Raw genomic sequence first — 230,686 nt, forward strand, 5'->3', positions numbered from 1 at the left:
AGAGGGGAGAGGCACAAGACGTTGGCCGGAGTCATTCCCGTGGCCGCCTTCGGCGTGTGCCTTCCTGGCCTCCGGTGAGCCCGTCCCGAGTCGGCGCGGCGGCGTCGGCCGTTCACCGGAACTTCCGCACGGGGTTTAGGGCAGTCCTGGCCCCGGGCTCAGGGGTGATGGTCGTCTCACGGACCTCTCCGTGTTCCTCGCGCACTTCGGCGGGTCGCCATTTCCGTCCAAGCCTGCGCCTGTGGGCCTCGTCGGCCGTGCGAACAGCGCCTTCACACTGGCAGGCCGCGGCCTCGGCACGGGCGCGACTGCAGTGCGGGGGTCCCATATCGGGGGGCCACGCTGAAGCCGATTGCCGGCCTCCATCGAGGCGTGAGCCGCAACGCCAATAGAAGCCGGTGCGGGGAGCACACGCGCAGGAGACGGCTGCCCAGAGGAAGCAGGGGCCATCCCCGCGGGTGCGGGGAGCACGGCTACGAGGCCACCCGGAAGCCTGACGGCTGGGGACCATCCCCGCGGGTGTGGGGAGCACTCGGTCTCTGGCGGCGCCTCGCGGTGGTCGTAGGGGGACCATCCCCGCGGGTGCGGGGAGCACGCGGCGAGCGCGTCACGGGCTTTGTTCGCCGCGGGACCATCCCCGCGGGTCGGGGAGCACTCGTCAGCGATCGCTTCGTACCCAACGCTGTCGGGACCAACCCCGCGGGTGCGGGGAGCACGGCCCGGCTCGCTCGGGTACTCCCACCCCTTCGGGACCATCCCCGCGGGCGCGGGGAGCACTTTCTGAGGTCGTGCCTCTTGTTGAGGTAGAGGGGACCATCCCCGCGGGCGCGGGGAGCACGACGCAATGCGCCTGTCCGTGCAGAACGAGCTGGGACCATCCCCGCGGGCGCGGGGAGCACTCGAAGGCGTCCCGGCGGACGTTGCTGCGCGTGGGACCATCGCCGCGGGCGCGGGGAGCACCGGCGGGGTTGGTCGCAAGCCGGTGGATCAGGGGGACCATCCCCGCGAGCGCGGGGAGCACTCTTCGCGACCTGCGGCTTTGCTTTGGCTGCAGGCCATTCTGAGATAGTTTCAACGAGTCCGACATGGCAGACAAAAGCCCCATCTTGCCGGCTATCCCTTGCCGAAGCGGCGTCGTTTGGACGCGTTGCTCCAGCCTTTCTTCGGCGCTGGTGTGCTCGAAGTACCGTTCTGGCTCGGGCGGCGGATCAGGCTCAAGCCTTCGTGGTCGACCAGTTGCCAGGTGTGGTCATGGGTGCGGAAGGTGAAGCCTTGCTCGCTGTTGGTTGTGTGGGCGAGGAGGGCACGGCCTTGGCCTGCGTATTGCTGGACCTCGTCCCACAGCAGGTCGCGGATTCTGGCGGAGGGTTGCCGATGAAGACGCCGGCAGAGACCTCGAGGAGCCAGCGGGTGAGAAAGCCGCGTAGTCCGGCCGGACAGTTGGTGAGAACGATGACGGTCACCAGACCGTCTCCACCCCGTCGAGGATTCGTCGGTTCCGCCGTAGTTGCGGCCCGCCGCAACTACACGGTCGTGGTCGGTTTGTAGCGTGACAACATCCGCGGTGTCGCTGGCGGAGGATGTTTCAGGCGCGTGAGGGATGAGAAGGCGCTTGATGTCGCTGACGCAGCGGTCGAGCAGGGCTGTTTCATTGAGACGATCACGAAGTGCGAGAGCCGACGTCCTCTTCGTCCTCGGCTGCCGTGTCGAAGGCAATGGGGATGCCGATCTCGGTCTCGTAGAGGTCGGCGATGTCGAGGACGAAGGACAGTTCGTGGCCGGAGTGCACGAAGCCAAGTGCGGGACTGCACCCGAGGGACGTGACGACGGCATGGGCGATGCCGTACATGCATTGGGCTGCGGCGGTGATGGCCTGGTTGACGGGGTCGCCGCTGGTGAAGTCGCCTGGGGTGTAGCGGCGGCCGTGCCAGGGGATGCCGGTGCGTGCTGACTGGGTGCGGTAGCAGTCTTTGAGGCGGCGTCCTTCGTGGCCGAGGAGTTCTTTGCGGGTGAGGTCGGAGGGGTCCTCGTCGGGGAAGCGCAGGCGGTACATGGCGCGGGCGACGGCGAGTCGGCTGCGGGTGTTGGCCCATTGCGTGGCTTGTGCTTCGGCGAGGGCGGACGAGCGGGTCAGGGCGCGGCCGGAGGCGTAGTAGCGCACGCCGTGTTCGCCCACCCAGCAGACGGCGGCACCGGTTTCTCCAAGGACGCTCATCGCCTGGTGGGTGATGCGGGTGCCGGGACCAAGAAGCAGGGTGCTGATGGTGGCCGAGGGGATGTGGGTGGTGCCGTCGGCGTCCTGGGCGGTGATGGCGTTGGCGTCGCGGTGGACGGTGCAGCGTTCGAGATAAACGAAGGACAGTCGCTCGCCGGTGCGCGTGAGTTGGCGTGGAGTGAGGGCGGTGCGGCGGGAGACGGTGGTCACGGTGTCGCCTGTCGGGGCAGGGGGGCGAGGGTAAGTAGGCCGCAGCCGTAGGCCTTTGCCTTGCCGAGTCCTTGGGTGAGGGTGCGGCGCAGGAGGTCGGGGTCGGTGACCTCGAGGCGGCCGTCGAAGGTGACGGTGACGAGGCTGACGGGCGGTTTGCGGCCGACGGGTGTGGTGGCTCGGGTCTTGTCGAAGGCGCGGTTGCGCTTGTCGTGGACGGTGAGTTCGTAGCGGTCGCCGGGGTGCGGTTGTTGGGTATGGGTGGTGTCGTGCGGCAGAAGACGCCGGTCGTCGGGCTTTTGCAGGATGCGGAAGCCGCAGGGTTCCTGGCGTTTGAGGAGCCAGCCCATTTGGTGGACGGGGGTGAGGTGGGCGGTGCGTTTGGTCGGCTCGTCGTCCTTGCGGCGGATGTGGTGGACGGGGTTGGCCGTGAGGCGGAACGCCCACTGGCCGCCGACTGTGAGGCGGTCGAGGAAGGGGCTGTAGGGGCGGCTCTCCCATCCGGGGGCAGCGGGTTCGGCGGCGGCGGGCCAGCCGGCTTGTTCGACGAGGTGGGTCAGGTCGGGCCGGTGGGGGCTGACGAGGTAGAGCATGACTTCGGCGTGTTGGGTGTGGTCCAGGCGCCACAGGACGCGTGGGCCGCCGCTCTGGGGGGTGCTGGGCAGCAGGGTGGGGAAGGACGACATGACGGCGGCGTGCATCACCTGCGGTGAGGACAGGAGCCGGCGGGCTCCGGGGCGTGCGGTGTTCACGCGGAAGCGGGTGAGGAACATCAGGCGCTCTCTTCCTCAAGGCCGTCGAACGGGTCGTGCGGGGGCAGTTGGCGTCCGTTGGCGATGGTGAGGTGCACGCGGTCGGTGACGACGGTGCGCAGGGCGTGGCGGCGGTGGGCGGCGGCGAAGCTGAGGGGCTGGTCGCGCAGGGTGTCGGTGTCGGTTTCGTTGCTGTGTGCCTCGCGCAGCACGGTCAGTTCGATGCCGGTCTGGTTGCGGTGCTGCCTGCGGTACCAGCCGGAGGCTTGCCAGGGCTCGGTGCGCAGGGCGTCTTCGAGGGTGGTGTCCGCGTGGAGGTTGAGGTCGACGGGTTGGGCGGGTGGGCAGGAGCGGCGGCCGAGGAAGGGGGCGTAGACGGGGTTGCGCAGTGCGGCGTGGAGGGTGGCGAGGAGGGTGGTGTCGTTGCCTTCGAGGGCGGCGACGAAGACGGCGTCGGCGAGGTAGAACCGTTCGGACAGGGGCATGGATTTGCCGCTGACGGCGTGGTGGGCTGTGTGGAAGTCGCGTGTGCGGGTGCCGGGTTGGTCGATGCGGACGCCGAATCTGAGGGCTGCCAGGGGCTGCAGCCGGGCGTCGTCGCCGCGTTCGATGCCGGCGGCTGCGGCGAGCATGCCGATGATGCCGCTTTTGGTGGGGGCGGATTCGGTGGTGCGCCGGGTGAAGCGGGCGGAGGCCCCCCAGGACTGCAGGGGGCCTGCGAGGCGGAGGGTGAGCACGCTCATGCGGGCTTCTCCAGGCGGTCGGTGACGGTCTGGCCCACCGCGGTCAGGAGTGTGCTGAGGCTGGGGGTTTCGGTGCCGATGCCGGAGAGTTCGGTGGTGTTCGGGCCGACGCGTAGGACCCAGGTGTGGGTGGAGTCGGCGTTGCCGTAGGCGCGTTCGAGGTCGGGGATGTACTGCGCGAGGCGGTCGCAGGCCTCGCGGACGTGGCCGCCCAGGTCGCCGCGGACGGGTTCTTCGAATGCGGCGACGAAGCTGACGGGGCGGGTGGTGCGCAGGGTGACGATGACGGCGTCGGGCAGGGTGTGGTGGCCGAAGGTGTTGATCTTCCCGGTGGGCAGGGAGGCGATGAAGCCGTGGACGAAGGCTTCGACGGCACGACGGACCGGGGTGGTGGGGTGTTCTTCTTCGCGCAGGCCGTGGCCGAGGTTGGCGGCGAGCTGGTGGACGGAGAGGGCGGCGTAGCGGTAGAGGGTGGCGGAGTTGAAGTCGACGGTGCCGATCATTCCGGCGCCGGTCTCGGCGTCGGTGTTGGTGTCGTCGACGGCGGTGTAGTAGTCGGATTCGGCCTCGACGCGGTGCACGCTGAGGGCGTGGGCGACCTGGACTGCGGCGTCGACGCCGAGGTCGGCGGCGTCGGCGACCATGCGGCCGAACAAGGAGATGTCGACGGAGTGGTGAGTGTCGGCGATCTCCTTGGCGCGGTCCTTGTTCTTCTTTTCCTTGAGGAAGCCGGTGATGTCGGCGGCGCCGTCCAGGGCAAGGCGGGCGAGGCCGTCGAGCTGACGGGCGCTGAGGAAGACGAGGTACTTGGCCTCGGGTGCCGGCTCGGGCTCGCCGTCCTTCGCGGCGGCGGCCTTGCGCTTGGGGGTCTCGGTTTTGAGGCCGGTGGCCTTCACGGTCTCGTCCGCAATGCGCAGGGCGCTCTCGCCGTCGAGGGAGGGGTCCAGGGTCGTGATCCGTTCGGCGACGGCTTCCACGATCTTCTTGGTGCGCACCCCGAGTTCGCCGGGGTCCAGGAGGTGCTCGTCGCGGAAGTAGGTGCGGGTGGCGCGCTTCCATGCCTGACTGGAGACGCGTGCGCGGGGAACGCCCCCGTAGACCGCGCTCTTGGGCGCGCCGGTGTCGTCGCGGTTGAGGTTGCTGGGCGGGACGGTCTGCAGGGCGTGGACGTCGAGGAAGATGCGGTTCACGAGGAGTCCTTATTCGGTGTCCGGGGTGCGGGTGTCGCCGACGGCGGTGGGCGCGGTGTTGCCGGGGGTGGTCGCTGTGTCGCCGGGGCTGGTCCGGTCGGGGCGGGTGTGGAAGGAGCGGCCCCATTCGCGGCGCACGGTGTCGGGTCCGCCCGGGTGTTGCCAGGTGTAGAGCTGTCCGGCGAGCAAGGCGTAGTCGAGAGCGATGCCGTCACGGCGCAGTAGGAGGACGATGTCGCGCAGGCGCTGGGCGAGGGCGGTCAGGTCGGGCGCGGTCCCGGCGCGGACGAGGCGTTTACGCAGCGGTTCGTCGATCTCGCCCAAGGTCATCATGCGTCGCACGGCGGCTCCGAGCCCCCGGCCGTTGTCCGGCCGGTCGGCCTGGTGCATACCGATCGGACGGGACTGCTGGTGCAGGGCCCACAGAGTGAGGGCGGCATGCAGAGCGTCCTCGGCACGCACGAGTTCACCCTCGGTCAAGGGCCGGGTTCCTGCTGGGGGCTGGTGCAGGGGGGCGGTGTCGATGAGGCCCCACAGGTCGGGCAGTTCCCCGACCTCGCGGCCGGCGCCACGGCGCAGCCGGGCAAGGTCAGCCACTTCGCGGGAGCGGTCGGCGAGGTAGCCGCGCTGCAGGCGGGCTAGGTGCTGTGCGGCGAGGTTGGTGACTTGTGTGCGTGGACGGACGGGTGCGGGGGTCGTGGTCATGCGGGTGCCTTCGCAGTGTCGGGTGCGGGCGCCGGGCCCGCGTCGGATGTGGCGCCGGACGGCTGGGGCTGGCCGAGGGCTTTGGTCAATGCGCTGCGGAACCACCGCTCGGCGAGGGCCGAGTTGAGCCACTCGGTGCCCCTTTTCAGCTCGATAGTCCTGCCCTGCCAGGCGGCCTCCCCGGCTGCGTCCATGAGCCTCTTCCCCAGCTGGACGGCGATCTCGTACACCTGCTGCTGCCACACCAGCCGCTGCTCGTGGGGGTCGTCGGCCTGCGCGAGGCGGTGGAGCCAGTGCCGGTTGGGGCTCTCCAGGGCGGCGTAGGCGTGCTCGCGTGCGATGGCACGCGGTCCTTCGCCATCCAGACCGGCGGCGCGGGCCAAGTTCGTGGCCAGATCACCGAGGGCGTTCACCGCACGGTCAGCGTCACCGACGGCGGCGATGGCCTGCTCGGCGTAACGGCGGTCCTGGTCGTGCAGGAGGACGACGGCCATGGCGACGTGGTCGTCGACGATCTCGTCAATCACGGACTGCTGGGTACCGTACTGCGCCGCGACGACCCGGGCGCGAACGAGGAACCCGCGCTCAAGTTCTCCTTCGGTGACCAGCCGGGCTACCCACTCCAACACCGCCGGCCGCAAGAAGGACGCGGCTTCGCCGCCCTGACCGCGGGCCGGTTCCGTGGCGACCAGGGAGGCGATCCCCCGCCAGGCGGCACGCTCGGGATCGTGCTCGCGCGGCAGATAGACCGGGCTCTCACCGAGCTTCTTCTCCTGGACGGTGCTGCGCCGCCAGGCAGTCATGGGTTCACGGTGGTGCCGGTTGCGCGAGTGGAGGGGGTCGCCGTAGCCGAGGACGACCCCAGTGACGCCATGCTCGTCGAAGTGCAGCCGTAGACGACGGCTCTGCCAGGTATACAGATCACGGACCCCGGTGGGAGCACGGTCAACGCCGCCCGGGCCGTACGGCTCGCGCCGCCAGGCCGGCGCATCGTCAGCGTCGATCTCAAAGTTGGCGGTGTCGGCGGCCACGAGATTCAGCAGCAGCGTCTCGCGCAGGGTGCGGCCCTCGGCGAACACTCCACCGAGGTTGCCGGCCCAGCCGACCCCCAGCGGATACACCTTTCCGCTCCTGGCCCGACCGTCGCCCACCGCCCCGGTCTTGATACCGGAGGTGTCAAAGGCGTGAGCGTGAACGGTCCAGCGGGCGGCCTCGGCGAACGTGAGCCGCTCCACGCCGGGCATCCGGGCGGAGAAGAACGGCTCCCCGTTGGGGACGTCGGCCACGATCCGGTTCAGGGAGAACACCTCGTCCTTCGCCGTCCGCAGGCTGGCGGTCTGGAAAAACGGCCTCACCGGTTCCAGCAGATCGAACCGGACGGCATGGGTATCCAGATACGGGCCCACCGGCGTGAAGCACTGCTCATCGCCCCACAGGTCGGACCAGTCGTCGATGTCGCCCGGCCCCTGCAGTGCGTCGTGGGCCAGCGCCAACAGCAGCCGCAGCAGAGCGAACTCCTGGGTCGGCAGGTCACCGACGATCCTGCGCAGCCGGCCCGCCTGCTCGAACACCTCCCGCAGCGATAACTCCCGCTGTATTCCGTCACGGTCCAGGACAGGGATCCACGGCCTCGTGGTGAGGTCGAACGACAAGCCATTACTGCCAGGGCCGGGATGGGATTCAGGCACGGGTCACCTCGAGACCATCGCTTGTGCTGTAGCGGAGAGCGAAGCCTGCCAGGCGGGTCTGACAATCCTCGTCGAGCGCGAGAATCAGCTGGCCCGCGAGCCAGTGACTGTCCTTCATCTGCCATGCAGGAACGTAAAGTTCCTCCAGTTCGCCGATCGCCTGGTCCATCGTCTCGGCGTTGCTGAACTGCATCGGCAGCCGCAGTCCGCAGGACGCGGCCGCGCGGGCCGCGGCAGGGGCCGGCACCTGGTCCGTGGGCAGTTCGAGTCCTGCGAGTGAGCGGCCGTCACGGTCCGCCTCGAGCCAGGGCACCGTGGTGAGGGTGTTGTCGGAGCGGCGTTGCACGACGACGACTTCCAGGCTCTCGCGGCTGTCGCGCACCTGGGCCCGGCCCTGGCGGGTGTCATCAGCGTCACCGACCCCGGCGGCGACCCAGCCGAACAGCGGCTGGCCGGGGCGGGCCGCCGCATCAAGACGGAAGACCGCTGCGCGCTCGGCTTGACCGGCACGGTGCTCCAGATGCTGCAGCCTGGCCGCCTCAACGTCCTGCACCCACTCACTCGGGACGTCGGCCTGCTCGGCATAGGCGTGCTGCACCAGTCGGCTGATGTCGGCCGGTAGCCGCACCGGGCGTGCTTCTTTGTCGTCCAGGTGAGGCAGCAGCGCGGCCGCAGAGCGCAGCAGGGCATAAGCCCCATACACGGCGACAGACCCGCGCACCGGCTTGGGCACCGTCTGGGTCCAGTCGACGCCGGTAACCAGGCAGCGAGGCCTGCGCAGCCGCTCCGGGCGGTCGGCCTGCGCCCTGTCGGGGCGCAGGTGGCGGTGGAGACGGCCCATGCGCTGCAGCATCAGGTCGACCGGGCACAGGTCACTGACCAGCAAATCGAAGTCGACGTCCAGCGACTGCTCGGCCACCTGACTGGCGACCACGATGTGCCGGTCCGGCCGCCGCGTCGCCTTGGCCGGCGGCCCGAAGCGGCGCAGCAGGTCGGCGTCCTTGGCAGCCCGGTCGACGTCGATGAAGCAGGAGTGCGCCACACTCACCTGCGCATCCCCGAACCGCTCACGCAGTGCCGCTGCCGTGTCCAGGACACGGCGCACGGTGTTGCGCACGACGAGAGCGCAGCCGCCGCGCGCGAGTTCACTCTCCAGCCGGCCGGCAAGAACATCCAGATCATCATCGATCCGCTCCACCTGCACGTCCACGCCACGACCCGACGCGACAGGACGACACAACACCGGCAACCCGCCCGGCGCGACCGCCGTCACCAAGGGATACTCACCGGCCTCGGCAACAGCGCCGAAATCGGCAGCCTGCTGCCCTGCGGCCGTACCCGCATACGCCGCGACCAGCTCGCGGCGCCGACCGGCCGGCAAGGTCGCCGACAGCACCACCACCGGCACCCGATAGGCACCCAGCCAGGACAGCACCCGGTCCAGGTAGACGCTCATGTACGTGTCGTAGGCGTGCGCCTCGTCGATCACAACGACCTTGCCCGCCAGCGCGAGATGACGCAGCGCCAAGTGACGGCTCTTGAGTCCCGCGAATAACAGCTGATCGACCGTGCCCGCAACGAAAGAGGACAGCATGGCCTTCTTCCGACCCCGCAGCCAGGCATGCGCCACCAGCTCCGGACTCGCCCAACGCCTGGAATGAGAAGGCCGCCACAGTTCCGCTTCGGCCGTCTCGTCCAAGTCGACAGCCTCAACCCTGTGGCTGTGCCGCATCAACTGTGCGAAGTCTCCGTTCAAAGCCGCCTTGGAGTGGGCCAGAAGCACCGAGTACCGCGCTCCTTCAGGCGCGGGCAGACGCTCCAGCCAGTCCAACAGCCTGGGAAACATGGCGTTTCCGGTGGCCATAGTCGGCAGCGCGAAGAACACGCCGCCCGCACCGGACCGCGCAGCGAAAACCTCCGCGGCCGCGAGCGCAGCCTCCGTCTTGCCCTCCCCCATCGGCGCCTCAATCACCAACAAGCCCGGCTCGCTCATCGTCCGCGCGACCTCAACAGCCCTCTCCTGAACCGGCCGAACCCCGGCACCAGGCGGCAGAGCGAAGCGGGATCCGAACAGCTCCTGAACATCCCCAGTGGGCATCTGGGCTTGCCAGCCGCCGGGCAGATCCAACCCTCTCCACGCCGCGGCAATGCGTTCCTCACCGGAGCGAGGAACATCCTCGGGAAAATACGGGAACAGGTCAGGATTGCTCGCTATCCAATCGCTCACGATCACCAACGCCGTGAGCAGAACCTGCGCCGGCTGTGGAAGCTTCACCGACCGCCACGCGCCCAGGCGTTCACCTGCACCGAACTCGTCCGCGCACGCCTCGAGCAGCTCCTCCTGCACCCGCCGCCACAGCGCAGAACTCGCGCCCGGGCTTCGCAGCAACTCGGGCCGGGCATCCAGTGCAGTGATCTGGCCGTGCTCCGGCGGCACCCCGTGATGGCCCCCCACCACCACCGTGAACTGCCCCGACTGCCTGCGGGTCCAGCCGTGGCGCTCCTCGAGCCACTCCCCCAGCAGCACCTGCCCGGCCAACCCGTGCGGGGCCAGCTTCCGGTCCGCGCCCATGGCCGCCCCCGACCGCATCTGCAGCCCACGGCCCCGCATCACGTCGGCCAGCGAATCGACCTGGCAGGCGAAAGCCGGCGTCGCCTTCCCGATGTCGTGAATCCCTGCCAGCCACACAGCAAGCCGTCGGGCATCCGCCTCGCCCCCGGGCAGGACACCCGCGATCAACCGCCGCACGGAAGACGACAGCCACTCATCCCACAACCGCCCCGCCACAGCGGCACTGTCCTCCATGTGCCGCCACAAAGGGAGCCACCCCTCTGCATCCCGGTCGTGCTTCGCCCACACACTGAGCACCGGGCCACCCAGTCTCGCCCGCAACCCGGCACGAACCCCCACACCAGTCATGCCAGATGAATATCCCCAACAGCCCCACGATGTAGGCAGATTCACAAAAATAAGCCGGAAACGTCCCCCGAACCGAACCTGCCTCACTCACAACCGGCAACACGTAAAGTCACTCCCCCACCCACAAACAGCCAGACAAAGGAATGGGAGGCAATTTCCTGTATGTCAGGGTCATCAAAAGTTGCCGGAAACAAGCCTACCCACGCTCAATAACGCAGGTCAGAAAGAGTGCTCCCCGCACCCGCGGGGATGGCCCCCATCCCCCTCATTGGCTCTCCCTCCTGTGCGAGTGCTCCCCGCACCCGCGGGGATGGCCCCGATGCCGGGGCAGTCTTCCGAGAAAGAACGTTGTGCTCCCCGCACCCGCGGGGATGGCCCCGAGGGCCGACCGGTTGAACTTCACCTTCTGGCGTGCTCCCCGCACCCGCGGGGATGGCCCCTGGCCGGAACCGACACCGTGCTCCGTGTCGTGTGCTCCCCGCACCCGCGGGGATGGCCCCGTCACGATCTGCGGTCCGACCGAGACCCGTGAGTGCTCCCCGCACCCGCGGGGATGGCCCCGCGAGCGCCACGTTCAAGCTGAAGCTGACGCTGTGCTCCCCGCACCCGCGGGGATGGCCCTCGCGCGCCGCGTCGCAGGCCCGTTGACCTTTCGTGCTCCCCGCACCCGCGGGGATGGCCCCGCCGGCTCGGAACTGGTCCTGCGCCCCCGGTTGTGCTCCCCGCACCCGCGGGGATGGCCCCGTGCAGACCCCCGGAGGCCGTTTCGTCCCAGAGTGCTCCCCGCACCCGCGGGGATGGCCCCCGCCCTCAGTCGGGCCCGAGCCGAGTTCGGCGGTGCTCCCCGCACCCGCGGGGATGGTCCCGCGTGCTTGACTGATTGCGTGGCTGAGAGGGCTACGTCTGTCTCCCGCGATTGGGTCCGCACTTGCCTGGTGACCCCGGCCGGGTACGAGAGCGCGCCGATTCTGGGCAGGGATAACGGAGTTCACGTCCTACGCCACTGGCTGCTCCTTCAGGTTAGGCGCCAGGCGGTGGTCCCATGGGAGTGGCCCGCTGATCAGGCTGCCTTGGCAGCGGCGACCTCGCGCGCACGTCCGGCGAGTTCGCGCACGGGCCGCGCTGTCGCGTGCTGCCTCAGCTGGCTGCGCATCGTGGTGAAGTGGTCGTCGCCCCGGGCGGACGACACGTGCTCGTAGTCGTCCAGGAACCTGCCCCACGACGCACAGGCAGCATCCAGATGCCCGTACGCAAGCTGGCGCTGCGCCAGCACGGCATACGAGTGCACGCGGCCCTGCCGCTCCTGCGCGGGCTGCAGCCGGATCGACTGCTGTAGCGCTTTGATGGAGCCCGGCAGGTCCCGCTCCTCAACCAGTACGTGGGAGACGTGGAACAGGTACGCGGTCTTGTCATAGCCGCCGATCGCGTCGCGCCGGTTGTCCGCTTTCGACAGGGCTGTCTCGGCCTCGCGGAGCCGCGTGTGCGCCTGGTGGCGGTCGCCGACCATCGATGCGGCATGGGCCTGCTGTCCGCGCAGGAACGCCACCAGTCGTGGCCCTGCCGACGGTGCCGCCTCCGCGGCTGCATCGGCCAGTTCCAGGCTCTTGGCCCCGTAGCTGAGGTTCGAGGCTTGCAGCGACATCCCGCGCAGCGTGCGGCAGTACGTCACGTGGTCCTCGGCGTCCTGCGCCAGTTCGAGCGCCTTGACGTAGTAGCGCTGGCCCATCCCGTGGGCCTTTTCATACATGGCCATCCACCCGGTCAGATACGTCAGGTCGGACGCCGCCGCGAGCATGTCCTTGCGGACCCGTTCCGTGGATTGGGCCCTGAGCCACGGCCCCACGGTGTTCACCAGGAATGCGCTGGCCATCGGCATCGCGTGCCCGGCGCCGAGCTCGTCGAGGATGTCGGCGATCCGGTCCGTCATCGTGCGCACCGACTGCACCTGCGACGCACCGATACGGGTTGTCGCCTTGCCGGGCGACACTGCGTCGGCGTGGGCGGGCGGAGTGAACGCGGGGACGGCGAGCGCGGCTGAGAAGACAGTGGCGGCCAGCACGCCGCGGCGGGATGGATCCATCGTGGCCCTTCCGAGGTCGATCAACTCCTCGACAGTGTCAAGCCCCTGGGCGGTGACGATCGACGGAGCGGGTGTCAGGCCGGCCTCGGCATGGGTGACCGGCCGAGCGAGCCGCGCGGAGAGCGCCTCGACGATCAGAGCCCTGACCTCGGGCTTCGGTGGCGTCCCGGCGATCCAGTGGGCCACGGCTGTGCGGTCGTACGTCAGTTCCAGACCCGCCTGCGGGCCGAGGCGGTTCACCTGCTGCGCCAGCTGCGTCCGCGTCCATTTCGCCTGGTCAAGCAGTTCGGCGAGGGCGGTGTTGGGTGTGCGGTTCCGAGCGGCCATGTCCTCAACTCCCGACAGCATCCATGGCGTTCACGGTGTTCACGGTCCCACCGGTCTTCCACAGTACCGGCGGAGTGTGACCGAGCGGTTAGCTCTTCACCAGACACCGAACGATCTCGGCCTCCGGGGGAGTCACTATGAGCACTGCGAGCAAGACCCGCACCGACGCCCCCGACGGCCTCGACACCGGCGCGATCCGCGCCGCGGTCGCCACGGCCTTGGCTCCTGGTGTCGCTATGCCCAGCCGGGTGTCGATCGACGCCGGATGCCGCAGCCTCCTGCAGCACCTGGAAGACCTCATGGGCGAGGACTACGACGTCGGCCGCCGACCGGAGGCGCGCGCCCTATACACGGCCGCGTCCGATGTCCTGGACAAGGCCCACCGGCCCACCGCCGAGTCCAGCCAGTTCTCGGCGTGGCAGTACACGAGGAATCTGGCCGCGCTCGTCGGCGCGTTCCTCGACCTCTACACCGCTCAGCAAGCGGCGCAGCACGTGCGCCCGACTCACTCTGGAGGACAGCGATGACGAACGCCCTGATCCCCTTCGCCGCGAAGGCTGCGGCGCCGCCCTGCCTGGTGACCACGTCGATTGCGGGCGTGGCCTGGAACGAGAAGCGTCAGCTCAACGAGCACGCGGACGGGACCCCTTGGTACACCGGTCAGATGGCCGCGTCGACCACGGACACGAACCTCGACGGCCAGGGCGACGACGTCCAGGACCCGTACTACGCACCTGCGTCATGACCGGCGCCGCCCGCCCTGTGCTCGTCGTCGCCGAGCACCTTGACGCGGCTGCCGACATGGTCGTCGACCAGCTCAACCAGCGGCAGATTCCCGTGGTCCGCCTCGATGCCGCCGACTTCCCCCAGCAGCTCACCCTGACGGCCACGCACGAGGCGGCCGGTGCGGGCTGGAGCGGGATGCTGGACGACGGGCGCAGGACGGTGCGGCTCGAGGATGTCCGGGCCGTCTACTGGCGGCGGCCCGGACGTTCTGCGATCGATGCCGCTGTGCCCGAGCCCTATCGCACGTGGGCGAGGAACCAGGCCGATGCGGCGATGCTGAACCTTCTCGCGGCGCTGCCGGGAGTGCGCTGGATCAACGATCCGCACCGTGACCGGCTCGCCGCGCACAAGCCGCAACAGCTGCTCGCCGCGACCCGCTGCGGCCTGAGGGTGCCGCGCAGCCTCATCACCAACGACCCCGTTGCCGCAGCCGCGTTCGCCAAGCAGATCGACGGCCCGCTGATCTGCAAACCGCTCCTCGGCGGCCGCCTCGACGTGGGCGAGGAACGTCAGCTGATGGTCGCCACGCATCAGGTCGACCCCGCCGACTTCGACGACACGATCCGCACGACCGCGCACTACTTCCAGGAACGCATCACCAAGGCCTTCGAGGTGCGCCTGGTCGCCGTCGACGACCGTGTTTTCGGCGGCACTCTGCATGCCTCGTCCGAACAGGCAGCCATCGACTGGCGCACCGACTACGAGCACCTCGACTACAACACGATCGATGTTCCCGACGACATCGCCACGGCGGTGCGCCGCTTCCTCGCCTACTTCGGCATCAGCTTCGGATCCTTCGACTTCGCGGTCACTCCGGAGGGACAGTGGGTGTTCTTCGAGAACAACCCCGCCGGTACCTGGGCCTGGGTCGAGAACCGCACCGGCTTGCCGATCGCCGCCGCGCACGCCGACTATCTTCAAGGAGCCATCTCATGAACTGGCCCGACACCGACACCGCGGTAGCGCTGCGCCAAAAGTACGCCGCCGATCTGGTCGCCGACCCGGACGATCCCTGGCACCGAGCGTTCGCAAGTGTCCCCCGACACGTCTTCACACCCCGCTTCTTCATGCAGCCCTCCGGCCGCTGGCAGCCAGTCAACTGGGGCGACCCCGGCTATCTAGAGACCGTGTACTCGGATGCGGCGCTGACCACACAACTGGACGAACTCGGCATCCCGACGAGCTCGTCGAGCCAGCCGTCGCTGATGCTCGCCATGCTCGAAGCGCTCGACGTCCACCAGGGGCAGCGAGTCCTCGAACTCGGCACTGGCACCGGCTACAACCTGGCCCTGCTCGCCGCCCGCCTGGGCGACAAAAACCTCGTGAGCGTGGAGCCGGACACACAGCTCGTCGACCTCGCGCTGCGCCGCCTCGAACAGGCCGGGTACCGCCCCGTAGTCATCGCCGGCGACGGCACCCTGGGCCACGTCCGCCGCGCCCCCTACGACCGGATCATCGCGACCGTCGGGCTCACCCATATCCCGCCCGCCCTGCTCGACCAGGCCACCCCAGGCGCAGTGCTCGTCGCGCCGCTCGGCTACGGCCTCGTCCGTCTGGTCCTCACCGGAACCGGTCACGCCTCCGGCCGATTCCTCAAGCCCCCAGCCCGCTTTATGGCCGTGCGCGGCCCGGCCACACACCCCGACCTGGATACTGTCCGCGGCGAGAGGCCTACCTCCACGACGATCGCGCTGGAGGATGTCCTGGACCGGCTGACGTTCGCGATGTCGATCGCCCTGCCCGGCTACACCTCCAGCTCGTGGCACGACGACAAGGGGCAGCTCGAGGCCGTCGGCCTGTGGCTACCGGACGGCTCCACCGCCGTCGCCGACGCCTCGGGCCATGTCCGCCAGAGCGGCCCGAGCCGCGTGTGGGACACCGTCGAGGACCTCGCGAAGACCCTCCCTCCGCACATCGACCGGCCGGACTTCTGCGTGACCGTCACCCCGATTCGGCAGACCGTCACCTACGGCGAGCCCAGCGGACCGAGCTGGCATCTGCCTTCCACCGGCCAGTGAGGCAGCGCCTGTTCGCCCTCGCTATCCTCCTGGCCGCGGCCCCCGCACCGAACCTGCCTCACTCACAACCGGCAACACGTAAAGTCACTCCCCCACCCACAAACAGCCAGACGAAGGAATGGGAGGCAATGTCCTGTATGTCAGGGTCAGCAAAAGTTGCCGAAAACAAGCCTACCCACGCTCAATAACGCAGGTCAGAAAGAGTGCTCCCCGCACCCGCGGGGATGGTCCCGGCATTCCCGCGACCGGCCACGGCCCTCACGAGTGCTCCCCGCACCCGCGGGGATGGTCCCTTGTTCGGGTTCACGACGGAGTCCGCCGAGCTGTGCTCCCCGCACCCGCGGGGATGGTCCCGGCATGTACATGGCGGCGATCGGACACGTGAAGTGCTCCCCGCACCCGCGGGGATGGTCCCCGCACGGTCTTTAACGACGAGCCCATGGACTGGTGCTCCCCGCACCCGCGGGGATGGTCCCACGACCGTCGCCGAGGCGGCCGTCCTGTCCCTGTGCTCCCCGCACCCGCGGGGATGGTCCCTGGTCGCTACTGGCGGGCTCCTTCTGGCCGGAGTGCTCCCCGCACCCGCGGGGATGGTCCCACCACCCCCAGCCCCCACAAGACCGGTAGGGCGTGCTCCCCGCACCCGCGGGGATGGTCCCCGCGAGCTCGTCCGCCATAGCCGGCGTCAGGTGTGCTCCCCGCACCCGCGGGGATGGTCCCGAGGCGCTGGAGCGCCGGATGGGCGTCCGTGTGTGCTCCCCGCACCCGCGGGGATGGTCCCGCCTCACCCCCAAGACCCTCCGCACCGCCCTCGCGCTCCCCGCACCCGCGGGGATGGTCCCCGCGCACCGCCCTTGGGGGAGGTGACGCGGGGGTGCTCCCCGCACCCGCGGGGATGGTCCCGACAGCAGGCCGCGACGCATCACCCTCGCCGAGTGCTCCCCGCACCCGCGGGGATGGTCCCGAGGGCCGCCTGAACCTGCGTGGCCTCGCGTCGTGCTCCCCGCACCCACGGGGACGGTCCCCCACGCGCAAGGAGTCGACTCCCAATGAACGTGTGCTCCCCGCACCCGCGGGGATGGTCCAACTGGCGCTGGACCGGCACTGTCAGCGCGAGCGTGCTCCCCGCACCCGCGGGGATGCTCCCTGGACGCAGGGGGATCCGCACAACCCCAACGTGTGCTCCCCGCACCCGCGGGGATGGTCCCTCCGCGTCCGCGTCCCGTACGACGGGCCGAACGTGCTCCCCGCACCCGCGGGGATGGTCCCGAGGGGCAGGGCGGCGACGTCCTCACCAACGAGTGCTCCCTGCACCCGCGGGGATGGTCCCGACGGACTGTGCCTGCGCGCGGGGGACTTCCTGTGCTCCCCGCGCCCGCGGGGATGGTCCCCCGCCTCGTCCCTCACACGGTCGACGGCGAGAGTGCTCCGCGCACCTGCGGGGATGGCCCTCTGTCGGACCTCAAGCAGGACACGACGGGCTGGTCGCCTCGGCACTGTCGAGCGACAACTCGCAGGCACTGATCACCCGCAGAATGGAAGAAGGAACCAGTCCATGAACCACCACAAGGCCCAGCTGTACGCCCTTGACCTCTCCGACGCCGACTGGACCAAGTCGTCCTACAGCGGCGGGGAGAACGACTGCGTTGAGATCGCCGTCCTGCCCGGCGGCGCCCGGGCCGTGCGCGACTCCAAGCACCCCGAGCGTGAGCCCCTGCGCTATACGGCCACCGAATGGGCAGCCTTCCGACAAGGCGTGATCGCCGGAGAGCTCTGACCAGCATCAAATGCAAAACGGCGCCTGCTTCCCCCGAACCAACCGCGGGAAAGCAGGCGCTCCCCGCACCCACGGGGATGGTCCCGGCGAGCCCTTCAAGGTCGAACTCCAGATCGCGTGCTCCCCGCACCCGCGGGGATAGTCCCGCGCAGAACGTGGCGAAGTTCCTGGACACCAAGTGCTCCCCGCACCCGCGGGGATGGTCCCCGCCATGATGAGACCGGCCTTCCGGCGCGGCTGTGCTCCCCGCACCTGCGGGGATGGTCCCGCGTACGTGAACGAACGCGTGGAAAAGAGGGCTGCGACTCCGCAAGTGAGTCGGCACCTGCCTGGTGACCCGCCATCTCCACGTCCAACCATGGCTCCCCGACTCTTCCTGGAACCGGCCGATGGCCTGCTGCACGGCGAGTGCCGTGGCCACCGTCAGCCGCCTCTCCTGGATCTCCGCCCAGGCAGCGCGTGGTGCACCCTGCCTCCGTCCCCCTTCCCGCGGCGGCCCGTCTCATCGGGCCGCGAGCGCGGAGGCCCCCGGCCGACGCGCAACAAGACAGATCGCGGCTCCGAACCCCGAGCACGCACGCGCCGGCCCGGTCCTGCCGTCTGCTCTTTCTCTCCTTCTTCTTCCTTCCCCACCTGTTGCCAGGCCGGAGTGTGCGTGAGAGGGGTTGTCGGCGAGACCGGTCCGCCCGTACCAGTGGTCCTGACCTGCCGTTTTCCTCTCTCAAGCGGTGGAGGGTGCACTAGGGGCTTTGAGGCCTGCTTTGCGGGTGACTTTGCTAGTGGCTTTGAGGGCTACTTTGTCGGCGATGCCGGCGCTGGCGGCCGTGGGTGCCCGGGCGGGTCGTCACAGCAGTTCAGCCTCCCTCGCCCGGGCACCACGGCTCCGTAGTGAACGGCTCGATCATGACCTACACCGGTTACTGGTCGGTCGCTTGATCGCCGTCGACTTCCGTCCAACTGCCCGGCCGATCCCGGGCAGTGGGGTTGTTCGTCTGGCTTGCGTGCCGTCACATGGTGAGCGATGAGGGAAGGCCCAGTGCCTGGTCCAGGGACTGGGGACTTCCGCCGCGGGCTGCGTTCCACCAGGTCTGGCCCCACGGTCCGCGCTCTTGCAGGCGAGTCAAGGTGGTGCCGAGGACCGGGAACGGCGGCTTGAGGTTGTCTACTAGATTCATCACGACCGCGGCCCGGTTGAGGACGCTGGATTCGCTGCGTCCACTCAGTACGAGGGCGACCGCCGGCTGCTGATCTTCGGGCAGGTGCCAGCGAGAGCGCCACCACAGGCTCCCCTGCTTGTCGCGGCGCTCGAAGTACTGCTGGTAGCGGCGGATCTTGGCCACGACGCGTTCGGGCGCCATCGTGGAGCGGTCGACTTCCACGAACATCAGCGGCAGCTGATGCTCGCAGGCGATGACGACCAAGTCGGCCTGCACCGAGCCGTATGCCGGCTCCGCGTCGGTGCCCGTGACCGGCAGGCCGACCTCGGTGCTCATCGCCCCCAGACTGCCGACACCGTGCGGGCGGTTGTCCACCACGGCCTGATCGGCAGGGCTGAGACGGTCATAAGCGCTTTGCGTGGGGCGGGGCTGCAGCAGTCCCAACACGGTGGCGTTGACGTCCAGAGCATGCGCGGCGCCGTGAGAGGCAGCGCCCCTCGCGATCGAGCCCATCTCCGCCAGCGGCCGCTCCAGCGCGCGGGCGGACGCCTCCAGCCCGCTGGGAGTCAGCCCGTACAGCTTGTTGCCGGCCCTGCTGCGGCCCTCTGAGATCACGAGGCCGTGATGCGCCAGGTCCAGGGCGGCATTGCGGTGCGCGGCCGTGCGGCTGCCCCGATTGTTCGGGGCCGGGTGCCGGTAGGTCAGGTGCGGGCGTGTGAGCTCCTGGATCTGCTCCGCCGTCGCCACCTTCAACACCCCCAAAACTCGCAGGATGTCCTCACGCAGCGGAGCCGTCGACCCATACGGCCACAACGCACTCTTCGATGCCATCAACACCACCCCCGGCACTGCCTTTTGATCCGTGATCAGTGTGTCAGGGGTTACGGGCTCAGGTCGATCAAGCGGGCTGCCCCGCTTCCGCCTCACCATCTGCTCGGCGCCGCCGGCCCCTACAAAACAGCGACTGTCGACGAACTCCGCACCCGTGCCCTGCATCTCGCCACGGCCGGGCCCGCCACGGTCGCGGCCTGCTACCCGGTAGGAGCCGCGTCGGTGACAGCACCGATGACGTCGCTGGCCATCGGGCGGCGCTGGGTTCCTCCGAATCCCCCTGTGCTGTTCACTGCTCACTCCATCCGTCCGGGATCCGCATCCCGACTGGGGTTGTGGATCTTTGGTCCATGTCGGAGTTGACCCGGCAGGGCACACCGAAGGCCTACTGGGGTGAGAGCTCCGCGATCACAGTCCGTCACAGCCAGCCGGTGCGTACACCAGTAGGCGTCTCGCTGCACCGCGCCGCCGGACACCACTGCGCACCGTTGCGCACTCGCCTGTCGCCGCCTGCGCAACGGCTCGCGGATGGTTGCGCAGCACCACCCCGATCGCGCGCTGCGCAGCGGCCTCTGGGGACCCTGCGCAGCGGGGACCCCAGAGTGCGCAGTCAGCGTGCGCAGCGACTGCGCAGCGGAGGTTGCGCAACATCGTGGGTGCTCTTTCACGGTAACTGCGCACTCCCCGCGCCGGTACGCGTTTGGTTTTCCAACGCGTACCGGCCGCCTCGGCCGATTCCGCGTCACCCGGTTTCGAGGGCGCCGCGGCGACTGGCCGCGCCCGGTGCCGTCCGGCGACCGGTACGCGTTTTGCGGGGGCGGATATGCACGCACTGAAACGCGTACCGATCTACAGAACCCTCAGGTCACAGACCCAGTCAGACGTACCCATCGTCAACAGAACCCAACGGGGCGCTCAGGTACTGGTACGCGTTTTTGCCGTACCGCTCTAGCCGCCCGGTACGCGTTTTGGCGGGCGCCGCAGGGGTGTTCGGGTCTGTCGCAGTCGACCGGTACGGGTTGCGCAGTACCCGGTGCGCACCGCGCCTCGATCGGCAGTGCGCAGCTGGTGTCGGGGCCGGGCGGGGCCTTCTGCGCAACTCCCGGGCCCCCGTTGCGCAGCGAGCCCGAACATCTGCGCACACTGCACCGCGAGTACGGGTTCCGTAGGGCGCTACGCAGTCGTGGGCCGCGCCGTGGCACGGGCACCGGTCACTGCGCAACGGGTCGTGAGGACGCTGCGCACCACACTGCGCAGCTTCTTAAGACGAGGGTGCGCAGTCGGCCGTCGGACGCTGCGCAGCCCCGGAGTTGGACACGTTGGGTGAAGGCTCGCCGGGCCTGTCGACGACCGGTACCCGTTGGGGCGGGCGTCAGAAGAAGGGCGTACCGAAACGCGTACCGGTTTGCGTACCGGTCCATCGTGACCAACTCGCAACCGCAGGCCCCAGAAACCGGTACGCAAATCGGTACGCCTTGCTGGGTTGGCTCATGGCATCAACTGCTTCTCCGACTCGGGGAGTTCGCCGATGCCAGCACCCACCGTTGAGGCGCCGCCGACCGCGGCCGGTCTCGACCTCCACCGCACCCGCCGCACCGTCCGTCTCGGGCGAGCCTGTGTGTGGGTCTGCCTTATGGCCGGCCCGGCCGCCTTCGCCCTGGCTCTCGCCCAGCCGACCACCACCGTGGTCGCCCAGGGCGCCCCCGCATCAGCTCGCACCAGCTCTCCCGCGGCGGCGCCGGCCGATCCGTCCGGCTATGTCGCCGAGTTCGTCGATGCCTGGCTGCGCTCGGATAGCAACACCCCTGACAGCGCCTCTGCGCTGCGCGCCGCGCAGTTCGCCCCCGACGTCGCGCTGCCCGAGCCGGGTTCGGGGGTGAAGGCCCCGCAGGAGGTGACCGCGGTACGCAGCGTGCACCGCAGCGGCAGCCAGTGGTCGGTGACCGTAGCTGCCCAGTACGCCGACACGGTCCGCTACTTTGCCGTGCCGGTCACCGCATCCACGTCCGGCGGCGCCATCGCTGTTACCGGCACCCCTGCTCTCGTGGCCGCACCGGCCGTGGCAAAGGGTGCGCTCTCGGCCTACCGGGTCGAGGTGCCTGACGGGCCGCTGACCGACACTATCGGAGACTTCCTGACCGCCTACCTTGCGGGCAGCGGCGACGTCGACCGGTACCTCGCCCCGCAGACTTCCCTGGTTGCGGTCACTCCGGCAGTCGCCGATCAGGTCGACGTCGAGACGGTCACCGCGCGGGAGGAGGCGGCGGCCGCCGAAAAGGTGGCCTCCGACGGCACTCGCGTGCATGTGACGGCGAGCGTGGTCGCACACACGAAGTCTGGGACGTGGCCGCTGGGCTATGAGCTCACCCTGGCGGGGCGTGGCGGGCGCTGGGAGATCGCCGAGCTCACCTCGGGCGGGGGTGCGGCGAAGTGAGCACGCTGCACCCGATGGTGCTCGCCGGGCAGCTCAATGACCTGGGCGACAGCTGGATCGGCATGTTCAAGGGCTGGGCCACCAATGGCCTGGCCGTCGTGCTGCTCGTCATCGTCCTCTACGTACTGATCACCCGGTTCAGTCTCAAGGCCGGGGTCGGAGCGCTGCTGTTGATGGTGCTCGCGCTGGGCATTTACCAGGCCCGGCAGGACCTGGCGGACAAGGTGGAGGACGAGGTCAAGAACCCGGCCAAGGGAGCAGCCCAGCTGCACGTGCCCTACCTGCCGGGGTTCGTGACCGTGCACGGGCCGAGTCGGGGGGCGTCGTGAGCGCGGGCGAGCCGGCGCGTACGGTCCGGTTCTATACGAGTGCGCGGCGTCTGCCGTGGGTGATCGGGAAGTTCGCCGACTGGAAGATCCCCTTCGGGCCGTTCAACGCGGTGCAGATCGGCGTGATGTCGATCGGCGGCCTGGTACTGGTGCGGACTGCCTCGTACTGGTGGTCGCTGCTGGGCCCTGTGCCCGTCGTCCTGTGGGTGGCTGCGCTCTTCGTGTGTCGCCGTCACAAGGTCGCCGGCCGAACCCCGGTGGGCGCAGCAGTTGGCGTGGGGGCCCGCCTGCTTCAGCCGACCGGCGGCCGGATCGGTGGCCGAGCCGTTCGCGACCGCCGTGCTCAGACACTCACCGGCACCTTCACCCTGCAGACCCTCACGCCGGACCAGGCCGTCGCCGGAGAAGCTCGCGACGCCGTTCCCGGGCGGCGTGCCGCTCGCCGTGCGGCACGACCGCAGTCCGCAGCGCCTGCCGTCGTGCGCCGTCCCCTCTCCCCGGGCCAGGCCGCTCTCCTCGTAGCGAAGGGACAGGGCTGATGCGTGTTCCCATCCGTCACATCGCCGGGCATCTCCTGTGGTCCGCTGAGGGCTACACGTGGGCCGTGTACCGCCTGCACCCTGGCGCGGACGAGCCCGGCCACAGCAGCGAGGCCGTCACCGGTGCCTACCTTCCGGCTGCGGTCCGTGAGGAGCAGCTGCAGCGCATCACGCACCTGGTGCGTTCCCTGTCGGGTGAGCCGCGGCTGTTCGGGGTGTGCGCGCAGGTCGACCCCTCCGAGGTGGCATGGCGCATGCTCGAAGGCCTGCACGACGACGAGAGCGGCGAGTTGGTGCCTGAAGCGGGGCCGTGGGTCGAGCATGTCGAAGCCGCGCTCGACCTTCTGGACGGGCAGGAGATGCACCGCCGCACGCTGTGGCTGGCCGTGCCCCTCTCCAGCGATACCAAGGGCGGGCGGGGCATAGTCCCACGCGGCCTCGGGGTCGGTGCGTTCGGCGAACTGTCCGAGTCTCTCGGTCTGAAGCCGTCGCCGGTCAGTGACACCGATCTGGCGCGGGCGGGTGAGAAGGCCGCGCAGATCGAGGCGCAGATGGCCGGAGCGGTCCCCTTCCGGCCGGCTCGTCCGGCCGAGATTGTCTGGCTGATCCAGCACGCGCTCCATCGCGGCATCGGTGAACCTCTTCTGTCCGAGGCCGCCTCCAGTGGCCTGTATACGGGACAGGTGCGGGACGGGCTGCTCGTGTCCCCCAGTTACGCGGACCTCGGCCAGGTCCGCCTCGAGGAAGGCGGCTCACCGCGCGCCGCGGACGCGGAAGGTGGCGGCCGGCGGGCGCTGTTCGGGGGGTTCCTCAAGCGGGGCGGCACGTCGGGGGTGACGGGTCGGCAGTGGTGGAAGGAGGCGACGTCGCCGCTCCGCCGCCGGTGGCTGCAGGTCGAGACTCCGGAGGGAACCGGCTATCAGGCGCATCTGGTGCTGGCCGAATGCCCGCCCGCGCTGTCCGCGCAGGCTGCCGATCTTTTCGCGCAGCTCGACGTCCTGGACTTCCCGGTCGACTTCACCGTCGCTCTCACCTTGGTGGAGGCCGCCGAGGCGCGGCGCAAGATCCAGCGCAAGCGCACCGAGCTGGTCGACCAGGTCGACCAGTACGACGCCCGCCCCACCGGTCTGCCCTCCGACATCCCGGAGGCTGCCCGGGACCTTGGCGAGATGGACGCGCGTCTGGCGCGGACCTCGGCCGAGGTCGAGGTCCAGTCGGTCACGGTGTTGACGGTGTGGGCGCCGACGTCGGCCCTGTGTGATGCCCGGGCGCGTGCGCTGGAGAAGCTGCTGGCCGGTGTCGACTACCGAGTTCTCCGGCCGGTCGGTTTGCAGAGCCAACTGCTCACGCTCGGGCTGCCGGGCAGCGTCCGCCCTCTCGCGGTGCGGGAGTTCACCCAGCACCAGCTCGCGGAGGACTGGGCGATGTCCGGCGCTTTCGCCCGCAGCGAGGTCGGGGATCCGAACGGGATCCTGCTCGGCTTCGATCTGGACTGCGGCACCGCCCGCCCCGTGATGGTCAACGTGGCGGATGCACCCAAGCAGGACGCGAGTGCCTCACTCGCCGTCGTCGGGGATCTCGGCAGCGGCAAGAGCGTCCTGCAGAAGAACGTGCAGAGCGCGGTGGTCGACCGTGGGGCGCGCGCCATCTGCATCGACCGGACCCCGGTGCGCGAGTGGGCCACGTTCGCCAAGGGCGCCGCCCCGGACCGATGTCAGGTCATCGACGCTGCGCAAGCCGAACTGTCCATCGACCCGCTGCGCCTGTTCCCCGGACCCGAGGGCCGCCAGTACGCGCTCAACTACGTCCTCCTCCAGCTCGGTATCGGAGCCATGACGGTGCAGGGTGAAGTCCTGCACCACGCGGTCGAGCAAGCGGCGGGCCAGCCCGACGCCTCGATGGCCAAGGTCGTCTCTGTTCTGGCCGAGACGGCCGCGGCCGGCACGGGCAAGCGCAGTGACGCGGCCGCATCGGTGGCGGGGATGCTGAACCTGGTCACGAGCAACCCGCTCGCCGCCATGATCTTCGACCCGACCCTGCCGATCGCCCGCCTGCACGGCTCGAGCACCGCCGATCTGATCGTGATCACAACGGCCGGGCTGACGCTGCCTCCGAAGCAGGCGTTTGGGAACCCGGAGATCCTCCACCAGCAGCCCCTCGAAGCATTGATCGGCCGCGCGGCGCTGTACCTGATCGCGGCGATGGCACGCCAGGCCGCGTTCGCTGACCCGTCCCGGTTCTGCGCCGTGGTCACCGACGAGCTGTACTGGCTGACCAGCTCCGCCGAAGGCACCGCGCTCGTGCACGAGATCCTGCACGACGGCCGCAAGCACAACGCCGGACTGTTCGCCGGGTCCCACGACGAGAAGGAACTCGGTCCCGACCGCGGGCTGTTCGCCTACAAGGCCCTGGCCCGTACGACGGACCGGGAGCGTGCCCGCCGCGGCCTGAACTTCATCGGTCTCGATGGCCGCGACGAGGACCTGGTGCGCCTGGTGACCACCAACCTCTCCCCCGTCGGTGTCACCGAACGCGCCGGCGAGATCCTCCTGACGGGCCCGCGCCAGAACACCGGCCGGATCAAGGTCCACATCCCCGGCGTGGAGCGCATCGCCCGCCACATCACCACCACCCCCGGCAAGAGCCGCGCCACGGCCGCCGCTCCGCGCGTGAACAAGGAGGTGTCGGCGTGAGTAGCCGTCTGTGGGGACGCCGCCGCGCGCTCGCCGCCGGTACCGGGACCGGCACCGTGATCGCCCTGCTCGTTGCCGCGATCCTCTTTGTCATCGCCGCGCCTGGTGTCCCTTCGGCCTGGTGGCCGCAGACCGGGGACGCGTTCGCTTCCTCGCCCAGCGCTCCATCCGACGCGGTCACCACGCCGGTTCAAGGCGCTGCACACGGGCAGGCACCTGCCGCCACACCGTCCCACGAGTCCGAGGTGTGTGACGCGATCGTGGGGCCGGCGCACAGCTACTGCCTGGGTGCCCCGGCCCCACAGTCCTCCAGCGGCAAGATCACGCTGGCTGATGCGTGGCCGCTGGGTGTCCTCGGGGTCGGCATCGCGGCCCTCTTCATTGTCAGCCGCCGTGGTCGGGGGCTGTGATGCGGCGCCCGGATCGCGGCACGCTGCGTGCGGCCGGCTTCGTCGCGCTGTTGGTGACGGTGTTCCTCACGGTGAACACGTCGGCCGCCTACGCCGCCACCAGTGCGAGTGCGGAAGGCGGGCTGCTGTCCCCGCTGGAGCTGAACACCTCCGAAGGTGTCTCCCTCAAGGGCTACGAACTCGGGGCGCAGGGCGGCAGCATTTTCTCGTTCTCGACCAACTGGCAGGCGATGATCCTCGGCGGCTTGTTCACCGTGGTCCGGGTTTTCGTGGGGTTGGCGTGCTGGGCGATCGAGGTCGCCTACCGCTTCCCGCTGCTGAAGGTGCTGACGAAGCCGGCGCAGCGGCTGTCTGAGATCTACACCGAGACGGTTGTCGATGATCTCGGCCTCAAGAGCATGCTGCTGGCGTGGGCGTTCGTGTTCGGGCTCGTCCTGGTGGTGCGCGGCAAGCATGCCAAGGGGTTCGGTGAGATCGCGCTCACGCTGGTGATCGGAGCATTGGCCGCCTCGGTGTTCGTCACGCCGAACTTCCTGCTCGGCAAGGACGGTCCGATTCTGCAGACCCAGTCAGCTGCAGCTGAGGTCGCCCAGACGACCGTGAACGCCCATTCCTGGGGCGGCAAGATCTCCTCGGACGATCCGTGCGCGACCGTGTCCGGGCCTGCGTATCAGACGTGCTACGACGCCCAGGACGCCAAGGCACCTGAGGCGCAGAAGATCGCGAAGCCGATCCAGGACGCAGTGACCAACTCCCTCGTGGTCAAGCCCTTCATGCTGCTCGAATACGGCCGGATCCTCGACCCGGCCACTCCGGCCGACCGCAAGGCCTACCAGGTGCACCTGAAGTGGGTGTCCGGCGGCTACGACACCAACGACGGCCCGAAGGACGAGGACAAGGACGATCCCTGCCGTCTGATCAAGGGCCCGGCCAGGCAGTACTGCGAGCGCGAGCCCGGCGACAAGGGTCCCGACACGCTGCCGGAACTGACGCCGGGCGGCAAACTCCTCGATGAGGTCGCTCCGGTCCTGTCCAAGCACGACCAGGAGTTCGCTGCCTTCCTCAAGGATCTGAAGAGTGCGGGGCCGGTCGGCAAGAAGTGCGCCGAGTACGCGGAGCAGCCCACCTGGTGGCGCGTCTCCGGCGTCGTCATGGTGTTCATCGCAGCCCTGCTGATCTGTGCGCTGCTTCTGTCTGCCGCCATGGTCCTCGTGGGGATCACGGCGGTGTGCGCGGGGGCCGCCGCAAGCGGCGGGGTGTGCTTCGTGTGGGGCATGCTGCCCGGCCCGAGCAGGTCAGCGGTGTGGAAATGGCTGGCCCTGTTCGGGGTTTCGATGGCCGCGATCCTCGCCGTCGCCGCGTTCATCCCGGCAGTCGGGATCACCATCGACGTCATTCTGACCGACGGGCCGGACCTGCTGGCCGAGCGCCTCCTCCTTATCGATGTCGTGGCGCTCGTTGGCCTCGCCTTCCACCGCCGCCTCCTGATGGTGATCACCTCGTTCAGCCAGCGCCTCACGCTGCGCATGCGGTACGCGAAGATCGGCGGCAGCCATATGGCGGGCGACTCTCAGTTGGGGGCCGCGCTCGCCATGAGCGGCGCGGAGGGCGGCTTTTTCACCGCGGGGTCGCTGCGCGGCCATGGCAGGACGGGGCTCGGCACGGGCGGCCTCCTGCAGGGCGTGCTCGGTGGTCTGAGCGACGGGGCCGGGATGCCGGGCGATCCGGCGCGGCTGCTGGCCGACGCAAACGCGGAGGCCTCACGCGGCCTCGCCCCTGTCGGTGCGGCTGTCCTGGGGGCCCGTCTTGTCACGGGTGGTGCCTGGGCAGCGCTGGTCGGGAGGAATCCGGGCGCTGCCAAGCTCAACTCCCTTCGCAAGCCGACGGCTGAGGACGATGTCAACGGGAGCGCCAATGGCAACGGAGGTGCCAGTGGGCAGGGCTCCACGTCTGCGGGAGGGCTCAACAAGGCTGCTGGCGGGCCTCGGGACCGCTATCGCGACGACGACGGGCGGGTTATTGACCCGGACACGGGCGAGGTCCTGCACGATCAGAAGACAGACGGCACGCTCTTGTCGACGCGCGCCCACAACCGCCTGGTGCGCCTGAGGGGATATCGCATCGCCCACCAGGGCGGCCGCATGTTCTACGGGGCGACGATGGGCTTGCCCGTCACCGCCCGCACCGCCCGGACCAGCGCTTCCCGTGCTACGGGCGACGCCCGACAGCAGTTGAGAGTGTGGAGCAACACGCTGCGTCAGGACGGCCGCTCCTGGGGCAGCATGCTCCAGCAGCCCTCCAGGCAGCCATCGTCCAGCAGCGGCCGCATCACCGGCACCTCCAGCGGCACCACCGCACGCCCCGTACGGGCGACGGCCGCCGCGGCCGCACCCACCGGGCGCACCGGGACATCCGGCTCGAGCGTCCCGAACCCTGCTGCTGCCACGTCGTGGAGCACGGTGACTGCACCGTCCGGACCCAGGGCCGTCGGTCCCAGGCTGAGCCCCGCTTCGGGGAGTGCGGGGACTCCGGCTTCCGGCCCTGGGGCCGTCGGTCCCAGGCCTCGCCCGAACGCAACGCCCCCGGCGCAGCCCCAGCCTGGGCTGCAGCCGCCTCCGGCGGGCAGTACAGGGCGCGTGTCTGGCTCGCCGCGGCGGCGCAGCGGTGGGCTCGGCTCCTCCGATGCCGCACGACAAGCCGCGCAGGACATGTTCCGTCGCATCCAGGAGAACAACGCCCGTAGCCCGCGTCCCGCTGATGACACGGACCAGGACGGTGGTGACGACGAGTGAACAGTCGCCGGCCGCAGCGCCGCTCACGCCGTTTCCTCAAGTGGGGCCTGGTCTTGGGCCTCTTTCTCGCCCTGACCGTAAGTTGCATGGCTCCCTTGTCCGGCGCGGCCGACAGACTGGCCTTGCTGTCCCAGCAGGACAACGCCGACGTGGGCCTCGCCGGGGCCGGCAGCAGCGCGGACATTCCGCCGCGGATGCTCGAGGCCTACAAGAACGCCGTGCAGCTGATCGGTTCGAGGGTGCCGCATTGTCGGGGGATGCGCTGGCCGGTCCTGGCCGGGATCGCGAAGGTCGAGTCCAACCACGCCTCCGGACGCTACATCGCATCCGACGGCGACATCCGGCCCAAGATTTACGGAGTGCTGCTCAACGGCTCTGGCGCGGGCGGCAACACCAGCGTGTTCACCGACACCGACGGCGGGAAGTGGGATGGCACCGCTTCGGGTGAACGCGCGGTTGGCCCCTTCCAGTTCATGCCCGCCACCTGGGAATCAACAGGCCAGGACGGCAACAAGGACGGGGACCGGGACCCTCACAACGCGGATGACGCCGCGCTCGGCGCGGCCGTGTATCTGTGCGGGCGCGGGCGCAATCTGCGCAAGGCGGGCCAGCTGCGGGCTGCGATCTTTCAGTACAACCACAGCAATGAGTACGTCGCCAACGTCAGCGGCTGGATCAGCCAGTACAGCGCTGCCGCTGGGGCCGGTGGCAGCGGCGGCCTCAAGGGCGTCTCCGGCAAGGCGCGGACCGTGCTCGAGGCCGCTCTCTCGCAGCGCGGCACTCCGTACTCGTGGGGCGGTGGAAACGCCGCCGGCAAGTCGACCGGATCGTGCTGTTCACCCAGCGGCAAGTCCGGCGCAGGCATCGAGGGATTCGACTGCTCGGGGCTGACGACGTTCGCGTTCGCGCGGGCAGGGATTCGGCTGCCGCGCACGGCGGCAGCCCAGGCCGGGCGTGGCAGGCGCATTCCCGCGTCGGCGGGGCAAGGGGCGTTGCACCCGGGCGACTTGGTGTTCTTCGGCTATGCCCAGGGGCGGGATTCGACGATCTATCACGTCGGGATTTATCTCGGCGGCGGGCAGATGGTCAACGCCGCCCGCCCCGGCACCTTCGTCCGGCAGGACCCGGTCGATGCCATGCCCGGCTACGCAGGAGGAGCCCGACTCCTATGACACAACGTCCCGCACCGAATGGGGCGCGCCGTGGCGGCCCGTGGCTGCTGCTCGCGCTGACGGTGGCGCTGGCCGCTCTCGGCGGGGTGCTCCTGCTTTCCCCGGTGCGAGCCGATGACGCAGCGGGCTCGAGTAGGGCAGTGCGCTCCGCTGCGGCCACCGGAGGTTCCACTGGCGCCCCCGACGGGCGGCCTGCGCCGACTGACGTGCATCCCTCTGCGCCGACTGCCCAGACGTCTCCGGCGACGAAGAGCGCGCAGGCAGTTGAGTTGCCACCGCGCGGTGAGGGCAGGGCCGGGGACCGGCAGATCCAGGAGGTGCTGGAGCGCTCCTGGTCGGCCGACCTCCCAGGCGAGCAGGCCACGACTCTTCTCGCCATGGCCAGGAAGGTCCTGCTCGCCGACGCCACTGGCCTCGGCCGCGGCCAGTTCCCGACTGCCTTCCCTGAGACCGCCGACCGTGGGGGCGCCGTGGTGCCGGCGTTCACCCGGATCCGCATCCAGGCCGCCATCGCCCGCCAAGGCACCCGCCCGGGCCTGGCGGTGGTGCACCTGGTGTGGGCCGGGGCCGACCGCGGCGGCACCTACACGGAGGGCCGCCTCACCGACGTCCCCTTCCACCACGCTCGAGGAGACGGCACATGGACTCCCCTGCCGCCCACCACCACGTCATGACACGCCTCGCTCTGCCCGACGCCGTCGACGTCGCCTTCATGCTCGGCCACGGCCTGTGGTGGTTGCTCGTGCACTGGTACGTGCCCCTTGCCCTGGTCCTGGCGGGGTGGGCCGTGTGGGAGGTGATCACGCACAAGGTGGCGGCGAAGGCCTCGCGCGAGCGGTGCGTGCTGCAGGTGACACCCGCCCCCTACTTTGATCCGGATGAGGAACGCGTGCTGCGGCAGGGGATGGCGGTGTTGCAGGCCGCGAACACGCTGCCCTGGTGGGCGCCCAAGCGCAGCCGCGCGGTACGCATCCGGCTGCGCTCGGACGAACACCATCCCCTCTCTTACCAGTTGGAAGGGCCCGCGGGCGCGCAGAAGTTCCTGCGCACCAGTTCCTTCGGTGACGCGGTGACGATCAGCGCCCGGGATCCGGCGGCCGACATCCCGGATGACGGCCGGAAGTTCGAGGTGCGCTCGGAGATGGTGCTGCGTGGTAATCCGGCCGCCTACTTGCGCAAGGTGCCCCTGGACCCTGACCCGCTGCAGCCCATCGTGGACGCCGTGTCTGCGCTGAAGACGGAGCTCGGCGACCTGGTGGAGATCTGTGTCGATCTGCAGCCCGCTCCGCGGTGGGCGCTGCGCCTGCAGCGGCGGCAGCTGGTCCAGCGGGCCCGCGGCGAGGAGCAGAGGGAGGCCAGCGCCGTCTCACGGTGGTCGCGCCGGGAGGCCGCCGCGGCCGCCGATTCCTTGCGCGCCCTCGCCAGCGGCGACACGAAGACCGCCCCCGTGGTGATGCCGCAGGCCCGGCGCATCGACCGGGACAAAGTGCTCGGCAAGCTCGCCAGCGACGCTCCCCTGGCCCGGGTGCAGATTCTGATCCGCTGCGCCTCCGACCGCGAGGGCCGCGCCAGGGCGTTGGCCTCCCAAGTTGGGGCAGGTTTCCAGGTGTTCACGAGTGAGGCGCGACTGGCGTCGCGCGGGATCCGCCTGCTGGGCTGGCACTGGGGCCCCGATCAGTGGCCGTTCAAAACGGGCTGGCAGCGCCGGTGGGACAGCGGACAGAGCCGCCCGCCGCGCGCGAACCTGGCCCGGCTGCCGGAACTCGCCGGGCTGCTCAAGCCGCCCACCGTGCATTGCCGTCTGCCGCTGCTGCCCGCCCAACTGCCCACGTTCGAGGCCGACAAGATGAGCGAACTGCTGCTGCAGGGCGCCGTCGTAGAGGCCGACGGCACCCGCCGCCTGATCGCCACCTACGAACAGGAGACGCTTTTCGAGACCGGGCTGGGCAAGGCCGGCGGCGGCAAGACGGAACGCGCGCTCGCACAGGCCATCATGGTCGCCCACGCGGGCGGTGGACTGCTGTATGTGGACCCGCACCGCGACTCCTGGGACCGCGCCGCCCCCTACCTCGCCCACCCCGACATCATGGACCGCATCCAGCTCATCGACCTCAACCCTGGCGGCGGCACCGATCCCGTGGGCAGCTGGAACCTGCTCGACATGAGTCACACCCGGCCCCGGCACGACGTCGTCGCCTCCGTCGTCGACGGCCTGGCCGCCGGCATGAACTGGGACGACACCCAGACCCCTCGAGGCATCACCATCCTCACCTCCTGCGTCCAAGTCCTGACCGCCCTCAACAGCCGCGCCTGCCGCAACGGAAAACCGCAGGCCCAGGCCACCGTGTTCCACATCCGGGCCCTGCTCACCGACAAAGACTTCCGCACCCAGGCCCTTCGCACAGTGCTCGGCGACCTCGGCGAGGACACGACCAGCTGGTGGACCACCGTGTTCCCCACCCTGTCCTTCGACGCGTTCGGCATCATCCTCAACCCCCTCACCCGCCTGGCAGCAAACCCCGTCTACTACGCCTTCCTCGGACAGCCCATCAGCCACTTCGACCTGCGCACCGCCATGGACCACAGACGAATCGTGTGGATCTGCACAGCCGGCAACAGCCCCACCGACCGCCTCCTGTCCTCCCTGATCGCACACGAACTGCTACGCGCAGGCCGTTCCCGAAGGGACACCCCGACCGGCGACCGCGTCCCGTTCCGCGCCTACCTCGACGAACTGATCACCATCGCCGGAAGCGCACCCGAGTCACTGGCCGCCATGTTCGAAGACCTCCGCAAATTCAAGGTCCGCATCCACGGCATGACCCAGGCCCTGGGACGCCTGCCGCAGGCCGTACGCGACGCACTCCTGCAGAACGCCTCATCCCTGGCGACGACCACCGGCTCCCGCAAGGTCATCGCCTCAATCACCGCCGAGTGGGGCGACAAGCCCACCCCCGAGCAGGTGATCGCGCTGCCCCGCTACCAGCACTACGCCTCATTCACCGTCGACGGCCAACGCATCGGCCCCCTACGCCTGCACGGCATCCACCTCGACGACGACTTCAAAAAGCTCGCCCGCCCAAAGGCCGTCCCTGCCCTGGTCAACGCCGCACAGAAAGGCGCCGGCAGCCGCCCACAGACCGAACAGAGCACTCGCGCCGCAGCCCAGACCGACCACGTCCGCGCTCACCTCGGCGAGACCACGTCCTCATCCGGCACCGGGGCGACGCCGACCACAAGCGTCGTTGCCCTCACCAAATCGTTCAACTGAAGAACCAGACAGCCACACAAGCAGCTACAGGGGTGGAACTGCGCGCAGTGCGGAGCACGCCTGTACCGAGACTGTCATCTCGGTTATTTCGCACCAATAGCGATCCGCTGCTCGCGTCCACGGAGCTCTGGGCTTGCGCTCCGCTCTGTCGGTGGCCGTCACCGGCAGCGGTGGTAATTGAAAGTGGTACAGCAATTCCGCGAAGTCGCTGAATCGCAGGGCAACTTGTCGACATGCGTTCGGGTTGTGACCGGGTAAGTCCCGAGTTGTGAACGGTAACTTACTCATTTTGCTTGGGTTGTTGGATGGCATATGCGTAACCTTCTGACCACGCAAGCGCATCTGTGCAGCTCGCCCAGGGTGCCCGGGTGCGAACGAAGATGGCGCACCAGTCGTGCCCCTACTGCGTGCTCAAACGGGGAGGCAATATGAAACGCCAAGCAAACCAGAATGCGCATTCCGCTTTTCGCTTCCGGAACCAGGCCGCCTTGAGTTTCGCGCTGAGCGCCGTCCTCGTGCTCTGCGGATGTGGCTCATCTGCTGGCGGCGACAATCCATCTGCTAAGTCCCCGGCGACGCCCCCCACACCCTCGGAGTCCTCGACCAAGGCCGATCCAGAGGCAGCGGAGAAGGCCTCCGTTCTCGACTCCTACCAGCGCATGTGGGCAGAGCAGATGAAGGCGTACCACAAGGCGGACGCCAAGGGAACAGACCTCACGAAGTACGCGTCGCTCGACGCGCTGGGAAAGTTCCGCCTGGATCTGGCACACATGAAGGAGAACAGCACCGTCATCAAGGGCGAGCTAGGCCACCAGGACACCAAGGTGTCCGCGCTCGATATGAAGGCCAAGACCCCCAAAGCGACGGTGACCGACTGCGTGGATCTGTCCGCCTGGCAGACCTACGACGTCAAGGCCAAGAAGGTCATCCCTCTCCCGAGCAACCAGCCAATGCGGTACATGGCCACCGCCAAGGCGGAGCGCTGGAACGGCCACTGGATGGTGACTGACTACACGCCGGACGGGGAGCGGAAGTGCTAAGTCGAGCAGCCGTGGCCGGGGTCATCCTGGCCGGGGCATTGACGTCGGGGGCGTACGCGGACGACGGTGGTCCAACCGTAGGTAACGACCAGGGCTGTCGGGGTTCGACGCTTTCGGTCACCGTGTGCGCGCAGGCTGGTGGCCACACACCTGGTCACGGCGGATCCCGCGAAGCCACGGGCGCGTCCAGCACCTCAGGCAGCGGGAAGTCAGCGGCCCCCAAGTGCACCTATTCGAAGCTCGACCCGCAGCCGCCGGCGAGCAACCTGGCGATGCAGGACGGCGAGCGTCAGGGCGGCAAGGGCGCGGTCTATCAGGTCCTGTGCCCAGGTACGGCGCGTGTCGGGACGGTGTGGATTCCCGCTGGTCAGCCCGCGGAGCCCCAGATCGACCCCGAGGTCCTGGCCCGCCGCGCGGCGGACTCCATGAAGCTGGTCGGCCCGGAGATCGCGAGCCCCCGAGCGGCAGGGAGGTACGTGGTGGGCATGCCCGCGTGGATGTGGGTCGACGAGTCGCCGACCACCTTCGGACCGAACACGGCTACGGCGACGGCCGGAGACGTGAGCGTCACGGCGACGGCGAAGGTGTCGTCGATCCGCTGGAACATGGGTGACGGCACCGAGCCTGAGACCTGCGATGGGCCTGGAACCGAATATCAGGCGTCGATGGGCAAAGCGAAGTCCCCAGACTGCGGCCACGTCTACGAGCAGGCGTCGACGACCAGTAGGGGCGGCAAGTTCCACGGCACTGCGACAGCCACCTGGACCATCGACTGGCAGGTGACCGGCGCTCCCGCCAACGCCGGACAGTTCACCGAAGTGCGAGCGAGCCAGTTCTCGGTCGCTGTGCACGAGGTGCAAGTAGTCAACTGACATCGCGCGACGCCCATCGTCCCCTTGGAAAGGCACCCGACCCGTCATGGATATTCCTGCTGCGCCGACGGTTCCGCGCCCGCAGGCCCCTGCCCGCGCCGAGATCCCTATCACCACGAATCCGCCGGTCAAGAAGCAGCGCCGGTGGTCCGCCGCCGCGCTGTGCATCGTCCTGACCGTCGTGGCAGCACTGGGGGCAGCCGCGGCCGTCAACTCGGCGAGCGACCGCACCAGGGTGCTCGCCATCGCACGGGACGTGCCGGCCGGACGCGCCTTGACGGACGCCGACCTGGTGATCGCCGACGTATCCGCCGACGCGTCACTCACTCCCATTCCGGCCGCTGAGAAGGCCACGGTCTTGGGGAAGAGGACCGCCGTCGACCTGCGCAAGGGTGGCCTCCTGCAGACCTCTCAACTGGCCGCCGGCACCGGGCTTGGCGACGACCAGGAGCAGGTCGGTGTGCAGGTCAAGCGCGGCATGGCCCCGGCGGGGACGCTCGCCCCCGGTGACAAGGTCCGCGCGGTGACCACCCCCGCCCAAGGCGGAGAGCCCACGAAGAAGGGCACCCCGCCCGAGACCCTCGAGGCCACAGTCGTCTCCGTCTCCAGCCCGGACGCCACCGGCACCGTCGTGGTCAACCTCGCCGTAGCCCCCGACGACGGCCCCGTACTGGCCAGCCGCGCCGCCCTGGGCCGCGTCGCGCTGGTCCGCGAACCGCGAGGTCAGTGACCATGCCCGTCATCTGCCTCGCCTCCGCCAAGTCCTGCGGAGTCACCACCACGGCGCTCGCCCTCACCTTTGCGTCCGCCCGCCCCTCCCTGCTCGCCGAATGTGACCCGGCAGGCGGCACGATCCGCGCCGGGCTCTTGCAGAGCCAGGTCAGCGCGGGATACGGGCTCTACCACCTGGCGGCCGCCGAACGCGTGGGACAGGTCGAGCTGGCCAACGCGTTCACCTCGCACCTGTGGCCGCTGGACGGCCCAAGCGGCCACCGCAAGGTCCTTCCCGGGCTGACCGATCCGGCACAGGCCGCGGCCCTGAGCCGGACCTGGCCCGCACTCTCCGACGTCCTGCACGTCATGTCCGAATCCGTCGGCCACGACGTATTCGTCGACACAGGGCGCCTGGCCCTGGAATCCGGGCACCTGCACCCCACGCTCACGCCCGCGCCGCTCCTGCACAAGGCCGACCTTGTCCTGCTCGCGGTCCGCGGCACCGAGCAGGGCCTGACCCTTGCCCGCCACCTCATCCGGCCGCTGCGCACCGAACTCGAGGAACACGGCTCGGGAGCCGACGCCGTCGGGCTGCTCCTCATCGAAGAAGGCACCTTCCGCTCCCACCAAGTCGCTGAGGCGCTGGAAGCCCCCGTGCTGGCCGCGCTCCCCTGGGACCCGGACACCGCTGCCTACCTCAACGCCGGCGGGAAGCCGCCCCGGGGCTTCGACCGCACCCCGCTGCTGCGCTCCGCCCGCACCGCAGCAGAACACCTCGAGGCCATTGCGTCCCGTCGCCGCATCCAGCAGCAATACCCCAGCCCCCCGGCGGCGCATCCACAGCTCGCCGGCGTCCTGGACCGGCTCGCAGCGCCCGGAGGTGCTCGTGGCTGACACTCACCAGCGTCCGGGAGTCAACGGGCAGATCCCCGCCCCGCTCGCCGGAGTCGAGCTCGCGCACCTCATCAGCGGAAAGCTCGGAGAGCGGCGCACCGCCCCTGCGGCCCCCACCCCCACGGCCCCGCCCGCTGTTCCGGGCGGCAGCAGCAGCCCGGCGGCCGTGCCGCGCCTGGCGGACCTGCCCGTCGAACTTCTGCCGGTCAGCTGGGAGGTGATCGAGGCTCTTCAGTCCGAGGTGTCCACTGAGCTGAGCAAGCGTGATCCCGAACGCACCATGGCCGAGCCCGACCGGCGGGCCTTGGCACGCTCGCTCACCAACACGGCCGTCGCCGACTGGGCCACCAAGTACGCCCAGGGCAACACCCCTTTGACCCGCGACGAAGAGGGCCGCATCGCGACCGCGGTCTACGACGCCATGTTCCGCGGCGGACGACTGCAGTCCCTCCTCGACGGGGAGGGTGTCGAGGACGTCATGGTGGACGGGCTGACCGCGCACGTGGAGTATTACGACCGGCCGCGTCGCACCATCGACAAGGTCGCCGACTCCCATGACGAGCTGATCACGTGGGTCAACAGGATGGCGGGCCAGTCCGGTCAAGGTGAACGCGCCCTGACCCAGGCAACCCCTATGGTCGGCTTCCGGATGCCGGACGGCTCGCGCGTTACCGCCAGCCTCCTCACTAGCCGGCCTTCGGTGGTCATCCGTAAGCACCGGATCCGCCAGCACGGTATCGCCGAGCTCGTGAAGTGGCAGTCGATCAACCCGCTCCTGGAGGCCTTTCTCGTCGCCTGTGTCCAGGCACGGATGAACATCCTCGTCGTCGGTGACATGGGCGCAGGCAAGACGAGCCTGCTGCGCGCCCTGGGCCGCGAAATCCCGGCCGCTGAACGGCTGGTGACCCTCGAATCCGACCGCGAGCTGTACCTGGACGAGCCGGGCCCCAAGCCGGGGCCGGTCACCTTCGCCTTCGAGGCCCGCCAGTCCAACGGCGAGCGCAGCTCCGGCGACCGTCTCGCTGGCGAGGTCACGATCGCGGATATGTTCGCCACCGCGCTGCGCTACAACGCGACCCGCGTCGTCGTCGGGGAGGTTCGCTCCACGGAAATCGTGCCCATGCTGCAGGCCATGTCTGCAGGAGGATCGGGCTCGATGTGCACCATGCATGTGCGGCGGCCGCACGCGATCGTCTCGCGCCTGGTCCAGCTGTGCACGGAGGCCGGCATGGCCACCGAGGCCGCGCACCACCTCATCGCATCCGCCATCGACGTCGTCGTCTACCTCACGTACCTCGACGAGACGGGGATCGGCGGGCGCAAGCACCGCTTCGTCTCTCACGTCTACGAGATCCACGATGTCGTCGGGGAGGCCGGCCGGCCCACCACCACGGAGCTGTTCGCTCCCGCCGGCAAGGATCCGCGCGGCGTGTTCCAGAACATGCCGTCCTTCATCGACGACCTGGAACTGACGGGCAGCTTCTACCGGCAGTGGCTCACCGACAACCCGCATGGAGCCTGGGGACCGCCCCTGCAGACGGTAGGCCGACGATGACCCGCTACGCCGCACTCGAATTCCCAGTGGAGACCGCGCCCGCAAGCATCGCGGTGGCGGAGCTCCGTGCTGCCGCCGGGGACGACCAAAATCGGCTCTGGAGGGACCAGTGACAATCTCTCAGCTCGCGCTGGTTGCTGCCTGCTGCGCGGTTCTGACCGTCTTCGCCGCGATCGCCGCCGTGCGCGAAATCCGCGGCCGCGTCCCCGACCCGGTCAAGCCGCCTTCCCGACTTGCCGCGCGGATGCGCCGCGCCAAGGCTGAACTGCCCGAGACCTGGCAGCGCCGCTGGCGTCCCCTGGTCATCACGGCAGCCGTCGCGTCCCTTCTCGTCTGGGCGTACACGGGCTGGCCTGTCCACGGACTGCTGGCCGGTGCCGCCATCCTGGGCCTGCCCTTCGTGCTCCACCCCGGCGGCGCCGCGCAGGCCCGCATCGAACGCCTGGAAGCACTCGCCCAGTGGCTCAACCACCTGGCCGGGGTCCACACCGCGGGCATCTCGCTGAGCCAGACGGTCCGCGCCTCCGCCAAGAACGCTCCGGGGCCGATCGCCCCCAACGTGCAGCGCCTCGCCGACCGGCTACGCACTGGCATGGATGCCAGGCTCGCCTTCGCGATGTTCGCCGACGAGCTGGCTGACGGCGTCTCCGACCACGTTGTACTCCTCTTCCAGTCCCACGCCGTCTATAAGGGGCCCGGCCTGGCAGACGCCCTCGAAGCGCTCGCGATCACCATTCACCAGCAGGCAGCGGACGCACGCGATGTCGAAGCCGACCGGGCCTCGGTGCGTAAGTCTTCCCGGCAGGTCTCTCTGGTCATCAGCGTGGTGGTCATCGGCTGCATGCTCAACCAGGCCTGGTCGGGCTGGTACGCCAGCCTCGTCGGACAGATCGCGCTCATCGTCCTGGGCGGTCTGTTCGCATGGACCCTGTCGTGGCTGCGCCGCATCGCCCGCACAAAGCCCGACCCGCGCCTGCTCGACCCGCTGCCCGCCCACCTGACCGCCCTGGAAGGCGCCACGCGATGATCCCCATGGACGCGGTCCTGCCCGCAGCCGCGGCCGGCGTACTCATCGGCCTCGCAGTGCGCGCCGCTCTGCCGCCGAAGCCCGATCTGGCCAGCACCCTCCACCGGCTGGACGCCGGCCACTTCACCAGCCCCATGCCCGTCGCTGCCCCGCCCGGTTCTCGTGGCCTTCCCGAACGCGTCGGTGCGCGCTTGCTGGAGGAATTCGGAGTAGGTATCCGGCTGCCCGTCAGCGACCTGAACCTGCTGCGGATCACCCCGGCGGAACACCTCGGCAAGCGCGTGCTGTTCGCCTTGTACGGCCTGCTGCTGCCGCAGCTGGTACAGGCGCTGTTGGCGCTCGCCGGTGCCCCCTTCCCATATGCCATCCCGGCTGGCCTGTCGCTCATGCTGGGCGCCCTGTTCTGGTTCGGGCCAGGACGCGATGTGAGGGCCGAGGCCGCCGCCGCGCGCCTGATCGTGCGGCACGCCGCCGCAAGCTACCTGGAACGTGTCGCCCTGGCCAGGGTCGCGAACTCGGGGGCCGGGCAAGCCCTGACGCAGACCGCCGAAGTCGGCGACGGCTGGATCTTCCAGCGCATGCGGACGGTGTTCGACCACGCCGAACTGGCCGGCATCGCTCCATGGGACGCACTCAAGCAGCTCGGCGAAGAACTCGACATCCCCGAACTCACCCGACCCGCCGACACCCTGGCCCTCGCCGGCGATGGCGCCGCCGTCTACACGACCCTGCAGGCCCAGGCCCGCCAGCTGCGCATCGCGCTGCTGTCCGACTCCAAAGCCCAGGCCAACGAGGCGAGCGCCGCGATGGTCCTGCCCGTCACCCTCGCCGTGATCCTCATGCTTGCCTTCGTGATGATCCCGATCGTCAACACGATCCTCGCCAGCTGAACTGGCGACCTGACCAAGGAGATTGACCACCTCATGGACATCCCGACCCTGACGGCATGGATCCGAGCCCGTGCCGAACTGCTGCGCACCGCCTGCGACCGCGGTGCCACCAGTACCGAACTCGCCGTCCTGGCTGGCGCCCTTCTCGTAGGAGCGGGCCTCCTTGTCGTCGCGATACGCGCCAAGCTCATGGAGAAGATCGGCATCATCAACGGCGGCTAGCACACGGGATCTGACAACCATGAGACACCGACCGCGAACGGAGGGGAAGCCGGTGGGAAGCCGATCAAGCAGTACGGGGACGGCCAAGGGCCGTAGCCGGTGGCGAGCCGATGAAGGTGTGGGCAGCGTGGAACTGGCCACCCTCGCTCTGGTCGTACTCATGCTCGGCTTTACCACCATCCAGGTCGGCCTCTACTACCACGCTCGCAAGGTCGCCCAGTCCGCCGCCCGTCAGGGCGTGGACGCGGGACGGCAGTTCGGCGCCGGCCCAGGCGACGGCGCCGCACAGGCCCAGCAGTACCTGGCCCGCTACGGCAACTCCGTTCGCGGCGCCCACATCTCCACCTCCGGCAGCAGCGCCCAGCAGATCCGCATCACCGTCACCGGGAACGTCGCCACCCTGGTCCCTGGTCTCGAACTGCACGTCACGCAGCACGCGGACGGGCCCGTCGAGCGCTGGACCAACCCATGATCCGCCGCCAGGAGTTGCTGCGCCGCCTGCTCGGGAGCGATGGGGGCAGCTATGCGCTGGAGACCGCCGTCCTGGCCCCGGTCCTCATCGCGATCCTCGGCCTGATGATCGCGTTCGGGCGGGTCACCGATACCGAGGGCGCCGTCGACTCCGCCGCACACGCTGCAGCCCGCGCTGCCTCCCTGGAACGCGACGCTGCAAACGCCCAGAGCCAGGCGCAGAATGCGGTCACCCGCAGCCTGGATGGTGAGGGCATCACGTGCCGCACCTCCAACGTCACCATCAACACCGGCGGATACGCCGCAGGTGCCGGGGAGGCAGCTACGGTCACCGCGACGATCTCCTGCACGGCGAACCTGTCCGACATCGCCGTGCCAGGCCTGCCCGGATCCAAGACGTTGACTGCCTCCTGGACCAGCCCCATCGACACCTACCGGGCCCGCCCATGAAACTCCGCTCCCGGCTCAAACAGCTTTGCAGCGCGCTGACGGATCGACGCAAACGTGATCGCGGTTCGATGTCGCTGTTCTTCGCCGTGACCACAGTGGCGATCCTCATGGTGATGGGGCTCCTCGTGGACGGTGGCGGCGCCCTGAACGCCTCCAACCGGGCCACCTCTCTGGCCCAGGAAGCCGCCCGCACCGCAGGCCAGCAACTCGACCCCGCACAGGCCATCGAGGGCACCGCCATCACCATCGACCCCGACGCTGCTCAAGCCGCCGCCCAGGACTACCTCGCCGCGGCCGGCGTACAGGGCGACGTGACGATCGACGGCGGCGGAAGGAACCTGACCGTCACGGTTCACGACACCTACAACACGTACTTCGCGCAGCTCGTCGGCAAGGGAACCATCAATGTCACCGGCACAGCGACCGCGCATCTGCAGACCCAGGCTGGAGGCTGAGCCCGCACCATGGCCCACCGCACCCCCGCTCCCCTACGCGCACTCGGCATCCTCGCCCGCGCGCTGCTCGGCCTGATCGCCCTGGTGGGCCTGACCGCCGGTGTCCCCTACCTCCTCATCCGGGTGGGACAGCTGCCCACCAGTTTGTCGGGGGGCCTTGGTGCGCTGACGCAGCCCGACGACGGCACGCTCTTCTTTGCCGTCCTCACCGTCATCGGATGGCTCGCGTGGGCGGCGTTCACCTTCTCCGTCCTCGTTGAGATCATCGCCCTCGCACGGCGGCGCTCCGCTCCCCGCATCCGCGGCCTGGGCGGCCTGCAGTCCCTCGCCTCCCTCCTCATCGGCGGCATCGTCCTGCTGATCCCCACGGCCGCCTCGGCGGCCACCAGTGGACCCGCCGTCGCTGCCACCTCCGTGCACACCGTGGAAACAAACAGCGCCGGCGCCACGCCGAGCGCAAAGCCGCACGCACCGTCCGCTTCCGTCGAAACCAGTGGTCGGCAGCACACAGTGGCCACCTCCACCGAGCTGCCGTGGGATCTGGCCGAGGAGTATCTCGGCGACGGCAAGCGCTGGAAGGACATCGCCGCTCTCAACGACATCCCCCAGCTGACGGCCGGCGACCAGTACCTACCTCGAGGCGTCACCATCGCCTTGCCCCCTGACGCACGTCCCAAGGCCACGCGTGCCGGCTCCGAGGCACGCCAGAGCCCGGCGGCCCCATCACAGCAGCAGGCCGGTGCGCAGCGCCACGAAGAGGAGGAATCGGAGGGGGGTCTGCATGCGCAGAGCGCAGGCGCCGGGCGCACCGCCCAGGTGCACGTCGTGGCCGCGGGCGACTCCCTGTCCGGGATCGCACAGGAGGAAACTGGCGATGGCTCCAACTGGCCACAGTTGTACAAGGCCAGCCGCGGAGCGCAGCCGCACGGACTGCCCCGCATCACCGATCCAGACCTGATCCGCCCCGGCCAGCGCATCACCATCCCAGCCGCCACCACGCCGCACGACGACCAGGATTCCGACTCCGGCCACCACGATGACGAGGGCCAGGAGTCCGACGCTCACACGCAGCAGCCGCCGCGCACCGGAGACGGATCAGATCACGACGGGCGTGACTCTGCCGACGAGTCGGATCGTGGCGGCGATGCCGGCGCGTCCGGCGTGACCAAGCCGCCGGCGTCCCAGCCCTCTGCACAGCGCAGTGGGCCCCCGGCGTCTGCCTCGGCCCGGCCCAAGGAATCTGCCCGACCGTCGGCGCCTGTTACCGCCTCCCCGTCGGCGTCGGCTCCCGACCAGGAGCGCGTCCCCGCAGCATCGCAGGGTGCCGACGGCACCCAGTCCTCTTCGGCCGTCTCGACGCGGACGGCTGTGGGGGCCTTCGCGTTGCTGGCCTCAGCCCTGACCGGCATGCTCGCCTTCAGGCGGCTGCGGCAGCGGCGCTCGCGCAAACCGGGACAGACGCTGCCTGAGATCGTGCCAGCAGCGGCAGAGGCCGAGTTGGAACAGGCGGCCCACGACGGAGCTGACGGCGTCGCGCGTCTGCAGGCCGCGCTGGCTGCGCTCGCCGCCCAATGTGAGGGCGCTCCCCCGCTGCTGCGGGCCGCACGCATCACCGCAGACGGGATCCAGGTCCTGCCGGACGACGTTTCTGCCGCCCCGCAGGCGCCGTTCACCACCGCGCTCGCCGGCTGGTGGCACCTGCCCGGCGACGTCGACCTTGCGGTGCCCAATGAGGGCGCTGAGCCGCCGTATCCGGCGGTGGTCACGCTCGGCACCGACACCGCGAACAGTCTGGTGCTGGCGAACTTGCCTGCCTGGGAAGTCGTCCTCGTCGACGGTGACCCGGTTGCCCGCGCCGAGACGATTGCCTGCATGGCCGCGGAGCTCGCGCTGGGGCCCCATGCGGATCACGTCGAGGTCGTGGCATCCGGGCTGGGCGGTATGGGCGCCGACCTTCAGGCGTTCGGTGTCCAGTACCTGCCGGACGTGCCGCAGGCCGCCGGGGCGTTCGCCTCGCGGATCCTGGAAGCCCACCAGGACCCAGAAGACCGTGGGGTCCCGTACGTCATGCTGTGCGGCGGTGACCTGGACGCAGACACCGCCTGGCAGATCGCTGAAACTCTCGACCGGTCCCGCGACTTGACCCCGTGCGTGCTCGTGTTGCCCGCCAGTGCCGCATCCGTGTTCCCCGACGCGGAGATCCTGGACGCCTCGGCCAGCACGCCGCAGCGCGTAAGCGCCCTCGGCACCGATGTCCTCCTGCAGCGCCTGGACGCGGCGTCCATCGCTCAACTCGCCGCCGCCTACCGCCAGACCAGCCGCCCGGCGGAAGGACCTGAGGGCGTGTGGGAGCACGTCCCACCGGAGCCCATCGAGGTACCCGAATCGGCCCCCACCGTCCATTCGGTCCCCGACCCGCAGCAAGACAGCAGTGACCGTCTCGGGCCGGTGCCCGCTGGCGATGCAGCAGGCCAGCACCAGGACATCGCGGCCCTTCGCGAAGACACGGACGCCGCGCAGGCGCAGCCGGTCGCGTTCCAGGCCCTGCTGGATACTGCGGGCGACCCAGGCCAGGCATCACTCAAAGCGGTCCCGCCCGCACCCGCTGCGGAGAACGAAGAGCCTGCCGAGCGGATCGGGCCACGGTTCCTCATCCCGCCCGTCCACTCTCTCCTGGCTGCCGAGCGCACCCCGCCGATCCCCGAGACCAATGCCGACAAGGCCCTCACCGAGGCCGGGCCGGACGACACCGCCCCCCGGCTGCGGGTCCTGGGCACACTGGAAATGCAGAATGCCGGTGACCTGGAACCCCGCCTCATTGAGCTCGCCGCGCACCTGCTGCTCAAACCACACAGCAGTGCCGAGAGGCTGTGTGAGGACCTGGGCGACGGAGATCCCTGGTCGCCCAAAACGCTCGGCTCGCGCCTGCGGGACCTGCGTACCAGACTCGGCGCGGACGTCGACGGCAACCTGTATGTGCCGCAGCGCAAAGGCAAGTCATCTCCTTACGCTCTCTCGGACAAAGTCCGCTGCGACTGGCGCGAGTTCGAGCGGCTCGCGAAACTGGGGGTCAGCCGTGGCGAGGACGGCCTCAACTACCTTGAGCGTGCCCTGGCAATGGTCGACGGTGTCCCGCTGGGCGAACATCCAGCCTCGTGGATGAGCGGACTGCGCAGCGCTATGCAGGCCCGCATCGTCGACACCGCACACCACGTGGCCAGCTACCGCACGCAGGACGGCCGGCATCAGGACCTCCCCAGCGCCCGGCAGGCCTGCGCCATCGGCCTGAACGCCGACGGCCACTCCGAAACCCTCTACCGAGCCCTGATGCGCGCCGAGGCCGCAGCAGGCAACCGCACCGGGCTGCGTGCCGCCATCGCACGATGGCAGGACGCGAACCGGCACCTGACTCGAGACCAGATCGACAAGAAGACCCAGGCGCTCGTCGACAAGCTGCTCGCAGCCTCCTAAGACGGCACCCAGCGAAGAAGCCGCGAAAGAGCACCTGCAGGAGACGTTCGCCACGGAACCGGGCCAGAAGCAGCGTGCGCGCCAAAAAAGCAGTTATACAAGGACATTTCGCCTGGGTCTCACTGGCACTTCAGGGAATGCCGATCAGGCGTACATGACGCGCAGGACAGTGACCTAGGGGTTGGCTCACGGCGGCTGCACGGTGGGGGCGGCTATTCCTCCGCGGTGACCCGGACGCTGCAGCAGCTGGTTGATGCTCACGTCGCTCAAGGGAATCCTGGTCAGCTTGGCGAGGTCCCCCGCGAGCTGATCTCCGAGTGCCTTCGTGATACCGAGGGTGAAGCTTCGGGGGAATACCGACTCCTCCGGGCTCCCTGTTGTCGCCGCCATGGCCCTCGTCGCCCTCTTCGTGGTTCTACCGCTGTGGAGCGACATCGCGCGAGTTTCTCCGGCGCATGGGTCACAAACGGCACTGCTCCGCGGTATGGTTCTGGCTGCACTGAAATGCTAGGAGTCGAATATGCAACGGACGTCGGTAGAGCTCTTCGCGGGCGGGGGCGGGCTGGTCCAAGCCAGCACGAACACCGGCTTCCGACACCTGCTGCTGAACGAGTTCGCGACGAGGGCGTGCGAGACGCTTGAGGGCAATCGCTTCGACGTGTTTCCAGCGGACGTCGATTCCGATGTGTTGGCGAAGTGGCTGGACCAGATCGACAAGCAACAGGCAGACGGCTTCGAAGCTGCGGGCGCCGCTGAGCGGCCCCACTACCCTCCCCTGGTCGCCGGCGACGTCCGAGAGTTGGACATGCGCTTCCTCAGGGATCGCGATGTTGACCTTCTGGCCGGCGGGCCACCATGCCAGCCGTTCAGCCTTGGTGGAGTCGCGAAGGGCGACGAGGACGAGCGGAACATGTTCCCGGAGATGTTCCGGGCGGTTCGTGAGATCCGCCCCAAGGCCGTCATCTGTGAGAACGTCCGAGGACTCCTTCGCCCGTCCTTCAATCCCTACTTCGAGTACATCAAGCGCGAGCTTTCCCTGCCGTTCGTGAAGCGCCGAGAGGGCGCCACGTGGCAGGAGCACGACCAAGCGTTGCGGGAGCGGCTCGACGCGAAGGACACCGATCCGGCGGAGACCTACGAGGTCACGCAACACGCCGTGAACGCCGCCAACTACGGGGTGCCGCAGATCCGCAACCGCGTGATCCTCTTGGCATTCCGCGCTGACCTGGGCGTGGACCCGGAGTTGGTCAAGCGCGCTGTCGCGCGCACCCACTCCCACGCGGCCCTCGCGCGGACGATCCTCGAAGGCTCCTACTGGAACCGCCACAAGCAGGCGGGCGCCAAGATTCCTAAGCGCGTCATCGATCTGGTGACCTCGCGCTACGCGAATGAGCAGCTGTCGTTCGAGAGCGGGGATGAGGAGCTCCAGCCTTGGCTCACCCTTCGAGACGCGGTAATGGGGCTCCCCAAGATCAACACCAGCGTGTTGGACAAGACGACGGAACAGGGCGGATTCCCCGACCACATCGGGTGGCCCGGAGCCAGGATCTACGACGGGCACACGCCCAACGAACTTGACCGGCCGGCCAAGACCGTCAAGGCCGGGGTGCACGGTGTGCCCGGTGGCGAGTCAGTCATGCAGCTCGACAACCTGGTGCGCGACGAGAAGACCGGCCTGTTGCGCCCCGAGCACCGGTACATGACCGTTCGCGAGGCTGCCAGGGTCATGACATTCGGCGATGGATGGAGCATGGCGGGCCCGCGGGGTGAACGCATGCGGCAGCTGGGCAACGCGGTTCCCGTGAAGCTGGGCGAGGTGTTCACCAGCGCCGTCGCGAAAGCCCTCGCCGACGCGGAACGGCGCTCGTGAACGACGCCGCCGAGTCCCGGCAAGGGGGCTGGAAGGACAAGCCGCCGCCCGAGAGGGCATGGCGGGGACGGCAGGGGCGGACCAGGAAGGCGATCGTCGCCGAGCAGGATCGTGCCGCAGGTGGTCGCGAGGGCCGCTATGCCAAGCGTGAAGACGGCGACTACGCGCTGGCCTCGATCACGCTGAAGTTGTTGCCCAGGACTCGCCGGATCAGGGCCTATCTCCGCTGGTCGGAGAACGGGCGTTCGCCCGCCCTGTATGTCGGAGAAGTGGAGCATCTGACGCGTGCGGCGAATCTTGAACAGGCTTGGCAGATCGCCAAGGACCGGGGAATGGTCGGAGAACGCCCTCTCCCGGAAGGGTCGTGGGCGTCGTCTCCTGCCACGCGGTCATCGATGCGCGGGAATCGAGGCCGCGACACGGCACCGGAACTCCGAATCCGCTCACTGCTGCATCGCGAGGGTCTGCGCTACCGCGTATCGGCGCGGCCGCTTCCCGGAGTGCGGCGAACCGCCGACCTCGTCTTCACCCGCGCTCGTGTCGCCGTCTTCGTGGACGGGTGCTTCTGGCACGGGTGCCCCGATCACTGCCGTCCAGCACGCACGAACAGTGACTTCTGGCGCACCAAGATTGCCGGAAACCGAGCCAGGGACGCCCAGACCGACCAGTTCTTGGCGGAGGCGGGATGGCGCGTCATCAGAATCTGGGAGCACGAAGATCCCGTACAAGCGGCGGGCCGGGTCGCCGCCGCCGTTCGCGACTTTGCGGCACGGGATGATCGCAACGTTCCGTGATTCAGAAGGTCGTTGACGGCGTCGGAGGCCCGGCGCAGGACGATGCGCCCGTCGCCCTCGCTGAAAGCGAGCAGGTCGCCCCCAACGTTGACGCCGACCTCGGCCAACAGCCCCGACGGTGGTTCGACGCGCTCATCGAGCTCTACGGGCACCCTCGGCGGGTTCACGGATCACGGAAGGAGTCTCCCGAGGACCGCCGGCGTCTACCAGCAGCACTGCGGATCGTCAGGGGACGTTGCGGTTGCGACGGTTGGCGACCGGGTCTCGCAACCGCCGTAAACCACTCAACTGCATGGAACAGCAAGGAACTTAACGCCGATTGTCAGTGGTGCCCTCTACTCTCTTCATCACGCGTACGGCTCTACCCGAGCCGCGCGCCGAAGCCTGCCCGCGGTAGGGCTTTCTTCGGCGTGGCCGAGACGAGTACTGGGGGTCCGTCCACCTATGAAGATCACTCCTTCCGCGCGTGTGCTGCGCATGCTCGGTGAGATCGAGTTCGACGAGTGGCAGTGCATCGCCGAGCTGATCGACAACGCCTTCGACGACTTCACGGAGATCCATCGGTCCGGGACCCCCTGGGCGGGCGGGTATCGCGTCAGCGTCGAGCTCCCCGACTCCGCGCAGGGCCAGCTCGTGATCACCGACACCGGTCGCGGCATGACGTACGACCGGCTGGAGCGGGCTGTACGGGCCGGCTGGTCGGGCAACGACATGCACGACAAGCTCGGCCTCTTCGGTATGGGGTTCAACGTCTCGACGGCGCGGCTCGGCAAACGCACGCGCGTCCTGACCACGCGCCAGGGCGACACCGAGTGGATCGGTGTGGAGATCGACCTCGACCGCATCGGAGACGACTTCGAGGCAGAGGACATCACGGAGCCGAAGGCCGATCCCAACGAGCACGGCACGCGTATCGTCATCAGCCGCCTGCATCCGACGCGCGCTCGGTGGCTGCAGAAGAACGGCCCGGCCCTGCGCAACATCCTGGGACAGGTCTACTCCTGGATGTTCCTGAACCGTCCGTTCGAGCTGTGGGTTGGCGGCTTCCAGGTGAAGCCTGTCCGGCACTGCCGTTGGGGAGACGGCCGCTCGGTTCTCTACAACAACAAGGAGCGCATCCCCGCCTACATCGAGATCGACCAGAAGCTGGAGAACGGTCTCGCCTGTGGTGACTGTGGACAGTGGCAGCTCACTGATCGCGACGCCTGCGAGGACTGTGGGAGCGATCGGCTCACCGTTCGTGAGCGCCGGGTGCACGGGTGGCTCGGCATCCAGCGTTACATGCATAAGCACGATTACGGAATCGACTTCCTGCGCAACGGCCGCAAGATCCTCCGCTGGGACAAGCAGCTGTTCACCTGGCGCAACCCTGACGGAGCGGTGGGAAACGAGGAGCCGGAGTATCCGGTGGACCTCGCCCACCAGGGCGGCCGCATCATCGGGGAGATCCACCTCGACCACGTCCCGGTCACGTACCAGAAGGACGCCTTCGAGTACGGCGACCGCAGCTGGCGCTCGGCGGTCGAGATCGTGAGGGGGGTCGCGCCGTTGCTGCCCCAGCGCGCGGCGAACCTTGAGTACGAGGAGAACACCAGCCCGCTCGCGCTCCTCTTCAAGGGATACCGTCGTAACGACGCCGGTCTGCGGTACTTGGTCCCGGGAGACGGTCGTAAGCCGATCCACGACGACACCCGTCGGTGGGGACATGAGTTCCACCGGGGCAACCCCGATTACCAGACCGATGAGCGCTGGTGGCAGGCGGTCGAGGACCACGAGGCGACCAAGAGCAGGGGCAAGAACGCGAAGGCGGCCACCGTCACCCCGGGAAAGCCCGACGAGGCGGCCGTGATGGAGGCGCTCGGTTTCGATGGCGCGGAAATCGGCAGTCCGAGTTCTCCCGCGACCGGTCGGGACGAGGCGAAACCCAGTGCCCAGGCGCAGCCCTCGAAGGACGGCGAGTCCGCTCCCGCCACGCCGGCCCCGGAGCAGCGTAGGGAGACGCGGCAGGAACGCGTCACGCGCTACACGGAGAACTCGACCACCTACCCGGCCCTGAGCCGCTCCTTCGGTCACCCGCGCGTCGGCTTCGTCGAGGTCGAGGCGCGTCGGCTCACGGCGGGAGGCCTGACCGACGAGAACCTCCACCCCACTCCCGTCCTGCTGGACCAGCGCGGCGGCAACGCCCTCGTGGCGTTCCTCGACCTCGATCATCCGATCTTCCAGAGGTTCGGAGCGGACCCGGCGGATCTGCTGCTCGCGGAGATCGCCGTGCTGCTGAGGGTGCAGACGAGTTCGGAGTGGAGCCACTCGGAGCTCATCGCGGCGATCCGGGCGGAGTCGCTGCCCGCCAGCGCTCTGGACGCCGAGATGATCAGTGCCGAGGCCAAGGAACTGCTGGCTGAGGTCCGTCGCCGCATGGCGTCCGAGCTGGACCGCGCCGGTGAACCGGGGAAGGCGTTTCAGTTTCTCTCACCCGATGAACTCACCGCTACCGAGCACACCATGATCGCCAACGGCAAGGTCACCCGCACGACCGACCTCGGTGCGAGCGGTGAGTTCCTGCTGCACGTGCCCGCCCTTTTCCTGGTTCGTCTCGTCGAGTCGCTGCCGTCTCTGTTCATGGACAACCGCGTCTTCCAGGGTGTCTACGAGGGTGTCGCCTCCGCGTCCGCGCGGCGGCTCAGTCTCGCGCGTACGGTCGGCTACCTCTCGGATGTCGCGACGCAGGCGACCTACGCCGGGGCCAGCCTTCCGGACCAGTTGCTGCGGACGAGGCTGAGCATTCGCCTGCTGGCCGACGACCTCGCGGAGGAGAAGTGAGCGCCGTCTTCCTCTCGGGGAACGAATTGCTGAGGGGAGGACCCGCAGGTCTCACGCATGCCGTCGAACGGGCCCTTTGGTACCTCGGCTTCAACGACGTGCGCGTTATCGACGGCGCCGGCGACCAGGGCGCGGATCTCTTGGCGGTACGCGGTCGAGAGCAGTGGGTCTTCCAGTGCAAGTGGAAGGCCGGAGGGAAGGTTGACCGTAGCGGTGTCGACGACCTTGAGCGCGCGCGTACGCGCTACCGCGCGGACAAGGCCATCCTGGTCACCAACACCGACATCAACGCGGCGGCTGAGGCCCGCCGCGTGGCGCTCAACGGAGTCGGCGTGCCGATCACCGTCTGGCACGGTGCCACCCTGCGGTCGATCGGGGACCGCATGCCCGAGACCGTTCCCGCGAAGTACGCTCTGCGCCCGTACCAGGCAGAGGCGGCGGACGCCGTGGTCCGGGACCTCGACGCGAACCGCACCGCGCTGCTCGTCCTCGCGACGGGGCTCGGCAAGACCGTGGTGGGCGGAGAGATCATCAGCCGTCACCTCAAGTCCAATCCGGACGCCAGGATTCTCGTCGTCGCGCACATGAAGGACCTCGTCGCCCAGCTCGAGAAGGCGATGTGGCGGCACATCCCCAAGCACGTTCCCACGCGCCTGCTCACGGGAGAAAGCCGACCCGAAAGCCTCGACGGAGTCGTGGTCGGAACGGTCGAATCCGTTCTCAGTGCCGTACGTGTGGGCTACCGACCTGACCTCATCATGATCGACGAGACGCATCACGTGGCCGAGACCGGCAGGTTTGCGGAATTGCTCGACCTGTGTGGGGATGCTGAGCAGTTCGGCGTGACGGCGACACCCTGGCGCGGTGACAAGTTCGACATCACCTCTCGCTTCGGATACCCGAGCTTCAAGATGGGCATCGCGGAGGGCATGGCCGCTGGCTTCCTCTCCGCCGTCGACTACCGGCTGTACGTCGACAACGTCGACTGGAACGCCGTCCGGGACGCCAGCGTGCACGGGCAGTCGATCAAGGACCTCAACAAGTCCCTGTTCCTGCCGCAGCGCGACGAGGAGATCATCGAGCACTTCCGCGAAGCGTGGCGGACCACGACGGAACCGAGGGCCATCGTCTTCTGTCAGACCATCGAGCACGCCGAGCACATGGCCCGGTTGTTCGCCTCGTCCGACGCGGCGTGGGCCAACGCGTCGTTCCTGCACAGCGCACTCCCGCGGCAGCGACGCCAGATCCTGCTGAACGAGTTCCGGCTCGGCCGGGTGCCGGTGATCACGTGTGTCGACGTTTTCAACGAGGGCGTCGATGTCCCGGACGTGAACCTCATCGCGTTCCTGCGGGTCACACACAGTCGGCGGATCTTCGTCCAGCAACTCGGCCGCGGACTCCGACTCAGCCCCGGCAAGGAGGCCCTGAGGGTCCTCGACTTCGTGACCGACATTCGCAGGGTGGCGGCGACCTTGGAACTCCGGCGATCGCTGGAGGCCCAGGAGAGCGAGCACCTGCGCGTCCGAATGCCGCACGCCTCCCGTATCCAATTCAGCGATGAGACCGTCGGATCGCTGATGGACCACTGGATCCAGGACGCGGCGGACCTGGAGACCAAGGCGGACGAGGTTCGCCTTCAGTTCCCTCTGACGACTGGAATCGAATGACCAAGTACGCGATCCCCTCGGACCTGGAAGAAGAAGTCGTGCGTCTCCTCTACAAGCGGGCCGCCGACCTCAACTGGACCTATCTCACGGACACCGAGCGCACCCGTCACTATCAGGCGTGGACCACCGACCCCGAGGTGGGAGGACGGCTCCTCCCGTTCATCGGGAAGCCGGAGAATGTCCGGCCGTGGCTCAAGGACAGGCCCATGAAGGAGTACATCCGGGCGACTTACGGGGTGGGCAAGTGGGCTCCGCTCGTGGTCAAGCCGGCCACTCCGGTCAGCGCTCTCGTCGACAAGGCCCTCGGTCACGGCTGGAACGTCGACCTTGAGACGCTCGACATCAAGCCGCTCTGCGTGACGATTCGCCACGAGGACGACGAGGAGATGGAGCAGCGCTTCGCCTGGGCGCCCATGCGCGACTTCAAGCATCTCGCGTGGGCGGCCATCGCGTCGCAGGCCAGCGGCGACGCCCTGCCGTGGGTCATCTGCACGGTGGACTCGTTCGTTCGGAAGATCACCCCGGAGCAGAAGGCGACCAACGAGCGGATCGCGAAGCGGCTTGGTCTGATCAGTGCGCACGTCACCGATGGCTGAACGGGGCTCCGCCATGACGGGGGATGACGACTGGCTTCAGGCCGCTTTCGGTGCGCTTCCTGCCCGGTCACGTCGAATGATCGAGGATCGTGCCGACGGGAAGACCCACGGAAGTATCGGGCAGGAGCATGAGGTGAGCCGCGAACGGGTCCGCCAGCTGCTCCTGAAGGCGCAGGAGCATCTCTGCGCCTTCGCCGACGCCTTCGTGGGTGACTGGCGTGATCGGCTCACCACCCTCACCGAGCGCTCGGCCGTGTCCCAGTCCGAGGTGGCGGCGGTGTTGGGCGTACGTGACCAGGTGGGCGTGGGGCCTCTTGTCGAAGCTGTCGGGGCTGAGCAGCCATTGACGTGGGCTGGTCGTCTGCGCGGCTGGTGGACCCGCAGCCCCGGCGCCCTGGAAGTGCTGCTTCGGCGAGGAGTGGATGAGGCGCCGCTGCGTGGGGAGGACGTAGCGGTGACCTTCGCGGCTGCCGGAGTACCGGACGAGGTCCCCTTGCTGGATCTGCTCGGACATCCCGATAGCCCTCTCGTGCCTGGCTTCGGGGGAACTTGGCTGCGCCGTCGCGCCCGCGGAAGGGACGCGGCCTACCTCTTCCTCCTGGCGAATGGCGAACCCTGCCGCGCGGAGGAGTTGCTGGCGCCGACAGGGATCAGGCGGAAGCCCGCCGTCGCTGAGGCGCTCAGGCGGGACGAGAGGTTCGTGCAGCTCCGCCTGGAGGGTAAGTGGGCGCTGGCCGAATGGTCTCACCTGAACGTCACTCCGTACCCGAACGCCACGGAGGCCTTCGTCGCTGTGCTGACCGAACTGGGGCCGCTGCCCAAGGACGCACTCTTCGTGAAGGTCGGCGAGCGCTACCCGGTGACCGTGTGGCGCCTGCACCAATGCCTGCTGGACGACAGGGTGGGCATCACGGAGGATGGCTTGATCGAGCTGGTCGCGCGAGGTGCTACCCCGATCGAGGAAAGCGAGCCGGCACGGCCGGCGAGGATGGCCGTCGATCCTGCGGGAAACGTCTTTGGCGTCCGGCTCACGGTGGACAAAGACATCCTTCGGGGCAGCGGCGTCGTCGTCAGCAGCTGGCTCACATGGCAGCTCGGAATGCGACAGGCCCCTATGGTCAGGACCTTCTCCATCGCCGGTCACCCCACACCGATCGTCCTCAAGCGGGCGACGAGCGCGGCCCAGATCTCCAGCCTGCGGGTGTTGGTGAAGGAGAACGGAATGGTGGGCGGCTGCGAATTCGTCCTCTTCCTCCGCACGGACGACTCGACGGCGCGCATAGAGCACGCTTGTGCCCGGCACACCTGCCCTGCGATGAGCGAGCCTTCCGGGATCGAGGGTGGAGCTTGACGCTTTTCCAGCAGTGGGCCCACCAACCCGGAGCAGCAGTCGCTGTTCTACGGTCCGTGATTGAAGTACTCGTATCTAACGGCACGGTGACGCAGGCCAACATTGCACCTGACTACATCTCCATATGGGCGATCAAGAGCGACCAGAAGGCGCGGGGAAATCGCGGCTGCGTTCCATGCCGCCGTGCACGGGCTCCGGCAGCTATACATCGCCGTTCCAGTCCCGCGCACAAGGGCCTAGCCTGCGAGGCTCACGCCGAGGTGGCCGGTACGGTCGGTGGACCAGGGGGCTGCGGACCACTCACCTGCTCCAGCATCGCGCGCAGGGAGCGAGCGCGAGTGCTTGGAGAAATCCTAGAGATGCGTCAAGGCCCCCGATGCGCCCACGGAGACCGACACTCCCCAAAGCCCTGACCTGCAATTTCGTCCTGGAGTACACGTAGGCGATCTTCCAGGGCCTAATTCGGGACGAAGAGGTCGTGGGTTCAAATCCCGCTACCCCGGCAGCTGAAACACCAGGTGAGGTGGGCGCTTACCGGATTCGGTAGACGCCTCACCTGTTTCTGTGTGCATGTCTATCTGCCTGGCTACTGCTCCGGGTTCTGCTTGAGGATGCCGTCTCCTGAACGGCCTCGATGGCGCCGGCCTCAGGTGCCGGAGCCATGACAGCAAGCGTCTGACACCGACGCGATAGAACTTTCTCTACCTCATCAAGACCCGCGCACGGCGCGGGTGCGTGCTACGTGCTGGGGGTGGAAGTGAGGAGTCGTCCGCGGCCTAGGGACATGTCTCCGGCGGGGGCGCTCGGGCTCCGGGATGGGAGTGGCGTCGTTCGCGAGTGCCGGCCGGTCCGTGGTGAGCGTTGTGGGCTCCCAATCCCGTCCGCCTTCGACCCAGGCAGAGCCGAGCGGTGCCATGACCAATCCTCACAGTCGTTCGTACAGTGGCGCGCTCCACCTTGACACCCTGAACCACGCCCGCTCCACGGTAAGTGGGTGACGGAGGCGCTAGTCACAGGTTCATAAAGCAACACATCCGCAGAACCCCAGTTTGGTCACCCAGCTGACGAACACACGTACCGCCAGTGAGAGCTGCGACCCAGGCCACGCCGCTCCCTGCCGATCGGTGTCGGCGCGCTCTGGGGCGCCGTCCAGTGCGCCTTAGAAGTTCTCCGAGGGGGCTGTGACCTGCCTCACGATCTGGCATCCTAATCTCGCCGCCCCGTACAGCGCACCGAAAGACGCATCCTGACGACTCGCCATTATGGGAAGGACTATCAATTGAACTCGGGAGATTTTACCAATAAGCAAAAGAGGGCGTTAGTGCCCACTAGGAACCAGATGAAGCTCGAAGAGAAGATAGCAGAATTTGAACGCCGGCATGCCTTCGGTAGAAGTTTGACCTCCTATTTGAACCGCAATCTAATCAAAGTGGTTCGCGTCGAACAGGGATTGCAAGGGCGATGGAGCCTCTTCACCATCCTCCCCCCAGCCACCGCCGAGATGTTCGACATCGACCGGGAGCTTCTCTTCCTCGTCACGGACTACGAGGCCCTTGAGCCGCGAATTCTGAACGACCTCCAGTCGCAGATGCGGAACAATGCGCGGGTGGAGGACGAGATCGCCGTTCTGATTAGCAGGGACGGAAATGCCCAACGGCTGGTGAGAATGCGAGCAGGCGAGGCCGCCATCTTGACCATCGAAGGACAGCACCTTCCGGGTGAGGTACCCGACTTCAGAGTCATCGTCTCCGAGACGCTGGAGAGCGTCGACCACTTTAACGTCACCACCCCGATCACCTCTCCCAGTGCATTCTTTGGCCGACAGCGTGATATCTCCAATGTCAGGCGATTCCTCGCCCAAGGCCAGCACGTGGGAATCTTCGGGCTCCGGAAAGCAGGGAAGAGCAGCCTGCTGAATCGCGTCTCGTTCCTGGAACGGGAACGAGGCTCCATCGTGGTAAACCTGGACCTCAACGAATACTTCGGAACTCCACGGCGTTTTCGGGCCGGTATCGTGAGGTCGCTTTCGGAAGAACTGGTCAAGAGTAGGATTATCGTTCCGAAATTGCGCAGCTTGAGGTCCCACGGGCGGGATGACTTCATCAACGAATACTGGATGGGCGACCTGGACTTGCTCCTGAACGCAATCCAGGCCTCGCGCAATGTCATCTTCGTGATCGACGAGATCGACAGTGCGCTCCCGTCACGCATCCTCAGTAGGGCCGAGGCCGACGAAGAAGTCGGGCTCCTTCGGGCACTTTCGCAACTTCGCGCTTTCATTCAGAAGCGCCAAAGTCGCGGCCAGATCCCTCCGGTAATCCTTTCCGCCGGGGTTGACCCCTCCCTCTTCGAGAGGGCTTCGGTACGAGGCATCACCAATCCGCTTTTCCAGTTCTCGGCGCTCAAGTTCATCGAACCTATGGACCGTGACGAGCTACAGGACATGGTTAGAACCCTCGGTAAGCGGACTGGTCTCAAATTCCGAAGCCATGAGGTGATCGACGAACTAATGGAGGAATACGGTGGCCACCCATTGCTAACCCGCCAGGCCTGCTCCTATGTGCACCGTCATCGCCCCGGAGGGGTGGTCCCTTACCACGTTCAGAAGAGTGACGTGCAGAATGCCTTCGCCGCCAAGGGGCCGGGCTCACCGCTGGAGCACGCTCGTGCGATCCCAGAAAGCTTTGCCGAGTGGTTCCCCCAAGAATCAACGCTCCTCAGCGAACGATGGTCGAACCGGCACTTCGAACCCATGGGAACGTCCGGGCTGGAACATGCCATTTCCTACGGACTACTTCACGATGACGGAAGTGTCCGAATGAGGGCACTAACGAGGGCGACATGACGTGATGTTTCGGTTCAAGAGCCACGACACACTTGCCGAAGCAATCGTCGAGCACCTCGCCTACGGCCAGATCGTGATTCTCCGCGCTATGCCAGGTTCCGGCCGCTCAGTTCTTCTCAGTAACATTGCCGACAAATACAAGGACATCATAGGTTGTGCTCCCCGTATCCTGCGGCCTGAGGAAAAGACAGACCCCGACTCCGTGGTTCAAGAAGTCGAGTCGCAGATCGCACGCTGGGGTCAGGCGGCGCTCCTCCTAGATGACTGGGGGAGGATGGTCAGGTCGTCGCCCGACACCCCTTGGCAGCAGAGGATGACTCGTCTGTGCGTGGACGGACCACAGGCCATCTCGACTGGGGCTCTCGTCGTAGGCGCACCCGGCGAAAATCTCTCACGGTTCGGCGAACAGGCAAGCCCACTCGTGGATGCTGCTCATGAGGTGTTCCTCATGCCTCTTCTGACTGTTGAGGAGATTTCCCAGGCGCTTTGTGAAGCAGGGATCGACGGAGTCGAGGCTCAGTCGGCTGCCCGCGAGTACGGTGGCAGTGTCGGCCTGTTGAGAAGCTACGCCGACGGCCGACTCACTGAAGCGAAAATCGAGGAGGCGGTTGTCAGTGTCGCCTATCACGCACAGTCTGATGCGGCACAACGGATAATCGACCTGTCGCGCAAAGAGGGCTTGGAACTCGCTTGCGATGATATCGACGTTCGCCTTTGCCCGGTTGTCATCCGGACCTCTTCAGGGCGATCCATGATAGCAAGGGCATTCCACAGTCGTAACATAAAAGACCTAGTCACCGGCTCGGGTCCGGCTTGGCCCAGGGACCGCAAATCGGCGGTGCAGCGTTTCTACTGCCGAATCTACGGAAGTGACGACGTGTTCTGGTATGACCGCTACATGAGCACTGGACTGCCGGATCTGACAGACTTCTTGGGCGAGCTCAGCACTGTGGCGGAGGGCAGGAACCGCACATTACGCCTTCTCAGCGGTTCACCATTCAAGCAGATCGAACCTGCAGTGCAGGCTCGTTTCGTCTCGGCGGCAACCACATGGGCAGCACGCGGCCTGCACGTTTACTGGCACACCGTTCAGAAGAGAGACATCGGCCCGCTTCATGACAGACAGCTCGTGTCCAGGTCGCGACTCGAGGGACATCATCTACCGCCGGCCGACCGCATGGTCGGCAAGGTCCCGGCCGGCAACGAAAACGACGCGCTATTGCCCCACGCTCCCATTGCGTCCATCGAGGCCGCGTGGCTCAGTTCATCGTGCCTGATGTGCCCGGCACCGTCGAGCTGTGAGTACTGAGAGCGACGGCCATACCGTCGGTCCAAGGTCAGGTTGGAGAGACGTGCCGGTGGGCCAGAAGACAGGCCAGTAGCCGGGCCAGCAGCTGAGTGCGTCTTAGCGAACGAAACCCCTGCTCATGGGCAGGGGTTTCTCCGTTCTCGGAGCATGAGCGCGGAAGCGTGGAGCACTGCTGGTGACCGAGCCCCAGGCGCCCTGCGAGCGCTGCAGCGCTCCGTTCCTGGGCCGTCTGTGGGCCGTGCAAAGGGGCCCAATGGTGACCGACGTCGACAACCAGTGACAGGTCAGCTACCGAGGCGCACCAGGAACCGCCAGGTCATGGACCCCTGACCTAACGGGTTTCCCCCTTGGGGTAGCCGTCAGGCAAGATGGGGCCCTTCTCGCCACCTGGACGCAGGTGCCCCAGCGACACGTGTGCCGATCTGTCCTGCCGGAACTGTTCCGCTGACATCCAACGCTGACATCAACGCCCACGCACAGCCGCAGCTTTGGGCGCATGCAGATGGGTCCTGTGCGGGCAATTGGGCCCAGCCAAGGTCGAGTTGGAGCGAACTCCTAAAGCGGGTGTCGCAGGTTCGAATCCTCCCGGGGGGCGGGGTACTTCTCGTATGCTCCGGCGCATGCGACGCACCTTCATACTGCTCGCCCTCGCCGCTCTCGCGCTGGCCGGCTGCACCACCGAGGAGGACAAGGCCGGGAGGTACTGGGACGGCTACCGGTTCGGCGAGCAGACGGCGACGGACTACGCGAAGCGGGTCCTCGACAACAACTTCACGTACTGCACGACCGGCGGGGAGGCGGCCGCCCGGCAGGACATGTGCACCCGCCCTGGCGGCCCCGACACCCGGTACCCCGCCTCCGTGGGACAGCGGGAGTGCGCAGAATCGCTCCCTGACGGCCTGGATGGCGACGAGCGCGACGCATGGAACAAGGGCTGCATCACCGGCATGGCTCTCGGCGTGCCGGACGTCGTGACGTACGGGGCCGATCCTCAAAAGTGAGCCTCAGGACAGTCTTGTTGGCTGGCCAGGTCTGGCGCCGGACGGCTGCGGCAGGGCGTCTCCTGTCGGCTCTTCTTGGCAGGCGTTCCGGAGGCGTTCGTCCATTTCAGCCCTCAGTTCAGTCAGCCGCGCATACAGCACCTGTTCTTGCTCGGACAGGTTTCCGGACTTCATCCTCGCCAACAACTCGTCCATGGCATCGGACAGGACACCCAGGCAGGTCTGAGCCGCCTCGTCAAAGCCGCGATCGTACACACTGAAGTAATAGGCGCGTCCGCTCTCCTTGGCCTCCTCTCGTACCGCGTGGCCGAGCTCGCGCAACATCTGCTTGCCCCTCGACATGCTGCCCCTCCCCTTCCCCGTACTCGACACCGAGTTGCTGAAGGTACCGCCCGGCTGGCCCAGTTGGCGACAACAACCGCTTACGCCCGGCTGGCGACTGCCTACCCCGCTGCGGGGCCTTCGCCGAGCGACGCTGATGCGCCGTGACCACCGTCGGGCGCTGGGCCGCCAGCGCGAACGTCTGCGGACCATCAGCGCAGGTGAGAGGCGTCACAGACCAAGGCAGCATCCTCACTCAGGTTGCTTCGCGGCGAAGAGGTCATCACGCTAGGTGCGACCCATCGCATCCGCCGTCGAGCCTTGCTCTGGTCGACGGCGGACAGCGTGGCTTAGGCCGGTAGGGGTATAGCGAGGCACACGCGCGCCGGCGCGGTCGGCTGACCCGCCATCGTGGCGGACTGTCGTCGGCTGAGGCTCAGACACTCCTGGGCCCAGCTCCGCCAAGGATCGTTCGAGGCGAAGGCACCCTGCCATTCGCGTGCCAGATCCTGCGGGGAATCAGTGGGAACTCGCCCCGGGTGCGACCAGGACTCCAGCACCACTCCGCCGCAGGTCAGCGCAGCAACCGCCGCCAAGAAACCCGAGCTTCCCAAGCTCAGGGCTCGCATTCCCACTGAGGCGTCCCGAGGCGACGAGGCCTAGGCGCGCCAGCAGTGAGGAACAGTCGGGCGTGACGCTCGGGTCCGAAACGGACCGCATTGATCACGACTCCAGACAGGCCCTAGGAGCGCGGGGTGTTGACGGCAACAGACGTCACCCAGTGCTCAGGGGATGGGGCGGATTCCCCCACATGTCCCCCCGGAGACCTTCAGCCGTGGATTTCTCCAGGTCAGCCGTTCACGAACCGGCCCGCTGTAAATCTGCCGGTCTACCACAACGACCCCGGCGTACGTGTTGATGCCGATTCGCGCCCTGCGGAGACAGGGCAGCCTCATCACTTTAAGGGGGTGATGAGGCTGCCGCTCCAAGTCACCGAATCTAGTTCGGCAGCCGTTCTCGTTGCCAGAACGGTGTCATACCGGCTCGTACCTCCTGGGCCGCGGGCGCACGGTCGAAGGTGTGGGGATGGGTGCGGTAGACGCAGTCGATGCCGTAGCGGTGGAGCAGGTCCAGGTCCTGATCGGCCGGGCGTGTAGGGAACAAGGCCGTTAGGCGTGTGGCTGGCTCGGGCGTGTGAGGGGCGTAGTCCAGGAGTTGTGCCAGGGCTTCTCGTACGAACCGGCGGGTGCTAGACCGCTTGGCTTCTACGACTTCGCTACCGTCCGGCCGCGTCAGGTGCAAGTCGGTGATGCCAGCCGGCGTGCGGAGTCGCTGAGGCTGTTCAATGCCGAGCGAGTCGGTGTATTCCTGGAGGAGGAGCGCCTCGGTACGGTGGACGACCAGTTCGCGCTCCGTGAGCGTGTATCGCGTGGTCTGCGTGCGAAGAGCCTCGCCGTCCACGATGTCCGTGTGGGTGCGCAGCGCTCGTGCAACCGGCTCCTGTAGCTGCCGGCCGAGTTCGGCATCCACCTGTGCCTCGATGCCGAGGCCATCGAGGATGGTGGTGGCCTTCTCGGGATCCAGGATGCGCAAGCCCATGAAGTTGTCGCCGACATTGAAGCCGGGCAGGGCCCATATCTCCTCGTAAGGGATCGCGGTAGGAGCAAAGGAGAGCAGGCTGTAGACGTTGTGCCAGCTGCCTTTGGTGGGGTCTTCGGTCCACATGCTGTTGGCGAACTGGGCATTCCGGAAGAGCGCACCGATCTCGCCAATGCCGCGTACGTGGTTTTTGCCGGTGAAGAGGACGATGTCTCCGGCGTGGAGGCGGTCCATCTTCGCGTCCTGCACGCTGGTTGCTCCCCAAAAACGGGCGGCGCCGCTGGGGTGGAACTCATTCAGTTGCTTGCGCTGGCCTGAGGCGAGGAAGCTGGCGCGAGGATGAGTAGTGAAGTCGACGTGGGCGTCGAGGGTGTCCCCCCAATGGCGACGGGCGGCAGGGTTGCCGTAAGAGGGCTGGATGACAACGAGCGGCACGAATCCCCCTGGATATGAGCCTGCTTCGAATATTCCTGACATCAAATTAGTTCCTTGGTCTCACTCGTCAAGGGCGGCCGGCAGGCCCAACTGTTGTGTGACCAACTCCTGTTGGTGACCTCACCAGCGGTTTCTTCGACGACTGGTCGGCCGAACTACCGCTCCGTGCAGTGTGGTTACTGCCGAGGTCACGATCCTCAAAGTGTTGCCAGCGCAACTGCTGGTACCCAGGAATCGTCGTGGACTGCCCCTGGGCCCAAGCCGCCGTCACGGCGGGGCGAGAATGACCTCCGACGCACGAGCACGCAAGGCGGACACCCACCCACATCACGAAGCTCCCCGACAACGACCAGCTCCTGGCCCACTACCGTGACAACCTCACCGACAAGCAGATCGCCGCGATGTACGGCTGCACCGTCCAGGCCGTGAACCTGCGACTCACGTGCCTGGGCATCGAGCGCAAGCCCCATAGCAACGCTGCCTCGGCGCTCATCGCGCAGGCGTGGCCCAGGGCCGACTACAAGCGCCACGAGATCACGCGCTTCTCGCTCGCCCACAAGCTGTGGGTGTTCATACGCCGTAACCTCGGCGCCCCCCTCACCGAGAAGCAACTGCACCAGTCGCTGGCCTTCGAGCGCTATATCCGCGAACACCACGTCGTCCTAGACCTGGACCTGCCGCAGTCCAACCCGTGGGTGTTCCGGCCCCGCCTCCACCAGGACGAAAGCCTCGTCATCCGGTGGCCCGAGGACCGGCCAAAGCCGTCGCTCCGAGACTTGGACCCCCTACGGCTCCCCATGGAGCCTAGGGAGTGACCGGCGTGGGGCCTGCGGGCGGCGACGGCGGGAGCGTCTCACACATGGCAAGTCCGGCTGCCTCGCGGCCATCAAGGGATCTCATCTACCGGCACGTCGGGGTGGTCGAAGCCCAGTTGCGCTGCTTACACACGGCATCCGAGGCCGCTCAAGCGGCCATCACCAACAAGTCGAAGCCACCAGGGGCAGCCGGCATTACCTTCGTCCGCGTTCAGGCTGTGGCTTCGCCGGGGTCCTCGTCCTCGTCCTCGTCCTCCGAGGAGCCGCCCCGCTCATAACCCGACACAGGAATTTCGCGGCCATCAGCGAGCCTCCTCGTGTACCCGGAAACCGAGTGCCTAACGGGCGGTTTCCGTCGCTCGTCCTCCTCCACAGAGTCGGCGGCCGACCCGGTGTCCTTGGTGCCGTTCTGCTCCATGGCCTGCCTGGAGACCACGACCGCAACGGCCATGGCCGCGGCCACGCCGCCGACCGCGCCGCACGCGGCGTGGATCGCCGTCCTGTGCTTCCCGTACCAGTTCTTCGTCTTCTCGACGAAGGAGGTGGGCTCGCCTTCCCCGGAGGTGGTCTCTCTGGGCGTGGAGTCGTTCACGCGCACACATCTACCGGACCCATCCCTCGCCTGTACGGCAATCACCCGACATCGCCTTACCAAGTTCAGTAGCGACGAGGCTCGCGACAAGCAGGTCCGTCGTCTCAGGACTGACCTGTCCGCGGTGCGCATGGTGGAAGGGCCGACTGCGGTGCCGGGTGGCGAACTGCCAGCAGTCCTCACCGCACGGAGGCCGTCACGACTTTCAACCCTCAGTCCAAGCACAGGGTCTCTAGGATCTTCGGCATGTCGATCTCTTCTTCGGATGCGTCATCCGGCGACCGGTACGGCCGGTTCAACCCGCTGGGACTCGCCCAGATGAGCGAGAACCTGCGCAGCGCGTTGGAGGCCCAGCCCAGAGTGGCGCTGGCCGGCTTACAGCCGTTCACGGGAGCGGGCCTGTACGCGCTCTACTACCGGGGCAATCTGCCGATCTATCAGGATCTGAGCGAGACGCTGGTGCCGCTTTATGTGGGCAAGGCTGAGGCGGGAAATAGTAGTTACGGCGACTCGCCAAACGAGCGAAAACCCAAGCTGTACAAGCGCATAGACAAGCATCGGGCCAGCATCAGTGAAGCGAACAATCTCTCGGTTGAAGATTTCGACGTACGCTACATACTCCTGGACGATGTATGGATCGTCTTGGGCGAAAGAGCACTGCTGCGCGCCTATAGTCCGGTCCTGTGAAACACACTGCTTACTGGTTTCGGTTCGAATCCCCCCGGTGAAGCACGCACGAATCCCAGGTCCTTCTGGGACACCCTGCATCCTGGCCGGCCGCGTGCCGCTAACTACTTGTGCAACCGACTCCTGACCCGCAACGAAATCGAGCTTCGCGTTAACGAAGGCATCACCGTTTCGCTTATGGCCCCTGGCACTGATCGCGACCAAGCACTCGCGCAGCTGCGCGGACGCAGGTACCAGGCTATCTGGTCGCTCCCGACCAAGAAAGAAAAGGACAAGCGCCCTATAGTCTATCGACCAGATGCCTTCATTGAGGAAAACACCGCGTTCGACGTCTCGGCGGAATCCGAAACTTGGCGAGCCGCCCAAACGACCAGCGTCGTAACAGGGAGCGATATTGAAGATTTCGACGATGAAGACGACTAAAACAGCGATGAGTAAGGGGGCTACTAAGCTTCGGAAGAGCGACGTGATGTAGATCTGGGAGGCCTGCCCGTAGGCTTCGATAAAGGTGCTACGCAGCTCATAGATTAATCTGGCCGCCGCGAACTTTGCGCCACGATGACATGGCAAAGGGATCTCGGCAAAACGTGAGTAGGGAGAGAGGATCCCGGGAGCCCCTCTCCCTGTCGTCCTATCCGTTTGAGCGAGCCATCTGGCGCTCGGCGACCCGTGCCCAGTAGCTGATCTGCGAGTGGGCGTTCATGAGGTGGCTAAGCAGTTCGTTCGGCTTAGCCCACCCCTCCTTGTCGAGGAGAGGGCCACCCTGAGCCTCCTCCACGTTGGCGAGTTCATCAACATCAAGGTTGATCTGTTCGACGTACTGGATGATTTGGCTCTTCAGGCGCGTCGCCTTCATCCGAGGGGTTTCGTTGGGGGGCGTCACGGGCCTCGGCAGAGTGGTGCCCGTGGCGTAAACCTCGTATCGCAGCCACTCGTCCTCGATCGGCATGGGTTTACCTTTGGGATCCTCGTGCCAGTTTCCATACTCGTCTCGTACACCGCGCTGGAAGTCTCCACTCTCCGTAACGCGTCGCGGGTATGTTCCATCGCGCCCATCGACGATCGCCTGGGCGAGCAACCGCAGGCCCTGCTCATCGCGAAGCATCGCTTCCAGGATCTGCTGCGGGCCGCGCTTGTCCGCCCCGGTGTTGCCCATAGCTTCGCGCCGCAGTCCGCCCCATGCCGTGAGGTGGTACTGAGCTACGGCCGCCAATTCGAGCCGATTGACCCACCGGACAGGGTCGGGATGAGAGCCCCTGGGGTCACCGCGCAGTTCCGCCAAAGCTGCTTCAAGCAGTTCCTCGGGGGACCTACCGGTCACCTTCCACTCTGCGGTCCCAAATCGCGGAAGTCGGGCGCAGCGTAGGTATGCGGCGCGCATCCGCTCCGACCGCTGACGCTCGGCGTCCGTCGCCTCCAGAGTGGTGGCGACGCTCCGAGTAGGCCGCAAGGCCAATTCCGCGATTACGTCGGTTCGCCGTCCGGTGCTGACGCTCTTCTTGGCGGTTACGTCTCGGATACCTCGTTCGACGAGTCCTCGATGATGCTCGCGAAGCAGGGCGGCGAGGACGAAAGCAGCTTGCTCGTCTCGCTCGACTGGTAGTCCCTTGTCTTCAGCTTGTTCCGGGGTAAGAAGACCCGCGAGGTAGTCGTGGACGGGGTCGTCGAGAACGTCAGCGCCGCGGAGCACCTCCAGGACCGCTTCGGCCATGGCCTCGAGCTTTCCCGTTTGGCTCCACGGCCGGGGAGGGTCGACATGGAGCATGCCTACAAAGGCGTTGACTGCACGCGCGTAGTCGTATCCCTGCCTTGTAGGGGTGAAGCGGAGGAACACACGGGCCGGTGTGATCAGTGCGTTGCGCTGTCGGATTAGTCGCCGGCGGGCGGCGGGACGCAACGCGGCGGGGTCGGCCTCACTGATGGATCCAATGAAGCGTCGATAATCGTTACGGCTCGTGGGAAAATGGTAATGGGTTTGAGGGTCGGTGAGTCCCAAAACCTGGTGGGCGTTCGTGATGCGACTGGAACCGTCCGCCGTTCCTAGGAGGGGCATGGAAGGTTCGCCGTCGCGGTGTCCCAATTCGAAGAAGACGACGTTCACCGGCATGGCGATTCCACGGGCGGCGATGGACTCCCGCAGGTTGTTGTTCGCCAGGATGAATTCTCGGGCCCGCTCCGTCTCATCCTGCACGTGGCTGACGTCCTCGCCCTCGATCCAGAGCGTGGTGGTCTCGCCCGGAGCTGAGCGGGGTCCGGTCAGCGGGCCCGAGAATCCCTCGGCGCCGGCCGCTGGATACACCCTCTTCTCCATGGTGCGGTTGTTGGTCGGCAGCGGTACCAGTCCGGGCACATAGAGGTCGAGGTCAATCGCCTCGATCACGCCCCCGGCGATGTTGACGCGAGTCGGACGCCTCAGCAGAATCCTCAGCTCGCTGGGGTCAACAGCGGCGTGGGCCAATGCGGTGGCGAACTCGGAGGGAAGCCCGGACTCCTCACCCGCCCTGGCGGCACGAATCACCGCCACCTTTTTCGGCAACGCGGGAAGGTCGGTGTCGCCGAACCGTGACCAGATCGCCGCGCTGTCCTGCTCCGTTTCCTCATCCGCGTCGAGCGCGTCGTCCGGCTCCTCCACTTCCTCCGTCGTCTCCTCGTACTCGAGGTTGTACTGAGCGGTCACGGTGTCCTCCGTAAGTGCTGTGAACAGTCTGGGTGTGCGCGGTGACTCCGTAGAGGAGCCCCGAGCGGGGGCCGCCGACGGTGCTGGTGAATCGTCGGCGGCCGCCCCCCCCTCAGGCAGTGGGAGGCAGGTCCGGGCGGCGCTTCTCGAGCTCGCGCAGGTCGCTGCGGATCGAGCTCTCGTCGCGCTGGAGCAGCTGCGCCATGGTCACCGTCGGCACGCGCAAGGCGTACAGGGCGTCCACCCGTCGCCGCCGCTTGGTGATCTCACCGCTCTTCCGCCACTTCTTCCGCCGTTCTTCGGCGGTCTCCCCAGCCAAGAAGACGTGCTCGTCCCGGCTGTCGAGGGCGTAGCGGCGACAGCTCTCCAGCAGCAGGCACGTACGGCACATCGCCCGGGCCTGTGGGAGATCTCGCTCCGGCATGGTCGACTCACCGTCGAAGGCGGCCTGTTGCTCCTGCTGGGAGGGGAACCGCTTCGGATCCCAAGTGCTGCATGAGGCCTCGCCCATGGGCGGGCCGAAAGGCTCCATCGCCCAAAACAGGGCGTCCGGCGGAAGTACGTCTTCGATCTCGTCGTGGGGCTCCACTGCACGCCTCCTCAGACCACGGCTTGCGTGGTGCAGAAGACGAGGGGGTCACGCCCACGTTCTCTTGATCGACAGTTGGCGCCGCTCGAGTCTCTAGACGTGCGAGACGATCAGTACTAGGCGATTCCCAGTCCTGTCGCGTGCCTGCGCCCTTCGGCGCTCGCACGGCTTGCGGAGTGACCCCCGCAGCGAAGCCATCATCAGTGTGGCACTCGACTTCGCCGATTCAGGAGAAACGCAAGGGGAGTTGGAGGACTACCTGTCGAACTCGCTCTCGCAGGAGTCGTGTTATTCGCGTCCGAGCGGCGCGTGGGGCTCTGCCGGACGCAGCGACTACTCATCGGAGGAACACCTTCCGGTGAATACACGGTGGCGCCCTGGGCCCAGAGCAGCTGTTTCGAGCTCTGTCGCAGGTCAGCGGCTCCACTCTGCCAAACAAGATCAGTCTCTTCTAAGCGCTTGGCCGTTTCGGAACGTGCCACAGCCGTGCCACATCGTGCGGTCAAACATGGTCAACGACGGCCCGCCGCAGTCGAGATGCGCCGTTCACCTGGGCTGCAGCTACAACCGAAGTGACCTGGGCGGACCTGTCGACGACCACCTCCGCCCTTACGAGGCAGATGTCGGCGGTTCGAAACCGTCCGCGCCCACCGGAACTATGTCCCTGGTCAGTTGACCTGCGTCGGCCTCTTGGAGATCTCTCCAGGGGGCCGATGTCGTCTCCGGAATCCACATGGAGTCCGCATCCCCATGTAACCAAGACGTCGACAACCTGATCCGCATCGCCGACGCGCTCGGCGTCCCGCTCCGCGACCTCGTCTGGCCTACCGTCCCTCGGCCAGGTGGTCAGCGAGCAGGGCAGCGTGGCGAGCCATCCCCTGCTTCCACTCGGTCGGCGACTGCTCGGAGATCTCGCGCCACAGCGCGGCCGTGGCCAGCCCGAACGCGGCGAGCGCGCCGGGCTCGGCGTTGCGCCACGACGGGAACCGGTCGGCGAACCTGAGCGCATCCCCAACCGAGTGGCCGGCATCCATGAGCCGCAGCGCCAGCGCCCCCGGATCGATCCATGCAGCGCCCCGCGTCGGCCACGCCCAGTCGACGAGGCGGGCCCGGCCGCCGGTGATCAGGATGTTGTCAGGGGCGAAGTCGGTGTGGAGCAGCGCCCCGCCGGCGAAGTAGCGCAGCGTTCCGGGCGGCGCATAGTTCTTCCACCGGTCCGCGGCCTCCTTGATGTCGACGTCGGCTGGCGCGCACACGGCCTGTAGCTCGGCGAGCGCGGCCTGGACGAGTGGGAGGTCCGGGGATCCGGGCGCGTAGTCGGCGTGCCGCCCGTCGACGACCTCATATCCGAGCAGGCTCCACCCCGCGGCCTCCAGGTGCCAGAACAGGCGGGGGCAGGAGACGGGCAGGTGCGGGGCGATGGCGGCCTCGCGGCGCTGCGCGTCGACCTGATGGTGGTCGACGGGGATGCCCTTGACGAACACCGGGCCGGAGTCTGTGTCGAGGACGGAGGCGATGCCGGAGTTCATGCCGCCGGACACCGTCACGGTGTGATGCACGGCACCCGTCTTCTCGGCGACAGCCCGGCGGGTGTCAGCGGGGAGCTGCTCGAAGGCGATGCGAGGGATGGACACGCGCTGATCCTCGGAAAATTGGGGGGATGCCGCCCCGGCCAGAGTACGGGCCAGGGCGGCATGGTGGTGCGTGGTGCGGTTCTAGTAGGGCTGGTCGTCGCCGGCCGAGCAGGAGCACCTAGCGCCCTCGGCGGCCACGTCGAGATCGGCGATGATCTGGAACTCGTCCGCGCGGATCGGCGTTGCGGTTAGCAGGAGCAGCGGGGTAGCGGTCGCGTGCCCGGGCGGCCGGGTGCTGATGGTGAGCATCACGGGCTCGCGCGGCGGGACGATGATAGCGGTGGGCGGTGTCATGATCCGTAACCTCCGTGTTGGCAGTAGAGCTCTCGTCGATCCCCCGCCTCCTGGTAGAGCTTGGCCAGCGGCCGGCACGTTCGGCACGTGCCGACCTTTGTGCAGCCGGAGCATCCACCGGTGCGGAGTTGTAGGGACTCGGCGATCTGGCCGAGTCGGGGGAGGGCATCCAGACCCTCGGTGATCAGGTTCACGCTCGGGTCGCGGCCGACCTTGCAGATCGAGGCGATGCCGTGCGGGTCGACGTGGAAGAAGGTGTGGCCCGCGTTGCAGCCGGTGAACACGCTGCGCGGCGTCATGTGGGCCTCGGCTTGGGAGGCGAGCGGGTTGGCCTCGCCGTCGATCGTCGGCGACATGTTCGTGAACACCTGATGCGAGAAGCCGTACTTCTGGCACAGGGCCACCATGTCGTCGACCTCGTGGGCGTTGTCGTCCGACACGATCACGTTCAACCGGACCGGGAGCCCGTCGGCACGGGCGGCGTCCAGGCCATCGAGGAACCTGCCGAACGAGCCGCGGTTCCGGGTGACCTTCTCGTAGGTCTCCGCGGTCGCCCCGTACACGCTGACGGTGAGCCGGTACGGGCGGTGCCGGGCGAACAGCTCACGCATCGGAGCCTTCCGCAAAGACGAGCCGTTCGAGGAGACCTGCACCATCATGCCCAGCCGATGGGCGTACTCGTAGGCCGCGCCGAACTCTCGGTCGATGAGGGCCTCGCCGCCCGTGATCTGCAGCCACAGGACGCCGGCGTCGCGCATCGTCCGGAGGAGTTGCTGTTTGCCCTGCCAGTCGAGGCCCTCGAACCGCTTCTCTCCGAGATAGCAGAACTCGCAGTCGTAGTCGCAGCCGAGGTTGATCTCCCACGACGCTTTCGCGTACCCGTACCGGGAGCTCTCGCGCACGAGGAGGTCCGCAGCCGGGGGCCGGTCCAGGGTCAACCCCCATGCCTGGCGGGCGGCTTCGTGCAGCCAGACCGGGGCGGCGTCCGGCCCGCTGAGGGCGCGTAGCTCGTTGTAGCGGGCCTCAGGGATACGGACGCCGGAGGGATGACCGGGGTGCAAGAGGAGGTAGTCACTGAGGAACGGGCTGGCGATCAGTCGGTGCACGAGCGGTCCTTCCGCGGAGGGGCGGTGCGGCAGATGGGACGGGGAGGAGGTCCGCCGGACGGGGCGTGGGACTACGGGGTAGGCAGTTCATGTTGGGCGGGCCGCTCCCACTGCTCGGCCGACGAGCGGCCCGCCCTGTCCCACCGCCGATCAAGCTTCGGCACCCGGCGGCGGGGGTCTAGTGGCGGCGCGAGACGGGCGCCCGCTGGTACGGGGGCGGAGTGACCGGGCACAGCGGGGCGTGGAACTCCACAGTGGCGCCAGGCCCGGACGCGCTGAAGACGTCAGTCTTCCGTGTCTTCTCGCCCGGCCGGATCGGCTCCTGACACGTCCAGCAGATCCGGACGCCCTCGTGGCTCACCGTTCGCCTCCGGCGAACCCGTCCAGAGCGCGGAGCCTGCGCCCGAGCTCGGTGATGGTGAGGCACGCGGCGAGGCTGCTCGGGCTGAGTCCCTTGGAGAGCTCCTCACGTGCCGCGTCGATGGCCGTGTCCCGCGCGTACCAGGCTCGTGTGCGCGGGGTGATGCTGTCCATCTGGGCCTGGACCTTGGGCAGTAGCCGCCGGATCTCGGACCGCAGTTCCAGGCTGAGCAGTTCCCTGGACTGAGGGTCCGGACGGTCCTGGTACGCCGAGAAGGCGTCCCCGAGGAGGGCGGGGATTCTGTCCGGAGCATCGAGAGCTCGGGGTTGAGTCGTGGGCATGGCGCCTCCGCAGGGCTATCCCGCTCGTCATCGAGCGGCGGTCGTTGCCGCGTGCATCGACGCTAGGACTGCGGCGTGTGCTACCTCCAGGAATGTTCACCGATGTACACGGATTCACTCTGTGCAGGTCAGTGGCCAGTTCGAGTCCTTGACTCGATAGCCCGCAGGGTTGATGTTGGTGTTCATCCATGCACATTCCGAGTTCGGAGGCTGACGTGGAACTACGTTTCATCGGGATCGACCCCAACACCGGTACGAGCGAGAGCCCCACCGTGTGGGTCGACGAGAAAGAGCAAGAGTTGGTCATTCAGGGCTGGAAGCCGTCGCCCGAACTGGAGGCGGCAGCAGCCGCGTTCACGGTCCCCGGGCATGCCGTGGGGATCCCCGACCATGAAGCTGTCGTGCGCGTGCCCGCGCGGATGGTGACGATCCTGAGGGAGGCCTGCGATGCCCTTGAGCGCGCCGCCGTTTCCTGAGCTCATCGGCACCGCTCAGCACTCCGCCGTGCACCTGGAGATGCGCGACGCCTACGGGGTGACGAACGAAGCCGACGACTTCGCGCGCTGGCGGGAGACCGGGGTGCGGGACGTCGACCCGCAGTCGGAGGCCTGGGGGCCGTGGACGGACCTGATCAAGGCGACGATCGCCCGGGGCGTGACCGTGCGGCGAGCGCGCATCGTGTCCGAACCCGTGAGCGACTACATCCGCTACGAGCACGGCGGCACCGCCGTCAACGTGGCCGCGGGCGAACAGGTGCGCTGGCTGCCTCGCCGGCGCGCCTCGGGGATTGCGCTGCCGGGGAACGACTTCTGGTTGTTCGATGGGCGCCTGATCCGGTGGAACCACTTCACCGGCGCCGGACTGTTCGCAGGCGCGGAGGTGTCCGAGGACCCGGCCGAAGCGAAACTGTGCGCCGAGGCGTTCGAGACAGTGTGGGATCTCGCGATCCCACACGACCAGTACGAGATCAACTAGCGGAAGTCGTAAGGCCAGTTCATGCCCACATCCCCCTCGTCGTCCGCGCAGAGAGCCCGCGAGCGCGTCGCCGCAAGGCTGCGTGCACTGCGCGCCGACGCCGGGCTGACAGGGCCTGAACTGGCCAAGCGGTGCGGCTGGTCGCACCCGAAGACCTACCGGCTGGAGAAGGCGCAGACACCGCCGTCGCCCGACGACATCCGCCGCTGGTGCGCTGCATGCGGGGCAGACAGTGAGGCCGCGGCCCTCGTCGAGCAGTCCATCGACGCGGAGGCCATGTACACCGAGTGGCGACAGCACGTCCGCCACGGGCTCAAGCAGCTCCAGATCACAACCGGCCGCCTGTTCACCAACTCGCACCTCTTTCGCGTGTACTCGGCGACGCTCGTCCCCGGGCTCCTGCAGACCGTCGGCTACGCGGCCGGCATCCTGCACATCTCCGCGCGGTCACACGCCTTGGAAGTCGATGACAGCCCGGCGGCGGCGCAGGCCCGGATCGACCGGTCGAAGATTCTGCACGAGCAGGGCCGCCGCTTCCTGTTCGTCGTCGAGGAAGCGAGCCTCTACTACCAGCTCGGCGACGCCGCGGCGATGGCCGCGCAGCTTGGCCATCTGCTGACGGCCGGGGCCCTGCCCGGGGTCTCGCTCGGCATCATTCCCTCGGACACTGTCGAGCGGCGCCAGTGGCCGCGCGAGACGTTCCACGTGTACGACGACAAGCTCGTGTCCGTGGAGCTGGTGACGGCTCAGGTGCGGATCAAACAACAGTCAGAGATCGACCAGTACCTGAGCGCCTTCTCCGAGCTGCGCAGCATGGCCGTGTACGGGGCCGACGCCCGTGCCCTGATCGTGAAAGCCATCGACACACTGGACCGAGCCGAGGCATGACGAAAGGCCCCCTGCGTGGTCGCGAGGACCACGCAGGGGGCTGTGTCGTTCGGGGTCGGACGTACTGGCGTCGCTGCGGATCGAGGCCGGCCGCGGTCGGCGGCGTACTGTCCTCCGGGTCCGGTTGCTCCGGCGGCGGGGCTCCTGCCCGGCGGCACGTCAGCGCATCGGGGTCGTCGGCAGGGGTCTGCCACGTGTAGCCGTCAGGGCACTGCGTCGTCCCGTCCGTCCTGTCCTTACCGTCCTGCCCCGCGGGCCCGGGAGGACCGGAAGGGCCGGGCACGGTCGAGTCGGCGCCAGGCGCACCCTGCGGCCCCGGGGAAGGGGTGATCGTAGGCGCCGGTTCCCCCGATGCGCCTTGCGGGCCTCGCGGGCCACGTACGAGCACGGGATCCCCGACGCGGTCCGGTAGATCGTCGACCGCCCGGGACGGATCCGGCGCCGCCGGCGTCCCACCTTCCGCCTTGACCTGCTTCCGCAGGATCCGCACGTCCTCCGCAAGGGTCGTCACCGCGTCGCCCCTCCGCCCGGCCTCCGCCCCGAGCTCGTCCGCGCGGCGGGCCTCGGCGTCGATACGCAGCCACACCGTGAGCTGCGGCGGGAGGTCGTACGCGATCTTCGAGGGCAGGAGCCGCCGGTGTCGTACCGCAAGATCGCAGCGTTGCTCGGGGTGTCGCTAGGGACCGTGGGACCACACACGCCAGCAGACGGCCGGCACTCGCATCGCACTGGCCGAACAAGCCGTCGACAAGACATGGACCGAGCTCAAGGCATGGCCCGGTCCGGCCCGCTCAGCCGCCGACACCCCACCGCACGGCTGCCGCGCCCCCCAACACCAGAGCGGGTGAGACCCAAGCCCACCCCATGACGCGCCGCACGGGCGGCAGGAGCCACAGAGCCCCGGTCGACCCGGCTGCCGCGATGGTGACGACGCATGACAGGACGATGCCGCCGTAGGCGTCGTCGTCCCAACTCCCGGACGGTCGGATGGTCATGGCCATCCAGCAGAAGTACGCGGCGATGAGGGTGAGCACCGCGAACGGCAGGGCGAGGACCACCCGCAGGCAGCCCCGGTCGTCGTCCGGGTGGGCGGGACGGTCGGGGTGTGCGCGAGCGGCAGGGCGGGCGGGGTCTGTCATCAGCGCAGTGCGTTCCTTGCGTCGTCCAGATTGTTGGTGAACCCTCGCCCGTAGGCCTGGGCGTCGTCGCCCTCCCAGTACGGGCCGCCGTTGTAGCGGGCGGCGAGCTCCTGGTACTGGGCCGGGGTCATCTCCTCCGCCGGTACGTCGGCGAACTCGCTCTCCGCCTTCAGCTGGGCCAGGTACTCGGAGGCGATGAACACGTTTTGCCCGGGGTCCTGCAGAGCCTCCTCCACCATGCCGCGCTGCTGGTCGGTGAGGTGGTCAGGGTCGTAGCCGAGGACCTCCGCGCCGCGGCGCACCTGGATGGCGATGGGGCCGAAGGACGTGTTGTCGGGGTCGCCGCCGAGCCGCCACGGCAGGTTCTCCGGAGTGATCGGGCTCAGCGGGGAGTCGGCCTGCTCACGGATGGTGTCCGTGAGGTCGTCGAGGATGCCGGGCTGTCCGCCGACCTCCTGCCAAGCGATGCCGGCGACCATGTCCGGCGGCAGCCCCGAGTTCCGCGCCGCGGCCTTGATGATCTCTTTGTTCGCCGCGATCCACTCGGTCCGGTCCTGGCTGTCCGACGGCGGATTCCAGTAACTGTCCTTCGCCCCGGGGAGATTGGCGACCTGGAGGCGGATGTCGCGCAGCGTCGGGGAGACGATCGCGTCACCGGCGGCGGGGTAGTAGTCCTGCTTCGGACCACTGCCCGCCAGCCGCGCCAGCGGGTTCGATCGGGCCTCGGCGGCTTCCCTCTGCAGCTCCGGGATGGCTGAGACGATCTCGACGCGTTCGATGAAGCCCATCCGGAAGTCCGGCAGCAGGTCGTAGGCCTGCTTGAGCTCGTGGACGCAGAGGTCCCGGGCCTCCTTCTCGGTGGTCTCCGCCAGGTGGAAGTCGCCGCCCGCGGCGTCGTGCAGCCGGTTCGCCTCGTCCTTGATGTCGTCGACGTCCATGGTGAACTCGGCGAAGAAGTCCATGACCCCGGTGGTAGCCCGCATGTCCTCCCACTGGCGCATCGGCTCCGCCTCCTGCGCCTCGCGGGTGATCGCCGTGCCCTTGGTGTGGATCAGCTTCGCCAGGGCCTGTTCCAATGCCGCGTAGTTAAGAAGCCGCGGGTGGCGTCAACTTGATCAGCTCGGTGGGTCTTGCCTGGGCGGGCATGGAGAACGGGACCTCTGCTACAGCAGTGAAGCCGTCCAAGGTCTTCACGCTGAGCAGGGGTCCCGTTGTCCGAGCAGTCTGCCATGACCAGTTTCGTCCGCACCATCACCGTGGCGAGGGGCGTCTTCGCACCGGGGCATCTCGGGGAGTTGACGCAGTATCTGCCCTTCGAGCTGGTCGATGACGTGCTGGCGAGGTCGCGGGCTGTCCAGGGCAGGTTGCGTCTACTGCCTTCCCGCGTGGGGGTGTACTTCGTGCTGGCCCTGGCTGTCTTCCCGGCCGTCGGCTACCTCGGGGTGTGGGGCAAACTGGTCGCCGGGCTGGGCCCGCTGGCTCCGGTCCGGCCTTGTGAGAAGGCCCTGCGTGACCTGCGTCGCAGGATCGGAGCCGCGCCGCTGCAGATGCTGTTCGAGACCGTGGCCGGCCCGATCGCCCAGCCCCGCACCCCGGGGGTGTGCTACCGGAAGTGGCGCACGGTCGCCTTCGACGGCTGCAGCTCGCTGCGGGCCCCCGACCAGCCGCGCGTCCGCGCCTGGCTGGGCAAGATCCTGAACGCCGGTTACGGCCCGGAGGGCTACCCGCACCTGCGACTGATGGCCCTGTGTGAGACCGGCACCCGCGGCCTGCTCGGCGCCGTCTTCGGCCCCACCAGCAAGGGCGAGACCCACTACGCCCGCCGACTCCTTCCCCTGCTGAACGCCACGATGCTGGTGCTTGCCGACCGCGCCTTCGCCGGGAACGACTTCCTCATCGACACCGCCGACACCGGCGCCCAACTGCTGGTCCGGCTCAACTCCCGCCGTCGGCCGACCGTCTTCACCGCGCTGCCCGACGGCTCGTTCTTGACCCGGTTCCAGGACCGGACGTTCCGCATCATCAACGTCGACATCACTGCCACCTGTGACGACGGCACCCGGATCAGCGACCACTACATGCTGATCACCACTCTGCTCGACCACAGCACCGACCCCGCTGAGCGACTGGCCCGCCTCTATCACGAGCGCTGGGAGGTCGAGTCGGCCTTCCTCGCCCTGCGGCACACCCTGCTCACTGGCCGAGTCTTGCGCTCCTGCGACGCTTGCGGTCTGGAACAGGAACTGTGGGCCTGGCTCACCGTCCATCAGGTCCTGCGTCGAGCGATGTGTGACGCGGCCGAGTCCCGCCCGGGCACCGACCCCGACCGGGCCAGCTTCACCATCGCCCTGCAGGCCGCCGCCGACCAGATCGTCGACGCTTGCGGCATCACCGGCGACGACAGCGACGGCGGCGGCATCGCCCGGGCTGTCCTGGCCGGGCTGCTGCCGGCCCGCCGACCCCGGATCAGTGCCCGCAAGGTGAAGTGTCCGATGTCCCGCTACGGCACCACACAGAACGAGACCCGCCCACTGAGCAGCCATTCCTTCAACCGCCTGGACATCACCGTCCTCGCCGCCACCGAGCAGCCCACAGCCCTGCCACCGTCCCCGGCGAACACCGATCGACGCTCCCACGTCTTCCGACTCCTGGCGGCAGCCGATCCCGGCCAGGACTGGACTCCCCGGCAGATCGCTGACGCCCTCAAAATCGACCACATCCGCAGCCTCTCGGCGCAGATGGGGCAATGGATCACGCAGAAGTTCCTCATCAGGTCAGGTCATGGCCGCTACCGACTCCATCCCCAATGGGTCAAGACACCCCAACCACCAGCGGGTTCACGAGACTCGACAGCTACCATCCCGGCTTAACTACGCGGCATTGGGGCCTGTTCGTTGACCTTGCCGTTGGAGTAGTACGACTTCGCCGTGGTCAGCGCGTACGCGTAGCTGCGCAGGGCGCTGTCGGCCTTGGCGTAGCCCTCGGCGAGCCGGGAGAGCAGCTTGCGGCTCTCGGCGAGGCGCGTCTCGTAGTGCTCGCTTCCCTCGCTCTTCCAGCGGGTGTGCTTCTCGGCGCGTTCCGCGGACGGGTCGACGGCCGCGAGCATGTCGTGCAGGCGCTTGTACTCGTCCGCGTTCCGCTCGACCAGGGGCGGGCTGCAGTTCTCCAGGAACTCGACGTCCTTACGGTGGCTGATCTCGCCGCTCATCGGGCCTCCGGGGCGACGTACTGGCCGTAGTGCAGGACGTTGTCGAGGAAGTGCTGGGCCGTGGCGTCCTCGATCTTCACGAAGTGGCCGCCCGCGGTCCGCAGTCGCGTGGAGAGCGCCGCGAACAGGGCGACCGCGTCGAGGTACTGGTCATCGGCGAAGGCGGAGAACCGCGCCACCTGCGCGGCCACGTCCTCGTGCGCCCGCGGATCCCGCGCCATGGTGGTGAGTTCGGCATCGGGCCGGCTTTCCTGAAGGAAGCCGGCGATCTCGATGAGCAGGTTCGAATTGCCGTTGATCGACTCGGTCTTCGCGACCAGGCTCCCGGTGTCGGGGGCACCCCCACCCCCATCGCCACCGGCCGCGGGCGGCAACTGGTCGATCTGCATGCCCGTCGCCCGCCGCGTCAGTGCGTCGGCCTTTAACTGGGCCCATTCCTCTGCGAAAGACAACCTGATCCACTCCCCCATGGTCCTGTTCTGTCTCGGACAGTGAACCGATCATGACATCGGGGTGTCCGCAATGGGGGCATGGTTTTCCGTCACCTTTCTGGCACTATGGCTTCGCCTGGGACGACTGACCTGCCCCACCTCTCAGGTTCCAGTTTTGGTGGCTAGCTGACGGCCTTCGCGAAAGGCTGCCGGACATGCCCCGCGCCTACCCCGCTGAGTTCCGCGCTCGTGCCATCGCGCTGGTGCGGGCAGGAAAAGAACACAAGCAGACGGCCGTTGACCTCGGCATCCATCCGGTCACGTTGTCGAAGTGGTTGCGTCAGGACGACGTCGACAACAGCCGACGGCCCGGCAGGGTCTCGGAGGAGTCCGCAGAGCTGCGTGCAGCACGGCGGCGGATCCGCGAGTTGGAAACCGAGCTTGAGATCGTCCGCAAGGCCGCCAAGTTCCTCGGCGAGGACAAGCCGGCCCCAAAAGGCTCTACCCGGTGATCGACCGTCTCGTCGATGCCGGGGCACCGGTCGACCGATGCTGCCGGATCCTCGGCGTCGCCCGGCAGAACTACTACAAACACAATCGCACCCCCACCACACCGCGGCAGTTACGGCGGGAGTGGCTGACCGGGCTGATCCGGGAGGTCCACGTCGCCTCACGGGGCACCTACGGCTACCGCCGCATCCACGCCGAACTCACCCTGGGAATGGGACTCCAAGTGTGCTCGAGGACCGTCTCGGTGCTGATGACACAGGCCGGGATCCGCGGACTGCCCGGACCAGTGCGAGTGAAGCGACTGCGTGGCGTCGTCACCGCCGACGACCTGGTCAACCGGAAGTTCCATCGGCTGCGTCCCAACGAGCATTCGGTCTCCGCGATCCCGGCGGACATTGCGCTGAGGGCCGGCTGGGCCCTCCGTAGCACCGGCAAGGGAACCCTCCCCGAGCCCCTCAAACGGCGACCGCACTTCTTCGTCGAGGCATGGCGCCCCGGACACCCCTCGAAAGTCCTGCTCGTTGCTTCCAAGGGGACTCACGGAAAGTCGAGTCAGGTACATATACAACTGGCCACGGCGACAGCCCACGTGGAATCGGTGCACGTTGGAGCGCATGGCGCGGTCCCGTTCCTGCTGGTCGGCACCGAGATACCTGCTGAGGAGAGCCTTGTCGTCCACCTGCTGGAGGCGCCGGCAGAGACTGTCCTTTACCCGTCTTCAGGGGAGCAACCTGCAGACCTGGACCTCGTCCTGGAAGACCGCAACGAGCTAGCCGAAGTGAACCTGGTTCGTGAGCGACGTGGAGAGCGGACTGTCTCCGAGTTCCAGGTGCGACCAGACTCCTTCGCGTGGTTCAGCATCGTGCTGGCCCGGGCGGAAGCGGCCACGCTCATGGCGTTCACAGGCGGTGGAAAGCCGACGGCTCAGTACCTAACCAACGAGCAGGGAAGGCGCCACTTCCGCCACGACAATCAAGCTGGCACGGGCAGCGTGCGGGACGCGCGACTCCACGTCCACGGAATCGATTTCGTAGGCACTGATCACGTTTTTCGCCTCAACGGCAATCGTGTCGAAGCATTCTCCGGGATCGCAGCGGACCTCTACGAGCATCTCCACCATGGGCGAGTGAGCGACTACCGAGCTGCTGTCCATGCCCTGCGCGCCAAGTGGCCCGTCGACCACACGGCGAAGGGGTGGGGCCCCGTCTCAATTCGGCCCGATGGGTCCATCATGGCCATGCGTCTTCTACGCACCTGATCTCAGACCGGCGGTGCGGCTCGTCCGCAGGACGCCTCCTGCTGGTAGCTCATCCCCCAGGTGTGCCCACTAGGGCTCAGCGTCGGAGAAGTAGCAGGTGAGAGGCGCTAAGCGGAGCCCTCTGTAAATCTGCCGACCCTCGAAAGGCCGCCTAACCCGGGCCGTCAACGGGTGGCCCGCAACGACAGACAACGACCATCAATGACCCGGTGCCCGCAGGTCAGGAGTGGTCGAGCTTGGATCGCAGCAGGCGGTCGGCGGCGCTCATCAATTCCTGCGCGCAACAAGAAGCAGGAGTGGGAGGAGTACCGCTCCGAGGTCACCGCGTTCGAACTGCGGAAGAACCTGCCGGTGCTGTAAGCGCAGGTCAGGGGTGCTTTTCGTCCAACGACCGACAGGGGCCCACGGTCAATGATCGTGGGCCCCTGTCGCGCCTCCCGCCATCTCCCGGCGCATGCTCACCCTCGTCCTCAAGCGCCTTCAGTGCAGCGGCCTTGTCGAGCGCACTGCCTATGCGGAGGTGCCGCCCTGCGTCGAGTACTCCACTCACTCCCTCGGCGCCTCCCTGCTGTCCGCCATTGAGCACCTGGCTGCCTGGAGCTCCGAGCATCACACCGGGATCCGACGCCACCAGGACGCGTACGACAAGAGCGCCACACAGTGCGTAACTGGCATGAGCAATCGATCATCGTTCGTGTGTAGCTTCCCTTAGGCCTGCAACATCATGATGCGAGCTGTGGCTCTCTGCTCGTATCGTGAAAAGACAGACAGCGGCGTGGTGAGCGGGAAAATCATGGCAGAACCGGCGGTCGACTACGCGGCGGTGTTCCAGGCTCTGCCCGGGGCGGTGGCGCTGGTGACTCCGCAGCTGATCTTCGCGGACGCCAACGCGGAGTTCTTGCGCCTCCGGGGCCTCCCCCGCGAGCAAGTGGTCGGTCGCTTTCTGCCTGAGGACCAGCCCGAAAACGACTCCGCCGAGCCTCTCCTGCTCAGAGTTCTGGCGTCACTGCGCCGGGCGGTGGACACCGGTGAGCGCAGCACCGTAGCGCTGCAGCGCGTCGACATGGAGGACCACGACCAGCCCGGGGTATGGCACGAGCGGTATTTCAACGTGACCAACATTCCCGTATTCGGACCCGATGGGCGGATGACGCTGCTGCTGCATCGGCTGGAGGACGTCACCGAACTCATCCGCGCCCGTGACGTCGCGCTGACCTTGCAAGAAGCCATGTTGCCCGCTCCTCGCACGGTCGGCCGGCACTCGGCGGCCGTTCGCTACCGGCCCGCCGCCCAAGCGCTGAATGTGGCCGGCGACTGGTACGACCTGGTCGACCTGCCTGGCGATCGCATCGCCGTCGCCGTCGGCGACGTCGTCGGCCACGGCCTGCCCGCGGCCTGCGTCATGGGGCAACTGCGCAGCGCCCTCACCGCCGCCTCTCTCGATCCTGAAGGCCCCGCCCGCGCCCTGGAAGTTCTCGGGCTGTACGCACGCACCATCGACGGCGCCGAGAACACCACCGTGGCCACGGCATTCATCGACTGGGAGAACCACACCATCACCTACAGCAGCGCCGGCCACCCCCCACCAGTGCTCCTGCAGAGGGACGGGACCGTCGAGTTCCTGGACCAGGCCACCGACCCGCCACTGGCCGCTCGTCCTCAACACGGCTCCCGGATCCAGGCTGTCGCTGCCTTCCACGAGGGCGCCGTCCTCGTGCTTTACACCGACGGTCTGATCGAACGCCGCGGCGAAGACATCGACACGGGCCTCGCCCGGCTCGCCGACTCCCTGGCCCGCCACCGGGCAGGTGATCCCGAAGCTCTCGCCGACGCCGTGCTCACGGACCTGCTCCCACCCGGTGACGCCACCGACGACACCGCCCTGGTCATCCTGCGCCTGTAAACCTGGCCCGCCACGTTCGGCCGCTCGGCCGTCCCTCGTCGACGACAGTGAAGTGCTCAACTCACGAGGGGGCGACGCGCCACCGCGCCCGGGGCAGGCCTGGGGGCAGCGATGTTGTTCGACGGCGTTTTCGCTGGTGGTGGGCAGGTAGCCGCGCGGACTGCAAATCTGCCGGGTTCCTGAGCCGGGCCGCCTGTGAGCCGTCGAAGGGCGACCCACGGCGACCAACAACGGCCACCAACCGCCGCCCGATTGCTGGTCATTGGCGCCCCGACGTCGGTCAGGCGTGATCGCTCCCAACGTGCACAAGTTCCTGGGCAAGAAGCGGTGCATAAGTGAGGAAGCGCTCAGAGGCTACAGCGTTGGAACTGTCCCGGCTTTAAGGGTTTCTGTACTGACTGAGAAGATTTTGGGCGGTAAGGGTCCACGGGTGTGTCGGGCCTAGGGTTCGGATTCGCCCTTCTGTAACCATCTCTATTTGCTCGATCGCATCGGCCTGCTGGCCTAGGGCGTTGAGGATGCGGCTGAGGTTGTGTCGTGCACTGAGCAGCACCGGGTAGTCCGGGGGGAAGGTCTGCTCGTACCCGGCGAGAGCCTTACGAGAATGAGGGAGTGCCTCAATCGGTCTGCCGGCGCTGATAAGCGCATAGGCGTAGCTCAGTTCAGCGTCGAGCGTTAGCGAATGATCCTCGCCGAGTGTGCTGCGGCAGTCTGCAATCAGTGCGGGCCCCGTGGAAAGCAGCTCGTCGCTCACTGGGAGCCCAGCTATATCTGGGCTCCCAGCCACCTCTAGGAGACACGCCCGTGCGATGAGTGTGAGTGGATGCGACTTGCCAAGAGTCTCCTCCCGGCCTTGCGCTGCCCGTCTGATCAATGGAATCGATTCCTGGGCCCGTCCAAGATTGTAGAGCGGTATCGCCAGCTGTAAACATGTTTCGAGCGTGTCGGGAGCATCGGATCCGAGTGTCCCCTCGCATTCCTCAAGTATCTTTTGATATTTGGTCTTGGACTCCTCGAATCGTCCGAGGCGGCAGAGGGCGCCGCCCACACGTTGGCGGAGTCTAAGAATGAACACGTTCTCGGCCTGCAGGCGGGGAGCGGAAATTTCGATGGCTTCATTAGCCAATGCGAGAGCCGAGGCATAGTCCCCTGACCTGTGAACGGCAATGACGAGCCGGAGGGCGCACTCGGCTGCTCCCTCCACCGCGGGTAGTCCAGTCTCCCAGTTCACTACTCGCCGTAGGAATGCAATGACATGAGGAGCGAGCATTATCACCGCAGGGTCTTGCACTCCACGCTCGGGTACCTCTGGCAGCATGGTTTTGAGTACATGGACAGCTGTCGAAGCGAGTTGCTGTCGCTGGTTATGCGGGGTTGCGTGAGCAACACTGTCAAGAAGTATTCCGTGGACGCGTAGGCAGCGTGCGGGGGCTGGCAGGAGCTCGGCAAGAGAGTGGTCGAGCAGCCCTCGGAGGGCCGATTCGACGCGGGTACGGTTCAGCTCTGCGCCAAGTTCGGCATGGGCGAGGACCTTGAGGGGGAGCGGGTCGCCCGCGAAGCAGGCGAGAAGGCGGAGCAGGTGGGTTGCATCGGGGAGTCCTTGTGTGGTGAGGGCGTCCAGCGAGAGTTGCCAGGTACGACTCAATAGGCGCCGGGGATCGCTGTGGGTCTCAGCACCCCGGTCTATGAGTTCGATGCGGTGGAGTCCAGCACCGTTGTCGAGTCCGTGCCCGTAGTCGGCGAGGGTCCACGGGTCAATGACTTGGTGGGCGAGGAATCCGCCGGCGAGGGTGAGCGCCAGGGGAAGGCGTCCCAGGCGGTCGGCCACCTCTGCCGCTTCCTCAATGCTTCCAGCATGCGGGGCGATGTCCTGGAGGACACGAGCGGCGTCTTCGCGTGGAAGGACGCCGAATTGGAGGAGTTCGGCGCCCGGCCACCAATGGGCTGCTGCCTGGCGCGTTGTGACGATGACGGTGCCGGCGGGGCTGGTGCGCAGCCATCCTCCGTCACGGAGGACGGCAGGCGTGTCGGCGTTGTCGAGGACCAGCAACCATGGCTGCTCAGAGCGGTCGAGGTACTGCCAGACAAGGTCGGCGGCGGGGCGCAGGCCACTACGTGCACCGGTAAGTTCCGCGTCGGTCGCGCCACGGTCAGCGGCGACAGCGAGCATGCCGGCGCGTAGAGAAGCTGGGTCAGAGGCATTGACCCAGAGTCCGACGCGGCCGACGTTGTTGGTGGCGTGTTGGAAGAGGGTGTAGGCCACGGCAGTCTTGCCGCAGCCTCCCAAGCCATGGAGGACGTAGACGCGGTTGCCGATGCCAGGCTCGACCGCGGCCCGCAGCCGGTCCATCTCTCCGACGCGGTCGCGGAGCGCCACGGGGGCGCGGCCGACGGCTGGGTGACGTACCGAGTCCGGCCCCGACCACTCGGGGCTGTGATGGTGGTGCTCGATGATGTGCTGGTCACCTGAAGCTTGGTAGACGCGCCCTTGCCCGTCGGCCTGCGCGTCGTTGCCGCCGCTCATCGTTGGTTGAAGTTCTGGTCGCGGCCCGCCTGGTACACCCGGGCGTGCCCGGAGGCGGTGGCGTGCTGCGAGACAGACGTAACGGCTGGCGCGAGCGGCTGTAGCTCGTTGATGAGCATGCGAAGCGCTTCAGCTTCGTCGGGGTGCGTCACGAGTAGCCGCCGGATGCGGCCTTGCCACTCTGTACCCAGTTCGTCCCGGGATTCGAGGTCGCCGCCTGCCTGAGCAGCTAGCAGGTCTGTCCGGGTCACGTCGAGCTCGGCGGATATCCCCTCGGCCCGATCTGGCTCAGCACGGCGCCACAACGAGGCAATGCCGTCTCGGGCTCGTTGCCACGCTTCGGTCGTCAACAGAGTGACCAGGGTTGTGCCTGCTGTACCCGCCAGCGCGGCTATCTCCGGATCCACGAACTTGCCCCCTCTAGACGGTAGTTACCCGTACTCTCAGAGTAGCCAGGAGTGTTGGTGGCTGCACGATCTTGTGCATGCACCGAACGCTGGATTAGGAGGCCAACACTCAATGATGGGTCTGAGGAACAGCGCTGCCCTCCGGCAGCGGCCTGCGTGTCCTGGGCCGTCACTGGACCGTCAACGGTTGGCCCAGGAGATCGCCACCCTGAACAAGCTCCCGAACGCCAATGCGATCAAGGTCGGCCAGAGCCTCAAGATCCCCCAGAAATAACGCAGTTCGAGAGCACGCGCGTGCGCTGGATCGAACACCCGTTCCCCTAGTGGGGTTCCAGGTCGGGCCGCTGGGGGCGGTGCCGTAGAACGCGGCACCGCCCGAGCGACGCTTTCTGGCGTCACGTCGATGGGAAGACGGCGCCTACGTCGTCTGCGGTGATGAATCGCCCACGAGAGGGAGCGAGCAACTTGCCTAGCCAGCCGTCTTCTTGTGGCAGGAGCGCCTCGATCCTCGTACGCGCTTCACCGCGTGCTTCGGCGTTATTGTCACCGCACAGTGCGTCGTACTGGCGGAGCCGGTCGGCCAGCACGTCGTAGAGCCTCACAGCCGCGCCGTGGTTGACTAGCACAATCTTGTCGTGGGCCGCTTCGGCAGCGTCGTCCTGGGTCGCGGTCGCCGGGGTGAGTAGGCAGCCGAAGACGCGGGTCTTCCCAGACCGCCTGGTCTCGACCTCGATCTGTCCGAGCAGTTGGTTCACGTCGCCGCGGTTGAGCGGATTGGGCTCGCCCTTCGGGACGGTCTTGACCTCCCAGACGCGGCGCTCGGCTCGCTTGACTGTGGACCACGTCCACCGGCAGTCCGTAGCGCTCTGTTCCCTCCTCGGTGGGCGTTCACCACTGGCACCCACGAGGCGAGCAAGCCTGGTCAATCCTTCGCACTGCTGATCGTGGCTGCCAGTGAGCAGGGCGCGCCCTTCAGACAGGACACGGTCGAGCCGAACACCGGCTTCACGCCGCCACTCGTCCCATGCAAGGAAGAATCGGTCGGTGTCGTCAGCGGCGTGTTCGTAGCCTTCAAGGTCGGCGACTGTGCGAGCCAGTCGGCGGAACCACGTGGTCCGGGGCCCGCCAGCAGTGGCCTCTTCCAGCGCCCTGCGCGCGGCGACCTGGTCTTGGGGGCGTCCTCGGTCGAAGTGGGCATGGGCCTCTACATAGCGCCAGAACGCTGCATGCTCGGTTTCGCCGGCTATGGCGAGTTGGGCGGCTGCTTCGCTCGCCTTCTTGGCTGCTCCTGCGTGGTCGCCGAGCCAGAGGTCGGTCGCTGCAGAGACCTCAGCGTCAGCGCTGGAGACGTCGCTGCTTCCGCGGGCGCTACGGCCGGGACGAGCCTTACGAGGAGGGTCCATCGGGGCTGCGGCTTCGGTAGCTGCGGGGGGCTGCGCGGCTGGTTGCCAGAAGGTGGCGCACGCACGCAGGGCGCCGTCCCAGCCCTGGTCGTAGGTCTCCAGTGCGGCACGGATGGTGGGTTCGGTACCTGCGGGGATCGACTTGCGGACTGCCGGGTCGGCGAGCATCTGGGCGAAGCTCGGGTCTAGTCCTAGGTAGAGAGACCGATCAGTCGGTTCGCGGTTGGCGCGGCCCAGCGCCTGGGTGACTCGCTGGCCGACCCGATGGCGCATGAAACTGGCGTCGCCCAGATAGGCAACGACGAACCGTTCGAACTCGCTGCTGGCCTGCGGGACCGTGGTGATGATGACCAGCTTGCACAGGTCGCCTGCGAGGTCGAGCCCGTCGTAGCGGCCAGCGGTGATCAGGTGCCCTCTCGCGACTCGGCTCCAGGTCTCAACCACAGAGTCGTCGCCGGGACGAAGGCGGTAGACCTGATGCCCCTGGGCGGCAAGGGTCTCCTCAAGAGTGTCGGCTTCGGCATGGCTGGCACACAGCCATGCCGCTCGACCGCCGGCCGCCTGGGCTTGGGCGAGAGCCCAGCCGAGGACGTTCTGGCCGATGGCAGGTTCGGAACTGGGATTGAGCACCAGACGCCGTTCACCGGTCGCGCCAGCCGGCAGCGGTGACGCGGAAGCCAGGCGAGTGACCGGCCCGCCTCCCACTCGCCGCTGGAGATCGTCCATCGAGCCGAGGGTGGCCGACAGGTAAATCCGCTGCTTCGCCCGGCTGTACTGGGTATTGAGGGCAGTCGGGGGGTGGTACGGGCGGATCTCGATGCCAGAGGGTCCGATCAGGATGCCGCATTGGGTGAGGTGGTCGCGGACGGTGGGCCAGACATACATCGCCTCGTCCTTGAGCGCGCGGTCCGTGACAAGCGGTGAGGCCTCGATGGCATCGCGGGCCGGGCCCGAGATCGCATCCCAGTCGCTGAAGGACAACAGCTCGGGCGGGGTGCCGGGCCGGGCGGTGCCGTCGAGCATCGCGCTAAGGCCAGGGTAGGCATCGGTGTGAGCCACTACCAGCTCACAAAGCGTCTGGTAGAGCTGGCGAGCAGGGCCGGGCTTGTCGGAGATACGCAGAGTCTGCAACCCGCTGAGGGGCTGCTCGGCGAGGTGAGCGTCGTCGAAGATGACTAGGTCGGCGGCCTTCGGGATGGGGCTGCTGTTGAAGTAGACCCAATAGTTCATCACGCCGACAGCCTGGGCTTGGTGGTAGTCGTCGAGCTTGGCACCGCCGTAGTCCTTTGCGGCGAAGCGGACGACATCGAGTCCCAGTACTTTGGCTTCCTCTTCGACCCGCGCGGCGAGCTGGCGAGTGCCGGTCAAGTAGGCCACCGACCACCCACGGTCAAGGGCGTGATCGGCGATCAGCAACGCCAGCAGTGTTTTACCCTCGCCGGTGGGCATCTCGATGGCCAGGTCTGCAGCGTCAAGGTGCTGCTCCGCGTACGCCGCGAGGACCTGGCGCTGACCAGGCCGGAGCTGAGTGAACCTGGCCGATCCGAAATCCGCGAGGGTCTGATCGAAGTCCGGCTTCGCTATGTATGCCACCGTTCGCTCCTCACTCGTAAGGTGAGAACCATACGGCGCAGGCCGGTGTCTCGGCGGCACTATTTCCGTTCGTGCGGCGGGCGTTGAGCGAACCATCACAGGTCTATCAACGGGATCGTCTTCCGCCAGCCAGTCACGTCAGAGGATCCGGCGTTCGGGCACGTGGACTTGGCAGACAAGGAGCCGTCTCCATCGCCGGCTTGAGTGTGGGGAGTGTAGGGGGCGGGTCTTGGTGGACCGTGCGCCCCCGCCGCCCTACCGTGCCCACAGTTCTGGCGTGTCCATCAGGGGCAGGACACCACCGACGCACCCAGCGGTGAGCGCGTCGCCGTGGTCCTCGTGCTCGCTCTCCAGCTCGGCGGGGAGGTTGCGCTGGCACCACCAGCGCGCGTTCTCACTGTCCGCCTCCACTGCGTCCTGGACGGACCCCTGGGGGTCGGACGTACGGGCCACGCTGTCAGGGATGCGGGCGGTGTCCTTGTGCTCCCGGCCGAATGACCTGCCTGCTTGGTAGGCCTCCCAGACGGGGCCGCTGGGGGACGGTGAGGCTTTGGCCGCCGCGCCCGGGTCCTCCATGTGCCCGCAGCCGACGGCACTCAGCAGCAATACGGTCACAGCAGCCGCGACCTTCAGTCGACTCATCCCAGCCCCCCGGGTGTATCCCGCCTCGTCGCCTGCACCATAGGCCTGGCCCTGGGGTGCCGTCAGAGGCTTGCAGGAGACGACCGACCACCTCCCTCGCTTCCGCCGATGCTGCACCGAGTAGCGGGGCGCCTCCGTGTTTGCCCTCCGTGGGAGCCGAGGCCAATGCACCATTTCAGTGGGCCCGGTGATCAGATCCTGGGAAGCTGAGCGTCGTACGACTCGAAGCCGAGAGAGACGGAGCGCCCCGCCTTGATCATCCTGGACACGAACATCCTGCACAAAGGGCCAGACACCGTCACGACCGACCTCTTAAAAACGATCCAGACCGCTGGCGTGGAAAGGGTGGGCATCCCGTCGATTGCGCTGGAGGAGCTCGTTGCCCAGCGCGTGAACCCTTACCGGGCCCGCTACGAGGGCGCCTTGGAGGCTTGGGTAAAGATCGCCCAGGACACCCCATGGAGCCTGCCGCAGAAACTCCCGAAGGTGAACATCAGTCGGTACGCGCAACATTGGCGCATGCGGTATAGGCAGGTCGGCGAGGCGCTGCCGTCTGACCACAGCATCCTTGAAGACGCTCTGACTCGGGAGATGAACCTCCTGCCGCCCTGCAAGCTGGTCGGCGCAGACGGCGGCAACAAGGGCCACAAGGTCGGAGCACGCGACGCGGCGATATGGCTGACCGCAACCCGCTACGCCGCGGCTCACCCCGATGAGACGGTCTATTTCGTCAGCGCCAACACTCACGACTTCGGTAGCGGAGCCCCCTACCCGCACCCGATGAGTACCGACCTTGAAGGCGTCGAGGAAGGGCGATTTGTTCACCTCACCAACGTGAATGAGCTGGTCGAACTCTTCGCAACGAAGACGACTCCGGACGGCGATGCGGTCCGAGCAGTGCTTGAGTCGCCGTCCACAGCTCGCCTCATCGAACACGAGGCATACCGCCACTGGAGATCCAGCCGGTTCCGCCAGTCACTCACCTCGGGGCGTTTCGAGGCAACGGTCTTCCCCATGAGCGATCCAGCTCCGGTTCGAGGATGGATTGAGAGACCATCGGCCACGCTTGACAGCATCGGAGAGGTGAAGGCTCACAGCATCGGAGACCAGGTGTGGTGTTCCGTAGCGGCGGGTTGGACACTCATGGGCCCCGCCGAGTTCCGCGTGAACGCGCCGCGGATGGTTGCGTGCAACTGGCAGACCCGCATCCTCATCAGCACGACGCAGGGCGACAGGGAACCGTCCCTGTTGCGCTCCGATCCCCCGCAGCCAACCACGGCCGAACAGCTCCAGAACCTCCATCCCTGGGAGATGGAGGTGCAGCCTATGACTGATGACCTCAGAGGGAGCTATGAGCGCCACATCTATCGACCCATCGGAAGTAACGGCGACGATGACGAGCCGGGGTACGTCCTCGATATCTGGGACCCGCGCGACAGGCTCCCCCATGCACTCGACGAGATCTAGTACTCCAGCCGGACTTCTTCATTAGCGCTGGTCAACGGCTTGGGCGTGGAGAGTGCAGCGGGTTGGAATGAGGGTGGGACGGTCTGGCGGTATGAGCTGGGGGGATTTGACCCTCCAGGTGTGATTACCGTAGTGACTCCTCAGCGGCTGTGGGCCATGTGCGGGCCACCGAAGCGCCACCGGGGCCAGTCGTAGTGTCCGCGTATGCGGCGGTCTTGAAACCGTCACGATTGGGCGGTCTCTGTCACGGAGCGCGGTCTCGGCAGCTTTGCTCCCTGGATACTGGTCTGCTCCCGGACCAGTAGGCGCAGTTCGGCCGGCGTGGGCCATGGGGCACTGCGGTGAATCATGCGGTGGCAGTTCGAGCAGATCAACGCGAGGTCCGCCAACTTCGTGGTGCCTTCCCCGGCCTCGTAGAGCGGCACCACGTGGTGGCACTCGATGTAGCCCTCGCCCCGCTCGCCGTAGACCCTGGCGAAGTCGAACCCGCACGCCTCGCAGGACAGGGTGCCTCCCCGCTTGAGAACCGACGCCATCTTCTTCTTGCGGAGCCCCTTGCTGCGTTCGCGTGTCCGGTAGCGTCGGTAGAGAACGCGTCCCTCGGGCGCGCTGACGTCGTCGTCCAAGTCCTCGTCTTCGGGCAGTGGTACGGGCTGGAACTCACCAGACCGCAGGCCCTCACGAAGAAGCTCGGCTGCACGTGCCATCTCTGCCGGACGGTTCAGGAAGTCTCGCAGTACCTCGCCGTCCAGCTGCCCGCCGTTTGTTGGCTTGCCCGTGTAGTCAGGGTGGAAGCTGGCGATGTTGAGGCTCTTGTAGGCCGCCCCATTGCGGTTCCGGTACTCGGCCCCGCGCTCCTCCGCCGGGTAGGCAGCGAGGAGTTGGAGGAGGTCAGACAGCTCTCCGATCCGCGGGTCCGAGGAGGAGAGCCCTTGCCAGCCGTTCCGAGCGACAACATCACACGCGAGGATCAGCTCTGCGGTCGGCCGGACCGCCACCACGACCGTCCGTCGAACCGGCCGCTGCTGCCGGCGACGGGGAGGCTCTCCTTGATGCGGGTGACGAGCTGGCGGAGGCTGGGCGTCTGGACGAGGCCCTGGCATGGTTCGAACGCGCGGCGGCTGGCGGGGTTGACGATGCTCTCCTGATGGCTGCTGGCCACCTTCTGGCTGCGGGGCGTCCGGAGGAGGCACTGACGTGGTACGAGCGGGCCGCCGCCGATGGGCGACCTAAGCCGCTTCGGTGGGCAGCAACTGACCTGACCAGGGCCGGGTACCGCGACGAAGCCGTGGTCTGGTACGCGCGGACCGCCGCTGCACAACGGACACCGAGCGCTTACCGCTGGGCGGCCGACCGCATGGTCCAGGCGGATCATCTGGATCAGGCTCTCGTCCGCTACCAGCATGCGGCCGATGCCGGCGACAGCGATGCACTGCTCGTGGCGGGCGACCGACTAGTGGACGCCGACCGTCTAGATGAGGCTCTGCAGTGGTACGAACGTACGGCCCAGGCCGGTGACTTGCGAGCTCTCCACTGGGCAGCACGCCGGTTGGTGACGGCAGGCCGAGCGGACGAGGCCCTTGCCTGGCTGGAAAGGGCAGCCGGTCTGGGCGATGAGGAGGCCCTGAGCCTGGTGGGCGATCAGCTTGCGGAGGCCGGACGCCTGGATGAGGCCCTTGCCTGGTATGGGCGTGCAGCAGACGCAGGTGATGTCGCGGCACTTCACGCAGCAGGTGATCGGTTGGCTGACGCGGGGCGCCTGAGCGACGCCCTTTCCTGGTATGAACGAGCCGCCACTCGGTCGGGGCCGCGTCACCTCCGCCGGGCGGGTGACCGACTGGCTGAGTCGGCACGTTGGGACGAGGCGCTGTTGTGCTTCGAGCGGGCCGCCGAGTACGGCGACACGGAGGCTCTGCGCTGGGCCGGTAACCGGCTGGTGGCGGAGGGACGCCTGGAAGAGGCTCTGGTGTGGTTCGAGCGCGCTGCCGATCACGGCGACGCACGGGCGCTCGTTCCGGCGGGTGATCGGTTGGCGGAGGAGGGGCGTCTGGACGACGCGCTTCCCTGGTACGAACACGCAGCCGCTCATGGGGACGCCAACGCGATGCGCAAGGCCGCGCACGAACTATGGCGTGCGGCACGCTTCCTCGAAGCACAGCTATGGTTCGAGCGCGCAGCTGCCGATGGGAGCTATGAGGTGCTTCGATGGGCGGCCGACCGACTGGTGATGGCGGATCGTCTCGACGACGCGCTTCCCTGGTACGAACGAGCAGCCGTCAAGGGCGACACCAACGCGCTGCAGGTAGCGGCCAGTCAACTGGCCATCGCAGGCCGGCAGGAGGACGCACTTGCCTGGTTCTGGCGCGCTGCCGATGCCGGCGTCAGCTTGGGCAGCGGCTGGTTCCCTGCCCTGAGGCTCGGGCTTCTTGGCGACGAAGCCGATGTGCTCCTGCGCTACGGGCGGGACCCCGCCGGGCGCCTCGCACACAAATGGCAGATGGATCCTGAATCAGAGGAGTAGTGCCGAACTCCCTATACCCCAGCCGAGACAAGATCTCGGGTACCAGGTACCTGGGCGTGGCCAACCTCGCGTGAGGGAGTCTCGTTTGGGTGCTCTTTCCAAGAGCCGCGAACCGCGCCTGGGTGGGTGGTATCTCCCCAGCTGACCGCGTTTCCGACCGTGCGAGGAGTTTCCAGCGATCGCCGTCAATTCCTGGGCCGCTCTTCGGGAACGGGGGTCGTCACCAGCGGAGCCCGAACACTCCCACCACAAGTCCCCGCCTGTCCTGCGGAATCTTGAACGGAACTTTGCTGCCGCTTGACGCCGATCTCGACTGCGAACCCTGCAAGCCATTTAAGGTCTTTGGGCTGGTGAGCCAACGGAGGGGATGGGGCACGACACCATGGGTGACAAGGGCAGTGACGGCGGCGGCGAGATACTCGACATCAAGATCGCCGACTTGAAGGCGACGGCCCCGCATTTCCACACGCACAGCACCGACCTCGCAAAGGCACTGACCAAGCTCAAGACGGGCCTGGCGGCAGCTGGTTCACCGTGGGGGGATGACAAGCAGGGCAAGCAGTTCCATGGGCACTACGGCCCGAACGTGAAGCAGATGAAGCACGCCGCCGAGATCCTGGCTCTCGGCCTGGCCAGCATCCACGACGCCATGAAGGACATGGCGGACGGCCACATCGACAACGAAGAGCTCGTCCGCTCGATGTTCAGCAAGATCAAGGCCACACCGCACGACAGTCACGGAACCGACCAGTGAGCGTGGCCGACAAGGCGAAGAAGATCGTCCAGGACATGACCGGCATGTGGTGGCCGGATGCCGACGAGGACGGTCTACGACACGCGGCCAAGGCGTGGCGGGACTTCGCCGACGACCTCGAAGACGTCACGGCCGCCGCGAACAAGTCGGCCCGCGGCATCATCACGCACAACAAGGGCGAGGCGATATCCGCCTTTGACGACCCGTACTGGCGCCGCTACTACTACGACGGGCATGGCTGGCTCCAGGACATGATCGACGGTGCCCGCGACATGGCAAAGTCGCTCGATCAGTACGCCGATGCTGTCCACCACGCCGTCAAGCGTCTGGAACACGAGCTGGAGATCGTCGGCGCAACCATTGCCGCCGGAACCCTGCTGGCCGTTTTCACCGCCGGCATCTCCGAAGCCGCCGCAGCCGCGGCCACCGCGACAATCGTCGACTTGGCCGCCACCCTTGGCGTGGCTGTCTCGACTGAGATAGCCACCATCGCGGGCACCACCCTGGCCACCGCGGCCATGGCGGGCATCGAATCGATCACCGTCGACCTGGCCGTCACCCAGCCCGTCGCCATTGGCACCGGAGAGAGCAAGGGCCTTAACCTCGACGAGGCCCATCAGGCCCTGCTCTACGGCGCCCTCACCGGCGGAGCTCTCGGCGGCGCGGGCGCCACCTACCGCGCCGCGCAGAACGCGGGCGGAATGACCGAACTGCTCGGCGGCGTGCGCGTGTCTGGCTTCGGACCGCAGGTCGCCATCGCGGGCGGCGAATCGGCAGGCCTCGACGACCTCGGACTGCTCATCAAGGGTGACGGGGAGCCCAACGCTTGGCCACGGAGCAAGCGCAAGGGTGCACAGAAGCCGAAGTACAGAGGTGATCTCGCAGGTGATGAGGGGCAGAAGGGAGCCCACACCATCGAGCGGCACGTCGAGAAGACAGACCGCGATCTGCGTGCCCGGCTGCGCTCCGACAAGAAGATCACCGGAAGCTCCAGCTTCATCAACGAGCAGTCGGCCCAAGACCTCACCGACCGGGCGATCGTCCAGAAGCAGCACGATGTACGACGCTGGCTGGAGAACACGTCCAGCGGGCAAAAGGTGATCAAGGTGGACTTCGGTGACGAAGTCACCGGTCGTAGCATCTCCCGCGAGGACTTCATCCGTGGCACCGGGCCCCACGACGTGCATCAAGTGCAGCTCATCCTACGTCGAGATCCGGACATGCCCAGCGGCTTCCGCATCCACACGTCCTACCCCGTCGCCTGACCCCGAGCACCGACTAGCCACCAAGGACCGGCCCGTGACCCAACCCGAAGGCTTCTTGGATCACATCCGATTCCCCGAAGTCCACGACCTGCTCCACGCCTACGCCTCAGCCGGATACGTCTTCACAGACACACCGCAAGCGCCGGGCGATGCCCTCCAGTCCTACATCCGCCAGGCCGTCCGCACCCCCGGCCTGCTGGACACGGTCATCGCCGAGATCGACGACCTGCTGACCGTCGGCCTGTTCAGCGACGAGATCGCTGACGAGGTCGACACCCTGCCCCACATCAAGCCGCCTGCCGATCGCACCGTCGAGCAGTGTCTTGCCCTAGCCCGGGACCATCTCGACCGGATCCGGCACGGCGGTGACTACGAGCATTCAGAGATTCCCCGCACGGACTGGGAGTGGGGCAAGCAGTTCCCCGAACTCCAGGCGCTGCTGGGCGGATATTTCCATCAGGACTACTCGCGGTTCTACGCATCCCATCGAGAGGCCCTGGACGACTTCCTCGACGCCAACGGCCCAGAGACAATCGACGAGGCGGCCAAGGAAATCGGCTCCTTCCTCACCTCGGTCGAGGACGACAGCGAACTCGACCAGGCGGCACAGATCCTGGGACTCCAGGTCTACCCGCCGGAGAACGTCCCTCTGCGCCGCTGGCTCCAAGACATCCAAGGCATCCTTCAGCACCACCCGCGTCCGTAGCCCACCAGACTTAAGGTGCCCTCGCCGCGACAAACCGCGACCTTAGCTCTGGTCTCATTCACGTACGCCCCGGACCGTTCACCGACCCGCGAACGCTGCGCACCGCGAAGTCCTGCGCCTGCGTGACGAGTACGGCCCGCCAACCGCAGGGGGCTGGGCTGAAACGCAGACGGCGACGTATGAGACGGCGTGGCGCGCCTGGCGGAACCTGGCCCGGGACACGCAGGCCGCGGTCACGGAGTACGCGAAGGAGCAGGGCGTTCCTCGGCATGAAGCCGAGCAGGACGTGAAGACAAAGGCCCGGGGCGGCGCCTGAGCTGACGGCAACTACGCCGCGCCGTCCGGCCACGCCTTCAGCTCGGTCCACGTCTCGTCCGCGGCCTGCTTGGCCAGTGCGATGCGGGCGCCCTGCGTGCTGCCGTAGCTGCCGATCCATGACCGGAACTTCCGCTCCCCAGTCTCGCGGATGGACCACTCGCCCTGCATGACGACAGCGCCCCCGGTCGTGAGGGTGACGCGGTATCGCTCCGGGTTGGCCATGACCTGCACTCTGTCACGCCCCCTTCGGTGGGTCGACGAGGACCCGCACGGTGACGCCGGCCTCCTCGGCGGCGTCGCGCAGTACCTCAAGCGTGGCAGCGAGGGGCACGGTCGGGCGGCGGTGGTCGGCGGTGGCGAGCATGCAGTCCCGGCATAGGTCGAGCCAGCGCCGGCCGTGGCTGGGGGTGTCGATGATGCGGGTGGAGCGGGCTGGGGTGCCGCAGGCTGCGCAGGGGAGGGGCTCCGGGCCGAGGCGTTCGGTGGCGTCCTGCGCGTTCGCCGGTCGCTGCGGTGCCGGTTTCAGGTCGGCCGGGCCGAGGGCGAGTGATCGCAGCAGGTCAGTGACGCTCACGGGTACCTCCTGTGACTGAGCGCCGTAGTTGGCGAGTCTGAGCGCCATAGTTGGCGGCCGCGACGGGAGAGACACGCGCCACCGGCGTGCCACATCCGGCGAGGATCGGCCCGAGCAGCGAGCCGATGCCGCTGGCTTACTCGAACCGCGAGAAGCAAGCGACACCGCACCTACGCTGCGTCCATGAGACGGCATCTGTGTGTGAACCTGGCCGGGCCGGAGGCTGGGCAGATCGAACGGTGGAGACACGAGTGGGACCCCGTCATGGCCAGCGCCATCCCCGCGCACGTGACCGTCACCTACCCGGAAGAGACCGTCGACGAAGCTCTCCTCCTGCAACGGGCTGAACTCTGCCACCACCAGACACCCGCCTTCCAGCTGCGCCTGGGCGAGGTCTTCACGGAAGACGAGGGCCGCGGTGGGGTGTTCGTCGCGGTTGACGACGTGGACCGGGGGTGGGCAGACCTGCGCCGAGGCTTGTTGTCCCCTCCTATGACACCGATCAGATTCCCCGCGCATGTCACGATCGCCCATCCACGCACCTGCAGGCGCGGACCACAGTGTTATGCCGAGCTGGCCGGACATTGCGCCAGGGGCACGGTCTGGGCGCGGGAACTTCTGTTCACCCAGACGACCGCAAACTCCTTCACCGTCCTTCGACGCTTCCCCCTGAGCGCGGGCGCGAACGACTGACCAGATCTGAACGCACAACGGACAAGACGCTACGGCCAGCCTCTGAAACGCGCTCGTACTTCCGGCTGAGAAACAAGAGCACCTTTGGCTGCTGCCATCAGCCCGCCAAGTACAACGCTCAAACCCCGTCACCTAAAGCACTCACTCTCCAACTACGGCGTTCAGTCACACCTCCTGCCCTGCGATGAGTGCGGCGATCGCCGACGTACTATCGAACACATGAACGATAGCTCGACTCCGCGCCTCGACATGCTGCGCTTCGCCCGCCGCATCGCCGTGCAGCAGGTCGAGCAGATCGACCGATGGATCGCCACCGAAGAACGCCGCGAGGTGGAGCACCGCCGCGGCGAGCAGGCCCGACCGCCCGCCCCGGACTGGCTCATCGAGATGGGCCTCGGCGGACGCGACTCCGTATACGTCCACGCCGGCGACTGTCACATGGCGGGCAAGCGCTCCCGAGGCGTCGACCGGGAGCAGGCGTTGCGCGCACTGACCGAGGGCATCGCCGCTTGTCCGCACTGCCGGCCGGACACGGAGCTCGGGGTGCTGGAGTGAGCCGCTTCATGCCGCGTCTTCAGCCCAGTTCACGACTCGTCCGCAACTTGCTCGGCCGGCGTGAAAGCTCAGCGAACAGGGCGGCACCCCCGAGAAAGGTCCCGCCCTGTTGACCATCGTCCGGCGTCAGGGAGTCTGGACCACGCTGATGTCACTCACCTTGGCGCAGACCGCGTAAGCCCGGAGCTTTCCGGGTGTGGTGGGGTCGGCGTTGGTGGCATAGGCCCACCAGGTCTCCCCGCCGATCGGCTTGCTCGCGGAGAGGTTGTACCGCTGGGTGTAGGAGTTTCCCGACGTCACGTTGGCTCCGCCGCCCGTGAGGATCTCCCCTGCGGGACACTTCGCGATGGCTGCCGCGTTTCCTGCGTAGCCACCGGAGGCCGCAGGGATCGTCACCTCGGCTCCCTCCACGATGTGCATGGTCGGTGCGGCAGCAGTCGCGGCCGGGGCGACTGCCAGACCGAGCGAGCTAGCCAGGACCGCGACGGCGGCCGCAGTCACCAAAGACTTACGTTTGGACACAGGGTGTCCTTTCACTCGCGCCGAAAGACGGGACTCGCCCCAGATTTTGATCATGGAAATGCGCAGCGCATCGCGACCTCGACCGCGCCGTTGCAAGATTCACTCGCATGCATCGGACGACGGCATACTCCAGGTCCGGCCCTTGGCCTCGGTGTCGACGCGTGCCCCCGCTGCCGACCCGACGTGAGACTCGGCGTTCTGGACTGAGAGAGGCTCGCCCGGCCGGAAGGAAGGGAGGCCGGGCGGGCCTCTGCGGAAATCCTCCGAGGCCGACACGCGTACCGCATGCACGCGCTGGCCATTCGGGTGACCATGGACGTATGGCGACGGCGCCGATAGTCGTGCACCCGCCGCTCGGCACGGGCGGCCGACGGGTAACCGCGCGCGGACAGATCCTCGGCCTCGCCTACTCAGATGGGGACGTCATCGAGTTCCTGCGCCGCGCGGGCCTGCCGGACGCGGAGGACCTGCTTGAGGAGCCGTCGTGGGTGAAGTGGCACGGCGGCCGGGCGCACCACTACGAGGCGGCATAACCCGGACAGCAGGAGTCTTCCATCAGCGGGGATTTCGGGCGTCGAGGACGAAGGGTGCCCAAGCGATTTGCTTGCGGTGCTGACGCTCTTTCCACCAATCCGTGGCCGCCAACGCGCCGCTCAGCACACCACCGGACCCGGGGAGAACGAAGTTCGCGCCGGGCCTTGACCCAAGGCCGGGTAGTTAGCGAACTCGCAGGTCATGCAAGGGGTGTTGACGAGTTTCCGATATGGAGCAACGGAGCTCGTTGGTACAGGCAGTCGTCCAAGACAGCTTGTCCCGCAAGGAGCTCCGTTGCCTTCTCACTGTGTCCTGCCGCCTGCACTGACGGCCATCACCCGAACGGTCACGGTGGCCGCGGGCCGGTTCGCTCCCGGACATCTGGGGGAACTGACGCCGATCATGCCGTTCGAGCTGGTCGACGCGGTCTTGTCGGAGACCGGGACCGTGCAGCGGCGGTTGCGTGATCTGCCCTCGCGGGTCGGCGTCTACTTCCTCCTGGCGATGTGCTTGTTCCCCGAGGTCGGCTACCGGCTGGTCTGGGACAAGCTGACCGCCGGCCTGTCGGGGATGCCGATCGTCTGCCCGAGCACGAAAGCGTTACGTGATCTGCGTCGCCGGCTCGGGAGCGCGCCGGTGCGGGCGTTGTTCGAGGTGCTGGCCGGGCCGTTGGCCCAGCCAACCACGCCGGGGGTACGGTTCGGCCCGTATCGGACGGTGTCGTTCGACGGCTGCAGCTCGATCAAAGTGCCCGACAGTGAGCGCAATCGGAGCTGGCTGCGGCGGTGCCCGCACGGCGGTTATCCCCAGGTCGAGCTGGTGACGCTGGTGGAGACCGGTACCCGGGCCGTGGTCGGGGCGGTCTTCGGCCCTACCCGGGAGGGCGAGACCTCGTACGCCACCAGGTTGTTGCCGCATCTGGTCCCCGAAATGCTGGTCTTGTGGGACCGGGGCTTCGACAGCAACGACTTCCTCGCCGCCGTGCACGCCACCGGCGCACGGGTCTTGGGCCGCATCAATCAGCGCCGCCGTCCACCGGTTCTGAAGGCACTCGCCGACTCTTCCTACCTCTCGGTCATCGGCGGCGTCCGGGTACGCATCATCGAGGCCCGAGTGAGCGTCATCTGCACGGACGGCAGCACCTTCGAGGGCTCCTACCGTCTGGCAACCACGTTGCTGGATGCCCGCCGCTACCCCGCCGACCGCCTCGTGCACCTCTATCACGAGCGTTGGGAGCACGAGAGCGCCTACTACGCGCTCCGCCACACCATCCTGCACGCACGGGTCCTGCGCTCTCACGATCCGGCCGGCGTCGAGCAGGAGATGTGGGCTCTGCTCACTCTCTACCAGCTTCTGCGCCGCACCATGGTCGAGGCAGCGGAGTCCAGGCCAGGCACCGACCCAGACCGCTGTGGCTTCACCGTCGCCTTCCAAACCGCTCGCGACCGGCTGGTATGCGCGGAAGGAGTCTTCGAGCAGGGCATCGGGGAGATCGGCCGACGAGTCCTGTCGGCGCTGTCGCCCGCGCGGCGGTCCCGTGTCAGCACCCGCAAGGTGAAGTCCCCCATCTCCCGTTACGCGGAAAGGAAACTGGACGGCCGACCCGACGGCAGCAAGGTCGTGACCTCGACGACGATCACTCTCCTGCCGCCCCCACCGCCACAGCCCGCACTGCCCGCGACGACCGACCGGGAGAACACCGGCAACCGCATGGCACGTGTCCTGACCATCCTGCAGGCAGAGCCCGAACGGCTGTGGCGATCAAGAGAGATCGCCGAGCTCCTCGGCGACGTCACCCTCGTCGCCACCTATCGCCAACTCGCCCGCTGGGCCGAGAGAGGAATGATCAAGAGAGTCCGCACGGGCCGCTACGCGGCAATCACGATGCCGCCCCCCTTGCGTGACCAGCGGAAACGCTAACTACCCGGCCTTGGGCCTTGACCCCTCATGTTGGACACACGAGACACTGGATCCTGAGGATCTGAGAACGGACATCTCGTGGTCATGAAGAACTACCCGCCGGAGTTCAAGGCGGACGCGGTCGCGCTGTACGAGTCGCGGCCCGATGCGACGATCAGGTCGGTCGCCGCCGATCTGGGGATCAACCCGGAGACCCTGCGGAACTGGGTCCGGGCTGCGGGAGCAAGCCGTCCACGGGGACGCCGGACGCAGGAACCGGCCCAACCGCCGGCCCCGCTGGAGGCGGAGAACGCGGCTCTGCGGAAGAAGGTCCGCGAGCTCGAGGAGGAACGCGAGATCTTGCGGAAGGCCGCCAAGTATTTCGCCGGGGAGACGCGCTGGTGAACCGCTTCCAGTGCGTCGCCGACCATCAGCGCCGCTACGGCGTGAAGCGGCTCTGCAGCATCCTCGGCATCAGCCGCTCGAGCTTCTACTACTGGCGCCGGACAGCCGCGGACCGGGCCGCCCGGCAGGCGGCCGACGCGAAGTTGGCCGCCCGGATACGGGCGGTGCACCAGGAATCGGACGGCACCTACGGAGCCCCAAGAATCACCGCCGAGCTCCGCGAGACGAGCGGAGAGGCGGTCAACCACAAGCGGGTCGCCCGGATCATGCGGGCGTCCGGGATCGAAGGGGTTCGGTTGCGCCGCCGGCACCGCACCACCGTCCCCGATCCGGCTGCGGCCAAGGCTCCGGACCTGATCGGCCGCGACTTCACCGCGGGCAAGCCGAACACGAAGTACGTCGGCGACATCACCTACCTGCCCATCGACGGCGGGAAGTCCTGCTACCTGGCGACCGTCATCGACCTCGCTTCGCGCCGTCTGGCCGGCTGGGCGATCGCCGACCACATGCGCGCGGATCTCGTGACCGACGCCCTGGCCGCGGCGATCCGCACCCGCGGCAGCCTCGCCGGATCGATCATGCACACCGACCACGGAGCCCAGTACACGAGCAGGGCCTTCGCTGAAGCCTGCAGGTCAGCAGGGGTTCGGCGAAGCATGAGCTCGGTCGGGTCCAGCGCGGACAACGCACTCGCCGAGTCCTTCAACGCGACCTTTAAACGCGAGACCCTGCAGGGACGAAAGAGCTGGCCAGGCGAGCGCGAAGCCCGACTCGACGCCTTCAGATGGCTCCACCGCTACAACACCCGGCGCCGACACTCCCGCCTCGGACAGCGATCACCGATCGCCTTCGAGGACGCCTTCCACCTCACACCAACTACGCTGGCACCAGCCGCATAACCCGTGTTCAGAATTCAGGGTCAAGGCCCAACTCGTGTGGGAGAAGCAGCAGTTGGGGCATCGCGCCCGGCTGGCGCTGACGCCTGCGCAGGTCCGGTTCATGGATGACCAGGCGCACGCCGCGCGGGCGATGTGGAATCAGCTCCACGACCTGTGGCGGATGACGCCGAAGTGTCAGCGCGCTCCGACGCGCATGGATCAGGCGTTGCGGCAGGCCCGCAAGGAGATCGACTGGTACGCGGTGCTGCCCGCGCAGGCCGCGCAGGCGGTCCTCAAGACGTACTTCCAGGCGTGGCGGAACTGCTGGGACGGGCGTGCGGACGAGCCGAACTTCAAGGCCCGCTTCCGCACGGCATTGTCGGTGGACATCCCGCAGGGCCGGGATCTGCAGATCAAGCGAGTACACCGCCGGTGGGGCATGGTCAACATCCCCAAGGTGGGCCGCGTCCGCTTCCGCTGGACCAAGGACCTCCCGGTCGGCAGGCACGCCAACAAGGAGAACCGGATCACCGGGGCACGGCTGGTCAAAGACGGACTCGGCCGGCACATCGCCTTCCGCGTCCAGACTCTTGAGGTCAAGCCCGAACCGCACACCGGACTGGAGGTCGGCATCGACGCCGGGGTGAACCTGCCCCTCGCGCTGTCCGACGGCAGCCACCAAGACCACGGACGGCCGCCCCGGCTCCCGGACGGCACCGCCGACCGGGACAAGTGGCTGAACCCGGACGAGAAAGCCAGACTGCTTCGCCTGGAACAGCGGGCCGCGCACCGCAAGTCCTTCCGCAAGCCGAAAGAGCGCAGCTCGAACCGGCTACACCGCACCTACGACCAGATCAAGCAGCTCCGCGCAAGAGCCACGCGCCGAGCCATTGACTGGCAGCACCAGGCCACCACCGCCATCGCCGAGCAGTACGGCACGGTCGTGGTGGAACAGCTCAACATCACGAACATGGTCAAGTCCGCCAAGGGCACTACCGACCAGCCGGGGAGGAACGTCGCGCAGAAGTCCGGTCTGAACCGCTCCATCAGCCAGGAGGCATGGGGTCGCACCGTGACGATGCTGACGTACAAAACTGCCCGCAACGGCGGCACCCTGGCCAAGGTTCCCGCCCCGAACACCTCCCTGCGCTGCTCCGCCTGCGGTTTCATCACGCCCGGCAGCCGGGAAGACCAGGCCACGTTCGTATGCAAGAACCCCGACTGCGGATGGTCCGGCAACGCCGACTGGAACGCGGCCCGGAACATCTTGCACCTGTACCGGATGGGCCACGCGCTCATCCCGGCTGCCGGGAGGGCAGTCGTCAGGCGCACCCGTGGCGCCAAGCCCGCCGCCACAAGGTAGGCAGGAATCTCCTTCCTGAGCCTGCGAAGGGAGGAGAGCACTTCAAACTCCCCGGATTCGACAAGCAGTCAGGAAGGCGTGCCGTGCACATCCACGAACCCGTTGACTACCACTGCCCGTACTGCGACTTTCCCCCTGACCGAGAGCCCGAAGTCGTCTACCGCGATGAGCGTGTTTTCGCCATAGTTTGTCCCCGTTGGTGGGCGCGGAACGAGGGGCATCTGCTGATCATCCCCGTTGCCCATCACGAGAACCTTTATGACCTCCCCTCCGCTGACGGTCACGCCGTCTTCGACGCCACCCAAAAACTCGCCCGCGCCATGCGCGCAACCTACGACTGTGCGGGCGTCTCCACTCGCCAGCAAAACGAGCCCGCCGGCGGCCAGACTGTCTGGCATTTCCACCAGCACCTCTTCCCCCGCTACCCAGGCGACGATCTCTACGCTACGGCGCCGGAGCGTGACTGGCTCCCCGCCGAGATACGTCGTGCCTACGCGGAGCGTTTGCGCACGGCACTCATCTCCTAGGGCGGCATGCCGTATGGAAGGGTCGGTGGCACATGAGGGTTGCGGGCAATTCTGCCGGTTACGGTTGGTGCTGGCTCGTCAGAGGTGTGCCGTCCGCGAGCCTTCGGGGGCCGGCAGAGCCGGATTTGAACCCCAGTTGGAAGAAGCCTGGTTGTTTCTATGCTTCTCCCATAGTCACCCACGGGAGAAGCGGGAGGCCCCTCGGCACGTTCGAGATCCCCTTACGGAACTGTTGGTGCGTCGCCTCGGGGAGCACCGCCGTCCCGTGACGCCGCGCAATTAGTACGGCTCGACGGCAGGTCTGAGGGTCGCTCTCCTGGCCGTCGGCGACTCGGTCGATGAGGCTGTTGTGCGTGCGCCCGTGGGCGTGCATCGACCTCCAGCTCTGCACGGCCGCGTAGTGCGAATCGGTTGCGTTCAACGCCCCGGCGATCCTGCGTGCTTCCGCGACAAGGGCACAGGAGTATGGACTTCCCGCCGACGTCGCAGGGAGTGCTCAGCTTCCGGAGACGTACTCGAACGGTGCGCAGGTGCCCCAAGTGTCGCCCTTGTCGCGGCATGTGAGCGCGCCGGTGGAGCTGATGGACATGGTAGGCGAATGCACGTTCCTGCCGATATTCATGCTCGTCGTCCCGTCGGGGTTCTCGACCGCGGTCGAGACGGCCTGGAACTGTTGGGTTCCAAGGTTGGGCACGGAGCAGTTCGCCATGCTGCTGTACCAGATGCCTCCGGGGTTGATGACAATCCCGGCGGCCGGGTACCGACTCAGCGGGCAGTCCTTCGGATCGCCCCCGTACAGGTACTGCACCAGTACGGATGCCGTGACTTGATCCTTACGGTCGTTCCTCACAGCCACGCCGAACGCGGCGTCGTGGCCGGTGACACGCACACAACCGCGCGCCTTGAGGACCTCGGAGCCTTCGGGTGTCGATCTCCACCCCGAGCAGTAGGTGTTCGTCTCCGCGAACTCCACGGTCGCTGACGCAGGCTTCTTCGTGGCCGTAGGTTTGGCGCTGGTGCCCTATGCCGCACCTGTGGCCACCGCCGGGGCGGACGGTGACGATGTGCTCTTCGATGTGCGAGGTGACATGGAGGGCGCTGGCGTGGCAGGTCGGGAGTCCGCGGCCAACCCGGCGCTGTTGTCGCCGTCCGGTTTGTTGATCAACGCGAGGGCAACGGCGGTCAGCAGGCCGGCGACGCCACCACTGCCACGACAGTGAACGCCGCGCGGTGGGCGCCAAAGGTCATGTGCTTTGCCTGGTACGCGTCGCCGCCCACCCGAGAGCCGTCGGAAATCTCGTTGCTGGTGCGGTCGGTGGAATCTGACGCGGCAGGCGCGGGGACGGCAGGGGACGGAGAGCCGGAGGTGGACCTGGAGCGCGACCTGTGTGATGCCACCGAACTATCGCCCTTGGCCTCGAGAGCCGCGGAACGAGAAGCGCCCCTTGAGGTTCACGTTCTGGCCCTGGATGACGGACCCGTGCACCGTGCCGGAGACCTGATTGGAGATCTCACGGGCGGAGCCAGGGTCGGCCGCGTTCAGCCAGTCACGCAGGTCCGCAGCGAAGTCCGGATCGCTCTCGATATACCGAACCAGCGCCGTGGCGAGAGCCGTGGGGTCCGAGGCGGCGTGGTCGATGGTCGCTGTGGCCTCGGAGTCGCGCCGGAAGCGGTGCCGAATCATCTCCAGTGCGTTGTCCACAGCGCGGGTGCCGACGCTGTTCAACGCACCCCGTCCGACGGCTGTGGCGACCGCCACCGCAAGCGATGATGCGTCCATGTACCCCTCCGACAACCGGCCTGCGCGCACAACTGGCGGCCGGGCGGCTCACTCGCCCGGGCCGGCGCAGGGTTAGATGATGCCAGAGGGATCCCTTGAGTGGCGACTCAACTCATGCTGTGCGCACGATTGTTGAGACGAAGGAAAGGGTTCGCGTGCACATGATGTCGGGCCCTCGTCGGGTCGGTCCGCTGAGGCACCTTGATCAAGCTCAAGGCTCGTCACACCACTCGGTGAGAGGTCACCTCCCGAGTGCCGCTGCTACCTCACATCCGCCCCGACCGTGCTGCCCTGCACGGCAGCAGCTGCACCGATACTCGCCACCTCCTGCGAGGTGTCACTGATCGGATACCCGGCGTCCATCAACATCTGCTCCGCTGTCTCCAGCGAACTCACCCCAGCCCCGTACGCGGACACCACCTCCTCCAGGACCGTGTCCAGCCCTCCGCGCGCCCGGCCATGTACAACCGCTGCATGAACTTCAACAGCGATCGGCGCGGTGTGTGGAGTAACGGCGCCTCCATGCGCGTCATGCTTCTCCGTCCCAGGCAGGACGCATCCCGCACGGCTCAGCCTTCCCGACCCGTGGACACCGTCTTCACCTGCGTGAACTCTTCTGCCAGGGTGATCACTTCATCCTGCAACCATTGTGCCGAGGAGTCGCGATGAGCCGCCGTGCGTCCAGACAACGTGCTGCCACCCTGTCCGCCCTGACCTGCCTGCTGGCCGTGACGGCCGCCGCGCCCGCCGAGCCGTCGGGGGTGGACCGCCCCGCGAAGAAGCAGCAGGAGAGCCTGCTGGACGCCGTGCCGAAGTCCAAGGTGCTGCGCGTGTGCACCACGGGCGACTACCGCCCGTTCACGTACAAGGACCCGAAGGACGGTTCGTACAGCGGCATCGACATCGACATGGCCCAGGACCTCGCGAAGAGCCTGGCCGCCAAGGTTCGTTTCGTGGACACCACATGGGCGAATCTCACGAAGGACCTGGCGGGCGGGAAGTGCGAAATCGGCGTCGGCGGCGTATCGATCACGCTTCCCCGCGCCCGCCAGGTGTACTTCAGCGAGCTGACCCGCGAGGACGGCAAGACGCCGATCGTGCGCTGCGCGGACAAGGACAAGTACCAGACGCTCAAGGACATCGACCAGGCCGGGACGACCGTGGTCGTCAACCCGGGCGGCACGAATGAGCAGTTCGCCCGCGCGAACATCAAGCAGGCCACCATCAAGGTCCACCCGGACAACACCACGATCTTCGACGAGATCGTGGCGGGCCGGGCGGACGTGATGATGACCGACGCGAGCGAGACGCTCTACCAGGCGAAGCTTCACCCCGAGCTGTGCTCGGTCCACCCCGACAAGCCGTTCACGTTCGCCGAGAAGGCGTACGCGACGCCGCGCGGCGACCGCGACTTCCAGGAGTACGTGACCCAGTTCGTGCATCTGGCGACGCACGACGGTACGTACGCCAAGTACGAAGCGGAATGGATGAGTTGAGCCGAGTCGCGCTCTGCAGGGCACCATCACCGTCACCCGGCTCGACCGGCTCTTCTAGTCCGTCCAGAACCTCATCATCGTGGGCATCGAACTACGCGGCTGCGGTATCCGCATCCAGGCCGTCGAGCAGAACCTCGACAGCATCACTCTCGAAGGATGCGACTTGATGCCGCCATGGCAGATAAGTCAAGACGTTCCCTCAGCGAGCTTCGCCAAGGCGAGACAGTCCAAGCAATGATCACTAGTCACGAGCCATGGGGCCTCACAGCAAGGCTCAACGGATAGGAGCCCGTGGACGCCTCGCTAGATTTCAATCGCCGTGGCAGCGAGCCGGGAGTGAAGCGACTCGCGCAGGAACTGCCGCCTGTGAGCGCGACCGTCGACCTCGTCATAGGCAAGCTGCTGGCGTGGGACCACAAGCCGGGGATTTGGGTGGACCTCATGGCGTCCAGTCACGACGCAGGCTGATCGTGCTCCCTGCATGCCCGATCAAGCGGGAACCCTCTGGGAACAAGGCTCATACTCGGTGGGTGGACATACGGGTGAAGACCTTCGTGGCTGAGGCCAGGAGCCGATTCGGGGCCGTCTTGGAGGGGCTGGGGTTCGCCAGCCCGGAAGTGGATCAGAGCCAGGAAACGTATCCACTGGTGATGCATGTCCGGTACCACCGGGGTGATGTCACCGTCGACACATCTTTGGTCTTGGCGTATGCCGGTGAGGAGTACGTGCGCACGTCCCTGCTGTGGGCCGGGGATGCCCCGAGCCGCGCTCGCAGTGTCACGGTAGGCGAGGACACCGCTCATACGGGCTATCAGATGCGACGGGCTCTTGATAAGCATGCTCAAGCCGCTCCCGATCTGATCACCCGTCGGGATCGCGGCGACTGAAGCGACGTCTGGGGCCGTCTCAGGGCATAAGCGTGCCGACCTGTGGGTCGAAACAGATCAGCCCCATGGAGCGTGCGAGGGACGCGGCGAATGCGGAAGTCTCCTCAGCCATGCTGTAGCGCATAGGAAAGTAGATCAGTGGGCCTCTGGCTTCGCCGATCAGCGGGCGGCCGGTCGACCAGGGCGAGGTGTCAGGCCGAAGGCATGCGGAGAACGCGGAAGGGGTGCCCTCCCCCCCAACTGCGGAAGGGCACCCCCCAAGGACAGTCAGCGGTGGTCGTAGCGGTGGTGACCCCAGCGGCCCTCGCGGCCACCGCGCCCGAAGCGGCCGTATGTCGGGGCCCGTGGAAGCGGCGTGGACGGGACCTTGGGGTATCGCCGCTGGTGTGCCGGGGAAAATAACGAGGCCCCTGGCCAGGGGGCCAGGGGCCCAACGGTGGACGGGGCACGCCGCTCATACTCGCGCTACAGGTCCTCGGTACGACGACTGCCGATCGTCGAGCCGATACTCACAGCGAGCCGGAGTACCGCAGTCGTACGTGAGCTGTTACTCGGTGGTGAGACCGTTCAGCTCACACAGAGTTCGGTGGTAGCGCAGGTATGCCTCATCGATGCGATGGCCGGCGTGTCGGCGAAGGTGCCCCAGCGACTCGCCCCCGTGGGCCTGCCTCACGACGCCGTCAACATCGATGTAGATCTCCAGGCCGTCGAAGAGGACGTGGTGGTTGGGGCACAGGCAGAGCAGGTTCTGTAGCTCATCCGGACCGTCATGTGGGGACCCGAGGCCACGTATGTGAGCAGCCTCGCTGTAAGGCCTGCGCTTGTACTGCAGGCGGGTTCCGCACACCTGGCAGGCGTGGCCGTGCAGTTCCTTGACCCGATTCGCTATCAACGCATCGCGAATCAGTCGCGAGGAGGTCGACTCCCGCCGCCCGGTCGGACCAGTCGCCCGCTTCTCGTCGGCGGTCTCCTGACCGCGGCCGTCCTGGCCGTCATCGAGCAGGCCGTCGGCGGTCGCGTATCCAGCGAGGCCTACCCGGCTGAGCAACTCGCGCTGATCGACGTCGTCAAGATAGGTGTTGCACAGCTTGACCACGGCTTCCAGACGAGTCAGAGGGTTCTGAAGCAGTTCGGCCGCCGCATGAGTAAGGCCTGCGACGGGTTGGACCTTGTTGAAGATTCCCGGTTGCGGCATGGAGCTGGCATCGCTCTCTATCCCGTGCACCTCCCACAGGTCACTGCCCTTCAGGTGCCAGAAGGGATATTCGGGAGTGACCTTGGAACCGGGCAGTCCGAATTTGGCCAGGAGTGGACTGACCTCCGCGCGGAAGCAGGACCACGGCGCCAGTCGTGGTTTGCCGGCCGCGATCCGAGAAACTGCCCAGAGCAAAGCGAGCGGCTGGTGACGGCTGGGAGCTCCATTCCCTGGATGACGATGGGTGTTGAGAGAGCCGACCCGGTCCAGCAGTTCCGCCGAGGTCATCCCTGAAGGTGCGTCAGGAAGCATTGCCGGAGGTGCGGCAGTCGCTGGTTGGCGACTCTGCGGAAAGAGCTGGACAACACGTCGGTAGTCCTCGGCGGACCGCAGGGTGAGGCTCCGTAGAGGTGCTGGAACGTTCAGGCTCTGCAGAACTGGAGCCGCAGGAACACGAGTGGGAAACTCTTCGACGTCTCCCAGCGCCATGATGTGTTCCCAGGTGGCGTCGTCCTCATCGGTTCCCCAGACCACCTGCGCCACAGGCAAGCTGTTGAATAGGTGCAGGATGCGGGCGCGAGCGATGAAGTGATTCTCTGCATAGAACAACACGTCGTCACCAACGCGCCTGTTTCGCAGAGCTTTTGCTTTTTCGTTGTTGACTTGCGTGGTGGGGGTGGAGCCCCAAAGCCGAGCGATCCCGTCCGGGTACAAGGTGGCCAGCGCATCCGCCTGTCCGCCGAGTACGTCCTTGATATCTGCGATCGGGATGCCCTGTCGTACCGACCTGGCGAAGTTCTGCGGGCCGCGGTCCCGAGTCCCGCCGCGAGGCTGGAGAACCAGCTGTGATGGCACCTGCTGCGGCCCATGCGTAACGGCGGTCCCGTCCTCCACAGTGAAGCCGAGCGCGCGCAGACGGTGCGCCACCGTACGCGCCCCACCACTGAAGCCATCAGCCGGCAGCAGGTCGCCGACCGAGTAGAGGTGCGCTACGCCTGCGATGGCCTTCGAGTCGTAGCGGTTTTCATCCAACACCAGCTCATACGCCATGGCTCGGCCGAAGCCGTACCGGCGGCGAAAGTTCTCGCGCCCTAAGTACTGACACTCCTCGACGGCAGCCAGCACTCCTGCACGCGTCACATCCCCAAGTCCCATACACAGGAGGTTAGTAGGACCACGTGACACCGGCTGAATCAACCCCGGCTGCGCCGACGCCCGCCCACATGTGGATAGGGTCAGGGTCTCCCACCCAGATGCGGTCACCGACGTCGTCCTCCATGCCGCCATGGCGGCCGACTCCGCCCGGCCTGCGCTGGCCTCCACCGGAACCACTCATGACGCCCGGGCCGAGACCACACTCACCGGCATCGCCGTCGGCTCGTTGATCGCGGATGCAGGAACCCTTCTCCTGGGCCGCCGGCTGAGGTGCCCGCGCCCTGACGGTGCTCGGGCACGGCGTTCCTTCCAGTGCCACCGGCGACCGTAGTGGCGTACGCCGGCGTCGGCTGTCCACGGTTGCCACGCGAACAGCCGTCCTGGGGATCTCAGCTCCCCGCGCAGCCATTCAGAGCCCATCTTGAGCCTCAGTCCGGGAGCAGTTCCTCGGCTCCGGGGGCCAGTTCGAGGGGGACCTGACGAACGGTTCCGGATTCGACGACGAGTACGTCGGGGATGTGGTCTTCATAGAAACGCACATAACCGATGGCGCCCACGGTCGTTGTCCGCGCAGCGATCCACTGGAGGAGATGCCGCAGGCGTGCGAAGTCGTCCGGGTGCACCTCCTGACGTGCCAGCAAGGAACAGCCTCGAGGCCCGCGCTGGAGCATGCCGACCAGCGCCCCACCGATGCGCTGCGCGGGGCCTGTGCCGGTCAGTAGTGGATATTGCTCATCGCCGTCCGGTTCGCTGTCTTCTGGTGTCTCCCCCAGGTGCCATCGGAGCAGACCCAGCTCTGCGGAATCCGGGAGATCCAGGGCCAGCTGGAGTTCGTAGAAGTCGCCCACGTAGCAACGCTAGCGCTTCGGTTGGTCGTCCCTGCTCGCAGGGGCTGGATCAACGGGGGCGCTGGTGCTTGGCCTTGGGGGCGCAATATCGGTAGTTCTTCGACTGCTCGGCGACGGTGTGATCGCGGGTGGGCACCAGGGTGCCGTCCACGATGAGCACGGTGTCCTCGGCGAACCGTTTGCGGGGCTGGAGGGCGATCATCGGCCCGATGTCGTCAATGATCCGGTCCGCCGCCGACTTCGAAACGCCGAATGACGGGGCCAGTTGGCGCATGGTCAGGTTCGTGCGCCAGTAGGCCGCGACCAGCAGTGCCCGGTCTTCCAGCGGAAGGCTCCACGGCCGGCCCTTGCGGACCGCGTCCGCACCCTCGCGCCGCAGCACCGTCACCAGCTTGCCGAACTGCCGCGGACTCAGTCCGCTGAACGGGGCTATCCAGGAGGGCTCCGACGCCGTGATCACACTAGCCACAACAAGATCATCCCACTGTGGCCAATCTGCTCAGGCACCTCGGAGTCATCCTCCGCCGATCCGTCTCACCATGAAGCCGTACCATCCCGGCCATGACCATCGATGTCCTCGCCGAGGACCTCCAGCCCGGTGACCTCCTGGAGCTCTCGACCGAGTCGGGCACCCAAGTCCTCCGGTTGACTCATGTGGAGCGGCGTACCCAAGGCATCAAGTTCATGGGTCGAAATCACCAGGGGGTTCTCTACTCCAGCGGCATGAAGTACGGCGAACTGGCGCGGTGCGTCCGTCCGTAGACCGTCGCGCGGACTGCCGATGGCAGTGACGGGACACCCCTTAGATCAACGCACTGACAGCTCCATTGGCTCGACGTAGAGAACCCAACTCTGCCTGGGAACACCGCTGTCGGAGGGGGCAACGTGGAGAGGGCGAGCAACTAGACCGGTCACGGACTACCTGTGGACCGGCACCGGTCAGAAAGCCACCTGTAAGGCCGTGAGCTGCTGAAACACGAGAGACACGCGAGGCCTCCAGAGCCGTGGGATGGCTGAATGTTCTACGCGGTACCAGGCCTGGGTGTCACTTCAGACGGTCATCAGTACTGCCTGCAGGAAGTCTGACCACGAGGGCGCTCGTCGATCGGGCAGGGCGTTGCTGAGGCTGAGTTGCAGGGTGCGGCGGAGAGGGTGGGGGGACTGCATGATGGCCTCGTTGCGGGCGGCCAGCCGGGCGAGTTCGAGTGGGCTGGGCAGTCGATCACTTTTCGTTCCGTTGCAGGTGGCGTGTGCTGGGGCGAGGTTCCACAGGGCGTCCAGATCCGGTCCGTGCCAGGAGCCGACGCTGTCGAAGCGACGCATCAGGGAGAACGGGAACACGTGGTCCACGGCGATGTCATCGCTCTTGCCCAGGACGTCTTCGCAGATCAGGCAGCGGCCGTGCTGGAAGCTGGTCGTGGCCTCGACAATGCCGGTTACCGAGCGGCGCCGGCGTCTGTCCGTGAGTTGAAGCGTGTCCCAGTCGATGAGGACGCCCTCCTCTATCAGGCTGCGGCCGATGCCCACGGCGAAGGACCTCTCGACGATTCCAGCGGGATCCCAACTCGGCAGTCAGAGCCGCAGCTTGTTCCGAACGGGCCAACTGGAGCAGGTCGGGGGTCAGCCGCACCACACGGTGTCGCCCCGTCCCGGCCAGCTGATAGAAGGTGTGGGGCACCTTGGTGTCGCCGCGCAGGTTGTGGAATTTCTGCATCACCATCGTCGGCATTGAACGCACTGCCGCCGCCAGCAGCCGCTCAGTGGGCCGGCCGGTCTCCAGGGGCCCGGCGCCTTCCTGAGCGGCGATGGTGAGGAAGTCGTTCTCGCCCAACTTCTCAGCCTGCGGCGCCTGCGGGTTCTGAGCGCAGTGGCGCACCAGGGCAAGGCTGTAGGCGGCGGCAAACTCGGCAAGTGGGACGGAGTCCTGTCCGTGCCCACCGAACTCCAGCAAAGCTTGGCCAAGGGCGAACTTGTAGGTGCGTGAGTTGGCTCCCATCAGCACGGCCAGCCGCCATGATGCACGCGCCGAGGCGTCTTGGGCATAGAAGTCCCGGCCGCTCACGCTTCCCCCTTGCGCAGGGCGACGGTCTGCCACCACACCTTGGCACGGCCGAGCCTGTCTACGCCCTCCTCCACCAGCCGCACCAGCCGCAGCCCCGCTCGCTCCCCGTCGCGCACGACGTCCTCGGCGGACACGTCGAACATCACACGGTCCGTCGGCGGGTCTCCACGTCGTAGCGAAATCACCAGCAGTCCCGCGGGAGCCAACAGTGAGGCCATCCGCTCCATCGCTCGTCCCCGTTCGGCCGGCAGCAGATGCATCCACACCGCCGACAGGAGGGCCAGATCAAAGGCCCCCTCCAGACGGGGTAGTTCGGGTAGGAAGTCTTCTACCCACGAAACGTCCTCGCTCGGGTACAGGCGCCGTGCGACGTCCCGCATCTCACGCGTCGGCTCGACCGCCACTACCTGATAGCCGCGCCGCGCCAGCGCCGCAGCATCCCGCCCAGTGCCGGCCCCAACATCCAGCGCCACCGCCGGAGACGGCGGCAGCAGATCCAAAACCTTGCCGTGCACCTCCTCGAAGGAGACGCTCCCATATCGCTGTGACAGAAGCCCGGCATTCTCCGCGTAGTACGCCTGGACGCCCGCCACGGGCTGGCGTACCACGGGCGGCACATTGGGCCGGGAGTCGGAGTGCTCGCCTGTTTCGACCATGGCCACAAGCTACGGCAGCCATCTGACAGGGGTCGGCGCGCAAGCAAGTCCCCGCTATGTTCGCCCTGTCACGACTGTCCAGTCAGGCGGGTCACACCTGCAATATCATCCCGGACAGCTCAAAGTTCCGCTGTCCGGGCTGTCCGACCAAAGACGGGCTGCAACACCCCGGGGGTTGCAGCCCGTCGGCGAAGCCGACCGTTGAATGGGGGTAGGAGCCGAGGCAACTTCTGATCTGATCTGCGGCTCACGACGGGGCGAACCGGAGGGCGCGGAGCTCTCCCTACCTGATCGAGACCGGGCTGTGCTCGGATGGTTAATCTCTGCCGGGCGCAGGCGCAGTGCGGCCAGCCACGTTGACGGCCATCTCGGCCAGGAGTTGCCAGCCGGGCGGGTTGCCGATGGCGGTCCAGGGGCCCCGTGATCGACCTGATAAGGATGAGGCCATGGTCCCAAGTCCGTGGTCACGAGGGCACCGTCCCGCTCCTACTTGCGAACCGCCAAGCAGGCAAAGATCACCACGCCGACGCCCAAGACGGACAACTGGACGACTCCCGAAATGCGCCACCCTAGGGCGAGCAGGCCACCACCTGTCACCACCGCTGCCCAAGCCAAGATCCACACCGCACGCCACGCAACCCTCGGGGCCTCCGGCACATCTTGCGGGTTCCAGCCATCCCCCACCCGATCCACGCGTAGCTCCAGAGAAACCAAGCGATCACCGCCAGATCGACAATGAGAAGAACCACGGCGAACGCGATTTGCCGAAGGGTAGAAGGCTCACTCATGCACTCAGCGTCCTCCGCCCGTCCCCGTTCCACATGAGCGCTCCTACTCAGTGTGAACCACGATCGGGGCCGTTCGCAGGGCCGTCTCCGGGCCGTGGGAGGACACCTCCCCCCTTGGGCCTGTCCGGTGGGTCAACATGGCCCCTTGCCTGCCTTCTAGGTGTATTGCCCTGAAGCGTTGTTTGCGCGGCTGATGGGTGGCTTGCCTGCGAGTGCGGTGTGGCATCGGTGGTGGTTGTAGGTGTGGAGGAAGTCTGGCAGGGCTTCGCTTCGTTCGCTGTTGCTTGTGTAGGGGCGGAGGTAGGCCCATTCGTCGAGCAAGGTGCGGTTGAAGCGTTCGACCTTGCCGTTGGTCTGTGGTCGGTAGGGGCGGGTGAGTTTGCCGGTGGCGCCGAGTTCGGCCAGGGCCTGACGCCAGGCGAAGCTCTTGCGGTAGGACCAGGCATTGTCGGTCAGCACACGTTCGATCCGGGTGATGCCGAGGGTGGTGAAGAAGGCCGCTGCCCGGCGCAGGAAGTCGGCGCAGGTGGCGGCCCTTTCGTCGGCGTGGATCTCGCTGTAGGCGAGGCGGGTGTGGTCGTCGACGGCGGAGTGCACGTAGTCGAAGCCCATGCTCTTGCGGGTGGTTCGGCCGGCCTGGCGGCCCAGGACCCGGTGGCCGCCGCCGTCCGGGATCCGGCCGAGTTTCTTGACGTCGACGTGGACGAGCTCACCGGGCTGGTCGCGTTCGTAGCGGCGGATGACCTGTCCGGTGGGCCGGTCCATGAACGCCAGGCGGTTCAGGCCGTGCCGGACCAGGACGCGGTGCACCGTCGAGGCCGGCATGCCGAGGATCGGGCCGATCCTGGCGGGACCGAGCTTGCGGCTGCGGCGCAGTTCACAGACCTCTTCCTCGCGTGCCGGCGGGGTCCGCAGCGGTGTTGCGTAGGGGCGACTGGAGCGGTCGTAAAGCCCTGCCTCTCCCTCTGCTCGCCAGCGTCGCACCCACTTGTAGGCGGTGGGGCGGGAGATGCCCATTTCCTTTGCGACGTGGGCGATCGGCCGGCCGGCACAGACGCGGTCGACCAGGATCCGCCTGCCATGAAGGGTCAGCCGGGCATTACGGTGGGACATGAAGGCCTCCGTGCGGTGAAGATTCGACACCTCCACCACACACGGAGGCCTTCGCCTTCTTCAAGGCCCGCGCGTGTCAACAACGCTCATGCTCAATACATCTAGGCTGGCGCCATGGACAACGGGCTCGCCCACGAGAGAAGCGCCTTCATCAACTTTCGACGCTACGTCCCGGATCCGAAGGAGGGGCCTTCCCCCGTGAAGGTGGGCACGCGGTTATTGATCACGCGGCGAGCGTGAGTTTAGCGGTGTGGTGTCGGTGTTCGTATTCGTTGGGGCTGAGGTGGCCGTTGGCGGAGTGCCGGCGGCGGGTGTTGTAGCGGGTCAGCCAGGCGAAGACGGTCCTGCGGCAGGTGCCGGAGTCGCCGTAGTCGTGGGCGCCCTGGAGGGTCTCGCGTTTCAGGGAGGCGTGGAAGCTTTCGCAGGCCGCATTGTCGGCACTGGTGCCGACCGCGCCCATCGACCGGGTGACCCCGAGCTGGTCGCAGAGGCCGGCGAAGGCCCGGGAGCCGTATTGGGCCCCGTGGTCGGAGTGGAACACGGCGCCCTCCAGGCTGCCGCGGGTCGCCGCTGCCATCCGCAGTGCGTCGGCGACCAGGCTGGTGCGCATGTGGTCGGCGATGGACCAGCCGACGACCTTGCGGCTGAAGCAGTCCAGCACGGTCGCCAGATAGAGGAACTGCCCGTTTTCCAGGGGGAGATACGTGATGTCGCCCATGTATTTCAGTCCGGGTCCGGTGGCGGTGAAGTCCCGCTGGAACAGGTCCGGGACCGGTGAGGCTGCCGGGTCCGGGACGGTGGTGCGCACGTGTCTGCGCAGGCGGATACCGGTGATGGAGAACGTCCGCATGATCCGGGCGATGCGCTTCTCGTTGACCCGCCGTCCTTTCTCGCGGAGCTCGGCGGTCACTCGCGGGGAGCCGTAGGCGCCGCCGGACTCGCCGTGGACCTCGCGGATCTCCTCGGCCAGGAGCCGGTCCTGGTGCTGCCGGGTGGCCCGGGCCTCGGCGCCGGCGAGCCACTTGTAGTAGCTGGACCGGTTCACGTCCAGGACCTGGCAGAGCCGCTTCACCTCGTAGGTGTCCCGGTGGTCGTCAACGAACTGGAAGCGGCTCCTCACCAGTTCGTCTCTCCGGCGAAATACTTGGCCGCCTTGCGGAGGATGTCCCGCTCGGTGGCCAGCTTGCGCTCACTCGCCTCGAGTTCGGCCACCCGGGCCTCCAGCTGCCGGACCCGCTCGTCCGGATCAGCGGACGGCACCGCCTCCCGAGGCCGGGTGCCCGGCTTCGCAGCCGCGGCGCCGGCGCCACGGCGTTCGCGGTCCCGCAGCACCCACTCACGCAGGGTCGCCCGGTTGACGCCCAGGTCAGCGGCGATGCTCTTGTAGGTCGCCCCGGGTGTGGACTCGTACAGGGCCACGGCATCGGCCTTGAACTCGTCCGAGTAGTCCTTCATCGCCATCGGCGGTCTTCTCGCTTCCTCCGGATCAAGCAGATCCAGTATCAGCGTGTCCACCACTCAGGGGGAGGCCCCGAGCACGGGTTTCGCTGGGTCGACATCAAGCAGCTCCGCTTCTCCGCGGAGTCCGTGGACGACAGAGGTCTGCTTGCCGCGCTGATTGGGCATGAGCAGTTCCAAGACGACTATGCAGGTGGTGGAGTGCTGCCGGAGGGACCCAGGCACGGTCCATATTGGCTACGGTCGATCACTCCCGACATCTACGAGCCCGTCAGCCAGGAAGAGGCCGTGCAGATCCTGCGGGAGTGGGTGGATCCGCTCTGGGACGTGCCCACCGAACTGGAGGCAGATCTGCAGCGCGAGGTGTTCGACCGCCTGGTCGCAGGTGATGGCATCTACTACCTCAGCGAACTCGGTGATGAGGCGATTCACGACTGGGGACGTGTGCACGACTCCTTTCACGAGTTCGTGCTCATCGACCGCTCGGTCGGGCAGATCACTCTCATCGTCGCTGCCGACGACTGAGGCAACCATCGGGGCATTCGCTGCGGTGGCTGAGATCAGTCGTGGAGCCACAACCGAATCGCCGCAAGAGTGCCCGTGCCGTGGAAGACGTAGGCCCTCTTGTCGCAGCGAGTCGCCACGGCTCTGGAGCCCTTGAGCGCGTTGAAGCAACGCTCTACTTCGTTCCTTCTTTTGTAGGTAGCACTGTCGAAGCCGGTCGGCCGCCCGGGTTGCGTCCAGGGAATTGGTGTACAGGTTCGACCTGATCCGGGGGTTTGGCCCGGCATTGGGATGGTGCCCGCATAGATGAACGGCCACCGGCTGATCTTCGAAGTGTCGAAGCCTCGAAGGAGATCAGCACGATGACCGCAGCTGGCAGTCTGGCCCTGAAGCGGGTCGGAAGATCTCGCCACGGCAGGCCGGTGCGCTGCCGAAACAGAATCCCGTTGATCACGCGTCGGTGACGCTGCCAACGTCCGCCCCGCCCCAAGGTTCTTGGGCAGACGCGGTTCGAGTCGAGCCCACTCGTCATCAGAAAGATCACCCTGCCCCACACCGGACAGAACGACCGACCAACAGCCGGGTTACCCGACCCATCGGACAGGCCCTAACCATCTAGGCTCAGGACTGCTACCAGTGCAACGTAATGCTGCCGTCGGCGTTGATCTCCTCGCGCACCGTCTCGACGTGATGCTTCCAGCCCGGGATCTCTGATTCGGCAGTCGCGCGGAGCCAGTCGGTGAAGGAGGCGTAACTGCGGACGGGAACGTTCGCGTGCTCGCCTTCGGAGTATGACCAGACCTCGGGATCAGGTCCGGTGCCCCGCATGAACTCGAACTGATAGCCCTGGTGCATGAAGAAGACACGGTCGGTGGGTTCGAAGAGGAACGGCGATTCGTTTTCTTCGAGCAGCTCAAGGGCAGCCGTCCCCAGGCCAAGGACGTGGGGGTGGTAGACGGCCTCCCCCTGCATGAACCGCCCGGCGCCACCGCCAATCAAGGATAGGAACTCTCGGTACGCATCTGCCATCGGAGCTTGTTGATCACGCTCGACAGCCAGGATGGCCTCGGCTGGCAGGCCCTGAAGCTGATCGGGGCTGGCTGTGGTGCCATCGGTGATCGCGTCGACCACAGCCCGGACCCGCTCCTTCGGTGCCAGCAGGCCCGGTTCATTCCATGCCGTCGGCCACGCTGTCGCCAAAGGCGTCGCTGGGCTCTTGTCTTGGCGTCGCTTCCACCACATCTGGCACCCCGCCCTCTGAATAACCGAGAGCCTACTTGTGATCCGATGCGGCGCCCAGGCGGCCCCTGGGGCGCGGATGGGGTGCGTGCCTAACTGCGTGACAACGCCCGCGCACAGCAGCGGACGAGCGCGAACGTCTGCGGACCACCAGCGCAGGTGAGAGCGCACCAGCCCAAGGCAGCGCCCTCACCCAGTTGCTTCGGGACGAAGCGGTGGTAGGCCATAGCCGTGCCACATCGTGCGGTCAACCACGGTCAATGACGGCTCGGTGCAGTCGAGATGCGCCGTTCACCTGGGCTGCCGCTACAGCCGTTGTGACCTGGGCGCTTCCGCTTCGGATCATGGCCGCCCTTGCAAAGCAGGTGTCTTCGCAAATGCACGAGCGCGCTCCCAGGCCGTTCTGGGGCCGTGGAAGGGCGCTCGTTGGTGACCACCGCTGACAACTGCCGACACAGCTCAGCAGCAGGTCAGGACGTTGATCGATAAGGCGGCCGCAGGTCACGGCCGCCGGTGATCAGTTGTGGCTGTGCAGTGCGTGGTAGCGGCGCTCGAACCCAGACGCGAGATGCTCGCCGCGCTGCAGATCGTCGAGGGTCAGCTGCCGGTTGCCCGACTTGATCCCGTCGTGGGCGAGCCGAGTCAGTAGCGCCTCGTACGTAGGTGGCTCACCCAGGCGCTCGTATTCGTCGACCCACCGGTGGTAGATGCGCTGCTCCAGTGCGTACCGGCGCAGGGTGCTGGGGCTGACCGGCTGTCCCTTGTCGCCCAGGACACCGGACGCAGCAAGCTGTTGGGACACTTCCTCCCAGGCTGCTCTGCCCTTGGGCTCCATGGCGTGGGTGTCCACGTATCGCTGGTAGGCGAGGTAGTACCGGTCGGGATTCGTGAGCCGCGCGAGCTCCTCGTCCTCCTGCCCTCCGTCGTCAACTGTCGCGGAAGAGTTGAGGGCTACGTCGATCTGCGCGCGGTCCCGCTGTGAGGGAACCGGCACCAAGTCGTCCGACGGAGTCTTGCCTCGCACCGGCCCGACGGGGGGCGTCATGTCCGCACTGTGAGGGGCTGGGACCTGCTCCGCTGTCACCTCAGGTGGCAGCAGGTGCGGCTCGGGAGCGTCCAAATTGTAGCGCTCTCGCAGGTACTGCGCGAACACGGCCGAATCGGGGGAAGCGCCGAACTCCTCGACATAAGCACGGGCCACATCCCGGTAGAACGCCGCCCACGTCTCCTCTGAGACCGGCACCTCAGCTTGCGGCCCTTTCCCGTCACCCATGTCCTGGCGGCTCACGCTCGCCTCGAGCCTGGCCGCGTATCCGGCCAGGAGCGGCACCAGCTCCTCCTCCGAGAGCGGACTTCCGTCGTCCTGGGCAGCCTCATGCTCGACCCGCAGATAGTGCGCGAACTGAGGTGCCGTCGGCACGACCTGGTACTCAGCCAGGAAATCCCTATAGGCGCCGAAGTAGTCGACTGAATCCGCCGTCTCGGCTTGGTGCGCCGGCAGCTGCTTGGTGAGCCACGGACTCGAAGATTCTGCCGTAGGAGCCTCTGCGGCTTCGATCGGCGGCTCAAGTGCCGGGGTGGTCTGCTGCGGTGCGGCTGGCAGCAGCCGGGGTTCGATCCCGGCTGCCGCGAGCCCCGCCCGAGCCGTCTCTGCCAGTGGCACCCCGTACTTGGCCAGACGCAACGGCATCAGCGATTCCACCGGAGCTTTGCGGCGCCAGGCGCGGCCGAAGCGGGACCGCAGCCGCGCCTGGTAGACGAGCCGCTCCTGCTCCAGCTTGATGACGGCCTCGTAGCTGCGCAGCTCCCACAGCTTCATGCGGCGCCACAGCAGGAACGTGGGCAGTGGGGAGAGCAGCCAGCGCGTGAGGCGCACGCCCTCCATGTGCTTGTCGGCCGTGATGTCGGCGATCCGGCCCACCGCGTGCCGCGCCGCCTCGACCGAGACGACGAACAGGATCGGGATGACGGCGTGCATGCCGACGCCGAGCGGGTCCGGCCACGCGGCCGCGCCGTTGAACGCGATCGTCGCGGCGGTCAGCAGCCACGCCGTCTGGCGCAGCAGCGGGAACGGTATCCGGATCCAGGTCAGCAGCAGGTCCAGGGCGAGCAGTACGCAGATACCCGCGTCGATGCCGATCGGGAACACATAACTGAAGTTCCCGAACCCCTTCTGGAGCGCGAGTGAGCGAACGGCCGCGTACGAACCCGCGAAACCGATGCCGGCGATGACCACCGCACCGGCGACGACCACGCCGATGAGTATGCGGTGCGTCCGTGTCAGCATCACGGGCGGCACCCCTCCCCCGTTCACAGCCACGTACCGCTGTCCCTCCTGCAACTTATGAATCATGAGCAGTAGCCACACTCTCACGATGCGTCACGCGTTACGTCGAATCGCCGTGACTCATGAGGGATCGTCAGCGGATGGTGATCACACTGTGGAATGGCGACGTTCCTCCCGGGCGCAGGCGTCTGAGAGGCGTGTGCAAGGGACTGTCCGCTGGCAGGCGCGCCGCTCTCGGCCGCGCGGCGTGCCTGCGTCAGCTCTCTAGAGCAGACCGCGACGCATTGCGCATCGCCCAAGGTCCCTGATTCGCCCGCTGGTTGGAACAGATAGCCGTCACCGCGATCGTGCTGCCCTGGTGGTGAAGATCTGTCCACAGCTGCCACAAAGCCTCGCCCGCGGCTTCAGCGTCTCCGGAGGCGAGCGTCGCAAGGAGTCCGGGGATCTCCTCGCCCGGGCCGTAGAAATGCGGAAACTGCTGCCAAGGGATCTCGTCGTACTTGAACCCGTCCTTGACCTCTCGCGGGATCGCGCTCACGACGGTACGCATGTCGCGATCCGTGCCTGCCCATGGCTCGGGCCACCTGGACCAACGGTCATCGTCCATAGCCCGGCCTTCAGACATCACAGCCCTTCTCCACTCGCCGGCCACACGATCCGTGAACACCTTCGTCAACGACAGGCCGACCCTGCGCGCGCGAACCTCAGGTACGCCGTCCGGCCGATCGACGTAACCCAAACCCTCGACAGCCGTCACCCGCCAGCGCGAACCCCAGAAGTCTAACGACCGGTGATCAAGAGCGTGTCCGTCCGGTGGCACCCCACCACGGTGACGTCATTTCTCGGGTTCTGGCTCAGGTTCTGTGGTCTGGCCACGTTGACAGCTCCGACCGAGCTGAGCCAGCCGGCGCCAGCAGATCAGTGTGCATCCGAGAGCGAGGGGAGCTTCGTGGATGTCGTCGCATATCTCCCAGCGGATCCGCAGGCAGCGGAACGAGTGCAGATGGGCGAAGGCGCGCTCTACGGCAGCTGGTCGCTCCTGGGCTCGCCGGCGCGGGCAGCACAATCCCGCCGACGATGCAGCCGTGGCTCGGCTGGGAACTCCCAGCCGAGCCGCGGCTCTTCTCACCCTGGTGCCGCGGCCAGGGGCACGCGCCCCGGGGCGTGCGGCTCAGGTGGGTCTAGCGGCGGTTCTGGTAGTGGTGGCGGCCCCAGGAAGCGTCGTCGACGTAGCGGTCGTGGTCGTTGCGCAGGGTGGCGGTGTCGGATCGGTTGTCCCACACGTAGGTGCGGCGGTCCTGGTAGAGGTCGTGGCGGGTGTCGTAGCCGATGCCGGTGTGGACGCGGACCGTGGCGCGGCCGGCGAGGCGGTAGTGGTCGAAGGTGTAGGTGTGGCCGTCCTCGTCCGCCAGGGTCCAGCCATCGAGGTTCACGCTGCGGCGGGTGTTGTTGGTGATCTCCACCCACTCCTGGTTCAGGGAGCGGTTGGAACGGTTGTCCCATCCCGGGGAGTCGTACTGCACGCGGCTGATCTCGACGCTCCGCCACTGCGCGCCGTGATCGGCGGCGGACGCGGGCATCGCGATCACCGCGGTGACGGCAGCGGCGGTCAGCGCGGCAGCAGTCAGACGGCGAGCAGACGTGGATACGGTCACAGGATTCTCCCTGCATCATGCGGGCACCGGCCCGACAGCCCTCTATGAGCAGCCGGGTAGTGCGGTGTACTGGTGGCGGCCGGCCGGCCGCACACGCACACCTTGCTCACCCCGCCGGCACGCCGCGGACCCAACGCGGCACGCGTTGCCGATTGCCCACACCACCGTGACAGTCGCCTGCAACATCCATCTATGTGGCCTATGTATGGAATTGATGGGCTGACAGCATCACATCCCTTGCCGTGACCGGCCGGCGCGGTGCTTCCGCCGAGCCCGGCGGCTCGGCGAGCGGTCGGCCGTCACCCGAAAGTGAGTAACAGCGCCGCCGCCCGAACTCCGCGGCAGTTGGACCGGTCCGCACCGGCCCAGGGCGGGAAGCAGACGTGAAGAGACCCCGCGCCACAGATCTCGGCACGGGGTCTTCACAGAGCGCTGGGCAGGCCTTGCACCTGCATTTCCCCGCAGGAAGCGGGACGTCTTTCCTTGGACCACCAACGCACAGCGTGCCAGCATGAATTCCGCCGACCAGCTCAAGATCAACAATACCAGGCGGGACACGTCGACCTCGTAGGTCACGGCCCATTCATCGCCGTGGAGCGTATGCGAGCAGCCTGGACCTGTCGTGCGGAACAGCGCGCCGGGAATACGGGGCCCCGGAATCAGCCCTGCCCGGGTGCGCGGATGCTCAGAGTCAGGCGATGATGACGGGCCGCGCCGACAGGTCGTAACGATCAGGGTCAAGTGCATTCAGTCGCCCAGTTGTTGGGCACTCCACTCGGTCGGCGTCGCGGCGGGAGGTAACGGAGGCTGCGTGGGTGCCGATTGGCGAGCTGGCGGAGCGGATCCCTGGTGGGGTCTACGGCCCCAGCCTGGAACTACTTGGCGGGGCCGGCGCCTCCGTCCTGACTGGCGTTGTGGCGAGCTCGGCGTGTGGCAAGGAAGACGATGGCGGCTGGCGCTAGCAACTTGCGATCCGGAGTCAGTCAGGGTCGCAGTCGCCGAGCCTGTGGGTCGTAGCAAACGAGCCCATCGATGCCGCGAGATCGGCAGCGTAGGCCGAAGCCTCCTCGGCCATGCTGTAGCGCATCGGGAAGCAGATGAACGGGCCGGCCGCCTCGCCGATCACCGGCCCCGTCGACCAGGGGGAGGTATCTTCTTCGTCCTCTGTGAGGTCCACCCATCGCTCCAGGAACGCAGCGACGTGATGAGCGACACCGGTCGGGCCGGTTCCCCATCAGACCCCCGGCTTCGGCCGCTCAAGGGCAGGCACTCAGTCCCAGGGTGAGGGCTCATCGGCCACGTCCGGGCAGTCGCCGCGGTGGACCACCCACGTACCGTGATCGTCCGGATCGACACCGGCCCAGTACAGCGCCGCCTCTTCCACGGGAAGCAGCACGTCGGCGACCGGGCCGCCGCACACCGGCCCGCAGCCGCGCACGAGCTCCTTCGACGCGGTGAACGCGATGTCCTGCGCGATCAGTTCGGCGTCGTACCCGGGCGGGATATGCTCTCCGGCCAGCAGTCGCCGCTCGACGGTGTCCCGCAGAAGGAGCTGACGGTGCTCGTCCTCCAGGGCGCCGCGTTCCCGCCGGGCCTGCAGCTGCGCCGCGCGCACGGTCACCTCGGTGAGCAGGGTGGTCAGCCAGGCCGGTGCGCTGCCCGGATTCTGTCGCCACTGCCTGGCTTGCGCCGTTTGCAGCGGCTGTGTGATCCCGTGGGCTCGCATGGCCCGGGCGACCTCGTGGACCTTCAGCCCCAGCAGGTGCGAGACTTGCACGGGACACAGCGCGCGGTCTGCCTGCTTCTCTGCGGTGAGCTTGCGTTTCGCCACGTCGTCCGCCCCCTGGTGCTCCGATGGTACTCGCACGTCCCGACCGGGGACGCCCTCCACCTTTCCAGCCCTGCGGCCAGATGTCCCCCGAACATAAAGCGATCACCCGAACAAGCGAACTCCGGGGCGTCGCGCGGAGCTTGATCCACGGCGCCGGTCGGCGCCGGCCGCTCGATCCGGTATAGGTGCGGCGGACCGCTGGCGGTCGGCGATCTCGAGCGCCGTAATCCCGGGTGGTGGGAGAAGCCGCCGGATGCCAATGACGCCGTGCCAAGGCGACCGGTCGGCGACGAGGTCACGGACCGCGCCAAGCCCCACCCCCGAACCAACCGACGGGAGACTCCCGTTGGCCAGTGCAGCGATCAGGTTGCCGGTGGCCCTGGACAGCAGGTTGAACGGCCCGCAGAGCGCCATCATCGCCGCGCCATGACAGAAGGCGGGCGGAGCTCTGTCGCTGGAACACTCCAGTTCGTGGACCGACGGCTTCCCGTAGCTGACAGCGGGCTACTGTCCAGGCATGAGCAAAGTGGATCCCCTGGTCAACTACCCGGTCGTGAAACCAATGCCGCGTAGTTAAGCCGGGATGGTAGCTGTCGAGTCCCGTGAACCCGCTGGTGGCTGGGGTGTCTTGACCCATTGGGGATGGAGTCGGTAGCGGCCATGACCTGACCTGATGAGGAACTTCTGCGTGATCCATTGCCCCATCTGCGCCGAGAGGCTGCGGATGTGGTCGATTTTGAGGGCGTCAGCGATCTGCCGGGGAGTCCAGTCCTGGCCGGGATCGGCTGCCGCCAGGAGTCGGAAGACGTGGGAGCGTCGATCGGTGTTCGCCGGTGACGGTGGCAGGGCTGTGGGCTGCTCGGTGGCGGCGAGGACGGTGATGTCCAGGCGGTTGAAGGAATGGCTGCTCAGTGGGCGGGTCTCGTTCTGTGTGGTGCCGTAGCGGGACATCGGACACTTCACCTTGCGGGCACTGATCCGGGGTCGGCGGGCCGGCAGCAGCCCGGCCAGGACAGCCCGGGCGATGCCGCCGCCGTCGCTGTCGTCGCCGGTGATGCCGCAAGCGTCGACGATCTGGTCGGCGGCGGCCTGCAGGGCGATGGTGAAGCTGGCCCGGTCGGGGTCGGTGCCCGGGCGGGACTCGGCCGCGTCGCACATCGCTCGACGCAGGACCTGGTGGACGGTGAGCCAGGCCCACAGTTCCTGTTCCAGACCGCAAACGTCGCAGGAGCGCAAGACTCGGCCAGTGAGCAGGGTGTGCCGCAGGGCGAGGAAGGCCGACTCGACCTCCCAGCGCTCGTGATAGAGGCGGGCCAGTCGCTCAGCGGGGTCGGTGCGGTGGTCGAGCAGAGTGGTGATCAGCATGTAGTGGTCGCTGATCCGGGTGCCGTCGTCACAGGTGGCAGTGATGTCGACGTTGATGATGCGGAACGTCCGGTCCTGGAACCGGGTCAGGAACGAGCCGTCGGGCAGCGCGGTGAAGACGGTCGGCCGACGGCGGGAGTTGAGCCGGACCAGCAGTTGGGCGCCGGTGTCGGCGGTGTCGATGAGGAAGTCGTTCCCGGCGAAGGCGCGGTCGGCAAGCAGCAGCATCGTGGCGTTCAGCAGGGGAAGGAGTCGGCGCGCGTAGTGGGTCTCGCCCTTGTTGGTGGGGCCGAAGACGGCGCCGAGCAGGCCGCGGGTGCCGGTCTCACACAGGGCCATCAGTCGCAGGTGCGGGTAGCCCTCCGGGCCGTGGTGGTGGCGCACGATCTTGCCCAGCCAGGCACGGACGCGGGGCTGGTCGGGGGCCCGCAGCGAGCTGCAGCCGTCGAAGGCGACCGTGCGCCATTTCCGGTAGCACACCCCGGGGGTGCGGGGCTGGGCGATCGGGCCGGCCACGGTCTCGAACAGCATCTGCAGCGGCGCGGCTCCGATCCTGCGGCGCAGGTCACGCAGGGCCTTTTCACAAGGCCGGACCGGAGCCAGCGGGCCCAGCCCGGCGACCAGTTTGCCCCACACCCCGAGGTAGCCGACGGCCGGGAAGACGGCCAGGGCCAGCACGAAGTACACCCCCACGCGGGAAGGCAGTAGACGCAACCTGCCCTGGACAGCCCGCGATCTCGCCAGCACGTCATCGACCAGCTCGAAGGGCAGATACTGCGTCAACTCCCCGAGATGCCCCGGTGCGAAGACGCCCCTCGCCACGGTGATGGTGCGGACGAAACTGGTCATGGCAGACTGCTCGGACAACGGGACCCCTGCTCAGCGTGAAGACCTTGGACGGCTTCACTGCTGTAGCAGAGGTCCCGTTCTCCATGCCCGCCCAGGCAAGACCCACCCAGCTGATCAAGTTGACGCCACCCGCGGCTTCTTAACTACGCGGCATTGGTCGTGAAACGACCGGGCTTGCTGCTCGAGTCATCACTGGCTGTGATGGGTTCGGCTGCGTCCAGTTCTCACGCGATGAGGGTGAGTTCAGGGGCCGTTGACTGAGCCCCGCAGACCCAGGCCATCCACCCTCTGTGGGCGATGTTGTGGGACGCGTTGTGGTCCGCGTGCTCAACGAAGCCGCAGACCCGGCACGAGAAAACGGCCTGGGCAGGCCGGTTGCCGCGCTCGGTGTGATGGCACTTCGAGCATTCCTGGCTGGTGTAGGCCGGGTCGACGTGCACGACCGGCACCCCGGCCCGCTTCGCCTTGTAGTAGCCAGGACCTCCAGCTGCCCGGCCTGCCCGGTGAACCGCACGCCCTTGAGCCGGCCCGCGGTGGTCCAGATCGACACGGTGCGTGCCTGGTGCTGCCAGGACAGCATCCGGTCGTCGTAAGGCTGCGCCGCCTGGGGCCGGAAGACCACCGGCTTGCCCGAGGCCCGGGCATGACGCCTGGAACCGGGCCGCCCGTAGCGACCGTTGCGCAGGTTCGCCTTCAAGGTGGTGTAGGCATCGCAGGTCTTCTTGATCGCGTGCTGGGCGGCCTGCGCGCCAAGCCCCCACCTGACCCGGATCTCGGCATAGGCGTGCTTGCGGAGCTCCAGCGGACGTCGCGCGTTTTCCTCGAAAGCAACCCCAGCCGCCCAGGTCGCCGCTTGATTGCAAGCATGCAGGGTCGCCTCAAGTGCCGCCGCCTGGACAGGCGTCGGCAGCAGCTTCACCCTCACCACCAGCTTCACAAGCAGCGAACCTATACACCTGGACGAAGACCCACCACACGTTCGCCCCACCTCACCCGAACGAGCGACACCCGCCCCGGCCCTGACCGCACACACCGCCGTGGCCCGGCTCCGCCGGAACGCCCCGGGCCGCTCCGCGGCCGTGATGGCCTGCGGCACGTCACGGCGACGCTCCGCGTCGCACCCCGTGGAGGCGATTCCTCCCGGGCGTAAACGCCCGGGGCTCCTCGCAAGAATCCGCTGAAGAGGTTGACCGACCGAGTGGAGAGCGAGGCCCTCACGCTTCCGATCACACTCATCGTATGCGGCACCACGGTCACCGGAGAGGTAGTACCGCACACCGTCTGGGCCGAGCACATAGCCGAGCAACTCGGTGATTCAGCGAGCCGTGCGAGTGCCTTCTCCGCCGATTTCACCTGGGCGACGGAGCAGCCCGAGCAGAACAGCAACTTCCTCCATGTCAACTACCCGGTCGTGAAACGACCGGGCTTGCTGCTCGAGTCATCACTGGCTGTGATGGGTTCGGCTGCGTCCAGTTCTCACGCGATGAGGGTGAGTTCAGGGGCCGTTGACTGAGCCCCGCAGACCCACACGTACCACCCGCGGTGGGCGATGTTGTGGGACGCGTTGCAGTCCGCGTGCTCAACGAAGCCGCAGACCCGGCACGAGAAAACAGCCTGGGCAGGCCGGTTGCCGCGTGCGATGTGATGACACTTCGAGCATTCCTGGCTGGTGTACGCCGGATCGACGTGCACCACCGGCACCCCGGCCCGCTTCGCCTTGTAGACGATGAACGAGCCGAGTTGCGCGAAGGGCCAGGAGTGGAGCGTGGTGCGTTGGGGCTTTCTCAGCCGTGCCCGCTCGCGAATGCCCGTGAGTGTCTCCAGGGCGATCCCACGACCGGTGCGTTCAGCCTCCGCCACGATCCGCTTCGAAATCTTGTGGTTGATGTCCTTGGCGCGCCGGGCTTCCTTGCCCGCGTACTTCTTCGCCCGCCGCTTGGCAGACTTGGTGTGCTTCTTCTGCAGCTTGGAACGCAGCTTGCGATCCTGTTCCCGCTTGCGGTTGATCCGACGCCCGCAGAGGCGCTCGCCATCGGAAGTGGCCGCGATGTTCACGATCCCCAGGTCGACGCCGAGGAACCCGGCCGGATGAGCGTTCAGATCCCCCTCGGGGATCTCGCACGTGGCGATCAGGAACCACTTCCCGCCCTGGAACACCAGGTCGGACTCACCCTGGCGGTGCGCAGCCAGGACCTCCAGCTGCCCGGCCTGCCCGGTGAACGCCACGTTCTTCAGCCGGCCGGCCGTGGTCCAGATCGACACGGTGCGTGCCTGGTGCTGCCAGGACAGCATCCGGTCGTCGTACGGCTGAGCCGCCTCGGACCGGAAGACCACCGGCTTACCCGAGGCGCGGGCGTGCCGCTTCGTGCCGGGCCGCCCGTAACGTCCCGCCCGGAGGTTCGCCTTCAAGGTGGTGTAGGCGTCGCAGGTCTTCTTGATCGCGTGCTGGGCGGCCTGCGCGCCAAGTCCCCACCTGACCCGGATCTCGGCGTAGGTGTGCTTGCGGAGCTCCAGCGGACGTCGCGCCTCTTTCTCGAATGCGACGGACGCGGCCCAGGTGGCGGCCTCGTTGCAGGCGTGCAGGGTCGCCTCAAGTGCCGCCGCCTGTACGGGCGTCGGCAGCAGCTTCACCCGCACCACCAGCTTCACGATCAGCGAACCTATACACCTGGACGAAGACCCACCACACGTTCGCCCCACCTCACCCGAACGAGCGACACCCGCCCCAGCCCTGACCGCACACACCGCCGTAGCCCGGCTCCGCCGGAACGCCTCCCGGCCGCTCCGCGGCCGTCATGGCCTGCGGCACGTCACGGCGACGCTCCGCGTCACACCCCGTGGATGCGATTCCTCCCGGGCGTGAACGCCCGGGGCTCCTCGCAAGAATCCGCTGAACACCGGCAAGGTCGTCAGCGGCGGGGCCGCCTTCCCCGAACACGGCGGACTGTTCCGCATCGGACTCGACGAGGTAAGCGGCTGGTTCCTGGGCGAGATTCAGGTCCACGGCTAGGGACGGCCCGGTCCGCGCATCCGTCCCTGCGGGTAAGACAAGGCGTTGGATCGACAGGACGGCCGCGTCCTTGACGCGCTGAAGCAGCGACCATCGCTTGCACGTCCGGGCCTGATGCACTCGCCGCGTGTCAGTTCCTACCGTCCACGGACGCTCCAGGACTTCGGTGACCTACGGTCCGGCAAAGAGCGAGCACGGACTGGTGTCGGGCGATTCTCCATTGGCGCTTTTTGTGCGTGTTACGTGTGTTGGACCCGCGACTACCTGGGCGGCGGTCAGGGAGGCAAGGCCGGTAGTCGGCCCAATGTACTGCTTCGCCTGCCGGGGGCATTCGGTATGACATGACTGGTGGAGCGGCAATGGCGCGCGGATGCGGGCAGGCCCGACGCGCGGCGAACAGCGCGGCGGTCGCGGCGGGAGCCCGGGCGGGCTTCGTCGCCCGCGGCGTCATCTACGTACTGATCGGCGTCCTCTCCTTGCGGATCGCCTTGGCCAGCAGCCGAGGCGGGCAGGCGGATCGGGGTGGCGCGATCGCCGAGATAGTCCACAGGCCCTTCGGCACCGTACTGCTGTGGCTGCTCGGAACAGGCCTGGCGGGGATGGCCTTGTGGCGGCTGGCCGAAGCGGCCGTCGGGCAGGCGGGGCCCGATGGCGGGGGTGCGAGTAAGAGGACGATGGCCACGGGCCGTTGCCTCTTCTACGGATTGGTCTCGTACTCCGTGCTGTCCTAGGCGGCCGGGGACAAGGGCAGTGGAAGCGGAATCTCTGACAGGAGTTCCCGGGACGTCACGGCGAAGGTACTGGAATGGCCCGGCGGGCAGCGGATCGTCGGAATCGCCGGCGCCGGAGTTGTCAGTGCCGGTGTGTGGATCGCTGTCAGGGCACTCATGCGCAAGTTCCAGAAGTGCCTGAGGATGTCCGAGATGTCCAAGAGGGTGCGTAAGACTGTGGGCTTCGTCGGGGTCTTCGGCGGTGCGGTCCCTGGCGTCGTCTTCGCTGCCGCGGGTACCTTCGCGATTGCGGCGGCCGTCCAGCACGAGCCTGGCAAAGCCAAGGGCATGGACAACACCCTGCGTTCCTTCGCCGACGTTCCGGCCGGTCGCTGGATGCTGGCGCTGATAGCGCTCGGTCTCACGGCCTTCGGTGTCTTCTCCTGGGCCAACGCCCGCTGGCGCAAGCTCTGACAGACGCGAACGCGGCACACCCGCTGCGCGAGGGCGGCGGGGGCGACGGACTCATCCCGTCGCCCCCGCCGCCTTCCTGCGTTTGGTGCCTGGTGTCAGCGCAGCCACTGGTCCTGGTCAGCAGGCCGGTACAAGGTGACCGCCTTGGGTATCTTGTCGAGGACCAAGCGCCGGTAGGTGGCGTCCGTGACCTCGCCGTCGTAGGCGAAGTGCGGTTCGCCTTGCAGGACTTCCAAGTCCAGCCGACGCACCTGCGCTGTCGTCAGCACCCGGGAGTTGTGCAGAGTCCCGGTCAGGACGGCGAGGAGCAGCCGTGTGCGGGCCAGCGGGGTACCAGCCTCCACCGCACGGACATCGAGGAGCCCGTCGTCGAGCTGGGTGCGGTAGGTCGGGGCGAAACCGGCCGGGTGGTAGATGCCGTTACCCGCGAAGAGCAGCCATATGCTGCGGGGGCGGCCGTTGATGACCACTGAGAGCGGGGTGCCCGTGGCCAGGACCTTCGCCAGGCCCACGGCCAGCGCGGGCCATTTACCGATGCGCTTCTCCATGCGTTCCCTGGCATGGACGAGTTCCGAGTACACCCCGATGCTGAACGTGTTGAGGAAGAGTTGCTGTTCTCCACCGCTCGGGAAGACGCCGGCCGAGTCGTCGGGTGAATCGTCCGGAGCACCCGTCTCGTGGCGCGTGCGGGGGCTCTTGGGCGACGATGCCCGGCCCACGTCGGCGGTGACCGCGTCGCCTGCCCGAATCGCGCGGGCCACGTCCTCCAGCGTCTGATTGCCAAGGTCCACAGCGAAATGGTTGAACGTGCCACCAGGGAAGACAGCCAGCGGAACGTGATGGCGGGCCGCCGTCGCACTGCCCGCGTTGACGGTGCCGTCCCCACCACACACTCCCAGCGCACCACCGTCGGCGACGGCGCGCATCGCCGCTTCGTCGAGCAGCGCTACGAGGTCGTCGCCTGGCTCGAATATGGTGATCGCGGCCTCGGGAAGCATGGTGCGCAGAGTCTCGGCGGTGTCCTGGCTCCAGGAGATGCCCGACGACGGATTGACCACCAGATGCAGACCCTTGCCGGCCACGAGCGCCGGAGCCGGCCTGCGGGGAGGAGCTGCGGCGGCCGCGGCCTCCGGCTTCACCGGCCACCAGCGGCAGGTGAGCAATGCGGCACCCATGCCTACGATGACACCGACTGCCGCGCGGCCTCGGTGGTCGAGGCCCTCACGGCCGCGTACGTAGGTCAGTCCTGCGGCGAACGGCAGCACCGCGAGCCCGTAGCGTGGCGACTCCAGAACAACCCCGGACGCGAAAGCGGCGGCCGACGTCATCGGACTTGAGGGCAGGGAAACGGTGCTCGGGCGGGGAAAGACCCCAGGGAGCGCGTCCAGGACAGGGCGCGTGCTTCGGGCAGCTGGTTTGGCCAGCGCGCGATCGATCGCCACGACGATCGCCACGGAGCCAATGCCGCGCAGCGCGGCCCTGCGGGCACTCCTGCCACCTGACATCCCGAGTACGGTAGCGGCGGCCAGCCACACCGCATCGTGCCCCGCAACGCTGCGCAGCAGGTCCGTCGCCGAGTTCCCCCTCACACCACGACTCCTGGCAAGGGCCCCGGCCAACCGGCCTCCCGTTCCGGGTATCTTCCACAGCCGTCCAGGTCGCCTCATGCGCTCGCTACACCTCTGCACCTAGGGTCCGCTGCGCGCGACCGGACCGGACCGCAGCGCCGCCTCACCCTATCGGCGACTGACTCGACCGCTCTGCGCCGGATGCTGCGCGAGGGCGAGGTCTTCAACACCGACGCGGACGGCTGACGCCCTTGTGGGGCCTGCCGGTTCTGGGACCCATCCGGTGTCGGTACTGGCCGAGTCCGGCCGGCCCAGCGCTGACGGTGCAACCGCGAACAGTGCGCGATGCGCGCGAGCGGATCACGCTGGATGACGAGGATCAGTCGTCGGCGAGCATGCCGGTCCGTAGTTTGGCGAGTGTGCGGGTCAGGAGGCGGGAGACTTGCATCTGGGAGACGCCGAGCACCTCGCCGATCTGGCTCTGGGTCATCTCCTGCCCGAACCGCATCTCGATGATGTGGCGCTCCCGGTCGGTAAGGCGGCCCAGAAGAGGTTGCAGGCAGTGCAAGTCCTCGACGGTCTCCATGCCGGGGTCGGGTTCACCGATGGAGTCGGCCACCGTACGGCCCTGGATCTGGGCCTGTCCCGCCTCGCCGGCGTCGGCGGGCATGTCCAGCGAGCCGGCGGTATAGCCGTTCGCGGCGACGACGCCCTCGATGACCTCGTCCTCGCTCAGTTCCATGTGCTCGGCGACTTCCTTGACCGTGGGGTCACGGTCAAGGACGGCTGCGAGTTCTTCCTTGGCCTTGGCGATGTCGACCCGCAGCTCCTGGAGCCGCCGGGGCACGTGGACCGCCCAGGTCGTGTCGCGGAAGTACCGCTTGATCTCACCGACGACGTACGGAATGGCGAAGGTGGAGAACTCGACCTCTCTGGACAGGTCGAACCGGTCGATCGCCTTGATCAGACCGATGGTTCCGACCTGGACGATGTCCTCCATGTCACGGTCGCCACGGTTCATGAACCGGCGCCCGGCGAATCGTACGAGCGACAGGTTCATCTCAATGAGTGTGTTCCGGGCGTACTGATGCTCGCGGGTGCCCTCTTCCAGGAGCTGAAGCTGGTCGAAGAACAGCTTCGACAGTTTCCGCGCGTCCTTCGGAGCGACCTTCCCTGCATCCTCGATCCAGGGCAGCTCACCGACATCGGCCTGCGTCTCCAGCTGTGCCGATGCCAACGCCTGGACGTGCATCGTGCCCTCCGCGTCCCTCGCCTGCGACTGGACTGTCATGATCACACTCCCGGATCGGTTCGAGCCCACCACCTGCCCGGACATGACGTCACCATGCGTTCCTACTGCATGAGTTTTGCCTCATACGCAGGTCGGCGGGTTCCTGGCTGTGATCGACCAGTAGTCAGCGGGGGCTGGTCTGGGCCGGAACGATCGAGCTCTGGATGCGATATCCCCCTGTGTCCAGCGTCGGGTCGGGCTCCAGTGTGACTGTCACCGGTCCGGCGAAGACGTAGCTGTGCGCTGCGGCGTGATCCTTCACCTTCGTGGCCAAGACCGGCCCCAACTTATGTGCATGAGAGCCGAGTTCACGATGACTCTCCTGAGGGAGCACGACGGTGAAGGCGTTGGGAACGAGAGTGCGTCCGCGTCCCAGAATCATGATGTTGTCGTCGCATTCACGCCGGAGCGTCGACACGACCTCCACGCTCTCCCGCTTGGGCCGGAAGACCCGGTCCACCAGGTCTGTGGCCCACTTCTCCATCACTTTTTCGACATTGCTCATCTTTCCCATCGCCGATGGCTGCCCGACCTCATCCGGATCATGTGCGGCCATAAGGGTTGCGCTGCGGAGTGGGCCTGAGGGCGGTCCGGTGCCGGCCGTCAGCGATCGAGGACAGCGCTGATGACCTTGCCGCCGTTGTGGGAGGGACGCACGGTGACGGTGCGCGCGAGCATCCGAATCAGGGGCCAGCCGAACCCGCCCTCGCAGCCGTCGAGGTCAGGGGGCCGTTCACGCGGGAGCGCGGGGCAGGGATCGCGCACGGCGATCTCCACGACGTCACGATCCGCGGCCAGATGAAGTCCGGTCACGCCTCCTGCGTGCCGGAACGCGTTCGCGACGAGTTCAGAGACCACGACAACAGCGTTCTCGACCCTCTCCTGAGAGGGAGCGGGGATCAGGCCGGAGAAGAACTCATGCGTAGCATGACGCGCTTGAGCCGCTGTGATCGGACGTGGTACCGGCCGTTGGCTGTCGTCGGACCCACGCTCCCCGGTCTCCCATGGCTGCTGACTCATGCCCGAACCCCCGTGGTGAAGAAGCTGATCTGACAGCACCGGTCCTTCTGCCCCCACTTGACGACGGTTAACGTCGGCGCTGTTCCTGTTGCGGACTTCGGAACTCACCACGGAATCGCTCAGCTGGGCCACAGGCGGCCCGGGAGGGCCGCCATCGTGGGACCGGCGCGTCCTGGCGAGGCGGGCATCCCGCCTTCCAAGGAAGCCCTGTGCCCAGGCACCTCGAGGGGCGGCAGTCATCACGCGGCAGCAGCACATGCCGTGCGCCGCGTGCGTCACAAAAGCGCCGACCGCTCCAACGTGGCGTAGTAGTTGGCCACTTCGGTGAGGTAGGCGGGCTCGGTGGTCTGGCTGTCGAGGGTGAAGCGGGGCGCGGCCTTGATCTCGTCCCTGGTGTGAGTGACCGTCACGGTCTGGGCACCCGTATCGATGGCGACAACGATGCCGGCCGGGATCAGGACGCTCTTGCCGAACACCCATACACCGGTGTCGACGACCAGGTGTTGCATACCGGCCTCATCCACCTGACGTTCCACCTGGCCGACTATCCCGTCCGGCGCCGTGAGGGTGAATCCCGTCAACGCGGCCTGCTCCTGCCCCTGATAGCCGATGCCTGCCGGGTAGGCCCAGACGCTCTGCATGAGGTGGTTCCTTTCTCTCTGCATTATTCGCCATTGGTGGGGCCGTGGAGGCGACTGCGACATTAAGGTCGGCTGCCCGCCGCGGAATGGCCCCCTGCTCACCACTCCCCCGTACCCGGGTAACTGACCGTCATACAACCGAGCACTCTTCGGTAGGCCACACGAGTTCCACCTCGGCCCGGGCTGAGCACACCGCTAGAAGCCTTCACAAGCCGCCTACCTGCGAATTCGCTTCCATGTACGACTGCTGGCGACGGCTCCGAACCACCCAACGGAAGACGCATCATTTTCATCGCGCTCCCGCGGGGTAGATGCGCTGTGTAACGGCAGCCGCACCGAAGTCCTCCCGAGGGGTGAAGCCCATGCAGCACCCGCTAACGGTCGATGACCACCATGCCTACCCGGCCGAGGCACTCAGCCGCCCACAGAAGGCGACTGACGCCCGTGACGCGGCGAGCTGTTTCCTCGCCTGTCTCCACCCCGCCCCACCAGCACCGACCACCCAGGACCTGCTCCTGCTGGTCTCAGAACTCGTCACCAACGCCAGGCGCCACGCAGGCTCCGTAACGGCACTTCATCTGAACGCCGACCGGCGGCACATCCACGTCACCGTCGACGATCCCAGCCCCGCGCATCCCCAGGACCGCAGTACCGACCTGTCCGGCGGCGCTGGAGGGATTGGCTGGCCAATGATCCGCCGCCTGGCCCGAACGCTCACCATCCACCCCCAGCCCGGCGGCGGCAAATCGATCCATGCCACGCTCCCCCGCTGAGCAGTGATCCCACGACCGCAGATCCTGCCTGCCGAGTCCTTGCCCGGTCCGGTACTTGGCTGTGAGGCACAGGGCGGCGAACTGCTCGCCTGAGAACTGACCCGGCACGCGTGGTCAAAATATCGCCCGAGGGCGGGCTCGCATCCACTGGTCGACGATCCACAAGGTCGCGCCGCCATGCCCCATCGGCGGGGACTCCTGGCACACGACCATGAACCTGCTGTGAGGAGAACTCGTGACTTCCGAATCCCCTGTGCCGCTCCCCGATCCCCACGACGCCATGGCAGACGTCCTCGACCCGCGGCCCAAACTGCCAGGGCCTCAAACGGACCCGACCGCCCAGGGCCACTTCACCCGCGCCCAATTGACCCGCTCTCCAGGGGACGCGAACTGGGAGATCGCGGTAGTCCTGTACGGGGTCCCGGCCGATGAGTGGCCCTCGACGAACCTGCCCGGCGCCGAAGCCCCCACCCTGCGCGCACGCGGACAGGCCCTCACAGACCTGGGCTACGTCCAGACGGGCCCCGGATCCGATTGCCACTACTGGGAGTGGGCCGAGTGCCAAGATGGCGACCACACAGCCGTACAACTGATGGCACACACCGAAGTTCGGCCCATCACCATGCCGGAGATCGAATGAAAACCGTGGCCTTCGCGTCATGCCCTCCCCTGTGAGCAGGCAGCGCTGCACAGCTAGCGGCGCACCCGTGCCGCCTGTGGCCTTATGGTCGCTGATCGCCGGGCTCACATCCAGATGCAGCTCGCTCGCCCGGCCACTCGCGGTCGGTCTCCCGTCGGCCGTGGGAGAAGAAGAGCGAGCCGCACAAGCCCGCCCCGGCCCGAGTCCGGCGGTCGTTCCGGAATCTGCCTGCGAAAAGCCCTGCGCCAGGGTGCGGACCGAACTCGGCGCCGGGCGGTCCAGCCGGAGCTACGAGGGGACAAAACGATGTGCGACGACAACTGCAGGCGCGGCAGCCAGCAGGTTCGCCTCGCCGCTGTCGGGCATCCGTGTCGTCCATGACCCAGACGGCTCCGGCTGGCAAGTGGGGGTGCGCTGCGTCCTGGCCGAGGGACACCGAGCCATAGACGTCGCCCGCACCGTCCACGACCGGACCCGCGCGTCCCTCACCCCGCTGGTCACGACGCACGGCACGGCGGACACCGTCACTGTTACCGTCACGATCAGCCGCATCACACGGACAAAAGCAAAGGTCGCCTGGCGGCCGCTGAAATCAAAGAAGTGAGCGATGATCCGGTCAGGGTAGCCATGAAAGTGCGAACCATGGCTTGACACCTCCATTCTGCCGAAGCTGAGCCCGAGGGCCGCCCCTGTTCTGAGTGAAGAGGGGCGGCGCAGGCCCTAGCCCTACAATCAGCGCATGGCTCAGCGAGAAGTAATCACTTATACGGACGACCTCACAGGTGAAGAATCCGAAGAGATCGGTACCCACACCATCCTCATCGACGGGGCTGGGGTCGAGATTGACCTCTCCACGGAGAGCCACGATCGCCTGTTGGAAGTTCTGCACCCCTACTTGAGCGCCGAGGGGGCCCGTCGAGTACGTGGCAGCGTCACCACTGCCGGCACGAGGGGTAAGCGTCGAGCCGTAGGACCCTCCGCCCGCTCGGACACGGCCCAGATTCGGGCTTGGGCCAAGGAAAACGGCCTTGAGGTGAATGACCGGGGTCGAGTTCCCGCTTCCGTTAAGGAAGCATACGAAAAGGCCAATGATTAATCTCTGATATTGATGATCGAGCTCACCGGCCTCACGCAGTCCCACCTCGACATCTGGCTTACCCAGGCCAAGACCTCCCAACGGCGCGCGAATGCAGCCTTCATCAGGTGGACGAAAAACGCAGCCTGACGCAGAACGAGGAGCACGAGGACCAGTTCCGTCGATGCCTGACGGATACCCCACTGCAGGGGTCGGGGTGGCGGCGTACCCAGCTGCACTGTTCCAGCCGGATAGCCACGTTGGACAGTCTGGAAAGCGTGCTTCCCGCCCGACCGTGTGTCCGCCGCTCTTTGAGGAGCGGCGACACCGGGGCAGTCTTGTCAGCGTGCGAGGGTGACCGTCACCGGCGCGTTGGGACAGCGTGCCGCGCTCTCGGCAAGCGTCCCCGTTCCACCGTTGCGGAGCGGGGACGCTGTCGTTGCCCTGCGCGGATGACGATCTGGCTGTGGTGGATCCGCTGGGCGCCCTGCTCCCCCCGTTAGTCCCCGCCCAAATGTCGGCGGGGACGTCACGTTGCGCCTACCGCGCGAGGGTGACCTTCACCGGGGCGTTGGGGCAGTGGGTCAAGTCTTCGGACAGGGAAGCCTGTTCGGCCGGGTCGATGGCGAGCTGCCAGCGCACCTTCACGACGATCCAGTCCCGCGCGTAGTCGCAGTGGTCGCCTGCCGCGGGCGGCATCCAGGTCGACGGGTCTTGATCGGCCTTGCTGCGGTTCGACTTCGCGGACACAGCGATCAGTGCGCGGTCATCGCCCAGGTCGTTGGCGTAGGCCTGGCGTTCCGCCGCGGTCCAGTCGGAGGCTCCGGAGTCCCAGGCTTCAGCGAGCGGGACGCGGTGGTCTACGTCGAGGCCGCTCGCGCCGTCAATGTATTGGTCGTCGTACTCCGAGTACCAGCGCCCGCCGGTGAGCTTGCAGTTCGGTCCCTGCTCGGGGCTCATGAATGCTTCGTCCTTGAGGACTTCTGCGCGGGTGTTGCAGCCGTCTTTGTCGGCGTCGATCCAGTGCTTGAAGCTGGTGCGCTGGTAGCCGGTGCGGTCCTCGTCCGCGATGGGCAGGGACTTCAACGCGTACTGGAGCGGGGTGGTGATGACGTCGCCGGGGCTGCCGAAAGGGCCGGGAGCGGCTTGTGCTGTGGCGGTGGGGGTGGCGAGTGCGGCAATGACGCTGAACAGGGCGGCAGTGCGGGCGAAGGTACGCAACGTGACTCCTCGAAGATCACGAACAGGTCGTGATCTTCGTAGCGAGTCCGTGACGCGTGACGTGCCGCAGACAGCCTTCGTGTCACCCGGGAGAGGGTTAAGTCAGATCAACGCCCTCTTGTTCAGCGGATTCTTGCGAGGAACCCGGGGCGTTTACGCCCGGGAGGAATCGCATCCACGGGGTGCGACGTGGAGCGTCGCCGTGACGTGCCGCAGGCCATCACGGCCGCGGAGCGGCCCGGGACGTTCCGGCGGAGCCGGGCTACGGCGGTGTGCGCGGGCAGGGCCGGAGCGGGTATCGCTCGTTCGGGTGAGGTGGGGCGAACGTGTGGTGGGTCTTCGGCCGGGTGTATAGGTTCGCTGATCGTGAAGCTGGTGGTGCGGGTGAAGCTGCTGCCGACGCCTGTCCAGGCGGCGGCACTTGAGGCGACCCTGCATGCTTGCAATCAAGCGGCGACCTGGGCGGCCGGGGTTGCTTTCGAGGAAAACGCGCGACGTCCGCTGGAGTTGCGCAAGCACGCCTATGCCGAGGTCCGGGTCAGGTGGGGCCTGGGCGCGCAGGCCGCGCAGCACGCGATCAAGAAATCCTGCGATGCCTACACCACCTTGAAGGCGAACCTGCGTAACGGCCGGTACGGGCGGCCCGGCACGAAGCGTCACGCCCGCGCCTCGGGCAAGCCGGTGGTCTTCCGGCCCGAGGCTGCGCAGCCTTACGACGACCGGATGCTGTCCTGGCAGCACCAGGCACGCACGGTATCGATCTGGACCACCGCCGGCCGCCTGAAGGGCGTGCGGTTCACCGGGCAGGCCGAGCAGGTGGAGGTCCTGGCTGCGCACCGCCAGGGTGAGTCCGACCTGGTGTGCCAGGGCGGGAAGTGGTTCTTGATCGCGACCTGCGAGATCCCCGAGGGGGATCTGAACACGCATCCGGACGGGTTCCTCGGCGTCGACCTGGGGATCGTGAACATCGCGGCCACCTCCGACGGGGCACGACACTGCGGTCGCCGGATCAACCGCAAGCGGGAACAGGATCGCAAGCTGCGTTCCAAGCTGCAGAAGAAGAACACCAAGTCCGCCAAGCGGCGGGCGAAGAAGTACGCGGGCAAGGAAGCCCGGCGCGCCAAGGACATCAACCACAAGATCAGCAAGCGGATCGTGGCGGAGGCTGAACGCACCGGTCGCGGGATCGCCCTGGAGACACTCACGGGCATCCGCGAGCGGGCACGGCTGAGAAAGCCCCAACGCACCACGCTCCACTCCTGGCCCTTCGCCCAGCTCGGCTCGTTCATCGCCTACAAGGCGAAGCGGGCCGGGGTGCCGGTCGTGTATGTCGATCCGGCGTACACCAGCCAGGAATGCTCGAAGTGTCATCACATCGCACGCGGCAACCGGCCTGCCCAGGCTGTTTTCTCGTGCCGGGTCTGCGGCTTCGTTGAGCACGCGGACCACAACGCGTCCCACAACATCGCCCACCGCGGGTGGTACGTGTGGGTCTGCGGGGCTCAGTCAACGGCCCCTGGACTCACCCTCATCGCGTGAGAACTGGACGCAGCCGAACCCATCACAGCCAGTGATGACTCGAGCAGCAAGCCCGGTCGTTTCACGACCGGGTAGTTGACCGATGGAGCGGGACGAGTCCGTGCTGCGCGGTTCTCATCAGGGCCGTCCTCCAGGTCGTGGGCGGCGGAAGAGATGCCCCTGCCTGTTGCCGGCGATAGCCTGGGGAACTAGTTGGTGGTCATCAGGCCGGTGCGGAGCTTCGCCACCACGCGGGTGATCAGGCGGGAGACGTGCATCTGCGAGACACCGAGTGCTTCGCCGATCTGCGACTGGGTCTGCTCCTCGACGAAGCGGAGATGGATCAGCGTGCGTTCACGCTCGTCGAGGCCGGCGATGAGCGGAGCCAGGGAGTGGAAGTTGTCGATGAGCTCGTAGGAGTCTTCTTCGAAGCCGATGAAATCGGCCAGCGCGGTGTCGGACTCGTCACCTGCGCTCATCACCGAGGCGTCCAGGGAGGAGGCGTTGTAGCCGTTGGACGCCATCTGCGCCTGGGCGACCTCGGACGGCTCCAGCTGCATCAGCTCCGCCAGCTCGGCCGTGGAGGGGTTGCGGCCCAGGCGGGTGCGCAGCTCCTCGGTGGCCTTGGACAGTTCGATGCGGGCTTCCTGGAGGCGGCGCGGCACGTGCACGGCCCAGCTGGTGTCGCGGAAGAACCGCTTGATCTCACCGGTGATGTAGGGGACGGCGAACGTCGCGAACTCGACCTCACGGGTCAGTTCGAACCGGTCGATCGCCTTGATCAGGCCGATCGTGCCGACCTGAACGATGTCTTCCATCTCCTCCTGGCCACGGTGACGGAACCGGGAAGCCGCGTACCGCACCAGGGAAAGGTTCATCTCGATCAGGCAGTTGCGCACGTACTGATACTCGTGCGTGCCTTCCTCCAGCTGCCCGAGCCGGCCGAAGAACCGCTTGCCGATCTCTCGCGCATCCTTCGGCGCGATGGAAGAGGGGTCGGCGTAAGCCTGCTCGACGAGGTCCTCCTGAGCCTGAGCGGCCTGGATCTTCTCCTGCGTCGTCACGGTGATCATGCGCTCCGCCCCTTTTGCTTGTTCCGAGCTTGCTTGCCGCTCCCCGTTCTGGCGCGACTACCCGGCATGGAAACGAAACATGCATGCGGAGGCCGGAAGATCCTTCCGGGCGTCCGGTGATGGGAGACCTGTGCTCTACGGCAGGGCGAGGACGGCTGTGATGGTCTTGCCGTCGGGCTGGATGTCGACGGAGACATGCGAGGCGAGGCGCTGGGTGATCATCCAGCCGAAGCCGCCGGGCAGTCCGGGGTTGTGGCGTACGAGGTGAGGCGCCGTCGTGCTGTGGTCGCTCACCTGCACCAGCAGGGATCCGTCTTCTATGCGGGCGTTGAACCGGGTGAGCCCGCCGCCGTGCAGGATCGCGTTGGACGTCAACTCGCCGGCCACCAGCAGGGCATCCTCACGAAAACGTCTGGCCTGGCCTGAGCGCAGCCGGCAGGCGGTTTCCACAACTGCCCTGACCTCGGCGCGCGCGTCGTGACAGCCCATCTCCTGGGGCTCGGGCGCCGTGTGAGTGGTCATGAAGACCTCAGCCCCTCTCTGCGTCGTTCTGCGAACTCGTCAATCGGAAGGTGCGCCGCCGCGATATCGCACCTGCCCGACCGGTCGCACGACACTCCCCCTACCCACTCAAAGGAAGTGCGTCAACGTTATCCATCACAAGGACGGCACCGCGGGCACTCTGCCGATACTGGTCCCCATGGGCTGTGTCCCGCCTTCCGCGCACGGTACTTCTGCGCGCGATCGATCCAGCGCGCTCTCCGCGGAATTTTGATGTGCTGCTCGAGCACGTCGGCCTGGCTGACGGCTAATCCTTCGTAGTTGCGCAGAAGAGGGGTGGACCCGACCGTCCCAGGTCGGGGTCCACCCCTCAGTCCATCGCCCTGGCGGCAGTGCTGCATCCGCCGCGGGCCGTCTTTAGTCGGCGGTGATCACCATCGGTACCAGCGGCCCTTGCGGCCGCCGCTCGCCGCCGGGCGGATCACGAAGCCGAGCAGCCACAGCACCAGGACGACGACCGCGATCCACCACAGGGCCTTCAACGCGAAGCCCGCGCCGAAGAGGATCAGAGCCAGAAGAAGAACAAGAATCAAGGGAACCATCGTTATCGACCTCCTGACCGCCACATGTCCTCGTCTCACTCACGCAAACGCATGAAAGACGCGTTTGTTTTATAGAGGCAAGGGTATTTGATTGCGCCGTGGCCGCTCGCTGAATTCCCTTGCCCGCACTGGTCATGCATCGGATGTCGTGGTCATCCATCCGGGAAATTCGCTGCCACTCATGTTTGCGCTGTTGATCCGTGGCCACACGAACTGACAGCACATGATGTCCAAGCCAAGGGAGTGTGAGCGGGCTTGACTGCCAACGAGAAGGCCAAGGCCAAGACCGAGCAGGTCACGGGCGCCGCCAAGGAGATCGCGGGACGCACTGTCGGCAACGAACGTCTGACCGTCGAGGGCCGCGCAGAGCGCAAGAAGGGCGACGCCCGGGAGGCCAAGGAGAAGATCAAGGATGTCGGCAAGCACTAGCCGACCGGATGACGTGACAGCGGTGGGGCGGACTCTCCCAAGGAGTCCGCCCCACCGCTGTCACGTCATCCGGTCCTCCCCGCCACACGCTGCGGGGTGACCTTTGAGAACGAGGAATTCCTCTCGGCCAGGAGGACAAAGTCCTCGCACATCTCACCTCAGACGGTGTTGGTGCGACGCTCGGTCTCGGGGACCAACAGGCTGTGGCGCCGTGGGACCTCGGCGCCCTTGTGGGCGAATTCTGCAAGGCTTTGATCGGATCCCGAGTCAGGGGGAACGCTGTGTGGTCCCTTCCGGGTTTTCGCTCGTGGCGCCGACAGCCCGCGAAGGGATGGGCCCAGTCCAGCAACTGGGCCGGGGCTCCTATCGCGGCGGGCGGCGTAGCACATCAGGGGCGCTTGGCCCGCAGCAACGCGGGAATCCTCTTGCGGAAACGCTTCGGCGCAGCTTGCTTCCTGGTCGTTTTCTTGGTCTTTGTTTTGGTGCCCGCCGTGGGGCGAGCACCGCTTTTACGCCAGGCCCACATCCAGCGGTTCCGGCTCTTCTTGACGGCGGCGTCCCGAGCTGGCTCGTCGGCCGATTCGCTGCGCGGGCGCCACCAGTGGACGCGGCGTGGATGCAACGCTCGTCCGAGCCTGCGGCCGAGGACGAGATACCCGAGGAAGGCGCCCGCCGCGTTGAGGATCACATCGTCGATGTCGAATGCCCGGCCGGCGACCAGCAGTCCTTGAGCGATCTCTACGGTGAGCATCACGAACGCCGTCATGAGTACCACTCGGACGAAGCCCCGTGTGCGTGGGAAGATCACCGGCAGCAGGAATCCGAACGGCACTCCCAGAACGACGTTTCCTCCCACCTGCTTGATCGTGTCTTGCCAGTCAGGCTGGTTGAAGTACAGGCGAATCGAGCTGCCGGGGTGCAGGTTGGTGTGGGTCAACGGTACTGACACAGGTGACGGGACGAGTGTGACCTTCGCCAGCGCGACGGCGAATGCCACCATGCAGACGAAACCAACCGCCATGACAAAGGCGCGTACCAGATTCCAGCCCCATGAGTGCTGCCGCAGGCGAGGTTCGGGTTCCATGCGGCGCCAACTACCCGGAAGCTGGTGCCGCACACGTCGTACGGCCTGATGTGTGCGGCACCTCGTGCGCCTCAACGCGATTCTGGGGGCGTCGGTTCCCCTTGTCGGCGCCGACAGCCTCGAAGCATGGCGCCGACATCAACTTCAGCTCTCCTGGCGGCGCGTGGTGGACGAGCGGCCGGTGGTCGATCAGTGCCGTGATGGCACGCGCCCGCGAGATCGAGGACCTCGGCTACGCATCGCTGTCCTGTGGCGAAGCCGGAGGCAGGGTGTTCTTCACCCAGACCGCTGCCCTGCTTGGTGGCACCGAGCGGCTGGTGGTCGGCACCTCATCTCCTCGGCGAGGGGGCGGGTTGGCCATGGGCCGCCCGGGTGGGTGCGCTTGCCGACCCGGGATGCGACGATGCCGGCGCCGGGCCCGGACGACGCACGGTGCCAGGAACGAGGCCGAGTACAGACCGGTGACGCGCGTCCACACCTGACCGGCTACACCCGGACCGCTCGCGGTGGCGTACGCGGGGCCGCGGCAGCGCAGGCGACTCGGGCACTGGGAGTCATCTGCGCTGTTTCGTCATATGCGGCTACCGTTCCTGAGGCGCGACATCGTCGTCGCTCAGCGACGCCGCAGTCGGTCGAGCCACGCGCGAGCCTGAGCCTGCTTGCGGGGGTCCGCGGCCGTCCGGCGCGCCGTCGCGATGGCCCGCTGGCCTTGCGGACTGCGGCTGTACTGCTTGATCCGGTCGAGAATGCCGGGCATGACGCCTCCAAGGTGTCGTTCGCCAAGAGCCGCCACATCGCGTCGCCGCTCACGTTGCGACTACCCGGGAAGCAGTACGGAACACGAAAGCGGGCACACGGGCGACAACGACTAGGAACAGGAGTTCCCATGTTTGCCATCGCCTCTGCCGTGCTGTTCTTCCTGGCATTCCTGATCAATGCCGCCGACATCGCGACGAACGACGTCTTCTCGTCCGTGAACGTCATGCTCCTCGGACTCACCGCTCTGGCTCTCCATCTGGCGGGAGCCGGTGGCTGGGCGCGTACCAGAACGTCGCGTCGACGCTGAACATGTGCTCACACCCCGGTCCTACGCGGCGTGGTGCACTCGCAAATAGTCGATCATGGTCGGGGCTTCCCGGGGTACCTGTCTCCCCGCGACGTTTACTGACGGACGAGGAGATGCAGTGGTGACACGCGAGCCCGACAGCGTGAACAGGTGCGCGCCCCAAGACCAGTTGCGCGCCACCGCCCGTGGCGGGGGCGATCGCCTGAGTGTGCTGGTGGTCGCCCTCGCACTGATCGGGGCTGTGTTCTGCGCCGGCCTGCTGCTCTTCGTGCGCTTCGCCCACTGGGCCGGGGCGCATCCGTTCGCGGGAACCCTCCTCATCGTGCTTGCTGTTCCGGTGCTCTACGTGGCGCTGCGGGCGATGCCCCGGACACGCGAGCTGCGCCGGGCCGCCCGCGCCGGAATGGCCCAGGCCGACCGTGAGTTGGGGCTGTCTCCAGCCGGTGCGTCGGGCGCGGTGCGAGCAGTCGAGCCAGACGACGCGTCCACACCCAGCCTGCGGGCCTCGGATGCGGTGCACGACGGGCTGACCGTCGAACTCCATCATCGTCGCGCCGACTTCAGGTAGCAGGACCGCCGGCTTCGAGGGGGCGTCGCGGCTTCCGGTGGCGCCGCGTCGCCCCGAAGCCCCACCGGACGGCGACGAGGCGATCGACCCAAGGCTGGCGCTCGAGGAGGTAGGCCTCCAGCTCCGGATAGCGGTCGCCAGTCGTCTTCAGGAGCAACTGCCACTCCTCACCCGTGCCGTACTCACCGAGATGCCAGAAAACGCTGGAAACGGGCCCTCAAGCACGCCGCTATCGACCCGGCTCCCGAGCGTCCCTCGACCACCTGGGCAGAATTACTCGCAACTCCCGCCGTTCGTTGCACGGTTGGGCGACGCGTCAGCGCGTCCGCACCGCGCCGAGCTGAGGGCGGTCAAGTCCGGGGTCGGTGAATCCTCGCGCGATGGCGTGCAGGACGCGGGCCATCGCCTGAGCCGCGGGCGTGGCGGCGCGCTGGGCTGGCCTGGCCAGGAGAATGCGGCGGACCGGGGAGACGACGTCGGACGACTGGTCGTGAGACAGGGAGAGAAGGCGTACGTCACTGCGCCGGTTGGTCAGGGCCAGTCGGGGCGCAAGAGCCAGGCCGAGGCCCGCGGCGACCATCGCCTGCGCTTCCTGGTAGTCGTGGGAGGCGTAGGCGATTCGCGGTTCGAATCCCGCCTGACGACAGGCACGCCGGAGCACGTCCGCGACCGGGTGGTTCTCGGCGCGGATGATCCACTCCTGGTCCGCCAGCTCGGACAGTCGCACATGCTCTGAGGCGACCAGCGGTGAACTGGTCGGCACGACCAGCACCGTGGGGTCCTCCAGAAGGGGAGTGAGGATCAACTGGTCGTCGTCGACGCGGTTCCAGTCGTAGTCCCACAGCAGCGACAGTTCCACCTCACCGGTGTGCAGCATCTCCCGCAGCTGGGCCAGGACCCCGGCACGCACGACCGTGCGTACCTGCGGGTGGGCGCGGCGGAAGCGGGTCAGGGCCAGCGGAAGCAGTGAGGCACTGGCCGTCGGGAAGGAGCCGAGGGTCACGACACCACGGTCCAGATGGCCGAACGCCTCCAAGTCAGCTTCTCCTGCCTGGAGTTCACGGCGGATGGTGCGGCCCCGTTCAGCGAGCGCGGCGCCAGCCGCGGTGGTGCGCACGCCGCGCGGTAGCCGCTCGATCAGCGGCTGCCCGGCCTCGCGCTCGAACAGGGACATCTGCTGGGAAGCGGCGGACGTGGTCATGGACAGCGCCTCGGCGGCGGCAGTGAGCGAGCCGCGCTCGGCGACCTCGGCGAGCAGCAGCAGTCGGCGGACATTGAGCATGCGGCGACTTTAGCCCAGCTAAACCCTCCTCAAGAAACGAGACATTGTGCTCAAGCCAATGGCTCTGCGAGAGTCTGGCCAACGCAGCGGTCCCGCACCCGATGCGCTGAGAGAAAGACGCTCTGACATGCACGTTCCCGCAACCCTCGTACGCGGTGGGACCAGCAAGTGCTGGCTCTTCCCCCAGGTGCACATGCCCGCCGACCGCGATCGGATCGAGCGCATCCTGGTCGACGCCTACGGCGCGGCGGACCCCGTCCAGCTCGACGGCATCGGCGGCGCCACCCCCACCACGTCCAAGGCGGCCGTGGTGGGCGCGAGCGCCCACGATGGCGTCGACATCGACTACCTCTTCGCCCAGGTCGGCATCGGGACCGGCACGGTCGAGTGGGGCAGCAACTGCGGCAACTGCGCGACAGCCATCGCCCTTTACGCCGTGGCCGAGGGCCTGGTGCCGCTCAGAGACGAGCGCACCCCCGTGGTCATGCGCAACATCAACACGGGCGCCGTTCTCGAAGCCGAGGTGGACACCCCGGGAGGCCGGGTCCAGGAGTTCGGGGACCGTACGGTCCCGGGCACGCTGGCCGGAGGCGTGCCGGTAGGTCTCGCTTTTCGTCACCCCTCGGGCGCAGCGACAGGTCGCCTCCTGCCGACCGGCCGGCCGGCTGAAGTACTGCCGGTCGGCGAGCGGTCGTTGGCCGTGAGCATGGTGGACGCCGGGGCTCCGGTGGTCCTGGTGGACGCGCTGCGCGCCGAGAGGACCGGAGCCGAGACGCTGGAGCAGATGCGTACGGAGGTGCCTTGGCTGCGTGCGGCCCGGCATGCCGCCGCAATCCGCATGGGCTTGGCCGAACCCGGGGCCGCGCCCGGTGACGCGGTGCCCAAGGTCGGCCTCGTCGGCTCTCCCGTCGCCTACACCACCACCCTCGGCGAGCACGTGGGCGCGCACGAGTACGACGTGTCCGTACGGATGCTGTCGATGAACTCCCCGCACCCGGCCATCGGGCTCACCTCCGCGGTGGCTGTGGCCGCCGCCAACCTCGTCGAGGGCACCGTGGTGGCCGAGGCGTCCACCGTCGGCGGCCGCGGCGTCCTGCGCATCGGCACCCCTGCAGGTGTCCTGGCCGTGGAGTCCTCGGGGACTGGACCGGACCGGGTCACCGTCGCCCGGGCCGCGCGTGTGCTGTGCCAGGCCCGCATCCTCGTGCGCGATCGCGCACTGCCTGCCGCCGCCTGACCCCTGCCTCCCTTCCCCGGTGAGCCGCAGTCACCGGACCCTCTCGCCCGCCCCGCCCCCGCAGGACAAAGAGGACAATGATGTCTCCTGAGCTGGTCTCCGTCGGCGCGTTGCTCGTCATGTTCGTCGTCGGCACCGTCCTACCGATCAACATCGGCATCCTGGCCTTCGTCGCGTCGTTCGCGATCGGTACGACCGCACTGAACATGACGGAGGATCAGATATTTGAGGGCTTCCCCGTGGAGCTCTTCCTCACCATCGTCGGCGTCACCTATCTGTTCGCCGTGGCCCGCCGCAACGGCACGGTTGATCTTCTGGTCGCCGCCGGGGTCCGCCTGGTGAGGGGCCGGACCGCCCTGATCCCCTGGGTGCTGTTCCTCCTGGCCGGGGTGCTGACGTCGCTGGGCACCTTCACCCCTGCCGCCGTGGCGATCCTGGTGCCCATCGCGATGAACTTCGCCTTCCGCTACGACATCAATCCGCTGATGACCGGGATGATGGTGATCAGTGGCGCCCATGCTGGGGCCTTCTCCCCCATGGCCGTGTCAGGGGCGCTGGTGCTCGGCATGGTCGACGACACCGAGCTGTCCGTCGCCCCTGCGACCCTCTTCTTCGCCAGCTTCGCTGTCAATCTCGTGCTGTCCGTGCTGACCTTCGCCGCTCTGCGGCGCCGCACGATGACGGCGGATCCGACCACGCGGCCCGAACAGGAGGCGACGAACGGCGACACGACCACGCAGCGAGCAACCTGGCACCAGTGGGCCACGCTCGCAGCCCTCGCTGCCCTGGTGGTGTGTGCTCTCGGCTTTCAAATGCAGATCGGTGTCCTCGCCCTGGCCGGCGGAGCGCTTCTGGCCCTTCTGGACATGAAGCGTCAGGAGAAGGCGGTGGACGGCATCAGCTGGCACACCCTGCTGCTGGTCGGCGGCATGATGACCTACATCGCGATGCTGGAGCATGCCGGGATCATCGAGAAGATCTCCGAGCATGCGGCCGACTTCGGGACCCCGCTCGTCGTAGCCCTCCTCCTGTGTTTCACGGTCGCCGTCACCTCCGCCTTCGCCTCCTCGACCGCGATCCTCACCGCGATCATCCCGATCGCCGTTCCGCTGCTGCTGTCCAGCCACCTCAGCTCGACGGGCCTGATAGCCGCTCTCGCCGTCTCCACCACGATCGTCGACGTCTCCCCGTTCTCCACCAACGGGGCCCTGGTGCTGAGCAACGCACGGGGAGTGGAGCGGCGCGGCTTCTACCGCCAGGTCCTCGGCTACACCTGCGGCATCGTCGCCGCGGGGCCCGTGGTGGCCTGGGGTGCGCTCGTCCTGCCCTGGTCCTGAAATCGGCGACCGGTCGACGAGACACGACATACGCCTGAAGCGCCGCCGGTCGCGGCGCTTCAGGCGTATGCCCGTCGTGGCCCCTTTGCCTTCGAGAGCAGGGGGTCAGGGGTGATGACCGGCGACAGGCGCAGCAGCCGGTCGGCCAACTGCTCGGGATCGAGCGGCTCGTCGCCGTCGACGATCCAGTCGTTGACGAGGCCACGGGCGCCGTCCGCGATGAGTGCGGCCAGGTCCCGGGCGGTGGCGGCGTCCAGGTCTGCACGTCCACCCCGCTCAACCCCTCCCGCATCCGACACCAACGGCCAGCACGGCAGGGACCGAGCCCCAAAACGGGGACCGAATTCGACAGTTCAACAGGCGGTGAGGACAGGGGGTCTCAGGTGGCGCTCGGCAGCGAGTCGAGCAGCTCGGTTTTGTGTGCGTCGATCGCGTCGCGGATGGTGCGGACGACGGCGATCGGGGCGGCTTCGGGGTCGGTGACGGGCCAGTCCAGGTAGCGGCGGCCGGCCACGACGGGGCAGGCGTTGCGTTACCTGGCCGCGCCCGCCGACTCGGAGCGGATCCTCGCGGGCGCCTTGCGCCCCGGCGACCGGCTGCGAGAGAGCGCGATCGCCGCCGAGCTCGGCATCGCCCGCAACACGGTCCGCGAGGCGGTGCGCCTGCTCGAACACGGCGGCCTGGTCCACTTCGACGGCAACCGCGGCGCCGTAACCGTCTCCCCCACACCCGCGACGGTCGACGAGCTCTACACCGCGCGCGAACACCTCGAGACGGCGGCATATTCGGCTAGCACAGGGCTCGGGTGGGGATTCTCAGGCCAGGTTGATGTTCTCCGCCTGGGGGCCCTTCTGGCCCTGGGTGACATCGAACGTCACGGTCTGGCCCTCCTGGAGTTCACGGAAGCCCGTGGAGTTGATCGCCGAGTAGTGGGCGAAGACGTCCGGGCCGCCACCAGCCTGGGCGATGAAACCGAAACCTTTCTCCGCGTTGAACCACTTCACAGTTCCCGTAGTCATGTCTCATGCCTTCCAGTCACGAACGCCTCCCGCACCTTGCGGAAGGCGGAGGTGGTCGTCCTGGTTCCTGCGGCACTACACAGCAGAACGCCCACGCCGAAGCGCGGGCAATAGGGAACTTCCGAACCACGACATCTGACCTAAACGCTACACGCCCTCACACCCTGTCACCATCGGAAACACGCCCATGCGCCTCACGCCCGACAGGTGTGCGCAGGACCTGCCGGTGCCCGATGACCGTTGCCGCCTCAGCTCGCAGGCGGTGAACCCGACTCGGTGTTGCGGCGGTATTCGGCGTTGATGCGCTGGGCCTCTTCGAGCTGGTCCTCGAGGACGATGATGCGGCAGGCGGCCTCGATGGGGGTGCCCTGATCGACGAGTTCCCGGGCGCGGGCGGCGATGCGCAGCTGGTAGCGGGAGTAGCGGCGGTGGCCGCCCTCGGAGCGCAGCGGGGTGATGAGACGGGCTTCACCGATGGCACGGAGGAAGCCCTGGGTGGTGCCGAGCATCTCGGCGGCCCGGCCCATCGTGTAGGCGGGGTAGTCCTCGTCCTCGAGACGGTCGAACGAGTCGTCTGCTGTCATTTGCACCTCTCTGTGGAACACGCTTGAGGGGCCCTGGTGCCATATGGCACCAGGGCCCCGAAGGAACATTCACACCATCTGCCGGCCCTGGAACTGCGCCGGCCTTCTGTGTCCGCTGACCCGACCTGGGAGTTGTCGGGGGCGCGGGGATCGCGGTTGCTTGACCGGAGACCACCTCACTATCGATGTCCTGCGGTACCCGGGCTCAACACTCCGCCCGGGCGATCCTGATGGCGCTCGTTCCTCCGTTCTTCCCTCGGTGATCAACCACTTACTAAACAGGGGGACTTGATACTGCTGGTACTGCGCTACTGCGTACTGCTGGTGTTGCGCACTGCTCAGTGGCCTGTGGCAGCGCCACCTTTTCGGCAGCCAGCCCCGTTGCCCATCCTGCGTCTGCTCTGGCTTAGAACCCCACTGCCGAACCTCCCGGTGCGCGCGCCCGCAGCTGACGCCTTCACCGAGGTACTGCTCACCAATTTCACTGCTGGGTACCGCGAACTGCACTCACGGGAACCGCCGCTTGACCGCGGTCCCGCCGACGGCGGCCCCTGATCACTGCGAGCCACCCGGTCCGGTCGTCAGCCCCGTCGCCGTCCTGCAACCGCTCTGGCTTCGGAACTCCACCACCGCACCGTCCTACGCACTGCAACTTCTGCACCACTGCCTGGCAGTTCGTCTCTGCCGGGCCCTGCCGACTTCCGGCTACGAGAGAAACCATAACCACGCCACAACCCAATGTCTACTCCGGCCAACATAGATTTCCGCGTGTCCGACAGTTAGATATTCGACTAGATATTCGAACTCGAGAGAGGAGGGGCGAGAGCAACGCCCGCCACCTGCACTGACGACCAAGTCCATCGCACTGAGGGCTGCACTGCCGGCCTCCACAGCCGTGGGGGCCGGTTGGGCGGCGGCCCCGCCCCCAGGTGTTGGATCCCGAAGCACTGCCAGGCGGGAGCAGGAGGCGGACGCGGTCGCGGTGCGCCGACCAGTGACGGTCAGGATGCGTGGCTGTGAGCCGCAAGCGATGTCGGTCCCGCATGTCATCCTGACCGCGATCAGGCAGGAAGGGCGAGGGGAGACAGGTGCGATGAGGGCTGCGTATTACCGCGCCCACAGCGAAAACGGCGACGGCATCGACGACCCGTCCGAGGACGCGCTGTTCATGCTGATCGACGATCTCAACAACGAGGACAACACGTTCGTCGTCATCCAGTCCGACGAAGACGATCCGGCCTGGTTCACCTCAGTCGCTGTCCTGGACGAAGGCGGCTACGAAGTCGTCCGCCGCGACAGCACCCGCCGCGAACACGGCGTCAGCACCAACACAAGTATCGACCAGATCGCCCGCGACCTCACCATTTGGATGGCCGCCCGCGACTTCCCCGAACGGCCAACACAGAGCACCAGCGACTTCCAAAACACCCCCTAGTCGAGTCTTCCGAGTTTGGTGGCCAGTCGGCAATCTCGGCGCGCGCATCAGTCTGGCTACCGCGAGGGGTGGCGGCCGTAGCCGCACGCGAACGAGCCCCCGAATTCGCCGTCGGGGCGGGGGCTCCTGTTGCTCAGGTCTTGCTCAACTCTCTTCACCTCTGGCTGGATCACGGTGAAGATCACCTCACCACGGGCGATCGCGTGGTGTGACCGTCGTCGTGCGGTCCACGAAGAGCAAGCATGGGGGAGCAGCAATGGCGAAAGCGGTACGGGCCTCGCTGGGGGAAATGTGGATCACGTGTCAGGTCTGCAAGAGCGATCAATTCCGTGAGCGAGGCGTGAAGCTGAACAGCACTGGTGGGGAGCTGTTCAATCTGGCCTGGGCTGATGAGACCGCCACGGGGCTGATCTGCTGGCGCTGCGGCTACGTGCACCTCTTCGTCAACCGTGAGATCCAGTTGCACCGCGTCAAGAAGTGACTCGTGGGGTGCGTCGCGTCCATCGCGGCAGACGGCGCCCCTCCGCGGAGATGGCTCTGAAGCGGTGCGTACATCATCCCAAGTCCGGCGGCGTAGTCGCCTAACGCACGGAGTGTGTCGAGATACAGCTGAGGCCCGCATCCCAGATGAGGTGCGGGCCCAGACTTGTCACACAGAGCGTCAGCGGCGGTCGTCCATCTCGTCCTGGATGTCGTCGAAGCTCCGCTGGTCGTTCTGCCTCGCCTCTTCGGCACGCTGCCTCAAACGCTCCTGCTCGGACCGTCCCCGCTGGGACGCCTCGTCCTGTTTGCCTTGCAGCTTCTCCTTGGCCTTCTGAGCCTTGCCTTGCATCTCGTCCTTGATGCCCATGAGGGGTGCTCCGCTCGTGTGGGGGGATCCTCGATTGGAGCCTGGCACGGAGCATGGCGGGGCGCCTGATCTCCCTGCGCTGTTTGGGTGACGCTCGCAGCCTCGTCTGGCGCGGGCCGCCTGACCAAACGACACCACCACAGCTCACGGCATCGAATCGTATTTCCGAGCCGGACACGAGTTCACCGGTATTCCCGCGCTACGAGCGTGACTGGAGCGTCGACGCCTCAACACGGCTGGCGCCCCTCCCGGCCGTGTTCATTCGTGCTCGCGGACATCCATCCACCACTATGAAAGGAAACATCCGATTCGCCTGGGGGCCTTGCATGCACGGTGACGGTTTTCCTGCCCCGGATTCCGGGCTCCTCCTCACTCACTTTCTGACGGTGGCCGACGTAGCCCGATCTGCGCCCCGGACATGTCGGGTGAGGCGGTGGCATCCTGGGCGGGCGGATTCACCCACAAGTACCCTGCGGTGCGCCTCGACATCAGTGAGGTCGGGTCCCGGCACGAACTCGTCGCGGCGGTGACGGACGGGCGGGCCGAGCTGGGCTTCACCCTGGCCTGCGAGGAGCTGCGCGGAGATGTCGACTTCGTCGAACTCGGCGTACAGCGGCTGCTGTTGGTCCGTCCGCCGGGCCGGCGCCCACCTGGCCCCTGCGGCGTGGTGCCGCTGACGCGCATCGGTGACCTGCCGCTGGTGCGCCGCCAGGTCATCCGTAACGAGGAGGACCCGGTGCAGCGGGTGCTGACGGCGCACGGTGTGGAGTGCCTGACCGGGGCGACCGTTCCCAGCCGCACCGCGCAGATGGCGTTCGTCCTCGGGTCCGGGTTCCAGGCGTTTCTGCCTCTGCGGATGTGTGCGGCAGCCCTGGACGCCGGAGCCTGCGTGGTCGAGACCGATCCGCTGATTGAGTCTCCGTTCGGCGTGATGCACCGCTCCGGCGCGCTCGTGCCCGCCGCGCAGCAGTTCGTCAACGACGTCGACGCCGCGCTGCGCGGCTGGTACGAGGCGATCGCCGCGCACCGCGCCGACGGGCTCGATCTCGTCGACGCGGTGGTTGCCGCGCGTGGCGCGCTGTCGTGAGACGGCGTGTCTGACCGCCGGGATCATTCATGCGGGCGACGCGGGCGCCGGCGAGGCCCGGATCCCGGGAACAGAGTCAGCCCCACGTGGTGCTCTCTCGTTGTCGTCGAATACGCAAAGCATCGGTCGGAACCAGCAACATCTGCAACTGAGATGATCCAGCGGTGGCTGATGTGATCACGGCGTCGGAGCCCTCCTGGTTAGCCCCGTTCACCGGGCTGAGCCCGCGTGCCTTCGGGAAGCTGATGCCCGTGCCGCGGCACGAGAGGCAGAACCTAGGCGCCGCCGTCCTGGGCGGACGCCTGGGCCGTGCGGCGGAAGGCGGCGCGGTACGCGCTCGGGCGGTGGCCGGTGTGGCGGGTGAAGAGGGCGGCGAAGGTACCAGGGTCCTGGTAGCCGACGGCCGCGGCGACGGCGGCGACGGTGCGGTCGGTGGTCTCCAGCAGATGGCGGGCGCGGCGGACCCGGGAAGCCTGCAGATGGGCCAGCGGGCTGCGTCCGGCCTCTTCGGAGAAGCGGCGCAGCAGCGTGCGGGTGCTGACCCGGAAGGCGTCCGCGAGCGTGGCGAGGTCGTACCGCTCGGCGAGGTTCTGGTCGAGCCGCCGCATGACGCGCTGGGAGAACTCCCCGCCGGGCTGCGGGAGGAGTCGCGGGTCGACGTACGGGGTCTGGGAAGTCCGTGCGTCGTCGACCAGCGCCAACCGTGCGGTGTTGCGGGCCACCCGGGCGCCGTTGTGTCGGCGGATCAGGTCCAGCGCGAAGTCGTACATGGCGCTGAAGGCGGCCGTGGTCGTCACCCCCGTGTCTGTGACGACCAGGTGCTCGGGCTGCACGTCGGCGTCGGGGCAGCGCCTGGCCAGTTCGCCGGCGTGCAGCCAGGAGGTGGTGGCCCGGCGCCGGTCGAGGAGCCCAGCCTCGGCGAGCAGGAACGCGCCGACGCAGAGGGAGACGACGGCGGTGCCGGCGGCGGCCTGTGCGCGGATCGCCGAGATCTCGGGGGCGAGCCGGGCGAGCCGCGCGTCGAGGTCCGTGTCCGGGCGCAGTTCGAAGCCGGGGACCACGAGGACGTCGACCTCGCGCACGGGACGCACGTCCAGCCTCGCGCCGCCCGAGGCGGTGACCCGGCGGCGGGGCGAGATGACCGACACCCGGTAGCCGGGCGCGTCCGGTCCGGCGACGTGCCCGGCCATCGTCATCAGGTCGGGGACGCCGAACACTTCGGATGCGAAGCAGTCCGGGTACGCCAGGACCCCGACCCGCAGCGCATCCGGCCCGGCGCCCGGATCCGCACGCTCCTTTGCCTGCCGCGTCGCCTCGGCCATCGCTCCTCCCGTACCCCGTGGTTTCCCTGGTCCCGTGTCGCCGACCGTGTACCGCTCGCCTTCCTCGCGTGTGGCGAGATTACCCCTGTCCTTGGCGATCCCGCTCCTCACCCGGCGGCCGGCTCCGGGGCCAGGCTGGCCCCATGAGCTTCGACGATCCGATCACCGACTTCACCCGCCGCAGCGTGGCCGTGGAGGGGGTGGAGAAGACGGTGTACGTAGCCGGGGTCGGGCCTGCGGTCGTGGTGCTGCCGGAGATGCCGGGCATCAGTCCCGACGTCTTGCGGCTCGCGCGCTGGGTGCGGGACGCGGGCTTCACCGTCCATGTGCCCTCCCTGTTCGGGACGGACGGCGCCTTCCCCACGGTCGAGGGCGGCCGGGAGGTCGTCCGCCGCGCTTGTGTCAGCGCCGAATTCCGCGCCTTCGCCGGGGGCGGCACCAGCCCGGTGACGGTCTGGCTACGCGGCCTGGCGCGCCAGGCCCACACCGCGTGCGGTGGGCCAGGGGTGGGTGCGATCGGCCTGTGCTTCACCGGCAATTTCGCCCTCACCATGGCCCTGGAGCCGGCGGTGATCGCCCCGGTGGTCAACCACCCGTCGCTGCCGCTCGACGACCCCGGCGGACTCGAACTCGACGCGGCGGACGCGCGCGCGGTGCGCGACCGGCTCGACCGCGACGGACTCACCGTCCTCGCCTACCGCTTCGAGGGCGATCGCTGGTGCACGGGGCAGCGCTTCGCCGCCTACCGATCGCTACTGGGCGACGGCTTCGACGGGCGTGTCCTCCCGGACAGCGCCGCCAACCCGGCTCCGCCGCCCTTCTTCGCCGATCATGTCGGCACCCCGCACAGCGTCGTCACCGCCCATCTCGTCGACGAGGCCGGCCACCCCACCGTCCGGGCCCGCGACGAGATACTTGCCTTCCTCACCGACCGCCTGCACCCGCATGGGAACCGACCGCTGCCCGCCACCTGACCAGGCCCTGGTCCGCCGGACACCGCGACCTCACCGCCATCGCCCTCGCCGACACCCTCATCTGGCTCGACCAATGATCGGTCTTTTGTGTGATGGGGACTCAGTTTCGGGTAGTGAGTGTCCGCGTTGGTGGCTGGTGCAGGCTTGGTGTTGTCGTCGCTGTCGCCAGTGTGACCAGTGCAGGACGTGGTCGATGGGTGCCGGCTTTTGGGGGACAAGCCTTAGGCCCATCCCGTCAACCACTGCTGCCTGTGCATCACGGAGGTGATCCGAGAAGCCGGACTGGCCCGACAGGGAGGAACATCGTCCGATGGCCGAGCCCGGCGTGGCCGTCAACCGCCGCCTCCCGCCGACAGCGGATCGAGCTCCCTGCGCCGTCGGCTGATGGAGTCGGGGTCCCAGTCCGGCCGGGGGACGGACGCCAGCAGCAGCTGCGTGTACGGGTGTCCGGGGTCTGCGAGCAACTCCGCGACGGGGCGGTGTTCCATGGTGCGGCCCCGGTACAGGACGAGCGCCTCGTCGCACACGTACCGCACGACGGCCAGGTCGTGACTGACGAAGACCAGGCCGATACCGGTGTCGCGGCGGATGTCCGACAGCAGGTTGAGCACCTGCGCCTGAACGGACACGTCGAGCGCCGACACCGCCTCGTCGAGTACAAGGACGGCGGGTTCGACCGCCAACGCCCTCGCGATGGCGGCTCGTTGACGCTGTCCGCCGGAGAGTCTGCGAGGCAGCGCCGCCGCCTCGCGATCACCGAGGCCGACCTGGGCGAGGAGTTCCCGCACCCGGGCGACCCGGGCCGTGGGGTCAGCGAGACCGTGCAGGCGCAGCACTCCGTCGAGGGTCGCGCCGATGCTGATCCGCCCGTCCAGCGAGAGGTAGGGGTCCTGGAAGACGATCTGCACCGCCTTGGCGCGGGCGAGGCGGGCCGCCCGGCCGCGTACGGTGGCGGCCAGGGGTTCGCCCTGGACGAGGATCTGTCCGGCGTCGGGGCGTTCGAGGCCGATCAGCATCCGGGCCGTTGTCGTCTTGCCGGAGCCCGACTCCCCCACGATGCCGAGAGCGCCGCCGGCCCGCAGCGAGAACGACAGGTCGTCGACGGCGACGACCTCCGTCTTACCCGTTCGGTAGGTCTTGCGCAGACCGCTGACCTGGAGCAGCGTGCGAGCATCAGTTCCGGTACTCAACTGCCCTCCCTTGCATGTGAGTTGGTCGCCGAAGTCGCCAGCTCGTCCGCGAGGTGGCAGGCGACCAGGGCCTCGCCGTTGCGCTCCAGCGGCGGCGGTGACTGGTCGCAGACACCGGGCCGGGCGAAGCGGCAACGGGCCGCGAACGAGCAGCCGGGCGCTGAGTCGAGCAGCCCCATCGGCGAGCCGGGAATCGGGGTGAGCCGGGCCGGCGGCCCCTCCGGCGCCTGAAGCGGTGGCGACGAGCCGAGCAGGCCTGCGGTGTACGGGTGTTGGGGCGTCGCGAAGAGCTCGGCGGTGGGCGCCGTCTCGACGATCCGGCCCGCGTACATCACGTAGATCCGGTCGCAGGCGGCGGCCGCGAGTTCGATGTCATGCGTGATGAGGAGCATGCCCAGGCCGCGTTCGCGCTGCAGCCGCCCGAGGATGGCCATGATCTCGGCCTGTGTGGAGACGTCGAGCGCGGTGGTGGGTTCGTCGCACAGCAGCAGCCGGGGTTCTGCGGTGAGCGCCGAGGCGATCATGACGCGTTGCAGCATGCCGCCGGAGAGTTCGTGCGGGTACTGCCGCAGGTGCCGGGCGGGGTCGGGGAGGCCGACCGCGCCGAGCAGTTCGGCGGCGCGGGCGCGGGCGCGGTCTTTGGCCCAGCCGTGGCTGACGCGCAGCGACTCGGTGAGGAAGTCACCGATGCGGCGCACCGGGTTGATGCCCGCCCGGGGGTCCTGGAAGATCATCGTGGCTGTGCCGGTGCGGACAGCCCGTAGTTCCGCGGCGTCGGCCCCTACCAACTCCCTTCCATCGACTCTGACTTGACCTTTCACACTCGCCCCCGCCGGGAACAGGCCCAGCGCGGAGCGGGCCGTGACCGACTTCCCGGAGCCGGACTCGCCGACCAGCGCGACGACTTCACCGGCGGACACCGTCAGGTCGATGCCGTCGAGGACAGGGCGGGCCATGCCGGGCAGGGTGATGCTCAGCTTCTCGTATTCAAGGAGTGCCATCAGGATTCCCTCCCCGCGAGCCGGTCGCCGAAGTTCTCCCCGACGACGTTGAAGGCGACGACCACGACCACCACGGCGACCGCGGGCACGACCGCGGACAGCGGCCGGCCTTGCAGTACGGCGGCCTGCGACTGGTTGATCATGGCTCCCCAGTCGGGGGTCGGCGGCTGGACGCCGAGGCCGAGGAAGGACAGCGCGGCGAGGTCGAGCAGCGCGTAGCCGAAGTTGACGGTGGACTGGGCGAGCACGGTCGGGCCGATGTTGGGCAGCAGCCTGCGGACCGCGACGTACAGCGGGGAGTGTCCTTGTACGCGGTAGGCCGCGATGTACGGTCTGGCCTGTTCCTGGAGCGCGAGGCCGCGTACCAGTCGTGCGGTGTACGGCATGTAGGCCACGGACATGGCGATCACCGGGGCCGTCATGCCTTTGCCGAAGACCGCCACCGCGAGGATCGCGACGAGGAGGGCCGGGAAGGCGAAGATGACGTCGAGCAGCCGTCCGACGACCGTGTCGATCCAGCCGCCGCGCCACGCCGAGAACAGGCCCACCGCGATCCCGGTCACCGTCGAGAACAGGACCACCAGCATCGGTCCGACCAGGCTCGTCCGGCTGCCTTCGATCAGGGCGGAGAAGGTGTCGTGGCCGCCCTGGTCGGTACCCAGCCAGTGGTCGGTGCTCGGGCCGACGAGGCCCGCGCCCAGTTCTCCGTACGTCGGGTCCTGCGGCGCGAGCCACGGCGCGAACACCGAGACGAGGACGAAGAGGACGAGAAGTCCCAGGCACAGGTTCTGGAGCCAACCACCGCCCAGGGAACGCAACTTGGCGACCGGGCCGCGCAGCACTCCTGCCACCGGGGCGCTCATCGTGCGCTCCCCGCTGCCGCCACCCGCGGATCGATCAGCGGATGCACCAGGTCGACCAGGAAGTTGACCACGACGAACGCGGCCACCACGAGCAGCACGATCGCTTGCACCACCTGGAAGTCCATCTGGTTGACCGACGTCACCAGCAGCGATCCCACGCCCGACATGCCGAACGCGGTCTCCACGATGGAGGTGCTCACCAGCATGCCGGAGATGAGGAGTGCGGAGACGGTGACGATCGGGCCGAGGGCGTTGCGCAGCACATGGCGGCGGATGACCGTCCACCGCGGGGTGCCGCGGCTCACCGCGACCTCGACGTGCTCGCGGCCCATCTCCTCCAGCATCGACGAGCGGGTCACCCGCGTGACCATCGCCATGAATGTGACCGACAGGGCGATCGCCGGGAGCACGACGTGGTGCAGCCGGTCGAGGACGCCCGTGCCGTTGCCGATGGTCGGGAACCAGCCCAGCTTCACGCCGAACAGCGAGCGCAGCAGCAGCGCGGCGACGAATGCCGGGGCAGCGGCCCCGACCGTCACCAGGAGCATCAGCACGGAGTCGGTGCGCGAGCCGCGGCGCAGCGCGCCGATCATGCCCGCCGCGACGCCGACCACTGCGATCAGCAGGGCCGAGGCCGCGATCAGCAGCATCGTGGCCGGAAGCCGCGACCAGATGACCGAGCTGACGTCCTGGTGGAAGACGTAGGAGCGGCCGAAGTCGCCGTGCAGCACGCCGCTCAGCCAGTCCCAGTACCGGACGAGGAACGGCTCGTCGAAGCCGTACCGGTGGCGGATCTGGGCGAGTTCCTCGGGGCCGGCGCTGCGGCCGCGCACCAGGAAGCTCGCCGGGTCGCCGGGCGCCAGGTACAGCGAGGAGAACACCAGGAACGAGGTGACCAGCAAGGTCGCCGCCATCCCGGCCAGTCGGTGCGCGACTCCGAGCGCCCGCGTGGTCGTACGGCTCACTTCTTGGCCCCGATCTCGGCCGCCCACGGGTAGTAGAGGTAGGCGACGGACGGCTGCACGCCGGTGATGCGGTTGCCGAGGAACACGCTCGTGGGCTGCGTGTACAGGGGCAGCCAGGGGAGCTCGCGCAGGGCGATCTTCTGCGCCTTCGCGCTGGCCTGGGCGCGTGCGGCCGGGTCATAGGTGCCGGCGGCGTCCTCGACCGCCTTGTCGAACTCCGCGTCCGACCAGCCGCCATAGTTGGTGAACATGCCGGTCTCCAGGGAGCCGTACACATCCAGCGGATCGGTGGTCGAGGTGTACCAGAACGTCAGGAAGAGGTCGATGCCCTTGCGGGCGGCGGCGTCGGTGAAGAGCGTCGAGTACTTCTCCGGGGAGAGCGTCTCGATCTTGGGGTCGAGGCCGATGGCCTTGGCGGCCTGCTCGACGGCCTGCGCGATGATCGTCGTCTGCGAGTCGAGCGGGCTGGTCGCGATGACGATCCGCTGCCCCTTCACGCCGGCCTTCTCCGCGATGGTCTTGGCCTTGGCCGGGTCGTACGGGTAGTGCGGTACGTCCTTGATGATGGCCCTGCGGCTCGCGGCGGGCGCCTGGTTCCACATGTTGTCGGTGACCAGGGAGTCGGTGACCTCTCCGACCCCGCCCGCGCCGGCCTTGACGATGCCCTTGCGGTCGATGGCCATGAGCAGGGCCTTGCGCACCTCGGTGTCGCCGAGAGGGCCCTTGAGGTTGCTGACGATCTCTTCGGCGACGGTGCTGTTGACGCCGTAGTAGAGCTTGCCCGCGGTGGACTTTCCGAGCTGGTCGTAGGCGTCGGCGGGGACCATCCAGCCGCCGTCCACCTCACCGCTCTGGAAGGCGTTGACGCGGGTCGTCGGGTCGCTCAGGAACACGAACTTGACCTGGCCCGCCTTGGCCTTCAACTTGCTGTTCCAGTACCCGTCGAACTTCTTCAGGGTGAGCGACTGCCCCGACGCCCAGGTCCCGAACGCGAACGGGCCCGTGCAGTTCACGCCGCCCTTGGGGCTGCCGTAGTCCTTGCCCGCCTTGGCGAGGGTCTTCGCCGCCTCGATGGTTCCTGAACTGGTGGCCATCTCCTGGTTGAAGACCGCGTCCGGCTTCTTCAGCTTGACGGTGACTTCCAGCGGCCCCGTCTCGTCGATCGACTTCACGTTGCGGAACGTGTTCTCCCAGGCGCTGCCCACGGCGGGGTCCATGTGGCGACGCAGCGAGGCGACGACATCGTGCGCGGTGAGCACCGTCCCGTCGTGGAAGTGCACGTCGGGACGGATCTTGTAGACCCAGGTCGTGGGCGTCGGATTGCTGTACGAGGACGCCAGGTTCGGCGACGTCGTCAGGTCCGGGTTCCAGCGCAGCAGGCTCTCGCAGACGTTGGCGAGGATCTGGTTCGGCGGGTAGTCGTACGCGTAGGCGTAGTCGAGCGAGGACGGCTCGGCGTAGATCGACCAGGTGAAGGAGCCGATGTCGCCCGCGGCGGCGGGCGTCTGCTTCGTGAGCTTGTACGCGGTGCCGACGCCGGCGCCGTTGTCCGGGTGCGCTGTGCCACTGCACGCACTGGCGACGAGCAGGGCGCTCGCCGCGAGAAGAGTCCCCGCGGTGCGCCGCACCGCCCGTGTCCGTATCGGTCGTCTCCGTATCAGCCGTCTCGATCCTGCGCTGTCTGAGGGCATCGCCTGTCTCCGTCCGGGTGGGCTCGATGAAGTGCCTGAGGGGTTACGTGCGTCAGTCGTGCGCGGTGAAGACGGGTTGGCCTTCGACATAGGTCCGGCGCACCCGGACGTCGGCGATCTCCTCGGTGGGCCGCGTGAACGGGTCACGGTCCAGGACGACGAGATCCGCGTACTTGCCCTCCTCGACCGTGCCGGTCACGTCGTCGAGGTGGTTCACCCAGGCGGTGCCCGCGGTGTACGCGGCGAGCGCCTCGGCCAGGCTCAGGGCCTGCTCGGGATGGAACGGCGGGTACGTCGCGCCCTCGGGAAGCTCCGCGGCGGGGGCGGCACGGTTGACCGCGACGTGGATGCCCCACAGCGGGTTGGGGCTGCTCACCGACCAGTCGCTGCCCGCGACGAGGCGGGCCCCGGCTCGGCTCAAGTCCCCGAACGGGTACTGCTGTGCGGCCCGTTCGGCGCCCAGGAACGGGATCGTCAGCTCGTCCATCTGCGGTTCATGCGCGGCCCACAGCGCCTGGATGTTCGCGGCGACACCCAGCTCCGCGAAGCGCGCGATGTCGTCGGGGTGGACGACCTGGAGGTGCGCCATGTGGTGGCGGTGGTCGTTGGCACCGTTGGCTGCGCGGGCCGCACCGAGCGCGTCGAGGGCCTCGCGTACGGCACGGTCGCCCAGCGCGTGGAAGTGGACCTGGAAGCCGGAGCGGTCGAGCGCGCACACCGCCTCGCGCAGCAGCCCGGGCTCGACAAAACTCAGGCCGGAGTTGCCCGTCGGGCAGCCACAGCCGTCGAGATACGGCTCCAGCATCCCGGCGGTGAAGTTCTCCGCGACGCCGTCCTGCATGATCTTGACGCTGGTGGCGCGGAACCGGCCGGCCTGCCCGATCCGGCGGCGCTCCTCCAGCTCGGGAATCTGGTCCAGTCCGCGCTCACGGTCCCACCACAGGGCTCCGACGACCCGGGCGAGCAGGGCGCCCTCACGAGCCGCGCGCAGATACACGGGCAGGTTGTCCGGATAGCCGTGGAAGGAGCCGATCATGGCGTCCTGCCACCCGGTCACCCCGAGGGAGAACAGGTAGTCCTGCGCGGCGAGCAGCCCGGCGTACGTCTCCTCCTCGGTCGCGACCGGAACATGACGGGCCACCAGCTCCACTGCGCCCTCGTGCAGGGTGCCGGCCGGGGTGCCGTCCGCCTCCCGCTCGATCCGGCCGTCCGCCGGGTCGGGGGTGTCGCGGTCGACCCCGGCGAGCTCCAGCGCGCGGGAGTTGACCCAGGCACCGTGGCCGTCGCGGTTGGTGAGCAGCACGGGCCGGTCCGGCACCACCACGTCGAGCATGCCGCGCGTCGGCGTACCACCGGGGAAGCTGTCCATCGACCAGCCGCCACCACGGATCCAGACCGCGTCCGGGTGCTCCTTGGCGTACTGGGCGACGACCGCAAGACAGCCCTCTGCGGTGAACTCCTCGCTCTGGTCGCAGCCGAGCATCTGGGTCCCGCCCATCACAGGGTGGACATGCGAGTCCTGGAACCCGGGGACGAGCAGCCCGCCCTCCAGGTCGACGACCTCCGTTCCTGCCCCGGCCAGCGCGCGCACCGTACCCGCGTCGGCGACAGCGACGATCCGGCCGCCCGCGACGGCGACGGCGGCGTCCACCGGGAGGAGGCCCGTGCCGGTGAAGACCCGGCCCCCTACGAAGACGGTGTCGGCCCGTCGGGTGCTGTGCGCCATCAACTCAACCTCCAGCTCGGCGGATTGACCCGCCCGGCGTGTTCGTTGAGGAGGAGTGAACGGCAGCGCAACAGCGCTGTCAACAGCATTGCGCTCTCTGGACAGAGGATCGCTACACTGGCCGCACCATGCCGAAGTCACCCGCCGCCACGGCGAAGTCGCCGGCCACCACGGCCCGAAGCAGCAAACGCGCAGGCAGTCAGCTCACGCCCGACGCGATCATCGACGCGAGCCTGCGCATCGCCGCCCGCGGAAGCAAGGACGCCTTCACCGTCCGGCGCCTGGGCGAAGAGCTCGGCGCGGACCCGACCGCGATCTACCGGCACTTCCGCGACAAGGACGAGCTGCTGCTGTCGGTCGCCGACCGCACGCTCGGCGAGGCGCTCGACGCCATCCCCGAGGGGCTCGACTGGAAGGGCCGCATCCGGGCACTCGCCGACGCCTCCCTCGCCGTGGCCCTCAAGTACCCGGTGGTGGGCTCGGCCATGGCGAGCCGGACCACGCGCCGGTCCAACGAGTTCCGGGTCGTCGAACTCATCCTCGGCGCCGTCCGGGAGGCCGGCCTGGAGGGCGCCGAGGCGGCGGTCCACTACCGAATGATCGGGGACACACTCCTCGCGTACGTGGGGCAACAGGCCGCGTTCCTACTGTTCGACGCAGACGCCCGCGCAGCCGACGACTCCGCATGGAGCCGCGAGTACCGGCTGGTCGACCCGAAGCACTTCCCGAACATCACCCGCCTCAGCGGCGAACTCGCCGAGGTGGCGGACGACCAGATCTTCGACGCCACGGTCGCCGCCCTGATCTCGGCCATCGAACTGCGCGCCAAGGCCCTGCGGGAGTCCCAGGCGTTGCCGCCACATGTCACGCCGGCATCAGCCGCGAGGCGAGGATGACAGCGGCCTGGTAGGACTCGGCGATCCCGCCGTCGCGGGCAGTGCGGGTGCCGAATAACCATCCACCCAGGTCGCGGCCTCGGTCGCCGGTCTCCCGCGCTCCACCCAACAGCCTGTCCCGCTCGAAAACACGATTCGGGACCTTGTCCCGCGCGGAAATACGATTCTAGGTCTGTGCGGGTGCCGATAAATCATCCGCCCAGGTGACGGTCTTGATCCCCGATCTCTGGCTGTGCCCGCCGATCACCCCGCTGTCTTCACGTGGACAGCAACGGGGCGGCATCATGATCTGTCGTGCTGCTGCGCCTGGCCTTGCGCCTGCCGAAAATGTCATCCATACAGCTCAGGAGCGTCTTCGACAGTGCGGCAGGATAGGCACTCGTGCTGCTGCGCCTCGCCTACCTGACCGTCACCAACCTGTTCGCTGCATTGCGGCTACAGCCGACGAGCGACCGCGACAAGGACGCGGAGATCCTCGCCTGCGCCACCAACTCGCCGTCTTGGAGCGGCAGCTCGGCGCGGACCGGGTGAAGTTCACTGCGGAAGACCGGGCATTCCTTGCCGCTCTACTGGTACCCCTACCCCGTCAGGTCCTGCGCCAGCTCCGGTTACTGGTCCGGCCAGACACCATCCTGCGCTGGCACCACGACCTGATCAAGCTGCGCCATGCCCGCACGTGCCGACCGAAGAGGCCGGGCCGGCCGCCCACGGACCACTCAATCCGCGCGCTGATCCTGCGCCTAATCCGGGAGAACCCGTCGTGGGGCTACCGCAGGGTGCACGGCGAACTCGCCACCCTCGGCATCCAAGTCGCCGCCTCCACCGTCTGGGAAATCCTCACCTCCGAGGGCATCGCCCCCCAGACCGGGGCCGCCACCACCTGGGCCGACTTCCTGCGATCTCAGACCGACACCATCCCGGCCTGCGACTTCATCGAGACCATCACCCTGACCGGCAGGCGCCAGTACATCCTCGCCGTCATCGAACACGCCACGCGCCGCATCCGGATCCTCGGCACCACTGCCCACCCCACCGCAGCCTGGGTGACCCAGACGGCCCGGAACCTGGCCATGGACCTGACGGCCGCCAACGCACCCCTCATCTACCTGATCCGAGACCGGGACGCAAAGTACCCCGCCCTCTTCGACCAGATCCTGGCCGACGCCGGCATTCAGGTCGTGAGAACCGGCATACGAATACCGCGCATGAACGCGATCATGGAACGCTGGGTCCAAACCTGCCGCCACGAGCTACTGGACCACACCTCATCTGGAACGAACGGCATCTGCGCCACACGCTCCGCCAGTCGCACTCCGCTACAACCTCCACCGCCCCCACCGAGCGATGCATCAGGCAGCACCCGTACGCGCTGTCCCCGAACCGCTCACCCCTGCACAGATCTCCCACCTCGACGTACGACAAAGAGACCGCCTCGGCGGAGTCCTCCACGAATACCAACATGCCGCCTGAACAGCACGGATAAAGTCTTCGGCAGGCGCAGAGTCGCGGCGCGGTCACCCGATGCCAGGTCGGACCGAGTGAGCGCGAACGAGCCAGGTTGCACCGCGCATCCTCGCCAAGCTCGACGCCAGAGCTGCGCCGGACGCTTCCTGGCTGTGGCCGATCACTGCCGCCCTGTACCGATCTCGCACCGAACCCCGTCTACAGGGAAGCGGCCGATTGCCTTAAGGTCCCTGCCATGCGCGTGGTGGTGACGCGTCATCGGTCAGGGCGGACAGCGCTGAATCCGGCGGAAGTGCCGCACAACGCACCGGTGGGGAACGGGGAGAACACCGTGGCATTGGTCGCCATGGCCTTCAACTGAGCGACAGCACAGGGGGTTTGGAGCACATGACTACCGTTCTGAGCACGGAATGGGACAGCGTACGGCAGCGCGCCAGGCTGAGTTCCCAGGCCGCCGGAACCGGAGTGCCACTGGAGCGGCCGACGGCGCTGGAGCGCGCGGAGCTGCTCGGGCGGCTGCGCTGGGAGGTCATTCAAGGCGGCTCGCTGTTCCTCGTGTACCCGCAACTCCTCGACGGCGCCGTCTTTGCCGGTCTGCGGCCCGCCGAGCTCCTGGACGAACTGACGATCCGCGCGATCGACGGGGGTGCGGCGCTACCACTGCGGGTGAACGCCATCGGCGCCGACCTGGCAGGCCAGTTGATCGCGATGCTTTCGACAGGTTTCGTCTTCTCTTCTCTTCCGGTTCCGGACGATCAGTGTCTGCGCCTCCAGCAGGAGTTGAGCGCGCGAGCGGACCGCCAGGCAGCAGCCGAACTCCTCGTGGCGGAGGGGCCGACCGGCGCGGCGGACCGGTTACTGGCGGCGACGGGCGTGCTCGACGCGCCGCTGCGGCGACGCACGGTCGCCCGATGGCGGGACTGGCTGGAAGCAGCCGAGCGCGGACTCCTGCAAGTCAGCTCCCTGGTGCCAGCCGACTACCCCGCCGCGTACGCCCTGTGTCCCCCGCCGCGTCCGGAGGCGCTGGCCAGCGACTCGGGGAGGGCAGCGCTGGCCTCATGGATCGGCGGGGAGTACGACAGGAACGGCCTGCCCAATCGCAGCCTCCTGTACGAGAGCCTCGACCCCCTCCTGTATTCGGGAGACGGAGCGGAACGCGCGGACGCACAGTTGCTGCGGGAGTCCTTCGACGAGACGTACTACCGGGCCATCGCGGTGAGTGAGGGCTGCGCACTTGGCCTCGCATCGCCCCGGCGCGGTCTCCGGCGGCGCGAGGCCGCAGTGCTGCCCGCGTCGACTCGCGTTGTGCTCTTTCCGACCCGGTTCGAGCTGCGGCTCGGTCTGATGACGGCCGCAGCGTGGCAGCGCTACACGGACGACGTGGCCGACGCCCTCACCAGCTGGTGGCAACACCGGGACCTGACCGCGCTGCAGGACGTGGGGGACCTGCTTGCGGCCCGTACGAAGGAGCCGGCATCAGGCGGCGAGGACGAGGTCTCAGTGACACGGCTGCAGCAGTTCGTCCGGCAGGCGAGCGGCGTCACCGCGCAGGTCGTGGCGGGCGGCGGGATGAGCGCGGCGACCGGGGTTCTGGGCGGCGGGACGCCCGGGGCGTTCGCCGCCGGCGCGGGCGGCGCACTGGCCCCCATGCTCGTGGCGGCGGTCACGGCCGGGGTGAACCGCCTGAGCTCGTTCCGCGGGCGGTACGACGTGATAGAGCTGCCTTGACCTGCGGGGGCAGCCTCATGGCCGTCTTAGATGGCTGGGCTCCCAAGTGTCAGCCCTGTAGCTCCGTTACGTCTCCCGGGTATGTGTCCCTGATGCTTGTCCCTGATACGTGTCCCTTATCAACACCGGAGGTTTCCCGTGGACGCCGAGACACCTCGTGCACAGTCCCGGAGGGCCTACGTCGACTCCGACGGCGGCCGATGGTGCGAGGTCCACCTCGACACCTACAGGTCTTCCTCCGGCGTGGAGACCGTCCTGCACCGAGTCCGCATCGGCGGCGGTCGGACGGGAGTGGTGGTGCTGGCCCGCCGCGGTGACGACATCCTGCTGGTCCGGCAGTGGCGGCCCACGATCGGCCGGTGGGCCTGGGAACTGCCGCGGGGCTTCGGCGAGAGCGACCCGGTGTCCGACGCCCTGCGTGAACTGCACGAGGAGGCCGGATTGGCTGCCTCGACTGCAGCCGTCGTCGCATACCTGGACGTGGACTCCGGCCTGTTGGAGAGCGAGGTGGCCGTGGTCGAGGTCCAGGTTCCGAGCGACGCCCCGCTGCGCCCCGACGCAGCGTGCGACGGCGAGGTCGCCGCCGCGCGCTGGTGGAGTCCCTCGGAGATCGCCGAGTCGATCCGCATGGGAACGCTGCGGGACGGTTTCACACTTGCCGCGTTCGGGGCGTCGAGCGCCGCGGGGCGCTGAGTCGGGCGGTCCTGTCCGGACGGCATCGAAGGCCTCGGCACCGGTGCGACCGGACGAGGTAAGGCCATGGCGCCGACCGTTGGGCACTCCCGGTTCTCTTCCTTGGCCTCGGTACTTGTCAACTACCCGGTCGTGAAACGACCGGGCTTGCTGCTCGAGTCATCACTGGCTGTGATGGGATCGGCTGCGTCCAGTTCTCACGCGATGAGTGTGAGTTCAGGGGCCGTTGACTGAGCCCCGCAGACCCACACCATCCAGTTTTCGGCTTCTAGATCCCGGCCGGGATCCCCTCGTAGCGGGTGAATCCCGGTGTTTGCCATGTCTGGCCGTCGGGCCGGACCGCGAGTGCCTCGTACCCGTCGAGGGAGGTGAGCCAGCCCCGCGCATCCTCGCCTCGGGCGAACGCGGCGGTGGCGTAGGCGTCGGTCATGGTCAGGCGGGGGCCGACAACGGTGAGGGAGGCGAACGTGGTGGCCGGTGCGCCGCGATGCGGGTCGTAGATGTGGGCGCCACGTTCGGCGACGCCCGACGTGGCGATCGCGAGATCGGTGTCGGCGGTGATGACAGTGAGCAGTTCCTTCGGGCGGAGGGGGTGGGCGATGCCGATCCGCCAGGGGCTGTCGGGGGTGGACCGGCAGCGGAGTTGGAGGTCACCGCCGCCGTTGACGCATGTGTGGTGCGCGCCGGCGTCATAGAGGAGTTGGGATGCTGTTTCGGTGGCCCAGCCCTTGACCAGTCCCGAGGGGTCGAGGGTTCCGGCGGGGGTGATGCTGAACCATCCGTCGCTGTGGTGGGCGGCCCGCGCGCACAGGGACAGGGCCTTGTGCACCTCGGGCGGGCAGTCGGCGAGGCGGAGCTCGCCGCGGTCGAGGCGCCTGATGTGGCTGTCAGGCCGGTAGGTGGAGAAGACGGCGTCCATCCGGTGGAGGTGGCGCACGGCCTCGGCGAGGGCGCCGTGGATGGCGGGGGTGGGCGTGTCCCGGATGTCGAACGAGAAGACGGTGCCCATGACGTGCTCGACGTGGTGCAGCTTGGTGACGGTCTCAGGCATGGGCTTGGTCCAGGGCGCTCTGCAGGGACTGGATGTAGCCCTGGCTGGTGTAACTGGCGCCGGAGACGGCGTCGATGTGCGCGCTCTGCGCGCCGAGCGCTTCCTGAGTCAGTCGGGGAAGTGCGTAGGAGGCGATCTGCTGGTCCCGACCGTTCTGGTCCGGGGCCCGCAGCACCTTGATCGCGGTGATCTTTCCCTGGGCGAGGGTGGCTGCCACCTGCACGGTTCCGTACTGGGTGTCGATGGGGTTCCCGGTGAAGGTGCCCGTTCGGGTGGCGTTGCCCGCCGAGGTGGACGGGGATGCCGCGTCCGAGGGTGCGTGCGCGGCGCCGCCGGCGACGGCGGGGAGCTGGTGGGGTTTGAGGGCGAGCAGCGTGACGATCAGGGTGCTGATCCCTGTGGTGGCGAGGACGGCACGGCGCATGTCTTCTCCTCAGAACTCGAACGACTCGTGGTGGATGCGGCGTGCGGGGACTCCGGCCTGGCGCAGGGCCGGGATGGCGGCGCGGGTCATGCCGGGCGGCCCGCACAGGTACACGTCGTGCGCGGCCAGATCGGGCAGCAGCGCGCACAGGCCGCGGGCCGTGAGGGGGGAAGAGAATCCAGCGGGTTCGTCGACGACGTAGCGCACGGTGGCCCGGCGGTGGGCGGCTATCGCGTCGAGTTCCGCACGCAGGGCGAGGTCGTCGGAGCGGCGGGCCCGGTAGACGAGGGTCACCTCGCCCGGGAGCGTCTCGAAGAGAGCGCGCAGGGGTGTGATGCCGACGCCGCCCGCCAGGAGTAGGACCTTCGGAGCAGTGCGGCGCCGCGCCGTGAATGCGCCGTACGGACCCTCGGCCCAGACGCGGGTGCCGGGTGCCAGGCGGGCCAGTGAGGCGCTGTGGCCGCCGGCGTTCTTCACCGTGATGCGCAGATGTCGCGGGTGCGGCGGGGCGGAGAGGGAGTAGGGGTTGGCGGTCCACCACAGGCCGCGGGCCAGGAAACGCCAGCGCAGGAACTGTCCCGGTTCGGCTCCCAGTTCGTCGAGGTGTTCTCCGGTGAGGTGGACGGAGACCACGCCCGGCGCCTCCTGGTGGACCGCGGCGACCCGCAGGCGGTGGCGCAGCCCGCGCCGGACGGGGACGGCGAACCGGTACCAGCCGACGAGCGCGGCCACGCTGAGGAAGAGCGTGTACCAGGCGGTCTGGGCGGTGCGGTTCCCGACGAAGTCCGCGCCGTTGGAGAGCTGGTGGCCGAACGTGAGGAAGACCGCCAGGTACGTGGCGAAGTGCAGGTAGTGCCAAGTCTCGTAGCTCATCCTGCGGCGGGCCGCCCGGGCCGAGAGGATCCCGGTGGCCACGAACAGCAGGAAGCCGACTGTGCCCTTGAGGAGGTCGGGGTAGTTGAGGACGAACGTGGAGGTCTGGCTGACCACGTTCGTGTGGGAGGTCAGGGAGTAGCCCCAGATGATCAGCAGGGTGTGGGCGAGCGCCAGGGAGATCGTGCAGCGGCCGCCCAGTGCGTGCCAGCGCGCGAGGCGGTCCGTGCCGATCGTGTGGTCCAGGAGCGGGACGCGGGCCATCAGTGCCAGCAGCACCGCACAGGCGTATCCGGCCAGTAGTCCGGCGATGCGTCCCGCGCCCGTCAGCCAGCCGGCCGGGCCCACCACCGACGTCGTGTCGCTCCACCACAGGGCGAGCACCCCGGCGGCACCGGCCCAGATCGCCAGCGGCGCCAGGGTGGGCACGACGCTGCGACGCGGGCGCCGGTGGCGCATCCCGCCGCTCGTATGCGTCGTCGTGGCGAATGTGGTGGTCATGGCACTCCTCCGGAGGGGACCCGTTCCGGCGATGGGCGGCCCAGCCTCACAGCCCAAGTTCTGTGAACCCTCTGAAACGGCGCGGGCAGCCGACCTCGGAGCCGATTCAGAGGAAACTCACAGACCCCGGTCGCCCGACCGGGGTATTCGTCGGGGGATGCTGAAGGGACCATGAACGAGCTGCCCACGACATCCCTGCACCGCGCCGACGGAGGACCCGTGCGGGTCCTGGTCGTCGACGACGAACCCGACGTCACCGATGTGCTGTCCGGGGTCATGACCGCGGAGGGCTGGCAGGTGCGCACCGCGGCCGACGGGGCGAGTGCGCTCGAGGCCGCCCGCGACTTCAGGCCTGATGCGGTGGTCCTGGACTGGATGCTGCCCGACCTCGACGGTCTGCAGGTGCTGCGGGGGCTCAGACGCGACGAGCCCAGGGTGTGTGTGCTCTTCCTGACGGCCCGGGACGCGGTCGAGGACCGTATCGCGGGCATCACCGCGGGCGGCGACGACTACGTCACCAAGCCCTACAGCCTGGAGGAGGTCCTGGCCCGGCTGCGGGGGCTCCTGCGGCGGGCCGGGATGACCGCTGAGCCGGGCGCGAGCCAGCTCATCGTCGGCGACCTCACCATGGACGAGGAAGCCAGAGAAGTACGCCGGGCGGGATCAGTGGTGGAGCTGTCGCGCACCGAGTTCGAACTCCTGCGGTTCTTGATGCGCAACCCGCGCCGGGTGCTGTCCAAGGACCAGATCCTCGACCGGGTCTGGGCCTACGACTTCGGCGGCCGCTCCCACGTCGTCGAGCTGTACATCAGCTACCTGCGGAAGAAGATCGACGCCGGGCGCGCCCCGATGATCCACACGGTGCGCGGCGTCGGCTACGTACTCAAGGCGGACTCCCCGTGAGACGTCCGCCGCCACGCACCCTGCGCGGTCAGCTCACCGCCGGACTCGTCGCCCTGCTCGCCCTCGCCTGCCTCGCCGTCGGGATCACCACCGCCCTCGCCCTGCGGGGGTTCCTGATGGGGCGCCTGGACGAGCAGCTCATCACGTCAGGCGGCCGGTTCCCCGCGAGCCTGGAACACGAGGCCGAGCCTGACTCCGACAACCGCCCCGACACCCGGGGCCAGGCCGACGACACCTTCGGTGCCCGCCTCCTGGCCGGCACCGTCACCCAGGCCGCCGTCGTCGACGACGCCACCGATCGCCCCGTCAATCTCACCTCCGAGGACCGTCGCACCCTGGCGGCGGTCCCCACCGACGGGCGGGGGCACAGCATCCGTCTCTCCACCCTGCGTAGCTACCGCGTCATGGCGTTCCAGGGCGACGACCAGGACACGCTGATCACCGGCCTGTCCCTGCACCCCGTGGAGGAGACCGTTCACCGCCTCGAAGCGGTCGAGACGGTGCTGTTCGGCGCCGCCCTCGTGATCACCGGCATCGCCGGTGCGGTATGGGTACGGACCTCCCTGCGGCCCCTGCAACGGGTCACAGCCCGGTCTGCGGAGGTGGCCGGACTGCCGCTCGCCAGTGGAGAGATCGCCATGCCGGGGCCGCTGCCCGACACCGATCCCCGCACCGAGGTCGGTCAGGTCGGCAGCGCCCTCAACCACATGCTCGGTCACATCGAGAACGCCCTCACCAGCCGCCAGGCCAGCGAGGAACGCCTCCGGCACTTCGCCGCCGACGCCAGCCACGAACTCCGCACTCCCGTCGCCAACATCCGCGGCCACGCAGAACTCGCCCTGCGCCACTCCGGCCCCGTCCCCCAAGAGGTCCGGCACTCCCTGGAGCGCATCGGCAGCGAATCGCAGCGCATGACACGTCTCGTCGACGACCTGCTCCTGCTCGCGCGCCTGGACGCCGGACGTCCCCTCGAACACGAGCCGGTCGATCTGACCCTGCTGATCCTCAACGCGACCGACGACGCGCGCGCCGCGGGCCCCGACCACCGCTGGCTGCTCGATCTGCCCGAGGAACCCGTCACCGTCACCGGTGACGCCCACCGCCTTCAGCAGGCCATCGGCAACGTCCTCGCCAACGCACGCACCCACACCCCGCCCGGCACTGAAGTGGCCATCACCCTCACCAAGGGGCCGGCCGATGTCTGCCTGAGCGTGAGCGACAACGGGCCGGGCATCCCCGAAGAGCTCCAGCCCGAAGTCTTCGGTCGCTTTGTCCGCGCCGATCACGCCCGCTCCCGCAGCACGGGGAGCACCGGTCTCGGCCTCGCCATCGTCCAGGCCGTCATCACCGCCCACGGCGGGACCACCGTCCTCAGGAGCCGTCCCGGACGCACCACCATCCGCCTCACGCTCCCCATCTGACACCGCCCGGCCCTGCCAGCGCACCGATGGATCAGGCCCGCGAGCGGCCCCGCATCATAGAGCGACCGCAGACGTCTTGAATCGCAAGATCACACCCTCGACCTGTTGCCGCAGCCGCTCGGGGTACGGCCACCTCTCCGGTCGCCCAATCCTCTTTGCAGCATGCTCAGGCCTTGTTACCTCGCGTGGAACGCGGCTCTCGACAGTCGGGCCGCAGCGCATCCGGTGACGGCGGCGATTGCGGCGAGGCCGACGGCGCTCCAGCCGAGGGGCTCGGTTTCCAGCACCGACTGCAGGAATGGTACTTGAAGTGCTCTCCTCCCTTCGCAAGCTCAGGAAGGAGATTCCTGCCTACCTTGCGGCGGCGGGCTTGGCGCCACGGGTGCGCCTGACGACTGCCCTCCCGGCAGCCGGGATGAGCGCGTGGCCCATCCGGTACAGGTGCAAGATGTTCCGGGCTGCGTTCCAGTCGGCGTTGCCGGACCATCCGCAGTCGGGGTTCTTGCATACGAACGTGGCCTGGTCTTCCCGGCTGCCGGGCGTGATGAAACCGCAGGCGGAGCAGCGCAGGGAGGTGTTCGGGGCGGGAACCTTGGCGAGGGTGCCGCCGTTGCGGGCAGTTTTGTACGTCAGCATCGTCACGGTGCGACCCCATGCCTCCTGGCTGATGGAGCGGTTCAGACCGGACTTCTGCGCGACGTTCTTCCCCGGCTGGTCGGTAGTGCCCTTGGCGGACTTGACCATGTTCGTGATGTTGAGCTGTTCCACCACGACCGTGCCGTACTGCTCGGCGATGGCGGTGGTGGCCTGGTGCTGCCAGTCGATTGCTCGGCGCGTGGCTCTTGCGCGGAGCTGCTTGATCTGGTCGTAGGTGCGGTGTAGCCGGTTCGAGCTGCGCTCTTTCGGCTTGCGGAAGGACTTGCGGTGCGCGGCCCGCTGTTCCAGGCGAAGCAGTCTGGCTTTCTCGTCCGGGTTCAGCCACTTGTCCCGGTCGGCGGTGCCGTCCGGGAGCCGGGGCGGCCGTCCGTGGTCTTGGTGGCTGCCGTCGGACAGCGCGAGGGGCAGGTTCACCCCGGCGTCGATGCCGACCTCCAGTCCGGTGTGCGGTTCGGGCTTGACCTCAAGAGTCTGGACGCGGAAGGCGATGTGCCGGCCGAGTCCGTCTTTGACCAGCCGTGCCCCGGTGATCCGGTTCTCCTTGTTGGCGTGCTTGCCGACCGGGAGGTCCTTGGTCCAGCGGAAGCGGACGCGGCCCACCTTGGGGATGTTGACCATGCCCCACCGGCGGTGTACTCGCTTGATCTGCAGATCCCGGCCCTGCGGGATGTCCACGGACGTGACGGTGCGGAAGCGGGCCTTGAAGTTCGGCTCGTCCGCACGCCCGTCCCAGCAGTTCCGCCACGCCTGGAAGTACGTCTTGAGGACCGCCTGCGCGGCCTGCGCGGGCAGCACCGCGTACCAGTCGATCTCCTTGCGGGCCTGCCGCAGCGTCTGATCCATGCGGGTCGCAGAGCGCTGACACTTCGGCGTCATCCGCCACAGGTCGTGGAGCTGATTCCACATCGCGCGTGCCGCGTGCGACTGGTCGTCCATGAGCCGGACCTGTGCAGGCGTCAGCGCCAGCCGGGCGCGATGCCCCAACTGCCGCTTCTCCCACACGAGTTCGCTCATGACGATCAGCCTACGACGGTTGGCTTATGTCACCACGATGGAACCCGAATCCTGACGTGCGCACCGGGCGCCACGTCGTCTACAACCTGCATGTCCACTTGGTTTTTGTTACCAAGTACCGGCGCAAGGCATTCACCGACGCCATGCTGACGCGCACTGAGGAGATCATGCGCGAGGTCTGCGCGGACTTCGAAGCCGACCTGAAGCAGTTCAATCGGCGCCGAGGCTCGAAGCAGCGACCACGCCCGCGAGGAAGAGCAACCGCTGCCAGGCTCCGTCAGCAAGGATCTGCTGGCCCGGCGGCCGTGACCGGTCGGCCCATACCCCCGGAGCGTGGCGGCCGCGCTTCCTGCGCTGCGGAGCTGATGACACCTCGGCGGCACGAGCAGCTCCACTCGTCACCTGCCCGCTGCGGCCACCCCACGCCGACCACAGCTCCGCACCATTCGGCCGGCCCACTCGGCTCGACGGCATACGCGGCACTCATACGACCAGTCTGTCCCCCACCCTCCTGGGTGCGCTCGCCGACCCGACGGCTCCAACGCCTCCTCGGTGGGCCGTGGATGTGCACCCGGGCCGAAAGGACCCCGGTCGGGCCCGTGCGGCCCGTGGTGGTGGGGGCTCGGCGCGCCCACCCTGGGAGCAGGAGCAATGAAGGGAGCCGGTGTGATGACAACCGCCACCACCATGAACGCGGCCCTCCCCCCCGGACATCGCGAACGGCTGATGCAATTCGCCCGTGAGGTCTCCTTCGAGGCCGGGGCCCGCTTGTTCGAGGAGGGCAGGCGAGCCGACCACTTCTGGATCGTGCGAACCGGCACCGTAGCTCTGGACGTGCACGTGCCAGGCCCGCGGCCCGCCGTCATCGAAACGCTCGGGCACGGCGAACTGGTCGGCTGGTCCTGGCACTTCCCGCCGTACATCTGGCACCTGGCGCCGAGGCGATGAGCCCGGTGCGGGCCTGGGAGTTCGATGCGGAGGCCGTGCGGGCGGCGTGCGCCGAGGACCCCGAGTTCGGCCGGGTGATCGCGGTCTGGGTCGGGCTCGTGGTCGCCGACCGGCTGCACGCCTCCCGAATCCGGCTGCTCGACCTCTACGCCCCTCACGGCAGCGGTGGTCTGGCATGACCGCAGTGTCCCGTCGTCGCCGGCGTTCCGAGGAGGAGAACATGGACACCAGCCCTCACCGTGTGAATGACGTGATGACGCGCGCCGTCGTCGCCGTGGGCCGCAAGACCCGGTTCAAGGACCTCGTCGAACGCATGGAGCAGTGGAAGGTCAGCGCCGTACCCGTGCTGGAGGGCGATGGCCGGGTGATCGGGGTGGTGTCCGAGGCCGATCTGCTGCCCAAGGAGGAGTTCCGGGACAGCGATCCGGACCGGTACACCCAGTTGCATCGCCTGGCCGACATGGCGAAGGCCGGGGCGGTGTACGCCGAGGAGCTGATGAGTACGCCGGCCGTCACCGTCCACGAGGACGCCACACTCGCCGAGGCGGCCCGCATCATGGCGCTCCGGCACGTCAAGCGACTGCCCGTGGTGAATGCCGAGGGGGTACTCGAAGGCGTTGTCAGCCGTGGCGATCTGCTGAAGGTGTTCCTGCGCCCGGACAACGACCTCGCCGACGAGATACGGCGGGACGTTCTCGACGTCCTGTTCCCGGCCCCGGTCGAGCCCGTGCACATCACAGTGGTCGACGGCGTCGGGACCCTGACCGGACGGGTCCAGGACGCCACTCGCATTCCGCTTGCCGCGCGCCTGGTGCGAGGCGTCGAGGGCATCGTGGGCGTGGACTGCCGACTCACTGCAGCCGACGGGGCATGAAGCGGCGCGGCGAACGTCTACCGCTCTTTTGTACCGACGGCTTGTACCGACGGCCCGGACTCAGGGAGTGACGGCCCGGCCGGTGCCCGGGAGGTCGGGGTCGAGGTCCGGGTGGCGGGGCATCCCGACCAGCGCGCACTGCACGGACACCACACCAGGCACGGCCCGTGCGAGGCGAGTGGCGAGTGGGATGAGGGCGGTTTCGTGGACGTGGCCGGCAAGCGTGACGACACCGTCGTGGACCTCGACCCCGATCGCTTCCGTATGGGTGCCGAAGAGCCGAACGACGACATCGCGCCGCACCTCCTCGACGATGGCCTCGTCTTCCCGCAGGAAGACCTTCAGCAGGTCGGAGCGGCTGACGATGCCCTCCAGAGTCCCGTCGCCTCCCACGACCGGCAGCCGCTTGACCTTGTTGCGTGCCATGACACGTGCGGCGTGGGCAAGGGTGGCGTCGGGCGCCACGGTGACGGCAGGAGCGGTCATCAGCTCGCCCGCAGTCACAGCGTCCGCCTTGCGGACATCCGCGAGATCCTGCACCTGCCCGTAGCGGCCGACATCTCCTCCCCTGTACTCCTCCTTGGGCAGCAGATCGGCCTCGGAGACAACACCGACGACGTGTGCGGCGTCGTCCAGCACCGGGAGCGCGCTCACCCGCCAGTCGCGTATGGCCTTCACTATGTCCTTGAAGGCCGCGCCTGTCCGCAGTGCGACGACCCGGTGCGTCATCACGTCGTTCACAAGGGTCGGAGTGCCGTTCATGGCATCCTCCAGGGCTCGGGTGTCGTCTCGGACACTTTCAGGCTGCGGCCTCGGACCCGTCCCGGGCATGGGCCGAGTGGGCCCGACACACTCGACCGCCGGCCCTGCCCCAAGCGCGACCGGCTCCCACTGACACCGCCCACGTCAGCCGCCTGAAACCGTACGGCCCGACCGAGGGGCCAGATGGCCCCTGGTCAGCCCTCCCCTCATCGGCACAGGCTGGAATCGGCAGGACCGACGCAGACCTTACGGAGTCATCATGTACGGCACCCCGCACATCGTCAGCGATGTCATGACCCACACGGTTGCCGCCGTCGGCCGACGGGCCGCCTTCAAGGAGATCGTGCAGCTGATGCAAGACAGGCAGATCAGCGCCCTCCCTGTGATCGAGGGCGAGGGACGAGTGGTCGGCGTGGTCTCCGAAGCCGACCTGCTGCCCAAGGAGGAACTCAGGGACAACCCCGACGAGGCCTACCTCCAGCTGCGCCAGCCGGTCGACGTGGCGAAGGCCGACGCTCTCAGCGCAGGGGACCTCATGTCCTCCCCCGCCGTCACGATCCGTGCCGACGCCACGCTCGCCGAGGCCGCGCGCACCATGGCACGAGAAGGGGTCAAGCGGATGCCCGTGGTGGACGACGTAGGCCTGCTGGAGGGCGTCGTCAGCCGTGCTGACCTGCTCAAGGTCTTCCTGCGCGGGGACGACAAGATCGCCGAGGAGGTCCGGCACGAGATCGTGTCCTCCCTCTTCCCGCCTCCGTCCGTCATTCAAGTAGAGGTGCATGACGGAGTGGCCACCCTGACGGGCCGCGTCCACGACACCGCCATGGTCCCCATCGCAGCGCGCCTGGTGCGGTCCGTCGAAGGAGTCGTCGACGTGCAGTTCGACCTCGCGCGCGAAACCGCTCAGTAGCCGGCGGCGACAACCATGTCCGACGTCACCACCACCGATCTCTACGAAGTAACCATGGCCCTGTCCTACCTTCGCGAGGACATGCGGGCCCCGGCCACCTTCAGCCTCTTCGTCCGCGACCTCCCACCTGGCCGGGGCTTCCTCGTCGCGGCGGGCCTGGAGCCCGCACTGGACTTCCTCTCCGAATACCGCGTCGAACGCGAAGACGTCGAAGAGTTCGCCGCCGCGATGCACCGCCCGGTGCGGGACCTGGAACCTCTCCTCGGCGTTCGCCGGCGAGCCGCTGCTCGAGGTGACCGCGTCACTCCCGCAGGCGCAGCTCGTCGAGACCTACCTGCTCAACCAGCTCTGCCACCAGACGGTGGTGGCCTCCAAAGCGGCGCGCTGCGTCCTGGCGGCCGCCGGACGGCCGGTGGTGGACTTCGCTGTGCGCCGCACGCACGGCCCGTGGGCGGGCAGGCAGGCGGCCCGTCTTGGAGCCATGGTCGGCTTTGCGGGAACCAGCAACGTGGCCGCGGCCACATCCCTCGGCATCCCGGCTTCAGGGACCATGGCGCACTCCTACATCGAGACTTTCGAAAGTGAAGACGAGGCGTTCCGAGCCTTCGCGCGCTGCCACCCCGGCCCCCTCACCTTCCTCGTGGACACCTACGACACCGAGGCGGGCATAGGGGTCGCCGCTCGCGTTCTGAACGACCTTCGGCGCGGCCCCGGCTGCGCGATCCGCCTGGACAGCGGCGACCTCGACGCCCTCTCGCGCCGGTCACGAGCCATCCTGGACGATGCCGGACTACCCGACGTGCGCATCGTGGCCAGCGGCGGGCTCGACGAGTACGGCGTGGCCCGCCTGGTGGACGCCGGTGCCCCGATCGACGTGTTCGCCGTGGGCACCCGCGTCGGCGTCGCCGCGGACGCCCCGTACCTGGACTCCGCGTACAAGCTCGTCGAGTACGACGGCAACCCCGTGATGAAGCTGTCCTCGGCGAAGGTCACGGCCCCGGGCCGCAAACAGGTCTACCGGCGCGCCGGGCAACCCGACGTCGTCGCTCTGTCGTGGGAGGAACCGCCGGACTCGGCACGGCCACTGCTGCGCACAGTGATACGTGGCGGTCGGCGAACAGGACCGCCGGACCGCTGGCAGGACGCGCGCGAACGGTTCCGCGAGGACATCGACGCGCTGCCGGCATCCGCCCGGCGGATCCACGACCCCGAACCGGTGACCGCAAACCGGTCCAGGGCACTGCAGGAACTCACCTTGAGGGTCCGCTCGGACATCGAGGCCAGGATTCCCTCAAGAAGCGGCGCCGCACCGCCGCAGCAAGGGGGTGAGGCAGCAGTGACCACGCCCGCATCCCCGCGGGAAAGCGACCTTGCGGCGCCGAGGACCGACCCGACGCCGAGCGGCACCGCCGTGTACGCCCGTACTGGCGACGAGATCGTCGTACGCGGTACCACGGCCGGGGTTGTCACGCGGGACGGCGAAGCCGTCGGCGTTCACCACCGCGACGGCAGCCCACCCTACGACGTGAGCTGGGCAGAGGATGGGCGAGTGACCCTGTACTTTCCCGGGCCGGATGCCTACGTCCGCCACCTGACGCATGAGCCGGCCTCCATGGAGACGATCACCGACGTGCCATCGGCGCCCGTCACGCCTCAGGCGGGGGACGGCCATGTCCGGTCCGAGTGAACACCGGCCGTTCCTCGTCGTATTGCCCTGCACGAGCGTCGCCGGACCGTCAGCAAAGCCGCTCACGCTAGTGAGTGGGAAGGCCACTCGGGCCCGAGTGCAGCCCATACGGCCCTGCCACGCTGCGGCCCGCGGGGCACAAGCTGGAAGCGGAATGCGGACCGAGGTGCTTGGCCGGTGATCAGCTGCTGGGACGGCAGTCTCCCCGGCCGCGTCGGCACACCCGGCATGGAAGGGAAGCCACCGTGACTGCACAAACCATTGATACGAACACTGTCACGACGCTGGTAGCAGACGCCGGTGCGGCACCCTCCCTGCACAACGCACAGCCCTGGGCGTTCCGTTACGTTCGCAGCTCCGGCGTCCTGCGCCTGTACGCCGACCTGGCGCGCGACCTGCCACGGACCGACCCGGAGAAGCGAGGCCTTCATCTCGGGTGCGGCGCAGCGCTGCTCAATCTGCGCGTGGCCGCCGCTTCGGCGGGGCTGGAGCCAGTCGTCCGGCTACTCCCCGACCCGGACGACACAGACCTTCTCGCCGAGGTGCGGCTGAGCGACACCGCGCACCCTGACACGGCACTCGCCCGCCTGCGCCCGGCGATCCACCGCCGGCACTCCAGCCGCTTTCCCTACCGTGACGTCGAAATCCCTGCCGCCCTGAGGGAACGGATATTCGGCGCGGCCCGCGCTGAGGGCGCGCAGTTGCTGTTCCCAAGTGCCTGGCACGTGCAGGAAATCGTGGAATTGGCGGGTGACGCCGAGGGGCGGGAAGCAGACGACCCAGAGCTGCGCAGGGAAACGGTGCAGTGGACCCGCACAGAACCGGTCGATTCCGCCGAGGCGGCCGACGGCGTCCCCGCCGAGGCGTTCGGCCCCGGCCAACGCGGGACCACAGCGCCGGTGCGCGACTTCACCGCCGGCCGTCCGATGCCACAACGTGGCTGGGCGACTTTCGAGAAGAACCCGCACGTCGCCCTGCTGGGTACAGATCACGACGGGCCTGCCGACTGGCTGCGCGCGGGACAGGCACTGCAGCGTGTCCTGCTGCAGGCGACCATGGACGGGCTCGTCGCCTCGATGACCTCCCAGCCCCTGGAGTGGCCGGAAACCCGATGGGCGGCCCGCGACCCCCTCTCCGCCATGGCCCACGTACAGATGGTGCTCCGGCTCGGCTACGGCCCCGACGGCCCCGCGAGCCCTCGGCGACCGGTGGCCGAACTGCTCGACATCATCTGAGAAGGGTGTGTCGGAACACCTGCGTCACGGTGCAAAGAGAGCGGTCGGAACTCGATGGCAAGGAGTAGGCGCATGAAGGTCTCGCAGGTGATGGCCTCTCCGCCCGTGTGCATCGCACCCAACGACTCCCTGGCCGAAGCGACCCGGCTGATGGCACAGTCAGCCGTCGGCTCCCTCCTCGTCATCGAGGACGGAGTGTTGCGCGGCATCGTCACCGACCGCGACATCGCTCTGCGTGGCTTGGGTGGTGGCCTGGCCCCGGAGACCCGGGTGGACGCGGTGATGTCGGCACGGGCGGTCGTCGTCGACGTCGACGACGACATTCAAGCGGCCTACCGGACGTTCCGCCGCACCGGGGTACGCCGCCTGCCTGTGCTGCGCGAAGGCGAGGCGGTGGGTGTGCTCACGATCGATGATCTCTTCCTCGACGTCTTGCGGCGACTGGCGGACTTGCTGGGACCGGTCGCCTGGAGCGTACTGCGGGAGCCGCCCGGACCTCCGCATGAAGGTGGGGCTTCGGTTGAACCGTGAATCGGACCCTCCGGAAACAACCGCTCTGCACGGGCTGCAGACAACTCTTGCCGGCTGTCGCCTTCCCCTGGACCGAAGTCCGCGCCAAAGCATCGAAACCAGCAGGCGGATCAAGCGCAGCCCGGCAGGCCGAACCGCTCCTGCAGGGATGGGACCTTCGGGCCGGATCAGGCCCTCTCGGCCCTCCCCCGTCCAAGGCAGAGCAAGGAGGCTGGCTGTGTGGGCTCCGGCTCCCGGAACCCGACGCACCACAAGGAGGCCACCATGACTCCTCACGTCACCGCCGGTGTGGACGGCTCCCCCGAAAGCCTCGCAGCCGCAGGCTGGGCCGCAAGGGAAGCTGTTCTGCGTGACGTACCGCTGCACCTTGTCCACGTGGAGGCGTGGCCGGTCGCCCCGGTTCCACTGGCGTTCACGCCGTCGACGGACGTCTGGTCCGAGAACCTGCTGCGTGACTCGGCGGACCGGGCACGCAAAGACCACCCCGGGCTGGAGGTCGTCACCGAGCATGCGCGTGGCCGTGCGGGGGACAAACTCACCGTCGCCGCGGACAAGGCCGATCTGACCGTACTCGGTTCGCGCGGGGTCGGCGGCTTTGTCGGCTTCCTCACCGGTTCGGTGTCCCTTGCCGTCGTCGCAGCGGCAACACAACCTGTGGTCCTGGTTCGAAGTGAGAATGGCACGCAGGCACCATCGGAACCAGCCATCACCGATCAAGGCTCGGGAGGCATCGTCCTGGGTCTCGACATCTACCATCCGTGCGACCCGCTCATCGCCTTCGCCTTCGGTGAGGCCGCCCGCAGGGGCGGGACCCTGCACGTCCTGCACAGCTGGGCCCTTCCCGCCTCGTACGGGTACGCGGCCATCACCGACCCTGGCATCGGCGTCGAGCTCGGCCGACACGCGTCCGAGGGTCTGACGGGGTTGCTGCGACCCGGGCGGCCCAGGTTCCCGGGGGTGCAGGTCACGAAAAAGGCCGTGGTCGGCGTGGCAGCCGGCGAACTTCTCCATGCTGCGCGGGGGCGGACCTGGTCATCGTGGGGCGTCAGCGGCGCCGCCTTCCGCTGGGACCTCATCTCGGCCATGTCGCACAGGCGGTGATCCACCACAGCGCAGCGCCGGTGGCCGTCGTCCCCTACGAGTGACCGCGCAACAGCGGGATCCCGGTTGCCCTGTCTCCCGGCGCTTCCACGGCCCTCGTATCGCGTCGATCATCCCCACGCTGAACATCCACACCGGGCGGAAGCGCAGGGTGTCGCTGTTGTGGCGCACGAAGTCCTTCGCCGACTCCAGCCACGCCTGTCATTGGATCGCGCTGCCGAGGACCAACGCCTCGAACGTGTCGGCGTCCCCCACCTCGGCCACCGGACACGCACAGGCGTCCACGCCGCTTGCGGTCAGGCGCGCTGCCAGGTGCCGTGCGATCTCGCGGGTCGAACTGTCTGCGGTGGCGCATCCGACCAGAAGTTTCATGTCCCACCTTGCGGTGTGAACCCGGTCGCTGAGCTGGAAGATCGGGACAGTGCTCGTCACGCGCGCTGCGGCACGATCGCCACCGGGCAGTCCGCGTGATGCAGCAGAGTGTGGCCCACGCGGCTGAGTTGGAGGCCGAAGTGTCCGTGCCGACGCTGGGTTCCGATGATCACAAGGTCCGCGGCGGCAGAGCGGTGCAGAAGCACCTTCCGCGCCGGCCCCTCGGGGGTCACCCGATGCACCTTGACGTCAGGGTGGTCCGCCATCGCCTCGTGGAGCACGGCGTCGAGCCGGGCCGACGCCTCGTCCTCGTGGTAACGCTCCGGTGCGTCGGCGAGCAGGGGGTGGTCCGTGGTCTCGTGCGCGGGGCAGCGCCAGGCCCGTACGGCATCGAGAGTGCACCCGCGCGACTCGGCCTCACGGAAGGCGAAGCGCACCGCCTCCGCGCCTGTGGCGGGGTCGCCCACGCCGAGCAGGATCCGCTCGTGCTGACCATGGAGTCCGGCCTTGTCACCGCGGACCACGATCGCCGGGCATTCGGCGCGAGCCGCCACCCCCAGGCCGACCGAGCCGAGGAGCAGGCCCACCAGTTCACCCCGGCCGCGTGATCCCGTCACCACCGCCGTCGCGTTTCGGGCTTCGCGCAACAGCGCGTAGACCGGGTCTTCCGGTAACGCCTCGGCCGAGACCTTCACATCTGGGTTGCGCCGCATGGCCCGCTCCGCGGCGGATCCGACGATGTTCTGCGCCGTCACTTGTTCGGAGGGCCGATCCAGGGTGCCCGGCAGAGCGGGGCCTTCGTAGCGCTCCCATCTGGAAGCGTGGACGAGCCGCAGAGGGACACCGAGCCGGGCCGCTTCGTCGACCGCCCAATCGATGGCCACAAGGCTCGAATCCGATCCGTCGACACCCACGATCAGGGGCAATTGCATCTTCCCCACCGCCTTTCACTGCACGTTGTCACGACGTGCCACGCGCCTCATGGGCCAAGGGCCATGCGCCGAGTTCGCTGCCGGTAACCAGCTCTGGCTCGATACGGAAGAAGATGTCATGGCAAGAGGCCCTCCAGGAGCGTGGGCCGGTCCGGCGCAGCCTCCCGTACTCGGCGGCGTCGGTCACCACTGTGGCGCGTCCGGTGACCACCACACTCCATCCGGAGTGCACAGCCGGATCGACTTCGTCCGCCTGGAAGGCGACCACCACACGGTCGATCGCGACCGCAAGCTGTGACTCTGCCGAAGTCCGCACCACCACGGCGAAATCGGCATCAAGGCAGAAGGGGACGGGCAGCACCGCAGGAAGGGCGTGGCGCGTGTGGACGATTCGGCCGACGCGTGCCGTGGCCAGGAGCCGCAGGCACTCCTGCCGATCGAGTTCTCGAACGCCGTCCTTTTGATACATCACCGGGTTCAACTCTCCCGCGGTACAGATGCCGCGCTTCATTCCGTCGGAGCGAGAGCGACGGGTTCGCGGCCATCGGTCCAGGTCCACAGCTGAGTGGACCCCTGTCCACACCGACGGCTTCATCCCTCTCGGCACACCACGATCCGGCGCCCGCTGATGCTGTCCGGGTCAATGCGTACCCACATGTCACGCTCGCCCCCGGCCCAAGGAGCGCTGTAGGCGAGCGCGTTCAGCCGTCGCACGGCGTCGGCATCCGACACGGCCCTGGCGTGCCCCTGCAGCAGCACGCTCCAGCCTTGGCTCAGAGCCTCGTCGATGTGGTCGACCTCAAAGGCCACATGGGTGCCGACGGCGGTCGCGGGCGTCGCGTCCGGTGCCGTCCTGTAAGCGATCGCGCCATCGACGACGCTGTAGTTCAGGGGCATGACGAACGGCCCGGCCGGGCTGTCGATGGCGACCCTGCCCACACCGTGCGTCGACAGCCGCGCCCAGCACTCCTCCACACTCAGTTCGGTCAACTCGGGGTGGCGGGCTGCCCTGCCGATGCCGGGTGGCAGGTCCACGTCGCCGCCGCGCAGCGCCGACAGGCGGATGTCCAGGACGTCGGCCAGCCGGATCAGGACGCTCATGCCCGGCATGGCGGTGGACTTCTCCTCCAGGTACTGCATGTACGCCGGTGCGATGCCCGCCCTGGCAGCCGTCTCCTCACGGGTCAGACCGAGTTCCTGGCGTCGTTGAGCGATGCGGCGCCCGATGTCGCCCTGTGCGCCGCTCGCCGGTACAGCCGCCGCGTTCGGTGATGCCTTTTCGGACATGGCTCTTCACCTCTTCCTGTCAGGAGGACCTGGTTGTCAGTGCGTCGTGCCGAGGCTCGCCGAGGACAACCTTGAGCGCGCCGGTGTCGGCGGCGCGCGAGAAGACGTCGTACGCCTCCTCCATGTCGTCGAGCGAGAAGCTGTGGGTGACCATGGACGACGCCGGCAGGCGACCGGCGGCCATCATGCGCAGCAGAGTGGGCGTGGAGTGCGTGTCGACCAGGCCGGTCGTGATCGTCACGTCCTTGATCCACAGGTCTTCGAGGTGGAGAGTCGCCGGCTTCCCGTGTACACCGACGTTGGCGACATGCCCGCCCGGTCGCACCATGCGCGTGCACAGTTCAAAGCTCTCCGGCACCCCCACGGCCTCGATCACCACATCGGCGCCCAGGCCCTGCGTGAGGTCCGCCACCAACTGCTCGGCCTCGTCGCCCGCGAGGGCCACGGCGTCGGCACCCAGATTCTTCGCGGCGTCGAGCCGGAAGGGGTCGAGGTCCACGGCAATGATCTTCTCGGGGGTGAAGAACCCTGCCGTGGCGATCGCCGCCAGCCCGATGGGACCGGTCCCGACCACGACGACGGTGTCTCCGGGCGCCACGCGCCCGTTGAGGACACCCACCTCGTAAGCGGTGGGGAAGATGTCGGCGAGCAGAACGGCGTCCTTGCTGTCCACCGTGCCCGGCAGAAGGTGGGTGGACAGGTCGGCATGGGGGACGCGGACGTATTCGGCCTGGGTGCCGTTGATCAGGTGGCCGAGAATCCAGCCGCCGCCGCCCCGGCACTGTCCGTACGTACCCTCCCGGCAGAAGCGGCATCGGCCGCATGCCGTGATGCACGAGACCAGGACCCGGTCGCCTGGGCGGACACTGCGTACGTCGCTGCCCACCTCGACGATCTCACCGACGGCTTCGTGCCCGAGCACCGTGCCGGGACTCACCTCTGGCACGTCGCCCTTGAGGATGTGCAGATCCGTCCCGCAGATGGTCACGGCGTCGACGCGGACAACGACATCAGTGGCGTCCTGGATGCCTGGGTCCGGTACGTCCTCCCACGCGGACGTACCGGAGCCATGGAATACGAGTGCCTTCATGGCGCTTCCTCCCGGTGCCTTCCGACCGTCAGTCATGCCGATGACAGCGAGGCTCCTGCGCGCTTCCCTTCGACGTGGCGCCTGTTCCGACGGCGGCGGCTGTCGCTGCGCGGTTGTCCTTCTCTCGGAGCAGCCTCGTGTTTCCAGCGTGCCTTTACGCGAGGCTCCCCACATGGGCCGGGCGGTCCCCATCGGCAGGCGATGCGGGGCCGTTCGGGCCAACCGCGAAGTCAGAGCAGGCAGAACCCGCTTCGCCCCTGCACCGGCGCTGCGACTGCCATACGAAACGCGGCACTGCGGACGGGTGCTTGACGCGATTGAGCACCACATGGCCCGGAAGCCGGTCTGGTCGGCCTCTGCCACCCCCGCCCTCCCGGGGTATCCCCTTCTTGTACTGGGGGAGGTGACGAGGAGGTGCAGCGCCATGCGCAGGACCAAGCCACTGAGGTGCTGGCGGTGGCGGTGTCGGAGCAATCCGTTACGCCGCCGCGACGACATCGTCGAGACCTGGATCATCCTCGCCATGTGGGTGGTCATCAGCCTGGGCGGAGCTCTCGTCGGCGTGATCACCGCACAGGCCGCCGAAGCGTCGTTCGCACAACTGCGGCACGATCGGCACCCGGCCCGGGTCGTCCTCGTCGAGAGCACCACCCGTGCGATGCAGACGGAGGAAGGCAACACCAACCGCCCGGTTCGGGCGAAGATTCGATGGACGGCGCCGGACGGATCCGTCCGGACCGGCCGCGCCCCGGTGGACTCCGGCCGCAAGGCCGGTTCACGCGTCACAGTCTGGCTGGACAGCAACGGGCAGTTCACCGAGAAGCCGCCGGCCGCGAAAGCGGCTGCCGTCGAGGCGGGCACGCTCGGCACGGGTGCCGCACTCGCCTTCGGCGGTCTGGTCTTCGCCGCGGGGCGCCTCGCGCAGTGGCGACTCGACCAGCGGCGCTACGACCGGTGGGGTCGCGAGTGGGACCAAGTCGGGCCTCGTTGGGGGCGCAGGACGACATGACGCGGGCCTCGTCGACCCATGTGTGTGGCTGGCGTCCGGACCTGAGGCCGGGGGTGCCGGAGGAACATGCGGCAGCCACACATCCGACCGGGGCGAGCCCTGTCGGAGGCCGTGGGCGGTGCCATGCGGACCGCCCGCAGGGCCGGGTGGCCCATGGCGAGAAAGTCCTGCTCAGAGAGACCTTGGAGGTGGGAAGACCTCCGCTCGAGGAGAAGGCAGGACCATGAACGCTTCTCCCACCGTCACGATGGTGCGGGCATTGCCCGCCGAATACAGGGAACGGCTGATGAGCGTCGCCCGCGAGGTGTCGTTCCCACAGGGCACCCGTCTGTTCAAGGAGGGCGGTCACGCCGACCGGTTCTGGATCATCCGCAGCGGCAATGTCTCTCTCGACCTCCATGTGCCGGGCCGCCGCGAAGCCGTCGTGGAGGCTCTCACCCACGATCAACTCGTCGGCTGGTCCTGGCTGTTCCCACCGCACACCTGGCACCTGGGCGCCGAGGCGACGAGCCCGGTTCGTGCCTACGAGTTCGATGCCGCCGCAGTGCATGACATGTGCCGGGAAGATCCAGCGCTCGCCGCTTCGGTGACCCAATGGGTGGGCAGCGTCGTCGCCCACCGGCTGCAGGCCACGCGGACCCGACTGCTGGACCTGTATGCGCCTTAGGGCAGCGGCAGTGCTCTTTGACCACCGAGTTCCCTCCGCGCGCATCGCCATGCAAGATCGCGTATACATGGCCTCCCTCACTCGCAGGGCGGGGCCCGGCCACGCGGACCGCTCACCGTGCCGCTCATCCGAGCTGGGCCAGTCGGCCCTAGTGCATCCGGCCGCCGAGGGATAATGATCGTCGTCAGAGACAACCTGTGGTCCGCTCGGGGAACGAGGGGTCGTCATGGCCGAGGCACGTACCTTCACGGAGCAGAACCCGATCCGTGTCTTCCTGCTGGACGACCATGAGGTCGTCCGGCGCGGCCTGTCCGACCTCCTGAACGCGGAGCCGGACATCTCGGTGGTCGGGGACGCGGAGAACATGGAGCACGCGCTGGCCCGCGGACCGGCCCTCCGGCCGGACGTCGCCGTCCTCGACGTCCGGCTCCCCGATGGAGACGGAATCAGCGTCTGCCGGGAACTGCGCAGCCAGATGCCGGAGTTGGCCTGTCTGATGCTGACGTCGTTCGACGACGAGGAAGCCCTGCTCGACGCGATCATGGCCGGGGCATCGGGCTACGTGCTCAAGCAGATCAAGGGTTCCGACCTGGTTTCGGCGGTACGTACGGTCGCCTCGGGACAGTCGATGCTCGATCCCGCGACCACCGCACGCTTGATGCGGTCCCTGCGCACCGACCCTGACGCCACGCCGGAACTCGCCCCGGAGCTGGCAGGTCTGTCACCGCGCGAGCGGGACATCCTGGCGCTCATCGGGGACGGTCTGACCAACCGCGAGATCGGCAAGCGGCTCTACCTGTCGGAGAAGACCGTCAAGAACCACATCTCGCGACTGCTGGCCAAGCTGGGCGTTCACCGTCGTGTCCAGGCCGCAGTACTCGCCACCCAGCTGGAACAGCACGACGCCGGCGATCTCCCCCTGCGGTGAGCCCTGCGCGGGCGAGTCCCGCCGCGGCGCAACCGCTGGGGCGGGACTGACTTCGCAAGGGCTCCCCCGCGCCGTCAGGATCCGGCGCCGCGTCAGGCCATGGGTTGGACGGGTGCCCGCCACACAAGTCGTGTCCCCCCTCCCTCCTCACGCTCGCCGAGCGTAAAGCTGCCGTCGAGGGCGATCGCCCGCTCTTCCATGTTCCTCAGGCCGCTGCGTGCGACGCCGCTCGGCACCCCACAGCCGTCGTCCGTCACCACGAGTGTCAGCTCACCCCCGCCGCAGCGCAGCCGTACGTCCACGGCCCGCGCTCCGGCGTGCCGTGCCGCGTTACTGAGCGCTTCCCCCAGCACCGCGACCACCTGATCCGCGATGGCACCCGGGACATCCGTCTCGACGAGCCCCTCGATCCGCAGCGCGGGCAGGAACCCGAACGAGGCGGCCGACGTCTTCACCAGGTCCGAGACCCGGCCGCGCAGACCCGTGGCGCCCGGCCCGGCCTCGCCGTGCGTACGCAGTCCGAAAATCGTGGAACGAATGATCTTGATGGTGTCGTCCAGGTCGTCGACCGTCCGCGCCAGCCGCTCGAGGCCCTCAGGGTGGTCCATGAAGCGCTGGGCGCTCTGCAACGTCATCCCTGCCGCGAAAAGCCGCTGAATGGCCAGGTCATGCAGATCACGAGCGATGCGGTCACGGTCTTGCAGCAGCACGATCCGTTCCGCGTCCCGCCGCCGTTCGGCCAGCTCGAGTGCCAGTGCCGCCTGATCGGCGAAACCGAGGAGCGGTCCGGTGTCCTCATCGCCGAACGGCGGCCGGCCCGGCACACGCCCCAGGATCAGCACACCGCGCGCCTTCCCGCTGGTACCGAGCGGCACAGCGGCCACCGGACCGAGGCCAGTCCATTGCACCTCGCCCTCGCCCGTGCGGGAATCGTGCCCGATGTCGGCGGTGACCACGGGTTCGACCGAACTCAACGCGGCACCGACGAATCCCTCCACAGAAGACAACACCAGGCCACTGCGTCGCTCCGCGTCCAGACCGACCGCGAGCACGGGCCGCAGCACTTCGTCGCCCTGCACCCACTCCGCGATCATCCCGGCGTCCGCGGAGACGATCTTCCGGGCCTGCTCGGCGATCAGCTCCAGTACCTCGGCACTCGAGGCCCCGGTCAGGAGCATGCTCGTGACCCTGCCGCTGGCCCGCTGCCAGCGCTCGCGGAGTCTGGTCTCCTCGTACAGTCGTGCGTTCTCGATCGCGACGCCCGCCGCCACCGCAAGCGTGGAGAGCACCGCCTCGTCCTCCGCGTCGAACTCCTTGCCGCTGCGCTTCTCGGTGAGGTAGAGGTTCCCGAACACCTCGTCACGCACCCGGATCGGTACGCCGAGGAAGGAGTGCATCGGCGGGTGGTTGGCCGGAAAGCCGTACGAGTTCGGATGCTCCGAGAGTTCCGGCAGCCTCAGCGGTTCCGGGTGCCGGATCAGCTCTCCGAGGATCCCATGTCCGCTGGGCAGCGCCCCGATGGCCGCGCGGTGCTCGTCGTCGATGCCGACCGTGAGGAACTCGGACAGCTTGCGATCGTCGCCGATCACTCCCAGCGCCCCGTACTCGGCGTCCACCAGCAGCACGGCGGCCTCGACGATGCTCCTCAGCACATGGGGCAGATCAAGCCCCCGGCCCACCGAAAGGACCGCTTCCAGCAGGCCGTGCAACCGGTTCTGGATGCCACGCGCCGCGTCGATGCGCACCTGCAGCTCGCCGAGCAGGTCATCGAGGCGCAGCTTCGGCAGATACTGCTCGGCGCCCCCCGCCCCTTCCCCGCTCATCGCTTCCTCCAACCGACTCACGCAGACAGGCAGAAGGGACGAAATTCCCTGTCTTCACCGTACTGTCCGGGACGGCTCGGCATCACGCTCAACGCATCGAAGAGGAACGATTCCAACGAAAGGGGCGGTCGGTGAGGAACAACGGATCGCGCGTGCGCCGGGCGACCAGCCGGGCAGGTGCGTGACTGCCGGCGAGTCCTCCCGGTTGCCCGCCCGTGGCGGTGATCCTGCCGCGCTCGTCCGCCCTCCGGAGCTGCCGAAGTGAATGCGTACACCTCGCCCCGGCTGCCGGAGTGCTGCCGTCACAGACCGTGACGATAGCCGCGCCTCCGCCGCTGTAGATCCGACATGCCCCACGACCGAGCCGGGTGCGGGTCGCCTGCACGACACTTTGTTCCCATATCGTCGTGCGCCGATGCCGGAATCCGTCCTGGCTTTCGGGCCGTGGTCGAGGAGCGAGCCATGAGTACGACGGCGTCTGCCGAGGCGGGGGAGCTGAAGCGGCACCTGGGCGTGTTCGACGCCGTGATGATCGGGCTCGGGTCGATGATCGGCGCGGGGATCTTCGCCGCGCTCGCCCCGGCCGCCGGCGCGGCCGGGTCCGGTCTACTGCTGAGCCTGGCGCTGGCCGCAGCGGTGGCGTACTGCAACGCCACCTCCTCGGCTCGCCTGGCCGCCCGGTACCCGCAGTCGGGGGGCACCTACGTCTACGGACGCGAGCGGCTCGGGGACTTCTGGGGGTACATCGCCGGCTGGGGCTTCGTGGTCGGCAAGACCGCCTCCTGTGCTGCCATGGCGCTGACGGTGGGCTCCTACGCGTGGCCCGGTCAGGCGCACGCGGTCGCGGTCGCTGCGGTGGTGGCGCTCACCGCGGTGAACTACGTCGGCGTGCAGAAGTCCGCGTGGCTGACGCGCGGGATCGTCGCGGTCGTCCTGGCGGTGCTTGCCGCCGTGGTCACAGCCTGCGCGCTCGGCGGCACGGCGCGGGCAGCGCGTCTGGACGTCGGGACGGACGCCACCTTCGGCGGCGTGCTCCAGGCGGCCGGACTGCTGTTCTTCGCCTTCGCCGGCTACGCGCGCATCGCCACCCTCGGCGAGGAAGTCCGCGACCCCAAAAGGACCATTCCCCGCGCGATCCCGACCGCCCTCGGCATCACCTTGGTCGTATACGCGGCCGTCGCCGTCGCCGTGCTCGCGGTGCTCGGGCCGGACCGGCTCGCCGACAGCGCGGCGCCGCTCGCTGAGGCCGTGCGCGTCGCCGGTGTGCCAGGCCTGGCTCCGGTGGTGCGCGTCGGGGCGGTCGTCGCGGCGCTCGGTTCGCTGCTGGCGCTGATCCTGGGGGTCTCCCGCACCACGCTGGCGATGGCACGCGACCGGCACCTGCCGCATGTGCTGGCCACCGTCCACTCGCGGTTCAAAGTGCCGCACCACGCCGAACTCGCGGTCGGCGCGATGGTCGCCGTCCTGGCCGCGACCACGGATGTGCGCGGCGCGATCGGCTTCTCCTCCTTCGGCGTGCTGGCCTACTACACCATCGCCAACGCCTCGGCCTGGACACTCACCCGGACCGAGGGGCGCCCCGCGCGGATCGTGCCCGTCGTCGGCGCAGCGGGCTGCCTGGCCCTGGCCTTTGCCCTCCCGCTGGCCTCTACGCTGTGGGGAGCGACAGTGATCGGGGCCGGCACTGCCGCCTACGGCCTGCGCAAGGCCCTGGACCGACGCGACGACTGACGCCCTCGGGCGACCAGCGGGCCGGTCCCCGGCGGGCAAACCTCACGGCCCGGCGCCGACAGGGCCCTCCGTCCTCGGCAAACGCGCCTGGGCGGGCGCCTTGTGCCAGCGCCCCGCGTACAGCTCACCTCCGACCGGGCGGACACCGCGTCGGCCCCTGCTCCGGTTGCGCGGCGTGACGCACTCGGCCGGATGTGCTCGGCCGTCACACCTGCGGGCGTCGTCCCTCAGCGTCCGGGCAGAGTGAGGGTGCAGGACTCTCCGGGCGCCACCGAGACGGTGCGGTCCGCGAGGGCGATGCCGATCGGGTCCCGGTCGGACGCCGGCACGGAAACCCGCAGCCGGCCCGCGCTCAGCCTCAGTTGCACACCGCGGTGTCCCCGGTAGCGGAGCGCGAACCCGTACTCGGACAGCTCGGGCAAGGGCACCGGGTCGAACCACAGCGCGCCACCGCGGGTCTCGAGGCCGGTCAGTCCGCGCTGAACGAGGTCGAGGGTGCCGGCCATGGCACCGAGGTGAATGCCCTCGCCCGTGGTGGCGCCCTGCAGATCCGCGATGTCACCCGCCAGGGCCTCGTGGACGTAGGTCCACGCCTCGGCCCGTCGTGCCCTGGCCAGCACCCATCCATGGACAAGGCTGCTCAGGGTCGAACCGTGGCTCGTCCGGCGGAGATAGTGATCGACGGTGCGACGCCACACGGTGTCGTCCAGCTCATGGCCCAATCGGCGGAACAGGCCCGCGAGTTCGGCGGGCGAGAAGAGATAGCCCAGCATCAGGACGTCGGCCTGCTTCGACGCCTGGTAGCGGTTGACGGTGTCGCCTTCGGCTTCAAGGATCCGGTCGAGGCGCCGGATGTCACGGTAACGGTCCCGGTAGGCAGGCCAGTCGAGCTCGGCCAGATCGCCGTATCCCTCGAACTGGCTGATGACGCCTGCGTGGTACGGCACGTGCAGCCTGCGGGAGTCGTCCCACAGGTCGAGCTCGGCCGGCTCGAGCCGGGTGGTCTCGCACAGGTCCCGGCGCACCGGTTCGGGCAGGCCGCGCAGGACGTCGAGGGTGCGGGTCAGCACCCAGGCGGCGGTGACATTGGTGTACGTGTTGTCGTCCAGCCCCGGATGACGGGCGCCGGGATACGCGTCGTGATACTCGTCGGGGCCGACGACGCCGCGGATCCGGTAGCGGCCCAGCGTCGGGTCGAGCTCCGCGACGCCGGCCCAGAACCTGGCGATCTGAACGAGCATCTCGATGCCCTTGGTATGCAGAAACTCCGTGTCGCCGCTCGCCTCGCAGTACTGCCACACGTTGTAGGCGATCGCTGAACCGACGTGGTGCTGGAGCCGTGAGTGATCGGGCAGCCAGCGTCCGGAGCGCGGATTGAGGTGGAGTCGCTGGGTCTCCTCGCGTCCGTCGCTGCCGCTCTGCCAGGGATACATGGCGCCGGTGTGCCCGGCATCGCGTGCAGCTGAGCACGCCTGTTCCAAACGGCGGTGGCGGTACGTGAGCAGGGCCCGGGAGACCTCGGGGAAATGCAGGTTCAGATACGGCAGGACGAACAGCTCGTCCCAGAAGACGTGCCCGCGATAGGCCTCGCCGTGGAGCCCTCGGGCCGGGACGCCGACGTCGAGTTCGGCGGTGTGCGGGGACAGGGTCTGCAGCACGTGGAAGAGATGCAGTCGCAGCACCGGCCCTGCGCTGGTCGGCACATCCAACTCCGCGTTGCGCCACAGCCTTTGCCACGCCGAGCGGTGTGACTCCAGCAGTGTCTCGAAGTCCGCGGCACGGCGGACCCGGTCGAGCGCCGCGTGCAGCGGGTCGCTGATGGCAGGGTCGCGCGAGGTGTGCAGGGCAACGGTCTTGTCGACCGTCACCGTGCACCCGTCGGCCAGGGAGAACCCGAGCACCTGGACGGCGCGGGCGTGCTCGTGCGCCACCGCCGTCTCCGCGTGCGCGTCCGCGACCGTGCGGGCCGCGAGGCCGATCCTGATGTCCGAGGTGCTGGTGCGGCAGCGCATCCAGACGGTGTCGGGCGCCGGCGATCCGGTCTGGACGTGCGTGAGGTGGCGATGGGCGAGCGCGTCGTAGCGCTCGACTCCGGTGTTGGTGACGGTCCCGTCCAGAGCCGACTCGACCTCCAGCCGCCCCGACCAGCCCTCGGCGGTGACCTCGGTCCGGAGCAGGGCGAGGTGCGGATCGGCCATGTGAACCACCCGCAACTGTCGTACGGCGAGACGCCGACCGTCGTCGTCCTCGTATCGCACGACGCGCTCCAGAGTGCCGGTACGGAGATCAAGACTCTGGCGGTGCTCGAGGAGCTTGTGGGTGTCCGGGGAGAGCCAGGTCCCGGCGTCCGTACGGAAGCGGAGTCGCAGCCAGTTGGGGAGGTTGACCATGTCTTCGTTCTCGACCCTGCGGCCGGCCACGTCCGAGGGCAGCCGGTTGTAACAGCCGGCTGCGTACGTGCCCGGGTAGTGGACGGCGTCGGCGGCGCATTCCGGTGCTGCTCCGCGGGTCGCGAAATAGCCGTTGCCGAGGGTGCACAGCGACTCCCGCAGCCTCTCCTGGGCGGGATCGTAGCCCTCGTACTCCAGTGTCCAGTCCCGCATCGTCAGCCCTCCCCCAGCAGTTCGCCGAGGTCGTCGACCACCAGATCCGCGCCGCGCTTCAGCAGCGCGCCCCGGGTGTCGGGGGTGCGAGCCCGGTCCACCCCCACGACCAGGCCGAAGCCGCCGCGCCGTCCGGCCTCGACTCCGGCCAGTGCGTCTTCGACGACGGCGGTCAGTCGGGCGGGAACGCCCAGGCGGCGCGCCGCCTCCAGGAAGAGCGCGGGATCGGGTTTCCCCGGCAGGGCAAGGCGTCCTGCCTCCGCGCCGTCCACCAGGACGTCGAAAAGGTCACGCACGCCCGCGCGCTCGAGGAGTTCCCCCGCGTGCCGGGAGGCCGACGCCGCGGCCAGCGGCACCCCGGCGGACCGCAGGGTGCGCACCAGCCGGACCGTGCCCGGATAGGCGTCGACCCCCTCGGCGCGCAGCCGCTCGGTGAAGACCGCTTCCTTATGGGCGGCGACGGCCTGGATCTCCGTACCGGACGGGTGGAGCCCCCGGGCACGGAGGAACGCGGCGGCTCCGTCGAGGCGTGATGTGCCGTCGACGTACCGCAGATAGTCGTCGCGCATGTCGAAGGGCGGTTGTCCCTGCGGGTCCCGGGCGTGCAGGAAACTGTCGAAGGCCGTCTTCCACGCGGCGGCATGCACCCGGGCCGAGTCCGTGACGACACCGTCAGTGTCGAAGACCACGGCTGCCGTACCTCGCAACGCGCGGGGCACGGTGGCCGTTCCGCTCCGTTCAACACTCATCGTTCGCCGGCCGTCGAGTTGGCGTCGTGCCGGGCGTCGCGTCCGTCATGGCGGTGAACTCCTTTGCAGGAACGGTGCCTTACGTGCTCCAGGCCCAGTTGGCGACCTCCGGCAGGTCGGTTCCGTGCTCGCGGATCCACGCGTGGTGCCGGGTGCGGGCGTCGGCCATGCACTGGCGTACCGCGGCGGCCCGAACACCGAGGCCGGGAACGCGGTCGATGACGTCCATCACCAGGCGGTAGCGGTCCAAGTCGTTGCGGACCACCATGTCGAACGGGGTCGTGGTCGTGCCCATTTCCCTGTAGCCGCGGACATGGATGTTGCCGTGTCCGGTGCGGCGGTAGGCGAGACGGTGGATCAGCCAGGGGTAGCCGTGGTAAGCGAAGATCACGGGCTTGTCCGTCGTGAACAGCCCGTCGTACTCGAAGTCGCTCATCCCGTGGGGATGTTCATCGCGGGGCAGCAGGCGGGTCATGTCGACCACGTTGACGACCCTGACGGCCAGTTCGGGCAGGTGGCGCCGCAGCAGGTCGGACGCCGCCAGGATCTCCTGGGTGGGGACGTCGCCCGCGCAGGCGAGGACGACATCGGGTTCTCGTTCCCCGTCGGCGGACCCCGCCCAGTCCCAGATTCCGGCGCCGCGGGCGCAGTGGGCGCGGGCCTGGTCCATGGAGAGCCAGTCGAAGCAGGGCTGTTTGCCCGCGACGACGACGTTGACGTAGTCCCGGCTGCGCAGGACATGGTCCGCGACGGACAGCAGCGTGTTGGCGTCGGGCGGCAGATACACCCGTACGACCTCGGGGCTCTTGTTGAGGACGTGATCCACGAAGCCGGGATCCTGGTGCGAGAACCCGTTGTGGTCCTGCCGCCAGACGTGCGACGTCAGCAGGTAGTTGAGGGAGGCGATCGGAGCGCGCCACTTCAGTGCCCGAGAGGTCCTGAGCCACTTGATGTGCTGGTTCACCATCGAGTCGACGATGTGGACGAACGCCTCATAGCACGAGAACAGTCCGTGCCGGCCGGTGAGGAGGTAGCCCTCCAGCCAGCCCTGACAGAGGTGTTCGGAGAGGATCTCCATGACGCGGCCGTGTCGGTCCAGGTGCTCGTCCACCGGGAGGGTCTGTGCCTGCCAGGCTTTGCCACTGGCCTGGTAGACGGCGTCCAGTCGGTTGGAGGCGGTCTCGTCGGGCCCGACCAGGCGGAAGTCACGACGGCCGGAGGTGTCTTCCATGATCCGTTCGAGGAGGCTGCCCAGGACGCGGGTGGGCTCGTGCTGGGTGGCGCCCGGCTTGTCCACGGGGACGGCAAAGCCGTCGAGGGGCGGGATCGGCAGATCGCGCACGAGACGGCCGCCGTTGGCGTGCAACGTGGCGCCGAGGCGGCGGTCACCCTCGGGGACGCACGCTAGAACGTCCGCGCTGGGCCGCCCCGCGGAGTCGAAGAGCTCCTCGGGGCGGTACGAGCGCAGCCAGGTCTCCAACTGCCGCAGGTGATCCGGGTTTTCGCGTACACCGGCCAGAGGGACCTGGTGGGCCCGCCAAGTCCCCTCGACGGGCACGCCGTCGACCTCAACGGGTCCCGTCCAGCCCTTCGGCGTACGCAGCACGATCACGGGCCAGCGCACCCGCTCGGCCACGCCGCCCTCGCGGGCCGTGCGCTGCATCAGCTCGATGCGGTCCAGCGCCCGGTCGATAGCGCCGGCCATCGCGCGGTGGACCTCGTGCGGGTCGTCGCCGGTCACATGGATCGGCTCGTGCCCGTATCCCCGCAGCAACTCGTCGAGTTCGGGCTCGGGGATGCGGGACAGAACGGTCGGGTTGGCGATCTTGTAGCCGTTGAGATGGAGGATCGGCAGAACGGCGCCGTCGTGGACCGGGTCGAGGAACTTGTTCGAGTGCCAGGACGCGGCGAGCGGACCGGTCTCCGCCTCCCCGTCGCCGATCACGCAGGCGACCAGCAGGTTCGGATTGTCGAAGGCGGCGCCATAGGCGTGAGCGAGTGAGTAGCCGAGTTCACCGCCTTCGTGGATCGATCCGGGCGTCTCGGGCGCCACATGGCTGGGCACGCCGCCCGGGAACGAGAACTGCCTGAAGAGGCGTTCCATGCCCGTCGCGTCACGCGTGACGTCCGCGTAGGTCTCGCTGTAGCTGCCCTCCAGCCAGGAGTTCGCGAGAACCGCGGGCCCACCGTGGCCCGGTCCCCACACGCACAGTGCCTCGAGGTCACGGGCTTTGATGGCGCGGTTCAGGTGAGTGTGGACGAGGTTGAGGCCGGGCGACGTTCCCCAGTGGCCGAGCAGGCGCGGCTTGATGTGGGCGGGTGTCAGAGGCTCGGCGAGCAGCGGATTGGCCATGAGGTAGATCTGGCCGACGGCAAGGTAGTTCGCGGCCCGCCAGTGGGCGTCCAGGGTGCGCAGTTCGTCGTCGGTCAGTACCGTGCTGTCCTGGTGTTCGACCTTGGGCATGGTGGCTCCGTAAGTCATCGGGGCAAGTCATCGGGCGGAGGAGGCGGCATGGCCGGTGAGAAGGCCGCGAAGGTGCCGCGCGCGGCGTACGAGCGGGAATTGCTGCGTCTTCAGACGGAGCTGGTGAAGCTTCAGGAGTGGGTGCGCACCGAGGGCGCCCGGCTGGTGGTCGTCTTCGAAGGACGGGACGCGGCAGGCAAGGGCGGCACCATCAAGCGGGTCTCCGAACACCTCAACCCTCGCGTCGCCCGGACCGTCGCTCTCCCCAAGCCGACCGAACGCGAACGCGGCCAGTGGTACTTCCAGCGTTACATCGAGCAGCTGCCGGCTGCCGGGGAGATCGCATTGTTCGACCGGAGCTGGTACAACCGCGCCGGTGTCGAGCATGTGATGGGCTTCTGCACCAAGGAGGAGTACCAACTCTTCCTCCGCCAATGCCCCGTATTCGAGCGCATGCTCATCGAGGACGGCATCCTGCTGCGCAAGTACTGGTTCTCGGTGAGCGACGCCGTACAACAGGAGCGGTTCAGCCGCCGGCTGGATGATCCGACGCGGCGGTGGAAGCTCTCCCCGATGGATCTCGAGTCGATCAGCCGGTGGGAGGCCTACTCCCGGGCCAAGGACCAGATGCTGGTGCACACCGACACCTCGGACGCGCCGTGGTTCGTCGTGGAGAGCGATGACAAGCGCAAGGCGCGACTGAACATGATCGCCCACCTGCTGGACTCCGTGCCCTACCACGAGGTGCCCCCTCCGGTGCTCGAGCTGCCGCCCCGGCCCCCGTCGACCGGCTACGAACGCCCACCGCGTGACCTGCAGACATACGTCCCCGACCACGCGGCGGGCATCTGAGCCGGCCACGCGCTCAGCCCCGCTGCGGAACGACGGCGACGGGACATCGCGAATGGTGCAGGGCCGTGTGCGCGACCTGGCCGAGCTGAAGACCGAGGTGGCCCCGGCGCCGCAGGGCACCGACAACCAGCAGGTCGGCCCGCATCGAGGCGTCCAGCAGCACCCTGCGGGCGGGCCCCTCGGCAGTCCGCCGACGCAGTTCCACCGACGGGTACTCCGCCGCGAACTGGCTCAGCGCCGACTCCAGGATCTCCACCGCCCGCTCCTCGTGCAAACGGGCGGGTTCTCCCGCAAGCAGCGGGTGCTCGACCGACTCGTGCGCCGGGCAGCGCCAGGCCCGCACCGCGTCCAGGGCGGCTCCACGGCGTTGCGCCTCCTGGAAGGCGAAGCGCACGGCCTCCGAGTTCTGCTGCTCCTCGCCAACTCCGAGAGCAATCGTGTGCAGCATCCCCGTCCTGGCCTGGTTGTCGTGACTGCCGCGCAGCACGAACACGGGGCAGTCGGCGCGAGCGGCCACCGCGAGGCAGACCGAGCCGAGCAGCAGCTCAGCGACACCACTGCGGCCACGCGATCCAAGGACCAGGGCACAGGCATTCCGCCCCTCGTGCAGGAGAGCACTGACCGCGTCTTCGGGCAGCACCTCGGTGGCGACCTTCAGACCGCTGTCACGGTGGTGGGCACGCCGCGCCGCAGTATCAAGAATGTCGTCGGCCAGCACCTGTTCCGAAGACCTGCCGAGGGTCTCGGCGAGCGCCGCTCCCTCATAGCGCTCCCACAACGACGCGTACACCAGCCGTAGCGGCACCCCACGCAGGACGGCCTCGTCCGCCGCCCAGTCCACCGCGCGCATGCTCGACTCGGAGCCGTCGACGCCCACGACCAGGGGGAGCTCCACAGCCTTCACCTTCCTTCACCGTCGTTTTCGGAGTCGCTCAGCGCCACGACGCAAGCCCACACCGGCGCTGTTTTCACGAGAATCACTTCTCCCAGGTGATCACTCATCGGGAACCACCGCGACAGGGGCGGTGGCATGGTGCAGTACGGCGTGGGTGACCCAGCAGGCCACCACGATGGCCCGCGGTACGCGAACGTGAACACACCGGCCAATCCGCGGCCCTCGACGCGCCACCGGGTAGCTGCGTCCACGGTGTGGGAGATCTTGAAGGACGCCGGGATCGACCCTGCACCCGAGCGCGGCTCCAGCACATGGCCGGACTTCCTGCGCTCCCAGGCCGACGCGCTGCTGGCCTGCGACTTCTTGGAAACCGTCACGTTGTCGGGGCCACGGATGTACGTGTTCGCGATGATCGAGCACGCCACCCTGCGTATCCGGATCCTGGGAGCCACCGCCCACCCGACGGCATCCTGGGTGACACAGACGGCGAAGAATCTCGTCATGGACCTCGAAGACGCCGGCTGCCGGGCTCGGTTCCCACTCCGGGACCGTACCGGGAAGTTCCCCGCACTGTTCGACGCCATCCTCCACGACGCCGGCATCGAGGTCGTACTCAGCGGCATTCAGATGCCGAGAATGAACTCCATCATGGAGAGGTGGGTGCAGACCTGCCGGCGCGAACTCCTGGACCGCACGTTGATCTGGAACCAACGCCATCTCTCCTATGCCCTACGGGAGTTCGAACAGTTCTACAACGGGCACAGGCCGCATCAGGGCATCGCCAATGCCCGCCCGATGCGCCCACTCCCCCAAACGATCACCGATCCGGGGCAGATCACCCGCCTCGACATACGACGACGCAAGCGTCTCGGCGGCATCCTCCACGGGTACGAACGTGTCGCATGACGTGCACGGATGACATTTTCGGCACGGACAGGGCCGGGCTCGGCCCGGAACACCCGTCGGCGCCCGTGAGTTGAATCAGTCCGACTTCTCGCCGCTCTCGGCCAGGATCCTGTTACGGGCGCCGGCGAGGGCTCCCGCCATGGCACCCGCGGGCCTGCCGAAGGTCGAGGCGGAGAACCGGGCGGGGCCGGTCTTGGCGGTGAAGGAGTGCGCGTAGGCGAACTCCCGCAGTCCCTCCTCCCCCTGCTTGCGCCCGTAACCGCTGTCGCCCCGACCGCCAAACGGCACGGCGGGGTTCATGGAGAACACCAGAGCATCGTTGATGCTGGTCATTCCCACACGGAGGCGACGAGCGATGGCTTCGCCGCGGTCGCGGCTGAAGACGGCGCTGCCCAGCCCGTACCGGCCGGCGTTGATGTGAGCGACGGCCTCATCGGCGTCGGGGACCTTGACGACCGCCAGCGTCGGCCCGAACGTCTCCTCCGTCGCCGCGAGGGCGTCGGGGGCCACCCCGACCAGGATGGTGGGCGCGGCATAGCGGTCGCCCACCGCGTCGAGGCCGCCGACGGTGGCTGTCGCGCCGCGCTCCAGGGCGTCTTGAATGTGTTCCCGGATGATCGAGGTCTGGCTCGGCAGCGGAACCGGCCCGATCTCCGCGTCCTCGTCGCTGCCGACGCGTACCTGCCCGGCAAGCTCGCTGATCTTCTCGACGAACTCGTCGTGCACCGACTCGACTACGTAGGCCACTTCGAGACTGATACAACCGTGCCCGGTGTTCTGCATGGCGCCCCACACGATGTGAGCGGCGGCTTCGTCCAGATCGGCGTCCTCGGCGACGATGACGCCGTCCTTTCCGCCGAGTTCCAGCAGAACGGGGGTCAGGGTCTGCGCGCATTGGGCGGCCACCGTCCGGCCTGTGGCGACGCTGCCCGTGAACGCGAGCTTGTCGAGGCCGGCCTCGATGAGCGCCTGACCCGTGGCCCCGTATCCGTTCAGGTTCTGCAGGACGGCCGGCAGTTCCGGAACGGCACGCTGCCAGGTTCGGATGAGCCATTCGGCGACGCCGGGCGTGATCTGGCTGGGCTTGAGGACGACGGCGTTCCCGGCCGCGAGCGCGTCGGCGAGGATGGCCGCGGGAGTGAGCAGGGGGAAGTTCCACGGGCCTATGACGCCGACCACGCCGTAGGGCTGGTACTCGACCCACGCACGCTGGTTGGGCGTGGTGGGGCTGGATGGAACCTCCCGGCGCTCCAGGACCCGCGCGGCGTTGTCAGCAACGTACCGCAGGTGCTCGAGAGTCCCGAGCACCTCCACGCGGGCGTCGTCGAGGGGCTTGCCGTTCTCGGCGTGAATGAGTGCGGCGCCCTCCTCACCGCTCAAGGCTATCTGCCGCCGCCACGCGCGCAGTCGCTCCGCGCGGCCCTCGAAGCCGAGGTCCCACCAGGCCCCGGTGACTGAGCGTGCGGCGGCGACGGCCGCGGCAGCCTCTTCCTTGCCGGCCACGGGGTATCGGGCGAACTCGGCTCTGGTGGCCTGGTCGATGGTGACGATCTCGGTCGCGTCGTATCCGATGACGCCGTCACGGGTGATCCTCGGAATGTTGTCGGTCATAGGTCTTCCCTAACTTTCTTCCGCCCGCCCGAATGAGACACACCGTGGGTGAGGGCGGTGGCGGAGGCGGTCTTCGGCACGAGTGGCCGCTGGAGGGCAGTCGGCGCGGGCCGACGTGGAGGACTGCATGGTGGAGGTCATTGGGAGCGTGTGCCGTGCCGGACGTTCGGCAGTTGGGCAGTTGGGCAGTTGGGCAGTTGGGCAGTTGGGCAGTTGGGCAGTTGGGCAAGGGTGGCCGCGGAGCGGGAAGCACCCTCGGCGGACGGGCGTAGCGCAACCTTGGGTTGGCGACCCGTGGCCGGGTCGGGGGCAGCGCCGAGGAGGCGCCCGCTGCTACGCCTGCGGGCCGCGGTAGCGAGTTGCGGGGGTGGGCTGGTTGCCGCCGGTGAGCAGAGCGGACTCCGCGGCCAGCAGGGCTTCAAGGGCTGCGGCCTGGTTCTCCAGACCGGGTGCGCACACGGTCTCCCCCAGGCGCAGGCCGGCAAGGCTGGCCGAGGCGACGTCCTGCGGGGTCATCGCCCAGGGGATGTCGCGGCCGACGCCTTCGTTCCACTCCGTGGCCACGACGCCGGGCAGCAGCAGCTGCGTACGGATGGGCGTGTCCGCGAGCTCACCTGTGAGGGTCCGGGTGAAGGCGACGGTGGCGGCCTTCGCCGCCGCGTAGAGAGTGCGTCGTGGTGCGCGGGGATCGTTGAGGCCGCCGCTGAAGGCCAGCAGCGAGGCCACCGTGATGATCGCGCCTTCTCCGGCGGCGAGCATTCCGGCAAGCGCGGCGCGGACCAGCTGAATGGGGGCCACGGCGTTGAGGGTGAGCAGGCGGTCGATGTCGGCGTGGTCGACGTCGACGAGCGGGGCGTAGCCGCCGGCGCCGGCGTTGCTGACCAGCAGGCGCACGTCCCCCGCGGCGAGACGGCCGGTGACAGCGGTGATGCCCTCGTGGGTGCCGAGATCGGCGGGCAGCACCTCCACGGCGGCACCCCGGGCGCGGAGCTCCTCTGCGAAGTCGCCGAGCCGGTCCGCGCGGCGCGCCACCAGGACGAGGTCGTGGTCATCCGCCAGCAGACGGGCGAATTCGGCGCCGATGCCGGAGGAAGCTCCGGTGATGAGAGCGATCGTGCGAGTCATACGCCGAGCATGCATCAACCGTTAGCTTAGTGTCAAACGCTTGATGGTTATGAAGTGTCGTACCCTTGGCAGGTGATACGTGATGACGAGGAGCCTGTGGGGCTCGGCGCGCTTGACCGGGTGACCTGGGCATTGCGCCGCGCGGAACTGGCGGTGCAGACGCTCAAGGAACAGCGGCTACGTCCGCTGGGCATGGCCGCCGCGCACTACACCCTGCTGATGTCGGTGCACAGCGAACCAGGGCTGGCCGGCGCCGAGTTGGCCCGCCGCCTCAACGTCACCCCTCAGGCCGTCGCCTCCCTCGTGGCACGCCTGGAGGGCCGCGGCCAGTTGGAGAGGCGCGAGCACCCGCGCCACCGGCACGTGCAGGAACTGCACCTCACCGACGCCGGGCGGGAGGCGCTGCGCGCGGCCGACCAGGTAATCGCCGACGTAGAGCGTCACATCACCGAGGGCCTGGGACCGGACCAGAGCGCGCAGCTACGGACGCTGCTCGACCAGGTGAGCAAGACGGTGCGCAACGCCTGAGCTCGTCGGCCGGTCAAGGACAGGCTGGCGCGTCGGTGGCCTAGGCACGGCGCACGCCGCCCGCTCCCCCGGCGGTCTCGGCGCATCGTATGCCGCCGCCAGCGGGGTTCCAGCCGACCGCGGCACCGGTCGGCCCGCAGCGAAAGCAGCGACCACTCGCTCGAGGACCAGTCCACCGCCCTCGCCTCAAGGTCGACATCGGCACGGCGATCTCGTCCACGCACGGTCGGTCCGTGCAGGGCGGAACGGATCCTGAACGGCGCGCCCTGCCGCCTGAAGCAGGTGGGTGCCGCAGCTTCCAGCGGTCCCCACCACCGCGAGCAACGGGGCAGAGCTTCTCCGCCCTCCGCTTCCGCCTCGGACGCTCCCTTCTCTCTTCTCACTGCGTCATGCCGTCACGGGCACACCCGCGTCAGGACTCGTGCGTCGGCCGGCCACGGCCATCCGAACGAAGTTGCCGGTGCAGTCAGGGGCCCGGTCACGGGACGAGGACGATCTTCCCCGTCGTATGCCCGGTCATGATCTGCCGATGCGCGGCGGCGGCTTCGCGCAACGGATGGCTGGCGGCGATCAGGACGCGCAGTCGCCCGGCGCCCGCGGCTTCGGTGAGCTGCAGGCGCGCAGCGGCGCGGACTTCCGTGCCGGGGTCCGCGCCGGGCCCACCGCCCAGGAGCCTGATGCCGGCTCGGGCCCCGCGTTCGAACGCCGCGACGGTCGCGATGCGGGACCGGTCCGCCACCAGCTCCACCGAGACGTCCACCGCCTCGTCGGTGCCCACCAGGTCGGCAGCCGCGTCGACTCCCTGCGGTGCCGCCGCGCGCACCCGGTCCGCCAGACCCGGCCCGTACGCGATCGGAATCGCCCCCAGGTCGCGCAGTACGTCGTGCTTGGCCGGGCTCGCCGTTCCCAGCACCCTGGCTCCGCGCTCGACGGCCAGTTGCACGGCCATCAGGCCGACGCCACCCGCCGCGCCGTGGACCAGCACCGAGTCGTTCTCGCGTAGGCCGATCGCTTCGAGAACGTGCACAGCGGTGACGCCCGTGACCATCAGTCCTCCGGCCTGCCCCCAGGAGAGAGCGGCGGGCTTGGGCACCACCGACGAGGCCGGGACGATGAGTTCGGCGGCGTACGCGCCGGGCGCTCGGTACGCGATCACCTCGTCGCCGATCTGGATCGGACCGGCGGGGCCGGTCGCGTCGGCACCGACAGCGGTCACCACACCTGCCGCTTCGGCACCGAGCCGCATCGGCAGGTTCGCCGGATCGGTTCCGAAGGCGCCGCTGTACATTTTGTGGTCGAAAGGGTTGACGCCGACGGCGCGGACCTCGATGCGCACCTGACCCGGCCCGGGCTCCGCTACGGCGACATCGATCACCGACAGCACCTCGGGACCACCGTAAGCACGCGCTACTACTACTTCGCTCATGTCAGGGGAGAACGCGGTGCCGGAAGGCCCGATTCCCCATTGCGGTGACTTTTTTGAGCGGAGCGCTCCGCTCCGATAAGTTGGGCAGCCGATCACCCGACGCGGGAGGACACATGAACGCCATGACCAAACCCACGGCCCTGGTGACCGGCGGCAGCCGGGGAATCGGCGCTGCCACGTCACGGGAACTGGCGGCTCGCGGCTACCGCGTAGCCGTCAACTACTTCTCCCGCCGCGAGTCCGCCGACCAGGTGGTCAAGCTCATCGAGGCCGACGGCGGGGAAGCCTTCGCCATACAGGCCGACGTGTACGACCCCACCCAGGCTGCCGAACTGCTGGAGCGCTCCGCGGTCGACGGGCGCTTGGACGTTCTTGTCTGCAACGCCGGTGCCCGCTTCATTCCCACCCCGGTTCAAGCCCTCGCCTGGGACGACTTCAGGACGAAGGTGACGGACGAGCTGGCATCCGTCTACACGCTCACCCAACAGACACTGGAACTCATGGGCGCCCAAGGGCGGGGCCGGATCGTGTATGTCTCCAGCGCCGTGGCCGACGGTCCGCCCGCCCCGGGCATGGCCGCCCACGGCACCGCCAAGGCCGCCCTGAACACCTTCGCCCGCTTCGTCGCCCACGAGGTAGGCCCGCTAGGCATCACCGTCAACGTCGTGGCACCCGGCTACGTCCGCACCGAGAGCAGCGCGCGTATACCGCAGGAATTCCAACAGCGACTGGCTGCGAACACCCCCCTGGGGCGGGTCGCGGAACCGGAGGACGTGGCCCGGGCGATCGCGATGCTCGTCGGTGAGCAAGCCGCCTTCGTCACTGGCGAGGTGCTCACCGTCGACGGTGGGTACGGCGTGGCACGCCGGTAGGGGAAAATACCTGTCCATGGGTGACACGCATACCGGCAGACCGCGCGGCCGCCGGCGGGAGGCGGACCGCAACGACGCCCGCCTCATGCAGGCTGCGCGCGAAGTCTTCGCCGAGCTCGGCTGGGACGCCCCCGTCTCGGAGATCGCCCGCCGGGCCGGCATCGGCATGGGCAGCCTCTACCGCCGCTATCCCAGCAAGGAGCTGCTGGCCCAGCGGATGCGCGTCATGGGGATGGAACAGCTCGTCGCCCAGGCCCGCACAGCCCTCGCCGAGGAGCCGGACCCTTGGGCGGCCTTCGCCCGCTTCCTGCGGAACGCGCTCTCGGCCCAGGGTGCAGTCGGTCCGCTGCTCCCGCTGGTGGGCGGCCGACTGCCGGCCACCGATGAGATCGTGGCCGCCTCCAGCCGGCTCCGGACCGCCCTCGACGACTTGGTGGACGGCGCGCACCGCGCGGGCGTACTGCGCGCCGACTTCACTTCCGCCGACGTCCCCTTGCTGCTCGAACACCTCACCGCGCGGATCCCCGTCACCGACGAACGCGCCACCACGCTCCACCTGCGGTACCTGGACCTGATCCTCGCCGGACTGCGCACGTCGACCACCGACGGGCCCACCGCGTTGCTGAGCCCGGCTCCGGACTGGGCAGAACTCAGCGAGCTGTGGAACGCCTCCGAGGGCTGAGCCCTGCGCTCCCATAATGAATGCAGTGTCCCCGTGCTTTTGCTTCGCCGTTCTGCGCTTTTCCTTCTCACTGAGGGATCAACCGGATCCCCGGTGCATTGCGTGCCGGGGAAAATTTCTTCCCCCTCACACCGCGTCCTTCCGATGCAATGCTTCATCACGCGGCGAGCACGACATACGACAAGCCGCGCGACCATGTGCCGTTTCAGGGCCTCCGCGGGATGTGCTGCACAGGCTGCGACTGCTGGTCCGGCCGGACACGCTGCTGCGCTGGCACCGCGACCTGGTCACACGCCGCCTCGCTGCCGCGTCGCGCCCGAAGCGACCAGGCCGGCCTCGCACCGTGCACTCCATTCGCGCTCTGGTCCTGCGCCTGGCCCGGGAGAATCCCAACTGGGGCTACCGGTGCCTCCACGGCGAACTGCTCATCCTCGGCGTGAAGGTGGCTTCCTCCACCGTATGGGAGATCCTCAAGGAGGCCGGGATCAACCCAGCGCCCGAACGGAACTCCAGTACCTGGGCAGACTTCCTGCGCTCCCAGGCCGAGGCCGTGCTGGCGTGCGACTTCTTCGAGACGGTCACCCTGTCCGGGGCGCGGATGTACGTGTTCGCGGTGATCGAGCACAGCACCCGACGGATCCGGATCCTTGGCGCGACCGCGCACCCGACCGCTCCCTGGGTGAAGCAGGCCGCAAAGAACCTGGTCATGGACCTCGAAGACGCCAGATCCAAGGCCACGTTCCTGATCCGAGACCGGGACGGCAAGTTCCCCGAGCTGTTCGACGTCGTCCTGCGAGATGCGGGGATCGAGAGCGTCCTCAGCGGCGTCCGGATGCCACGGATGAACTCGGTCATGGAAAGGTGCGTGCAGACCTGCCAGCGCGAGCTGCTGGACCGCACGTTGATCTGGAATCAGCGACATCTGCTCCACACCTTGCGCGAATTCGAACGGTTCTACAACTCCCATCAACCTCATCAGGACATTGCGAACGCCCACCCGCTACGTCCCCTGCCCGTGACGGTCGCCGATCCGGAGAAGCTCAATCGCCTCGACATACGAAGACGCGATCGCCTGGGCGGCATCCTCCACGAGTACCACCACGCCGCCTGACCTCGATGGATGAGGTTTCCGGCAAGCGCCGGGCTACCGCAGGGTGCACGGCGAACTCGCCACCCTCGGCATCCAAGTCGCCGCCTCCACCATCTGGGGCGGCGCGGGGAGCGGCGCGGGGAGCGGCGCGGGCCGACGAGGCCCGCCCCGCTCGCACGCGACCCTCAGTCCCCGACCGCCTCGCCGCGCCCCCACGCCCAGGCGAGCCTGTCCGCACCCGACTGATTGGTGGTGGCCAGCCAGGGGCGGTCCTCGGTGCCGGTCAGGGTCTGCAGCGAGTACGTGTCGTCGCTGCGCAGGCCGGGCCAGTAGACGGAGCCCATCTTCAGCTCGCGGAAGGTGTCGGTGACGGCCTGGAGGTAGTTGACGAAGTTGTCGTCCGGGGTCGGCACGTTGTAGTCGAGGCCGGTGGTCATCGGGGAGCCGAACTCGTCCGCGACCGTCCGGCCGGCGCAGTCGCCGATGCGTTCCTTGAGGTCGGCGACCCACTGGTCGTAGGTGGCGTACGACTTCCAGAAGCCATAGTGGTGCAGCGACAGATAGGTGCCGGCCAGGCGCGGGTCGGCGCAGACGGAGGTGACGTGGTCGTTGTAGCCGGCGCCGCTGACGAAGACCCGGTCGCGCGGGACGGAGGAGTAGGTGTCCAGCCACTTCGCGGCCAGGTCGGCCCACTCGGTCTCGGTGTAGCCGTGCGGCTCGTTCATGGGCTCGAAGTAGACCCGCGAGTCGTTCTTGTACGTGTCGACGACTCTGTTCCACATGGGCCAGTAGGTGGTGGTGTCGTCGATCAGGCCGTCCTTGCGCTCGCCCGTTCCCTCCCAGTAGGAAACGATCACCTTGAAGCCCTGGTCGGAGGCCGCGTCGATGACCCCCTGGTAGGAGTCCCAGTAACTGCCGTTCACCGTGTACGGGTTGATGGGAAGCCGGACGGTGTTGGCCCCGAGGTTGGCGCGGAAAGCCGAGATGATCCGCTTCGCCTTGCTGTACGTCTCGCGGTAGCTGTCGGTGGTCAACAAGCCGGAGAGCTGGAGCTCGTCGTCGGCGAAGTTGTCCCGGGGGTCGGCCCAGTTGACGCCCTTGAACTGGGTGGTGTCCGCTCGCGGGGCCGCGGTGGCGGGTCCGGCGGAGAGAGCGGCGACGCCGAGAGCGGCCGCCGCGACAGCCACGGCGGAGGAGATACGACGGGTTCGGGCCATGCGCACGGATATTCCCCTTCAGGAGAGAGCGACTCGGTGAACAGCGGTGCCGCATCGCCGGGTTGGGCGCGGGAAACGCGCGTACACACGCTGGGACAGGCGTGGGCCCGGCATTGCGGGGAGGCCCGGCCGCTGCCGATGTTTACGCAAACATCGCAGCGCCGGAATCGTCACATCCGGCCCCTCTGCCGTCAAGGTCTCGTGCAAGGGGGACCGTTGAGAACCGCTCGTTGCTCATGACGCGCGGGCGGCTTGGCGTAGGGCTGCTCGCCGGGGGACGGGACCGGGGGTTGGTCCGGCTCGCAGGGAAGGTGCGGGCACTCGTGTCAGAGGGGCGCCAACTCGGGCTGAGCGGCGAGGAGATCATGGAGATGACGCGGGGCTGGCTAACCCCGTAGACCCACCGGAAGGCGTCCCTTATCGATGGCATTCCACTGTTTGCCGTTCGGTATATCGATCAGCCTTCGAGTTTTCGGACCAATCCGTGTCCAGGACCTTGACCGGGCCCCTGAGGGCTTCTTCACTGGCCAACGCCGACACCACCGCCACCCCCACGAGCTCTGCCCCCACGGGCTCCCCCCGCACCCCGAGGACCAGTACGTATGCCCCCTAACGGAACATCCCGTCTGCCCGCTGCCAACCTGTCGCGGCGGCACCTTCTCGTCGCCGGAGCTCTCACTCTGGGGGCCGCGACGCTTGCCGCCCCGGCCCCCGCCCGTGCGGGGGACAAGAGCGCCGCCGCCTACGAGGGCTACCTCTTCGTCTACTTCACCGGTGAGGGCACCGCCGACGGCGAGCAGATCCGTTTCGCGCTCAGCCGCGGCGACGACCCGCTTCACTGGCGGGAGTTGAACGGCGGCGAGCCCGTGCTGACCTCCGCCCTCGGCGACAAGGGCGTACGCGATCCCTTCGTCATCCGGTCGCCCGAAGGGGACACATTCTTTCTCATCGCCACCGACCTGAAGATCTACGGCGGGGCCGGCTGGGACTACGTCCAGCGGCACGGCTCCCGGTCGATCATGGTGTGGGAGTCGACGGACCTGGTGAACTGGTCCCAGGAGCGTTTGGTGCAGGTGTCTCCGGCGACGGCGGGCAACACCTGGGCGCCCGAGGCCTATTGGAGTGAGGAGGTCGGTGCGTACGTCGTCTTCTGGGCGTCGAAGCTGTACGCCGATGACGACACGGAGCACACCGGGGACACCTACAACCGGATGCTGTACGCGACGACCACGGACTTCGTGACGTTCAGCGAGGCCAAGGTGTGGAACGACCCCGGGTACTCGGTGATCGACTCGACGGTGATCGCGCACGACGGGACGTACTACCGGTTCACGAAGGACGAGCGGTCGGCGGAGCAGTCCTCGTGCGGGAAGTTCATCCTGGAGGAGAAAGCGACCGATCTGCTCGACACGGACTGGGACACGGTGTCCGAGTGCATCGGCAGCGGGGCCATGACGCAGGGCGAGGGGCCGCTCGTCTTCAAGTCCAACACGGAGGAGAAGTGGTACCTGTTCGTCGATGACTACACCGCGAGCGGCTACATGCCCTTCGAGTCGACGGACCTGGCCGGCGGGGTGTGGACCAAGTCGGCCGAGTACCGGCTGCCCTCGGCCCCTCGGCACGGCACCGTGCTTCCGGTGACGAAGGACGAGTTCGACCGGGTCAACGCCAAGTGGGGCGTCGCCCCTGTCCCGGCCGACGCGGACGGGCTCGTCGCCCACTGGCCGCTGGACACCAGCGCCGACGACACCTCCGGGCACGGCTGTCACGGCACCGCCACCGGGGACATCAGCTGGGCCGAGGGGGCTCTCGTACTCGGCGGCGCGAGCGGGCACATCAAGCTGCCCGACAACATGCTGTCCGGGGTGGACGCCGTCACCGTGGCCGCCGATGTGTGGGTGGACAGCGATCAGGCGACGCCCTACTTCCTCTACGGGTTCGGGAACACCGCCTCCGCCACCGGCTACGGCAACGGCTATCTCTTCGCGACCGGCGGCAGCACCAGCAGCGGGTTCCGGGCCGCCCTGTCCGACGGCAACTGGAGCAAGGAACAGGAGACGAACGCCAACAGCGGCCTGGAGCACGGGCGTTGGACCAACGTCACGTACACCGTCGACGGGGACACCGCTCTGCTGTACCTCGACGGCGTTGTCGTCGCGCGCAACACCGCGATCACCCTCATGCCCTCGGACATCGGCGGCGGTCGCACCACGGCCAACTACCTCGGCCGATCGCAGTACACCTCCGACCACACCCTCAAGGGGCGGCTGCGGGACGTCCGGCTGTACAACCGGGCCCTGTCGGACGACGAGATCGCCGCGCTGCCCGCCAACGCGACCCGCGTCCGCGGCGTGGAGGTGAAGGAGCTCAAGGTTCCCGCCGTCATCGAGGGGGAGGGCGCCACCGTCGTCCTGCCGGTCATGCCGGGGACCGACCGGCGGCGGCTAAGGCCCAAGTTCACGCTCGCGCCCGGTGCGCGGATCAGCCCGGCGAACGGGAAGCGGATGGATCTGCGCAAGCCGGTGACGTACACCGTCACCTCGGCGGCGGGCGCGCAGCGCGCGTGGAAGGTATCCGCGGTGGAGATGCGTACGCCGGTGCTGCCGGGGCTCTATGCCGATCCCAACATCGTCGCGTTCGGCGGGACGTACTACATCTACGCGACCACCGACGGGTTCGCCGGCTGGAGCGGCACTACCTTCAGCGTCTGGTCGTCGCAGAACCTTGTCGACTGGAAGGACGAGGGCGTCATCCTGGATCTCGGGAAGGACGTGGGCTGGGCGGATGCGCGCGCCTGGGCGCCCACCATCGCCGAGAAGGACGGGAAGTACTTCTTCTACTACTGTGCCGAGGCGAAGATCGGTGTCGCGACCGCCGACTCACCCACCGGGCCGTTCACGGACTCCGGCAAGGTCCTGATCGCGGCCAACCCGGACGGCGCCGGGCAGGCCATCGACCCGGCCGCCTTCACTGACGAGGACGGGCAGGCGTATCTGTACTGGGGTAACGGTTCGGCGTGGGTGGTCCCGCTCAATGACGACATGGTGTCCTTCGACTCGTCAAAGATGCAGCAGATCAAGGGACTTGAGGATTTCCGCGAGGGCACATTCGTCGTCCGGCGGGGGGACGTATACCACCTGACATACTCGATCGACGACACCGGAAGCGAGAACTACCGCGTGGGATACGCCACTTCCGACTCCCCGAACGGGCCGTTCACCTACCGCGGTGTGATCTTGGAGAAGGACCCGGCCCAGGGGATCCTCGGCACCGGGCACAACTCCCTGCTCCAGGTACCCGGGACCGACGACTGGTACATCGCCTACCACCGCTTCGCGATCCCCGACGGTGACGGCACGCACCGTGAGACGACCATCGACAAGGTGACGTTCGGGGCGGACGGGCTGATGCGCCCCGTCACGCCCACGCTGGAAGGAGTGCGGCCGCAGCGTATCCCGTAAAGCCGGCCCCGGCGCCCTGTAGTACTCCCGAAACTCGGCCACGGGCCCGGAGCTGTGATGATGGGGGACCATGCTGATTCGGCTGATCTACCGGTTCGCCCTCGCGGTGCTGTCCTGGCTGGTGCTGCTGGCCAGATCGTCGGCGTCGAAGAACGCCGAGATACTGGTACTGCGCCAAGAGGTCGCGGTCCTGCGGCGTGCCAGCCCGAAGCCGCGGCTCGAATGGACCGACCGGGCTGTGTTCGCGCCGTTGTCCAGAATGCTGCCGAAACCGTTACCTCTGCACCGGGTCCTCACCCCAAGCACGCTGCTGCGATGGGACCGCCGCATGGTCGTCAAGAAGTGGACCCAGCCTCGGTCACCGGGACGTCCACCGCTCGACGACGAACTCGTACAGCTGATCGTCCGGCTCGCCACCGAGAACCGGACCTGGGGCGTGGTCCGGATCCAGGGCGAGCTGCGCCGCCTGGGGCATCGCCTCGGGGCGGGCACGATCCGAAGAATCCTGCGCGGCCGCCGTATCCCGCCGCCGACCACACGCGACGACCAGTGGCGCACGTTTCTTCAGGCCCACGCCGAGTCGATCCTGGCGATGGACTTCGTCCACGTGGACTGCGCGCCCTTCCTGACTCGGCTGTACGTGGCGTTCGTCATCGAGCACCGCGCCCGCCGGGTCCACCTGCTGGGCGTAACCCAGCACCCGACCAGCGCCTGGGCCACGCAGCTGGCCCGGAACTTCACCACCGATCTCGAGCAGACCCGTCACCGGTTCCGTCGTCTGATCCGGGACCGTGACGCCAAGTTCACCGAGGCCTTCGACGCCGTACTCGCCGCGAGCCGGATCGGCGTGCTGCTCACGGCTCCCCAGGCGCCGCGGATGAACGCGATCGCCGAGCGGTTCGTGCGCACCGTCCGCGCCGAGTGCACCGACCGGATGCTCATCGGCGGCGAGCGGCACCTGCGCACGGTCCTTGACCCCTACGTCGCTCACTACAACGGCGGGCGCAGCCATCAAGGCGCCGGACTGAGCCTGCGCGCCCCCGACGACGACCCAAACGTGATCCCGTTCCCGGTCCGGGCGGGGCGGACCCGCCGGATACCCGTTCTCGGTGGGCTGATCAACGAGTACGAAGCCGCAATGTGAACCACCAGGTGAGACCTGGTGACTGAGTTTCGGAAGTAGTACAGGGAGTGGTGGGCAGGGTGCGGGACCACTTCACCTTCACCGCCCCGATCTTCGGCAGGTTCAGACGGCCGCTGTCGATGATGCTCCAGCGGCCGTTCGCGGTGAACCGGATCGACTGCCGCGCATCCTTGCGGGACTTGAAGCGGGGCGGGCTGATCCTGGCACCCTCACGGGTGCCCTTGAGCGAGGCGACGAAGTTGCGGTACGCCTTCTCGGCGTCCCGCAGGGACTGCTGGAGCACCACCGCGGACACCTCACCCAGCCAGGACCGCGAAGCGGTCTGCTTGGCCTCGGTGATCAGCTTCCGCGGCAGTTCACCGACAGTCGGGAACGGCTGGGCAGCCTTACGCGCGTCCTCGCGGGCGCGGACCGCGTCGTTGACACGACACGGGCGCACCCGAAAGCCCTGGCCAACGCGGACTGCTGGACGGCGTTCGGTTACAACGTCAACTACCTGGTCGTGAAACGACCGGGCTTGCTGCTTGAGTCATCACTGGCTGTGATGGGATCGGCTGCGTCCAGTTCTCACGCGATGAGTGTGAGTTCAGGGGCCGTTGACTGAGCCCCGCAGACCCACACCATCCAGCCGCGGTGGGCGATGTTGTGGGACGCATTGTGGTCCGCGTGCTCAACGAAGCCGCAGACCCGGCACGCGAAGACGGCCTGGGCGGGCCGGTTGCCGCGTTCGGTGTGATGGCACTTCGAGCATTCCTGGCTGGTGTAGGCCGGGTCGACGTAGACGACCGGCACTCCGGCCTTCTTCGCTTTGTAGGCGATGAACGAGCCGAGTTGCGCGAATGGCCAGGAGTGGAGCGTGGTGCGTTGGGGCTTTCTCAGCCGTGCCCGCTCGCGGATGCCCGTGAGTATCTCCAGGGCGATCCCGCGATCGGTGCGTTCAGCCTCCGCCACGATCCGCTTCGAAATCTTGTGGTTGATGTCCTTGGCGCGCCGGGCTTCCTTGCCCGCATGCTTCTTCGCCCGCCGCTTGGCGGACTTGGTCTGCTTCTTCTGCAGCTTGGAACGCAGCTTGCGATCCTGTTCCCGCTTGCGGTTGATCCGACGCCCGCAGTGTCGGGCCCCGTCGGAGGTGGCGGCGATGTTCACGATCCCCAGGTCGACGCCGAGGAACCAGGCCGGATGAGTGTTCAGATCCCCCTCGGGGATCTCGCAGGTCGCGATCAAGAACCATTTCCCGCCCTGGAACACCAGGTCGGACTCACCCTGGCGGTGCGCAGCCAGGACCTCCAGCTGCCCGGCCTGCCCGGTGAACGCCACGTTCTTCAGCCGGCCTGCGGTGGTCCAGATCGATACCGTGTGTGCCTGGTGCTGCCAGGACAGCATCCGGTCGTCGTAAGGCTGCGCCGCCTGGGGCCGGAAGGCGACCGGCTTGCCCGAGGCCCGGACATGCCGCCTGGTCCCGGGCTGTCCGTAGCGGCCGTTACGCAGGTTCGCCTTCAAGGTGGTGTAGGCATCGCAGGTCTTCTTGATCGCGTGCTGGGCGGCCTGCGCGCCAAGCCCCCATCTGACCCGGATCTCGGCATAGGCGTGCTTGCGGAGCTCCAGCGGACGTCGCGTGTTTTCCTCGAATGCAACCTCGGCCGCCCAGGTCGCCGCTTGGTTGCAGGCGTGCAGGGTCGCCTCAAGTGCCGCCGCCTGTACGGGCGTCGGCAGCAGCTTCACCCGCACCACCAGCTTCACGATCAGCGAACCTATACACCTGGACGAAGACCCACCACACGTTCGCCCCACCTCACCCGAACGAGCGACACCCGCCCCAGCCCTGACCGCACACACCGCCGTGGCCCGGCTCCGCCGGAACGCCCCGGGCCGCTCCGCGGCCGTGATGGCCTGCGGCACGTCACGGCGACGCTCCGCGTCGCACCCCGTGGATGCGATTCCTCCCGGGCGTAAACGCCCAGGGTTCCTCGCAAGAATCCGCTGAAGACCGGAGCACTGCGAATGAATCCCGGTAGCCGTACCCAGGTCGTCAAGCCTGCCGGGAACGAGCCTCCGGTCAGGCCTGTCGCTCCTGGTCCAGAAGATGGCGCAGCCACTTCTCCGAATGCGCGATGTGCGCCGCGGCGGCCGACGCGGCCGCCACCGGGTCGTGGCGACTGATCGCTCCGACGATCTCGCGGTGGCCCGCGTCGCTGACCCGCTTGATGTCCGGGCCCTCGGGCAACGTGAAGATCTGGTGGCGGCGCGAGCGGGTACGGAACACGGTGAGCAGTGAATCCAGCGCGGGGTTGCCCGCGACGCGCGCGACCTCCGAGTGGAACCGGTGGTCCAGGTCGGAGACTTCCGCCGGATCATTGGTGGCCTCCATTGCCGCGAGGTGGGCATGCATGCGCTCCAACGCTTCGGCGCCCACTCGCGCGGCGGCCTGCGAGGCGGCGTGCGCCTCCAGGACCCGGCGCAGCTCGTAGACCTCGAGCAGGCCGGGCAGCGGCAGCAGGTCCACGGTGAGGGAGAGGCTGCCGATGATGTCCTCGGGCCGCAGTGCCGAGACGTAGGTGCCCGAGCCGTGGCGCGGTTCGACCACGCGCAGCGCGGCGAGCATCCGCACGGCCTCCCGCAACGGCCCGCGGGAGACTCCGAGTTCGGCGCACAGGTCCGCCTCGGGTGGCATGCGCGCACCGGCTGTCAGCCGCCCGTCGGCGATCATGTGCCGTAGGCCGTGAAAGGCCTTCTCCACTGCGGACATATCCCGCTCCCCCGATCCGTACCGTGCCCCACGGCCCGCGGCCCGTGCTCCGTCATGCGTGCTTCGACTGATGAGATCCTAGCAAGTCATCTGATGTCTTCAGGAGACTGAGATCAACTCGCGCTCCTGCCATCAGCCACCTTCCCTGAAAACTCGGGGAAGGAGCACTTTAATCGCAGCGATGCACATGCCAGGATGCTGCATGTCATCATACGTCTTGGGTAGTTCCTCCTAGGAGTCGCATGAGTATGGGCCTGGCCGTCGCCCCGCCGAAACCCTTGTCCCTGCCCAACGGCCGACCCGCCGCGGATGCCTGGTCGCTCGACCCGGAGTTGCTGCATCTCAACCACGGTTCGTTCGGTGCGGTGCCGGTGGCGGCACAGCGTGAGCAGGACCGGCTGCGGGAGCGGGCCGAGCGGGCGCCGGTGGTATGGTTCCCGGCTCAGCCGCGGCGGATCTCCACGGCCCGCGCCGAACTCGCCGCGTTCTTGCGTGTGGACGCCGACGATCTGGCCCTCGTACCGAACGCGAGCGCCGGAGTCAGCACCGTCCTGGCCTCGCTCACCCTGCCGCCCGAGGCCGAGATTCTGGTCACCGATCACGGATACGGCGCGGTCACCATGGCCGCGCAGCGTAGGGCCCTGCGCTGCGGCGGGCGGGTGCGGACCGCGCACATCCCTCTCGCGGCCGACGCGGACGAGGCGTTTACGGCCGTGGCCGAACAGGTCGGCGATCACACCGCGCTGATCCTCCTCGACCAGATCACGTCGTCGACCGGCCGACTGCTGCCGGTCGAGCGGATCGCACGGCTCGCCCGACGGCGCGGCATCCCGTTCCTGGTGGACGGCGCGCACGCCCCCGGCATGCTGGCCGCGCCGCTGGACGGTCTCGCCTGCGACTTCTGGACCGGCAATCTGCACAAGTTCGCCTGCACCCCGCGCGGTACCTCCGCCCTCGTCGCGCGCGGTCCGCTGCGCGCGACCCTGTACCCGCTGATCGACTCCTGGGGCACCCAACTGCCCTTCCCCGCACGCTTCGATCACACCGGGACCCAGGACACCTCCGCCTGGCTCGCGGCTCCGGCCGCGCTGTCCTTCATCGAGCGGACGTGGGGGTGGGAGACGGTCCGCGGTTATCTGAGCGCGCTCGCCGACTACGGGCAGCACACCGTCGCGGACGCGTTCGCCCGGCACATCGGGCAGGACGCCGTGCCGGCGGTTGGCACACCCGCGCCGGCGCTACGCCTGGTGAGACTGCCCGACGAGCTCGGCCCCGACTGGTTCGCGAGTGATGTGCTGCGTGACCGGGCCGCACAGGAACTCGGCGCGGAGACCGCGTTCACGTCCTTCGACGGGGTCGGCTATATCAGGCTCTCCGCGCACGTCTACAACACCCCCGCCGATTATGAGGAGTTCGCCGAGCGGTGCGTGCCTCGGCTGGTGGCGTGGAGCCGCGCCGCCTGAGCCCGCGCGCGCCTCCGGCCCAGCAGCCCGCACGGCTCTCCGAACACGGCCCCGACGAGGAAGGTAACGACCCGTGGCCCCGAGCATCTCGACGGACCTCCCCCCACTCCCGCCCGCGTACGACAGCGCTCTGGTGCGGTACCGCCTCCTAGGCCAGGTACGCGCGGAGCGTGCCGGAGAGCCGCTACCGCCGGGCACCCCGAAACAGCAGGCGCTTCTCGCGGCGCTGCTGCTGCGCGGCGGTGAACAGGTCGAGCGCACCGAACTGGTGCGGGCCGTCTGGGGCGAGCGCGCGCCGGACAGCGCGGCGGGCCTGCTCGCCACGTACACAGCACGCCTGCGCAAGGCGCTGGAGCCGGACCGAGCCCGCCGCGCCGCACCCCGGCTCCTGATCACGCGGGGCACCACCTACGGGCTGCATCTGCGGCGGGACGCACTGGACCTGTGGCGCTTCGAGGACGCGCTGTCCGAGGCGCGCCGGGAGCGCCGCGCGGGCCGGGTCGGCGCCGCCCGCACCTGTTACGAGCGGGCCCTCGCCCAGTGGCGGGGCGAGCAGGCGCTGAGCGGGGTGCCGGAACGCTGTGCGGCGGATGCCCGGCACCGGTTCGCCGGGCTGCGCCTCGACGCCCGCCTCGAACACGCCGAGGCACTGCTCGACCTCGGTGAACATGCCGAGGCCGCCGAGCGGATCGCCCCGCTGGTGCCGGGCAGACCGTACGACGAGCGGTTGCAGGCGCTGCTGATGCTGGCGCTGTACCGCAGCGGGCGCACGCCCGAGGCCCTCGCCCTGTTCCGCGGAGTGCGGCGTGCCCTCGTGCACGACCTGGGTGTCGAACCGCGCCCGGGACTGAGCCGGCTGCACGAGCGCATCCTGCACGCCGACCCCTCGCTGGCCGCGCCCCGGCAGCCGCCGCGGTCACTCACGCCCGCGTGTCCGGCACCGGCCCACCGCCTGCCCGTGCCCGCTCAACTGCCGCGCGACAGCGCCGACTTCACCGGTCGGGAGGAGGAGGTGCGGCAGCTGCGCGAACTGCTGCGACGCCCTGACTCCCCCGCCGCCGTCTGCCCCACCGTGGTGATCTCCGGTGCGGCGGGCCTCGGCAAGAGCACGCTTGCCGTGCACGTCGCCCACCAGGTGCGGGACCGGTTCCCCGACGGCCAGCTCTACGCGGTGCTCGGCGGGCGCGCCCCTGCCGACGTGCTCGGCCGATTCCTGGAGGACCTCGGGGTGGCGCCGCACGAGGTGCCCGACGGTCTGGAGCGGCGCGCCGTCCGGTTCCGTACGCTCACCGCCGAACGTCGGCTCCTCGTCCTGCTCGACGACGCCCAGTCCACGGACCAGTTGCGGGAGTTGCTGCCCGCGGCGCCCGGCTGCGCGGTGCTGGTGACCAGCCGGGCCCCGCTGCGGGACCTGCCCGGCCGGGTGCCGCTCCGGCTCGGCCCGCTGGACGCGGCCCAGTCCCTGCGGCTGTTGCGCCGGTTCGCTTCGGGGGCGCCGCTGGCCTCGGTCGCGGCGCTGCCGTACCGTTCGGCGGCCACCGCCACGGCTACGTCCGCTCTGCACAGCCTCGCGGACGGCTGCGCCGGGCATCCGCTGGCGCTGCGGCTCGCCGCCGCGCGGGCCGCCGACGAAGCGGCCCGGGTGGACGACATCGGCGGGCCGCCCGCTTCGCACCCGGGGTTCCCGGACGGCCCGCGCACCGCCAGGACCCGTATCGCATCGGCAGGTTGACACCCCGTCAGTCCACACTCCCGGCGAGCATCGCGTCCGTGAAGTGACAGGCGCCGGCCCGCTGTCCCCGCACCGTCAGCAGGGGCTCGGTGTCACGGCACAGATCCTGTGCGCGCGGGCACCGGGTGTGGAACCGGCAGCCCGGCGGCGGTGCGGACGGCGACGGCGGATCGCCCGCGAGGACGATGCGGGTGCGGCGCGGGGCGTGCGGGTCGCGGATGCGGTCGAGGGAGGGTTCGGCCGACAGGAGCGCCTCGGTGTAGGGGTGGCCCGGGGCCGCGTAGAGGGCGTCCACCGGGGCCTGTTCGGCGACCTTGCCCAGGTACATCACGGTGACGTCGTCGCACACGTGGCGTACGACGCCGAGGTCGTGGGAGACGAAGACGAGCGCGAGACCCAATTCGCGACGGAGCTTCAGGAGCAGGTTGACGACCTGGGCCTGCACCGACAGGTCGAGCGCCGAGACGGGCTCGTCGCACAGCAGCACGTCGGGGCCGAGGGCGAGGCCGCGGGCGATGCCGATGCGCTGGCGCTGTCCGCCGGAGAACTGGTGCGGATAGCGGTCCGCGTGACGGGCGTCGAGGCCGACCAGTTCCAGGAGTTCGGCGATCCGGGCCCGCCTCCCGGCACGAGGGACGACATCAGGATGGACGTCGAAGGCCTCCCCGATGATCTCGCCGACCCTCAGCCGCGGGTTGAGCGAGGCGTACGGGTCCTGGAAGACGACCTGGACGCGGCGGCGCCACCGCTTGAGGGCGGCGCCGCGCAGCCGCGCGACGTCCTCGCCCTCGAAGAGGAGCCGCCCGTCGGTCGGCCGCTCCAGCGCGCACAGCAGCCGCAGCAGGGTCGACTTGCCGCAGCCGGACTCGCCGACGATGCCGAGCGCCTGACCGCGCCGCAGCTCCAGGTCGACGCCGTCGACGGCCCGGACCACGGCCGCGCCCCGGCCGCGCCGCCACGGCAGCGCGGGCCCGCCGCCGTAGTGCTTGACCAGCCCTTCGGCCCTGAGGATCACGTCGTCGGTCATCGTGCGGCGCCTTCCGGGCTGAGCGGCTGGTCGAGGAGATGGCAGGCGCCGAAGCGGAGCTCGCCGGGGGCGGGCTGCAGGGCGGGGCGTTCGGTGACACACCGGTCGTGGGCGTGCGGGCAGCGCGGCCGGAACGGGCAGCCGGACGGCAGCCGCATCAGGTCGGGCGGCGTGCCGGGGATGGCGGGCAGGTCCTGGCCGCGCCTCTCGGCGGACGGCACCGACTGCAACAGCCCCTGGGTGTACGGGTGTTGTGGATCACCCAGCACATCGGCCGTGGCCCCCGACTCCACGACCCGGCCCGCGTACATGACGACCAGGTCGTCGGCGATCTCCGCGGCGACGGCCAGGTCATGCGTGATGAGCACGACCCCCATGTCGGTGTCGGCCTGGATCTCCGCGAGGAGTTCGAGGATCTGGGCCTGCACGGTGACGTCGAGCGCGGTGGTCGGCTCGTCGGCGATGAGCACCTCGGGGCCGAGGGCGAGCGCCATGGCGATCATCACGCGCTGGCGCATGCCGCCGGAGAACTGGTGCGGGTAGTCGTGGACACGGGCCCGCGCGCCGGGGATGCCCACGCGGTCCAGCATCTCGGCCGCCCGCTTCATGGCGTCGGAGCGGCTCGTGCCCCGGTGTACCCGGTACAGCTCGGCGATCTGCCGACCGACCGTGTGCACGGGGTTGAGTGCGGACAGCGCGTCCTGGAAGACCAACGAGATCCGGCTGCCGACGACGCCGCGGCGTGCGCGCTCGGTCAGCGTCAGCAGGTCCATTCCGTCGAACAGGGCCTGGCCGCCGGTGACATGACCGGGCGGGCTGTCGAGGATGCCCGTGATGGCCTGGGTGGAGACGCTCTTGCCGGAGCCGGACTCGCCGAGGATGACGAGGGTGCGGCCGCGGTGCAGGGTCCAGGAAACGGAGTCCACGGCGCGCAGGCGGCCGGCGCGAGTGTCGAACTCGACGCTCAGGTCATGTACGTCGAGCAGAGGTTCAGCTGCCATGGGGCGGTTCACCGCTCACCTCTTCAGTTTCGGGTCGAGAGCGTCGCGGACCGTGTCGCCCATGATCATGAAGGCCATGACGGTGATGGTCAGGAGCAGGGCGGGGAAGAGGAAGAGGTGGACGTCGTCGCGGTAGGAGGCGGCGATGGCGATCTGAAGTCCCCAGGAAATGGTGGGGGGTTGGAGCCCGATGCCGAGGAAGGTGAGCGCGGCCTCGGTGCCGACCGCCGCGCCGACGGTGAGCGTGGTCAGGGCGAGCAGCGGCGCCACCGAGTTGGGCAGGATGTGCACCCGCAGGATGTGCGGGGCCCCGGCGCCGAGCGCGCGGGAGGCGAGGACGTACTCGCGCGTGCGCACGCTCAGAACGGTGGAGCGCATCAGCCGCATGCCCGCGGGCCAGCCGAGCAGCACGATCACGAAGGCGATGGTCCACACGGAGCGGGACGAGAAGGCCTGCAGGATGACGATCATCGCGACGAGGCCGGGCAGGGCGAACAGCACGTCGGCGGTGCGCGAGACGAGGCTGTCGACGAAGCCGGGGAAGTATCCGGCGAGCATGCCGAGGACGCAGGCGACAGCGAAGCCGACCACACACACGGAGACGCTGACCAGGACCGAGGGCCGGGCCCCGTAGATCACGTTGGCGTAGTAGTCGCAGCCCTGGATGTCGTAGCCGAACCAGTGCGCGGCGGACGGGGCGCCCTTGGAGAGCTTCAGGTCGCACACGGTGGGATCGGTGGCGGTGAACAGCCGGGGAAAGGCGGCCATCAGCGTGATGACCAGGATGGCGAGGGCGCTGAGGACGAAGCGTGGCTTGCGCAGCAGTTCGCGTAGGACGGCGGCGCCGCGCGGGCTGTCCTCGCCGACGGGCTCGAGTTCGGCGGCGGTCGCGGCGGTCGCCAGGGCGGTGTCAGACATGGCGCACCCTCGGGTCCAGGAGGCCGTAGAGCAGGTCGACGACCAGGTTGACGAGCATGTAGCCGAGCAGCAGCACCGTGGAGAGGGTGACGACCACTCCGCCTTCCTTCATGGCGATGGAGCGGAACATGAACTGGCCGATGCCGTTCAGGTTGTAGATGCCCTCGGTGATGATCGCGCCGCCGAGAATGCCGGCCAGGTCGAGCCCGATGTACGTGATCACGGGCAGCATGGCGTTGCGCAGCACGTGCCCCCACAGGATGCGGTTCGGGGCGAGCCCCTTGGCGCGTGCGGTGCGGACGAAGTCGGCGCTCGCGACTTCGGCGATGCTGGTGCGGGTGACGCGGGCGAGTCCGGCGAAGCCGAGGACGCCGAGCACGGTGGCGGGCAGCAGATAGCTGCCGGGCCAGCCGTCGGTGGCGCCGGAGACCGGGAACCAGCTGAGTTCGACCGCGAAGAAGGACTGCGCGAAGAACATGGCGACCAGACCGGGCACGGCGAGCACCCCGAGCGTGGCGCCGAGCAGCGCCCGGTCCACCAGGCCGTCGCGCCGCCATCCCGCGTACACACCGCTGACGAGCCCGAGGACGAGCTGGATGGCGAGGGCGGTGAGTCCGAGCTGGAGGGTCACCGGCCAGCGCAGCGCGAGTTGTTCGCCGATGTCCTGCCCGTCGAAGGTCTGCCCGAGGTCGCCCTTGAGCAGGTTGCCCATGAAGTGCAGGTACTGGACGAACAGGGGATCGTTCAGGTGGTAGTAGGCGCGTTTGGCCGCGATGACGGATTCGGCCAGGGGTTTCTGTCCTGACAGGGCCCTGATCGGGTCGCCGGGGAGGGCAAAGACCATCGCGTAGACGAGGAACGTCACGATGACCGCGATCGGGATCATGATCAGGAGGCGGCGGAGCGCGAAACGCAACACCGTGTCCTCCTTTGGGAGTTACGGAGAGGAGTTACGGGATTGGGGGGCGGGCGGGGTCAGTCGGCGAAGGTCGACCGGACGGGATCCACGTTCGCGAAAGGGGCGTTGAGGGGTTCGACGCCCTCGGCATGCAGATAGACGTCCCGTGAGTGCGACAGCGGGAGCACCGGCATCTGCTCGGCGATGCGGTCCTCGATCGCCTGGTAGTCGCGCGTCGCCTGGGCCTGGTCGACCTGGGCGTTGGCCTCGCCGAGCATCCGGTCGACCTTCGCGTCGCGGTAGCGGCCGGTATTGACGTCGCCGTAGGACGCGAACATCGGGGTGAGGTAGTCCTCGAGCGCCGGGTAGTCGTGCCCCCAGCCCATGATGCGGATGCCGTCGAGCTTGCCCGCGTTGGCGAGCGGACCGATCTCGGCGCCTGGCTTGCCGACATACTGGATCTTCAGCCCCAGTTTCTGCCGCCACATGTTGCCCAGCGCCTCGGCGTACACCTGCTCGCCGGGGTTGTCGCTGGCGAAGAAGAGCCGCAGCTTGCCCGGGAACCCGCCGGCTTCCCGCAGCAGCTTCTTGGCCCGGGCCACGTCAAGCCTGCAGTCACTGCAGGTGTTCTCGCGGTGGCCGTCGACGCTGGGCGCAGTGAACGAGGTGGCGGGGAAGTTGCCGGGCTTGAGCTTGGCCAGGGAGTCGCGGTCCAGGGCGAGCGAGAGCGCCCGGCGGACGCGGGTGTCGGTGTACGGCTTCAGCGTCACCGGAAGGTTGAGGTAGTTGATGCCGGCGGCGGCCTTGGCCTGGCTCCACTTGCCGGGTGCGTCCGTCTTGTACGAGTCGATCTTCGACGACGGTACGGCGACGTAGTCGACGTTGCCGGCCAGGAACTCGTTGTACGCGGTCTCCGGGTTGGAGAAGAACCGGAACGTGATGTGGTCGGCCTGCGGGGCGTCCTTGCCGGCGTAGCCCTTGTTGCGCATGAGGCGCACCGGCTGCCCCGCCGTCCATCCGCCGTCCAGCTGGTAGGCGCCGTAGCCGATCGGCTTGTGCTTGAACTGGTCCGGGTCCTTCAGCGTCTCGGCGGACAGCGCGGCGACGCCGAGGTAGCTGAGCGTCGTCGGATACGGCGAGAACGCCCCCTTCAGGGTGACGGTGAAGGTGAGATCGTCGACCACCTTCAGCCCGGACAGCGTGGTCGCCTTCGGCTTGCCCTTGGCCGGGTTCAGGTCCTCGTAGCCCTCGACCCGCTGAAAGGCGCCGTTGTTCGCGAAGGCGTGCGGGGCGTACGCGGTGTAGTTCCACGTGTCCACGAACGACTTGGCGGTGAGCTTCTCACCGTTGGTGAACTTCCAGCCGGGCTTGATCTTGATCGTCCACGTCTTCGCGTCCTTCGACGTGACCGAATCGGCGACGACATTCACCAGCTTGCCGGTCTTCGCGTCCACCCGGGTCAGCGGCGCCCACAGCGCGGACTCGATCTGGATGCCCGTGGTGCCGTTGTCGTTCGACGGGTTCAGATAGGGCACCTCGGCCGCGGTGGCGATCGCCATGGAGTGGCCGTCGTCCTTTCCCGCGCCGTCCCCGCTCCCGGCGCCACTGCATCCGGCGAGCAGCACCGCCAGCGCGGTGCCGGTCGCCGCTTTGACGATTCTTCGTGTCCGGGCCATGAGTTCTCCCGCAGTCCTGGCCGGACCGGTCGCGGCGGGCACCGCCGTGACCAGCCCGGACGCGCCGGTCGGTTGGGCCGCGACAGTAGGAACGGCCCAGGTGGGCGTCAAGGCGGATGCCCTTCGGCGTCCATCCGACGTCCATTCCGCATCCCTCGCACCCGCTGAATGGGCGCTGAATGGACGTTCAGCAGGGGGAACTTGCACGCAGGAACGCCGCGTTCCTAGCGTCACCGCCCGACAGTCAGGCGCGCCGGGTCCCCGATTCCGGCCGGACGCACGGGAGTCCACATGGTGCGAACACGAAGAGCCGCCGCGGTGGCGGCGATTGCCGCGCTCGCCCTCGCGGCGACCGGATGCAGCGGCGGCGGCTCGGACGGCAAGGGCTCCGGTGCCGCCGGCCGTACGGTGACGGTGGCGACCGGCGCGGAGATCGCGGCGATCAACCCGGAGAAGGACAACAGCTCCGCCAACATCCAGCTGGCCTTCGCCATGTGGGCGCCGCTGACCCGGGTGGACCCGAAGAGCGGCAAGCTGGTGAACGTCGTCGCCGATTCGGTCACGTCGAAGGACGCGAAGACGTGGACGATCAAGATCAAGCCCGGCTGGAAGTTCACCAACGGTGAGAAGCTCACCGCCAAGTCGTTCGTGGACACGTGGAACTACACCGCGTACGGACCGCACGGGTACCTCAGCAACGGCTTCTTCCAGCGGGTTCAGGGCTACGAGGACCTCAACCCGGCCAAGGGCAAGCCGAAGGCCACCACGCTGTCCGGGCTGAAGGTGGTCGACGACCTCACCTTCACCGTGACCCTCAAGGCGCCCTTCTCGCCGTACCCGTCGACGCTCAGCTACTACGGACTCGCCGCCCTGTCCGCGGAGACGCTGAAGGACCCGGACGCGTACAGCCACAAGCCGATCGGCTACGGCCCCTACAAGCTGGACGGCGGATGGAAGGCCGGACAGCCCGTGCGCCTCACGCGCAACAAGGGTTATGCCGGCAAGGACGCCCCGCAGGCCGACCGGCTCGTCTACCGCTTCTTCTCCAACCCGGAGACCGCCTACAACGAGTTCCTGGCCGGCAACCTCGACTACGCGACGCTGCCGTCCTCGAAGATCGACGCGTACAAGACGGACGCTCCCGGCAAGTGGAGCCAGGGCAAGTCCGCACCGAACCTCAGCTACCTCGAACTCCCCGTCAACACACCGGGGTTCAAGGATCCGAAGGTGCGGCGCGCGCTCTCGCTCGCCCTGGACCGCAAGGCCCTCGTCAAGCTGAAGCCGGGCGCGTTCCCCGCCACGTCCTTCACCGCCTCGACCCTCGACGGGCACCGCGAGAACACCTGCACCGCCTGCACGCTGGACGTGGCCGGGGCGAAGAAGCTGCTGCGCGAGGCCGGCGGTTTCTCCGGGCGCCTCAAGATGTACTACGCGAGTGACAACCCGGGAGACCAGGTCTTCGCCGAGGCGCTCGGCAACATGTGGCGGCAGAACCTCGGCCTGAAGATCCAGTACGTGGGCAAGCCCGGCAGCGACCTGAGCGCGATGGCGTCCAAGGGCGCGCTGGACGGCGTGCGGTCCTCGGGCTGGGGGCACGACTATCCGTCGCTCGAGGACTACCTCACGCCGATCTTCGCCTCGTACGGCGATTTCAACTCCAACGGCTACCGCAACCCCGAGGTCGACAGCCGTCTGGAGCAAGCGAACAAGATCGCCGACCCCGCGAAGGCCACGCGCGCCTACCAGGGCATCGAGGACCTGATCGCCCGGGACATGCCGGTCGTGCCGCTGTTCCACACGCGCACGATCTATCTGCACGCGACCGACGTCCACCCGCTGGACTCCCGGTACGCGGACATCAATCCCGTGCGCTCGACGATCGACCGCTGAACCGGGCCGCCCGCCCCGCCTTCCGTACTCCAGGAGACTCAACGCCCATGCATGACGACCGTTCGCTCATCGAAGACCGGCTGCGACGTGTGCTCGAGGAGCGCATCAGGCCCGCCGTGTACCCGGAGACCGTGCCGCTGGACGTGCGGGTGTGGCACGCGCCGGACGAGCCCGTGCCGGTCGCGGAGGGGCTCGCGGCGCCCGCGCTGTCCATCGGGGAGGGCGCCCGGTGGGGGCGGCCGTGGGGCACCAGCTGGTTCACGGTGACCGGCACGGTTCCCCAGCAGTGGGCGGGGCGGACCGTCGAGGCGCTGATCGACCTCGGCTTCGACGGGCACGGCGGTCCCGGCTTCCAGTGCGAGGGCCTGGTCTACGAGCCGGACGGGACACCGGTGAAGGGCCTGCACCCACGCAATCACTGGGTGCGCGTCGGGGCTCCGGCAGCGGGCGGGGAGCAGGTGGAGCTGCGCGTGGAGGCGGCGTCGAACCCCGGGTTCTTCAACTCCCGTGCGTTCAAGCCCACATGGCTCGGTGACACGGACACCGCGGGTCACGATCCGCTCTACACGCTGGGCCGTGTCGAGCTGGCCGTCTTCGACGAGACGGTGTGGGAGCTGCTGCACGACCTGGAGGTGCTGGGCCAGCTGATGGCCGAGCTGCCGCTGGACCGCGCCCGCCGCTGGGAGATCCTGCACGCGGTGGGGGCGGCCCTGGACGTGGTGGACCTCGGCGAGGTGAACGGCACCGCGCAGGCGGCCCGCGACGTGCTGGCACCGGTCCTCGACACCCCCGCGGGACCGTCGGCGCACCGGATCAGCGCGGTCGGGCACGCGCACATCGACTCGGCGTGGCTGTGGCCGCTGCGCGAGACGGTGCGCAAGGTGGCGCGGACCGCGTCGAACATGACGCAACTCCTCGACTCCGAACCGGACTTCGTCTTCACCATGTCGCAGGCGCAGCAACTGGCCTGGATCAAGGAGCACCGGCCCGAGGTGTACGCGAAGGTCAAGAAGGCCGTGGCCGAGGGGCGGTTCGTGCCGACGGGCGGCATGTGGGTGGAGTCGGACACGAACATGCCGGGCTCGGAGGCGATGGCCCGTCAGTTCGTACACGGCAAGCGGTTCTTCCTCGACGAGTTCGGCATCGAGAACGAGGAGGTGTGGCTGCCGGACACCTTCGGTTTCGCGGCCGGGCTGCCGCAGATCATCCGCGAGGCCGGCTCCAAGTGGCTGCTGACGCAGAAGATCTCCTGGTCGCAGACGAACACCTTCCCGCATCACACGTTCAACTGGGAGGGCATCGACGGCTCCCGGGTCCTCACCCACTTCCCGCCCGTGGACACGTACAACTGCGCCATGGAGGGACGTGAACTCGCGCACGCGGAACGGAACTTCAAGGACAAGGGGCGGGCGAGCCGTTCGCTCGCACCGACCGGTTTCGGTGACGGCGGGGGCGGAACGACGCGCGAGATGGTGGCGCGGGCCAGGCGGCTGCGGTCGCTCGACGGCTCCCCCACCGTGGAGTGGGAGGCCCCGGCGGCGTTCTTCGAGAAGGCCGAGGCCGAGTACACCGATCCCGCGGTGTGGGTCGGCGAGTTGTATCTGGAGCTGCACCGGGCGACGCTGACGAGCCAGGCGCAGACCAAGCAGGGCAACCGGCGCTGCGAGCACCTCCTCCAGGAAGCGGAGCTGTGGGCGGCGACGGCAGCCGTCCAGTGCGAATTCCCCTACCCTTACGAGGAGTTGGACCGACTCTGGAAGACGGTGCTGCTGCACCAGTTCCACGACATCCTGCCGGGCTCGTCGATCGCCTGGGTGCACCGCGAGGCCCGCGCGACGTACGCACGGGTCACGGCCGAACTCGAGGCGATCGTCGACGCCGCGCAGCGCGCCCTGGCCGGCCACGGCACGGGTGTCCTGCGCTTCAACTCAGCGCCGCACGGGCGTAGTTCGGTACCCGCGCTCGGCGCTGCGGGCCCCCAGCCTGCAGACCTCGCGGCGACGACGGTCCGTGAGCGCGACGGCGGCGGCTTCGTCCTCGACAACACGATCCTGCGGGCCGAGATCGACGGCCGCGGCCTGGTCGTCTCGCTGGTGCACCTGGCGAGCGGCCGCGAGACGCTGGCCCCGGGCCGTGCGGCGGGCCTGCTCCAGCTCCACCCGGATCTGCCGAACAAGTGGGACGCGTGGGACGTCGACAAGTTCTACCGCAACACCGGCACCGACCTGACGGACGTGGACGCGCTGACCGCGACCGCCGACGGGGTGCGGGTCACCCGCTCCTTCGGCAAGTCCGTCGCCGCGCAGACCTTCACCCTCTCCCCCGGCTCCGGGCGCCTCGACGTCGCGACGGAGGTGGAGTGGCACGAGACCGAGAAGTTCCTGAAGCTGGCGTTCCCGCTCGACGTGCACGCGGAACGGTACGCGTCGGAGACCCAGTTCGGGCATGTGTACCGGCCCACGCACACCAACACGAGCTGGGAGGCGGCTCGCTTCGAGGCCTGCAACCACCGGTTCGTGCACCTCGCGGAGCCCGGC

199 protein-coding genes, 17 pseudogenes and 3 CRISPR repeat arrays (1 of these 219 running past the window's edge) are annotated in these 230,686 nt (G+C 68.1%); of the genes and pseudogenes, 113 read left to right on the top strand and 103 right to left on the bottom strand.

The annotated features are described in order from the left end of the window. The first annotated feature begins 687 nt into the window (after positions 1-687). Positions 688-1,021: a CRISPR direct-repeat array (repeat unit 29 nt; unit sequence GGGACCATCCCCGCGGGCGCGGGGAGCAC). A gap of 92 nt (positions 1,022-1,113) precedes the next feature. The 9 genes and pseudogenes from cas2e to OG574_RS10715 form a co-directional block, all read right to left on the bottom strand. Beyond that, positions 1,114-1,463 (bottom strand): annotated as a pseudogene (gene cas2e / locus OG574_RS10675) (type I-E CRISPR-associated endoribonuclease Cas2e). Positions 1,464-1,488: 25 nt separating this feature from the next. Then, positions 1,489-2,425: pseudogene (gene cas1e, locus OG574_RS10680) on the bottom strand (type I-E CRISPR-associated endonuclease Cas1e); the annotation flags it as partial. After that, on the bottom strand, positions 2,422-3,198 hold the full coding sequence (gene cas6e, locus OG574_RS10685) for a type I-E CRISPR-associated protein Cas6/Cse3/CasE (RefSeq protein ID WP_326772976.1): 777 nt from the start codon (positions 3,196-3,198) through the stop codon (positions 2,422-2,424). The gene cas6e and the pseudogene cas1e, both read right to left, overlap by 4 nt. Further along, the gene (gene cas5e, locus OG574_RS10690) at positions 3,198-3,920 is read right to left on the bottom strand and encodes a type I-E CRISPR-associated protein Cas5/CasD (protein ID WP_326772977.1); all 723 of its coding nucleotides are present in this window, start codon (positions 3,918-3,920) and stop codon (positions 3,198-3,200) included. Before cas5e ends, cas6e begins: the two co-directional genes overlap by 1 nt. Next, on the bottom strand, positions 3,917-5,110 hold the full coding sequence (cas7e, locus tag OG574_RS10695; protein ID WP_326772978.1) for a type I-E CRISPR-associated protein Cas7/Cse4/CasC: 1,194 nt from the start codon (positions 5,108-5,110) through the stop codon (positions 3,917-3,919). Before cas7e ends, cas5e begins: the two co-directional genes overlap by 4 nt. Positions 5,111-5,119: 9 nt before the next feature. Then, the gene (gene casB / locus OG574_RS10700) at positions 5,120-5,815 is read right to left on the bottom strand and encodes a type I-E CRISPR-associated protein Cse2/CasB (RefSeq protein ID WP_326772979.1); all 696 of its coding nucleotides are present in this window, start codon (positions 5,813-5,815) and stop codon (positions 5,120-5,122) included. Then, positions 5,812-7,503, bottom strand: a complete 1,692-nt coding sequence (gene casA / locus OG574_RS10705; protein WP_442816808.1) for a type I-E CRISPR-associated protein Cse1/CasA — start codon at positions 7,501-7,503, stop codon at positions 5,812-5,814. The genes casB and casA overlap by 4 nt, the downstream gene beginning before the upstream one ends. After that, on the bottom strand, positions 7,496-10,423 hold the full coding sequence (cas3, locus tag OG574_RS10710; protein ID WP_442816809.1) for a CRISPR-associated helicase Cas3': 2,928 nt from the start codon (positions 10,421-10,423) through the stop codon (positions 7,496-7,498). Before cas3 ends, casA begins: the two co-directional genes overlap by 8 nt. 228 nt (positions 10,424-10,651) lie before the next feature. After that, a CRISPR array of direct repeats spans positions 10,652-11,289; the repeat unit is 29 nt; unit sequence GTGCTCCCCGCACCCGCGGGGATGGCCCC. Between the two features lie 194 nt (positions 11,290-11,483). Continuing rightward, positions 11,484-12,830 carry a hypothetical protein gene (locus OG574_RS10715; protein WP_326772982.1) on the bottom strand — a complete coding sequence of 449 codons (1,347 nt, stop codon included), beginning with the start codon at positions 12,828-12,830 and terminating at the stop codon, positions 11,484-11,486. Between the two features lie 137 nt (positions 12,831-12,967). On the opposite strand from OG574_RS10715, the gene OG574_RS10720 reads away from it, so the two are divergent. From OG574_RS10720 to OG574_RS10740, 5 genes are all read left to right on the top strand, one after another. Beyond that, a complete protein-coding gene (locus tag OG574_RS10720; RefSeq protein ID WP_326772983.1) occupies positions 12,968-13,357 on the top strand; it encodes a DUF6415 family natural product biosynthesis protein in 390 nt (129 codons plus the stop codon). Then, a complete protein-coding gene (locus OG574_RS10725; RefSeq protein WP_326772984.1) occupies positions 13,354-13,575 on the top strand; it encodes a hypothetical protein in 222 nt (73 codons plus the stop codon). The genes OG574_RS10720 and OG574_RS10725 overlap by 4 nt, the downstream gene beginning before the upstream one ends. Continuing rightward, the gene (gene tgmB, locus OG574_RS10730; protein WP_326772985.1) at positions 13,572-14,552 is read left to right on the top strand and encodes an ATP-grasp ribosomal peptide maturase; all 981 of its coding nucleotides are present in this window, start codon (positions 13,572-13,574) and stop codon (positions 14,550-14,552) included. Before OG574_RS10725 ends, tgmB begins: the two co-directional genes overlap by 4 nt. Then, positions 14,549-15,634, top strand: a complete 1,086-nt coding sequence (locus OG574_RS10735; protein ID WP_326772986.1) for a methyltransferase domain-containing protein — start codon at positions 14,549-14,551, stop codon at positions 15,632-15,634. The genes tgmB and OG574_RS10735 overlap by 4 nt, the downstream gene beginning before the upstream one ends. Positions 15,635-15,837: 203 nt before the next feature. Further along, a CRISPR array of direct repeats spans positions 15,838-17,087; the repeat unit is 29 nt; unit sequence GTGCTCCCCGCACCCGCGGGGATGGTCCC. Between the two features lie 102 nt (positions 17,088-17,189). Next, the gene (locus OG574_RS10740; protein ID WP_326772987.1) at positions 17,190-17,411 is read left to right on the top strand and encodes a DUF397 domain-containing protein; all 222 of its coding nucleotides are present in this window, start codon (positions 17,190-17,192) and stop codon (positions 17,409-17,411) included. A 1,007-nt stretch (positions 17,412-18,418) separates the two neighbouring features. Here the strand turns inward: OG574_RS10740 and OG574_RS10745 are convergent. After that, complete coding sequence (locus OG574_RS10745) at positions 18,419-19,399, bottom strand: replication-relaxation family protein (protein ID WP_326772988.1); 981 nt, start codon at positions 19,397-19,399, stop codon at positions 18,419-18,421. Positions 19,400-20,927: 1,528 nt separating this feature from the next. Here OG574_RS10745 and OG574_RS10750 point away from each other — a divergent pair. The 30 genes from OG574_RS10750 (at position 20,928) to OG574_RS10895 (ending at position 59,353) form a co-directional block, all read left to right on the top strand. Beyond that, entirely contained in the window at positions 20,928-21,833 is a 906-nt protein-coding gene (locus tag OG574_RS10750) for a conjugal transfer protein (protein WP_326772989.1), read from the top strand. Further along, the gene (locus OG574_RS10755) at positions 21,830-22,162 is read left to right on the top strand and encodes a hypothetical protein (protein ID WP_326772990.1); all 333 of its coding nucleotides are present in this window, start codon (positions 21,830-21,832) and stop codon (positions 22,160-22,162) included. Before OG574_RS10750 ends, OG574_RS10755 begins: the two co-directional genes overlap by 4 nt. Continuing rightward, positions 22,159-22,701: a hypothetical protein gene (locus tag OG574_RS10760; protein ID WP_326772991.1), complete on the top strand. Its 543-nt coding sequence runs from the start codon at positions 22,159-22,161 to the stop codon at positions 22,699-22,701. The genes OG574_RS10755 and OG574_RS10760 overlap by 4 nt, the downstream gene beginning before the upstream one ends. After that, positions 22,701-25,394 (top strand): ATP-binding protein, encoded by a 2,694-nt coding sequence (locus tag OG574_RS10765; RefSeq protein WP_326772992.1) that lies wholly within the window; start codon positions 22,701-22,703, stop codon positions 25,392-25,394. The genes OG574_RS10760 and OG574_RS10765 overlap by 1 nt, the downstream gene beginning before the upstream one ends. Next, positions 25,391-25,804: a hypothetical protein gene (locus OG574_RS10770; protein ID WP_326772993.1), complete on the top strand. Its 414-nt coding sequence runs from the start codon at positions 25,391-25,393 to the stop codon at positions 25,802-25,804. Before OG574_RS10765 ends, OG574_RS10770 begins: the two co-directional genes overlap by 4 nt. After that, entirely contained in the window at positions 25,804-28,596 is a 2,793-nt protein-coding gene (locus tag OG574_RS10775) for a hypothetical protein (RefSeq protein WP_326772994.1), read from the top strand. Before OG574_RS10770 ends, OG574_RS10775 begins: the two co-directional genes overlap by 1 nt. Further along, a complete protein-coding gene (locus OG574_RS10780; RefSeq protein WP_326772995.1) occupies positions 28,593-29,768 on the top strand; it encodes a C40 family peptidase in 1,176 nt (391 codons plus the stop codon). The genes OG574_RS10775 and OG574_RS10780 overlap by 4 nt, the downstream gene beginning before the upstream one ends. 269 nt (positions 29,769-30,037) lie before the next feature. Beyond that, entirely contained in the window at positions 30,038-30,442 is a 405-nt protein-coding gene (locus OG574_RS10785) for a hypothetical protein (RefSeq protein WP_326772996.1), read from the top strand. After that, on the top strand, positions 30,409-33,039 hold the full coding sequence (locus OG574_RS10790; protein WP_326772997.1) for an ATP/GTP-binding protein: 2,631 nt from the start codon (positions 30,409-30,411) through the stop codon (positions 33,037-33,039). The genes OG574_RS10785 and OG574_RS10790 overlap by 34 nt, the downstream gene beginning before the upstream one ends. Positions 33,040-33,527: 488 nt before the next feature. Continuing rightward, positions 33,528-34,079 (top strand): hypothetical protein, encoded by a 552-nt coding sequence (locus OG574_RS10795; RefSeq protein ID WP_326772998.1) that lies wholly within the window; start codon positions 33,528-33,530, stop codon positions 34,077-34,079. A 272-nt stretch (positions 34,080-34,351) separates the two neighbouring features. Beyond that, on the top strand, positions 34,352-34,951 hold the full coding sequence (locus tag OG574_RS10800; RefSeq protein ID WP_326772999.1) for an ATP/GTP-binding protein: 600 nt from the start codon (positions 34,352-34,354) through the stop codon (positions 34,949-34,951). 46 nt (positions 34,952-34,997) lie between these two features. Then, entirely contained in the window at positions 34,998-35,681 is a 684-nt protein-coding gene (locus OG574_RS10805; RefSeq protein ID WP_326773000.1) for an SAF domain-containing protein, read from the top strand. A 2-nt stretch (positions 35,682-35,683) separates the two neighbouring features. Further along, positions 35,684-36,559, top strand: a complete 876-nt coding sequence (locus tag OG574_RS10810; RefSeq protein ID WP_326773001.1) for a MinD/ParA family ATP-binding protein — start codon at positions 35,684-35,686, stop codon at positions 36,557-36,559. After that, positions 36,552-38,114: a CpaF family protein gene (locus OG574_RS10815; RefSeq protein WP_326773002.1), complete on the top strand. Its 1,563-nt coding sequence runs from the start codon at positions 36,552-36,554 to the stop codon at positions 38,112-38,114. The genes OG574_RS10810 and OG574_RS10815 overlap by 8 nt, the downstream gene beginning before the upstream one ends. Positions 38,115-38,223: 109 nt before the next feature. After that, positions 38,224-39,141, top strand: a complete 918-nt coding sequence (locus OG574_RS10820; RefSeq protein WP_326773003.1) for a type II secretion system F family protein — start codon at positions 38,224-38,226, stop codon at positions 39,139-39,141. Next, a complete protein-coding gene (locus tag OG574_RS10825; protein ID WP_326773004.1) occupies positions 39,138-40,031 on the top strand; it encodes a type II secretion system F family protein in 894 nt (297 codons plus the stop codon). The genes OG574_RS10820 and OG574_RS10825 overlap by 4 nt, the downstream gene beginning before the upstream one ends. 33 nt (positions 40,032-40,064) lie before the next feature. Further along, positions 40,065-40,253, top strand: coding sequence for a hypothetical protein (locus OG574_RS10830; RefSeq protein ID WP_326773005.1), 189 nt, complete (start codon positions 40,065-40,067; stop codon positions 40,251-40,253). Between the two features lie 127 nt (positions 40,254-40,380). Further along, entirely contained in the window at positions 40,381-40,725 is a 345-nt protein-coding gene (locus OG574_RS10835; RefSeq protein ID WP_326773006.1) for a TadE family protein, read from the top strand. Next, complete coding sequence (locus OG574_RS10840; protein WP_326773007.1) at positions 40,722-41,174, top strand: TadE family protein; 453 nt, start codon at positions 40,722-40,724, stop codon at positions 41,172-41,174. The genes OG574_RS10835 and OG574_RS10840 overlap by 4 nt, the downstream gene beginning before the upstream one ends. 68 nt (positions 41,175-41,242) lie before the next feature. Further along, the gene (locus tag OG574_RS10845; RefSeq protein WP_326773008.1) at positions 41,243-41,629 is read left to right on the top strand and encodes a pilus assembly protein TadG-related protein; all 387 of its coding nucleotides are present in this window, start codon (positions 41,243-41,245) and stop codon (positions 41,627-41,629) included. 9 nt (positions 41,630-41,638) lie between these two features. Further along, a complete protein-coding gene (locus tag OG574_RS10850; RefSeq protein WP_326773009.1) occupies positions 41,639-45,100 on the top strand; it encodes a LysM peptidoglycan-binding domain-containing protein in 3,462 nt (1,153 codons plus the stop codon). A 520-nt stretch (positions 45,101-45,620) separates the two neighbouring features. Beyond that, positions 45,621-46,970 carry a DNA cytosine methyltransferase gene (locus OG574_RS10855; RefSeq protein ID WP_326773010.1) on the top strand — a complete coding sequence of 450 codons (1,350 nt, stop codon included), beginning with the start codon at positions 45,621-45,623 and terminating at the stop codon, positions 46,968-46,970. Further along, the gene (locus OG574_RS10860) at positions 46,967-47,764 is read left to right on the top strand and encodes a very short patch repair endonuclease (protein WP_326773011.1); all 798 of its coding nucleotides are present in this window, start codon (positions 46,967-46,969) and stop codon (positions 47,762-47,764) included. The genes OG574_RS10855 and OG574_RS10860 overlap by 4 nt, the downstream gene beginning before the upstream one ends. Positions 47,765-48,208: 444 nt before the next feature. Beyond that, positions 48,209-50,584 carry an ATP-binding protein gene (locus OG574_RS10865; protein ID WP_326773012.1) on the top strand — a complete coding sequence of 792 codons (2,376 nt, stop codon included), beginning with the start codon at positions 48,209-48,211 and terminating at the stop codon, positions 50,582-50,584. After that, positions 50,581-52,251 (top strand): DEAD/DEAH box helicase family protein, encoded by a 1,671-nt coding sequence (locus OG574_RS10870; protein ID WP_326773013.1) that lies wholly within the window; start codon positions 50,581-50,583, stop codon positions 52,249-52,251. Before OG574_RS10865 ends, OG574_RS10870 begins: the two co-directional genes overlap by 4 nt. After that, positions 52,248-52,847, top strand: a complete 600-nt coding sequence (locus OG574_RS10875; protein ID WP_326773014.1) for a hypothetical protein — start codon at positions 52,248-52,250, stop codon at positions 52,845-52,847. The genes OG574_RS10870 and OG574_RS10875 overlap by 4 nt, the downstream gene beginning before the upstream one ends. A 13-nt stretch (positions 52,848-52,860) precedes the next feature. Continuing rightward, entirely contained in the window at positions 52,861-54,198 is a 1,338-nt protein-coding gene (locus OG574_RS10880; protein WP_326773015.1) for a sigma factor-like helix-turn-helix DNA-binding protein, read from the top strand. Positions 54,199-55,537: 1,339 nt separating this feature from the next. Continuing rightward, positions 55,538-57,043 (top strand): hypothetical protein, encoded by a 1,506-nt coding sequence (locus OG574_RS10885; protein WP_326773016.1) that lies wholly within the window; start codon positions 55,538-55,540, stop codon positions 57,041-57,043. A 4-nt stretch (positions 57,044-57,047) separates the two neighbouring features. After that, positions 57,048-58,352 (top strand): hypothetical protein, encoded by a 1,305-nt coding sequence (locus OG574_RS10890; protein WP_326773017.1) that lies wholly within the window; start codon positions 57,048-57,050, stop codon positions 58,350-58,352. A gap of 620 nt (positions 58,353-58,972) precedes the next feature. Further along, a complete protein-coding gene (locus OG574_RS10895) occupies positions 58,973-59,353 on the top strand; it encodes a hypothetical protein (RefSeq protein WP_326773018.1) in 381 nt (126 codons plus the stop codon). Between the two features lie 3 nt (positions 59,354-59,356). Here OG574_RS10895 and OG574_RS10900 read toward each other — a convergent pair whose 3' ends face one another. Both OG574_RS10900 and OG574_RS10905 read right to left on the bottom strand, forming a co-directional pair. Then, a complete protein-coding gene (locus OG574_RS10900; RefSeq protein ID WP_326773019.1) occupies positions 59,357-59,695 on the bottom strand; it encodes a hypothetical protein in 339 nt (112 codons plus the stop codon). Between the two features lie 978 nt (positions 59,696-60,673). Beyond that, entirely contained in the window at positions 60,674-61,708 is a 1,035-nt protein-coding gene (locus OG574_RS10905; protein ID WP_326773020.1) for a hypothetical protein, read from the bottom strand. A gap of 425 nt (positions 61,709-62,133) precedes the next feature. On the opposite strand from OG574_RS10905, the gene OG574_RS10910 reads away from it, so the two are divergent. Beyond that, the gene (locus tag OG574_RS10910; RefSeq protein ID WP_326773021.1) at positions 62,134-62,523 is read left to right on the top strand and encodes a hypothetical protein; all 390 of its coding nucleotides are present in this window, start codon (positions 62,134-62,136) and stop codon (positions 62,521-62,523) included. A gap of 211 nt (positions 62,524-62,734) precedes the next feature. Here OG574_RS10910 and OG574_RS10915 read toward each other — a convergent pair whose 3' ends face one another. Continuing rightward, positions 62,735-63,115, bottom strand: coding sequence for a hypothetical protein (locus OG574_RS10915; RefSeq protein ID WP_326773022.1), 381 nt, complete (start codon positions 63,113-63,115; stop codon positions 62,735-62,737). 318 nt (positions 63,116-63,433) lie between these two features. On the opposite strand from OG574_RS10915, the pseudogene OG574_RS10920 reads away from it, so the two are divergent. Continuing rightward, positions 63,434-64,225, top strand: a pseudogene (locus OG574_RS10920) (Eco29kI family restriction endonuclease). A gap of 208 nt (positions 64,226-64,433) precedes the next feature. Here OG574_RS10920 and OG574_RS10925 read toward each other — a convergent pair. The 6 genes from OG574_RS10925 to OG574_RS10950 form a co-directional block, all read right to left on the bottom strand. Continuing rightward, on the bottom strand, positions 64,434-66,479 hold the full coding sequence (locus OG574_RS10925) for a hypothetical protein (protein ID WP_326773023.1): 2,046 nt from the start codon (positions 66,477-66,479) through the stop codon (positions 64,434-64,436). A 112-nt stretch (positions 66,480-66,591) separates the two neighbouring features. Beyond that, positions 66,592-67,068 carry a WhiB family transcriptional regulator gene (locus OG574_RS10930; RefSeq protein ID WP_326773024.1) on the bottom strand — a complete coding sequence of 159 codons (477 nt, stop codon included), beginning with the start codon at positions 67,066-67,068 and terminating at the stop codon, positions 66,592-66,594. 824 nt (positions 67,069-67,892) lie between these two features. After that, positions 67,893-68,702, bottom strand: coding sequence for an aminoglycoside phosphotransferase (locus OG574_RS10935; RefSeq protein ID WP_326773025.1), 810 nt, complete (start codon positions 68,700-68,702; stop codon positions 67,893-67,895). Between the two features lie 81 nt (positions 68,703-68,783). Next, positions 68,784-68,996 carry a hypothetical protein gene (locus OG574_RS10940; RefSeq protein ID WP_326773026.1) on the bottom strand — a complete coding sequence of 71 codons (213 nt, stop codon included), beginning with the start codon at positions 68,994-68,996 and terminating at the stop codon, positions 68,784-68,786. Beyond that, entirely contained in the window at positions 68,993-70,102 is a 1,110-nt protein-coding gene (locus OG574_RS10945) for a radical SAM protein (protein WP_442816810.1), read from the bottom strand. The genes OG574_RS10940 and OG574_RS10945 overlap by 4 nt, the downstream gene beginning before the upstream one ends. A 357-nt stretch (positions 70,103-70,459) precedes the next feature. Further along, positions 70,460-70,804: a DUF6415 family natural product biosynthesis protein gene (locus OG574_RS10950; RefSeq protein ID WP_326773027.1), complete on the bottom strand. Its 345-nt coding sequence runs from the start codon at positions 70,802-70,804 to the stop codon at positions 70,460-70,462. Between the two features lie 215 nt (positions 70,805-71,019). On the opposite strand from OG574_RS10950, the gene OG574_RS10955 reads away from it, so the two are divergent. From OG574_RS10955 to OG574_RS10965, 3 genes are read left to right on the top strand one after another with little or no spacing between them, the layout of a single operon-like run. Next, positions 71,020-71,280 (top strand): hypothetical protein, encoded by a 261-nt coding sequence (locus OG574_RS10955; RefSeq protein ID WP_326773028.1) that lies wholly within the window; start codon positions 71,020-71,022, stop codon positions 71,278-71,280. Further along, positions 71,252-71,779: a DUF6879 family protein gene (locus OG574_RS10960; RefSeq protein WP_326773029.1), complete on the top strand. Its 528-nt coding sequence runs from the start codon at positions 71,252-71,254 to the stop codon at positions 71,777-71,779. Before OG574_RS10955 ends, OG574_RS10960 begins: the two co-directional genes overlap by 29 nt. 21 nt (positions 71,780-71,800) lie before the next feature. Then, the gene (locus OG574_RS10965) at positions 71,801-72,667 is read left to right on the top strand and encodes a helix-turn-helix domain-containing protein (RefSeq protein WP_326773030.1); all 867 of its coding nucleotides are present in this window, start codon (positions 71,801-71,803) and stop codon (positions 72,665-72,667) included. A gap of 791 nt (positions 72,668-73,458) precedes the next feature. Here the strand turns inward: OG574_RS10965 and OG574_RS10970 are convergent. Continuing rightward, positions 73,459-73,806: a hypothetical protein gene (locus tag OG574_RS10970; RefSeq protein WP_326773031.1), complete on the bottom strand. Its 348-nt coding sequence runs from the start codon at positions 73,804-73,806 to the stop codon at positions 73,459-73,461. Beyond that, positions 73,806-74,882 (bottom strand): hypothetical protein, encoded by a 1,077-nt coding sequence (locus OG574_RS10975; protein ID WP_326773032.1) that lies wholly within the window; start codon positions 74,880-74,882, stop codon positions 73,806-73,808. The genes OG574_RS10970 and OG574_RS10975 overlap by 1 nt, the downstream gene beginning before the upstream one ends. 135 nt (positions 74,883-75,017) lie before the next feature. Here OG574_RS10975 and OG574_RS10980 point away from each other — a divergent pair, with 135 nt between their 5' ends. Continuing rightward, positions 75,018-76,676, top strand: a complete 1,659-nt coding sequence (locus OG574_RS10980) for an IS4 family transposase (RefSeq protein ID WP_442816811.1) — start codon at positions 75,018-75,020, stop codon at positions 76,674-76,676. Here OG574_RS10980 and OG574_RS10985 read toward each other — a convergent pair. Together OG574_RS10985 and OG574_RS10990 are read right to left on the bottom strand one after the other, a co-directional pair. Continuing rightward, the gene (locus tag OG574_RS10985) at positions 76,673-77,014 is read right to left on the bottom strand and encodes a hypothetical protein (RefSeq protein WP_326773034.1); all 342 of its coding nucleotides are present in this window, start codon (positions 77,012-77,014) and stop codon (positions 76,673-76,675) included. The two genes, OG574_RS10980 and OG574_RS10985, sit on opposite strands and share 4 nt — an antisense overlap. Next, positions 77,011-77,466 (bottom strand): hypothetical protein, encoded by a 456-nt coding sequence (locus OG574_RS10990; RefSeq protein WP_326773035.1) that lies wholly within the window; start codon positions 77,464-77,466, stop codon positions 77,011-77,013. The genes OG574_RS10985 and OG574_RS10990 overlap by 4 nt, the downstream gene beginning before the upstream one ends. Positions 77,467-77,660: 194 nt before the next feature. On the opposite strand from OG574_RS10990, the pseudogene OG574_RS10995 reads away from it, so the two are divergent. The 4 genes and pseudogenes from OG574_RS10995 to OG574_RS11000 form a co-directional block, all read left to right on the top strand. After that, positions 77,661-78,340 (top strand): annotated as a pseudogene (locus OG574_RS10995) (transposase); the annotation flags it as partial. A 1,152-nt stretch (positions 78,341-79,492) separates the two neighbouring features. After that, positions 79,493-79,573: pseudogene (locus tag OG574_RS52730) on the top strand (glutamine synthetase); the annotation flags it as partial. Between the two features lie 82 nt (positions 79,574-79,655). Continuing rightward, positions 79,656-79,925, top strand: coding sequence for a winged helix-turn-helix transcriptional regulator (locus OG574_RS52735; protein ID WP_442816921.1), 270 nt, complete (start codon positions 79,656-79,658; stop codon positions 79,923-79,925). An 81-nt stretch (positions 79,926-80,006) separates the two neighbouring features. Continuing rightward, positions 80,007-81,116, top strand: a complete 1,110-nt coding sequence (locus OG574_RS11000) for a PP2C family protein-serine/threonine phosphatase (protein ID WP_326773036.1) — start codon at positions 80,007-80,009, stop codon at positions 81,114-81,116. A 379-nt stretch (positions 81,117-81,495) separates the two neighbouring features. Here OG574_RS11000 and OG574_RS11005 read toward each other — a convergent pair whose 3' ends face one another. The 4 genes from OG574_RS11005 to OG574_RS11020 form a co-directional block, all read right to left on the bottom strand. Then, entirely contained in the window at positions 81,496-83,640 is a 2,145-nt protein-coding gene (locus OG574_RS11005; protein ID WP_326773037.1) for a tetratricopeptide repeat protein, read from the bottom strand. Further along, positions 83,637-84,047, bottom strand: a complete 411-nt coding sequence (locus OG574_RS11010; protein ID WP_326773038.1) for a hypothetical protein — start codon at positions 84,045-84,047, stop codon at positions 83,637-83,639. Before OG574_RS11010 ends, OG574_RS11005 begins: the two co-directional genes overlap by 4 nt. 395 nt (positions 84,048-84,442) lie before the next feature. Next, positions 84,443-87,043, bottom strand: a complete 2,601-nt coding sequence (locus tag OG574_RS11015; protein WP_326773039.1) for a DEAD/DEAH box helicase family protein — start codon at positions 87,041-87,043, stop codon at positions 84,443-84,445. A 255-nt stretch (positions 87,044-87,298) separates the two neighbouring features. Then, positions 87,299-87,685, bottom strand: coding sequence for a hypothetical protein (locus OG574_RS11020; protein WP_326773040.1), 387 nt, complete (start codon positions 87,683-87,685; stop codon positions 87,299-87,301). Positions 87,686-87,937: 252 nt separating this feature from the next. On the opposite strand from OG574_RS11020, the gene OG574_RS11025 reads away from it, so the two are divergent. After that, positions 87,938-89,152, top strand: coding sequence for a PIN domain-containing protein (locus OG574_RS11025; RefSeq protein WP_326773041.1), 1,215 nt, complete (start codon positions 87,938-87,940; stop codon positions 89,150-89,152). 224 nt (positions 89,153-89,376) lie between these two features. On the opposite strand, the gene OG574_RS11030 is transcribed toward OG574_RS11025, so the two are convergent. Further along, positions 89,377-90,150, bottom strand: a complete 774-nt coding sequence (locus OG574_RS11030) for an HNH endonuclease (RefSeq protein WP_442816812.1) — start codon at positions 90,148-90,150, stop codon at positions 89,377-89,379. A 149-nt stretch (positions 90,151-90,299) separates the two neighbouring features. Between OG574_RS11030 and OG574_RS11035 the strand changes: the two genes are divergently transcribed. The 4 genes from OG574_RS11035 to OG574_RS11050 all read left to right on the top strand — a co-directional run bounded on the left by OG574_RS11035 (position 90,300) and on the right by OG574_RS11050 (position 94,398). Next, on the top strand, positions 90,300-91,673 hold the full coding sequence (locus tag OG574_RS11035) for a hypothetical protein (RefSeq protein WP_326773042.1): 1,374 nt from the start codon (positions 90,300-90,302) through the stop codon (positions 91,671-91,673). 367 nt (positions 91,674-92,040) lie between these two features. After that, entirely contained in the window at positions 92,041-92,427 is a 387-nt protein-coding gene (locus OG574_RS11040; protein ID WP_326773043.1) for a hypothetical protein, read from the top strand. Beyond that, on the top strand, positions 92,424-93,692 hold the full coding sequence (locus OG574_RS11045) for an RNase A-like domain-containing protein (RefSeq protein ID WP_326773044.1): 1,269 nt from the start codon (positions 92,424-92,426) through the stop codon (positions 93,690-93,692). Before OG574_RS11040 ends, OG574_RS11045 begins: the two co-directional genes overlap by 4 nt. A 34-nt stretch (positions 93,693-93,726) precedes the next feature. Next, positions 93,727-94,398, top strand: coding sequence for a contact-dependent growth inhibition system immunity protein (locus OG574_RS11050; RefSeq protein WP_326773045.1), 672 nt, complete (start codon positions 93,727-93,729; stop codon positions 94,396-94,398). 327 nt (positions 94,399-94,725) lie between these two features. On the opposite strand, the gene OG574_RS11055 is transcribed toward OG574_RS11050, so the two are convergent. Both OG574_RS11055 and OG574_RS11060 read right to left on the bottom strand, forming a co-directional pair. Continuing rightward, positions 94,726-94,938: a hypothetical protein gene (locus tag OG574_RS11055; RefSeq protein WP_326773046.1), complete on the bottom strand. Its 213-nt coding sequence runs from the start codon at positions 94,936-94,938 to the stop codon at positions 94,726-94,728. Between the two features lie 13 nt (positions 94,939-94,951). Then, entirely contained in the window at positions 94,952-95,290 is a 339-nt protein-coding gene (locus OG574_RS11060; RefSeq protein ID WP_326773047.1) for a hypothetical protein, read from the bottom strand. Between the two features lie 183 nt (positions 95,291-95,473). Between OG574_RS11060 and OG574_RS11065 the strand changes: the two genes are divergently transcribed. After that, positions 95,474-95,983, top strand: a complete 510-nt coding sequence (locus OG574_RS11065) for a 2'-5' RNA ligase family protein (RefSeq protein ID WP_326773048.1) — start codon at positions 95,474-95,476, stop codon at positions 95,981-95,983. A gap of 219 nt (positions 95,984-96,202) precedes the next feature. Further along, entirely contained in the window at positions 96,203-96,538 is a 336-nt protein-coding gene (locus OG574_RS11070) for a DUF6233 domain-containing protein (protein WP_326773049.1), read from the top strand. 126 nt (positions 96,539-96,664) lie between these two features. Here the strand turns inward: OG574_RS11070 and OG574_RS11075 are convergent, their stop codons facing one another. Then, entirely contained in the window at positions 96,665-97,060 is a 396-nt protein-coding gene (locus OG574_RS11075; RefSeq protein ID WP_326773050.1) for a hypothetical protein, read from the bottom strand. Between the two features lie 320 nt (positions 97,061-97,380). Between OG574_RS11075 and OG574_RS11080 the strand changes: the two genes are divergently transcribed. The 5 genes from OG574_RS11080 (at position 97,381) to OG574_RS11100 (ending at position 102,666) form a co-directional block, all read left to right on the top strand. Beyond that, positions 97,381-97,593 (top strand): hypothetical protein, encoded by a 213-nt coding sequence (locus OG574_RS11080; RefSeq protein ID WP_326773051.1) that lies wholly within the window; start codon positions 97,381-97,383, stop codon positions 97,591-97,593. A gap of 295 nt (positions 97,594-97,888) precedes the next feature. Next, positions 97,889-99,514 carry an IS4 family transposase gene (locus tag OG574_RS11085; RefSeq protein ID WP_326773052.1) on the top strand — a complete coding sequence of 542 codons (1,626 nt, stop codon included), beginning with the start codon at positions 97,889-97,891 and terminating at the stop codon, positions 99,512-99,514. 78 nt (positions 99,515-99,592) lie between these two features. Further along, positions 99,593-100,797 (top strand): IS3 family transposase gene (locus OG574_RS11090; protein WP_326773053.1). Its coding sequence is split into 2 segments (ribosomal slippage): positions 99,593-99,884 and positions 99,884-100,797, totalling 1,206 coding nucleotides; the frame shifts between segments, so codons are not numbered across the junction. A 34-nt stretch (positions 100,798-100,831) separates the two neighbouring features. After that, positions 100,832-102,139 (top strand): RNA-guided endonuclease InsQ/TnpB family protein, encoded by a 1,308-nt coding sequence (locus OG574_RS11095; RefSeq protein WP_326773054.1) that lies wholly within the window; start codon positions 100,832-100,834, stop codon positions 102,137-102,139. Positions 102,140-102,222: 83 nt separating this feature from the next. After that, positions 102,223-102,666, top strand: coding sequence for an HIT family protein (locus tag OG574_RS11100; protein ID WP_326773055.1), 444 nt, complete (start codon positions 102,223-102,225; stop codon positions 102,664-102,666). A 496-nt stretch (positions 102,667-103,162) separates the two neighbouring features. Here OG574_RS11100 and OG574_RS11105 read toward each other — a convergent pair whose 3' ends face one another. Together OG574_RS11105 and OG574_RS11110 are read right to left on the bottom strand one after the other, a co-directional pair. Continuing rightward, positions 103,163-103,555, bottom strand: coding sequence for a hypothetical protein (locus OG574_RS11105; protein ID WP_326773056.1), 393 nt, complete (start codon positions 103,553-103,555; stop codon positions 103,163-103,165). 513 nt (positions 103,556-104,068) lie between these two features. Continuing rightward, the gene (locus OG574_RS11110) at positions 104,069-104,446 is read right to left on the bottom strand and encodes a hypothetical protein (RefSeq protein WP_326773057.1); all 378 of its coding nucleotides are present in this window, start codon (positions 104,444-104,446) and stop codon (positions 104,069-104,071) included. 665 nt (positions 104,447-105,111) lie between these two features. On the opposite strand from OG574_RS11110, the gene OG574_RS11115 reads away from it, so the two are divergent. The 4 genes from OG574_RS11115 (at position 105,112) to OG574_RS11130 (ending at position 106,829) form a co-directional block, all read left to right on the top strand. Further along, the gene (locus tag OG574_RS11115) at positions 105,112-105,942 is read left to right on the top strand and encodes a transporter substrate-binding domain-containing protein (RefSeq protein ID WP_326773058.1); all 831 of its coding nucleotides are present in this window, start codon (positions 105,112-105,114) and stop codon (positions 105,940-105,942) included. 79 nt (positions 105,943-106,021) lie between these two features. Beyond that, entirely contained in the window at positions 106,022-106,180 is a 159-nt protein-coding gene (locus OG574_RS11120; RefSeq protein WP_326773059.1) for a hypothetical protein, read from the top strand. A gap of 98 nt (positions 106,181-106,278) precedes the next feature. Further along, positions 106,279-106,410, top strand: a complete 132-nt coding sequence (locus OG574_RS11125; protein ID WP_326773060.1) for a hypothetical protein — start codon at positions 106,279-106,281, stop codon at positions 106,408-106,410. Positions 106,411-106,484: 74 nt separating this feature from the next. Next, the gene (locus OG574_RS11130) at positions 106,485-106,829 is read left to right on the top strand and encodes a hypothetical protein (RefSeq protein WP_326773061.1); all 345 of its coding nucleotides are present in this window, start codon (positions 106,485-106,487) and stop codon (positions 106,827-106,829) included. Positions 106,830-107,376: 547 nt separating this feature from the next. Here the strand turns inward: OG574_RS11130 and OG574_RS11135 are convergent. From OG574_RS11135 to OG574_RS11145, 3 genes and pseudogenes are all read right to left on the bottom strand, one after another. Beyond that, entirely contained in the window at positions 107,377-109,179 is a 1,803-nt protein-coding gene (locus tag OG574_RS11135; protein WP_326773062.1) for an HNH endonuclease, read from the bottom strand. Positions 109,180-109,607: 428 nt separating this feature from the next. After that, positions 109,608-110,027: a hypothetical protein gene (locus OG574_RS11140; protein WP_326773063.1), complete on the bottom strand. Its 420-nt coding sequence runs from the start codon at positions 110,025-110,027 to the stop codon at positions 109,608-109,610. Between the two features lie 85 nt (positions 110,028-110,112). Further along, positions 110,113-110,496: pseudogene (locus tag OG574_RS11145) on the bottom strand (helix-turn-helix domain-containing protein); the annotation flags it as partial. Positions 110,497-110,588: 92 nt separating this feature from the next. Here OG574_RS11145 and OG574_RS11150 point away from each other — a divergent pair. Beyond that, on the top strand, positions 110,589-110,789 hold the full coding sequence (locus OG574_RS11150) for a hypothetical protein (protein ID WP_326773064.1): 201 nt from the start codon (positions 110,589-110,591) through the stop codon (positions 110,787-110,789). Positions 110,790-111,077: 288 nt separating this feature from the next. Here OG574_RS11150 and OG574_RS11155 read toward each other — a convergent pair whose 3' ends face one another. From OG574_RS11155 to OG574_RS11170, 4 genes are all read right to left on the bottom strand, one after another. Next, positions 111,078-111,554, bottom strand: coding sequence for a hypothetical protein (locus OG574_RS11155; RefSeq protein ID WP_326773065.1), 477 nt, complete (start codon positions 111,552-111,554; stop codon positions 111,078-111,080). Between the two features lie 531 nt (positions 111,555-112,085). Next, positions 112,086-112,745 (bottom strand): class I SAM-dependent methyltransferase, encoded by a 660-nt coding sequence (locus tag OG574_RS11160; RefSeq protein ID WP_326773066.1) that lies wholly within the window; start codon positions 112,743-112,745, stop codon positions 112,086-112,088. Between the two features lie 944 nt (positions 112,746-113,689). Further along, positions 113,690-114,646, bottom strand: a complete 957-nt coding sequence (locus tag OG574_RS11165; RefSeq protein ID WP_326773067.1) for an IS481 family transposase — start codon at positions 114,644-114,646, stop codon at positions 113,690-113,692. 223 nt (positions 114,647-114,869) lie between these two features. Beyond that, positions 114,870-116,107 (bottom strand): IS3 family transposase gene (locus OG574_RS11170; RefSeq protein WP_326771418.1). Its coding sequence is split into 2 segments (ribosomal slippage): positions 114,870-115,781 and positions 115,784-116,107, totalling 1,236 coding nucleotides; the frame shifts between segments, so codons are not numbered across the junction. Positions 116,108-116,233: 126 nt separating this feature from the next. Between OG574_RS11170 and OG574_RS11175 the strand changes: the two genes are divergently transcribed. Beyond that, complete coding sequence (locus OG574_RS11175; protein ID WP_326773068.1) at positions 116,234-116,629, top strand: hypothetical protein; 396 nt, start codon at positions 116,234-116,236, stop codon at positions 116,627-116,629. Between the two features lie 35 nt (positions 116,630-116,664). Here the strand turns inward: OG574_RS11175 and OG574_RS11180 are convergent. From OG574_RS11180 to OG574_RS11235, 11 genes and pseudogenes are all read right to left on the bottom strand, one after another. Continuing rightward, positions 116,665-116,835, bottom strand: a pseudogene (locus OG574_RS11180) (IS5/IS1182 family transposase); the annotation flags it as partial. Between the two features lie 161 nt (positions 116,836-116,996). Beyond that, positions 116,997-117,162: pseudogene (locus OG574_RS11185) on the bottom strand (transposase); the annotation flags it as partial. Positions 117,163-117,238: 76 nt separating this feature from the next. Beyond that, positions 117,239-117,739 (bottom strand): SMI1/KNR4 family protein, encoded by a 501-nt coding sequence (locus OG574_RS11190; protein WP_326773069.1) that lies wholly within the window; start codon positions 117,737-117,739, stop codon positions 117,239-117,241. A gap of 1,690 nt (positions 117,740-119,429) precedes the next feature. Further along, a pseudogene (locus OG574_RS52740) lies at positions 119,430-120,134 on the bottom strand (DUF2637 domain-containing protein); the annotation flags it as partial. A 256-nt stretch (positions 120,135-120,390) separates the two neighbouring features. After that, on the bottom strand, positions 120,391-120,684 hold the full coding sequence (locus tag OG574_RS11200; protein ID WP_326773071.1) for a hypothetical protein: 294 nt from the start codon (positions 120,682-120,684) through the stop codon (positions 120,391-120,393). 631 nt (positions 120,685-121,315) lie between these two features. Then, positions 121,316-121,714, bottom strand: coding sequence for a lamin tail domain-containing protein (locus OG574_RS11210; protein ID WP_442816922.1), 399 nt, complete (start codon positions 121,712-121,714; stop codon positions 121,316-121,318). A gap of 1,054 nt (positions 121,715-122,768) precedes the next feature. Beyond that, a complete protein-coding gene (locus OG574_RS11215) occupies positions 122,769-122,966 on the bottom strand; it encodes a hypothetical protein (protein ID WP_326773073.1) in 198 nt (65 codons plus the stop codon). Between the two features lie 93 nt (positions 122,967-123,059). After that, positions 123,060-123,620, bottom strand: a complete 561-nt coding sequence (locus OG574_RS11220) for a hypothetical protein (RefSeq protein ID WP_326773074.1) — start codon at positions 123,618-123,620, stop codon at positions 123,060-123,062. Between the two features lie 573 nt (positions 123,621-124,193). Next, complete coding sequence (locus OG574_RS11225) at positions 124,194-125,852, bottom strand: IS4 family transposase (protein WP_442816813.1); 1,659 nt, start codon at positions 125,850-125,852, stop codon at positions 124,194-124,196. A gap of 206 nt (positions 125,853-126,058) precedes the next feature. After that, the gene (locus tag OG574_RS11230; RefSeq protein ID WP_326773076.1) at positions 126,059-126,274 is read right to left on the bottom strand and encodes a zinc ribbon domain-containing protein; all 216 of its coding nucleotides are present in this window, start codon (positions 126,272-126,274) and stop codon (positions 126,059-126,061) included. 1,036 nt (positions 126,275-127,310) lie between these two features. Beyond that, the gene (locus OG574_RS11235) at positions 127,311-128,483 is read right to left on the bottom strand and encodes an RNA-guided endonuclease InsQ/TnpB family protein (protein WP_326773077.1); all 1,173 of its coding nucleotides are present in this window, start codon (positions 128,481-128,483) and stop codon (positions 127,311-127,313) included. A gap of 720 nt (positions 128,484-129,203) precedes the next feature. On the opposite strand from OG574_RS11235, the pseudogene OG574_RS11240 reads away from it, so the two are divergent. Next, positions 129,204-130,028, top strand: a pseudogene (locus tag OG574_RS11240) (DUF1206 domain-containing protein). Between the two features lie 95 nt (positions 130,029-130,123). On the opposite strand, the gene OG574_RS11245 reads toward OG574_RS11240, so the two are convergent. The 5 genes from OG574_RS11245 to OG574_RS11265 all read right to left on the bottom strand — a co-directional run bounded on the left by OG574_RS11245 (position 130,124) and on the right by OG574_RS11265 (position 134,548). Then, positions 130,124-131,356 carry a diacylglycerol/lipid kinase family protein gene (locus tag OG574_RS11245; RefSeq protein ID WP_326773078.1) on the bottom strand — a complete coding sequence of 411 codons (1,233 nt, stop codon included), beginning with the start codon at positions 131,354-131,356 and terminating at the stop codon, positions 130,124-130,126. 619 nt (positions 131,357-131,975) lie between these two features. Beyond that, entirely contained in the window at positions 131,976-132,848 is an 873-nt protein-coding gene (locus tag OG574_RS11250) for an RNA polymerase sigma factor SigF (protein WP_326778430.1), read from the bottom strand. Positions 132,849-133,011: 163 nt separating this feature from the next. Continuing rightward, complete coding sequence (locus OG574_RS11255) at positions 133,012-133,443, bottom strand: DUF3662 domain-containing protein (RefSeq protein ID WP_326773079.1); 432 nt, start codon at positions 133,441-133,443, stop codon at positions 133,012-133,014. Between the two features lie 47 nt (positions 133,444-133,490). After that, entirely contained in the window at positions 133,491-134,165 is a 675-nt protein-coding gene (locus tag OG574_RS11260; protein ID WP_326778431.1) for an ATP-binding protein, read from the bottom strand. A gap of 17 nt (positions 134,166-134,182) precedes the next feature. Next, complete coding sequence (locus tag OG574_RS11265; protein WP_326773080.1) at positions 134,183-134,548, bottom strand: PRC-barrel domain containing protein; 366 nt, start codon at positions 134,546-134,548, stop codon at positions 134,183-134,185. A gap of 362 nt (positions 134,549-134,910) precedes the next feature. Between OG574_RS11265 and OG574_RS11270 the strand changes: the two genes are divergently transcribed. From OG574_RS11270 to OG574_RS11285, 4 genes are all read left to right on the top strand, one after another. Then, the gene (locus OG574_RS11270) at positions 134,911-135,321 is read left to right on the top strand and encodes an ATP-binding protein (protein WP_326773081.1); all 411 of its coding nucleotides are present in this window, start codon (positions 134,911-134,913) and stop codon (positions 135,319-135,321) included. A gap of 235 nt (positions 135,322-135,556) precedes the next feature. After that, a complete protein-coding gene (locus tag OG574_RS11275; protein ID WP_326773082.1) occupies positions 135,557-135,961 on the top strand; it encodes a DUF6303 family protein in 405 nt (134 codons plus the stop codon). A gap of 403 nt (positions 135,962-136,364) precedes the next feature. Then, the gene (locus tag OG574_RS11280; protein ID WP_326778849.1) at positions 136,365-136,565 is read left to right on the top strand and encodes a hypothetical protein; all 201 of its coding nucleotides are present in this window, start codon (positions 136,365-136,367) and stop codon (positions 136,563-136,565) included. Between the two features lie 135 nt (positions 136,566-136,700). After that, positions 136,701-137,057: a histone-like nucleoid-structuring protein Lsr2 gene (locus OG574_RS11285; protein ID WP_326773083.1), complete on the top strand. Its 357-nt coding sequence runs from the start codon at positions 136,701-136,703 to the stop codon at positions 137,055-137,057. Between the two features lie 519 nt (positions 137,058-137,576). Here OG574_RS11285 and OG574_RS11290 read toward each other — a convergent pair. Next, entirely contained in the window at positions 137,577-138,257 is a 681-nt protein-coding gene (locus OG574_RS11290; protein WP_326773084.1) for an HNH endonuclease family protein, read from the bottom strand. Between the two features lie 366 nt (positions 138,258-138,623). Between OG574_RS11290 and OG574_RS11295 the strand changes: the two genes are divergently transcribed. Then, positions 138,624-139,796, top strand: a complete 1,173-nt coding sequence (locus tag OG574_RS11295) for an RNA-guided endonuclease InsQ/TnpB family protein (protein ID WP_326773085.1) — start codon at positions 138,624-138,626, stop codon at positions 139,794-139,796. Positions 139,797-139,984: 188 nt separating this feature from the next. Here the strand turns inward: OG574_RS11295 and OG574_RS11300 are convergent, their stop codons facing one another. The 3 genes from OG574_RS11300 to OG574_RS11310 all read right to left on the bottom strand — a co-directional run bounded on the left by OG574_RS11300 (position 139,985) and on the right by OG574_RS11310 (position 141,951). Continuing rightward, a complete protein-coding gene (locus OG574_RS11300) occupies positions 139,985-140,848 on the bottom strand; it encodes an RNA polymerase sigma factor SigF (RefSeq protein ID WP_326773086.1) in 864 nt (287 codons plus the stop codon). Positions 140,849-140,983: 135 nt separating this feature from the next. After that, positions 140,984-141,370, bottom strand: coding sequence for an ATP-binding protein (locus OG574_RS11305; RefSeq protein ID WP_326773087.1), 387 nt, complete (start codon positions 141,368-141,370; stop codon positions 140,984-140,986). 410 nt (positions 141,371-141,780) lie between these two features. Further along, a complete protein-coding gene (locus OG574_RS11310; protein WP_326773088.1) occupies positions 141,781-141,951 on the bottom strand; it encodes a hydrophobic protein in 171 nt (56 codons plus the stop codon). Positions 141,952-142,206: 255 nt separating this feature from the next. Here OG574_RS11310 and OG574_RS11315 point away from each other — a divergent pair, with 255 nt between their 5' ends. Next, complete coding sequence (locus OG574_RS11315; protein ID WP_326773089.1) at positions 142,207-142,380, top strand: CsbD family protein; 174 nt, start codon at positions 142,207-142,209, stop codon at positions 142,378-142,380. A gap of 388 nt (positions 142,381-142,768) precedes the next feature. Here the strand turns inward: OG574_RS11315 and OG574_RS52745 are convergent, their stop codons facing one another. Then, a complete protein-coding gene (locus OG574_RS52745) occupies positions 142,769-143,464 on the bottom strand; it encodes a VanZ family protein (RefSeq protein WP_398380556.1) in 696 nt (231 codons plus the stop codon). A 613-nt stretch (positions 143,465-144,077) separates the two neighbouring features. Continuing rightward, complete coding sequence (locus OG574_RS11325; protein ID WP_165914293.1) at positions 144,078-144,221, bottom strand: hypothetical protein; 144 nt, start codon at positions 144,219-144,221, stop codon at positions 144,078-144,080. A 129-nt stretch (positions 144,222-144,350) separates the two neighbouring features. Here OG574_RS11325 and OG574_RS11330 point away from each other — a divergent pair, with 129 nt between their 5' ends. Continuing rightward, positions 144,351-144,530, top strand: coding sequence for a hypothetical protein (locus OG574_RS11330; protein WP_100595233.1), 180 nt, complete (start codon positions 144,351-144,353; stop codon positions 144,528-144,530). Positions 144,531-144,651: 121 nt separating this feature from the next. Further along, on the top strand, positions 144,652-145,098 hold the full coding sequence (locus OG574_RS52750) for a hypothetical protein (protein ID WP_442816814.1): 447 nt from the start codon (positions 144,652-144,654) through the stop codon (positions 145,096-145,098). On the opposite strand, the pseudogene cutA reads toward OG574_RS52750, so the two are convergent. Both cutA and OG574_RS11345 read right to left on the bottom strand, forming a co-directional pair. Next, positions 145,091-145,315, bottom strand: a pseudogene (gene cutA / locus OG574_RS11340) (divalent cation tolerance protein CutA); the annotation flags it as partial. The gene OG574_RS52750 and the pseudogene cutA sit on opposite strands and share 8 nt — an antisense overlap. A gap of 99 nt (positions 145,316-145,414) precedes the next feature. Next, the gene (locus OG574_RS11345) at positions 145,415-146,380 is read right to left on the bottom strand and encodes a LysR family transcriptional regulator (protein ID WP_326773090.1); all 966 of its coding nucleotides are present in this window, start codon (positions 146,378-146,380) and stop codon (positions 145,415-145,417) included. A gap of 127 nt (positions 146,381-146,507) precedes the next feature. Here OG574_RS11345 and OG574_RS11350 point away from each other — a divergent pair, with 127 nt between their 5' ends. Together OG574_RS11350 and OG574_RS11355 are read left to right on the top strand one after the other, a co-directional pair. After that, positions 146,508-147,617: a PrpF domain-containing protein gene (locus tag OG574_RS11350; RefSeq protein WP_326773091.1), complete on the top strand. Its 1,110-nt coding sequence runs from the start codon at positions 146,508-146,510 to the stop codon at positions 147,615-147,617. 80 nt (positions 147,618-147,697) lie between these two features. After that, positions 147,698-148,954: an SLC13 family permease gene (locus OG574_RS11355; protein ID WP_326773092.1), complete on the top strand. Its 1,257-nt coding sequence runs from the start codon at positions 147,698-147,700 to the stop codon at positions 148,952-148,954. Between the two features lie 59 nt (positions 148,955-149,013). Here the strand turns inward: OG574_RS11355 and OG574_RS11360 are convergent, their stop codons facing one another. Beyond that, the gene (locus OG574_RS11360; RefSeq protein ID WP_326773093.1) at positions 149,014-149,253 is read right to left on the bottom strand and encodes a TetR-like C-terminal domain-containing protein; all 240 of its coding nucleotides are present in this window, start codon (positions 149,251-149,253) and stop codon (positions 149,014-149,016) included. Between the two features lie 80 nt (positions 149,254-149,333). Then, positions 149,334-149,468, bottom strand: a complete 135-nt coding sequence (locus OG574_RS11365) for a hypothetical protein (RefSeq protein ID WP_326773094.1) — start codon at positions 149,466-149,468, stop codon at positions 149,334-149,336. A 13-nt stretch (positions 149,469-149,481) separates the two neighbouring features. Here OG574_RS11365 and OG574_RS11370 point away from each other — a divergent pair. Beyond that, positions 149,482-149,652, top strand: a pseudogene (locus OG574_RS11370) (GntR family transcriptional regulator); the annotation flags it as partial. Positions 149,653-149,769: 117 nt separating this feature from the next. Here the strand turns inward: OG574_RS11370 and OG574_RS11375 are convergent. Further along, positions 149,770-149,973 (bottom strand): cold-shock protein, encoded by a 204-nt coding sequence (locus tag OG574_RS11375; RefSeq protein ID WP_326709878.1) that lies wholly within the window; start codon positions 149,971-149,973, stop codon positions 149,770-149,772. Between the two features lie 248 nt (positions 149,974-150,221). Continuing rightward, positions 150,222-150,557, bottom strand: coding sequence for a MerR family transcriptional regulator (locus tag OG574_RS11380; RefSeq protein WP_326773095.1), 336 nt, complete (start codon positions 150,555-150,557; stop codon positions 150,222-150,224). 1,093 nt (positions 150,558-151,650) lie between these two features. Here OG574_RS11380 and OG574_RS11385 point away from each other — a divergent pair. Beyond that, positions 151,651-151,992, top strand: coding sequence for a hypothetical protein (locus OG574_RS11385; RefSeq protein WP_326778432.1), 342 nt, complete (start codon positions 151,651-151,653; stop codon positions 151,990-151,992). 256 nt (positions 151,993-152,248) lie between these two features. Next, the gene (locus OG574_RS11390) at positions 152,249-152,473 is read left to right on the top strand and encodes a hypothetical protein (protein ID WP_326773096.1); all 225 of its coding nucleotides are present in this window, start codon (positions 152,249-152,251) and stop codon (positions 152,471-152,473) included. 180 nt (positions 152,474-152,653) lie between these two features. On the opposite strand, the gene OG574_RS11395 is transcribed toward OG574_RS11390, so the two are convergent. Beyond that, the gene (locus OG574_RS11395) at positions 152,654-152,842 is read right to left on the bottom strand and encodes a hypothetical protein (RefSeq protein ID WP_326773097.1); all 189 of its coding nucleotides are present in this window, start codon (positions 152,840-152,842) and stop codon (positions 152,654-152,656) included. 433 nt (positions 152,843-153,275) lie between these two features. Between OG574_RS11395 and OG574_RS11400 the strand changes: the two genes are divergently transcribed. Together OG574_RS11400 and OG574_RS11405 are read left to right on the top strand one after the other, a co-directional pair. Then, on the top strand, positions 153,276-153,929 hold the full coding sequence (locus OG574_RS11400; RefSeq protein WP_442816815.1) for a LysR substrate-binding domain-containing protein: 654 nt from the start codon (positions 153,276-153,278) through the stop codon (positions 153,927-153,929). Positions 153,930-154,093: 164 nt separating this feature from the next. Then, positions 154,094-154,195: pseudogene (locus OG574_RS11405) on the top strand (IS5/IS1182 family transposase); the annotation flags it as partial. A gap of 9 nt (positions 154,196-154,204) precedes the next feature. Here the strand turns inward: OG574_RS11405 and OG574_RS11410 are convergent. Beyond that, the gene (locus OG574_RS11410) at positions 154,205-155,251 is read right to left on the bottom strand and encodes a GlxA family transcriptional regulator (protein WP_326773099.1); all 1,047 of its coding nucleotides are present in this window, start codon (positions 155,249-155,251) and stop codon (positions 154,205-154,207) included. A 143-nt stretch (positions 155,252-155,394) separates the two neighbouring features. On the opposite strand from OG574_RS11410, the gene OG574_RS11415 reads away from it, so the two are divergent. Next, the gene (locus tag OG574_RS11415) at positions 155,395-156,225 is read left to right on the top strand and encodes a dienelactone hydrolase family protein (protein WP_326773100.1); all 831 of its coding nucleotides are present in this window, start codon (positions 155,395-155,397) and stop codon (positions 156,223-156,225) included. A gap of 332 nt (positions 156,226-156,557) precedes the next feature. Here the strand turns inward: OG574_RS11415 and OG574_RS11420 are convergent, their stop codons facing one another. The 6 genes from OG574_RS11420 to OG574_RS11445 form a co-directional block, all read right to left on the bottom strand. Beyond that, positions 156,558-157,415, bottom strand: a complete 858-nt coding sequence (locus OG574_RS11420) for an ABC transporter ATP-binding protein (RefSeq protein WP_326773101.1) — start codon at positions 157,413-157,415, stop codon at positions 156,558-156,560. Further along, positions 157,412-158,416, bottom strand: coding sequence for an ABC transporter ATP-binding protein (locus OG574_RS11425; protein WP_326773102.1), 1,005 nt, complete (start codon positions 158,414-158,416; stop codon positions 157,412-157,414). The genes OG574_RS11420 and OG574_RS11425 overlap by 4 nt, the downstream gene beginning before the upstream one ends. Continuing rightward, on the bottom strand, positions 158,416-159,279 hold the full coding sequence (locus tag OG574_RS11430; RefSeq protein ID WP_326773103.1) for an ABC transporter permease: 864 nt from the start codon (positions 159,277-159,279) through the stop codon (positions 158,416-158,418). The genes OG574_RS11425 and OG574_RS11430 overlap by 1 nt, the downstream gene beginning before the upstream one ends. Further along, on the bottom strand, positions 159,276-160,244 hold the full coding sequence (locus OG574_RS11435; RefSeq protein WP_326773104.1) for an ABC transporter permease: 969 nt from the start codon (positions 160,242-160,244) through the stop codon (positions 159,276-159,278). The genes OG574_RS11430 and OG574_RS11435 overlap by 4 nt, the downstream gene beginning before the upstream one ends. Further along, positions 160,241-161,872 carry an ABC transporter substrate-binding protein gene (locus tag OG574_RS11440; protein ID WP_326773105.1) on the bottom strand — a complete coding sequence of 544 codons (1,632 nt, stop codon included), beginning with the start codon at positions 161,870-161,872 and terminating at the stop codon, positions 160,241-160,243. The genes OG574_RS11435 and OG574_RS11440 overlap by 4 nt, the downstream gene beginning before the upstream one ends. A gap of 115 nt (positions 161,873-161,987) precedes the next feature. Next, on the bottom strand, positions 161,988-163,661 hold the full coding sequence (locus OG574_RS11445) for an amidohydrolase (RefSeq protein WP_326773106.1): 1,674 nt from the start codon (positions 163,659-163,661) through the stop codon (positions 161,988-161,990). Between the two features lie 128 nt (positions 163,662-163,789). On the opposite strand from OG574_RS11445, the gene OG574_RS11450 reads away from it, so the two are divergent. From OG574_RS11450 to OG574_RS11470, 5 genes and pseudogenes are all read left to right on the top strand, one after another. Beyond that, a complete protein-coding gene (locus OG574_RS11450) occupies positions 163,790-164,557 on the top strand; it encodes a TetR/AcrR family transcriptional regulator (RefSeq protein WP_326773107.1) in 768 nt (255 codons plus the stop codon). 381 nt (positions 164,558-164,938) lie between these two features. Beyond that, positions 164,939-166,027: pseudogene (locus tag OG574_RS11455) on the top strand (helix-turn-helix domain-containing protein). A gap of 229 nt (positions 166,028-166,256) precedes the next feature. After that, positions 166,257-166,382 carry a hypothetical protein gene (locus OG574_RS11460; RefSeq protein WP_326773108.1) on the top strand — a complete coding sequence of 42 codons (126 nt, stop codon included), beginning with the start codon at positions 166,257-166,259 and terminating at the stop codon, positions 166,380-166,382. 26 nt (positions 166,383-166,408) lie between these two features. Beyond that, positions 166,409-167,749, top strand: a complete 1,341-nt coding sequence (locus tag OG574_RS11465) for a hypothetical protein (protein ID WP_326773109.1) — start codon at positions 166,409-166,411, stop codon at positions 167,747-167,749. A 138-nt stretch (positions 167,750-167,887) separates the two neighbouring features. After that, a complete protein-coding gene (locus OG574_RS11470; RefSeq protein ID WP_326773110.1) occupies positions 167,888-168,442 on the top strand; it encodes an NUDIX hydrolase in 555 nt (184 codons plus the stop codon). A gap of 268 nt (positions 168,443-168,710) precedes the next feature. On the opposite strand, the gene OG574_RS11475 is transcribed toward OG574_RS11470, so the two are convergent. From OG574_RS11475 to OG574_RS11485, 3 genes are read right to left on the bottom strand one after another with little or no spacing between them, the layout of a single operon-like run. Then, the gene (locus OG574_RS11475; protein ID WP_326773111.1) at positions 168,711-169,493 is read right to left on the bottom strand and encodes an FAD:protein FMN transferase; all 783 of its coding nucleotides are present in this window, start codon (positions 169,491-169,493) and stop codon (positions 168,711-168,713) included. Continuing rightward, positions 169,486-169,917 (bottom strand): FMN-binding protein, encoded by a 432-nt coding sequence (locus tag OG574_RS11480; RefSeq protein ID WP_326773112.1) that lies wholly within the window; start codon positions 169,915-169,917, stop codon positions 169,486-169,488. The genes OG574_RS11475 and OG574_RS11480 overlap by 8 nt, the downstream gene beginning before the upstream one ends. A 9-nt stretch (positions 169,918-169,926) precedes the next feature. Next, positions 169,927-171,291, bottom strand: coding sequence for a ferredoxin reductase family protein (locus OG574_RS11485; RefSeq protein WP_326773113.1), 1,365 nt, complete (start codon positions 171,289-171,291; stop codon positions 169,927-169,929). 171 nt (positions 171,292-171,462) lie between these two features. Here OG574_RS11485 and OG574_RS11490 point away from each other — a divergent pair, with 171 nt between their 5' ends. Continuing rightward, positions 171,463-172,194: a response regulator transcription factor gene (locus OG574_RS11490; RefSeq protein WP_326773114.1), complete on the top strand. Its 732-nt coding sequence runs from the start codon at positions 171,463-171,465 to the stop codon at positions 172,192-172,194. Next, a complete protein-coding gene (locus tag OG574_RS11495; protein WP_326773115.1) occupies positions 172,191-173,615 on the top strand; it encodes a sensor histidine kinase in 1,425 nt (474 codons plus the stop codon). Before OG574_RS11490 ends, OG574_RS11495 begins: the two co-directional genes overlap by 4 nt. A 351-nt stretch (positions 173,616-173,966) precedes the next feature. On the opposite strand, the gene OG574_RS11500 is transcribed toward OG574_RS11495, so the two are convergent. Further along, positions 173,967-175,286 (bottom strand): RNA-guided endonuclease InsQ/TnpB family protein, encoded by a 1,320-nt coding sequence (locus tag OG574_RS11500; RefSeq protein WP_326773116.1) that lies wholly within the window; start codon positions 175,284-175,286, stop codon positions 173,967-173,969. A gap of 26 nt (positions 175,287-175,312) precedes the next feature. Between OG574_RS11500 and OG574_RS11505 the strand changes: the two are divergent. From OG574_RS11505 to OG574_RS11515, 3 genes and pseudogenes are all read left to right on the top strand, one after another. Beyond that, positions 175,313-175,501: pseudogene (locus OG574_RS11505) on the top strand (transposase); the annotation flags it as partial. Positions 175,502-175,955: 454 nt separating this feature from the next. After that, positions 175,956-176,413 (top strand): annotated as a pseudogene (locus OG574_RS11510) (Crp/Fnr family transcriptional regulator). Positions 176,414-176,454: 41 nt separating this feature from the next. Then, positions 176,455-177,108 (top strand): CBS domain-containing protein, encoded by a 654-nt coding sequence (locus tag OG574_RS11515; RefSeq protein ID WP_326773117.1) that lies wholly within the window; start codon positions 176,455-176,457, stop codon positions 177,106-177,108. A 60-nt stretch (positions 177,109-177,168) separates the two neighbouring features. Here the strand turns inward: OG574_RS11515 and OG574_RS11520 are convergent, their stop codons facing one another. Further along, positions 177,169-177,870 (bottom strand): CBS domain-containing protein, encoded by a 702-nt coding sequence (locus OG574_RS11520; protein WP_326773118.1) that lies wholly within the window; start codon positions 177,868-177,870, stop codon positions 177,169-177,171. A gap of 259 nt (positions 177,871-178,129) precedes the next feature. Here OG574_RS11520 and OG574_RS11525 point away from each other — a divergent pair, with 259 nt between their 5' ends. From OG574_RS11525 to OG574_RS11555, 7 genes and pseudogenes are all read left to right on the top strand, one after another. After that, the gene (locus tag OG574_RS11525) at positions 178,130-178,780 is read left to right on the top strand and encodes a CBS domain-containing protein (RefSeq protein ID WP_326773119.1); all 651 of its coding nucleotides are present in this window, start codon (positions 178,130-178,132) and stop codon (positions 178,778-178,780) included. 15 nt (positions 178,781-178,795) lie between these two features. Further along, positions 178,796-180,092, top strand: a pseudogene (locus OG574_RS11530) (nicotinate phosphoribosyltransferase); the annotation flags it as partial. A 99-nt stretch (positions 180,093-180,191) separates the two neighbouring features. After that, positions 180,192-180,467, top strand: a complete 276-nt coding sequence (locus OG574_RS11535; protein ID WP_326778433.1) for a DUF1918 domain-containing protein — start codon at positions 180,192-180,194, stop codon at positions 180,465-180,467. 245 nt (positions 180,468-180,712) lie between these two features. Further along, a complete protein-coding gene (locus OG574_RS11540; RefSeq protein WP_326773120.1) occupies positions 180,713-181,702 on the top strand; it encodes an Acg family FMN-binding oxidoreductase in 990 nt (329 codons plus the stop codon). Positions 181,703-181,774: 72 nt separating this feature from the next. Next, complete coding sequence (locus tag OG574_RS11545; RefSeq protein WP_326773121.1) at positions 181,775-182,233, top strand: CBS domain-containing protein; 459 nt, start codon at positions 181,775-181,777, stop codon at positions 182,231-182,233. Between the two features lie 264 nt (positions 182,234-182,497). Further along, complete coding sequence (locus tag OG574_RS11550; RefSeq protein WP_326773122.1) at positions 182,498-183,334, top strand: universal stress protein; 837 nt, start codon at positions 182,498-182,500, stop codon at positions 183,332-183,334. Then, positions 183,298-183,378 carry a hypothetical protein gene (locus OG574_RS11555; protein WP_326778434.1) on the top strand — a complete coding sequence of 27 codons (81 nt, stop codon included), beginning with the start codon at positions 183,298-183,300 and terminating at the stop codon, positions 183,376-183,378. The genes OG574_RS11550 and OG574_RS11555 overlap by 37 nt, the downstream gene beginning before the upstream one ends. A 157-nt stretch (positions 183,379-183,535) precedes the next feature. Here the strand turns inward: OG574_RS11555 and OG574_RS11560 are convergent, their stop codons facing one another. From OG574_RS11560 to OG574_RS11580, 5 genes are all read right to left on the bottom strand, one after another. Continuing rightward, on the bottom strand, positions 183,536-183,706 hold the full coding sequence (locus tag OG574_RS11560) for a hypothetical protein (RefSeq protein WP_326773123.1): 171 nt from the start codon (positions 183,704-183,706) through the stop codon (positions 183,536-183,538). Between the two features lie 56 nt (positions 183,707-183,762). After that, positions 183,763-184,638 carry a universal stress protein gene (locus OG574_RS11565; RefSeq protein ID WP_326773124.1) on the bottom strand — a complete coding sequence of 292 codons (876 nt, stop codon included), beginning with the start codon at positions 184,636-184,638 and terminating at the stop codon, positions 183,763-183,765. Positions 184,639-184,666: 28 nt separating this feature from the next. Next, positions 184,667-185,107, bottom strand: a complete 441-nt coding sequence (locus OG574_RS11570) for a pyridoxamine 5'-phosphate oxidase family protein (RefSeq protein WP_326778435.1) — start codon at positions 185,105-185,107, stop codon at positions 184,667-184,669. A 122-nt stretch (positions 185,108-185,229) separates the two neighbouring features. Further along, a complete protein-coding gene (locus OG574_RS11575; protein ID WP_326773125.1) occupies positions 185,230-185,925 on the bottom strand; it encodes a helix-turn-helix domain-containing protein in 696 nt (231 codons plus the stop codon). Positions 185,926-185,944: 19 nt separating this feature from the next. Beyond that, positions 185,945-187,015 carry a zinc-dependent alcohol dehydrogenase family protein gene (locus OG574_RS11580; RefSeq protein ID WP_326773126.1) on the bottom strand — a complete coding sequence of 357 codons (1,071 nt, stop codon included), beginning with the start codon at positions 187,013-187,015 and terminating at the stop codon, positions 185,945-185,947. Between the two features lie 424 nt (positions 187,016-187,439). On the opposite strand from OG574_RS11580, the gene OG574_RS11585 reads away from it, so the two are divergent. The 3 genes from OG574_RS11585 to OG574_RS11595 all read left to right on the top strand — a co-directional run bounded on the left by OG574_RS11585 (position 187,440) and on the right by OG574_RS11595 (position 189,619). Beyond that, positions 187,440-188,024 (top strand): Rv1733c family protein, encoded by a 585-nt coding sequence (locus OG574_RS11585; RefSeq protein WP_326773127.1) that lies wholly within the window; start codon positions 187,440-187,442, stop codon positions 188,022-188,024. A 223-nt stretch (positions 188,025-188,247) separates the two neighbouring features. Beyond that, a complete protein-coding gene (locus OG574_RS11590; RefSeq protein ID WP_326773128.1) occupies positions 188,248-188,691 on the top strand; it encodes a Crp/Fnr family transcriptional regulator in 444 nt (147 codons plus the stop codon). 226 nt (positions 188,692-188,917) lie between these two features. Further along, positions 188,918-189,619 (top strand): response regulator transcription factor, encoded by a 702-nt coding sequence (locus OG574_RS11595; RefSeq protein WP_326773129.1) that lies wholly within the window; start codon positions 188,918-188,920, stop codon positions 189,617-189,619. 92 nt (positions 189,620-189,711) lie between these two features. Here the strand turns inward: OG574_RS11595 and OG574_RS11600 are convergent, their stop codons facing one another. Then, a complete protein-coding gene (locus tag OG574_RS11600) occupies positions 189,712-191,442 on the bottom strand; it encodes a sensor histidine kinase (RefSeq protein ID WP_326773130.1) in 1,731 nt (576 codons plus the stop codon). 462 nt (positions 191,443-191,904) lie between these two features. On the opposite strand from OG574_RS11600, the gene OG574_RS11605 reads away from it, so the two are divergent. Continuing rightward, positions 191,905-193,173: an APC family permease gene (locus OG574_RS11605; protein ID WP_326773131.1), complete on the top strand. Its 1,269-nt coding sequence runs from the start codon at positions 191,905-191,907 to the stop codon at positions 193,171-193,173. 227 nt (positions 193,174-193,400) lie between these two features. Here OG574_RS11605 and OG574_RS11610 read toward each other — a convergent pair whose 3' ends face one another. The 3 genes from OG574_RS11610 to OG574_RS11620 form a co-directional block, all read right to left on the bottom strand. After that, a complete protein-coding gene (locus tag OG574_RS11610) occupies positions 193,401-195,776 on the bottom strand; it encodes a glycoside hydrolase family 65 protein (protein WP_326773132.1) in 2,376 nt (791 codons plus the stop codon). 2 nt (positions 195,777-195,778) lie between these two features. Then, positions 195,779-196,525 carry an HAD family hydrolase gene (locus tag OG574_RS11615; RefSeq protein ID WP_326773133.1) on the bottom strand — a complete coding sequence of 249 codons (747 nt, stop codon included), beginning with the start codon at positions 196,523-196,525 and terminating at the stop codon, positions 195,779-195,781. A gap of 79 nt (positions 196,526-196,604) precedes the next feature. Then, positions 196,605-198,989: a phosphoketolase family protein gene (locus OG574_RS11620; RefSeq protein WP_326773134.1), complete on the bottom strand. Its 2,385-nt coding sequence runs from the start codon at positions 198,987-198,989 to the stop codon at positions 196,605-196,607. Positions 198,990-199,037: 48 nt separating this feature from the next. Between OG574_RS11620 and ppk2 the strand changes: the two genes are divergently transcribed. Further along, positions 199,038-199,841 (top strand): polyphosphate kinase 2, encoded by an 804-nt coding sequence (gene ppk2, locus OG574_RS11625; RefSeq protein WP_326773135.1) that lies wholly within the window; start codon positions 199,038-199,040, stop codon positions 199,839-199,841. A gap of 13 nt (positions 199,842-199,854) precedes the next feature. Here ppk2 and OG574_RS11630 read toward each other — a convergent pair whose 3' ends face one another. Then, positions 199,855-200,736: a universal stress protein gene (locus OG574_RS11630; RefSeq protein WP_326773136.1), complete on the bottom strand. Its 882-nt coding sequence runs from the start codon at positions 200,734-200,736 to the stop codon at positions 199,855-199,857. A 150-nt stretch (positions 200,737-200,886) separates the two neighbouring features. On the opposite strand from OG574_RS11630, the gene OG574_RS11635 reads away from it, so the two are divergent. After that, positions 200,887-201,642: an integrase core domain-containing protein gene (locus OG574_RS11635; protein ID WP_326773137.1), complete on the top strand. Its 756-nt coding sequence runs from the start codon at positions 200,887-200,889 to the stop codon at positions 201,640-201,642. 75 nt (positions 201,643-201,717) lie between these two features. Here OG574_RS11635 and OG574_RS11640 read toward each other — a convergent pair whose 3' ends face one another. Continuing rightward, positions 201,718-203,253, bottom strand: a complete 1,536-nt coding sequence (locus tag OG574_RS11640) for an aldehyde dehydrogenase family protein (RefSeq protein WP_326773138.1) — start codon at positions 203,251-203,253, stop codon at positions 201,718-201,720. 333 nt (positions 203,254-203,586) lie between these two features. Continuing rightward, entirely contained in the window at positions 203,587-204,378 is a 792-nt protein-coding gene (locus OG574_RS11645; protein ID WP_326773139.1) for an SDR family NAD(P)-dependent oxidoreductase, read from the bottom strand. A gap of 72 nt (positions 204,379-204,450) precedes the next feature. Between OG574_RS11645 and OG574_RS11650 the strand changes: the two genes are divergently transcribed. After that, on the top strand, positions 204,451-204,906 hold the full coding sequence (locus OG574_RS11650) for a MarR family winged helix-turn-helix transcriptional regulator (protein WP_116507027.1): 456 nt from the start codon (positions 204,451-204,453) through the stop codon (positions 204,904-204,906). A 478-nt stretch (positions 204,907-205,384) separates the two neighbouring features. Here the strand turns inward: OG574_RS11650 and OG574_RS11655 are convergent, their stop codons facing one another. Then, positions 205,385-206,332: a quinone oxidoreductase family protein gene (locus tag OG574_RS11655; RefSeq protein ID WP_326773140.1), complete on the bottom strand. Its 948-nt coding sequence runs from the start codon at positions 206,330-206,332 to the stop codon at positions 205,385-205,387. A 122-nt stretch (positions 206,333-206,454) separates the two neighbouring features. Between OG574_RS11655 and OG574_RS11660 the strand changes: the two genes are divergently transcribed. The 3 genes from OG574_RS11660 (at position 206,455) to OG574_RS11670 (ending at position 208,997) form a co-directional block, all read left to right on the top strand. Next, positions 206,455-207,204, top strand: a complete 750-nt coding sequence (locus tag OG574_RS11660) for an SDR family oxidoreductase (protein WP_326773141.1) — start codon at positions 206,455-206,457, stop codon at positions 207,202-207,204. A gap of 16 nt (positions 207,205-207,220) precedes the next feature. Beyond that, positions 207,221-207,886, top strand: a complete 666-nt coding sequence (locus OG574_RS11665) for a TetR/AcrR family transcriptional regulator (protein WP_326773142.1) — start codon at positions 207,221-207,223, stop codon at positions 207,884-207,886. Between the two features lie 175 nt (positions 207,887-208,061). Further along, complete coding sequence (locus OG574_RS11670; protein WP_326778436.1) at positions 208,062-208,997, top strand: helix-turn-helix domain-containing protein; 936 nt, start codon at positions 208,062-208,064, stop codon at positions 208,995-208,997. 164 nt (positions 208,998-209,161) lie between these two features. On the opposite strand, the gene OG574_RS11675 is transcribed toward OG574_RS11670, so the two are convergent. Further along, positions 209,162-210,193 carry a glycoside hydrolase family 5 protein gene (locus OG574_RS11675; RefSeq protein WP_326778437.1) on the bottom strand — a complete coding sequence of 344 codons (1,032 nt, stop codon included), beginning with the start codon at positions 210,191-210,193 and terminating at the stop codon, positions 209,162-209,164. A gap of 602 nt (positions 210,194-210,795) precedes the next feature. Here OG574_RS11675 and OG574_RS11680 point away from each other — a divergent pair. Beyond that, a complete protein-coding gene (locus OG574_RS11680) occupies positions 210,796-213,654 on the top strand; it encodes a family 43 glycosylhydrolase (protein WP_326773143.1) in 2,859 nt (952 codons plus the stop codon). Between the two features lie 70 nt (positions 213,655-213,724). Continuing rightward, positions 213,725-214,798 carry an integrase core domain-containing protein gene (locus OG574_RS11685; protein ID WP_326773144.1) on the top strand — a complete coding sequence of 358 codons (1,074 nt, stop codon included), beginning with the start codon at positions 213,725-213,727 and terminating at the stop codon, positions 214,796-214,798. Here the strand turns inward: OG574_RS11685 and OG574_RS11690 are convergent. The 3 genes from OG574_RS11690 to OG574_RS11700 all read right to left on the bottom strand — a co-directional run bounded on the left by OG574_RS11690 (position 214,773) and on the right by OG574_RS11700 (position 217,544). Then, positions 214,773-215,237: a transposase gene (locus tag OG574_RS11690; RefSeq protein ID WP_326773145.1), complete on the bottom strand. Its 465-nt coding sequence runs from the start codon at positions 215,235-215,237 to the stop codon at positions 214,773-214,775. The two genes, OG574_RS11685 and OG574_RS11690, sit on opposite strands and share 26 nt — an antisense overlap. A gap of 128 nt (positions 215,238-215,365) precedes the next feature. Then, a complete protein-coding gene (locus OG574_RS11695) occupies positions 215,366-216,538 on the bottom strand; it encodes an RNA-guided endonuclease InsQ/TnpB family protein (RefSeq protein WP_326773146.1) in 1,173 nt (390 codons plus the stop codon). Positions 216,539-216,854: 316 nt separating this feature from the next. Then, positions 216,855-217,544: a FadR/GntR family transcriptional regulator gene (locus OG574_RS11700; protein ID WP_326773147.1), complete on the bottom strand. Its 690-nt coding sequence runs from the start codon at positions 217,542-217,544 to the stop codon at positions 216,855-216,857. A 242-nt stretch (positions 217,545-217,786) separates the two neighbouring features. On the opposite strand from OG574_RS11700, the gene OG574_RS11705 reads away from it, so the two are divergent. Together OG574_RS11705 and OG574_RS11710 are read left to right on the top strand one after the other, a co-directional pair. Continuing rightward, complete coding sequence (locus OG574_RS11705) at positions 217,787-219,007, top strand: aminotransferase class V-fold PLP-dependent enzyme (protein WP_326773148.1); 1,221 nt, start codon at positions 217,787-217,789, stop codon at positions 219,005-219,007. Between the two features lie 73 nt (positions 219,008-219,080). After that, positions 219,081-220,739: an AfsR/SARP family transcriptional regulator gene (locus tag OG574_RS11710; protein WP_326773149.1), complete on the top strand. Its 1,659-nt coding sequence runs from the start codon at positions 219,081-219,083 to the stop codon at positions 220,737-220,739. Between the two features lie 7 nt (positions 220,740-220,746). On the opposite strand, the gene OG574_RS11715 is transcribed toward OG574_RS11710, so the two are convergent. Genes OG574_RS11715 through OG574_RS11735 form a run of 5 tightly spaced genes read right to left on the bottom strand, consistent with a single transcriptional unit; the run spans position 220,747 to position 226,259 of the window. Continuing rightward, positions 220,747-221,766, bottom strand: a complete 1,020-nt coding sequence (locus OG574_RS11715) for an ABC transporter ATP-binding protein (RefSeq protein WP_116507045.1) — start codon at positions 221,764-221,766, stop codon at positions 220,747-220,749. Then, the gene (locus OG574_RS11720) at positions 221,763-222,767 is read right to left on the bottom strand and encodes an ABC transporter ATP-binding protein (protein WP_326773150.1); all 1,005 of its coding nucleotides are present in this window, start codon (positions 222,765-222,767) and stop codon (positions 221,763-221,765) included. The genes OG574_RS11715 and OG574_RS11720 overlap by 4 nt, the downstream gene beginning before the upstream one ends. 15 nt (positions 222,768-222,782) lie before the next feature. Next, a complete protein-coding gene (locus tag OG574_RS11725; RefSeq protein ID WP_326773151.1) occupies positions 222,783-223,685 on the bottom strand; it encodes an ABC transporter permease in 903 nt (300 codons plus the stop codon). Beyond that, complete coding sequence (locus tag OG574_RS11730; RefSeq protein ID WP_100597836.1) at positions 223,678-224,604, bottom strand: ABC transporter permease; 927 nt, start codon at positions 224,602-224,604, stop codon at positions 223,678-223,680. Before OG574_RS11730 ends, OG574_RS11725 begins: the two co-directional genes overlap by 8 nt. Positions 224,605-224,660: 56 nt before the next feature. Beyond that, positions 224,661-226,259 carry a peptide ABC transporter substrate-binding protein gene (locus OG574_RS11735; protein ID WP_326773152.1) on the bottom strand — a complete coding sequence of 533 codons (1,599 nt, stop codon included), beginning with the start codon at positions 226,257-226,259 and terminating at the stop codon, positions 224,661-224,663. Between the two features lie 291 nt (positions 226,260-226,550). Here OG574_RS11735 and OG574_RS11740 point away from each other — a divergent pair, with 291 nt between their 5' ends. Together OG574_RS11740 and OG574_RS11745 are read left to right on the top strand one after the other, a co-directional pair. Next, positions 226,551-228,149, top strand: a complete 1,599-nt coding sequence (locus OG574_RS11740; RefSeq protein WP_326773153.1) for a peptide ABC transporter substrate-binding protein — start codon at positions 226,551-226,553, stop codon at positions 228,147-228,149. Positions 228,150-228,196: 47 nt separating this feature from the next. Next, positions 228,197-230,686: the 5' portion of an alpha-mannosidase gene (locus tag OG574_RS11745; protein WP_326773154.1), read on the top strand. Its footprint extends 540 nt past the window's final position; only the first 2,490 of its 3,030 coding nucleotides appear in the window; its start codon is at positions 228,197-228,199; its stop codon lies off the right edge, out of view.

Source organism: Streptomyces sp. NBC_01445 (assembly GCF_035918235.1).
Lineage (GTDB): Bacteria > Actinomycetota > Actinomycetes > Streptomycetales > Streptomycetaceae > Streptomyces.

What these genes read in the sequence shown, in the direction of transcription:
- OG574_RS10750 (WP_326772989.1), top strand. Translation starts at nt 20,928, where the DNA reads ATGCCAGCACCCACCGTTGAGGCGCCGCCGACCGCGGCCGGTCTCGAC.
- OG574_RS11445 (WP_326773106.1), bottom strand. Translation starts at nt 163,661, where the DNA reads ATGGCGCACAGCACCCGACGGGCCGACACCGTCTTCGTAGGGGGCCGG.
- cas5e (WP_326772977.1), bottom strand. Translation starts at nt 3,920, where the DNA reads ATGAGCGTGCTCACCCTCCGCCTCGCAGGCCCCCTGCAGTCCTGGGGG.
- OG574_RS10960 (WP_326773029.1), top strand. Translation starts at nt 71,252, where the DNA reads ATGCCCTTGAGCGCGCCGCCGTTTCCTGAGCTCATCGGCACCGCTCAG.
- OG574_RS11665 (WP_326773142.1), top strand. Translation starts at nt 207,221, where the DNA reads ATGGGTGACACGCATACCGGCAGACCGCGCGGCCGCCGGCGGGAGGCG.
- OG574_RS11715 (WP_116507045.1), bottom strand. Translation starts at nt 221,766, where the DNA reads ATGACCGACGACGTGATCCTCAGGGCCGAAGGGCTGGTCAAGCACTAC.
- OG574_RS11620 (WP_326773134.1), bottom strand. Translation starts at nt 198,989, where the DNA reads ATGCCCAAGGTCGAACACCAGGACAGCACGGTACTGACCGACGACGAA.
- OG574_RS11705 (WP_326773148.1), top strand. Translation starts at nt 217,787, where the DNA reads ATGAGTATGGGCCTGGCCGTCGCCCCGCCGAAACCCTTGTCCCTGCCC.
- OG574_RS11520 (WP_326773118.1), bottom strand. Translation starts at nt 177,870, where the DNA reads ATGAACGGCACTCCGACCCTTGTGAACGACGTGATGACGCACCGGGTC.
- OG574_RS10805 (WP_326773000.1), top strand. Translation starts at nt 34,998, where the DNA reads ATGGATATTCCTGCTGCGCCGACGGTTCCGCGCCCGCAGGCCCCTGCC.
- OG574_RS11600 (WP_326773130.1), bottom strand. Translation starts at nt 191,442, where the DNA reads ATGAGCGGGGAAGGGGCGGGGGGCGCCGAGCAGTATCTGCCGAAGCTG.
- OG574_RS10875 (WP_326773014.1), top strand. Translation starts at nt 52,248, where the DNA reads ATGACCAAGTACGCGATCCCCTCGGACCTGGAAGAAGAAGTCGTGCGT.
- OG574_RS10725 (WP_326772984.1), top strand. Translation starts at nt 13,354, where the DNA reads ATGACGAACGCCCTGATCCCCTTCGCCGCGAAGGCTGCGGCGCCGCCC.
- OG574_RS10735 (WP_326772986.1), top strand. Translation starts at nt 14,549, where the DNA reads ATGAACTGGCCCGACACCGACACCGCGGTAGCGCTGCGCCAAAAGTAC.
- OG574_RS11260 (WP_326778431.1), bottom strand. Translation starts at nt 134,165, where the DNA reads ATGTGCTGCTGCCGCGTGATGACTGCCGCCCCTCGAGGTGCCTGGGCA.
- OG574_RS11035 (WP_326773042.1), top strand. Translation starts at nt 90,300, where the DNA reads ATGGCTGCTGGCCACCTTCTGGCTGCGGGGCGTCCGGAGGAGGCACTG.
- OG574_RS11590 (WP_326773128.1), top strand. Translation starts at nt 188,248, where the DNA reads ATGAACGCTTCTCCCACCGTCACGATGGTGCGGGCATTGCCCGCCGAA.
- OG574_RS10865 (WP_326773012.1), top strand. Translation starts at nt 48,209, where the DNA reads ATGAAGATCACTCCTTCCGCGCGTGTGCTGCGCATGCTCGGTGAGATC.
- OG574_RS10790 (WP_326772997.1), top strand. Translation starts at nt 30,409, where the DNA reads ATGGACTCCCCTGCCGCCCACCACCACGTCATGACACGCCTCGCTCTG.
- OG574_RS10890 (WP_326773017.1), top strand. Translation starts at nt 57,048, where the DNA reads ATGTTTCGGTTCAAGAGCCACGACACACTTGCCGAAGCAATCGTCGAG.
- OG574_RS10880 (WP_326773015.1), top strand. Translation starts at nt 52,861, where the DNA reads ATGACGGGGGATGACGACTGGCTTCAGGCCGCTTTCGGTGCGCTTCCT.
- OG574_RS11575 (WP_326773125.1), bottom strand. Translation starts at nt 185,925, where the DNA reads ATGTCCGAAAAGGCATCACCGAACGCGGCGGCTGTACCGGCGAGCGGC.
- OG574_RS11250 (WP_326778430.1), bottom strand. Translation starts at nt 132,848, where the DNA reads ATGCACGTCCAGGCGTTGGCATCGGCACAGCTGGAGACGCAGGCCGAT.
- OG574_RS11475 (WP_326773111.1), bottom strand. Translation starts at nt 169,493, where the DNA reads ATGCCTGAGACCGTCACCAAGCTGCACCACGTCGAGCACGTCATGGGC.
- OG574_RS11515 (WP_326773117.1), top strand. Translation starts at nt 176,455, where the DNA reads ATGGACACCAGCCCTCACCGTGTGAATGACGTGATGACGCGCGCCGTC.
- OG574_RS11660 (WP_326773141.1), top strand. Translation starts at nt 206,455, where the DNA reads ATGACCAAACCCACGGCCCTGGTGACCGGCGGCAGCCGGGGAATCGGC.
- OG574_RS10800 (WP_326772999.1), top strand. Translation starts at nt 34,352, where the DNA reads ATGCAGGACGGCGAGCGTCAGGGCGGCAAGGGCGCGGTCTATCAGGTC.
- OG574_RS11300 (WP_326773086.1), bottom strand. Translation starts at nt 140,848, where the DNA reads ATGATCACCGTGACGACGCAGGAGAAGATCCAGGCCGCTCAGGCTCAG.
- OG574_RS11725 (WP_326773151.1), bottom strand. Translation starts at nt 223,685, where the DNA reads ATGTCTGACACCGCCCTGGCGACCGCCGCGACCGCCGCCGAACTCGAG.
- OG574_RS52745 (WP_398380556.1), bottom strand. Translation starts at nt 143,464, where the DNA reads ATGGAACCCGAACCTCGCCTGCGGCAGCACTCATGGGGCTGGAATCTG.
- OG574_RS11525 (WP_326773119.1), top strand. Translation starts at nt 178,130, where the DNA reads ATGTACGGCACCCCGCACATCGTCAGCGATGTCATGACCCACACGGTT.
- OG574_RS11345 (WP_326773090.1), bottom strand. Translation starts at nt 146,380, where the DNA reads ATGCTCAATGTCCGCCGACTGCTGCTGCTCGCCGAGGTCGCCGAGCGC.
- OG574_RS10940 (WP_326773026.1), bottom strand. Translation starts at nt 68,996, where the DNA reads ATGACACCGCCCACCGCTATCATCGTCCCGCCGCGCGAGCCCGTGATG.
- OG574_RS11460 (WP_326773108.1), top strand. Translation starts at nt 166,257, where the DNA reads ATGCGCGTGGTGGTGACGCGTCATCGGTCAGGGCGGACAGCGCTGAAT.
- OG574_RS11500 (WP_326773116.1), bottom strand. Translation starts at nt 175,286, where the DNA reads ATGAGCGAACTCGTGTGGGAGAAGCGGCAGTTGGGGCATCGCGCCCGG.
- OG574_RS11385 (WP_326778432.1), top strand. Translation starts at nt 151,651, where the DNA reads ATGAGGGCTGCGTATTACCGCGCCCACAGCGAAAACGGCGACGGCATC.
- OG574_RS11330 (WP_100595233.1), top strand. Translation starts at nt 144,351, where the DNA reads ATGTTTGCCATCGCCTCTGCCGTGCTGTTCTTCCTGGCATTCCTGATC.
- OG574_RS11550 (WP_326773122.1), top strand. Translation starts at nt 182,498, where the DNA reads ATGACTCCTCACGTCACCGCCGGTGTGGACGGCTCCCCCGAAAGCCTC.
- OG574_RS11410 (WP_326773099.1), bottom strand. Translation starts at nt 155,251, where the DNA reads ATGGCCGAGGCGACGCGGCAGGCAAAGGAGCGTGCGGATCCGGGCGCC.
- OG574_RS10720 (WP_326772983.1), top strand. Translation starts at nt 12,968, where the DNA reads ATGAGCACTGCGAGCAAGACCCGCACCGACGCCCCCGACGGCCTCGAC.
- OG574_RS10855 (WP_326773010.1), top strand. Translation starts at nt 45,621, where the DNA reads ATGCAACGGACGTCGGTAGAGCTCTTCGCGGGCGGGGGCGGGCTGGTC.
- OG574_RS10900 (WP_326773019.1), bottom strand. Translation starts at nt 59,695, where the DNA reads ATGTCGAGGGGCAAGCAGATGTTGCGCGAGCTCGGCCACGCGGTACGA.
- cas6e (WP_326772976.1), bottom strand. Translation starts at nt 3,198, where the DNA reads ATGTTCCTCACCCGCTTCCGCGTGAACACCGCACGCCCCGGAGCCCGC.
- OG574_RS11285 (WP_326773083.1), top strand. Translation starts at nt 136,701, where the DNA reads ATGGCTCAGCGAGAAGTAATCACTTATACGGACGACCTCACAGGTGAA.
- OG574_RS11165 (WP_326773067.1), bottom strand. Translation starts at nt 114,646, where the DNA reads ATGTCCCACCGTAATGCCCGGCTGACCCTTCATGGCAGGCGGATCCTG.
- OG574_RS11480 (WP_326773112.1), bottom strand. Translation starts at nt 169,917, where the DNA reads ATGCGCCGTGCCGTCCTCGCCACCACAGGGATCAGCACCCTGATCGTC.
- OG574_RS11685 (WP_326773144.1), top strand. Translation starts at nt 213,725, where the DNA reads ATGCTGATTCGGCTGATCTACCGGTTCGCCCTCGCGGTGCTGTCCTGG.
- OG574_RS11210 (WP_442816922.1), bottom strand. Translation starts at nt 121,714, where the DNA reads ATGCCCGCGTCCGCCGCCGATCACGGCGCGCAGTGGCGGAGCGTCGAG.
- OG574_RS11110 (WP_326773057.1), bottom strand. Translation starts at nt 104,446, where the DNA reads ATGGACGCATCATCGCTTGCGGTGGCGGTCGCCACAGCCGTCGGACGG.
- OG574_RS11570 (WP_326778435.1), bottom strand. Translation starts at nt 185,107, where the DNA reads ATGTATCAAAAGGACGGCGTTCGAGAACTCGATCGGCAGGAGTGCCTG.
- OG574_RS11150 (WP_326773064.1), top strand. Translation starts at nt 110,589, where the DNA reads ATGACCATCGATGTCCTCGCCGAGGACCTCCAGCCCGGTGACCTCCTG.
- OG574_RS11490 (WP_326773114.1), top strand. Translation starts at nt 171,463, where the DNA reads ATGAACGAGCTGCCCACGACATCCCTGCACCGCGCCGACGGAGGACCC.
- OG574_RS11355 (WP_326773092.1), top strand. Translation starts at nt 147,698, where the DNA reads ATGTCTCCTGAGCTGGTCTCCGTCGGCGCGTTGCTCGTCATGTTCGTC.
- OG574_RS11065 (WP_326773048.1), top strand. Translation starts at nt 95,474, where the DNA reads ATGAGACGGCATCTGTGTGTGAACCTGGCCGGGCCGGAGGCTGGGCAG.
- OG574_RS10775 (WP_326772994.1), top strand. Translation starts at nt 25,804, where the DNA reads ATGCGGCGCCCGGATCGCGGCACGCTGCGTGCGGCCGGCTTCGTCGCG.
- OG574_RS11375 (WP_326709878.1), bottom strand. Translation starts at nt 149,973, where the DNA reads ATGACTACGGGAACTGTGAAGTGGTTCAACGCGGAGAAAGGTTTCGGT.
- OG574_RS10950 (WP_326773027.1), bottom strand. Translation starts at nt 70,804, where the DNA reads ATGCCCACGACTCAACCCCGAGCTCTCGATGCTCCGGACAGAATCCCC.
- OG574_RS11595 (WP_326773129.1), top strand. Translation starts at nt 188,918, where the DNA reads ATGGCCGAGGCACGTACCTTCACGGAGCAGAACCCGATCCGTGTCTTC.
- OG574_RS11605 (WP_326773131.1), top strand. Translation starts at nt 191,905, where the DNA reads ATGAGTACGACGGCGTCTGCCGAGGCGGGGGAGCTGAAGCGGCACCTG.
- OG574_RS10845 (WP_326773008.1), top strand. Translation starts at nt 41,243, where the DNA reads ATGTCGCTGTTCTTCGCCGTGACCACAGTGGCGATCCTCATGGTGATG.
- OG574_RS11720 (WP_326773150.1), bottom strand. Translation starts at nt 222,767, where the DNA reads ATGGCAGCTGAACCTCTGCTCGACGTACATGACCTGAGCGTCGAGTTC.
- OG574_RS10825 (WP_326773004.1), top strand. Translation starts at nt 39,138, where the DNA reads ATGATCCCCATGGACGCGGTCCTGCCCGCAGCCGCGGCCGGCGTACTC.
- OG574_RS11700 (WP_326773147.1), bottom strand. Translation starts at nt 217,544, where the DNA reads ATGTCCGCAGTGGAGAAGGCCTTTCACGGCCTACGGCACATGATCGCC.
- OG574_RS11610 (WP_326773132.1), bottom strand. Translation starts at nt 195,776, where the DNA reads ATGCGGGACTGGACACTGGAGTACGAGGGCTACGATCCCGCCCAGGAG.
- OG574_RS10810 (WP_326773001.1), top strand. Translation starts at nt 35,684, where the DNA reads ATGCCCGTCATCTGCCTCGCCTCCGCCAAGTCCTGCGGAGTCACCACC.
- OG574_RS11545 (WP_326773121.1), top strand. Translation starts at nt 181,775, where the DNA reads ATGAAGGTCTCGCAGGTGATGGCCTCTCCGCCCGTGTGCATCGCACCC.
- OG574_RS11270 (WP_326773081.1), top strand. Translation starts at nt 134,911, where the DNA reads ATGCAGCACCCGCTAACGGTCGATGACCACCATGCCTACCCGGCCGAG.
- OG574_RS10745 (WP_326772988.1), bottom strand. Translation starts at nt 19,399, where the DNA reads ATGGCATCGAAGAGTGCGTTGTGGCCGTATGGGTCGACGGCTCCGCTG.
- OG574_RS11020 (WP_326773040.1), bottom strand. Translation starts at nt 87,685, where the DNA reads ATGAGTCGACTGAAGGTCGCGGCTGCTGTGACCGTATTGCTGCTGAGT.
- OG574_RS11390 (WP_326773096.1), top strand. Translation starts at nt 152,249, where the DNA reads ATGGCGAAAGCGGTACGGGCCTCGCTGGGGGAAATGTGGATCACGTGT.
- OG574_RS10885 (WP_326773016.1), top strand. Translation starts at nt 55,538, where the DNA reads ATGAAGCTCGAAGAGAAGATAGCAGAATTTGAACGCCGGCATGCCTTC.
- OG574_RS11655 (WP_326773140.1), bottom strand. Translation starts at nt 206,332, where the DNA reads ATGAGCGAAGTAGTAGTAGCGCGTGCTTACGGTGGTCCCGAGGTGCTG.
- OG574_RS11265 (WP_326773080.1), bottom strand. Translation starts at nt 134,548, where the DNA reads ATGCAGAGCGTCTGGGCCTACCCGGCAGGCATCGGCTATCAGGGGCAG.
- OG574_RS11645 (WP_326773139.1), bottom strand. Translation starts at nt 204,378, where the DNA reads ATGACTCGCACGATCGCTCTCATCACCGGAGCTTCCTCCGGCATCGGC.
- OG574_RS11395 (WP_326773097.1), bottom strand. Translation starts at nt 152,842, where the DNA reads ATGGGCATCAAGGACGAGATGCAAGGCAAGGCTCAGAAGGCCAAGGAG.
- OG574_RS10840 (WP_326773007.1), top strand. Translation starts at nt 40,722, where the DNA reads ATGATCCGCCGCCAGGAGTTGCTGCGCCGCCTGCTCGGGAGCGATGGG.
- OG574_RS11740 (WP_326773153.1), top strand. Translation starts at nt 226,551, where the DNA reads ATGGTGCGAACACGAAGAGCCGCCGCGGTGGCGGCGATTGCCGCGCTC.
- OG574_RS11430 (WP_326773103.1), bottom strand. Translation starts at nt 159,279, where the DNA reads ATGAGCGCCCCGGTGGCAGGAGTGCTGCGCGGCCCGGTCGCCAAGTTG.
- tgmB (WP_326772985.1), top strand. Translation starts at nt 13,572, where the DNA reads ATGACCGGCGCCGCCCGCCCTGTGCTCGTCGTCGCCGAGCACCTTGAC.
- OG574_RS11485 (WP_326773113.1), bottom strand. Translation starts at nt 171,291, where the DNA reads ATGACCACCACATTCGCCACGACGACGCATACGAGCGGCGGGATGCGC.
- OG574_RS10985 (WP_326773034.1), bottom strand. Translation starts at nt 77,014, where the DNA reads ATGAGCGGCGAGATCAGCCACCGTAAGGACGTCGAGTTCCTGGAGAAC.
- OG574_RS11245 (WP_326773078.1), bottom strand. Translation starts at nt 131,356, where the DNA reads ATGACGTCGGCCGCCGCTTTCGCGTCCGGGGTTGTTCTGGAGTCGCCA.
- OG574_RS10970 (WP_326773031.1), bottom strand. Translation starts at nt 73,806, where the DNA reads ATGACAGACCCCGCCCGCCCTGCCGCTCGCGCACACCCCGACCGTCCC.
- OG574_RS11350 (WP_326773091.1), top strand. Translation starts at nt 146,508, where the DNA reads ATGCACGTTCCCGCAACCCTCGTACGCGGTGGGACCAGCAAGTGCTGG.
- OG574_RS11565 (WP_326773124.1), bottom strand. Translation starts at nt 184,638, where the DNA reads ATGCAATTGCCCCTGATCGTGGGTGTCGACGGATCGGATTCGAGCCTT.
- OG574_RS11005 (WP_326773037.1), bottom strand. Translation starts at nt 83,640, where the DNA reads ATGAGCGGCGGCAACGACGCGCAGGCCGACGGGCAAGGGCGCGTCTAC.
- OG574_RS11080 (WP_326773051.1), top strand. Translation starts at nt 97,381, where the DNA reads ATGGCGACGGCGCCGATAGTCGTGCACCCGCCGCTCGGCACGGGCGGC.
- OG574_RS11640 (WP_326773138.1), bottom strand. Translation starts at nt 203,253, where the DNA reads ATGACCGACAACATTCCGAGGATCACCCGTGACGGCGTCATCGGATAC.
- OG574_RS10715 (WP_326772982.1), bottom strand. Translation starts at nt 12,830, where the DNA reads ATGGCCGCTCGGAACCGCACACCCAACACCGCCCTCGCCGAACTGCTT.
- OG574_RS11560 (WP_326773123.1), bottom strand. Translation starts at nt 183,706, where the DNA reads ATGAAACTTCTGGTCGGATGCGCCACCGCAGACAGTTCGACCCGCGAG.
- OG574_RS11255 (WP_326773079.1), bottom strand. Translation starts at nt 133,443, where the DNA reads ATGGCCGCACATGATCCGGATGAGGTCGGGCAGCCATCGGCGATGGGA.
- OG574_RS11040 (WP_326773043.1), top strand. Translation starts at nt 92,041, where the DNA reads ATGGGGCACGACACCATGGGTGACAAGGGCAGTGACGGCGGCGGCGAG.
- OG574_RS11465 (WP_326773109.1), top strand. Translation starts at nt 166,409, where the DNA reads ATGACTACCGTTCTGAGCACGGAATGGGACAGCGTACGGCAGCGCGCC.
- OG574_RS11425 (WP_326773102.1), bottom strand. Translation starts at nt 158,416, where the DNA reads ATGGCACTCCTTGAATACGAGAAGCTGAGCATCACCCTGCCCGGCATG.
- OG574_RS11580 (WP_326773126.1), bottom strand. Translation starts at nt 187,015, where the DNA reads ATGAAGGCACTCGTATTCCATGGCTCCGGTACGTCCGCGTGGGAGGAC.
- OG574_RS11585 (WP_326773127.1), top strand. Translation starts at nt 187,440, where the DNA reads ATGCGCAGGACCAAGCCACTGAGGTGCTGGCGGTGGCGGTGTCGGAGC.
- OG574_RS11615 (WP_326773133.1), bottom strand. Translation starts at nt 196,525, where the DNA reads ATGAGTGTTGAACGGAGCGGAACGGCCACCGTGCCCCGCGCGTTGCGA.
- OG574_RS11200 (WP_326773071.1), bottom strand. Translation starts at nt 120,684, where the DNA reads ATGCGTACCGTCGTGAGCGCGATCCCGCGAGAGGTCAAGGACGGGTTC.
- OG574_RS11055 (WP_326773046.1), bottom strand. Translation starts at nt 94,938, where the DNA reads ATGGCCAACCCGGAGCGATACCGCGTCACCCTCACGACCGGGGGCGCT.
- OG574_RS11415 (WP_326773100.1), top strand. Translation starts at nt 155,395, where the DNA reads ATGAGCTTCGACGATCCGATCACCGACTTCACCCGCCGCAGCGTGGCC.
- OG574_RS11310 (WP_326773088.1), bottom strand. Translation starts at nt 141,951, where the DNA reads ATGGTTCCCTTGATTCTTGTTCTTCTTCTGGCTCTGATCCTCTTCGGC.
- OG574_RS10895 (WP_326773018.1), top strand. Translation starts at nt 58,973, where the DNA reads ATGCGACGCACCTTCATACTGCTCGCCCTCGCCGCTCTCGCGCTGGCC.
- OG574_RS11380 (WP_326773095.1), bottom strand. Translation starts at nt 150,557, where the DNA reads ATGACAGCAGACGACTCGTTCGACCGTCTCGAGGACGAGGACTACCCC.
- OG574_RS11115 (WP_326773058.1), top strand. Translation starts at nt 105,112, where the DNA reads ATGAGCCGCCGTGCGTCCAGACAACGTGCTGCCACCCTGTCCGCCCTG.
- OG574_RS11070 (WP_326773049.1), top strand. Translation starts at nt 96,203, where the DNA reads ATGAACGATAGCTCGACTCCGCGCCTCGACATGCTGCGCTTCGCCCGC.
- OG574_RS11325 (WP_165914293.1), bottom strand. Translation starts at nt 144,221, where the DNA reads ATGCCCGGCATTCTCGACCGGATCAAGCAGTACAGCCGCAGTCCGCAA.
- OG574_RS10850 (WP_326773009.1), top strand. Translation starts at nt 41,639, where the DNA reads ATGGCCCACCGCACCCCCGCTCCCCTACGCGCACTCGGCATCCTCGCC.
- casB (WP_326772979.1), bottom strand. Translation starts at nt 5,815, where the DNA reads ATGACCACGACCCCCGCACCCGTCCGTCCACGCACACAAGTCACCAAC.
- OG574_RS11675 (WP_326778437.1), bottom strand. Translation starts at nt 210,193, where the DNA reads ATGGCCCGAACCCGTCGTATCTCCTCCGCCGTGGCTGTCGCGGCGGCC.
- OG574_RS11135 (WP_326773062.1), bottom strand. Translation starts at nt 109,179, where the DNA reads ATGGGACTTGGGGATGTGACGCGTGCAGGAGTGCTGGCTGCCGTCGAG.
- OG574_RS11305 (WP_326773087.1), bottom strand. Translation starts at nt 141,370, where the DNA reads ATGACCACTCACACGGCGCCCGAGCCCCAGGAGATGGGCTGTCACGAC.
- OG574_RS10830 (WP_326773005.1), top strand. Translation starts at nt 40,065, where the DNA reads ATGGACATCCCGACCCTGACGGCATGGATCCGAGCCCGTGCCGAACTG.
- cas3 (WP_442816809.1), bottom strand. Translation starts at nt 10,423, where the DNA reads ATGACTGGTGTGGGGGTTCGTGCCGGGTTGCGGGCGAGACTGGGTGGC.
- OG574_RS11000 (WP_326773036.1), top strand. Translation starts at nt 80,007, where the DNA reads ATGGCAGAACCGGCGGTCGACTACGCGGCGGTGTTCCAGGCTCTGCCC.
- OG574_RS11450 (WP_326773107.1), top strand. Translation starts at nt 163,790, where the DNA reads ATGCCGAAGTCACCCGCCGCCACGGCGAAGTCGCCGGCCACCACGGCC.
- OG574_RS10765 (WP_326772992.1), top strand. Translation starts at nt 22,701, where the DNA reads ATGCGTGTTCCCATCCGTCACATCGCCGGGCATCTCCTGTGGTCCGCT.
- OG574_RS11735 (WP_326773152.1), bottom strand. Translation starts at nt 226,259, where the DNA reads ATGGCCCGGACACGAAGAATCGTCAAAGCGGCGACCGGCACCGCGCTG.
- OG574_RS10740 (WP_326772987.1), top strand. Translation starts at nt 17,190, where the DNA reads ATGAACCACCACAAGGCCCAGCTGTACGCCCTTGACCTCTCCGACGCC.
- OG574_RS10965 (WP_326773030.1), top strand. Translation starts at nt 71,801, where the DNA reads ATGCCCACATCCCCCTCGTCGTCCGCGCAGAGAGCCCGCGAGCGCGTC.
- ppk2 (WP_326773135.1), top strand. Translation starts at nt 199,038, where the DNA reads ATGGCCGGTGAGAAGGCCGCGAAGGTGCCGCGCGCGGCGTACGAGCGG.
- OG574_RS11160 (WP_326773066.1), bottom strand. Translation starts at nt 112,745, where the DNA reads ATGGTCGAAACAGGCGAGCACTCCGACTCCCGGCCCAATGTGCCGCCC.
- OG574_RS11680 (WP_326773143.1), top strand. Translation starts at nt 210,796, where the DNA reads ATGCCCCCTAACGGAACATCCCGTCTGCCCGCTGCCAACCTGTCGCGG.